The sequence below is a fragment of the Nocardioides furvisabuli genome (assembly GCF_021083185.1).
In the GTDB taxonomy this organism is placed as follows: domain Bacteria; phylum Actinomycetota; class Actinomycetes; order Propionibacteriales; family Nocardioidaceae; genus Nocardioides; species Nocardioides furvisabuli.
In genome coordinates this window covers 339,287-567,304 of sequence record NZ_JAIGQB010000003.1, presented here as the reverse complement: position 1 = coordinate 567,304, position 228,018 = coordinate 339,287, and the positions used below count along the sequence as shown (strand labels likewise).

The 228,018-nt window shown below is 72.9% G+C and carries 211 protein-coding genes, 1 tRNA gene and 1 pseudogene (2 of these 213 only partly in view); 94 read left to right on the top strand and 119 right to left on the bottom strand.

The features are described from left to right. Positions 1-628, top strand: the 3' portion of a protein-coding gene (locus K4G59_RS09105; RefSeq protein ID WP_231250643.1) for a pentapeptide repeat-containing protein. It extends 104 nt beyond the left edge of the window; 628 of the gene's 732 nt are visible here — the last part of the coding sequence; its start codon lies beyond the left edge, outside the window; its stop codon occupies positions 626-628. 170 nt (positions 629-798) lie between these two features. Here K4G59_RS09105 and K4G59_RS09100 read toward each other — a convergent pair whose 3' ends face one another. After that, positions 799-1,038 carry a hypothetical protein gene (locus K4G59_RS09100; protein ID WP_231250642.1) on the bottom strand — a complete coding sequence of 80 codons (240 nt, stop codon included), beginning with the start codon at positions 1,036-1,038 and terminating at the stop codon, positions 799-801. A 169-nt stretch (positions 1,039-1,207) separates the two neighbouring features. Here K4G59_RS09100 and K4G59_RS09095 point away from each other — a divergent pair, with 169 nt between their 5' ends. Then, positions 1,208-3,829 carry a PKD domain-containing protein gene (locus K4G59_RS09095; protein WP_231250641.1) on the top strand — a complete coding sequence of 874 codons (2,622 nt, stop codon included), beginning with the start codon at positions 1,208-1,210 and terminating at the stop codon, positions 3,827-3,829. Positions 3,830-3,889: 60 nt separating this feature from the next. Here the strand turns inward: K4G59_RS09095 and K4G59_RS09090 are convergent, their stop codons facing one another. From K4G59_RS09090 to K4G59_RS09070, 5 genes are all read right to left on the bottom strand, one after another. Beyond that, positions 3,890-4,321 (bottom strand): heat shock protein transcriptional repressor HspR, encoded by a 432-nt coding sequence (locus K4G59_RS09090; RefSeq protein WP_231250640.1) that lies wholly within the window; start codon positions 4,319-4,321, stop codon positions 3,890-3,892. Continuing rightward, on the bottom strand, positions 4,318-5,493 hold the full coding sequence (gene dnaJ, locus K4G59_RS09085; RefSeq protein ID WP_231250639.1) for a molecular chaperone DnaJ: 1,176 nt from the start codon (positions 5,491-5,493) through the stop codon (positions 4,318-4,320). Before dnaJ ends, K4G59_RS09090 begins: the two co-directional genes overlap by 4 nt. A gap of 47 nt (positions 5,494-5,540) precedes the next feature. Further along, a complete protein-coding gene (gene grpE / locus K4G59_RS09080) occupies positions 5,541-6,248 on the bottom strand; it encodes a nucleotide exchange factor GrpE (protein ID WP_231250638.1) in 708 nt (235 codons plus the stop codon). After that, entirely contained in the window at positions 6,245-8,107 is a 1,863-nt protein-coding gene (gene dnaK, locus K4G59_RS09075; RefSeq protein ID WP_231250637.1) for a molecular chaperone DnaK, read from the bottom strand. Before dnaK ends, grpE begins: the two co-directional genes overlap by 4 nt. Before the next feature lie 162 nt (positions 8,108-8,269). Continuing rightward, positions 8,270-9,070, bottom strand: a complete 801-nt coding sequence (locus K4G59_RS09070) for a GNAT family N-acetyltransferase (RefSeq protein WP_231250636.1) — start codon at positions 9,068-9,070, stop codon at positions 8,270-8,272. A gap of 127 nt (positions 9,071-9,197) precedes the next feature. Between K4G59_RS09070 and K4G59_RS09065 the strand changes: the two genes are divergently transcribed. Then, complete coding sequence (locus K4G59_RS09065) at positions 9,198-9,908, top strand: SGNH/GDSL hydrolase family protein (protein ID WP_231250635.1); 711 nt, start codon at positions 9,198-9,200, stop codon at positions 9,906-9,908. 19 nt (positions 9,909-9,927) lie between these two features. Here K4G59_RS09065 and K4G59_RS09060 read toward each other — a convergent pair whose 3' ends face one another. Next, positions 9,928-11,877: a M3 family metallopeptidase gene (locus K4G59_RS09060; protein ID WP_231250634.1), complete on the bottom strand. Its 1,950-nt coding sequence runs from the start codon at positions 11,875-11,877 to the stop codon at positions 9,928-9,930. Between the two features lie 73 nt (positions 11,878-11,950). Here K4G59_RS09060 and K4G59_RS09055 point away from each other — a divergent pair, with 73 nt between their 5' ends. Beyond that, complete coding sequence (locus tag K4G59_RS09055) at positions 11,951-12,793, top strand: aldo/keto reductase (protein WP_231250633.1); 843 nt, start codon at positions 11,951-11,953, stop codon at positions 12,791-12,793. 164 nt (positions 12,794-12,957) lie between these two features. Here the strand turns inward: K4G59_RS09055 and K4G59_RS09050 are convergent, their stop codons facing one another. Then, positions 12,958-13,485 (bottom strand): hypothetical protein, encoded by a 528-nt coding sequence (locus tag K4G59_RS09050; RefSeq protein WP_231250632.1) that lies wholly within the window; start codon positions 13,483-13,485, stop codon positions 12,958-12,960. Positions 13,486-13,601: 116 nt separating this feature from the next. Here K4G59_RS09050 and K4G59_RS09045 point away from each other — a divergent pair, with 116 nt between their 5' ends. The 3 genes from K4G59_RS09045 to K4G59_RS09035 all read left to right on the top strand — a co-directional run bounded on the left by K4G59_RS09045 (position 13,602) and on the right by K4G59_RS09035 (position 15,739). After that, positions 13,602-14,384 (top strand): DEAD/DEAH box helicase family protein, encoded by a 783-nt coding sequence (locus K4G59_RS09045; RefSeq protein ID WP_231250631.1) that lies wholly within the window; start codon positions 13,602-13,604, stop codon positions 14,382-14,384. Positions 14,385-14,459: 75 nt separating this feature from the next. Continuing rightward, on the top strand, positions 14,460-14,759 hold the full coding sequence (locus K4G59_RS09040; protein ID WP_231250630.1) for a hypothetical protein: 300 nt from the start codon (positions 14,460-14,462) through the stop codon (positions 14,757-14,759). Continuing rightward, a complete protein-coding gene (locus K4G59_RS09035; RefSeq protein WP_231250629.1) occupies positions 14,756-15,739 on the top strand; it encodes a hypothetical protein in 984 nt (327 codons plus the stop codon). The genes K4G59_RS09040 and K4G59_RS09035 overlap by 4 nt, the downstream gene beginning before the upstream one ends. Here the strand turns inward: K4G59_RS09035 and K4G59_RS09030 are convergent. From K4G59_RS09030 to K4G59_RS08995, 8 genes are all read right to left on the bottom strand, one after another. After that, a complete protein-coding gene (locus tag K4G59_RS09030) occupies positions 15,736-17,043 on the bottom strand; it encodes an MFS transporter (protein ID WP_231250628.1) in 1,308 nt (435 codons plus the stop codon). The two genes, K4G59_RS09035 and K4G59_RS09030, sit on opposite strands and share 4 nt — an antisense overlap. 47 nt (positions 17,044-17,090) lie before the next feature. Continuing rightward, complete coding sequence (locus K4G59_RS09025; protein WP_231250627.1) at positions 17,091-17,981, bottom strand: ferredoxin family protein; 891 nt, start codon at positions 17,979-17,981, stop codon at positions 17,091-17,093. Further along, positions 17,978-19,033, bottom strand: coding sequence for a cupin domain-containing protein (locus tag K4G59_RS09020; protein ID WP_231250626.1), 1,056 nt, complete (start codon positions 19,031-19,033; stop codon positions 17,978-17,980). Before K4G59_RS09020 ends, K4G59_RS09025 begins: the two co-directional genes overlap by 4 nt. A gap of 68 nt (positions 19,034-19,101) precedes the next feature. Next, complete coding sequence (locus K4G59_RS09015) at positions 19,102-19,362, bottom strand: hypothetical protein (protein ID WP_231250625.1); 261 nt, start codon at positions 19,360-19,362, stop codon at positions 19,102-19,104. A 104-nt stretch (positions 19,363-19,466) separates the two neighbouring features. Beyond that, entirely contained in the window at positions 19,467-20,222 is a 756-nt protein-coding gene (locus K4G59_RS09010) for a sucrase ferredoxin (RefSeq protein WP_231250624.1), read from the bottom strand. A gap of 233 nt (positions 20,223-20,455) precedes the next feature. Further along, the gene (hutI, locus tag K4G59_RS09005) at positions 20,456-21,631 is read right to left on the bottom strand and encodes an imidazolonepropionase (protein WP_231250623.1); all 1,176 of its coding nucleotides are present in this window, start codon (positions 21,629-21,631) and stop codon (positions 20,456-20,458) included. Next, entirely contained in the window at positions 21,628-22,932 is a 1,305-nt protein-coding gene (locus tag K4G59_RS09000) for a formimidoylglutamate deiminase (RefSeq protein ID WP_231250622.1), read from the bottom strand. Before K4G59_RS09000 ends, hutI begins: the two co-directional genes overlap by 4 nt. Continuing rightward, the gene (locus K4G59_RS08995; protein WP_231250621.1) at positions 22,929-24,122 is read right to left on the bottom strand and encodes an allantoate amidohydrolase; all 1,194 of its coding nucleotides are present in this window, start codon (positions 24,120-24,122) and stop codon (positions 22,929-22,931) included. The genes K4G59_RS09000 and K4G59_RS08995 overlap by 4 nt, the downstream gene beginning before the upstream one ends. Before the next feature lie 192 nt (positions 24,123-24,314). Here K4G59_RS08995 and K4G59_RS08990 point away from each other — a divergent pair, with 192 nt between their 5' ends. From K4G59_RS08990 to K4G59_RS08975, 4 genes are all read left to right on the top strand, one after another. Next, a complete protein-coding gene (locus K4G59_RS08990) occupies positions 24,315-24,929 on the top strand; it encodes a nitroreductase family protein (protein WP_231250620.1) in 615 nt (204 codons plus the stop codon). Then, positions 24,926-26,275, top strand: a complete 1,350-nt coding sequence (locus K4G59_RS08985; RefSeq protein ID WP_231250619.1) for a M20/M25/M40 family metallo-hydrolase — start codon at positions 24,926-24,928, stop codon at positions 26,273-26,275. Before K4G59_RS08990 ends, K4G59_RS08985 begins: the two co-directional genes overlap by 4 nt. Then, positions 26,272-27,723 carry an MFS transporter gene (locus K4G59_RS08980; protein WP_231250618.1) on the top strand — a complete coding sequence of 484 codons (1,452 nt, stop codon included), beginning with the start codon at positions 26,272-26,274 and terminating at the stop codon, positions 27,721-27,723. Before K4G59_RS08985 ends, K4G59_RS08980 begins: the two co-directional genes overlap by 4 nt. Positions 27,724-27,970: 247 nt before the next feature. Continuing rightward, complete coding sequence (locus K4G59_RS08975) at positions 27,971-28,540, top strand: DnaJ family domain-containing protein (RefSeq protein WP_231250617.1); 570 nt, start codon at positions 27,971-27,973, stop codon at positions 28,538-28,540. Between the two features lie 18 nt (positions 28,541-28,558). On the opposite strand, the gene K4G59_RS08970 is transcribed toward K4G59_RS08975, so the two are convergent. Then, positions 28,559-28,921, bottom strand: a complete 363-nt coding sequence (locus K4G59_RS08970) for an NADH-quinone oxidoreductase subunit A (RefSeq protein ID WP_231250616.1) — start codon at positions 28,919-28,921, stop codon at positions 28,559-28,561. 108 nt (positions 28,922-29,029) lie between these two features. On the opposite strand from K4G59_RS08970, the gene K4G59_RS08965 reads away from it, so the two are divergent. The 3 genes from K4G59_RS08965 (at position 29,030) to K4G59_RS08955 (ending at position 31,248) form a co-directional block, all read left to right on the top strand. Further along, positions 29,030-30,112, top strand: coding sequence for an HpcH/HpaI aldolase/citrate lyase family protein (locus K4G59_RS08965; protein ID WP_231250615.1), 1,083 nt, complete (start codon positions 29,030-29,032; stop codon positions 30,110-30,112). Position 30,113: 1 nt separating this feature from the next. Then, on the top strand, positions 30,114-30,983 hold the full coding sequence (locus K4G59_RS08960) for an HpcH/HpaI aldolase/citrate lyase family protein (RefSeq protein ID WP_231250614.1): 870 nt from the start codon (positions 30,114-30,116) through the stop codon (positions 30,981-30,983). A gap of 121 nt (positions 30,984-31,104) precedes the next feature. Next, complete coding sequence (locus tag K4G59_RS08955) at positions 31,105-31,248, top strand: hypothetical protein (RefSeq protein WP_175507317.1); 144 nt, start codon at positions 31,105-31,107, stop codon at positions 31,246-31,248. Between the two features lie 98 nt (positions 31,249-31,346). Here the strand turns inward: K4G59_RS08955 and K4G59_RS08950 are convergent, their stop codons facing one another. The 4 genes from K4G59_RS08950 to hutH form a co-directional block, all read right to left on the bottom strand. Then, positions 31,347-32,372: a M48 family metallopeptidase gene (locus K4G59_RS08950; protein ID WP_231250613.1), complete on the bottom strand. Its 1,026-nt coding sequence runs from the start codon at positions 32,370-32,372 to the stop codon at positions 31,347-31,349. 136 nt (positions 32,373-32,508) lie between these two features. Continuing rightward, entirely contained in the window at positions 32,509-33,636 is a 1,128-nt protein-coding gene (locus K4G59_RS08945; RefSeq protein WP_231250612.1) for a M14 family zinc carboxypeptidase, read from the bottom strand. 108 nt (positions 33,637-33,744) lie between these two features. Further along, entirely contained in the window at positions 33,745-35,442 is a 1,698-nt protein-coding gene (gene hutU / locus K4G59_RS08940) for a urocanate hydratase (RefSeq protein WP_231250611.1), read from the bottom strand. Continuing rightward, on the bottom strand, positions 35,439-37,001 hold the full coding sequence (hutH, locus tag K4G59_RS08935) for a histidine ammonia-lyase (RefSeq protein ID WP_231250610.1): 1,563 nt from the start codon (positions 36,999-37,001) through the stop codon (positions 35,439-35,441). Before hutH ends, hutU begins: the two co-directional genes overlap by 4 nt. Positions 37,002-37,190: 189 nt before the next feature. On the opposite strand from hutH, the gene K4G59_RS08930 reads away from it, so the two are divergent. Genes K4G59_RS08930 through K4G59_RS08920 form a run of 3 tightly spaced genes read left to right on the top strand, consistent with a single transcriptional unit; the run spans position 37,191 to position 39,010 of the window. Beyond that, positions 37,191-37,619: a hypothetical protein gene (locus tag K4G59_RS08930; protein WP_231250609.1), complete on the top strand. Its 429-nt coding sequence runs from the start codon at positions 37,191-37,193 to the stop codon at positions 37,617-37,619. Between the two features lie 52 nt (positions 37,620-37,671). After that, positions 37,672-38,214, top strand: coding sequence for a hypothetical protein (locus K4G59_RS08925; protein WP_231250608.1), 543 nt, complete (start codon positions 37,672-37,674; stop codon positions 38,212-38,214). Between the two features lie 28 nt (positions 38,215-38,242). Continuing rightward, positions 38,243-39,010: an IclR family transcriptional regulator gene (locus tag K4G59_RS08920; protein ID WP_231250607.1), complete on the top strand. Its 768-nt coding sequence runs from the start codon at positions 38,243-38,245 to the stop codon at positions 39,008-39,010. Between the two features lie 45 nt (positions 39,011-39,055). On the opposite strand, the gene K4G59_RS20455 is transcribed toward K4G59_RS08920, so the two are convergent. From K4G59_RS20455 to K4G59_RS08900, 4 genes are read right to left on the bottom strand one after another with little or no spacing between them, the layout of a single operon-like run. Beyond that, positions 39,056-39,697 (bottom strand): TNT domain-containing protein, encoded by a 642-nt coding sequence (locus K4G59_RS20455; RefSeq protein ID WP_231250606.1) that lies wholly within the window; start codon positions 39,695-39,697, stop codon positions 39,056-39,058. Further along, entirely contained in the window at positions 39,690-40,025 is a 336-nt protein-coding gene (locus K4G59_RS08910) for a hypothetical protein (protein WP_231250605.1), read from the bottom strand. The genes K4G59_RS20455 and K4G59_RS08910 overlap by 8 nt, the downstream gene beginning before the upstream one ends. Position 40,026: 1 nt before the next feature. Further along, positions 40,027-41,517: a TNT domain-containing protein gene (locus K4G59_RS20450; RefSeq protein WP_231250604.1), complete on the bottom strand. Its 1,491-nt coding sequence runs from the start codon at positions 41,515-41,517 to the stop codon at positions 40,027-40,029. Between the two features lies 1 nt (position 41,518). Continuing rightward, positions 41,519-41,842 (bottom strand): hypothetical protein, encoded by a 324-nt coding sequence (locus K4G59_RS08900; protein ID WP_231250603.1) that lies wholly within the window; start codon positions 41,840-41,842, stop codon positions 41,519-41,521. 119 nt (positions 41,843-41,961) lie between these two features. Between K4G59_RS08900 and K4G59_RS08895 the strand changes: the two genes are divergently transcribed. The 5 genes from K4G59_RS08895 to K4G59_RS08875 all read left to right on the top strand — a co-directional run bounded on the left by K4G59_RS08895 (position 41,962) and on the right by K4G59_RS08875 (position 46,412). Next, the gene (locus K4G59_RS08895) at positions 41,962-42,279 is read left to right on the top strand and encodes a WXG100 family type VII secretion target (RefSeq protein WP_231250602.1); all 318 of its coding nucleotides are present in this window, start codon (positions 41,962-41,964) and stop codon (positions 42,277-42,279) included. Then, positions 42,276-42,572 (top strand): WXG100 family type VII secretion target, encoded by a 297-nt coding sequence (locus K4G59_RS08890; protein ID WP_231250601.1) that lies wholly within the window; start codon positions 42,276-42,278, stop codon positions 42,570-42,572. The genes K4G59_RS08895 and K4G59_RS08890 overlap by 4 nt, the downstream gene beginning before the upstream one ends. 42 nt (positions 42,573-42,614) lie before the next feature. Further along, positions 42,615-43,535, top strand: a complete 921-nt coding sequence (locus tag K4G59_RS08885; protein WP_231250600.1) for an ornithine cyclodeaminase family protein — start codon at positions 42,615-42,617, stop codon at positions 43,533-43,535. A gap of 130 nt (positions 43,536-43,665) precedes the next feature. Continuing rightward, positions 43,666-44,439, top strand: coding sequence for a 3-hydroxybutyrate dehydrogenase (locus K4G59_RS08880; protein WP_231250599.1), 774 nt, complete (start codon positions 43,666-43,668; stop codon positions 44,437-44,439). Positions 44,440-44,543: 104 nt separating this feature from the next. Further along, positions 44,544-46,412 (top strand): helix-turn-helix domain-containing protein, encoded by a 1,869-nt coding sequence (locus tag K4G59_RS08875; protein WP_372461803.1) that lies wholly within the window; start codon positions 44,544-44,546, stop codon positions 46,410-46,412. Between the two features lie 27 nt (positions 46,413-46,439). Here the strand turns inward: K4G59_RS08875 and K4G59_RS08870 are convergent, their stop codons facing one another. The 5 genes from K4G59_RS08870 to K4G59_RS08850 form a co-directional block, all read right to left on the bottom strand. Next, positions 46,440-47,465 (bottom strand): branched-chain amino acid ABC transporter permease, encoded by a 1,026-nt coding sequence (locus K4G59_RS08870; protein ID WP_231250597.1) that lies wholly within the window; start codon positions 47,463-47,465, stop codon positions 46,440-46,442. Next, positions 47,462-48,334, bottom strand: a complete 873-nt coding sequence (locus tag K4G59_RS08865; protein WP_231250596.1) for a branched-chain amino acid ABC transporter permease — start codon at positions 48,332-48,334, stop codon at positions 47,462-47,464. Before K4G59_RS08865 ends, K4G59_RS08870 begins: the two co-directional genes overlap by 4 nt. 75 nt (positions 48,335-48,409) lie before the next feature. Further along, complete coding sequence (locus K4G59_RS08860; RefSeq protein WP_231250595.1) at positions 48,410-49,654, bottom strand: ABC transporter substrate-binding protein; 1,245 nt, start codon at positions 49,652-49,654, stop codon at positions 48,410-48,412. An 85-nt stretch (positions 49,655-49,739) separates the two neighbouring features. After that, a complete protein-coding gene (locus K4G59_RS08855) occupies positions 49,740-50,447 on the bottom strand; it encodes an ABC transporter ATP-binding protein (protein WP_231250594.1) in 708 nt (235 codons plus the stop codon). Further along, entirely contained in the window at positions 50,440-51,198 is a 759-nt protein-coding gene (locus K4G59_RS08850; protein ID WP_231250593.1) for an ABC transporter ATP-binding protein, read from the bottom strand. The genes K4G59_RS08855 and K4G59_RS08850 overlap by 8 nt, the downstream gene beginning before the upstream one ends. A 179-nt stretch (positions 51,199-51,377) precedes the next feature. Here K4G59_RS08850 and K4G59_RS08845 point away from each other — a divergent pair, with 179 nt between their 5' ends. The 3 genes from K4G59_RS08845 (at position 51,378) to K4G59_RS08835 (ending at position 56,647) form a co-directional block, all read left to right on the top strand. Next, positions 51,378-54,995, top strand: a complete 3,618-nt coding sequence (locus K4G59_RS08845; protein WP_231250592.1) for a (Fe-S)-binding protein — start codon at positions 51,378-51,380, stop codon at positions 54,993-54,995. 150 nt (positions 54,996-55,145) lie between these two features. Further along, a complete protein-coding gene (locus K4G59_RS08840; protein ID WP_231250591.1) occupies positions 55,146-55,697 on the top strand; it encodes a toxin-antitoxin system HicB family antitoxin in 552 nt (183 codons plus the stop codon). A 101-nt stretch (positions 55,698-55,798) separates the two neighbouring features. Further along, complete coding sequence (locus K4G59_RS08835; protein ID WP_231250590.1) at positions 55,799-56,647, top strand: DUF4097 family beta strand repeat-containing protein; 849 nt, start codon at positions 55,799-55,801, stop codon at positions 56,645-56,647. A 145-nt stretch (positions 56,648-56,792) separates the two neighbouring features. Here K4G59_RS08835 and K4G59_RS08830 read toward each other — a convergent pair whose 3' ends face one another. The 6 genes from K4G59_RS08830 to dcd all read right to left on the bottom strand — a co-directional run bounded on the left by K4G59_RS08830 (position 56,793) and on the right by dcd (position 62,549). After that, positions 56,793-57,746 carry a siderophore-interacting protein gene (locus tag K4G59_RS08830; protein WP_231250589.1) on the bottom strand — a complete coding sequence of 318 codons (954 nt, stop codon included), beginning with the start codon at positions 57,744-57,746 and terminating at the stop codon, positions 56,793-56,795. After that, positions 57,743-58,600, bottom strand: a complete 858-nt coding sequence (locus K4G59_RS08825) for an ABC transporter ATP-binding protein (RefSeq protein ID WP_231250588.1) — start codon at positions 58,598-58,600, stop codon at positions 57,743-57,745. Before K4G59_RS08825 ends, K4G59_RS08830 begins: the two co-directional genes overlap by 4 nt. Further along, on the bottom strand, positions 58,597-59,667 hold the full coding sequence (locus K4G59_RS08820; protein WP_231250587.1) for a FecCD family ABC transporter permease: 1,071 nt from the start codon (positions 59,665-59,667) through the stop codon (positions 58,597-58,599). Before K4G59_RS08820 ends, K4G59_RS08825 begins: the two co-directional genes overlap by 4 nt. Next, on the bottom strand, positions 59,664-60,698 hold the full coding sequence (locus K4G59_RS08815; protein ID WP_231250586.1) for a FecCD family ABC transporter permease: 1,035 nt from the start codon (positions 60,696-60,698) through the stop codon (positions 59,664-59,666). Before K4G59_RS08815 ends, K4G59_RS08820 begins: the two co-directional genes overlap by 4 nt. Beyond that, on the bottom strand, positions 60,699-61,736 hold the full coding sequence (locus K4G59_RS08810) for an iron-siderophore ABC transporter substrate-binding protein (RefSeq protein ID WP_231250585.1): 1,038 nt from the start codon (positions 61,734-61,736) through the stop codon (positions 60,699-60,701). A gap of 237 nt (positions 61,737-61,973) precedes the next feature. Continuing rightward, positions 61,974-62,549, bottom strand: coding sequence for a dCTP deaminase (gene dcd, locus K4G59_RS08805; protein WP_231250584.1), 576 nt, complete (start codon positions 62,547-62,549; stop codon positions 61,974-61,976). A 56-nt stretch (positions 62,550-62,605) separates the two neighbouring features. On the opposite strand from dcd, the gene K4G59_RS08800 reads away from it, so the two are divergent. The 6 genes from K4G59_RS08800 to K4G59_RS08775 all read left to right on the top strand — a co-directional run bounded on the left by K4G59_RS08800 (position 62,606) and on the right by K4G59_RS08775 (position 67,292). Beyond that, on the top strand, positions 62,606-63,367 hold the full coding sequence (locus K4G59_RS08800) for an SGNH/GDSL hydrolase family protein (RefSeq protein ID WP_231250583.1): 762 nt from the start codon (positions 62,606-62,608) through the stop codon (positions 63,365-63,367). Positions 63,368-63,409: 42 nt separating this feature from the next. After that, positions 63,410-63,485 (top strand) — tRNA-Gly (locus tag K4G59_RS08795). A gap of 262 nt (positions 63,486-63,747) precedes the next feature. Continuing rightward, the gene (locus K4G59_RS20445; RefSeq protein WP_231250582.1) at positions 63,748-64,944 is read left to right on the top strand and encodes a C39 family peptidase; all 1,197 of its coding nucleotides are present in this window, start codon (positions 63,748-63,750) and stop codon (positions 64,942-64,944) included. Between the two features lies 1 nt (position 64,945). After that, positions 64,946-66,052, top strand: coding sequence for a hypothetical protein (locus K4G59_RS08785; protein WP_231250581.1), 1,107 nt, complete (start codon positions 64,946-64,948; stop codon positions 66,050-66,052). A gap of 1 nt (position 66,053) precedes the next feature. Continuing rightward, positions 66,054-66,686, top strand: coding sequence for a DUF2461 domain-containing protein (locus K4G59_RS08780; protein WP_231250580.1), 633 nt, complete (start codon positions 66,054-66,056; stop codon positions 66,684-66,686). Positions 66,687-66,755: 69 nt separating this feature from the next. Then, entirely contained in the window at positions 66,756-67,292 is a 537-nt protein-coding gene (locus K4G59_RS08775; protein ID WP_231250579.1) for a hypothetical protein, read from the top strand. 8 nt (positions 67,293-67,300) lie between these two features. Here K4G59_RS08775 and K4G59_RS08770 read toward each other — a convergent pair whose 3' ends face one another. Together K4G59_RS08770 and K4G59_RS08765 are read right to left on the bottom strand one after the other, a co-directional pair. Further along, the gene (locus K4G59_RS08770; protein WP_231250578.1) at positions 67,301-67,759 is read right to left on the bottom strand and encodes an RrF2 family transcriptional regulator; all 459 of its coding nucleotides are present in this window, start codon (positions 67,757-67,759) and stop codon (positions 67,301-67,303) included. Positions 67,760-67,870: 111 nt separating this feature from the next. Beyond that, on the bottom strand, positions 67,871-68,767 hold the full coding sequence (locus tag K4G59_RS08765) for a sulfite exporter TauE/SafE family protein (protein ID WP_231250577.1): 897 nt from the start codon (positions 68,765-68,767) through the stop codon (positions 67,871-67,873). A gap of 255 nt (positions 68,768-69,022) precedes the next feature. Between K4G59_RS08765 and K4G59_RS08760 the strand changes: the two genes are divergently transcribed. From K4G59_RS08760 to K4G59_RS08740, 5 genes are all read left to right on the top strand, one after another. Beyond that, a complete protein-coding gene (locus tag K4G59_RS08760) occupies positions 69,023-70,897 on the top strand; it encodes an acyl-CoA dehydrogenase (protein WP_231250576.1) in 1,875 nt (624 codons plus the stop codon). Between the two features lie 200 nt (positions 70,898-71,097). Beyond that, positions 71,098-71,985 carry an ABC transporter ATP-binding protein gene (locus K4G59_RS08755; RefSeq protein ID WP_231250575.1) on the top strand — a complete coding sequence of 296 codons (888 nt, stop codon included), beginning with the start codon at positions 71,098-71,100 and terminating at the stop codon, positions 71,983-71,985. Continuing rightward, the gene (locus K4G59_RS08750; protein ID WP_231250574.1) at positions 71,982-72,782 is read left to right on the top strand and encodes an ABC transporter permease; all 801 of its coding nucleotides are present in this window, start codon (positions 71,982-71,984) and stop codon (positions 72,780-72,782) included. Before K4G59_RS08755 ends, K4G59_RS08750 begins: the two co-directional genes overlap by 4 nt. Then, the gene (locus K4G59_RS20440) at positions 72,719-73,837 is read left to right on the top strand and encodes a sensor histidine kinase (protein ID WP_231250573.1); all 1,119 of its coding nucleotides are present in this window, start codon (positions 72,719-72,721) and stop codon (positions 73,835-73,837) included. Before K4G59_RS08750 ends, K4G59_RS20440 begins: the two co-directional genes overlap by 64 nt. Beyond that, entirely contained in the window at positions 73,834-74,439 is a 606-nt protein-coding gene (locus tag K4G59_RS08740; protein WP_231250572.1) for a response regulator transcription factor, read from the top strand. Before K4G59_RS20440 ends, K4G59_RS08740 begins: the two co-directional genes overlap by 4 nt. Positions 74,440-74,499: 60 nt before the next feature. Here K4G59_RS08740 and K4G59_RS08735 read toward each other — a convergent pair whose 3' ends face one another. Next, positions 74,500-74,712 (bottom strand): DUF6458 family protein, encoded by a 213-nt coding sequence (locus tag K4G59_RS08735; RefSeq protein ID WP_231250571.1) that lies wholly within the window; start codon positions 74,710-74,712, stop codon positions 74,500-74,502. Between the two features lie 147 nt (positions 74,713-74,859). Here K4G59_RS08735 and K4G59_RS08730 point away from each other — a divergent pair, with 147 nt between their 5' ends. Beyond that, entirely contained in the window at positions 74,860-75,672 is an 813-nt protein-coding gene (locus K4G59_RS08730) for a maleylpyruvate isomerase family mycothiol-dependent enzyme (RefSeq protein WP_231250570.1), read from the top strand. A gap of 45 nt (positions 75,673-75,717) precedes the next feature. Here K4G59_RS08730 and K4G59_RS08725 read toward each other — a convergent pair whose 3' ends face one another. The 4 genes from K4G59_RS08725 to K4G59_RS08710 form a co-directional block, all read right to left on the bottom strand. Further along, the gene (locus tag K4G59_RS08725) at positions 75,718-77,214 is read right to left on the bottom strand and encodes a PQQ-binding-like beta-propeller repeat protein (protein ID WP_231250569.1); all 1,497 of its coding nucleotides are present in this window, start codon (positions 77,212-77,214) and stop codon (positions 75,718-75,720) included. 101 nt (positions 77,215-77,315) lie between these two features. Then, complete coding sequence (locus tag K4G59_RS08720) at positions 77,316-77,561, bottom strand: hypothetical protein (protein WP_231250568.1); 246 nt, start codon at positions 77,559-77,561, stop codon at positions 77,316-77,318. A 481-nt stretch (positions 77,562-78,042) separates the two neighbouring features. Continuing rightward, positions 78,043-79,275 carry a fatty acid desaturase family protein gene (locus K4G59_RS08715; RefSeq protein ID WP_231250567.1) on the bottom strand — a complete coding sequence of 411 codons (1,233 nt, stop codon included), beginning with the start codon at positions 79,273-79,275 and terminating at the stop codon, positions 78,043-78,045. Between the two features lie 33 nt (positions 79,276-79,308). Further along, a complete protein-coding gene (locus tag K4G59_RS08710) occupies positions 79,309-80,439 on the bottom strand; it encodes a ferredoxin reductase (protein WP_231250566.1) in 1,131 nt (376 codons plus the stop codon). A gap of 103 nt (positions 80,440-80,542) precedes the next feature. On the opposite strand from K4G59_RS08710, the gene K4G59_RS08705 reads away from it, so the two are divergent. Further along, positions 80,543-81,724, top strand: coding sequence for a PucR family transcriptional regulator (locus K4G59_RS08705; protein WP_231250565.1), 1,182 nt, complete (start codon positions 80,543-80,545; stop codon positions 81,722-81,724). Between the two features lie 108 nt (positions 81,725-81,832). Here the strand turns inward: K4G59_RS08705 and K4G59_RS08700 are convergent, their stop codons facing one another. Continuing rightward, entirely contained in the window at positions 81,833-83,326 is a 1,494-nt protein-coding gene (locus tag K4G59_RS08700; protein ID WP_231250564.1) for an amidohydrolase, read from the bottom strand. A gap of 71 nt (positions 83,327-83,397) precedes the next feature. On the opposite strand from K4G59_RS08700, the gene K4G59_RS08695 reads away from it, so the two are divergent. Both K4G59_RS08695 and K4G59_RS08690 read left to right on the top strand, forming a co-directional pair. Then, the gene (locus K4G59_RS08695) at positions 83,398-84,057 is read left to right on the top strand and encodes a hypothetical protein (RefSeq protein WP_231250563.1); all 660 of its coding nucleotides are present in this window, start codon (positions 83,398-83,400) and stop codon (positions 84,055-84,057) included. Continuing rightward, positions 84,054-84,701 carry a hypothetical protein gene (locus K4G59_RS08690; protein WP_231250562.1) on the top strand — a complete coding sequence of 216 codons (648 nt, stop codon included), beginning with the start codon at positions 84,054-84,056 and terminating at the stop codon, positions 84,699-84,701. Before K4G59_RS08695 ends, K4G59_RS08690 begins: the two co-directional genes overlap by 4 nt. 2 nt (positions 84,702-84,703) lie before the next feature. Here the strand turns inward: K4G59_RS08690 and K4G59_RS08685 are convergent, their stop codons facing one another. Further along, a complete protein-coding gene (locus K4G59_RS08685; RefSeq protein ID WP_231250561.1) occupies positions 84,704-86,152 on the bottom strand; it encodes a serine/threonine-protein kinase in 1,449 nt (482 codons plus the stop codon). A 20-nt stretch (positions 86,153-86,172) separates the two neighbouring features. On the opposite strand from K4G59_RS08685, the gene K4G59_RS08680 reads away from it, so the two are divergent. The 3 genes from K4G59_RS08680 to K4G59_RS08670 are packed head-to-tail and all read left to right on the top strand — an operon-like array spanning position 86,173 to position 89,757. After that, entirely contained in the window at positions 86,173-86,751 is a 579-nt protein-coding gene (locus K4G59_RS08680; RefSeq protein WP_231250560.1) for an RNA polymerase sigma factor, read from the top strand. Beyond that, positions 86,748-88,256 carry a M1 family metallopeptidase gene (locus K4G59_RS08675; RefSeq protein WP_231250559.1) on the top strand — a complete coding sequence of 503 codons (1,509 nt, stop codon included), beginning with the start codon at positions 86,748-86,750 and terminating at the stop codon, positions 88,254-88,256. The genes K4G59_RS08680 and K4G59_RS08675 overlap by 4 nt, the downstream gene beginning before the upstream one ends. A 28-nt stretch (positions 88,257-88,284) precedes the next feature. After that, on the top strand, positions 88,285-89,757 hold the full coding sequence (locus tag K4G59_RS08670; RefSeq protein WP_231250558.1) for a carboxyl transferase domain-containing protein: 1,473 nt from the start codon (positions 88,285-88,287) through the stop codon (positions 89,755-89,757). 124 nt (positions 89,758-89,881) lie between these two features. Here K4G59_RS08670 and K4G59_RS08665 read toward each other — a convergent pair whose 3' ends face one another. From K4G59_RS08665 to K4G59_RS08620, 11 genes are all read right to left on the bottom strand, one after another. Beyond that, positions 89,882-90,862 carry a coiled-coil domain-containing protein gene (locus K4G59_RS08665; RefSeq protein WP_231250557.1) on the bottom strand — a complete coding sequence of 327 codons (981 nt, stop codon included), beginning with the start codon at positions 90,860-90,862 and terminating at the stop codon, positions 89,882-89,884. Further along, positions 90,855-92,285 (bottom strand): coiled-coil domain-containing protein, encoded by a 1,431-nt coding sequence (locus K4G59_RS08660; RefSeq protein WP_231250556.1) that lies wholly within the window; start codon positions 92,283-92,285, stop codon positions 90,855-90,857. The genes K4G59_RS08665 and K4G59_RS08660 overlap by 8 nt, the downstream gene beginning before the upstream one ends. Positions 92,286-92,529: 244 nt before the next feature. Further along, positions 92,530-94,089 carry a dihydrolipoamide acetyltransferase family protein gene (locus K4G59_RS08655; RefSeq protein WP_231250555.1) on the bottom strand — a complete coding sequence of 520 codons (1,560 nt, stop codon included), beginning with the start codon at positions 94,087-94,089 and terminating at the stop codon, positions 92,530-92,532. A gap of 11 nt (positions 94,090-94,100) precedes the next feature. After that, a complete protein-coding gene (locus K4G59_RS08650; protein WP_231250554.1) occupies positions 94,101-95,084 on the bottom strand; it encodes an alpha-ketoacid dehydrogenase subunit beta in 984 nt (327 codons plus the stop codon). Then, a complete protein-coding gene (gene pdhA / locus K4G59_RS08645) occupies positions 95,084-96,229 on the bottom strand; it encodes a pyruvate dehydrogenase (acetyl-transferring) E1 component subunit alpha (RefSeq protein WP_231250673.1) in 1,146 nt (381 codons plus the stop codon). The genes K4G59_RS08650 and pdhA overlap by 1 nt, the downstream gene beginning before the upstream one ends. Positions 96,230-96,702: 473 nt before the next feature. After that, a complete protein-coding gene (locus K4G59_RS20030) occupies positions 96,703-96,837 on the bottom strand; it encodes a hypothetical protein (protein ID WP_269209807.1) in 135 nt (44 codons plus the stop codon). A gap of 4 nt (positions 96,838-96,841) precedes the next feature. Beyond that, complete coding sequence (locus K4G59_RS08640) at positions 96,842-97,438, bottom strand: hypothetical protein (RefSeq protein ID WP_231250553.1); 597 nt, start codon at positions 97,436-97,438, stop codon at positions 96,842-96,844. A gap of 367 nt (positions 97,439-97,805) precedes the next feature. Further along, positions 97,806-98,930: a hypothetical protein gene (locus K4G59_RS08635; RefSeq protein ID WP_231250552.1), complete on the bottom strand. Its 1,125-nt coding sequence runs from the start codon at positions 98,928-98,930 to the stop codon at positions 97,806-97,808. A gap of 228 nt (positions 98,931-99,158) precedes the next feature. Further along, positions 99,159-100,148 (bottom strand): glutathione S-transferase C-terminal domain-containing protein, encoded by a 990-nt coding sequence (locus K4G59_RS08630; protein ID WP_231250551.1) that lies wholly within the window; start codon positions 100,146-100,148, stop codon positions 99,159-99,161. A 207-nt stretch (positions 100,149-100,355) separates the two neighbouring features. Then, a complete protein-coding gene (locus K4G59_RS08625) occupies positions 100,356-101,426 on the bottom strand; it encodes a histidinol-phosphate transaminase (protein WP_231250550.1) in 1,071 nt (356 codons plus the stop codon). Between the two features lie 9 nt (positions 101,427-101,435). Next, positions 101,436-101,993, bottom strand: coding sequence for a VanZ family protein (locus K4G59_RS08620; RefSeq protein WP_231250549.1), 558 nt, complete (start codon positions 101,991-101,993; stop codon positions 101,436-101,438). A gap of 65 nt (positions 101,994-102,058) precedes the next feature. On the opposite strand from K4G59_RS08620, the gene K4G59_RS08615 reads away from it, so the two are divergent. The 5 genes from K4G59_RS08615 to K4G59_RS08595 are packed head-to-tail and all read left to right on the top strand — an operon-like array spanning position 102,059 to position 105,966. Further along, on the top strand, positions 102,059-102,448 hold the full coding sequence (locus K4G59_RS08615; RefSeq protein ID WP_231250548.1) for a phage holin family protein: 390 nt from the start codon (positions 102,059-102,061) through the stop codon (positions 102,446-102,448). A gap of 30 nt (positions 102,449-102,478) precedes the next feature. Then, on the top strand, positions 102,479-102,964 hold the full coding sequence (locus K4G59_RS08610; protein ID WP_231250547.1) for a low molecular weight protein-tyrosine-phosphatase: 486 nt from the start codon (positions 102,479-102,481) through the stop codon (positions 102,962-102,964). After that, positions 102,964-103,827, top strand: coding sequence for a fructosamine kinase family protein (locus K4G59_RS08605; RefSeq protein WP_231250546.1), 864 nt, complete (start codon positions 102,964-102,966; stop codon positions 103,825-103,827). Before K4G59_RS08610 ends, K4G59_RS08605 begins: the two co-directional genes overlap by 1 nt. A 52-nt stretch (positions 103,828-103,879) precedes the next feature. Next, the gene (locus K4G59_RS08600) at positions 103,880-104,575 is read left to right on the top strand and encodes a response regulator transcription factor (RefSeq protein WP_207083119.1); all 696 of its coding nucleotides are present in this window, start codon (positions 103,880-103,882) and stop codon (positions 104,573-104,575) included. After that, positions 104,572-105,966, top strand: a complete 1,395-nt coding sequence (locus tag K4G59_RS08595; protein ID WP_231250545.1) for a HAMP domain-containing sensor histidine kinase — start codon at positions 104,572-104,574, stop codon at positions 105,964-105,966. The genes K4G59_RS08600 and K4G59_RS08595 overlap by 4 nt, the downstream gene beginning before the upstream one ends. Here the strand turns inward: K4G59_RS08595 and K4G59_RS08590 are convergent. The 5 genes from K4G59_RS08590 to K4G59_RS08570 form a co-directional block, all read right to left on the bottom strand. Further along, positions 105,963-107,225 (bottom strand): anthranilate synthase component I family protein, encoded by a 1,263-nt coding sequence (locus K4G59_RS08590; RefSeq protein ID WP_231250544.1) that lies wholly within the window; start codon positions 107,223-107,225, stop codon positions 105,963-105,965. The two genes, K4G59_RS08595 and K4G59_RS08590, sit on opposite strands and share 4 nt — an antisense overlap. Next, entirely contained in the window at positions 107,222-107,782 is a 561-nt protein-coding gene (locus tag K4G59_RS08585; protein ID WP_231250543.1) for an anthranilate synthase component II, read from the bottom strand. Before K4G59_RS08585 ends, K4G59_RS08590 begins: the two co-directional genes overlap by 4 nt. 30 nt (positions 107,783-107,812) lie before the next feature. After that, positions 107,813-109,501: a sulfatase-like hydrolase/transferase gene (locus K4G59_RS08580; protein WP_231250542.1), complete on the bottom strand. Its 1,689-nt coding sequence runs from the start codon at positions 109,499-109,501 to the stop codon at positions 107,813-107,815. Between the two features lie 124 nt (positions 109,502-109,625). Beyond that, entirely contained in the window at positions 109,626-111,539 is a 1,914-nt protein-coding gene (locus K4G59_RS08575) for an anthranilate synthase family protein (RefSeq protein WP_231250541.1), read from the bottom strand. 77 nt (positions 111,540-111,616) lie between these two features. Continuing rightward, the gene (locus tag K4G59_RS08570; protein WP_231250540.1) at positions 111,617-112,696 is read right to left on the bottom strand and encodes an NAD-dependent epimerase/dehydratase family protein; all 1,080 of its coding nucleotides are present in this window, start codon (positions 112,694-112,696) and stop codon (positions 111,617-111,619) included. A 71-nt stretch (positions 112,697-112,767) separates the two neighbouring features. Here K4G59_RS08570 and K4G59_RS08565 point away from each other — a divergent pair, with 71 nt between their 5' ends. Next, positions 112,768-113,706: a DMT family transporter gene (locus K4G59_RS08565; RefSeq protein ID WP_231250539.1), complete on the top strand. Its 939-nt coding sequence runs from the start codon at positions 112,768-112,770 to the stop codon at positions 113,704-113,706. Here K4G59_RS08565 and K4G59_RS08560 read toward each other — a convergent pair. The 5 genes from K4G59_RS08560 to K4G59_RS08540 form a co-directional block, all read right to left on the bottom strand. Then, positions 113,693-114,535, bottom strand: a complete 843-nt coding sequence (locus K4G59_RS08560) for a hypothetical protein (RefSeq protein WP_231250538.1) — start codon at positions 114,533-114,535, stop codon at positions 113,693-113,695. The two genes, K4G59_RS08565 and K4G59_RS08560, sit on opposite strands and share 14 nt — an antisense overlap. Next, the gene (locus K4G59_RS08555) at positions 114,535-116,712 is read right to left on the bottom strand and encodes a HelD family protein (RefSeq protein ID WP_231250537.1); all 2,178 of its coding nucleotides are present in this window, start codon (positions 116,710-116,712) and stop codon (positions 114,535-114,537) included. The genes K4G59_RS08560 and K4G59_RS08555 overlap by 1 nt, the downstream gene beginning before the upstream one ends. Before the next feature lie 120 nt (positions 116,713-116,832). Then, positions 116,833-117,261 carry a hypothetical protein gene (locus tag K4G59_RS08550; RefSeq protein WP_231250536.1) on the bottom strand — a complete coding sequence of 143 codons (429 nt, stop codon included), beginning with the start codon at positions 117,259-117,261 and terminating at the stop codon, positions 116,833-116,835. Then, on the bottom strand, positions 117,258-117,974 hold the full coding sequence (locus tag K4G59_RS08545; protein WP_231250535.1) for an SDR family NAD(P)-dependent oxidoreductase: 717 nt from the start codon (positions 117,972-117,974) through the stop codon (positions 117,258-117,260). The genes K4G59_RS08550 and K4G59_RS08545 overlap by 4 nt, the downstream gene beginning before the upstream one ends. A gap of 78 nt (positions 117,975-118,052) precedes the next feature. Further along, on the bottom strand, positions 118,053-118,808 hold the full coding sequence (locus K4G59_RS08540) for an enoyl-CoA hydratase-related protein (protein ID WP_308189381.1): 756 nt from the start codon (positions 118,806-118,808) through the stop codon (positions 118,053-118,055). A gap of 75 nt (positions 118,809-118,883) precedes the next feature. Here K4G59_RS08540 and K4G59_RS08535 point away from each other — a divergent pair, with 75 nt between their 5' ends. The 11 genes from K4G59_RS08535 (at position 118,884) to K4G59_RS08485 (ending at position 130,562) form a co-directional block, all read left to right on the top strand. Further along, the gene (locus K4G59_RS08535) at positions 118,884-120,425 is read left to right on the top strand and encodes a molybdopterin-dependent oxidoreductase (RefSeq protein ID WP_231250533.1); all 1,542 of its coding nucleotides are present in this window, start codon (positions 118,884-118,886) and stop codon (positions 120,423-120,425) included. Positions 120,426-120,666: 241 nt separating this feature from the next. Then, positions 120,667-121,326: a fasciclin domain-containing protein gene (locus K4G59_RS08530; protein ID WP_231250532.1), complete on the top strand. Its 660-nt coding sequence runs from the start codon at positions 120,667-120,669 to the stop codon at positions 121,324-121,326. A 27-nt stretch (positions 121,327-121,353) separates the two neighbouring features. Beyond that, positions 121,354-121,968, top strand: a complete 615-nt coding sequence (sigK, locus tag K4G59_RS08525; protein ID WP_231250531.1) for an ECF RNA polymerase sigma factor SigK — start codon at positions 121,354-121,356, stop codon at positions 121,966-121,968. Continuing rightward, positions 121,965-122,699 carry an anti-sigma factor gene (locus tag K4G59_RS08520; protein ID WP_231250530.1) on the top strand — a complete coding sequence of 245 codons (735 nt, stop codon included), beginning with the start codon at positions 121,965-121,967 and terminating at the stop codon, positions 122,697-122,699. Before sigK ends, K4G59_RS08520 begins: the two co-directional genes overlap by 4 nt. Further along, the gene (locus K4G59_RS20435) at positions 122,696-124,708 is read left to right on the top strand and encodes an FAD-dependent oxidoreductase (protein ID WP_231250529.1); all 2,013 of its coding nucleotides are present in this window, start codon (positions 122,696-122,698) and stop codon (positions 124,706-124,708) included. Before K4G59_RS08520 ends, K4G59_RS20435 begins: the two co-directional genes overlap by 4 nt. Continuing rightward, a complete protein-coding gene (locus K4G59_RS08510) occupies positions 124,705-126,054 on the top strand; it encodes an SAM-dependent methyltransferase (protein WP_231250528.1) in 1,350 nt (449 codons plus the stop codon). The genes K4G59_RS20435 and K4G59_RS08510 overlap by 4 nt, the downstream gene beginning before the upstream one ends. Then, positions 126,051-127,370: an SAM-dependent methyltransferase gene (locus K4G59_RS08505; protein WP_231250527.1), complete on the top strand. Its 1,320-nt coding sequence runs from the start codon at positions 126,051-126,053 to the stop codon at positions 127,368-127,370. Before K4G59_RS08510 ends, K4G59_RS08505 begins: the two co-directional genes overlap by 4 nt. Then, the gene (locus K4G59_RS08500; protein ID WP_231250526.1) at positions 127,364-128,140 is read left to right on the top strand and encodes a DUF1295 domain-containing protein; all 777 of its coding nucleotides are present in this window, start codon (positions 127,364-127,366) and stop codon (positions 128,138-128,140) included. Before K4G59_RS08505 ends, K4G59_RS08500 begins: the two co-directional genes overlap by 7 nt. Positions 128,141-128,218: 78 nt before the next feature. Next, positions 128,219-128,770 carry an RNA polymerase sigma factor gene (locus K4G59_RS08495; protein WP_231250525.1) on the top strand — a complete coding sequence of 184 codons (552 nt, stop codon included), beginning with the start codon at positions 128,219-128,221 and terminating at the stop codon, positions 128,768-128,770. Between the two features lie 34 nt (positions 128,771-128,804). Then, positions 128,805-129,749: a hypothetical protein gene (locus K4G59_RS08490; RefSeq protein ID WP_231250524.1), complete on the top strand. Its 945-nt coding sequence runs from the start codon at positions 128,805-128,807 to the stop codon at positions 129,747-129,749. 261 nt (positions 129,750-130,010) lie between these two features. After that, entirely contained in the window at positions 130,011-130,562 is a 552-nt protein-coding gene (locus K4G59_RS08485; RefSeq protein WP_231250523.1) for a protein-L-isoaspartate O-methyltransferase family protein, read from the top strand. On the opposite strand, the gene K4G59_RS08480 is transcribed toward K4G59_RS08485, so the two are convergent. The 12 genes from K4G59_RS08480 to K4G59_RS08425 all read right to left on the bottom strand — a co-directional run bounded on the left by K4G59_RS08480 (position 130,538) and on the right by K4G59_RS08425 (position 144,891). Beyond that, the gene (locus K4G59_RS08480; protein WP_231250522.1) at positions 130,538-131,644 is read right to left on the bottom strand and encodes a heparan-alpha-glucosaminide N-acetyltransferase domain-containing protein; all 1,107 of its coding nucleotides are present in this window, start codon (positions 131,642-131,644) and stop codon (positions 130,538-130,540) included. The two genes, K4G59_RS08485 and K4G59_RS08480, sit on opposite strands and share 25 nt — an antisense overlap. Positions 131,645-131,682: 38 nt before the next feature. Continuing rightward, a complete protein-coding gene (locus tag K4G59_RS08475; RefSeq protein WP_231250521.1) occupies positions 131,683-132,066 on the bottom strand; it encodes an MmcQ/YjbR family DNA-binding protein in 384 nt (127 codons plus the stop codon). A 123-nt stretch (positions 132,067-132,189) separates the two neighbouring features. Continuing rightward, positions 132,190-133,350, bottom strand: a complete 1,161-nt coding sequence (locus tag K4G59_RS08470) for an acyl-CoA dehydrogenase family protein (protein WP_231250520.1) — start codon at positions 133,348-133,350, stop codon at positions 132,190-132,192. Next, positions 133,347-135,302 carry an ATP-binding protein gene (locus tag K4G59_RS08465; RefSeq protein WP_231250519.1) on the bottom strand — a complete coding sequence of 652 codons (1,956 nt, stop codon included), beginning with the start codon at positions 135,300-135,302 and terminating at the stop codon, positions 133,347-133,349. The genes K4G59_RS08470 and K4G59_RS08465 overlap by 4 nt, the downstream gene beginning before the upstream one ends. Further along, positions 135,299-136,936 (bottom strand): acyl-CoA carboxylase subunit beta, encoded by a 1,638-nt coding sequence (locus K4G59_RS08460; RefSeq protein WP_231250672.1) that lies wholly within the window; start codon positions 136,934-136,936, stop codon positions 135,299-135,301. The genes K4G59_RS08465 and K4G59_RS08460 overlap by 4 nt, the downstream gene beginning before the upstream one ends. 17 nt (positions 136,937-136,953) lie before the next feature. Beyond that, complete coding sequence (locus tag K4G59_RS08455) at positions 136,954-137,424, bottom strand: SRPBCC family protein (protein WP_231250518.1); 471 nt, start codon at positions 137,422-137,424, stop codon at positions 136,954-136,956. Positions 137,425-137,434: 10 nt separating this feature from the next. Continuing rightward, positions 137,435-138,568, bottom strand: a complete 1,134-nt coding sequence (locus K4G59_RS08450; RefSeq protein ID WP_231250517.1) for an acyl-CoA dehydrogenase family protein — start codon at positions 138,566-138,568, stop codon at positions 137,435-137,437. Continuing rightward, on the bottom strand, positions 138,565-140,277 hold the full coding sequence (locus K4G59_RS08445) for an acyclic terpene utilization AtuA family protein (RefSeq protein WP_308189380.1): 1,713 nt from the start codon (positions 140,275-140,277) through the stop codon (positions 138,565-138,567). Before K4G59_RS08445 ends, K4G59_RS08450 begins: the two co-directional genes overlap by 4 nt. Then, positions 140,274-141,053, bottom strand: a complete 780-nt coding sequence (locus tag K4G59_RS08440) for a TIGR03084 family metal-binding protein (RefSeq protein WP_231250516.1) — start codon at positions 141,051-141,053, stop codon at positions 140,274-140,276. Before K4G59_RS08440 ends, K4G59_RS08445 begins: the two co-directional genes overlap by 4 nt. Beyond that, on the bottom strand, positions 141,050-141,670 hold the full coding sequence (locus K4G59_RS08435) for a TetR/AcrR family transcriptional regulator (protein WP_308189379.1): 621 nt from the start codon (positions 141,668-141,670) through the stop codon (positions 141,050-141,052). The genes K4G59_RS08440 and K4G59_RS08435 overlap by 4 nt, the downstream gene beginning before the upstream one ends. A gap of 45 nt (positions 141,671-141,715) precedes the next feature. Continuing rightward, complete coding sequence (locus tag K4G59_RS08430) at positions 141,716-143,269, bottom strand: Ig-like domain-containing protein (protein WP_231250515.1); 1,554 nt, start codon at positions 143,267-143,269, stop codon at positions 141,716-141,718. 11 nt (positions 143,270-143,280) lie between these two features. Continuing rightward, positions 143,281-144,891, bottom strand: coding sequence for a BTAD domain-containing putative transcriptional regulator (locus tag K4G59_RS08425; protein ID WP_231250514.1), 1,611 nt, complete (start codon positions 144,889-144,891; stop codon positions 143,281-143,283). 252 nt (positions 144,892-145,143) lie between these two features. Here K4G59_RS08425 and K4G59_RS08420 point away from each other — a divergent pair, with 252 nt between their 5' ends. From K4G59_RS08420 to K4G59_RS08405, 4 genes are all read left to right on the top strand, one after another. Next, positions 145,144-145,338, top strand: coding sequence for a hypothetical protein (locus K4G59_RS08420; RefSeq protein ID WP_231250513.1), 195 nt, complete (start codon positions 145,144-145,146; stop codon positions 145,336-145,338). Between the two features lie 88 nt (positions 145,339-145,426). Next, complete coding sequence (locus K4G59_RS08415; protein WP_231250512.1) at positions 145,427-145,645, top strand: hypothetical protein; 219 nt, start codon at positions 145,427-145,429, stop codon at positions 145,643-145,645. 84 nt (positions 145,646-145,729) lie between these two features. Then, the gene (locus K4G59_RS08410; protein WP_231250511.1) at positions 145,730-148,033 is read left to right on the top strand and encodes a MinD/ParA family ATP-binding protein; all 2,304 of its coding nucleotides are present in this window, start codon (positions 145,730-145,732) and stop codon (positions 148,031-148,033) included. After that, a complete protein-coding gene (locus tag K4G59_RS08405; RefSeq protein ID WP_231250510.1) occupies positions 148,030-148,728 on the top strand; it encodes a hypothetical protein in 699 nt (232 codons plus the stop codon). Before K4G59_RS08410 ends, K4G59_RS08405 begins: the two co-directional genes overlap by 4 nt. Positions 148,729-148,770: 42 nt before the next feature. On the opposite strand, the gene K4G59_RS08400 is transcribed toward K4G59_RS08405, so the two are convergent. The 4 genes from K4G59_RS08400 to K4G59_RS08385 all read right to left on the bottom strand — a co-directional run bounded on the left by K4G59_RS08400 (position 148,771) and on the right by K4G59_RS08385 (position 154,649). After that, the gene (locus tag K4G59_RS08400; RefSeq protein WP_231250509.1) at positions 148,771-150,321 is read right to left on the bottom strand and encodes a hypothetical protein; all 1,551 of its coding nucleotides are present in this window, start codon (positions 150,319-150,321) and stop codon (positions 148,771-148,773) included. Continuing rightward, the gene (locus tag K4G59_RS08395; protein WP_231250508.1) at positions 150,305-151,003 is read right to left on the bottom strand and encodes an ABC transporter ATP-binding protein; all 699 of its coding nucleotides are present in this window, start codon (positions 151,001-151,003) and stop codon (positions 150,305-150,307) included. Before K4G59_RS08395 ends, K4G59_RS08400 begins: the two co-directional genes overlap by 17 nt. A gap of 159 nt (positions 151,004-151,162) precedes the next feature. After that, positions 151,163-153,385, bottom strand: a complete 2,223-nt coding sequence (locus K4G59_RS08390) for a 3-hydroxyacyl-CoA dehydrogenase NAD-binding domain-containing protein (protein WP_231250507.1) — start codon at positions 153,383-153,385, stop codon at positions 151,163-151,165. Positions 153,386-153,437: 52 nt separating this feature from the next. After that, positions 153,438-154,649: an acetyl-CoA C-acetyltransferase gene (locus K4G59_RS08385; protein ID WP_231250506.1), complete on the bottom strand. Its 1,212-nt coding sequence runs from the start codon at positions 154,647-154,649 to the stop codon at positions 153,438-153,440. A gap of 90 nt (positions 154,650-154,739) precedes the next feature. On the opposite strand from K4G59_RS08385, the gene K4G59_RS08380 reads away from it, so the two are divergent. The 3 genes from K4G59_RS08380 to K4G59_RS08370 all read left to right on the top strand — a co-directional run bounded on the left by K4G59_RS08380 (position 154,740) and on the right by K4G59_RS08370 (position 157,691). Then, on the top strand, positions 154,740-155,315 hold the full coding sequence (locus tag K4G59_RS08380; RefSeq protein ID WP_231250505.1) for a helix-turn-helix domain-containing protein: 576 nt from the start codon (positions 154,740-154,742) through the stop codon (positions 155,313-155,315). Between the two features lie 115 nt (positions 155,316-155,430). Further along, positions 155,431-156,753 carry a cation:proton antiporter gene (locus K4G59_RS08375; protein ID WP_231250504.1) on the top strand — a complete coding sequence of 441 codons (1,323 nt, stop codon included), beginning with the start codon at positions 155,431-155,433 and terminating at the stop codon, positions 156,751-156,753. A 35-nt stretch (positions 156,754-156,788) separates the two neighbouring features. Then, positions 156,789-157,691, top strand: coding sequence for an NAD(P)H-binding protein (locus K4G59_RS08370; RefSeq protein WP_231250503.1), 903 nt, complete (start codon positions 156,789-156,791; stop codon positions 157,689-157,691). Here K4G59_RS08370 and K4G59_RS08365 read toward each other — a convergent pair. The 4 genes from K4G59_RS08365 to K4G59_RS08350 all read right to left on the bottom strand — a co-directional run bounded on the left by K4G59_RS08365 (position 157,680) and on the right by K4G59_RS08350 (position 162,160). Continuing rightward, a complete protein-coding gene (locus tag K4G59_RS08365) occupies positions 157,680-158,363 on the bottom strand; it encodes a CPBP family intramembrane glutamic endopeptidase (RefSeq protein WP_231250502.1) in 684 nt (227 codons plus the stop codon). The genes K4G59_RS08370 and K4G59_RS08365 overlap by 12 nt on opposite strands. Positions 158,364-158,373: 10 nt before the next feature. Beyond that, positions 158,374-159,438 carry an LLM class flavin-dependent oxidoreductase gene (locus K4G59_RS08360; protein WP_231250501.1) on the bottom strand — a complete coding sequence of 355 codons (1,065 nt, stop codon included), beginning with the start codon at positions 159,436-159,438 and terminating at the stop codon, positions 158,374-158,376. Positions 159,439-159,564: 126 nt separating this feature from the next. After that, entirely contained in the window at positions 159,565-161,106 is a 1,542-nt protein-coding gene (locus K4G59_RS08355; protein WP_231250500.1) for a DEAD/DEAH box helicase, read from the bottom strand. A 211-nt stretch (positions 161,107-161,317) separates the two neighbouring features. Continuing rightward, complete coding sequence (locus K4G59_RS08350; RefSeq protein ID WP_231250499.1) at positions 161,318-162,160, bottom strand: helix-turn-helix domain-containing GNAT family N-acetyltransferase; 843 nt, start codon at positions 162,158-162,160, stop codon at positions 161,318-161,320. 94 nt (positions 162,161-162,254) lie between these two features. On the opposite strand from K4G59_RS08350, the gene K4G59_RS08345 reads away from it, so the two are divergent. After that, positions 162,255-163,610 (top strand): FAD-dependent oxidoreductase, encoded by a 1,356-nt coding sequence (locus tag K4G59_RS08345; protein ID WP_231250498.1) that lies wholly within the window; start codon positions 162,255-162,257, stop codon positions 163,608-163,610. A gap of 26 nt (positions 163,611-163,636) precedes the next feature. Then, a complete protein-coding gene (locus K4G59_RS08340) occupies positions 163,637-164,884 on the top strand; it encodes an MFS transporter (protein WP_231250497.1) in 1,248 nt (415 codons plus the stop codon). Here the strand turns inward: K4G59_RS08340 and K4G59_RS08335 are convergent. From K4G59_RS08335 to K4G59_RS08325, 3 genes are read right to left on the bottom strand one after another with little or no spacing between them, the layout of a single operon-like run. After that, a complete protein-coding gene (locus tag K4G59_RS08335) occupies positions 164,864-165,310 on the bottom strand; it encodes an arsenate-mycothiol transferase ArsC (protein ID WP_231250496.1) in 447 nt (148 codons plus the stop codon). The genes K4G59_RS08340 and K4G59_RS08335 overlap by 21 nt on opposite strands. Further along, positions 165,307-166,440: an ACR3 family arsenite efflux transporter gene (arsB, locus tag K4G59_RS08330; RefSeq protein WP_231250495.1), complete on the bottom strand. Its 1,134-nt coding sequence runs from the start codon at positions 166,438-166,440 to the stop codon at positions 165,307-165,309. Before arsB ends, K4G59_RS08335 begins: the two co-directional genes overlap by 4 nt. Further along, a complete protein-coding gene (locus tag K4G59_RS08325) occupies positions 166,437-166,838 on the bottom strand; it encodes an ArsR/SmtB family transcription factor (RefSeq protein WP_231250494.1) in 402 nt (133 codons plus the stop codon). Before K4G59_RS08325 ends, arsB begins: the two co-directional genes overlap by 4 nt. 91 nt (positions 166,839-166,929) lie before the next feature. On the opposite strand from K4G59_RS08325, the gene K4G59_RS08320 reads away from it, so the two are divergent. The 3 genes and pseudogenes from K4G59_RS08320 (at position 166,930) to K4G59_RS08315 (ending at position 168,696) form a co-directional block, all read left to right on the top strand. Further along, positions 166,930-167,625, top strand: a complete 696-nt coding sequence (locus tag K4G59_RS08320; RefSeq protein ID WP_231250493.1) for an arsenate-mycothiol transferase ArsC — start codon at positions 166,930-166,932, stop codon at positions 167,623-167,625. Further along, a pseudogene (locus K4G59_RS20645) lies at positions 167,615-167,944 on the top strand (oleate hydratase); the annotation flags it as partial. The gene K4G59_RS08320 and the pseudogene K4G59_RS20645, both read left to right, overlap by 11 nt. A 53-nt stretch (positions 167,945-167,997) precedes the next feature. Continuing rightward, positions 167,998-168,696, top strand: coding sequence for an FAD-dependent oxidoreductase (locus K4G59_RS08315; RefSeq protein ID WP_343997148.1), 699 nt, complete (start codon positions 167,998-168,000; stop codon positions 168,694-168,696). 63 nt (positions 168,697-168,759) lie between these two features. Here K4G59_RS08315 and K4G59_RS08310 read toward each other — a convergent pair whose 3' ends face one another. The 6 genes from K4G59_RS08310 to K4G59_RS08285 all read right to left on the bottom strand — a co-directional run bounded on the left by K4G59_RS08310 (position 168,760) and on the right by K4G59_RS08285 (position 175,722). Further along, positions 168,760-169,794, bottom strand: coding sequence for a LacI family DNA-binding transcriptional regulator (locus K4G59_RS08310; protein WP_231250492.1), 1,035 nt, complete (start codon positions 169,792-169,794; stop codon positions 168,760-168,762). A gap of 126 nt (positions 169,795-169,920) precedes the next feature. Next, the gene (locus K4G59_RS08305; RefSeq protein ID WP_231250491.1) at positions 169,921-171,363 is read right to left on the bottom strand and encodes a flavin-containing monooxygenase; all 1,443 of its coding nucleotides are present in this window, start codon (positions 171,361-171,363) and stop codon (positions 169,921-169,923) included. Between the two features lie 49 nt (positions 171,364-171,412). Then, positions 171,413-172,609 carry an MFS transporter gene (locus K4G59_RS08300; protein ID WP_231250490.1) on the bottom strand — a complete coding sequence of 399 codons (1,197 nt, stop codon included), beginning with the start codon at positions 172,607-172,609 and terminating at the stop codon, positions 171,413-171,415. A 26-nt stretch (positions 172,610-172,635) separates the two neighbouring features. Continuing rightward, positions 172,636-173,370, bottom strand: a complete 735-nt coding sequence (locus K4G59_RS08295) for a glutamine amidotransferase (protein WP_231250489.1) — start codon at positions 173,368-173,370, stop codon at positions 172,636-172,638. A gap of 5 nt (positions 173,371-173,375) precedes the next feature. Next, positions 173,376-174,524, bottom strand: coding sequence for a CaiB/BaiF CoA transferase family protein (locus K4G59_RS08290; protein ID WP_231250488.1), 1,149 nt, complete (start codon positions 174,522-174,524; stop codon positions 173,376-173,378). Between the two features lie 25 nt (positions 174,525-174,549). Next, a complete protein-coding gene (locus K4G59_RS08285) occupies positions 174,550-175,722 on the bottom strand; it encodes a trans-sulfuration enzyme family protein (protein ID WP_231250487.1) in 1,173 nt (390 codons plus the stop codon). 95 nt (positions 175,723-175,817) lie between these two features. Here K4G59_RS08285 and K4G59_RS08280 point away from each other — a divergent pair, with 95 nt between their 5' ends. The 5 genes from K4G59_RS08280 to heR all read left to right on the top strand — a co-directional run bounded on the left by K4G59_RS08280 (position 175,818) and on the right by heR (position 181,696). After that, a complete protein-coding gene (locus K4G59_RS08280; RefSeq protein ID WP_231250486.1) occupies positions 175,818-176,300 on the top strand; it encodes an Lrp/AsnC family transcriptional regulator in 483 nt (160 codons plus the stop codon). 47 nt (positions 176,301-176,347) lie between these two features. Further along, a complete protein-coding gene (locus tag K4G59_RS08275; RefSeq protein ID WP_231250485.1) occupies positions 176,348-176,968 on the top strand; it encodes a PadR family transcriptional regulator in 621 nt (206 codons plus the stop codon). Continuing rightward, positions 176,965-179,001: an NADPH-dependent 2,4-dienoyl-CoA reductase gene (locus K4G59_RS08270; RefSeq protein WP_231250484.1), complete on the top strand. Its 2,037-nt coding sequence runs from the start codon at positions 176,965-176,967 to the stop codon at positions 178,999-179,001. Before K4G59_RS08275 ends, K4G59_RS08270 begins: the two co-directional genes overlap by 4 nt. A 165-nt stretch (positions 179,002-179,166) precedes the next feature. Beyond that, on the top strand, positions 179,167-180,858 hold the full coding sequence (locus K4G59_RS08265; protein WP_372461801.1) for a long-chain-fatty-acid--CoA ligase: 1,692 nt from the start codon (positions 179,167-179,169) through the stop codon (positions 180,856-180,858). A 61-nt stretch (positions 180,859-180,919) separates the two neighbouring features. Next, the gene (heR, locus tag K4G59_RS08260; protein ID WP_231250482.1) at positions 180,920-181,696 is read left to right on the top strand and encodes a heliorhodopsin HeR; all 777 of its coding nucleotides are present in this window, start codon (positions 180,920-180,922) and stop codon (positions 181,694-181,696) included. 3 nt (positions 181,697-181,699) lie between these two features. On the opposite strand, the gene K4G59_RS08255 is transcribed toward heR, so the two are convergent. The 3 genes from K4G59_RS08255 to K4G59_RS08245 all read right to left on the bottom strand — a co-directional run bounded on the left by K4G59_RS08255 (position 181,700) and on the right by K4G59_RS08245 (position 184,739). Further along, a complete protein-coding gene (locus K4G59_RS08255; protein ID WP_231250481.1) occupies positions 181,700-182,935 on the bottom strand; it encodes a TerC family protein in 1,236 nt (411 codons plus the stop codon). A gap of 12 nt (positions 182,936-182,947) precedes the next feature. Then, positions 182,948-183,166, bottom strand: coding sequence for a hypothetical protein (locus tag K4G59_RS08250; RefSeq protein ID WP_231250480.1), 219 nt, complete (start codon positions 183,164-183,166; stop codon positions 182,948-182,950). Between the two features lie 202 nt (positions 183,167-183,368). Further along, a complete protein-coding gene (locus K4G59_RS08245) occupies positions 183,369-184,739 on the bottom strand; it encodes a short-chain fatty acid transporter (RefSeq protein WP_231250479.1) in 1,371 nt (456 codons plus the stop codon). A gap of 104 nt (positions 184,740-184,843) precedes the next feature. Between K4G59_RS08245 and ddaH the strand changes: the two genes are divergently transcribed. After that, on the top strand, positions 184,844-185,608 hold the full coding sequence (gene ddaH, locus K4G59_RS08240; RefSeq protein WP_231250478.1) for a dimethylargininase: 765 nt from the start codon (positions 184,844-184,846) through the stop codon (positions 185,606-185,608). A gap of 33 nt (positions 185,609-185,641) precedes the next feature. Here the strand turns inward: ddaH and arr are convergent, their stop codons facing one another. After that, positions 185,642-186,091, bottom strand: a complete 450-nt coding sequence (gene arr, locus K4G59_RS08235; protein WP_231250477.1) for an NAD(+)--rifampin ADP-ribosyltransferase — start codon at positions 186,089-186,091, stop codon at positions 185,642-185,644. Between the two features lie 80 nt (positions 186,092-186,171). Between arr and hrpB the strand changes: the two genes are divergently transcribed. Next, a complete protein-coding gene (hrpB, locus tag K4G59_RS08230) occupies positions 186,172-188,709 on the top strand; it encodes an ATP-dependent helicase HrpB (protein ID WP_231250476.1) in 2,538 nt (845 codons plus the stop codon). A gap of 20 nt (positions 188,710-188,729) precedes the next feature. After that, positions 188,730-189,506 (top strand): esterase/lipase family protein, encoded by a 777-nt coding sequence (locus tag K4G59_RS08225; RefSeq protein WP_231250475.1) that lies wholly within the window; start codon positions 188,730-188,732, stop codon positions 189,504-189,506. 1 nt (position 189,507) lies between these two features. On the opposite strand, the gene K4G59_RS08220 is transcribed toward K4G59_RS08225, so the two are convergent. Genes K4G59_RS08220 through K4G59_RS20015 form a run of 4 tightly spaced genes read right to left on the bottom strand, consistent with a single transcriptional unit; the run spans position 189,508 to position 191,615 of the window. Continuing rightward, complete coding sequence (locus K4G59_RS08220; protein ID WP_231250474.1) at positions 189,508-190,023, bottom strand: GNAT family N-acetyltransferase; 516 nt, start codon at positions 190,021-190,023, stop codon at positions 189,508-189,510. A gap of 5 nt (positions 190,024-190,028) precedes the next feature. Further along, positions 190,029-191,030, bottom strand: a complete 1,002-nt coding sequence (locus K4G59_RS08215) for a beta-ketoacyl-ACP synthase III (protein ID WP_231250473.1) — start codon at positions 191,028-191,030, stop codon at positions 190,029-190,031. 25 nt (positions 191,031-191,055) lie between these two features. Continuing rightward, positions 191,056-191,487 (bottom strand): DUF1810 domain-containing protein, encoded by a 432-nt coding sequence (locus K4G59_RS08210; RefSeq protein WP_231250472.1) that lies wholly within the window; start codon positions 191,485-191,487, stop codon positions 191,056-191,058. Beyond that, positions 191,484-191,615: a hypothetical protein gene (locus K4G59_RS20015; RefSeq protein ID WP_269209804.1), complete on the bottom strand. Its 132-nt coding sequence runs from the start codon at positions 191,613-191,615 to the stop codon at positions 191,484-191,486. Before K4G59_RS20015 ends, K4G59_RS08210 begins: the two co-directional genes overlap by 4 nt. Positions 191,616-191,697: 82 nt before the next feature. Here K4G59_RS20015 and K4G59_RS08205 point away from each other — a divergent pair, with 82 nt between their 5' ends. After that, positions 191,698-192,300 (top strand): DUF998 domain-containing protein, encoded by a 603-nt coding sequence (locus tag K4G59_RS08205; RefSeq protein WP_231250471.1) that lies wholly within the window; start codon positions 191,698-191,700, stop codon positions 192,298-192,300. Positions 192,301-192,321: 21 nt separating this feature from the next. On the opposite strand, the gene K4G59_RS20010 is transcribed toward K4G59_RS08205, so the two are convergent. Together K4G59_RS20010 and K4G59_RS08200 are read right to left on the bottom strand one after the other, a co-directional pair. Next, a complete protein-coding gene (locus tag K4G59_RS20010; RefSeq protein WP_269209803.1) occupies positions 192,322-192,456 on the bottom strand; it encodes a hypothetical protein in 135 nt (44 codons plus the stop codon). 61 nt (positions 192,457-192,517) lie between these two features. Further along, positions 192,518-192,943: a pyridoxamine 5'-phosphate oxidase family protein gene (locus tag K4G59_RS08200; RefSeq protein ID WP_231250470.1), complete on the bottom strand. Its 426-nt coding sequence runs from the start codon at positions 192,941-192,943 to the stop codon at positions 192,518-192,520. 201 nt (positions 192,944-193,144) lie between these two features. Between K4G59_RS08200 and K4G59_RS08195 the strand changes: the two genes are divergently transcribed. Further along, a complete protein-coding gene (locus tag K4G59_RS08195; protein WP_308189376.1) occupies positions 193,145-194,317 on the top strand; it encodes a nucleotide sugar dehydrogenase in 1,173 nt (390 codons plus the stop codon). 1 nt (position 194,318) lies between these two features. Here the strand turns inward: K4G59_RS08195 and K4G59_RS08190 are convergent, their stop codons facing one another. From K4G59_RS08190 to K4G59_RS08170, 5 genes are read right to left on the bottom strand one after another with little or no spacing between them, the layout of a single operon-like run. Next, positions 194,319-195,884, bottom strand: coding sequence for a glycosyltransferase family 2 protein (locus tag K4G59_RS08190; RefSeq protein WP_231250469.1), 1,566 nt, complete (start codon positions 195,882-195,884; stop codon positions 194,319-194,321). Positions 195,885-195,887: 3 nt separating this feature from the next. After that, positions 195,888-197,690 (bottom strand): glycosyltransferase family protein, encoded by a 1,803-nt coding sequence (locus tag K4G59_RS08185; RefSeq protein WP_231250468.1) that lies wholly within the window; start codon positions 197,688-197,690, stop codon positions 195,888-195,890. Next, complete coding sequence (locus K4G59_RS08180) at positions 197,687-198,640, bottom strand: glycosyltransferase (RefSeq protein WP_231250467.1); 954 nt, start codon at positions 198,638-198,640, stop codon at positions 197,687-197,689. Before K4G59_RS08180 ends, K4G59_RS08185 begins: the two co-directional genes overlap by 4 nt. Further along, a complete protein-coding gene (locus K4G59_RS08175; RefSeq protein WP_231250466.1) occupies positions 198,640-199,704 on the bottom strand; it encodes a sulfotransferase family protein in 1,065 nt (354 codons plus the stop codon). The genes K4G59_RS08180 and K4G59_RS08175 overlap by 1 nt, the downstream gene beginning before the upstream one ends. Positions 199,705-199,745: 41 nt before the next feature. Next, entirely contained in the window at positions 199,746-201,095 is a 1,350-nt protein-coding gene (locus K4G59_RS08170) for a GH1 family beta-glucosidase (RefSeq protein WP_231250465.1), read from the bottom strand. Between the two features lie 18 nt (positions 201,096-201,113). Here K4G59_RS08170 and K4G59_RS08165 point away from each other — a divergent pair, with 18 nt between their 5' ends. Then, a complete protein-coding gene (locus K4G59_RS08165) occupies positions 201,114-201,818 on the top strand; it encodes a pirin family protein (protein ID WP_231250464.1) in 705 nt (234 codons plus the stop codon). Here K4G59_RS08165 and K4G59_RS08160 read toward each other — a convergent pair. After that, the gene (locus K4G59_RS08160) at positions 201,809-203,434 is read right to left on the bottom strand and encodes a DUF7937 domain-containing protein (RefSeq protein WP_231250463.1); all 1,626 of its coding nucleotides are present in this window, start codon (positions 203,432-203,434) and stop codon (positions 201,809-201,811) included. The two genes, K4G59_RS08165 and K4G59_RS08160, sit on opposite strands and share 10 nt — an antisense overlap. A 411-nt stretch (positions 203,435-203,845) precedes the next feature. Between K4G59_RS08160 and K4G59_RS08155 the strand changes: the two genes are divergently transcribed. Together K4G59_RS08155 and K4G59_RS08150 are read left to right on the top strand one after the other, a co-directional pair. After that, entirely contained in the window at positions 203,846-205,135 is a 1,290-nt protein-coding gene (locus K4G59_RS08155; protein ID WP_231250462.1) for a PQQ-binding-like beta-propeller repeat protein, read from the top strand. 8 nt (positions 205,136-205,143) lie between these two features. Next, the gene (locus tag K4G59_RS08150; protein ID WP_231250461.1) at positions 205,144-206,751 is read left to right on the top strand and encodes a zinc ribbon domain-containing protein; all 1,608 of its coding nucleotides are present in this window, start codon (positions 205,144-205,146) and stop codon (positions 206,749-206,751) included. 6 nt (positions 206,752-206,757) lie between these two features. On the opposite strand, the gene K4G59_RS08145 is transcribed toward K4G59_RS08150, so the two are convergent. Further along, positions 206,758-208,341 (bottom strand): FAD-binding oxidoreductase, encoded by a 1,584-nt coding sequence (locus K4G59_RS08145; protein WP_231250460.1) that lies wholly within the window; start codon positions 208,339-208,341, stop codon positions 206,758-206,760. A 17-nt stretch (positions 208,342-208,358) separates the two neighbouring features. Between K4G59_RS08145 and K4G59_RS08140 the strand changes: the two genes are divergently transcribed. Beyond that, entirely contained in the window at positions 208,359-208,973 is a 615-nt protein-coding gene (locus K4G59_RS08140) for a TetR/AcrR family transcriptional regulator (RefSeq protein WP_231250459.1), read from the top strand. Then, positions 208,970-210,514 (top strand): glycerol-3-phosphate dehydrogenase/oxidase, encoded by a 1,545-nt coding sequence (locus tag K4G59_RS08135; RefSeq protein WP_231250458.1) that lies wholly within the window; start codon positions 208,970-208,972, stop codon positions 210,512-210,514. Before K4G59_RS08140 ends, K4G59_RS08135 begins: the two co-directional genes overlap by 4 nt. 352 nt (positions 210,515-210,866) lie before the next feature. Here K4G59_RS08135 and glmS read toward each other — a convergent pair whose 3' ends face one another. Both glmS and K4G59_RS08125 read right to left on the bottom strand, forming a co-directional pair. Further along, complete coding sequence (gene glmS / locus K4G59_RS08130) at positions 210,867-212,690, bottom strand: glutamine--fructose-6-phosphate transaminase (isomerizing) (RefSeq protein WP_231250457.1); 1,824 nt, start codon at positions 212,688-212,690, stop codon at positions 210,867-210,869. 62 nt (positions 212,691-212,752) lie between these two features. Continuing rightward, positions 212,753-213,013 (bottom strand): hypothetical protein, encoded by a 261-nt coding sequence (locus K4G59_RS08125; protein ID WP_231250456.1) that lies wholly within the window; start codon positions 213,011-213,013, stop codon positions 212,753-212,755. A gap of 246 nt (positions 213,014-213,259) precedes the next feature. Here K4G59_RS08125 and K4G59_RS20000 point away from each other — a divergent pair, with 246 nt between their 5' ends. Both K4G59_RS20000 and K4G59_RS08120 read left to right on the top strand, forming a co-directional pair. Beyond that, positions 213,260-213,385, top strand: coding sequence for a hypothetical protein (locus K4G59_RS20000; protein ID WP_269209801.1), 126 nt, complete (start codon positions 213,260-213,262; stop codon positions 213,383-213,385). 167 nt (positions 213,386-213,552) lie between these two features. Next, the gene (locus tag K4G59_RS08120) at positions 213,553-214,122 is read left to right on the top strand and encodes a YceI family protein (protein ID WP_231250455.1); all 570 of its coding nucleotides are present in this window, start codon (positions 213,553-213,555) and stop codon (positions 214,120-214,122) included. Positions 214,123-214,250: 128 nt separating this feature from the next. Here the strand turns inward: K4G59_RS08120 and K4G59_RS08115 are convergent, their stop codons facing one another. After that, on the bottom strand, positions 214,251-215,984 hold the full coding sequence (locus K4G59_RS08115) for a DEAD/DEAH box helicase (RefSeq protein WP_231250454.1): 1,734 nt from the start codon (positions 215,982-215,984) through the stop codon (positions 214,251-214,253). Between the two features lie 106 nt (positions 215,985-216,090). On the opposite strand from K4G59_RS08115, the gene K4G59_RS08110 reads away from it, so the two are divergent. The 3 genes from K4G59_RS08110 (at position 216,091) to K4G59_RS08100 (ending at position 219,039) form a co-directional block, all read left to right on the top strand. Further along, complete coding sequence (locus K4G59_RS08110) at positions 216,091-217,056, top strand: GNAT family N-acetyltransferase (RefSeq protein WP_231250453.1); 966 nt, start codon at positions 216,091-216,093, stop codon at positions 217,054-217,056. Positions 217,057-217,229: 173 nt separating this feature from the next. Then, positions 217,230-218,063 carry a response regulator transcription factor gene (locus K4G59_RS08105; protein ID WP_231250452.1) on the top strand — a complete coding sequence of 278 codons (834 nt, stop codon included), beginning with the start codon at positions 217,230-217,232 and terminating at the stop codon, positions 218,061-218,063. Positions 218,064-218,238: 175 nt separating this feature from the next. Next, positions 218,239-219,039 (top strand): response regulator transcription factor, encoded by an 801-nt coding sequence (locus tag K4G59_RS08100; RefSeq protein ID WP_231250451.1) that lies wholly within the window; start codon positions 218,239-218,241, stop codon positions 219,037-219,039. A 44-nt stretch (positions 219,040-219,083) separates the two neighbouring features. Here the strand turns inward: K4G59_RS08100 and K4G59_RS08095 are convergent, their stop codons facing one another. From K4G59_RS08095 to K4G59_RS08080, 4 genes are read right to left on the bottom strand one after another with little or no spacing between them, the layout of a single operon-like run. Then, complete coding sequence (locus K4G59_RS08095) at positions 219,084-222,164, bottom strand: FtsX-like permease family protein (RefSeq protein WP_231250450.1); 3,081 nt, start codon at positions 222,162-222,164, stop codon at positions 219,084-219,086. Beyond that, on the bottom strand, positions 222,161-224,461 hold the full coding sequence (locus tag K4G59_RS08090) for a hypothetical protein (protein WP_231250449.1): 2,301 nt from the start codon (positions 224,459-224,461) through the stop codon (positions 222,161-222,163). Before K4G59_RS08090 ends, K4G59_RS08095 begins: the two co-directional genes overlap by 4 nt. 56 nt (positions 224,462-224,517) lie before the next feature. Further along, positions 224,518-225,210, bottom strand: coding sequence for an ATP-binding cassette domain-containing protein (locus tag K4G59_RS08085; protein ID WP_231250448.1), 693 nt, complete (start codon positions 225,208-225,210; stop codon positions 224,518-224,520). Continuing rightward, positions 225,207-226,094, bottom strand: a complete 888-nt coding sequence (locus tag K4G59_RS08080) for an ABC transporter ATP-binding protein (protein WP_231250447.1) — start codon at positions 226,092-226,094, stop codon at positions 225,207-225,209. Before K4G59_RS08080 ends, K4G59_RS08085 begins: the two co-directional genes overlap by 4 nt. A 61-nt stretch (positions 226,095-226,155) precedes the next feature. On the opposite strand from K4G59_RS08080, the gene K4G59_RS08075 reads away from it, so the two are divergent. Then, positions 226,156-226,806 (top strand): response regulator transcription factor, encoded by a 651-nt coding sequence (locus K4G59_RS08075; RefSeq protein ID WP_231250446.1) that lies wholly within the window; start codon positions 226,156-226,158, stop codon positions 226,804-226,806. 138 nt (positions 226,807-226,944) lie between these two features. After that, positions 226,945-228,018 carry the 5' portion of an SDR family NAD(P)-dependent oxidoreductase gene (locus K4G59_RS08070; protein WP_231250445.1) on the top strand. It continues 423 nt past the right edge of the window, so 1,074 of the gene's 1,497 nt are visible here — the first part of the coding sequence; the start codon lies at positions 226,945-226,947; its stop codon lies off the right edge, out of view.

The window sequence follows — 228,018 nt, the reverse complement described above, 5'->3', positions numbered from 1 at the left end:
GCTGCGCGAGAAGGGGTGGCCGGGCTGCACGGTCTTCGAGTGCTTCGGTGCCGGCCAGCAGGTCTCGCAGATCACCTACGCCGGGGTCTCCTGGCGCGACCAGGACAACCTGCCCGAGATGGCGGCCGTCCTGTCGGTGATGCGGCAGCTGCACGAGATGCTCGTGCACCTCCTCGAGGTGGAGCGCCGCTCGCCGGACGAGGACTCACGCGCCGCGAGCGCAGAGATCGAGCAGCTCACCGCGGCCGACCCCGACACCCTCCTGCAGCTCGACATCGACGTCCTCCACGACCGGGTCGGACGCCTGCTCGCCGACGCCGGCGCGCGCGTACGCCGCCGGTGGCCCGACGCCGGCGACCTGTCGCGCCGGGACCTGGCCGGCCGGCGCCTCGAGGGCGACCACCGCGGATGGACCCTCCGCGCCTCCGTGCTGATCCGCGCGGACCTGCGCGACGCCGACCTCGACGAGGCCGACCTGCTCGGCTGCGACCTCCGCGACGCCGACGTACGCGGGTGCGACCTGTCCGGTGCGCTCTTCCTCACCCAGCCGCAGGTCAACGCCGCGACAGGCGACGGCACGACGAAGCTGCCTCCCGGGCTGATGCGCCCCGGGCACTGGCCGACCTGAGCGCTCGCCCGGCGCCGCGGGCGTGGCCGACGGGGAGGTGCCCGACGAAGCGACCGTGCGGCGGGTGGCCGACGAGGTGTGGGAGCTGCTCGTCTCGCAGGTCGCCGAGCTCCGCGGCGAGCCCCGACCCGACCGGCGTGCCGGAGGAGGCGCTCAGCGCCTGAGACGGCTCAGGAGTAGCGGTGGCTCTTGGCCGCGTGGCCCTGCTCGCGCGTGCAGGTGCGGCCGCTCATGTTGCGGTGGCCGCACAGCTCGTCGGCCGCCACTGGCTCGGTCGCCGGGACAGCCTTCCTCGCCGTCGCTGGGGGCGCCACAGCCGCCTTCGGTCGCGCCGGCGCAGCCGCCGCTCGCTTCTGGGACTCGGCGTACTTGGCCTCGCGCATGGCCCGCAGGTTGTCCATCTTGCTCATCGTTCGCTCACGCCCCGACCCTAGGCGGTGCCACCGACAACGCCTCACTCGCCGCCTCGGGTGGCTACCAAAGTTGGGGATATCGAGGCCCGTGTCCGAGCGGTCCGAGCGCGCGCCCACATTCTCGGAATCCCGCGCCGACGCGGCGCGGTCCCCCGAGAAGGTGTCCATGAACACTCCGAAGAAGCCGGCCGCGCGCAGCGCGGTCGTGGCGATCCTCGCCCTGATCGGCTCGATGATCGCCGTGGTGCTCGCTGCCACACCCGCAGCAGCGAGCCACTACCGGGCGAACCAGCTCACCTGGCACGCCGGCGGCGCCGCCAACCAGGTCGAGTTCCACCTCACCGGCTCGTGGCGGTGCTCCTTCTACATCGACCCCTGCACCTTCGCGCCCGGCGACGTGGTCACCTCCCAGTACATCGACACCGGGGACGGTGAGGCCGTCGTCGTGGAGATGACCGCGGTGACCGTCGACCCCGTCAACGACGTCGTGACCGCGGAGGGACACGCGGTCCACACCTACGCCGCAGCCGGGTCCTACGTGGCGTCCTCCTCGGACTGCTGCCGGCTCTCGTCCTCCGACGGTCACATGAACAACGGCGACGGCGAGATCCGCTACGAGACGCTGGTCGACCTGAGCAAGACGTCCGCGAGCCCCGTCGGTCTCGTGCCTCCCATCGTCGACTGCCCCGTGGAGTCGACCTGCACCTTCAGCGTCCCCGCCAGCGACCCGGACAGCCAGCCGATGAAGTGGCGTCTCGCCACCGACCTGGAGGCAGGGGGCAGCGCGGGCGCGTTCACCCAGCCGGCCGGAGCGACGATCGCCGCGACGACCGGCCTCTACACGTGGGACACGCGCGGGGCTGACCTCGCCACGTCGGGCAGCACGTTCTACAGCACCCAGGTGATGATCGAGAACGTCGTCGGTGGTGTCGTGGTCAGCAGGGCTGCAGTGGACTTCTTCATCAGGCTGGGGTCCAACTCCACGAACGCCCAGCCGGTCTTCACCAGTCCCACGCCGGCCAACGGCGCCGTGCTGAACGCCGTGCTGGGCACGCCCTTCAGCTTCACCGTGGCCGCGAGCGACCCGGACGCAGGAGACGTCGTCACGCCCTCTGCGATCGGCCTGCCGGGCGGAGCCACCTTCGCCCCGACCCCGGGAAACCCAGCGAGCGGCACCTTCTCGTGGACCCCGAACGCGGTCGGCGACCACAACGTCACGCTGCTGGCGGCTGACGACAAGGGGCTCGGCGCTGTCCCGCGCACCGTGACGATCCGGGTGACGAGCACGAACCCGCCGCCGGTCGTCGACGCCGGGCCCGACCGTTCGGGCCCGAACCGCTCCGAGGTGACCCTGGACGGCACGGTGACCGACACCGAACCGGTGACGACGAAGTGGACGGCGACCCCGCTCAGCGGCGTGCCGACCGGCGCGACCTGCACCTTCGCCAACCCCAACGCCGTCGACACCACCGTGTCCTGCACCAGCGCAGGCACCTGGACGCTCACCCTCACCGCCGACGACGGCACCAACCCGCCCGTCTCCGACACGGCGGTGCTGACCCTCACCAACCCCGCACCGCTGGTCGACGCCGGAGCGGACCGGTCGGGCGCGAACTCGACGGCGATCAGCCTGGACGGCACGGTGACCGACACCGAACCGGTGACGACGAAGTGGACGGCGACCCCGCTCAGCGGCGTGCCGACCGGCGCGACCTGCACCTTCGCCAACCCCAACGCCGTGGACACCACCGTGTCCTGCACCAGCGCAGGCACCTGGACGCTCACCCTCACCGCCGACGACGGCACCAACCCTCCGGTGTCCGACACGGCGACCCTGACCGTCACCAACCCCGCGCCCGACGTGGACGCAGGCACCGACAGGACGGGCGTCGAGGGCAGCCCCATCGCCCTGGACGCGACGGTGGGTGACACCGAGCCGGTGACCACGACGTGGAAGGCGACGGCAGGAGCGAATGTCGACGCGGGGGCCTCGTGCACCTTCGCCGACCCTGGCGCCGTCGACACGACGGTGCGATGCACCGACGACGGCACCTGGACCCTCGAGCTGACCGGTGACGACGGGGTCAACCCGAAGGTCAGCGACACCCTCGTCCTGACGGTGACCAACGCGGCACCCGGCGTGAGCATCACGGCACCCGCAGCCGGGACCACGACGCCGACGGGCACCGCGGTGTCGCTCTCCGCGACGACCACCGACGCCGGCAGCAACGACACGCGCACCTGCTCGATCGCGTGGGGCGACGGGACGTCCGGTGCCGGCACCATGACCGGCGGGACCTGCACCGGCAGCCACACCTACACGGCAGCGGGGACCCCCACGATCAGCGTGACGGTGACCGACGACGACGGCGGGAGCACCACGGCGACGCGTTCGATCACCGTGACCGCCACGACGCCCCCGCCCCCGGCCGACGCGCTGAAGGTGACCGGCGGCGGCTGGCTCGACGAGGGCCGCGACAAGGCGCGGTTCGGCTTCGTGGCCAAGTCGAGCGGCGCCGGCTACCGCGGGAAGATCACGGTGCGGGTCCACGGAGACAGGTTCAAGGGCACGACCGTGAGCAGCCTGGCCGTGTCGGGGAGGACCGCGACCTGGTCCGGCACCGGCAGGTGGAACGGCAAGAAGGGCTACACCTTCTCGGCCGAGGCGACCGACCACCGCAGGAAGGGCAAGAAGGACAAGCTCGTCATCAAGGTGAAGGACGCCAGGGGCACGGTGGTCCTCAGCCTGGGCGGCCAGCTCACCAAGGGGCAGATCACGATCCACTGACCCCGACGCCTGCACCGGTCCGCGGCGACGCCGAGGACCGGTGCAGCGCGTCGCGCGGGTTCAGCGCGGCCGGCGCCAGACCACGACCGACTGGCCGACGGACTGGTGCAGGACCGGCAGCTTGTTGGCCGGGGCCTGCATCGCGGCGCGCGCGGTCATCCCGCGGCGTACGGCGTCGAGCTCGGCGAGGAGCTCCTCGTTGCGGGCGCGCAGCGCGTCGAGCTGGTTCTCCAGCTCCATGATCCGGCGTACACCCTCGATGCCGATGCCGGCGCTGGTGAGGTCGGCGATCTCGCGCAGCCGCTCGAGGTCGCGGTGGGAGTAACGGCGACCGCCACCCCCGGTGCGCCCCGGTGCGATCAGGCCCATCCGCTCGTAGGCCCGCAGCGTCTGCGGGTGCAGGCCGGTCAGCTCCGCCGCCACGCTGATGACGTAGACGGCGGCGTCGGGCGGGGGCGAGCCGAACGGGACGCTCATCTGGGGTGAGTTCATGCGTCGAAGAGTCCTGCGCGCAGCGGCTTGCCGGCCATGGCCGTGCGGTAGGCCTCGACGGCCTCCCGCGCGGCGTCGTCGAGCGACGACGGGACGCACACCTCGACGGTGGCCAGCAGGTCGCCCTTGGTCCCGTCGCGGCGGGTTGCACCCTTGCCGCGGACGCGGAAGGTGCGCCCGTTGGGCGTGCCGGGGGGGAGACGCAGGGTGACCGGTGCGCCGCCCAGCGTCGGGATCTTCACCTCGCCGCCCAGCGCCGCCTCGTCGAAGGAGACCGGGACGTCGAGGGTGAGGTTGTCACCCGTGCGCCCGAAGACGCGGTGCGGGGTCACCTTCACCGTGACGAAGAGGTCGCCGGACGGTCCGCCGTTCTCCCCCGGTGCGCCCTTGCCCTTGAGGCGGATCCGGGCGCCGTCCTTGACGCCGGCCGGGATGCGGGCCTGGATCGTGCGGGCCGAGGTGCCGCGACCGCTGCCGTGGCACGTGGGGCACGCCTCGTCGTAGACGAGCTGACGCCCGCCACAGGCCGGGCACGTCTCGTTGATCGAGAACGCCCCTCCCGTGCCGGCGACCACGAAGCCCGCGCCCTCGCACTCAGGGCAGATGTGCGGCCGGGTTCCCGGCTTGCCGCCGGTGCCCTGACAGGTGGCGCAGGCGCTGTCGGAGGTGAGCCGCAGCGAGACCGTCACCCCGCCGAGGGCGTCGGTGAAGCCGATCGTCGCGGTGCTCTCGACGTCCGCGCCGCGCCGCGCCCGCGGCTGCTGGTGCGTACGCGTGCGCTGGCCGCCTCCGAAGAGGTCGCCGAACATGTCGCCCAGCCCGCCCGACCCACGGTCGCGCAGCAGGTCGTCCATGCTGAACCCGCCTCCACCGCCGCCGCCGAAGCCGCCGCCGCCCATGCCGGGGCCGAAGCCGCCGCGTGCCTGCAGCGAGCGGAACTCGTCGTACTTGGCGCGCTTGGCCTCGTCACCCACGACGTCGTACGCCTCGGCGACCGCCTTGAACTTCTCGTGCTTGGCGTCGTCGCCGGGGTTGGAGTCGGGGTGGTTCTCCCGGGCCAGCTTGCGGTAGGCCTTCTTGACGTCGGCGGACGACGCGTCCTTCTGGATGCCGAGGACCTTGTAGAAGTCCTTGGTCGCCCAGTCGTTGCGGAACCCTTCGTTGTCAGCCACGGGTGAACCTCCTCTCCGTCATCGTGTCGTCGCCGGCGGGTGCGGGCTCAGCCGTCGACAGGGTCGACCACCAGGACCTGGGCGGCTCGCACCACCCGGTCGCCGATCTTGTAGCCCGCCTTGGCGATGTGCTTGCACGTCGCGACACTGACCTCCGGGTCGGTGCCCAGGTGGCTGAGCGCCTCGTGGAGATTGGGGTCGAACGGGTCGCCGGGCGCACCGAAGCGGGTCAGGCCGAGGTTGGCCACGACCCCCTCGAGCTGGTCGGCGACGGCCTTGAAGCCACCGTCGACGTCGCCGTGCTCGCGCGCGCGGTCGATCGTGTCGAGCACCTCGATGATCGGTGCGAGGACGCGGTAGGTCGCGTTCTCGGCGATCAGCTGGCGGTCGCGGTCGACGCGCTTGCGGTAGTTGGCGTACTCCGCCTGGAGGCGCTGCAGGTCGGCCGTGCGCTCGGCGAGCTGGACCTCGGCCGAGGCCGAGACGCCGTCGTCGTCGAGGTCCTGCGGCTCCAGCGGCCCGCCCTCCTCGAGCCAGTTGTCGACACCGCTGGTGCTGTCGTCGGCACCGGGGTCCGTCGTGGTGTCGCCGGCCGTGTCGGACGTGGTGTCGGACGTGGTGTCGGACGTGGTGTCGGACGCTGGGTCCGGCTGGCCGGCCGAGGCCGAGGCACCCTCCTGGGGCGCCTCGACCTCGGTCTCGTTGGCCATCTCGCCGGCCGCGTCACCGAACGATGCGCTGCCGGGCTCGGTCACTTGGACTCACCCTCGGAGGACTCGTCGGTGGTCTCGTCGACGATCTCGGCGTCCACGACGTCGTCGTCGGACTCGCCCGTCGCGCCGGTGGCACCACCCGCGGCGGCCTGGTCGGCCTCCGCGGCGGCGTACATCGCCGCGCCCATCTTCTGGCTGGACTCGTTGAGCTTCGTGACGGCCGCGGTGATCTCCTCGGACGAGGCGTCCTCGCGGGCCAGCTCGGCCTTGAGCGCGTCGACGTCGGCCTGGACCTCGGTCTTCACGTCGTCGGGCAGCTTCTCGCCGTTGTCGGTGAGGAACTTCTCAGTCGTGTAGACGAGCTGGTCGCCCTGGTTGCGGGCCTCGACGGCCTCGCGACGCTTGGCGTCCTCCTCGGCGTACTGCTCGGCCTCCTTGACCATGCGGTCGATCTCGTCCTTGCCGAGCGCGGAGCCGCCGGAGATCGTCATCGACTGCTCACGGCCGGACGCCTGGTCCTTGGCCGAGACGTGCACGATGCCGTTGGCGTCGATGTCGAAGGTGACCTCGATCTTCGGCACGCCGCGCGGGGCCGGCGGAAGGCCGGTCAGCTCGAAGTTGCCGAGGGGCTGGTTCTGCGACCACATCTGGCGCTCGCCCTGCGCGACCTTGATCTCCACCGACGGCTGGTTGTCGTCGGCGGTGGTGAAGATCTCCGAGCGCTTGGTCGGGATGGTGGTGTTGCGCTCGATGAGGGTGGTCATCACGCCGCCCTTGGTCTCGATGCCCAGCGACAGCGGGGTCACGTCGAGCAGGAGCACGTCCTTGACCTCGCCCTTGAGGACGCCGGCCTGGAGCGCGGCGCCGACGGCGACGACCTCGTCGGGGTTGACGCCCTTGTTGGGCTGCTTGCCGCCGAGGAGCTCGGTGACGACCTCGGTGACGGCGGGCATGCGGGTGGAGCCGCCGACGAGCACGACGTGGTCGATCTTGTCGACCGCGACGCCGCCGTCCTTCAGCACGTTCTTGAACGGCGCCTTGGTGCGCTCGAGCAGGTCGGCGGTGAGCTTCTGGAACTCGCTGCGGGTCAGCTTCTCCTCGAAGTGGAGCGGGCCGGACTCGCCATGGGTGATGTAGGGCAGGTGGACCGTGGTCTCGCTCGAGGAGGACAGCTCGATCTTCGCCTTCTCCGCGGCCTCCTGGAGTCGCTGCTTGGCGATCTTGTCGGCCGCGAGGTCGACGCCGTTGGAGTCCTTGAACTTCTTGACCATCCACTCCACGACGCGGTTGTCCCAGTCGTCGCCACCGAGGTGGTTGTCACCGGAGGTGGCCTTGACCTCGACCACGCCCTCGCCGATCTCGAGGAGGGACACGTCGAAGGTGCCGCCACCGAGGTCGAAGACGAGGATCGTCTGGTCCTCGCCCTTGTCGAGGCCGTAGGCCAGCGCCGCGGCGGTGGGCTCGTTGACGATGCGGCTCACGTTGAGGCCGGCGATCTCGCCCGCCTCCTTCGTGGCCTGGCGCTGCGCGTCGGAGAAGTACGCCGGCACGGTGATGACCGCGTCGGTCACGGTCTCGCCGAGGTAGGCCTCGGCGTCGCGCTTGAGCTTCTGCAGCACGAACGCGCTGATCTGCTGGGGGGTGAAGGTCTTGTCGTCGATGTCGACCTTCCAGTCCTCGCCCATGTGGCGCTTGACGGACCGGATGGTGCGGTCGACGTTGGTGACCGCTTGACGCTTGGCGACCTCTCCGACGAGCACCTCGCCGGACTTGGTGAAGGCCACGACGGACGGGGTGGTCCGGGCGCCTTCGGCGTTGGCGATGACGGTGGGTTCTCCACCTTCGAGGACGGCCACGACGGAGTTCGTCGTGCCGAGGTCGATGCCGACGGCTCGAGCCATGGGGGTTTACCTCCTGCGTTGGATCCTGCGGATGAGAGCCATCCTGCCCAACTGCGGCCGGACTGGCAAAACACTTGAGTCGATCTCACTCAACTCTGTTCATAGGTCTCAACGCAGGACGGCGCCGGATGTTCCCCGATCCGCCGATGAATTTCCGACCGCTCAGCGGGTCCAGACGTACGGCGTCGTGGTGGTGACCGCGCGCAGGCCCGCACGCTCGAGGATCGGGCGCGACATGTCGGTGCAGTCGGAGTGGATCAGGCGCGCGCCGCGCTCGGTCGCGGAGCGGGCACGCGCGGCGACGAGCGCGCGGTAGATCCCCCGCCCGCGTAGCTCCGGGAGCGTCGACCCGCCCCAGATCCCCGCGAACTCCGTGCCCTCGACCGGCGTCAGCCGGCCCGCGCACACCACCCGGTCGCCGACCTCGGCGATCCAGAACTCCGACGCCCCACCCTCCAGCTCGGCCAGCGCCGAGGCGACGGACGGGCCCCTCCCACCACCGAAGACCGACTCCTGCGCGGCGAGCATGCGGGTCAGGTCGTCGACCGCGTCGGCGCCGGGCTCGATGCGGCGTACGACGACGGGGCCGGCCGGGGTGTCGTCGAGCGGCACGTCGACCGCGAGCCTCGCGGCCTCGCCGATCATCACGGTCTCGACCGGCTCCGCGACCAGGCCGTGGGCGAGGAGACGCTCGCCGAGTTCGGCGGGCAGGTCGTGGCCGCGCGACTTCCACTCGAAGGAGGAGACGTCGGTGTCGTCGCGAAAGTGCGCGACCGTGCGGGCGATGGCCTCGTCGAGCGCTGCTCCCTCGAGCCCACCGAGGTCGCGGTAGGACACGAAGCCGCCGTGGTCGAAGACCGCCCACAGCAACGGGCCGTCCTCGACGACCTCGTGGGCGCCGACCATCTCGGCGTCGGTGCGCAGCTGCTCGTCGTACGCCGCCAGGAGGCCGTCGCTCGCCATGGCGGGCAGCCTAGGTGGCCACCGACCGCCGCCGCTCCCGGTTTCCGGCACGTCCCGGGCCCGGATCAGGGGAGGTCAAGGGTCGTTTCCGCTTCGCGATCACGGCTCGAGGCCGCAGACTTCTCCTGTGCTGCATCGGGGGAACCTGCGCCGGGTCGTCGGCGCCTCAGCCATCGCCGTGCTGCTCGCTGCCCTGATGGCGTTCTACGTCGCCGACCGCGCCGGCGCCGGCATGGGCCGCTGCCAGCAGCACCGCGCCGACGCGCGCGAGCGCGCCGCCATCGTCACCGGGGACGGCGAGCCGGTCCTGGTCATCGGCGACTCCTGGTCGGTCGGCCTCGGCCAGGACGACCCGGCCCGCTCCTGGGCCGCGGAGCTGCCCGGCGAGGTGCACGTGGCGGGCTTCTCCGGGTCCGGCTTCAGCGCCGGCGCCAGCGGGTGCGGTCGCGTGTCCTTCGCCGACCGTGCCTCCGCCGCACTCGACACCCGCCCGCAGCTCGTGGTCGTCGAGGGTGGCCTCAACGACGTCGACCAGCCGGCGGCGGCGATCGAGCGCGGCTTCCGCCACCTGATGGCCGACCTCGCCGGGCACCCGGTCGTCGTCGTGGGTCCTGCCGCCGCTCCCTCCCGCGCCGCCATGGTGCCGCGGGTCGACGAGCTGCTCGCGGACCTGTCCGAGGCCTTCGGCGTCCCCTACGTCGTCACGAGCGACCTCGAGCTCGACTACCTCGCCGACCGGCTCCACCTCACCGAGGATGGCCACGAGGAGTTCGGCACCGCGGTGGCCGAGCGGATCGCCGACCTCGACCCCACCCGACCCGAGGTGCTGCGCAACTGAGGCGGACCCACCCCCGACGTCACTCCGCCAGCCAGGCCTCCCAGGCGTCGAAGGAGTAGGGCCGGCCGAGGAAGTCCTCGACCAGGTCGGCAGCGTCGCGACGCCCGCCCATCGCCAGGACCTTGTCGCGGTAGGCGTGCGCCACGTCGGGGGCGAAGAGGTCTGCCTCGTCGAAGGCGCTGAAGAGGTCCTTCGCGATCACCAGCGACCACATGTAGGTGTAGTAGCCCGAGGAGTAGCCGTCGAGGTGGCCGAAGGCGCAGTGCATGTGCGCCCCCTGCAGCGGCGGGAAGACCGAGTAGCGGCGCTGGAGCTCGTCGCCGTAGGCCGTGAGGTCGTCGTGAGGGCCGGCGTGGAAGAAGTAGGACCGGGCGGCGTACGCCATCTGCTGCGCGGCGTGGGTGCCCTTGCCGAAGTGGTCGGCACGGCGCATCGCCGCGACCAGCTCGGCCGGGATCGTCTCGCCGGCCCCGTTGCGGGCGAAGGTGGCCAGGACACCTGCGTCCCAGGCCCACTCCTCCAGCATCTGGCTCGGCGCCTCGACGAAGTCCCACTCGGTGGCGACGCCGGAGAAGCGCGCCCACGCGCCCTGCCCGCCGAGCACGTGGTGCACGAGGTGGCCGAACTCGTGGAAGAGCGTCACCACCTCGTCGTGCTCCATCAGGCCGCTGCTGAAGTTGCAGACCAGCACGCCCTCGGGCAGCTGCCGGCCGGCGATGCCGGTGACCATGTCGAACTGGGCGGCGTGCTTGAACTTGCCCTCGCGGGGGTGGAGGTCGAGGTGGATGCGCCCGATCCGTACGCCGTCGAGCCCGACGTCGTAGCTCGCGACATCCTCGTGCCACGTGCCGGCCTCGGCCTGCGGGACAGGGGTCCAGTCGAGGCCGAAGAGCCGGCCGGTGACGTCGAGGAGGCCCTGGCGGACCTGGTCGAAGGGGAAGTAGGTGCGCACGACCTGGCCGTCGACGTCGTACTGCTCGCGACGCACGAGCTCGGAGTAGTAGCGCGAGTCGTAGGTCTCCACCGTCTCGGCGTCGGGCTCGTCCTGGCGCTTGCGCTCCAGCAGCACCCCGAGCTCACGGCCCGCGCGCTGATGCGCTGCGTCGCTGATGCGGTCGATGAAGTCGGCGACGGCCCGGCCCGAGCCGATCATCTTGACCTCGGTGTCGTAGTCGGGCCACGAGTCGTGGCCGAGCAGGGTGGCGGTCTCGCGCCGCACCGCGAGCAGGTCCTGGAGCACCTGGTCGTTCACCGGCCAGGCCACGTTGTTGGCCGCCAGCGACAGCTCGCGGCGGGCCGCGCCGTCCGCGCCGAAGGTCATGAACGGCACCAGGTCGGGGTAGTCGGTGGTGATCGTGACCAGCCCGTCGTCGTCCGCGGGGTGAGCGGTGCGGTAGTCGTCGGGCAGGCCGGCGAGCTGCTCGGGCGCCAGCCGCACCGAGCGCACGTCGTCGCGGATGTGGCGGCCGAAGTCCTGCGAGAGCAGCACGCTGCGCTCGCTCAGCTCGCGCAGCCGCTCGCGGGTGGCCTCGTCGCGGTCGACGCCGGCGCGGCGGAAGTCGCGCAGCGTGTGGTCGAGCACCCGGCGGGCGTCGGCGTCGAGGGCCTCTGCCTCCGGCGTGGCGGCGAGGTCGGCGAGGTCGGCGAGGACGGCGTACAGGTCGCGGTCCAGGCCCAGCTCGGTGACGTACCTCTGCACCACCTGGCCCAGCTCGTCGGCGCGGTCGCGGACCGCGGCGTCGGGGTGGACCTCGGCCCACAGCGCGACGGACCCGGCGTTGCCGAGCGCGGTCTCGGCGGCGTTCCAGGCTCCCAGCACGTCCGCCGCCCCCGAGGCGGCCTTGACCTGCTCGACCAGCCGTCGCGCCTCGTCGAGCTGGCCCTCGCAGCGCGCGGCGACCCAGCCGAGCCAGTCACCTGCCCCGGGGAGGTCGATCGGCGCGGGCGGGACATGGGTCTCGTGGGTCACCGGGCGAGCCTATGACGACCACCTCGGGGTGGTCGTGCGGAATACCTCGCGCCCCGTCGCTGTAGGAACCTGCATGACTGTTCCGAACATCGCGCTCCCCGACGGCACGTCCATCCCCCAGCTCGGCTTCGGCGTCTTCCAGGTCCCGCCCGAGGACACCGCCGCCACGGTGGTCCAGGCCTTCGAGGCGGGCTACCGCCACATCGACACCGCCCAGATGTACGGCAACGAGGCGGGTGTCGGCGAGGCGATCAGGACCTCCGGCCTGGCCCGCGACGAGCTCTACGTCACGACCAAGCTCAACAACTCCTTCCACCGGCCCGACGACGCGCGCCGCGAGATCGACGCCTCGCTCGAGAGGCTCGGCCTCGACCAGGTGGACCTCTTCCTCATCCACTGGCCGCTGCCCACCCAGTACGACGGTGACTTCGTGCAGACCTGGCGCGCGCTCATCGAGGCGCAGGAGGCCGGCAAGACCCGCTCCATCGGCGTCTCGAACTTCCAGCCCGCCCACCTCGACCGGATCGTCGAGGAGACCGGTGTGGTGCCGGCCGTCAACCAGGTCGAGGTGCACCCGTTCTTCACCAACGAGGACGTGCGCGCGGCCAACCAGCGCCACGGCGTGCTGACCGAGGCGTGGTCGCCCATCGCCAAGGGCAAGGTGATGGACGACGACACGATCGGCGAGATCGCCTCGCTCGTCGGGCGCACGCCCGCCCAGGTGACCCTGCGCTGGCACGTGCAGCGCGGCGACATCGTCTTCCCGAAGTCGATGAACCCCGACCGGATGCGCCAGAACTTCGAGATCTTCGACTTCGAGCTCGAGCCGACCCACATGTCCGCGATCGACGACCTCGACCGCGGCGAGGAAGGGCGTACGGGCCCGAACCCGGACACCTTCGACTGGATCCCCTGAGCGCCTGACGCCCGGCCGCACCGCCGGTCCGGGTCTCGCGCGGCGGGCGGTGAGTGAGACACCTTCTATTGCCCAGGAACCTGTCTCACGCACCGCTCGCGCGGCCCCGTAGCGTGTCGGGGTGACGTCGCGGACCACGCGTGGAGAACGACGCGAGTCCGCCGTCAGCCGACGGTGACGGTGACCTCGTTGGACACGACGTCTGAGTCGGTGTCGACGACGCGGAACTGGTTGGGCCCGGTGCGGCCGGTCAGGACGTACGTCGCGAAGGTGCCGCCGCCGACCGACACGGTCACCGGGAAGTCGACCCACGCCCCGTCCTCGAAGCGCTGCACCTGCAGGATCGCGCCCTCGCCGGCCTGGTAGGTCCCGGTCAGGTCGATCTGCTGCATCGGGCTCACCGACTGCTGGCCGGTGGTCAGCGAGATGGCCTCGGCCGGCGCCTCCGACGTCTCCCCCTCGGTCGGCTCGGCCGGCTCCTCGGGCGCGGGCTCCGTGCTGCCGGTGTCGCTCGGCCGGGGGAGGTTGAAGGTGGCAGGCGCCTCCTCGGCGGAGCTCCCGCTCGACGTGCCGCCGATGCCGGTGGCCTTGACGCCCACCATCACGGCGAGCCCGCCCAGGAGCCCGATGACCACGGCGACGCCGACCAGGGCGACGAGCCCGGTCAGGACGGGGCGCTTCTCGGTGTCCATGAAGACCTTTCGACCGCGGGGTGGGAGCCCCGCCATTGTCCGGGACAGCCGGTGGCAAGGCCAACCAGCGCGCCCGGGGCGGACCCCAGCAGGCAGGCAACGGGCAGGATGGACCCATGCAGTCACCGTTGCGACACGGCAAGGCAGCCCTCGGCACCACCCTCGCCGGAGGTGCCCTGGCCGCGCTGGCCCAGGCCCCCGAACGCGCCTCGCGCCTCCTGCGCCACCGCTACCCGACGGTTGCGGTGACCGGGATGACCGGCGTCGGCAAGACCCGGCTGGCCGACCGGCTCTCCCGCCGCGCGAGCGCCGAGGGCGGGCAGGACGTCGGCTCGGCGGTCATGGAGCGGCGTACGCGTCGCAACGCGCGGCTGCGCGGCTACCGCTTCCGCGTGGTGCCCGGCGAGAACGCCGCCACCCGTCTCGGCGCGCTGGACGAGGTCTTCCACGACGAGCCGGTCGACGGCGTGCTGCACGTGGTCGCCAACGGCCATGCCACCCCACGGCGCACGGGTGGGACCAGCGGCGCCGGGGTCGCCACGCGCGAGGAGCAGCTGGCCGCCGAGCTCGAGGACTGGTCGATCACCGCCCACCGCATCGCCAGCATGGCGGTGCGCCGCGACCGGCCGACGTGGCTGGTGGTCGCGGTGACGAAGGCCGACCTGTTCGCCGACGACGTGGACGCTGCCGTGCGCTACTACAGCCCCGGCAGCGGTTCGCCCTTCGGCGACAAGCTCGACGAGCTGCGCGCGCTCGCCGGCGGGGCCAGGCTGTCCATCGACGTGCTGCCGGTCTGCGCGCAGGGCGGGGGCCGGAAGTCAGCCATGCCGGACAAGGCGTGCGGCGACCTGCTCGGGCGCCTCGAGCTGCGGCTGGCCCAGCTCTCCGGGCACGTCTGAGCCGACCCTGCTCGGCGTCGTTCACAGTTTCACCACTTCTGGTTTCGACCCCGTTCACCGGGGCAGAAGAGCGGCATGAGGCCGATCGCGATCAACCAGCGGGCGCTGCGCGGCGCCCGGGAGGAGCTCGACTCCGCCCGTGAGGACCTGCGAGCCGCACTCGGCGACGTCGACCACCCTGCGGACGACTTCCCGTGGCGTGACCTCCTCGTCGAGGGGGTCCGCAGCCTCGTCGAGGACGCCGAGCAGGTCGCCCGGCGGTGCCGCACCATCGCGGGCGCGATCGACGACTCGGTCCTCGACTTCGACGAGCTCGACCTGATGGTCGGCGAGGATGCGCAGGTCGCTGCCCGGCTCGAGCAGGTGAAGCCGTGACGAAGGTCGCCGCCGACCGCATCGAGGCGCAGCAGGACGGGCTTCGCTTCGGCGACCCGATCGGCTGCCGCTACCACTGGATCGCGCCCGACGCGGTCGATGCCTACGGCGACATCGTCCGGCGCGTCGGGAGCGGGGTCGAGGCCGCGGCGGAGGCCTTCGAGCGCACCGCCTCGCTGTCGGAGGACGTGTTCTCCGGCGCGGCGGCCGACATGCTCCGCACCCGCGCCGGCCACCGCCACGAGGAGTCGGTGGGCGTCCGCGACGACCTGCGCGGCCTCGGACGGGCGATCAACGCCTACTCCGACGTCCTGCGCCGCCACCGCGACGGCCTCGAGCAGCTGCGCGCCTACGCCGTCTCGGCCGGTCTCACGGTCCGCGACCACCGCATCTGGCCTCCAATAGAGACCCTTCCGAACGACGCCCCGCAGAAGGAGGCCGACGCGTGGGAGCGGGACTGGAAGGCCTACCAGCACTGCTTCGACGCCAAGATCGAGCTGCGCGGCGCCCGTCGGGCCGCGACCCGCGAGCTCATCAAGGCGCTCGCGGACCACGCCGGGGTCCACCCCGACGAGGACGGCGCTGGAGCGGTCGCCGCCCACCGCCGCCGGGTCGAGTTCGGCGAGCTGCGGCGCGAGGCGGCCGAGGAGGCGATCGAGGCCGTCCAGGCGGGTGACGCAGCCTCGACCGCGCGCCACACGGTCGAGGTGCTCAAGCGTCGCGAGCAGGCGGCGCTGGGCGACCTCGAGGAGCTGGTGCTCGCCGATCGCCCGCCCGCGGAGATCCAGGCCCAGGCCGAGAAGGTCGCGGCGCTGCACCGCGAGCTCACCGGGGCGCGCGCCGAGGCCCGCGAGGCCGAGGCGGTGGCCGAGCGGGAGCAGGCCCGGGCCAACCGCGCCGCTCGCGACCTCGACGCAGCCGAGGAGGCTCGCCCCCGGGTCGTCGCCCAGCCCGCCGACCTCAGGGGCCGGCTCGGCTAGGCATCACGGCTGGGAGTGCCGCCCGCGCCGGCCGTACGCCGCTCCCGCTCCGCAACCGCGTGCGGATCGGTGCGGGAGTCGTAGGTCCAGAAGTCCCGCAGCGCCGCCGCCGTGAGCAGCACGCCGCCGACGCACGCTGCGCCGCCGCTGACGATCGCGCCGCGCACCGACCAGGCGTCGGCCACGAAGCCGGCGCGGGTCTCGCCGACCATCGGCCCGAGCGAGTAGGACAGCATCTCGATGCCGGCCAGCCGCCCGCGCATCGTGTCGGGGATGGTCTGGTTCCACACCGTCGCGCGGAAGACCGCCGACACCATGTCCGCGGCGCCGGCCAGCGCGAGGAACCCGCAGGCCAGCCAGAACGACGGCATCAGCCCGGCCATCGCGATGAAGGCGCCGTAGAGGCTGGCCGCGATGACGATCGCCCGGCCGTGGTGGTGCACCCGGCCCACCCAGCCGCTCAGCGCCGTGGCGACCAGCGCCCCGACGGTCTCGGCGGAGTAGAGCAGGCCGAGCAGCTCCGGGCGCCCGAAGACCTCGTGCGCCAACGCGGGGAACAGCACCACCGGGATCGCCAGCATCATCGCGGCGATGTCCACGACGTAGGTGCCGAGCAGGTCGCGGCGGCGCAGGGCGTACGTCAGACCCTCCTGGATCCCGCGCAGGCTGGGTGGGGTGGTCTCGCCGTCGTGCGGGTAGGGCCGCATCGCGGCGAAGAGGAGGGTCGCGACGACGTAGCCGACCACCGCGACCACGAAGCACCAGCCCACGCCGGCGTAGGCCACGAGCAGCCCGCCGACCAGCGGACCGAGCAGCACGCCGAACTGCATGGCGAAGCTGCTGAGCGCGTTGGCAGCGGCGATCTGGTCGTGGCGGACCGTGCGGGGCTCGAGGGCCTCGCGCGAGGGTCGCTGCAGCGAGCTGGCCGCGGCGTAGACCGCGGCGAGGACGAAGATCACCCACACCCGCGGCCGGTCGGCGAAGGCGTTCCACGCGAAGAGCACCATCAGCACGACCTGCACCGCACCGGTCGCCACCAGCAACCGCCGGCGGTCGACGTGGTCGGCCAACGCGCCGCCGTACAGGCCGAAGACGACCAGCGGGACGAGCTCGACGAGGCCCACCAGCCCGACCATGAAGTTGGACCCGGTGAGGTCGTAGATCGCGAACGGGACGGCGACGTAGGCGACCATGCTGCCGAGGTAGAACACGCTGCCGGCCGTGAACAGCAGGCGGAAGTCGCGCGACTCGCGCAGCGGCGAGACATCCATCCGCATCGCGCGGAAGCGTTCGGTCCAGGTCACGAGGGGTCAGTCTCCCAGCGCCGGGCCGTGCGCGGCACCCGGTTTTCTCAGTCCGCCGGCTCGACCTCGAAGCGCGGCACCGGGTTGTCGCGCACGGCGCCGCAGGTCAGCCGCCCCGGGTCGCCGAGCAGGCGACGCACCCGCACACGGACCGGACGTCCGGCCGCCTCGAGCGACACGGTGGTGACGTCGGCCTCGGTGCGCGCTGCGGTCGGCCGGACGTCGTCAAGCCCGGTGAGGCCGAACCGGTGGCGTACGTCGATCTCGGCGGCCTGCACCGGCATCGCGACGTCGGAGCGTCCGCGCAGGTGGTCCAGCGCGAGACGGCCGTCCGCGACGGCGTCGGCGACCTCGAGCGCCGAGGCCGGGTCGAGGCGGCCGTAGTAGTGCGCGCGCGGCAGCACCAGCAGGTTGCCGGCGAAGCGGTCGCCGCCGATGTGCGAGCACTCCCACGTCGCCTCGGCGTGGCCGCTGGCGGCGAGCGCCAGGGCGACGGGCCGGCCCAGCTCCGCGCAGCAGGCGTCGTGGCGGCCGTGGGTGCAGACCGCGAGGACCGGCTCCGGGTGGGGCTCGAGGCCGGCCGGAGGGCCCTCGCGGAGGGCCGCGAGGTCGAGGTCGGCGACGTCGTCGACCCGGTCGAGCACGGCGCTCGCGAGCCACGAGTCCACACCGGCCGCGCGCGCGGCGAAGACGCGGGTGCCCTCGGTCTCGGCGGACCGCCGCCCGGGGCGCCGGACCAGCAGGACCCGTACGCCGGCGCGGCGGCCGGCGTCGGCCAGGCGGGCGCCGAGGCCGTCGGGGAGGCGGGCGTCGCGCAGGGCGTCCGCACCCCACGGCCCGGCGTGCTCGACGAGGAGGAAGCTCCGCACGGTCGAGGCGGTGCCGGCGAGGTCGTCGGCCCGCTCCAGGCTGGCGGCGGCGCAGCGGAAGCCGGTCACCGCACGACCTCGAGCAGGCCCTCCCGCACCAGCCGCCGGCTCAGCACGAGGGCGCTCGCGGGGTCGAGCGGGAGGTCGGCCGGCGTCAGCTCGGTGCGCCCGGCCACGACCTCGAGCGCCTCGTGGATCCGGGCCGGGACCCGCAGCACCCGGTCGCCGAGGAGCAGTCGGAGCGTGTCGCCGTCGTCCACCACCCGGCACGGGTGGCCGGTGCGACGGCGCAGCACCGTCTCGGCCGTCAGGCCCAGGTCGCGGGCGAGCGCCTCGCGGTCGAGCAGCGCGCCGGCCAGGCGGGGCGGGCGCTGGGAGAGGAAGCGCTCGACCTGGTCGTCGGCGACGGCGGGGGCGTCGAGGCGGCGTACGGCGTCGGCGAGCGCGGCGACGTGTCCCGCGACCCCCTCGGAGAGCCGGACGGGGTCGTCGAGGTAGCCGGCAGGCAGGTGGGCGTCGGGCACCTCGGCGAGGAGCCGGCCGACCTCGCGGGTCAGGAGGCTGCGCCAGGTGAGCTGGTTGATGCCGATGGTGAGGTGGAGCGACACCGCCTCCTGCGCGCGGGCGGCGTGGGGGGTGCCCGTGGGGAGGTAGGCGACGACGCCGGGCTCGAGGAGCAGCTCGCCCGGGCCGCCCTCGCCGTGGACCTCCCACAGCTTGGTGCCGTGGGTCTGGAGCACGAAGACGTCGTGGGAGTCGGAGTGCACGGCGAAGCCCTGCGCGCCGGGCGGGGTGAGGTAGGCGTTGGCCTGGCACGGGTGACCCAGCTCGAGCTCGAGCTCGGCCACCAGGTCCGCGACGGGGGTCCAGTAGCGCTGGAGGCCCTGGAGCACGATCGTGGCGCCCTCGTCGTGCAGGCGCATCAGCTTCACCGGATCGACCAGCCCGGTCAGCGGCTTGCCGGCGAGGCTGCCGCCGCGGGTGAACGCCGACTCCGGCAGCACCGAGCCGTTGCGGGCCACCCGCACGGCCGGGGCGCGGATGGCGGTCTCGGTGAGGAGGTGGTCGACGTCGGCGAGCGACAGGACGCTCGCCCCATACGCCGGGTCGGTGCGGTGCACGTGGACCGACGACGCCCAGACCTTGTCGGTGAAGGTCCGGGCGTCGCCGGTCAGCCGGTCGAGAGCGCTCAGAGCGCAGTCCCGTCGGTGCCGTCGGCGTCGGTCGAGTCACCGTCGGTGGCGTCGGTGCTGTCGCCGTCCGTGGCATCGGCGTCGGTGCCGTCGGCGTCGGTCGAGTCACCGTCGGTCGCGTCGGTGCTGTCGCCGTCGGTCGCGTCGGCGTCGGTGCCGTCCGCGTCGGTGCCCGGCGCGGCCGCGACACCCGTCGGGTCGACGCCCTCGGTGGTCATCTCGTCGTCGTTGAGCGGGTTGTCAGGAGTCGACGTCATGGATCCTCCTCGTCAGGTCCGGCGGGCGGTCCGTCGGCGCTCCGCCAGTGTGGGCGGCGGCGCGACCACCGTCCCACACCCCTCCGGGCGGAGGAAGGATCCGTTCAGGGCGTACGCACCTCGTAGCGCGTGGTCGCCTTGACCTTGTCGTCCCCGCAGGACTGGCGGCGTACGGGTCCCGGGACGGCCACCAGCTCGTCGCGCGGGTCGCCGCCGGCGAGCACGTGGAGCTCGCGCGCCTGCTCGACGCCCGGCCGGCCGGCGCGGCCGCGGGTGACCTCGACCGGCACCTCGCCCTGCGCCACGGCCTCGCACGCGGCAAGGACGTTGGACGGGTCGAGACGCCCGAGCGTGAGGCCACTGGGCAGTGCCAGCAGCGTCCCGGAGAACCGGTGTCCGCCGAGGTGGGTGGTCTCCCAGGTGCCGTCCGGCCACTCCTGGGTCAGCAGGCCCGCGATCGGGCGGCCGAGCTCGGCACAGCACCGGTCGCGCTTGCCGTTGGTGCACACCAGCCACAGCGGGTCGGCGTACGCCGGCAGGGTGCGCAGGTCGAGGTCGAGCAGGTCCTCGGGCCGGTCGAGCACCGCGGCGCCGACGTCGTAGCCCTCGTCGGTCGCGCGGGCGTGGAAGACGTGGGTGCCGGGCCCGGCGCTGCCGTCGTAGCGGCGCAGCAGGAAGACCTTGAGGTCGAGCCCGGCCAGGTGGGTGCGGACGACCTCCGGCAGGCGGTTGTCGGCGACCGCGTCGCGCCCCCAGGGACCGGGGCTCTCCACCAGCAGGACCTCGGGGTCGGACGGTGCGGTGCCGGCGATCGGCTCCCCGTCGTCGACGCTGGCGAAGGAGCACCGGAAGTCAGACATGACGTGCAGTCTGTCCGACCGGCGCTCCCCGCCGGGGGTCAGTCCCCCCGGTCCTACCTCGGGGCATCCGACGCCGCCCGCGGGACGCTGCCACCTCGCACGCGGGGCGCGGCGGTGGGGGCCGGCCTGCGGTGCCCGCGAGGGGGTAGTCCACCGGGAAGTGGTCGGCCAGCAGCCCTCGGACGAGCCACATCCCGGTGGACTACCCCGGCCCCGAGCCACATCCCGGTGGACTACCGAGCGACGACCGGACGCCCGGCCTGCCAGACCCCGGTGACGAGGGGTACGCCGGGGCGGTAGGCGAGGTGGACGTGGGACGGTGCGTCCAGCAGGACGAGGTCGGCGGTCTTCCCGGGCGCGAGCACCCCGACGTCGTCACGGCCGAGGGCCGCCGCGCCCGTCGCGGTGGCCGCATGGAGGGCCTCCGCTGGGCTCATCCGCATCTCGCGCACCGCCAGCGCGATGCAGAGCGCCATCGACGAGGTGAAGCAGGAGCCGGGGTTGCAGTCGCTGGCCAGCGCGACGCGCACACCGGCGTCGAGGAGGCGGCGGGCGTCGGGATAGGGCTGACGGGTGGAGAACTCCACTCCCGGCAGCAGGGTCGCGATGGTGCCTGAGTCGCTCAGCGACTCGACGTCGAGGTCGGACAGGAAGGTGCAGTGGTCGACCGCGACCAGGCCCAGCTCGCAGGCCAGCCGCACGCCTCCGCCGTACGTCAGCTGGTTGGCGTGGAGCCGTCCGCGCAGGCCGTTGTCGGACCCCGCGGCCAGGATGGTGCGTGCCTGGTCGACGTCGAAGGCGCCGTCCTCGCAGAACACGTCGATCCACCGGGCGTGCGGTGCCGCGGCCGCGAGCATGGGGCCGGTGACGAGGTCGACGTAGTCCTCGGGGATCGTGCCGGAAGGGACCACGTGGGCGCCGAGGAAGGTCGTCTCGTCGGTGAACTGCCGCGCCACCGCGAGGCTGCGCGCCTCGTCGTGGACCGACAGCCCGTAACCGCTCTTGATCTCCACGGTGGTCGTGCCCTGCGCACGCATCTCATCGACCAGGCGCGCGACGTGGGAGGTCAGCTGCTCGTCGCTGGCGGCGCGGGTGGCAGCGACGGTGGTGCGGATGCCGCCGGCGGAGTAGGGCTCGCCGATCATCCGTGCCTCGAACTCGCCCGACCGGTCGCCGGCGAAGACGAGGTGGCTGTGGGAGTCGACGAAGCCCGGGATCACGGCCCGGCCGCCGGCGTCGACGTGCACGTCCGCGGCGGGCGCCTCCGCGGCCGGACCGACCCAGGAGATCCGGCCGCCCTCGACCACGACGGCGGCGTCGTGGACGAGACCGAGGAGGCCGCCCTGCTCCGCGCGCGCCGGGTCGTTGGTGACCAGCTCGCCGATGCCGGTGATCAGTGTGGCGCTCATGCCCAGATCCTCCCGATGACCTCGTCGAGCTCGCGGCCGATCGCGGCGCGGTCGCCGTCCTCGACGACCCAGCGACCGTCGGCCATGACGCGGCGTACGTCCTCGGCGGTGGCGGCGAAGACGACGGTGTTCTCGTCGCGGCCGGTGCCGGCCGTGCGCGGGCTGACCGGGTCGAGCACGACGAGGTCGGCCCGACGGCCGACCGCAATGGCGCCTGCGTCGTCCCAGCCGAGCGAGGCGTGGCCGTCGGTGGTCGCCGCGGTGAGCAGCTCGGCGGCGGTCCAGTGACCCCGCTGCTGGGTGGCGAGCCGCTCGTCGAGCTCGACGGCGCGCATCTCCTCGAAGGGGTCGACCACGGCATGGCTGTCGCTGCCGAGGGTCAGCCGGGCTCCCGCGTCGTGGAGCCGGCGCGCGGGCCCGACCCCGTCGCCGAGGTCGCGCTCGGTGGTCGGGCAGAAGGCGGCGTAGGCCCCGGCTCCGCCGATCAGTGCGACGTCGTCGTCGCTCAGGTGGGTCGCGTGCACGAGCGACGTCGTCGGACGCAGGAGGCCGTGGTCCGCGAGCAGCCGCGTGGGCGTGACGCCGTACGCCTCGAGGCACGCGGCGTTCTCCGCGACCTGCTCGGAGACGTGGGCGTGCAGGGGTCGGTCGCCGACCCAGCCCGCCACTGCGTCCAGTGCCGGTGGTGGGACGGCGCGCACCGAGTGGACGGCTGCGCCGACGCGCGCGTGGGGGGCGACGACCAGGCCGTCGACCCGCTCCAGCCACGCCTCCACCGAGCCGTCGCTGTAGCGCACCTGCGCGCCCTGCGGCGGTGCGCCGAAGCCGGACGAGAGGTAGAGGGTGTCGAGCAGGGTGAGCCGCATGCCGGCCTCGCGGGCCGCGTGCACGAGCGCGAGCCCCATCTCGTCCGGGTCGGCGTGGGGCGTGCCGTCGGGCTGGTGGTGGAGGTAGTGGAACTCCCCGACGCAGGTGATCCCGGCGGCGGCCATCTCGCGGTAGGTCGCGAGCGCGAGGGCGAGGTAGGTCTCGGGGTCGAGGCGCGCGGCGACGGCGTACATCTGCTCGCGCCAGGTCCAGAAGGAGCCGCGCTCGCGCTGGGTGCGCCCGCGCAGCGCCCGGTGGAAGGCGTGGCTGTGGGTGTTGGCGAGCCCGGGCACCACCAGGCCACGGACCGGGATCGCGCGCGGCGGGTCGCTGTCCGGGGTGACGGACGTGAAGCGGCCGCCGTCGACCTCGACGAGCACGTCGTCGGCGAAGTGGTCGTCGAGCCAGGCGCGTTCGAGGAGGTACGCCGTCACCGGGCGAGCTCCTCGAGCACGTCGGCGAGCGCCTCGACACCGGTCAGGCAGTCGGCGGTCTCGGCGTGCTCGTCGGGCGAGTGCGAGACGCCGGTGGGGTTGCGCACGAAGACCATCGCGGTGGGGATCCCGGCATCCGCCAGGATGCCGGCGTCGTGCCCGGCCTGGGTCGCGATGACGGGCCAGTCGCCGAGCCCGGCCAGCCGCGCGGCGAGGTCGGGGTCGAAGGCGACCGAGCCGGAGACCGACTCCGCGGTGACGGTGAGCGCGGTGCCGTCGCGACCCGCGCGGTCCTGCGCCTGACGTCCGACCGCGTCGACCATCTCGGCGAGCGCGTCGTCGGAGGAGGCGCGGGCGTCGAGCCAGGCGGTGACGAGCGAGGGGACGGCGTTGGTGCCGTTGGGCTCGACCGAGATCCGGCCGAAGGTCGCGCGCTGGCCGGCGAGCCTGGCCTGCTTGTTGGCGGCGAGGGCGGTCATCGCATAGGTCAGCATCGGGTCGCGGCGGTCCTCCATGCGGGTCGTGCCCGCATGGTTGGCCTGACCGGCGAAGTCGAAGCGCCAGCGCCCGTGCGGCCAGATCTCGCTGGCCAGCCCGACGGCGACGTCGCGGTCGAAGAGGTCGCGGCCCTGCTCGACGTGGAGCTCGACGAAGGTGCCGACGTGCTCCAGGGAGAGCAGTCCGGTCGACGGGTCGAGCCCGGCGACCTCGACGGCGTCGGCGAGGAAGACGCCGTCACGGTCGCGCAGCTCGCGTGCCTCGTCCCACGTGGTCGCGCCGGTGACGAGCCGGGAGCCGAGGCAGGCGCGGCCGAAGCGCGAGCCCTCCTCCTCCACGAAGACGCCGATGCCGATCGGCCGGCTCGGCTCGAAGCCACGCCCCCGCATCGTGTCGACCGCAGCGAGCGCCGAGACCACGCCCAGCGGGCCGTCGTACGCCCCGCCGTCGAGGACGGAGTCGAGGTGCGATCCGGTCAGCACGCCCTTCCCGGTCGCGGAGTCGGGAGACCACCAGGCGACCTGGTTGCCGATGCCGTCGGTCTCGACCGTCAGCCCGCGCGCGGCGCACTCCTGCGCGAACCAGGCGCGGAGCTCGGACTCGGCCGAGGCCCAGGGCTGACGGAAGTAGCCACCGGACGCGGCCGATCGTCCGACCGGCGCCAGGTCACGCCACATCTCCTCGAAGCCCATGGCGCCAGTCCATCGTCAACGCCGACCCGGGTCAACGCAGGGCGGCGAGGGCGCGTCTCGGATCCGAGACGATCCCGTGGCTGCCCACGCTGCTGTAACGCCGGGTTGGTACATGTAGCCACCCCCGTAGTCCATGGGTAGAACAAGCACCAACCCGGCGTTACAGCGGGAGGGGAGTGAGAGCCTGCCCCCATGGAGTTCCGCGAGGTCGTACGCCGTCGCCGCATGGTGCGCCGCTACTCCGACGCCCCGGTCGACCCGGCGGTCGTCGACCGCATGCTCGCCCACGCCCAGCGCGCGCCCAACGCCGGCTTCAGCCAGGGCTGGGCCTTCCTGGTGCTCGACACCGCCGCCGACGTCGCCCGCTTCTGGGAGTGCACGGGCGCCGACCCCGACACCCACAACGCGTGGCTGGACGGCGTGCGGACCGCACCGGTCGTGATCGTCCCGCTGGCCAGCAAGGACGCCTACCTCGAGCGCTACGCCGAGCCTGACAAGGGCTGGACGGATCGGAGCGAGGACCGGTGGGCGGTGCCGTACTGGTGGGTCGACACCGGGATGGCGGCACTGCTGGTCCTCCAGACGGCGGTCGACGAGGGCCTGGGTGCGTGCTTCTTCGGCATCCCCGGTGAGCACGTCGACTCCTTCCGCGCGGCGTTCGGCATCCCCGACGACCACGCGCCGGTCGGCGCTGTCACCGTCGGACACCGGGCTGCCGATGCGGGCGCGAGGGGATCAGCGGCGCGTCGGGAGCGGCGTACGAATCTCGTCCATCGGGGCCGCTGGGGCACTACGGTCGGCCCATGACCGCTCTGCCTACCGACGAGCATGCGGTGGGCGCCCTGCAGGCCCTCGTCCGCATCCCGACCGTCAGCGACCGCGACCCCGCCCGGGTCGACACCGACGCCTTCGAACGGCTCCTGGCCGAGCTCGCCCGCCAGTTCCCGCTGCTCCACGAGCGGCTCGAGGTGAGCCGTGTCGGCACCCACGGGCTGCTCGCGCATTGGGCGGGCGCGAGCACGGAGCGACCTGTCGTGCTGATGGCCCACCTCGACGTCGTGCCCGTCGACACCGACGCGCCCTGGCAGCACGACCCCTTCGGCGGCGAGGTGCACGACTCCCCCGTCGGCCCTGCGATCTGGGGCAGGGGCACCCTCGACGACAAGGGCTGCGTCGTCGGCATCTGCACGGCGGTGGAGCAGCTGCTCGAGGCCGGCCACGTCCCGGCCCAGGACGTCTGGCTGTCCTTCGGCTGCGACGAGGAGGTCAGCGGCCCGGCGGCGCTCGAGGCCGTCGGCGTCCTGCGCGAACGCGGCGTGACGCCGTGGCTGGTGCTCGACGAAGGGGGCGCGATCGCCGGTGGCGCGTTCCCCGGCGTCAAGGCCCCGCTCGGGGTCATCGGCGTGACCGAGAAGGGCACCACCTCGCTCGAGCTGGTCGCGGAGGGACGCGGCGGGCACGCCTCGACCCCCGCTCCGAACGGCCCGACGGCCCGCATCGCGCGGGCGATCCTGCGCATGGAGAAGTCACCCTTCCCCGCCTCTGCGCCGGCGCCCACGCTCGAGCTCATGCGCCGCCTGGCGCCCCACGTCCCGCTCCCGCTGCGCCCGCTCCTGTCCCGCGCCGACCGGATGGCGCCGGTGGTGACCCGCGCCCTCCTCGCCGCCGGCCCCGAGGCCGCTGCCATGACGCGTACGACGGTGGCGACCACCACCCTCAGCGGGTCGCCGGCGCTCAACGTCATCGCCTCGACGGCACGGGCCGGGCTCAACATCCGCGTGATGGTGGGCGACACCGTGGCCGGGGTGGTCGAGCACGTCCGGAAAGCCGTGGCCGACGACTCGATCCGCATCGAGGTCGTCGAGTCGGGTGAGCCCTCGCCGGTCTCGCCGATGGACGAGCCGTTCGAGCTGCTCGAGGACTGCATCGGCGCGGTCTTCCCCGACGCGGTCGCGACGCCCTACGTGATGATGGCGGCCACCGACTCGCGCCACTTCACCGCGATCAGCGAGCACGTCTACCGCTTCGCGCCCTTCCGGATGACGAAGGCGCAGCGCGAGGCCATCCACTCCTACGACGAGCACCTCGGCGTGGCCGACCTGCTCGACGGCGTCCGCTGGTATGCCCTGCTGATCGAGAGGCTCCCCTCATGACCACGACCCGGCCCCCGGCCCAGACTGCCGCGAGGAGCCTGGCGGCCATCGTCGGCTTCCTCGTCCTCGTCGAGGTCGCCAGCGGGATCCTGCAGGGCTACTACACGCCGATCTACCCGCAGATCGCCGAGCACCTCTCGATCAGTGAGGGCGACATCAACTGGTTCGAGGCGGCGCAGCTGATCGTCAGCGCGCTGTGCATCCCGCTCCTGGCGCGGCTCGGCGACCTCATCGGGCACAAGAGCGTGCTGCTGATCTCGACCGCCGTGACCGCCCTCGGATCGTGGTGGCTGGCCTTCGCCCCCGACTTCACCACCTTCCTCATCGGCTGGGCGATCCAGGGTGCGTACGTCGTGTGGCTGCCGCTGGAGATCGCGATCATCCACCGCCGCACGCGCGACTCGGGCCGCCAGCAGCTGCTGACCCGGCGCGGGGCGGCGATCCTGGTCGGGGCGCTCGAGCTGGCCGTCATCATCGGCGCGGTGACCAGCGGCGTGCTGGTCGAGTCGCTCGACATGAACCTCCTGCTCGCCCTGCCCGCGGTCGTGGTGACGGCGGTCTTCTTCGTCATCCTGGTCGGCGTCGAGCAGGCACCCGGTGACGACACCGGCGGTATCGACTGGGCCGGCCTGGGGCTCATCACCGTCGCCCTCGGCGTGCTGATGGGCGGCCTGGTCTGGCTGCGTCTCGACGGCGCCGGCTCGCTCCGCGGCTGGGCGACGATCCTGGCCTCGGTCGCGGTGTTCGCGGTCTTCTGGCGCTTCGAGCAGCGCCACCCCGAGCCGATCGTCGACGTACGCCTCCTCTCGAGCCCGGCCCAGTGGCCGGTCCAGGTGACGGCGTTCCTCTTCGGCATCCCCGTCCTCGGCGGCCAGATCCCGCTGTCGACCTACGCCCAGGCCGATCCTGTCGAGCGCGGCTACGGCCTCGGCGCGGAGCCGGCCTTCATCTCCACCCTCATCGGGCTCTACGTCGTGACACTGGCGATCGGCGCGTTCACCCTGCCGCTGACGACGCGGCTCCTGGGCGGCGTACGCCGTGCGCTGGTCGTCGCGTGCTGCCTCGTCGGGCTGGGCTACCTGCTGTGGCTGCCCTTCAACACCGAGACGTGGCAGGCGCTGGTCAACATGGGCATCGCCGGTCTCGGTTCGGGGGCGCTGGTCGCGGCCCTGCCCGCCGCGGCGGCCGCCGCCGCGCCGCCGGAGCGCACCGGCATCGCGACCGGCATGACCAACGGCACCAAGACCGTCGGCGGCGCGATCGCCTCGGCGGTCTTCGCGATCGCCCTGACCGCCACCGGCTCGCTCGACGCGGCCGCCGAGGAGGTGGCGCCGTTCAGCGGCTACCTCACCGTCTGGGCGGTGTGCGCCGGCGCGTCCTTCCTCGCCGCGCTCGCGCTGCTGGCCGCGCCGAAGCACGCCTTCAGCGATGCGCCGGTGCCCTCGTGAGGGATCCCCGGCTGACCGGGGATCCCGGAGGTTGTCGGCCTCTGCATGGCCTGACAACCTCCGGTAGAGCCTGACAACCTCACCGCAGGCTGGAGGCACCGCCGGCAGAGGACGCCCCCGCATGCGTCCGAAGCAGGTGCGCCGGAGGCTGCCGGACGTGCGGTTCGTGTCCTACCAGTGAGGCGCCTCGACCGACGCCGGACGCTGGCCCGCCCCCTCTAGGCTGGTCCGCACGGAGGTGACCGCGATGCCAGAGCACGACGAGTCCCCGGAGCGGTCCGGGCTCGAGCCCCCACGTCGCGGACCCGAGCGCGACGAGCGCACCGGTCGCTCGGCGGCCGCGGCCCGGATCGCCCACCAGGCCACCTGGGTCGAGCAGCAGCTGCGCGTGGCGATGGAGCGTGGGGACTTCGACGACCTGCCGGGGGCCGGCAAGCCGATCGAGGACCTCGGCGTCGAGCACGACCCCGACTGGTGGGTGAAGAAGCTCGTCGAGCGCGAGCAGATCGCCCTGCTCCCGCCGGCGCTGGCGATCCGCAAGGAGGACGCCGAGCTCGACGGCCGGCTCGACCGCATCAACGTGGAGTCGGAGGTGCGCCGCGAGGTCGAGGAGTTCAACGCCCACGTGCGCCGCGCGATCTACACCCCGCCCGTCGGGCCGTCCGGCCCGCCCGTCATCACCAGCCAGCGCGACGTCGACGCCGAGGTCGAGGCGTGGCGCGCGCGGCGTACGGCCCGCATCGAGGCCCAGCGCGCCGCGCGGGCCACCGCTCCGCACGAGCCGACGAAGCGGCGGTGGTGGCAGCGCGGCCGTTGACCTCGGGCAGCCCCCCGGTCAGTCCCAGTCGAGCCCGCCGCGACGCCACTCGTAGGCGTAGGCGATGGACAGGTTGAGGACGAAGAGGACGGCGGCCAGGTAGCCGAACGTGCCGAGCTGGTCGAAGTGGACCGCCCACGGCACGAGGAACATGATCTCGACGTCGAAGATGATGAAGGTCATCGCGACCGTGTAGTAGCGCACCGGGATGGTGCGGTTGTTCCGGCCGGGGTCGGAGACCGGCTCGATGCCGCACTCGTAGGAGTCGAGCCGCGCGCGGTTGTAGCGCTTGGGCCCGACGACCGAGCTCATCAGCACCGAGCCCACCGCGAAGGCGCCGGCGATCGCGGCCAGGACCAGCACGGGGAGGTAGAGCTCCATGGGTCGCTCCTCGGTCGGGGACGCGTGTCCCAGTCCTAGCAGGTTGCGGCAAGCCGAGCGAGACATGCGTCATATCCGCGCACGGCTACGCCCCGGTAGTTTTCGCCCATGACCCGCCCAGCCAAGGACTTCTTCGCCCCCCTCGCCGTCGGTGCTCCCACCCCGCTGCGCGAGATCCCCGCCCGGCCGAGCCGCGCCATCCACTTCTTCGACCCCGGCAACGAGAAGATGGCCGCCAAGGTCCCCGACATGGTCGGCACCGTCGACGTGCTGCTCGGCAACCTCGAGGACGCGGTGAAGGCCGAGAACAAGGAGAGGTCGCGCCAGGGCCTCGTCGACATCGCGAGGGCCACGGACTTCGGTCCGACCCAGCTGTGGACCCGCGTCAACTCCCTCGACAGCCCGTGGGGCCTCGACGACCTGGTCACCCTCGTCACCGAGATCGGCGACAAGCTCGACGTGATCATGGTGCCGAAGGTGCAGGGCGCCGAGGACATCCACTACGTCGACCGCCTGCTCGCCCAGCTCGAGGCCAAGGCAGGGCTCGACCGGCCGATCCTCGTCCACGCGATCCTCGAGACCGCGCGCGGCGTGGCCAACGTCGAGGAGATCTGCGGCGCCAGCCCGCGCATGCAGGGCCTGTCCCTCGGCCCCGCCGACCTGGCCGCGGACCGCCGGATGAAGACCACCCGCGTCGGCGGCGGCCACCCCGGCTACCTCGTGCGCCAGGACCCGACGCGCGACGACCTCGGCGTGCCGCAGTACGACGCCGAGCGGACGACGTACCAGCAGGACCTGTGGCACTACACGATCGCCCGCATGGTCGATGCGTGCGCGATGCACGGGATCTACCCCTACTACGGGCCGTTCGGGGACATCAAGGACGTGCAGGCGTGCGAGGACCAGTTCCGCAACGCCTTCCTGCTCGGTTGCGTCGGCGCGTGGTCGCTCCACCCGGTGCAGATCGCGGTCGCGAACAAGGTGTTCTCCCCCAGCGTCGAGGACGTCGCCCACGCCCGCCGCGTCATCGCCGCGATGGGCGACGGCACCGGTGCGGTGATGATCGACGGCAAGATGGAGGACGACGCCTCGGTCAAGCAGTGCCAGGTCATGGTCGCCCTCGCCGACGAGCTCGCCGCGATCGACCCCGAGCTGAAGAAGCAGTACGACGCCATCGAGCTGGAGGCCTGACATGAGTGACTTCACCCCGCTCCGCTCCGTGCTCTACATGCCCGGCTCCAACGAGCGGGCACTGGAGAAGGCGAAGACGATCGCGTGCGACGGCCTGATCCTCGACCTCGAGGACGCCGTCGCCCCCGACGCCAAGCCCGCCGCCCGCGAGGCCGCGGCCGCAGCGGCCGCGAGCGGCGACTACGGACGCCGTACGGTCACCATCCGCGTCAACGGCATCGGCACCCAGTGGCACGACGACGACATCGTCGCCGCCAGCCAGGCCGGACCGGCCGCGATCGTGGTGCCCAAGGTCGGCAGCGCCGCCGAGGTCCGGCAGCTGGTCGCCGCGATGGAGGCGGCTGGAGCCCCGGACCACACGAAGCTGTGGGCGATGGTCGAGACGCCCGGCGCCATCCTCGACGCCCTCGCGATCGCGCGTGCGTCCGAGCGCCTCGGCGCCTTCGTGCTCGGCACGAACGACCTCGTCAAGGAGCTGTACGCCGAGCACGTGCCCGGTCGCGCGCCGATCCTGCCCAGCCTCCACACCGCGCTCCTCGCAGGGCGGGCGGCCGGCATCGCCGTGATCGACGGCGTCTACAACGACGTGAGGGACACCGAGGGCTTCCTCGCCGAGTGCGAGCAGGGCCGTCAGATGGGCTTCGACGGCAAGACCCTCGTCCACCCCGGCCAGGTCGAGGGCGCCAACGCCGCCTTCGCCCCCAGCGCGCAGGCGGTCGAGGACGCCCACGGCCTCATCGCGGCGTGGGAGGACGGGAAGGGCGCCGGTGTCGTCACCCACAACGGCAAGATGGTGGAGAACCTCCACGTCGAGTCGGCCCGCCGCACGCTCGCCATCGACGAAGCGGTCCGGGCGCTGGCCGCGGGGTGAGCCACGTCGGGGAGCGGACTGGACCGCCCACCCCTAGGGGCGGACCGACTTTCCTTTTTCGAGCCCCGACGCCACAGTGGACCGGCCGCCCACAGTGGGCTGCATACTAGGAGGCGAAAACATGATTGTCCTCGGACTGATCCTGCTCATCCTCGGGCTGCTGCTGCCCCAGAGCATCCTGACCACCATCGGCCTGATCCTGATCGTGGTCGGCCTGGTGCTCAACTTCGTCCCGATCGGCGGCTCGAGCCGGCGCGTCTGGTAGTTCCACCAGCCAGTCACGGACCCCGGTCGCCCCACGGCGACCGGGGTCCGCTGCGTCCGTCCCCGGAGCGCCAGGCGAGGCACCGGCCGGCGACTGCCTCAGGCGCCCTCGCCGCGACGGAACCGGTCGCCGAGCCACGTGCTCGCCGAGCCGACCCAGCCGGCGAGGTCGTGGACGAGGCGGCCGAGGGTGTCCTGGGTGCGCTCGAAGGCGACGGCGTAGCTCGCGGCCGCCTCCTGCGCGGCCTCACTGACCGAGGCCCCGTCGTCGTCGGCGCGACGCGGGTAGGTCCCACCGAGGACCGCGGTGTAGGCGCCGGAGTCGATCCAGCGACGGAGCTCGGTGGCCCGGACCACGGCGAAGGGGTGCGACTGCTGCTGCAGCAGGGAGAGCTTGATGAGCGACTCGCGGACGTCGCCGCCCTCGTCGTACTCCGCTCCCTGGGAGAGGAACGACGTCACGTCGAGCTCGTCGAGGGTGCCGCCGCTGGCGAGCTTCATGTGCGTGCGCAGCGCCGCGGTCGGGTCCTGCGCGGCGAGCAGTCCGGCGCGGTCGGCCGACAGCTCGGCCTTGCGCGACCACTCGAGCAGCCCGACGGTGACCATGCGGATGCCGATGGCGCCGCCGGGGATCGCGTTGAGCAGGCCGCCGAGGCCGAGCAGGCGCATCAGGAGCGTGCGGTAGACCGCGTGGCCGCTGATCGCGTGGCCCAGCTCGTGGCCGATGACGAAGCGGAGCTCGTCGTCGTCGAGGTGGTGCACCAGGCCCGACGACAGCACGATGGTCGGGCGGTCCATGCCGACGGTGATCGCGGTCAGCGTCGGGTCCGCCTGGACGTACATCTCGGGCAGGTCCGTGGCGTCGAGGCTGCGACCGACCTCGGCCAGCAGCCGGTGCAGCCGCGCGAACTGCCGCTCGTCGACCCGCACCGCGGAGCCGAGCAGCGTCAGGCGCCACGCCCGCTCGCGGAAGACCCCTGACATGGTCTTGAGCAGCACGTCGAAGCCCTTGAGCTTGCGCAGCGCGACCAGTGCGCCCTTGTCGGCGGGGTGCTCCCACGCCCGCGAGCTGATGTCCGTCAGCACGACGCGCGAGCGCGCCGGCTTCTTCTCCCCCGGTGCCATGGAGGGATCCTGACGCACGACGGGGCGAAAGTCAGCGGTTCGAAGGTCTCGGGTCGGCTCGCCGCCCAGTCAGCTGCCGTCCGTGGCACGACACGCTGCCGCCGAGGCCGCGGCGCGACCTCGGCGGCAGTGCCGCTCACTCGTGCGGGTCGGAGACGAACGGACCGCGTTCGCGGATCGTGTCCGCCGGCACCGTGTCGCGGGTCCACAGCGTGCCGTCAGCGGCGGCTCGGAGGATCGCCGTGCCGGCCACCTCGGTCTGCTTCGCGATCTTCCCGCTGCTGGCCTGGCCCATGTCGCCGCGTGCCTCGTAGAGCACCGACGCGGACCCGAGGAGCCCGTAGGCGTTCCGGGCGATACCGGGGAAGGTGGTGCTCGGGTAGCGGGTGATGTTGGCGTAGCCCTTGCCCTCCAGGGCGTCGAGCATCTCCGAGACCACCCTCTTGGAGTCCGTCACGACCCCGGCGAACTCGTCGCTGATGCCGAGGGCCTCCGCCTCCTCCTCCGCGTTCGGCCACATCACCGAACCGGTGATCATGCGGCCCTCGTCGTCGACGTAGGTCCCCTGGTGGTGGAAGTCCACGACGAGCCGCGGCTGCCGCTCGTCCCACAGCAGGCGCATCGCGACCGCCTCGGGCACCGGGTTGTTCGTGTCCGGACCGGGCTGGTAGGGGTGGTCGTAGGCGCTCTCGGCGTAGGAGTGGTATCGGTTGATGTCGTAGCCGCGGCCTGACTGGTAGAAGTTGCAGAACGCCGGGCAGGAGGTGTCGAAGTTCTGCCGCCACGGCGTCGTGTTGCCGGCCAGGTCGGTGACGTCGGCGTCGAAGCCGTCGACGTTGACGCGTGGGACGATCGTGACGGTCAGCGCGTCCCTGATCGCCTCGGCCTCCGCGGACCCACCTGCGAGTCCACGGATGACGCTGATCATGGCGTTGGAGACGATGTACTCGTTGCCGTGCTGGTTGGCGACGAACATGACGTCGGTGTCACCGTCGCCGATCGTCACGACCGGGATCTCCCGGCCGGTGTTGGAGGCCAGGGGTGCCGGGCTGAGGTCGAAGCTCCCCTTCGCGCGGCCCTCGATCGCCTCGAGGGTGCTCCAGAGCTGTTCGTAGCCGCGAATGGCGTTGGTGTTCTCCGGGCCCTGAGGCCACGGACCGCCCGGAACGGTGACCGGATCGGCGGTGGCGGGTGGCAGCAGGGCGAGGCTGAGCGGCAGGACTGCGGCGGCCGCTGCGGCGGCGAGCAGGCGTGGACGGATCACGGAAAACCTCCCGGTAGGTTCTGCGAGGGCTGGACTCCCATCCCACGCAAGCTCTTCCGGGGTGTCAACGCATCCCCGTCGGTAACCTCGAGCCGACCCTCGCGTGCCTCAGCCCTCGGCCATCGGGATCCGGACGCCTCGCTCGTGCGCGACCTCGACTGCGCGGTCGTAGCCCGCGTCGACGTGGCGGATCACGCCCATGCCCGGGTCGTTGGTCAGCACCCGCTCGATCTTCTCCGCCGCGAGATCGGTGCCGTCGGCGACCGTGACCTGGCCGGCGTGGAGCGAGCGGCCGATGCCGACGCCGCCGCCGTGGTGGAACGAGACCCAGGTGGCGCCGGAGGCGGTGTTGACCAGCGCGTTGAGGATCGCCCAGTCGGCGATGGCGTCGGAGCCGTCGAGCATCGCCTCGGTCTCGCGGTAGGGCGAGGCGACCGAGCCGCAGTCGAGGTGGTCGCGACCGATGACGATCGGGGCCTTCAGCTCGCCGCTGGCGACCATCTCGTTGAACTTCAGCCCCGCGCGGTGGCGGTCGCCGTGGCCCAGCCAGCAGATCCGGGCCGGCAGGCCCTGGAACTGCACCCGCTCGGCGGCCATGTCGAGCCAACGGTGCAGCCGGGCGTACTCCGGCTTCTCGTCGGCCGGGAAGAGCTCCTTGATGGCGCGGTCGGTCGCGGCGATGTCGGCGGGGTCGCCGGACAGCGCGGCCCAGCGGAACGGGCCCTTGCCCTCGCAGAAGAGCGGACGGATGTAGGCAGGGACGAAGCCGGGGAACTCGAACGCCCGGTCGTAGCCGCCCTTGCGGGCCTCGTCGCGGATCGAGTTGCCGTAGTCGAACACCTCGGCGCCGGCGTCCTGGAACTCGACCATCGCCCGCACGTGCGTGGCCATGGACTCCTGCGCGCGCTTGGTGAAGCCGCGCGGGTCCTCGGTCCGCTCGCGCTCCCAGTCGTCGTACGCCGTCCCGGCGGGGAGGTAGAAGAGCGGATCGTGCGCGGAGGTCTGGTCGGTCACGATGTCGACCAGCGGACCGTCGCCCGCCCCGGCCCGCGCGAGGTGCCGCTCGAGCAGCTCGGGCAGCACCTCGGCCGCGTTGCCGAGCAGGCCGATCGACAGGCCGCGGCGCTGGTCGCGGGCCTCCAGCGCGAGCTCGATCGCGTGGTCGAGGTCGCGGGCCTGGACGTCGAGGTAGCGCGTCTCGAGACGGCGGTCGATGCGGTGCTGGTCGCACTCGACGCAGATCGCGACGCCGTCGTTCATCGTCACCGCGAGCGGCTGCGCACCACCCATGCCCCCCAGACCGGCGGTGACGGTGACGGTGCCGGCGAGCGACCCCCCGAAGCGCAGGTCCGCGATCGCGGCGAAGGTCTCGAAGGTGCCCTGGAGGATCCCCTGCGTGCCGATGTAGATCCACGAGCCGGCCGTCATCTGGCCGTACATCGTGAGCCCGAGGTCCTCGAGGCGGCGGAACTCCTCCCAGTCGGCCCAGTCGCCGACGAGGTTGGAATTGGCGATCAGCACCCGCGGCGCCCACGCGTGGGTGCGCATGATGCCGACCGGCTTGCCGGACTGCACGAGCAGCGTCTCGTCGTCCTCGAGGTCGCGCAGCGAGCGGACGATGGCGTCGTACGCCTCCCAGCTGCGCGCCGCCCTGCCGGTGCCGCCGTAGACGACCAGGTCCTCGGGGCGTTCGGCGTTGTCGGGGTCGAGGTTGTTCATCAACATGCGCAGCGGCGCCTCGGTCTGCCACGACTTGGCGGTCAGCTCGGTGCCGGTGGCGGCGTGGACGGGCAGTCTGTCGTTCACTGGAGTTCTCCGATCACGGACTCGGCGGCGGCGAGGACCGCGCCGGACTGGACGAGGCCGACGGCGGCCTCGATCTCGGGCGAGAGGTGGCGGTCGGGCCCCGGGCCCTGGATGCCCGAGGACCGCAGGAGGTCGACGACCGCCCCGGTGGCGGGCGACGGGGTCAACGGCGCGCGCAGGTCGAGCGCGCGGGCGGCGGTGAGCACCTCGACGGCGACCACGCGCGAGAGGCCGTCGACCGAGCGGCGCAGCTTGCGGGCGGCGTTCCAGCCCATCGAGACATGGTCCTCCTGCATGGCGCTGGAGGGGATGGAGTCGACGGACGCCGGCACTGCGAGCCGCTTGAGCTCGGAGACGATCGAGGCCTGGGTGTACTGCGCGATCATGTGCCCGCTGTCCACCCCGGGGTCGTCGGCCAGGAAGGGCGGCAGGCCGTGGCTGCGGGCCCGGTCGAGGAAGCGGTCCGTACGCCGCTCGCTGATGGAGGCCACGTCGGCGGCGACGATCGCGAGGAAGTCGAGCACGTAGCCGACCGGGGCGCCGTGGAAGTTGCCGTTCGACTCCACACGGTCGCCCATGACGACCGGGTTGTCGACGGCGCTGGCCAGCTCGCGGCCGGCGACCGTGGCAGCGTGCTCGACGGTGTCGCGGGCGGCGCCGTGCACCTGCGGCGAGCAGCGCAGGGAGTAGGCGTCCTGCACCCGGTTGCACTCCACCGAGTTGTCCGGCCCGGTGCGGTGCGAGGCCACGATCGCGGAGCCGGCCATCAGCGCGGTGAGGTTCGCCGCCGACTGTGCCTGTCCGGGGTGCGGGCGGATGGCCTGCAGCTCGGGTGCGAAGACCCGGTCGGTGCCGAGCTGGCCCTCGACGCTCATCGCGGCCGCGACGTCGGCGGTGCGCAGCAGCATCCGCAGGTCGGTGATCGCCATGACCAGCATGCCGAGCATGCCGTCGGTGCCGTTGATGAGGGCCAGGCCCTCCTTGGCCGCGAGCTCGACCGGGGCGAGGCCGGCGGCGGCGAGGGCGTCGGCCGCCGGCACGAGGGTGCCGGACGCGTCGCGCACCTCGCCCTCGCCCATCAGCGCCAGCGCGCAGTGCGACAGCGGCGCGAGGTCGCCCGAGCACCCGAGCGAGCCGTACTCCCGCACCACCGGCGTGATGCCGTGGGTGAGCAGGTCGGCCAGCAGCTGCGCGGTCTCACGGCGTACGCCGGTGCGTCCCGTCGCCAGCGTCGAGAGGCGCAGCAGCATCAGCGCCCGGACGACCTCCCGCTCGACCTCCGGTCCGGACCCGGCGGCGTGCGAGCGGACGAGCGAGCGCTGGAGCTGGGCGCGCATCTCGGTCGGGATGTGGCGGGTGGCGAGGGCGCCGAAGCCGGTGCTGACACCGTACGTCGGCGTCTCCCCGGCAGCGAGCGCCTCGACGACGTCGCGGGCGCGGTCGACGGCTGCGAGCGCCTCGCCGGTGAGCTCGACGGCGGCCCCGTCGCGGGCGACCCGCACGAGGTCCTCGAAGGAGACGGGACCGACGCCCACCCGGGTGGCCTGGATGCTCTGCATGCTCGCCATCCAACTCCCGGCGAACGGTCGGGCGACACCCCCTCCGGAGCCCGAGTGTCTCGGATATCAGACTCCCGGGACGCCCACCGACCCACCCGTACGGATGACGTCCACGAGCGCGCACCCGCGAGGTGTGCCACGGTGAACGACGGGGGACCCGTCCGGGGTCTCCCGAGGAGGAGGAACGCCATGGGTACGACCGGTTGGATCATCGTCGTGGTCGTCGTCCTGGTCGCGGTGGCGCTCGCCGCCTGGCTGGTGACGCAGCAGCGGAAGAAGAAGCAGCACCAGCACGCCGAGCACCTGCGCGAGGAGGCGCACACGCACGCGTCGGAGATCCCCGAGGCGCAGGTGCGTGCCCAGGAGACCGCCGCACAGGCCGAGCGGGCCCGGCTGGAGGCGGAGCGCGCCCAGCAGGAGGCGCGCGAGGCCGAGGTCGCGGCCACCCAGCAGCAGGCCGTGACCGAGGACAAGATGCGGACCGCCGACGCCGTCGACCCGCGTGTCGACACCTCGTCGACGGACTACACCCCGGACCCGAGCACCGACGCGAGCACGCCCCCGGCGGACGGTTCGGGGCGGCACCGCGGTGACGCCGGGGAGACGCCCCGCACCTGACGCGGCGAGGTGCCAGACTGGTGCCCCGTCGTCGTCGTGAAGAAGGAAGACCGTGACCACGTTCATCGTCATCGCCGTCATCGTCCTGGTCGTGCTGGCCGTGGCGTTCGTCGTGATCCAGCGCAAGAACCGCGAGGCCAACATCGAGCGCGCCGACCAGCTGCGCACGAAGGCCGCCACCGAGGCGCAGGCCACCATCGCACCCGCACAGGACCGTGCGGCGACCGCCGAGGCGGAGGCCGCCGAGGCACGCGCCATCGCCGAGAAGGCCGAGGCGGAGGCGGAGGCCGCCCGGATCGAGGCCCAGCAGGTCGAGGCCTCCCACGAGGCCCAGGTCCGTGCAGCCGACCGTCTCGACCCGCGCGTCGACCACAAGTCCGACGACTACGCACCCCAGGTCGCCGGCACCGTCGACCAGCAGCCGACACCGCCGGCAGAGGTGAACGCCGAGACCTCCACCGAGACCGCCACCGACACCTCCCCCGCCCCCGGGCTCCCGCGCCGCACCCCGGGCGCGCAGGAGATGCCGGGCAAGCCGATCGCGACCGACGGCTCGGGCGGCTGGTTCACCCGCAAGGACAGCGAGCAGTCCTGACGGCGACCCGCCGCACCTCGGTCCGCCGGTGAGCCAGGTCCCCGCCGCCACCCGCACCCTGCGGGTTCTGCGGTTCCTCGCGACCCAGGCAGACCCGGTGCCGCTCGACCGGATCGTGCGCGCCTGCGACCTCCCCCGCAGCACGGCCTACCACCTGCTCAACACGATGATCGACGAGGGTTTCGTCGTGCACCTGCCCGACGAGCACCGCTACGGCCTCGGCGTCGCCGCCTTCGAGGTCGGCAGCGGCTTCACCCGCCAGGAACCGCTGGCACGGCTCGCGCGCCGCCCGCTCGCCGAGCTGGTCGACCGGACCGGGCACGGGGCGCACCTCGCGGTGCTCCACGGTCGCGACGTGCTCTACGTCGTCGAGGAGCGCGCGCCCGGTCGTCCGCCCCTGGTCACCGACGTCGGCGTACGCCTGCCCGCCCACCTCACCGCGTCCGGGCGCACCATCCTCGCCGCGCTCCCGGCCAGCCAGGTGCGGGCGCTCTACCCCGACCGCAGCGCCTTCGTCGACCGGCACGGCAAGGGACCGACGTCCCTCAGCGCCCTGCGCACGCTCCTCACCGAGACCCGCCAGCGCGGGCACGCCACCGAGGACGGCGAGGTGACTCCCGGCCTGCAGAGCGTCGCGGTGGCCGTGCTCGACCACAACGCGCACCCGGTCGCCGGCGTGGCGGTGACCTTCCCGAGCGACGAAGGTGCCGACGTGGCCGACATCGCCGCAGCCGTCGCGGCGACCGCCTCCCGGTTGAGCCGGCGCGTCAGGGGCCCGGCCTCGCGATCCTCGTGACCTCCGGCAGCCGCACACCGTCGACCTCACCAGCCGGGGGGAAGGTCACGCGCGTACGTCGCGGCCGAGGTCCAGCGGGACGAGCACTGCCTGGTCGACGTACCACCGGATCGGCCTGTCCAGGACGACCATCGCGCCGCCGCCGGGCTGCTCGAACCAGGGAGCCGCTCGTCCCTCCATGACCGCGTCCGGCAGCTCCTGGGCCACGACGAACGCGAAGTAGGGACTCCCCACCCGCGACGGCGGCTCGGACCGCTGGTCGAACGGGGTCCCGAGGGCGAACAGGTGGTGCTCGGTCTCCGCCCCGTAGGCGTCCAGGAGGTCTCCCGGGAGGAGGCCGGTAGGGCCGGCCGCGCGTCCGCGCTCCTCGGTCCGAGCGACGACGCCGGCTGCCGTGCGCGCACCGGCTTCGATCTCGGAGGCCTCGAGCCGACGCCCCAGGGGCGGCAGCGGGCTGCTCGCGAGCCGCACCGCGAGCGCCACGGCGTCCTCGAGGGTCCACAGGGCCTCGTAGGCGCGGAAGGCACCCCGTCCGGTCGCACCGACCACGAACTGCTCTCCGAAGGGGACGATGGACCACGTGTCGGCGGGCGGCGCCGGCGCGCCCGGGGCAGGCGGCGGGGCGAGGACGACGGCGTCGGGAGCCAGTCCCTTCTCGCGCAGGGCGCTGTCCAGCGGCTCAGTCACGTCCGGCCTCCAGACGGGCGAGCGTCTCAGCCGCGCGCGCCTGCATCCGCTCCCGGATGGCGGCCCGCTCGTCGGCGTCGATGGTGCGCGTCGGGCGCAGGAGGCGCCGACGGAGCTCGACCACGACGTCGGACTCGGAGTCGAACTCCTCCACGCGGTCGTCGTCGCGGGTCCGCCCCAGCTGGCGCAGGACGACACCGTCGACCGAGGCCTCGCTGACGTAGGTGCCCTCGTCCCACAACGTCACGTCGGTGCCGCGCTGCACCTGGGAGGGGTCGATCCCTGCGGCGGCGAGCTCGGCGCGCAGGTCGTCGATGGTGTCCGCCATGTCAGTCCAGCTTCCTGAGGTAACCGTTCTCGACGTACCAGCTCATGGGCTCGTCGAACATGTACTGGACGCCGCCGCCCGGCTGCTCGAACCACGGGGCGATCTTGCCCTCGGTGACCGACTCGGGCAGGGGCTTGAGCACCTCGTACTGCGTGTAGTCGCTCCCCACGCTACTCGGCGGCAGTGCCCGCTGGTCGAAGAGAGTACCCGAGGGGGAGGCGTACGCACCGTCGGCGGGGCCGTAGCGGTCCAGCACGTCGCCGGGCTCGGCGCTGTTGGGCTGGGGAGGGCCGTCGAAGCCGTCCTTGAATCCGTGCTCCTCGGTCGGCCAGCGCCACCCACCCTCGCCGTCGCGAGCCGCGGGGTTCCAGTAGCGGTCGTGGAAGTCCTGCTCCCCGAGCCCCCCGTAGCGGTCGTAGCCGTCGGGGTAGTTCTCGCTGCCGGGGACCCCGTCGTCGAGCGGCCTGCCACGTGACCAGTCGGTGACGTCGTCGAGGTCGACGTGGCGCAGGTCGCCGAGGTCGTCGAGGTTGTCGAGCCGGTTGAGGTCGCCCAACCCGTCGAGCACGTCCATGCCGCCCTTGGCTCCCCGGGTCGCGAGGGCTCCGGCGCCTGCGGTGGCGACAGCCGCCACCGCGTCGGGCACGAGGTGGCCGATCGCGCGGGCGGGGTCGTCGGCCCAGGTGTCCCAGTCCAGCAGGCTCTTCCCGAGCTCCTTGCCGAAGCCGACCGGGTCGGTGGTGAGGCCGGTGTAGATGCCGTGGGCCATGTCGACGGCGTTCTCCACGTCGAGCTCGTAGGTCTTGGCCAGCTCCTCCGGCGTGAGGTCGCCGGTGGCCAGCTTGTGGGCGTCGATCACCAGGTTGACCGGGCTGAACGGCACCATCGTCAGCAGGTCCCAGACCGCCTCGCCGGCGCCCTCGAAGATGCCGCCGACGAACTTCAGGCCCGACTCGAGCCAGTTGGGCTCCTCGGGGGCGTCGGCGCAGCCTGCCCGGACCTCCCCCGCGCACACGTGAGCCGCGTTGTCGAGGTCGGCGCGGACCGCCTGCATCGCCCGCAGCGCCTCCTGCTGGATCGGCTCGCCCCAGTCGACGAACGGCTCGGCCTGGTCGGTGCCGCCGCTGCTCCAGTAGGCACGCATCCGGCCCATGTAGGAGTCGTACTGGGTGCGTGCACTCTCCGACTCGCGCTGACCGCGCTCGTGCTCGGCCTTCGCCTCCGCCGCGCGCCGTTGTGCGTCCTCGAGCACGCCGGCGTACGCCGTGAGGCCGGCGGCGGCCTTCCTGAAGCCGTTGCCGGCCTTGATCCAGCGGTCCGGCTCGAGGTCGTGCGCCTCGCGGAACTCGTCCGCGGCCCGGCCGGTCCAGCCGGACACGTCGATCTTCGACAGCGCGTCACCGGTGTCGTAGAAGAGCTGGCCCTTCTGCTCCATCAGCACGGCCCTGGAGCGGATGACGCCGGGGTTGCCCTCGACCTCGAAGTCCGGCACGTCACATCACCTTGGTGGCGGCGATGGTGCCTGTGAGGGCCGAGAGGGCGTCGTGGCCGGCCTTGTCGGTCTCGAAGTAGTTCATCGCGATCTTGCCGAGGCGACCGGCCATCTCCTCCACGTCGTGGCAGAGGTTGTTCACGCCCTCCTCCCAGCGACCCTTGAACTCGTCGAGGGCACCCCAGACCACGTCGCTGCCGACGTCGCCCTTGCCGGGGACGAGGTCCTCGACGTCCTTGTCCTTGAAGAGCTGGACGGTCTCGCTGAGCCCCTGGGCGGCCTGGCCCATGCTCTCGAGGTCGACCTCGAAGTCGTACGACGGCATGGGCTCCCGATTCCCCCGGGGACCGCTGCTCAAACCGTTCCGTCCAGGCGGACCGGTGTGTGAGATCGCCGCGCACGGGGTAGGAAGGTCGCGATCGACCCGAGCGAGAGGGGGCGGCCGTGGCCGTCGGACTTGTCTACTCCGAGATGCAGGCGGCGGCGCAGGCCGTCGCCGACGCGGTGGAGCCGTTGCAGCAGACCCTGCAGGCGCTGGGCGCCACCATCGAGACCGAGGCCGGCAAGGGCTTCAGCGGCCAGGCCGCCGCGGGCTTCGGAGAGGCGGTCAACGCGTGGTTCGACGTCGCGATCACGCTCGGCCCGATCCTCGACGGCTACGCGCAGAGCCTGATGTACGTCGCCCAGGAGCACGCCACCAACGACGTGGCCCAGGCGGAGCGCTCGGGCCAGCTCGCCGACCGGCTGGGTGGTTCCCGGTGACCCGCGGCCTCGTCGTGCACCAGGGCTCGCTGTCGACGCTGGAGTCCGCGCTCGCCGATGCCACCGAGCAGATCACCGCCCAGATCGGCGACCTCCTCGAGCAGGTCGAGTCGCTCACGCCGGGCTGGGACGAGACCAGCGAGTCGCACCTCGCGCACGTCGAGCACCAGCAGAAGCTGCGCGACGGCGTCACCCGGCTCACCGAGGCGCTGGACCAGGTCAGGACGAAGCTCGCGACCCACCGCGAGGACGCCCGCGAGACCGAGGTCGAGAACGTCGCGATCGTGAACTGAGCCGCGGACCCGGGGCACACCCGTCGCACCTACGATGCGTCGGTGAACCCGCTCACCTGGCTCGGCGCCGACGCCGTGCGACGCCTGCTGCCCAGCCTCGACGACCAGCTCGACCTGGTCGCTGACACCTACGTCGCCGCCTCGCGGGGGCGGATCGAGCTGCCACCCAAGCCAGGCCTCCACCCCCGTGAGGACTCCTTCCTCAACGCCATGCCCGCCTGGCTGATGGACCGCGACGTGGTCGCGATGAAGTGGGTCGCCTCCTATCCCGCCAACCCCGCCCGCCAGCTGCCGGCCATCACCGGGCTGATCGTCGTCAACGACCCGGACACCGGCGCGCCCGAGGTGGTGATGGACGCCGGGGAGATCACGGCCATCCGCACGGCGGTCGCGAGCGGCGTCGCCGTACGCCACCTTGCCCATCCGGGCTGGCGGCGCGTGGCGATCCTCGGTTACGGCGCCCAGGGCCGCGCCCACGCCGCCGTGCTGCGTCACCTCCGACCCGACGCCGAGGTCGTCGTGTGGAGTCCGCGACTCCGCGAGCCCATCGACGGCGTGGAGGTCGCCACCGATCCGCGTGCCGCGGTCAGCGGGGCCGACGTCGTCGTCACCAGCGGCCCGATGCCGCGCTCGGCCCAGCCGACCATCGACGTGGACTGGCTCCAGGAGGCATGCCTGGTGTTGCCGGTCGACTACGACGCGCGGGTCCGGGCCGAGGTCTCGTCGGCCGCCGACACCTTCCACGTCGACGACGTCGCGCAGTTCGAGTCGTTCCGCTCACGCGGGTCGTTCGCGCAGTGGGCACGGCCCCACGGCTCGCTGGGACACGCGCTCTCCACAGAGCCGACGGGGCGCCTCCGGCTCGTGTGCAGCCTCGGGGTGGGCTCCATCGATGCCGTCATCGCCGGCGCCGTGCGCGACCGGGAGCGGGTGGCACGCATCGGCGTGCCGCTCCCTCGCTAGCACCCGAGCGGCGCGACCAACAGGTCGGGCCCACACGTCGCGCTCTGATCCGTGGTCCACATAGGTAGGCGCAGAAGTGTGTGTCGCTTCGCCATCTGCACCCCTGTAGCCCGACCGTAGTTTCGTCCCCATGTCTTCCGCTGGCCCCACCGCGCCGCCACCTCATCTCGGCGGTCGCAGGGCTTTGGTGACAGGCGGCGCGAGCGGGATCGGCGCCGCGGTGGCGTGCCGGCTCGCCGCTGCGGGCGCCCACGTCGTGGTGGCCGACGTCGACGCTGCCGGGGCGCAGGGCGTGGCGGAGCGGATCGGTGGTGAGGCCTGGGCCGTCGACCTGTCCGACCTCCCGGGCCTGCGGGAGCTGCGCCTCGACGTGGACATCGTGGTCAACAACGCCGGGATCCAGCACGTCAGCCCCGTCCACGAGTTCGACCCTGAGCGCTTCTCCTTGATCCTCCGGCTGATGCTCGAGGCACCGTTCCTGCTCACCCGTGCCGCGCTGCCCGCCATGTACGCCCGGGGCTGGGGCCGCATCATCAACATCTCCAGCGCCCACGGCCTGCGGGCGAGCGCGTTCAAGTCGGCCTACGTCTCGGCCAAGCACGGCCTCGAGGGCCTCTCCAAGGTCGTGGCCCTGGAGGCCGCCGAGCACGGGGTGACCAGCAACTGCATCAACCCCGGCTACGTCCGCACGCCGCTGGTCGAGAAGCAGGTGGCCGACCAGGCGCGGGTGCACGACCTCTCCGAGAAGGACGTGCTGTCGCGCGTGCTGCTCAAGAACTCCGCCATCAAGCGCCTCATCGAGCCCGAGGAGGTGGCCGCGGCCGCGGCCTACCTGTGCTCGGACGACGCTGCCTACATGACCGGCACCAACATGGTGCTCGACGGAGGCTGGTCGGCGCGATGATGCCGCCCGGGGCACGGCCGGACGCGCCGGCGACGCCCCCTGGGCCGGGCCGGCTGCCGGCCACCAGGGACGGCGCGCTCGCGCTCACGCCGCCATCGGTCACAATGCAAGGCGTGACCGGAGCGGAGTTCCTCGAGCTGCTGGCCCGCGAGGCGGCGCCCGTGGAGTTCGAGGCGCCCGTGCTGGCGGCGCGTGCAGCGAGCGCCGACGGCGAGACCCTGGTCGCCCTCGAGCACGCCAAGCGGCTTGCCCTGCAGGTGCGCGGCGTGCTGGAGTCACGCCGTCGCCGCGAGGCCGAGCTGTCCGCGCTCTACGAGACCGCAAGCGACCTGGCTGCCCTCACCGACCTCGACGACCTGCTCGGCGCGATCGTGCGGCGCGCTCGGGCACTGCTGCAGAGCGACATGGCCTACCTCTCACTCAACGACGACGAGCAGGGCGACACCTACATGAGGGTCACCGAGGGCAGCACCTCGGCGGCCTTCCGCCAGGTGAGGCTGCCGATGGGAGCCGGGCTCGGCGGTCTCGTCGCCCAGACGGCGATGCCCTACACGACGCCTTCCTACTTCGAGGACGAGCGCTTCGTGCACACCGGCGGCATCGACTCGGCGGTTGCCGACGAGGGCCTGACGTCCATCCTGGGTGTACCCCTGACCCTGGGCACCCGCGTGATCGGCGTGCTCTACGCCGCCAACCGCGAGGTGCGCCCATTCACCCGCGCCGACACCGCGCTCCTCGTCTCGCTGGCCGCCCACGCCGCGATCGCCATCGACAACGCCAGGTTGCTCGCGGAGACGCAGAGCGCGCTGGCCGAGCTGAAGGTGACGAGCGAGCAGCTGCGGGTGCGCAGCGTGAGCGTGGAGCGCGCTGCCGCTGCGCACGACCGGCTCACCGCGCTGCTGGTGCGCGGCGGCGGCGTCGACGACGTCCTGGCCGTCGTGGCCGAGGTGCTCGCAGGCGAGGTCACGGTCCTGGGGACGTCGACCTCGGTCCTCGCCTCGACCCGCGGCGAGGTGGGTCTCACCGCCGACGAGCGTGCAGTCTTCGCCGAAGCCGCCGCGTCCAGCCGGACCGTCGACGGGCCCGGTCTCGCCGTGGCACCCGTCCTGGCCGGCAGCGAGCTGCTCGGCAGCCTCGGCCTGCACCGCGCCACCCGGCTCGACGAGGCAGATCGGCGCATCCTCGAGCGTGCCGCACTGGTGACGGCCCTCCTGCTCCTGTTCCGTCGCAACGTCGCCGAGGCCGAGGGTCGGGTGCGCAGCGAGCTCCTGCAGGACCTGCTGACCGCCGCCCGCGACCCCGACGACCTGCGCGACCGCGCGCGGCGCCTCGGCGCCGACCTCGACCGCGACCACCTGGTCGTGGTGGCCGACGTCGCGGGCGACCGCGCCCGCATCGCCGAGGCGGCCAGCCACCTCGCGGCTCGGGTCGACGGGTTCGCCGCGATGCACCGAGGTCGCTTGGTCCTGCTCCTGCCCGGTGCCGACCACGAGGCGGTCGCGAAGCTGGTGAGCGGCGCGTTGCGCGGCGTCTCGGACCCCTGGACCGCCGGCACCGCCGGACCGGTCTCCGACCCTCGTGACGTCGCCGCCACGCACGACGAGTCCCGCCGGGTGACCGAGGCGCTCCTGGCGCTCGGCCGCACCGGTGAGTGCGCGCGCGCCGAGGACCTCGGCTTCGTCGGTCTGGTCGTCGGGGGCGGGCCGGACGTGAGCGGCTTCGTGCAGAGCGTCCTCGGCCCGGTCATCGCCTACGACGCCGAGCGCGGCACCGCCCTGGTCGAGACGTTGGCGGCCTACTTCCGCCACGGCAACAACCTGGGGCGCACCAAGGACGACCTGCACGTCCACGTCAACACCGTGAGCCAGCGGCTGGACCGCATCGGCGTCCTGCTCGGTGCCGGCTGGCAGGAGCCGGACCGCCAGCTCGAGGTCCAGCTGGCGCTGCGGCTGCACAGGCTCTCCGACGCCTGAGCGCTCTCGAGCGAGGCGGTCGACCACTCAGCCCCGGCGGCCCGCCGACCGCGTCGACCGGCTGCTCACGAGATGGGCCACCGTGCCCCAGATGCCTCGACGGAAGAGCAGCACCACGATCACGAACACCGAGCCGGTGACGATGCCGATCCCCTCGAAGCCGGAGGAGGCCATGTAGTCCTCGAGCTGGACGATGAAGCCCGCCCCAACTGCGCCGCCCCACAGGGTGCCGATGCCTCCCAGGACAGTCATCAGCACGACCTTGCCGGACGTGGTCCAGTTGACCTCCTGCAGCGACACGAAGCCGTGGCTGATCGCGAAGAGGCCACCGGCGAGCCCGGCCAGTCCGGCCGAGAGGACGAAGGCGATGACCTTGTACCTCTCGACGTCATAGCCGAGCGCGCGAGCGCGGGGCGAGTTGTCCCGGATGGCCACGAGCACGCGGCCGAACGGCGAGTGGACGATCCGCCAGGCGGCCCACATGCCGAGCAGGATCATCGGCAGGGCGGCATAGTAGAAGTAGAACGCCTCCGTCTCGACCGCCTCGATGCCGAAGAACGTCTTGGGCACCGCCTGGAGGCCGTTCTCGCCTCCAGTGACGTCTCGCCACTGGTTGGCGATGAAGTAGATCATCTGGGCGAAGGCCAGCGTCACCATCGCGAAGTAGATGCCCGTGGCGCGCACCGAGAGATAGCCGATGGGCACCGCGATCGTCATCGCGAACAGCATGCCGGCGAGCACCGCGAGCGGGAACGGCACCCCGTAGTGCACCGCCACCAGCCCGGTCGCGTAGGCCGAACCACCCCAGAACGCAGCGTGACCGAAGGAGAGCAGTCCGCAGTAGCCCAGCAGGATGTCGAGCGCGATCGCGAAGAGCGCCCAGCACAGGATGTCCATCGCGATCGGCGGGTAGACGAACCACGGCAGCGCCACGGCGACCGCCAGGCCGGCGGCGAGCAGCAGCCACCGGAGCGGGGACCTGCCGTGCCCCTCGCCCCGATCGGAGGGGAGGTCGAAGTGGGCCGTGTCGGCGTCGGTCGTCAGGTTGCTCATCGGGCGGTTTCCTCTCGGCCGAACAGGCCGGCCGGGCGGACCAGCACGACGACTGCCATCAGGACGAAGATCAGGATCTGGGCGAAGGTCGGTGCGTAGGCCTGGCCGAATGCCTCGACGAGACCCACCAGGAAGCCGGCCACGACCGCTCCGAGGATCGAGCCGAGGCCGCCGATCACGACGACGGCGAACAGGATGATGATGAAGTTGCTGCCCATGTCGGCGGTGATGGCACGGAACGGCGCCGCGAGCACGCCTGCCAGCCCGGCCAGGGCGATGCCGAACCCGAACACCGGGGTCACCCAGCGCCCGACGTTGATGCCGAGCGCCTGGGCGAGGTCGGAGCGCTCGGTCGAAGCACGCACGATCATCCCGATGCGGGTGCGCGTCATCAGCATCCACACCAGCACGCAGACCAGCAGCGAGAAGACGAAGACGAAGACTTGGTAGGTCGGCAGCCGCAGGGCGCCCAGCTCGATCTGCCCGCGCAGCACGTCAGGACGTTCGTAGGGCAGGCCGGAGACGCCGTAGCGGCGCTTGACCAGGTCGACCAGCAGCAGCGTCAGGCCGAAGGTCAGCAGGAAGTTGTAGAGCGGGTCGAGCGCCAGGAGCCAGCGCACCAGCGTCCGCTCGATCAGCACCCCGAAGGCGAACATGATCAGGGGCACGACGAGCAGCGCCGGCCAGAAGCCCAGCCCGACCGTGTCGAGCAGGACCGCCGCGACGACGGCGCCGAGCATGTAGCAGGCGCCGTGCGCGAAGTTCACGACGCCCAGGACGCCGAAGATGATGGCCAGACCGAGCGCCGACAGCGCATAGAAGCTACCGGCGGCGAGCCCCTGGATCGTGTACTGCAGGACTTCGTTCATGACTTCCTCGACGGCTTGGGGTGGAGACGGGAGACGTGCGGGTGGGCGTCCGGTGGACGCCCACCCGGGCGTCGGTCACATCTCGCAGCCGGACTCCTCCACGGGGCGGAAGGCGTCGGCTGCCGGGATGGTCGCCACGATCTCCTCGTAGTCCCAGTCCTCCTCGACCTCGTCGGGGGACTTGACCTTGGCGAGGTAGGCGTCGTGGATCACGCGGTGATCCTCGGCACGGACCTCACCGTTGCGGAGGAACACGTCCTCGGCCTGGAGCCCCTCGAGCTCCTCGACCACGGCGTCGGACTCGTCGGTCTCGGCGCGCTGGACGGCCTCGAGGTACTGCAGGGCCGCTGAGTAGTTTGCCGCGTGGGCGAACGACGGACGGGTGCCGGTCTCCTCGAGGAAACGGTCCGCCCAGGCGCGAGCCTCGTCGTCCATGTTCCAGTACCACGCCTCGGTGAACTGGGTTCCGGCGAACTGCTCGACTCCGAGGGAGTGGATGTCGGTGATGAACATCAGGCCCACGGCGAGGCTGATGCCACGGTCGGCGTAGCCACCCTCGTTGAACTGCTTGACGAGGTTGATGAGGTCACCGCCGGCCTGCATGGTGCCGATGACGTCGGGGTCCTTGGCCGCGGCCTTGGTCAGGAATGTGGCGAAGTTGTCGTTGGGGAACGGCGTCGCGATCGATCCGTCCACCGAACCCCCCGCACCCTCGACCGCGGCGGTGAAGGACTTCTCCATGTCCTGGCCGAAGGCGTAGTCGGGATAGATGATCTGCCAGTTCTTGCCGCCGCCCTCGGTCACCGCGGTGCCCGTGCCGTTGGCGAGCATGTAGGTGTCGTAGGCCCAGTGGAAGGTGTACTTGTTGCACTGAGCACCGGTGAGCTCGGTGGTCGCGGCGCCGACGTTGAGGAAGAGCTTCTTCTTCGTCTTGGCCTGGTTCGCGACGGCGAGGGCGGCCGAGGAGGTCGGCACGTCGAGGATGACGTCGGCGTTCTCGCGGTCGTAGAGCTCCTGGGCCTTGGTGTTGGCCACGTCGGGCTCGTTCTGGTGATCGGCCGAGACGACCTCGATGTTGTCGGTCACGGCGTCGTCGCCGTGCTCCTCCTTGAAGTCGGCGATCGCCATCTCGACGGCCTTGACGCTGTTGGGACCCGACAGGTCCTTGTAGACACCGGACTGGTCGTTGAGCACCGCCAGCACGATCGAGTCGTCGGAGATGGCGCCACTGTCGGCGCCGGGGCCCCCCTGGCCGCAGGCCGCGAGGAGCATTGCTCCTGCGGAGGCCACGGCCACCTTTGCCGCTGTGTTCCTCTTCATCGGTTCCTTCTCTCTGTGCTGGCTGACGTGTCGTTGTGGTGAGCTGCGGATCTGACCGCGGCCCAGGAGTGCGGGCGTGCCCGACTCACATGCCGAGGTGCTGGAGGAGCTCTGCCTGGCGTGCGGAGAACTCGGCGTTGTCCAGGCTCTCGACCACGGAGCCCTGGGCCAGCAGGTAGTGGCGGTCGGCGACGGTGGCGGCGAACTTCACGTTCTGCTCGATGAGCAGGACCGTGCCGCCCGACTCCTTGACCTGACGGATGATGTCGCCGATCTGACGGACGATCACCGGGGCCAGGCCCTCGGTCGGCTCGTCGAGCAGCAACATCCGGGCACCGGTGCGGAGCACCCGAGCGATCGCGAGCATCTGCTGCTCGCCGCCGGACAAGGTGGTGCCCCCCGCCCTGCGGCGATCGGCCAGCACCGGGAAGGCCTCGTAGACCTTGTCGAGCGCCCAGGCCCGGTCGGAGACCACCGGCGGCAGGAGGAGGTTCTCCTCGACGGTCAGGCTCGCGTAGACACCGCGGTCGTCCTGCACCCAGCCGAGCCCGGCCCGCGCCCGCTTGTGAGCCGGGGTGCGCACGATGTCGCGGCCCTCGAAGAGCAGCTCGCCGGTCACCTGCCGGTGCAACCCCATCACGGATCGCAGCAGCGTGGTCTTGCCGGCTCCGTTGCGTCCCACGAGGGTGACGACCTCGCCCTCGGCGACAGTGAGGTCCACCCCGCGTAGCGCCTGCGCCTCGCCGTAGAACGCGTCGAGGCCCCTGATCTCCAGCATGGGTGCCTCAGGCATGGTCGGCCTCTCCCAGGTAGGCGGTGACGACCCGCTCGTCGTTGCGGACCTCGTCGTAGGTGCCCTCGGCCAGCACCGTGCCGGCCTGCAGGACCGTGACCCGGTCCGCCAGGCTGCCCACGACGTGCATGTTGTGGTCGACGAACACGACCGTGCGACCTGTGGCGATGCGGCGTACGAGCTCGATGGTGCGATCGATGTCCTCCATCCCCATGCCGGCGGTGGGCTCGTCGAGCAGGAGCACCCTGGGGTCGAGCGCCGACACGAGCGCCATCTCGAGCGCACGCTTCTGTCCGTAGGCCAGGAGGCCGGCGGGGCGATGCGCCATCGACGTCAGACCCACCTCCTCGACCAGTTCCTCGGCACGGGGCCGGAACTTGTGCATCGATCGGTGGGAGCGCCAGAAGCTGTAGCCCTCGCTGGTCATGCCCTGCAGGGCGAGCTCGACGTGCTCGATCGGCGTGAGGTTCTCGAACAGACTGGTGATCTGGAAGGAGCGGGCGACACCGAGGTGGGCGATCTGCTCGGGCTGGAGACCGGTGATGTCCCGGCCGAAGAGCGCGATGCGTCCGGCGGAGACCCCCAGGAATCCGCTCAGCAGGTTGAACAGGGTGGTCTTGCCGGCACCGTTGGGGCCGACGAGCGCGTGGATGCTGCCCTCGGCCACCTCGAGGTCGACGGTGTCGACGGCGCGAAAGCCCCGGAAGTCCTTGCACAGGCCGGAGGTCCGGAGAGCTGGTTGAGTCGGCACGGGAGTGACGCTAAGGAGGGTCCCGTGGTCCCCCAATGGTGACCTGAGCCACAAACCGCGCCCGCGGTGTGGTGTGGGCCACCACCCGGATGTGCGCGCCCAGTCCCAACTTACCAACCAGTAGGATCTTTCTCACCCGGGCGCCGCTGCCACGGCGGCGCGCCGCGGCCTAGGCTCCGATGCGTCACGCCCCCCACGAGGAGCAGTTCATGCAGATCTTCGCGATCGTCGTCTCGCTCGCCCTGACCGCCGTCGCTGTGGCCATGCTGGTCCCGGCCGTACGCCGCATGCTCGGCGTGATCCGCGCAGGCCAGCCGGCCCCGGGTCGCAGCGAGAACCCCGGCGGCCGCGCCGTGACGATGCTGAAGGAGACGTTCCTCCACACCCGGATGCTCCAGTGGCACTGGGTCGGCATCATGCACTGGTTCGTCTACGCGGCGTTCCTCTTCCTCAGCACAGCCGTGCTGGCGGCGTACTTCCAGCTCTTCGAGCCGTCCTTCGCCTGGCCGCTCATCGGCCACTGGTACCCCTACGAGTGGTTCAGCGAGCTCATCGGCCTGCTCAGCACGGTCGGCATCGTCTACCTGATCATCTACCGCCAGAAGCACCACCCGCGCTCCGAGGGCCGCCGCAGCCGCTTCTTCGGCTCCAACTTCTGGCAGGCCTACTTCGTCGAGGCGCTCGCCCTGCTCGAGGGCGCGGCGATCCTCTTCGTCCGCGCCGCGGAGTGGAAGCTCGACGAGGACGCCGGTCGCAGCCACTACCCGATCGCCTCGTGGATCGGCGACGCGATCTACCCGAACGACGTCCAGACCCTCGAGAACCTCATCTACGGCATCGCGGCCTTCAAGATCTCGCTGGCGATGGTCTGGCTGATGGTGATCGCCCGCAACATCACCATGGGCATCGCCTGGCACCGCTTCACCGCGTGGTTCAACATCTACTTCAAGCGCGAGTCCGACGGCAGCACCGCCCTCGGCGCCATGAAGCCGCTGATGTCCGACGGCAAGGCCGTCACCCTCGACGACATCGACGACCTCGACGAGGACTCGGTGCTCGGCGTCGGCAAGGTCGAGGACTTCTCCTGGAAGGGCATCCTCGACTTCACCACCTGCACCGAGTGCGGCCGCTGCCAGTCCCAGTGCCCCGCCTGGAACACCGAGAAGCCCCTCTCGCCCAAGCTCCTCATCACCGCCCTGCGCGACCACGCGTACGCCAAGCACGACGGGGACCCGGCCCACGCCGAGCGCGAGCTGGTCGGCGTCGGCTCCAAGGGCGAGAGCGGCGGCACGGCCGGCGCCGACGTCCTCGACTACTTCTACAACCCCGAGGACGCGCCCTTCGTCATCGACGAGGACGTGCTGTGGAGCTGCACCTCGTGCGGCGCCTGCGTCCAGCAGTGCCCCGTCGACATCGAGCACGTCGACCACATCATGGACATGCGCCGCTACCAGCTGCTGGTGGAGTCGAACTTCCCCGCCGAGCTGAACCAGCTCTTCAAGGGCCTGGAGAACAAGGGCAACCCGTGGAACATGTCGAGCACCGCTCGCATGGACTGGGCCAAGGGCCTCGACTTCGACGTCCCGGTCGTCGGCGAGGACCTGGAGTCCCTGGAGTCGGTGGACTGGCTGTTCTGGGTCGGCTGCGCCGGGGCGTACGAGGACCGCGCGAAGAAGACCACGCGTGCGGTGGCCGAGCTGCTCGACATGGCCGGCATCTCCTTCGGCGTCCTCGGCAACGGTGAGACCTGCACCGGCGACCCCGCCCGCCGCGCCGGCAACGAGTTCGTCTTCCAGGGCCTGGCCCAGCAGAACGTCGAGACGTTCAAGGAGTACAAGGTCAAGAAGGTCGTCTCGACCTGCGCCCACTGCTTCAACACGCTCAAGAACGAGTACAAGGACTTCGGCATCGAGCTCGAGGTCGTCCACCACACCCAGCTCCTCAACCGCCTGGTGCGCGAGGGCAGGCTGACGCCCGTCACCGACGGCGCGGGTGCGGCGAAGCGCTCGATCACCTACCACGACCCGTGCTACCTCGGCCGCCACAACCAGGTCTACTCCCCGCCGCGCGAGCTGCTCCAGGTCCTGCCGGGCGCCGAGTTCGTCGAGATGGAGCGCAACTCCGAGAAGTCCTTCTGCTGCGGTGCCGGCGGCGCACGCATGTGGATGGAGGAGAACACCGGCGAGCGGATCAACATGAACCGCACCAAGGAGGCCGTGGGCACCGGCGCCGACCAGATCGCCGTCGGCTGCCCCTTCTGCCGCGTGATGCTCTCCGACGGCCTCACGATGCAGCAGAGCAAGGGTGAGGCGCGCGAGGAGGTCGAGGTCCTCGACGTCGCGCAGATGCTGCTGGCCTCGGTGAAGGGCGAGCAGGCGACCAAGGCAGCCCCTGGTTCCTCCGCCGCGGCCGCTCCCGCCGCTGCGAGTGCCGCCGCCACGGACGTGGCCACCAAGGACGAGCCGGAGGCCGGGGACGTCACCGTCACCGACGACACCGTCACCGAGACCGCCGACGTCGGCCCCGCCGCCAAGGCGTCGGGTGGCTCGTCGCTCTTCGACACGCCTGCCCCCGAGGAGCCCGCTCCCGCGAAGCCGGCACCCGCGAAGCCCGTCGAGTCGGGTTCGCTCTTCGACACTCCTGCACCCGAGCCCGAGCCCGAGCCCACCACCGAGGCCACCGTCGAGGCTGAGTCCCCCAGCGACTCGACGGCGAGTGCGCCCGCCGAGGCCCCCGCCTCGACCGATCTCGGCGCGAGCGGATCCCTCTTCGACCTCGGCACCCCCAGCGAGCCGGAGGCCGCAGCCGCAGAGCCCGCCGTCGCCGTTGAGTCTCCCAGCGACTCAACCCCCAGCGCGCCCGCCGAGACCCCCGCCACGACCACCGACCTCGGCGGCGGATCGCTCTTCGACATCGCCGCGCCCGAGCCGACGGAGCCGAAGGTCGCTGAGCCGACGTCAGCCGCGCCCGAGGTCTCGGCCGAGCCCGACGCGAAGGCCGAGCCGGAGCCCGCTCCGGTCGCCGAGGCCGAGCCGGAGCAGCCGGTCGCGGCTGCGCCCGAGGCGCCGGCAGGAGCTGCCCCGGCGTCGGGCGGCACGGCGTCCACTCCGACCACCGACGCCGACCTGTCGAGCCTCGGCTCGCTGTTCGACCTCGAGGCCCCGGCCACGGCCCCGGCGCCCGCCGCCAGCGCACCCGCGCCGGTTGCTGAGCCCGAGCCGCAGCCGGAGCCGGCGGAGCCCCAGGCCGAGCCCGAGGCCGAGCCCGAGCCGGTCGCCTCCGAGGAGCCCGCACCTGCCGCGCCGGCCGCCCCGGCGCCCAGCGGCGCGACCTCGACCCCGACCACCGACGTCGACATCTCCGGCCTCGGCTCGCTGTTCGACCTCGAGGCCCCGGCCACGACCACGGCGCCCGCCGCCAGCGCACCCGCGGTCGCGGAGCCTGAGACGGAGCCGACGGCGTCGGAGCCGGAGCCGGAAGCCGAGCCCGAGCCGGAGCCGGAGACGGCGGCACCCAGCTCACCGCCGAGCGGCGCCGACCTCAGCCGGGCGGCGACCTTCGCCGACCCCGAGGACTCCGCACCGACGGTCGAGCCTGCGGCGCAGACTGCCGCCGAGGCGGCCCCCGCCGACGACCCGGAGACGGTGCTCGACGCGGACGACGCGTCGGCGGACGAGCCGGCAGCCGAGGAGTCGACGGAGCCCGAGAAGGAGCCGGCACCGTCCACGGACGGTCCGGCCCACACGCCGCGCACGGACGCCGACATCAGCGGTTCGGGCTCGCTCTTCGACCTCTGATCCTCGCCCCGCGTCATACGAACCTGCACCCATCGGTGCGGGTTCGTAGGACGTCCGGGCCGCGGGCCCGCCGAGCGTGACGTCACGCCGATGCCAGGTGACGTCATCTCACCATTGCAATGACACCATGGTGATGTCACGATGGTGCACATGGACATCACGCCGTACGTCGACTCCCTCCGCCGCGACCTCGTCGCCGCGGCCGAGGCGGGCGGCGAGGAGCTCAAGCAGGCCGCCGAGCGCCTGGCCTACGCCCTCGACCCGAGCGCTCGCCTCGCACTGATGGAGGCGATCTCCCACGCCGCGGCCGAGATCACCGCCGAGCTGCCCGACGGCAGCGTCGACGTACGCCTCGTGGGTCGCGAGCTCGACTTCGTCGTCGAGGTCGCCCCGCCGAGCGCCGTCCCGGCCCCGCCTCCCCCTCCGGCGGCCCCGGCGCCGCCGGAGGACGAGGACGGCGACCTGGCCCGGATCACGCTGCGCATCCCCGAGGCCGTCAAGGCCCGGGCCGAAGAACGGGCCGCGGCCGCTGGGCAGAGCCTCAACACCTGGCTGGTCGGGGTCGTGCGCGCCGCGTCCAACGACCACGCGATCAACATCGACGTCGACCTCAGCAGCATCCCGTTCGTCGGCTACGACCCGTTCGCGGCGACCAGGAGGCAGGGGCAGGGCAACGCCAGGCGGATGACCGGCTGGCTCTGACCAGCGGGTCCACCCCAACTCACCCACGACACCGCACCACAGCGGACCGGCACCGGCCGGCCCGTCGGACGAGCACACCCTCACACTGACCGGAGACACCGATGAGCCAGCACCTCGACCGCAGCTTCGACACCCCCGGGCCGATCGACCTCTACGTCGAGAACGCCCGCGGCCTCGTCGACATCACCGCCACCTCGACCACGGAGACGACCGTCCGGATCACCGGCGAGCGCGCGGAGGAGTACGACGTCCGTGACCTGTCCGAGGGCCACGGACCGCGCCGCATCGCGATCATCGCGCCCCCGCGCAGCGGCGGCTTCTTCGGCAAGGACCCCCGCGCGGAGGTCGTCGTCGAGGTGCCGGTGGCCAGTCGCGTCGACGCCAAGGTCGGCAGCAGCGACGTACGCCTGCACGGGCGTTTCGACGACACCCGCGTCGACGCCGGATCCGGCGACGTCTCCCTCGACGTCGTCGACGGCGACACGGTCGTCCAGTCGGGCTCCGGCGACCTCGTCGCCGAGCACCTCGTCGGCGAGGCGCAGGTCAAGACCGGCTCGGGCGACGTCCTCGTGCGGCGCGCCGACTCCAGCCTGGTCGTCACCACCGGGAGCGGGGACGTGCGCGTCGGCGTGGTCGGCGACGAGGTGGCCATCAAGACCGGGTCCGGCGACGCCCAGGTCGGCACGCTCGACGGGGAGGCCGTCTTCACGACCGGGTCCGGTGACCTCGTCGTCGGCGAGGCGGCGTCGGGGCGGGTGACCGCCCGGACCGCCAGCGGCGACGTCCGCATCGGCGTACGCGCCGGGACTCCGGTGTGGACCGACGTCCGCACCGCGAGCGGCCGGCTGTCGTCGAGCCTGCCGTCGACCGGTGAGCCCGCCCCCGACCAGCCCTACCTCGAGGTGCGTGCCACCACCGCCTCGGGCGACGTCACCCTCCACCAGTCCTGACGCAACCCCCATCACCGAGCAGGAAGGAGCACGACCATGTACGAGTCCCTCACCGACCTCGAGCTCATCGCCCGGCACCGCATCGCCGAGCGCGTGCGCTACTCCCCACGCGCCCCGAAGCGCCGCTGAGCCGCGGCGTCGCGGCTCAGGACCGCATCGCGACGCCGCGACGCCAGTAGCCCATGAAGGCCACGCGGCCGCGGTCGAAGCCGAGCTCGTTGACCAGGTGCCGGCGCAGGCCGGTCACGACGGTCGACTCCCCCGCGATCCAGGCGTAGGTCCCGCCGACCCCGCCGGCGTCGTCCGTGACCTCCTCGCCCGACGACGAGTAGGTCGGGGTCTCCCACAGGTCCGGGTCCACCTCGTCCGGGGCGACCTCGACCGTCGCGGCGGCCACGCTGATCGAGACTGGGCCGAGGTGCGCCACGACGGCGGCGTGGAGGCCCAGGCCGAGCTCGGCTCCCTCGCGGGCCAGCCACACGACCTCGACGCCGGCGGGACGGCGTACGTCCTGGACGTCGGCCGCGACGGGCACCTCGAGGAACGCCGTGCCGCGGGCGTCGTCGGGCAGCTGCTCGAGCACCGAGCAGACTGCCGGCACCGCGGTCTCGTCGCCCACCAGCAGCAGCTCGGCGCCCGGGGTCGGGTCGAACTCGATGCCGCCGTAGGGGAACCCGCGACGTGGCGCGAGCACCACGATGCGGTCGCCCGGAGCCGCCGTGGACGCCCATCGCGACCCGGGTCCGACGAGGTCGCCCTCGAGGTGCAGCACCATGTCCACGACGAAGGTGGTCTGCACGCCCGAGCCGCGCACGTCGCGGATCGTGTACGTCCGCATGTGGCCGCGCTCGGAGGCGGGGCGGTCCAGCCAGGTGGCGAGCCACGTCTCGTCCGCGCCCTCGGTCGAGGTCATCCCACCCGTCTCCGGGTCGGGGAGGACCAGCTTGATGCGCTGGTCGTAGCGCGGGCCGTCGACGCCGAAGTGCGCCAGCTCGGGGCCACCGAGCTCGACGCGGGCGAAGGTCGGGCTGATGCGTTCGACCGAGACGACCTCCACATCGGCGAGCAGCATCGGGAGCACGGAGGTGGTCACGGTCATCGGGTCTCCTCGACGGGGCTGGCGGGGGCAGGCACAGGGGTGTGCCGTCCCACGGGGACGACGAGCGGCGTGTGCGACACCGGGTCGACGATCACGCGGTTGTCGAGGCCGAACACGGTGCGCACGACCTCCTCGGTGACGACCTCGCGCGGCGTCCCCTCAGCCACGATGCGGCCGTGGAGCAGGGCCACGAGGTGGTCGGCGTAGCGCGCGGACAGGTTGAGGTCGTGGAGCACCATGACGATCGTGGTGCCGCGACGGGCGTTGAGCTCGGCGAGCAGGTCGAGCATCTCGATCTGGTGGGCCACGTCGAGGTAGGTCGTCGGCTCGTCCAGCAGCAGCAGGTCGGTGCCCTGGGCGAGCGCCATCGCGATCCAGACGCGTTGGCGCTGCCCGCCGCTCAGCTCGTCGACCATGCGGTCGGCGAGCTCGAGGGTGTCGGTCAGCACGAGCGCCTCGGCGACCGCCTGCTCGTCCTCCTGGCGCGTCCGGCCGAGGCGACCGAAGGGCCCGTGGTGCGGGTGGCGGCCGCGGCCGACGAGGTCGGCGACGGTGACGCCCTCGGGCGTGGTGGGGTTCTGCGGGAGCAGGCCGAGGGTGCGCGCCACCTGCTTGGTGGGCAGGCGGTGGATCGCCTCGCCGTCGAGCAGCACCGCCCCCGACCGTGGGCGCAGCAGGCGGGCCAGCCCGCGCAGCAGGGTCGACTTGCCGCACGCGTTGGCGCCGACGACGACGGTCACCTTGCCGTGCGGCACCTGCAGGTCAAGCTCACGCACGACGTCGGTGTCGGCGTAGCCGAGCGTGAGACCGCTCGCCGCGAGGCGGGCGCTGCTGGTGGGGTCGGCGGGGTTCATGCCGCCCTCCTTCCACGGAGTCCGTGACGGGGGCCGCGCGCGAGCAGCCAGAGCAGGAACGGTGCGCCGAAGGCGCCGGTGACGACGCCGACGGGCAGGTTGAGGTCCGCGACGGCGTAGGCGCCGACGTGGTCGCCGACCAGCACGATCACGGCGCCGACGAGCCCGGCGGCGGGCAGCGTCGTACGTCCCCGGTTGAGCGCGCGGGCGATCGGGCCCGACAGGAAGGCCACGAAGGCGACCGGGCCGGCGGCCGCGACGCCGACGGCGACGAGGAGCACGCCGAGCAGCATCAGCAGCTCGGTGCGCGCACGCCCCACACCGAGGCCCGCGGCGGCGTCGTCGCCGAGCTCGCTCGCCGCGAGCGAGCGCGCCGCCCACGCGGTGGCCGGCAGCAGGACCGCGAGGGCGACGGCGAGCAGGCCGATACCCGTCCAGGCGACGCCGTTGACGCTGCCGGTGAGCCAGCGCAGGACCAGCTGGACGTCCCACTCGTCGACGCGGGTGAAGACGTACTGGATGACCGACTGCATCGCGGCCGCCAGGCCGATCCCCGCCAGCACGAGACGGAAGCCGCCGTGGTCGCCGGCGACGGCGCGGACCAGGAGGGCCACGCCGAGCGCGCCGAGCACCGCCGCGGCCGAGACCGGCCATCCGGACCAGCCGGCGAGCGCGATCGCCGAGACCGCCGCGGCGCTCGCGCCGAGACTGACCCCGACGATGTCGGGGCTCGCGAGCGGGTTGCGCAGCGTGGTCTGGAAGATCGCGCCGCCCACGCCGAAGGCGACCCCGACGAGCACCGCCAGCACGGCGCGGGGCAGCTTGGACTCCATCACGATGTAGGTCGCGCCGGGGATCTGCTCCCCGCCGAGGATCCGCACGAAGTCGGGGATCGTCACGGTGTAGTCGCCGAGCAGGACCCGCACCGCGAAGGCGCCGGCCAGGGCGAGCACGAGGCCCGCCACCAGGCGCCGGTGGTGGACCCGCGGCGCGCGGCGCGCACGGCGTACGACCTCGACGGCGTCGGGAGCCGTCGACGTCTCGCGGCGCTCGAGGGTGAGGCTCACAAGGCCCTCCCGGTGCGACGGACGAGGGCGATGAAGACGGGTACGCCGACCGCCGCGAACATGATCCCGACCTGGACCTCCGACGGCGGCAGGACGACGCGACCCGCGGTGTCGGCGACCACCACCAGGACCGCGCCGGCGAGCATCGAGAACGGCAGCACGCGCACGTGGTCGGGGCCGACGAGGCTGCGGACGACGTGGGGGACGACGAGGCCGACGAAGGCGATGGGACCGGCGAGCGCGGTGGCGGTGCCGGCGAGGAGGACGACGGCGAGGCCGACGACGATGCGGTCGCGGGTGGTGCGGCGGCCGAGGCCGCGGGCGAGGTCCTCGCCGAGCGCGAGGGTGTTGAGCAGGCGCGCGCCCGCCAGCGCGAGCACCGCGCCGACGAGGAGGAACGGCAGGCCGGTCAGCAGCACGTCGAGGCCACGGCCACCGACGGTGCCGACCTGCCAGAAGCGGAAGGACTCCATCGTCTTGCGGTCCGCGAGCAGGAGGCCGGTGGTCCAGCTGCTCAGGCCTGCGGTGAGCGCGGCGCCGGTGATCGCGAGCTTCATCGGGGTCGCGCCGTCACGCCCGATCGAGGCGATGGCGTGCACCCCGACCGCGGCCACGGCGGCACCGAGGAAGGCCACCGGCAGCAGCTCGGCCAGGCCGGTCGTGCCGAGGACGGTGAGGGCGACGACCATCGCGAAGGTGGCGCCTGCGTTGACGCCGAGGATGCCCGGGTCGGCCAGCGGGTTGCGGGTCAGGCCCTGCATGAGCGCGCCCGCGAGCCCGAGCGCGGCTCCGACGGCGAGGCCCAGCAGGGTGCGGTCCAGGCGCGCCTGCACGACCGGGTGGAGCGGGTGGCTGCCGTCCCACACTGCTTCGAGCGGCACCGCCCGCGCCCCCACGAGGAGCGACAGCGCCGCAGCACCCACCAGCGCCGCGACCGCGATCGCGACGCTGGCGGGCAGTGCGGGACGCCGCCCCAGGCCTCCCCCCAGGGGACCGGAGGCGGCTTCCCGCGCCAGGGGGAGGGTGCTCACTCAGGCGCCCTCGATGGCCGCGACGACGTGGGGCACGAAGTCGCTGATGATGACCGGGATGGACAGCGGCGTGGGGTTGGTGGACGCCATCGCCGTGGCCTTGTCGTCCTCGGCGTAGAAGTGGCCCCCGGCGACCGCGGGAATCGCGCCGACGAGGCGGTCCTGCTCGATCTGCGTCACGTCGTCGGACGACTCGACCCAGGTGATGAAGACGTCCGAGCCCAGCTCGCTGGCCTGCTCTGCCGAGACCGTGCCGTAGAACTCGCCGGGCTTGATCGCGTCGGCGACCGCGGGGGCGTCGACCATGCCGAGGTCGCGCAGGATGGCCACGCGCGGGTCTGCCGGGGCGTAGATGCCGACCGTCGACAGGTCGGTGGGCGTGAGGTAGCCGTAGATCAGCTCCGCGCCGTCGAGCTCGGGGTTGTCGGCGCTGGCCTCCTCGAGGGTGGTCTCGGTCTCGGCGGCCACCTCCTCGGCGAGCGCGGTGCGACCCAGCGCCCGGCCGATCATCTCGAGCGAGGTCTGCCAGCTGGTCGTCCACGGCGCTTCGGGGTAGGCCACGACCGGCGCGATCTTGGAGAGCTTGGCGTACTCCGCCTCGGTGATGCCGGAGTTGGTCGCCAGGATCAGGTCGGGCGCGAGCTCGGCGATCTCGTCGATCGGGGCGCCGTCGGCGTCGTCGTACCTCACAGGCGCCTCCGCTCCGGCCTCCTCGACGGCAGCGTCGAACCACGCGGTCGAACCGTCCTCGTTGCCACCCCAGGTGATCTTGGTGGCGCCCACCGGCACCACACCGAGGGCGACCGCGCTGTCCTGGTCGGTCCAGCCGAGGGTCGCCACGCGGGTGGGCTCGGCCTCGATCGTCGTCTCGCCGAGGGCGTGCTCGATCCTCACCGGGAAGGCGTCCGGGTCGACCGTGGTCGTCGTGGTCGGGTCCGCCGCACCGGCGGTGGCGTCGGTGGATCCGGTGCTGCAGCCGGCGAGGGCCGCGACCAGGAGGGTCGCGGCGGCCAGCGGCGCGACGAGGATTCGCTTCATCAGTGCTCCGTGCAGTTTGTGAGGGTTGCCTAAGTAAGGCCAGCCTAACCACACCTCGCGGGAATTAGGCAACGCGGGTGTGCCGTAATCCGGCCGGCGGACGGGGCGCGGTAGTCCACCGGGATGTGGCTGCCGGGGCCGGGTAGTCCACCGGGAAACGGCTGTTCCGGGCGCGCCGGGACGACCATTTCCCGGTGGACTACCCCGAGGCTCGGCGTGAGGGGACGGGCGTACGACTCAGACGGACGTGCGGTGGAAGTTCTGGAAGGATCGGCTCGGGGTCGGGCCGCGCTGGCCCTGGTAGCGCGAGCCGTACTTCTCCGAGCCGTAGGGGTGCTCGCTCGGCGAGGAGAGCCGGAAGAAGCAGAACTGGCCGATCTTCATGCCGGGGTAGAGCTTGATCGGCAGGGTCGCGACGTTGGCGAGCTCGAGGGTCACGTGCCCGGAGAACCCCGGGTCCACGAACCCCGCGGTCGCGTGGGTCAGCAGGCCGAGCCGGCCCAGGGAGGACTTGCCCTCGACGCGCGCGGCGATGTCGGCGGGCAGCGACACGACCTCGTACGTCGACCCGAGCACGAACTCGCCCGGGTGCAGGATGAACGGCTCGTCGCCCTCGGGCTCGACCTCGCGCGTCAGCTCGGACTGGTCGGCGGCGGGGTCGATGTGGGGGTAGCGGTGGTTCTCGAAGACGCGGAAGAACCGGTCGAGGCGTACGTCGACGCTGGAGGGCTGCAGCATCGCGGGATCCCACGGGTCCAGCGCGATCCGCCCGGCGTCGATCTCTGCGGTGATGTCGCGGTCGGAGAGCAGCACGCGGCCGACCCTAGCCCTCGTTCGGCCCCGCGGGGAGGGCTGATCACAATGGTGCGGTGAGCTTCCACCGCTACGTCGCCCTGGGCGACTCCTTCACCGAGGGCGTCGGCGACCCCGACCCCACGCGCCCCAACGGCCTGCGCGGCTGGGCCGACCGAGTCGCCGAGGTCCTCGCCCAGCAGACCGACGACTTCGGCTACGCCAACCTCGCCGTTCGCGGGCGCAAGCTCGGCCCGATCGTCGCCGAGCAGCTCGACGCCGCGATCGCCCTCGAGCCGGACCTGGTGACCATCCACGGCGGCGGCAACGACGTCCTGCGGCCCCGCGTCGACATCGACGCCCTCGCCCGGACGTACGACGACGCCATCGCGCGGCTCACCGCGACCGGGGCGCGGGTCGTCATGTTCACGATCTTCGACCCGGGCGGGCGCGGGATCTACGGCCCCGTGCGCGGGCGGATGGCGATCTTCAACGAGTGGGTGCGTGAGATCGCCGATCGGCACGGCGCCACCGTGGTGGACATGTGGCGCATGCGCGACATCGAGATCGCCGGCGTGATGGACACCGACCGGATGCACCTCAACAGCGACGGTCACACCCACATGGCCCACGCCGTCCTCGAGGCGATCGGTGTCGAGCACGGGCTCGAGCCCGTCACCGTCCCACCGCTCCCCGTCCTCGGGCGGCGCGAGCAGTGGCGGGCCAACGCGCGATGGACCCGCGAGTTCCTGGTGCCGTGGGTGCACCGCCGGGTCACCGGACGCTCCTCCGGCGACACGGTCTCTGCCAAGCATCCCCACCTGTCGAGACTGACGTAGCCGGGCTCGGGTAGCATCTGGCCCGCCGTCCCTGGACGGCATGCGGATGTAGCTCAGCTGGTAGAGCGCGACCTTCCCAAGGTCGATGTCGCGAGTTCGAATCTCGTCATCCGCTCCAGTTCTTCCTCTTCTTCCTCGTCGGGCGTCTCGTCCTCGCTCGTTGCGTTCCCCGGGTACCCGGGGAATCTGGAGCCTCACCCCCGAAACTTCGCACCGGAACCTCCACTTTCCCCGGGTACCCGGGGATCGCGGCATGGGACAGATGGGAAACTTGCGCCTTCTGGGGCCAGAGAGGACAGTGAGTTGTCCGCATTCTCGGATCGAAGGTCTTCCCCATGCCTCACCTCCCCCGCCCTCTCCCTCGACTCCTCGCTCGCGTCGTGGCCCACCGCATCGCCGGCGACGACGTACGCCGTCCGCTCTGGCGCCACCCCGTCGCGGTCGCGACGGCCGCGCTCGCGCTCACGCTCGGCGCCGTCCCGCTCCTGCCCGACGACGACGCGGACCGCGACGGGCTCTCCCCGACCGCCGAGACGACCAGGACACACGGTGCCGTCGGCCGCGGCGAGCTGACGCCGGAGATGCGCCGCGAGATCGACCGCGTGCTGGCCGAGGGCGCCGCGCTCGACCGCGCGCAGGGGCGTACGGCGCGGGCGCGGGCGTCCGTGCGGTGCGCCACCTTCGAGGGGCAGCGCTACTGCCTCGGCTTCGGCTGGACCAACCAGACCCGCACGGCCCTCGCCGCCCGCCTCGAGACCCAGCCGCGAGCCCGTCGCGCCGAACGCACCGGCGGCCTGGACGCCGACGGCCTGCTCGCCCGCGCCAGCACCCGTACGTCGACCGCGCGCGCCGCGGCTGAGCGCGCCGAGCTGACGATGGCGGCCCGCTCGGTCGGCAAGGTCTGGCTGCTGCGCCACGAGATCCAGGGCGTCGCGCTCCCGGACGGCTTCGCGGCCAGGCACCCCGAGCTCGCCACCACCCTGAGTGCCCGCGGCGGCTTCGGAGGCAAGTACCCCGAGAAGTTCGCGATCATGGACGAGTCGCAGGTGCAGTCGCAGAACACGACCTACTGGTGCGGCCCGGCCGCGATGCAGGCCATCGGCTGGGGCAACGACCAGAGGCGCAAGAACCAGTCCTACTGGGCCCGCCGCCTCGGCACCACCACCGCCGGCACCGCCATCACCGACATGGTGCGCGTGATCAACAACAAGACGTCGTACGACGACGAGGCGCACGCCGGCCCCTACGTCGTCCTCGACATCAGCGACTTCACCTTCAAGCAGTGGTACCGCCTGATGATGCGCCACGTCCACGACTACCAGGCGCCCGTCGTCCTGCACCCGGTCCTGCTCAAGCAGTACTACCCCTACCTCGACGACGACGCGTCCGGCCACTTCCAGGTCGGCCGCGGCTTCGACCAGAACGCTGGAGGAAACCGCAAGATCGGCTACTTCGAGCCGTGGGACCAGTCGCGCTTCGACCCCAGCGAGCCGGCGATCGGCCGCGTCCAGTGGCGCAACGCCTACAAGTCCTACCGGGCCAACCTCGACCACTTCCAGCACAACGTCGGCGTCTGAGGTGCCAGTCCGTACGACGGTCGCGCTGGCGCTGCTCGTCGCGCTCGCCGGGTGCGGCACCGACGCGCCGGGCGACGACCACGCGCCGACCGCCCCGCCCGGCAGCACGGACGGAGCCCCGAGCCAGACGTCCGCAGCACCCACCGGCGGCACCGTCGGAGAGCCCGCGGTGGTCGAGCCGGCCCCGGGACTGCTCGAGTGGCGCGACACCGGCGTCCCGACCGGCACCCGCTACGTGAAGGGCACCGAGTGGGAGGCTCTCGCCGACGCCGGCGGCACGCAGGTCGAGCTCACCCGCGACGGGGACGCCGTCACGGTGAAGGCCGGCGGCGGCCGCACGATCTCCGAGGTGCTGATGAGCACCGAGTGGGCGGTCGTGGTCGAGCAGGACAGGGCCGAGTCCGCCCCGAGCGAGGTGGTCGCCGTCGACCTCGCCACCGGCGAGCAGCGCGACGTGGTGTCCCCGCCCGCGGCGAGCGGCGGCTCGTGGGCGCTCACCGCCGGCGACCTCTACTACCCGACGTACGTCGACGACGCCTACTGCCTGGCGACCGGCGCGCTGGCCGACGCCAACGGCGAGGACGGCTGGTGCGCCCCCGACCGGTCCGGCTTCTCCGGGCTCACCGCCAGTGCGCACGGCGTCGGCATCATGACCTTCGACGACGCGCGTCCGGTCGCCTGCCGCACGGCCAACCTCCTCGACGGCAGCGGCCTCCCGCAGCCGGTCGAGGGCGCGACGGACTGCACCGCCTGGGACGTCGCAGCCACCGTGGACGGGGCGCTGTGGTCGGAGGTGCCCCGGCCGCGCCGGCAGGAGGAGGCGCGGTTCCTCGCCTCTGCGGACGGCGCCTACTTCGACCTCGGCCCCGGCACGACCGGCACCGCGGTCCCGTGCGGCGACTCGGTCTTCTTCGTCCGTGACCCGCAGGGTGACGACGAGCCGGCCCGGTTGATGCGGTGGACGCCGCAGCGCACCCTCGAGGTCGCCTACGAGACCGCCTCCGTCGGCAACGCCTTCCTCGGCGAGCCCGTCTGCGGGGGTGACGTCCTCACCCTCACGTCCTTCGGCGAGCAGGGTGACGAGCACGTCTGGGCTAACGTCGGTTGACGTGAGCTTCACCGGATTCCCCGTCGCCGCGCTCGACTTCTACGACGACCTCGAGATGGACAACACCAAGTCGTTCTGGGAGGCCCACAAGGCCGTCTGGAAGGAGTCCGTCGAGGCGCCGATGAGGGCGCTCGTCACCGAGCTCGAGCCGGAGTTCGGCCCGGCGAAGGTGTTCCGCCCCTACCGCGACGTGCGCTTCGCCAAGGACAAGACGCCCTACAAGACCCACCAGGGCGCCTACGTCGCCGCGGCGCCGTCGACGGGCTGGTACGTCGAGATCTCCGCGCGCGGCACCCGCGTCGGCGCCGGGTTCTACGACGCCGACGGCCCGAGGCTGGCGGCGATCCGCGAGGCGATGGCCGACGAGAAGTCCGGCACGGCGCTCGAGCGGCTGCTGAAGCGCCTGGAGAGGGACGGCTTCGAGCTCGGCGGCGAACGGCTCAAGACCTCACCGCGCGGCTGGTCCGCCGACCACCCGCGCATCGAGCTGCTGCGCTGCAAGCAGCTCATCGCCGACAAGTCCTACGGCTTCGGGGCCGACGCCATCGACGCCGGTCTCCTCGACCGGGTCCGGGCGGACTGGAAGACCCTGCGCCCGCTCGTCAGCTGGCTGCGCGCGGTCGACCCCGGCTAGCAGCAGGAGTTCGACGCGACGTCCCACCGCGTTCACGCCCCGGACGCCGTACGCCGCAAGGCTGGCGCCATGGCCAAGAGACTCTTCCTGCTCCACATCGGCCCGACCTCCGTCGACGTGACCGCGATGACCGACGCGCTGGCCCTGGGCCGGATCGTCGTCCCGGACGTCGACCCCGAGGTGCTCGTCCACGCGGGCGTGGAGATCCGTCGCACCCACAAGGCCGCCGGCCTGAAGCGCAAGCACGTCGAGGGCGCGTGGGCGAAGGTCTGCCGCAGGGCCGACAGGAGCGGGTCCGACTGCTTCGTCAGCGTGCCCGACTTCTTCGACGCGACCCCCGAGCAGGCAGCCCTCGCGCTCGACGGCCTCGCCGGGTTCCGCGTCGTGCTCGTGGTCACCAGCGGCTTCGCAGCAGCGCCGCCGACCGCGTGGACGTCACAGGTGAAGGAGGGGCGTACGCACGTCCTGCCGTCCGACCTCGGCGACGACCAGCTCGCCGCCCAGGTCGCGCGGATCGCGCTGATCGAGGAGGAGGCACGCCTGGACCGGCGGCTCTCGAAGATCTCGAAGCGCCGCCGCCTGGTGAACCGGAGGCTGGCTGCCTGAGCCGACCCTCAGTGGGGCTGCCAGGCGTCGTCGTCCTGCGTCAGCGCGGCGACCCCTTCGGGCAGGGTGCCGTCGGCGAGGTCCTGGATGGACACCTGCTCGAAGACCATGCGCAGCGAGTGGCGCGCCGCGATCCAGACGTGCTGCAGCACCTGGGCCGATTCGTCGTACTCCACCGCCTCGGGCCGCAGGCCGTAGACCGAGACCAGCGGACCGTCGACGGCGCGGATGACGTCGGCGACGGTGACCGACGCGGGCTTGCGCGCGAAGCGCCATCCGCCCGACTGGCCGCGCTGGGACACCACGATGTCGGCGCGTCGGAGGTCGGCGAGGATCGCCTGGAGGAAGCCGTGCGGGATGCTCTGGGCCTTGCCCAGCTGCTCGGCGCTGACGGCCGTGTCGTCGGTGCGCACCGCGATCTCGATCAGGGCCCGAAGGGCGTAGTCGGCTTTGGCGGAGACGCGCATGGAGCCAGTTTGTCAGACAAGTCGAGACACTCACTCGTCTTGGCGCCGCGGGACCGAGACGCCGTACGCCGTCCTGGTCGCAGGTCGGCGTACGGCATCGGGACGAGCCCCTCAGACCGGCTGCAGCTCCGCCTCGTCGTGCGCGGCGACGCGGGAGAGGCGCTCCTGCTTCACGGCCCACACGATCGCGCTGATCCACAGGACGAAGACGGTGGCGGCCGTCGCGGCGACGCCCACGCCCGGCACGCCCACCGCCTCGAGGAGGGTCTTGGAGTTGGTCAGGATGATCAGGCCCCCCGCGGCGGTGCCGAGCACGCGCGCGGCGAGGTGGCGCACCAGCCATGCGGCGATCGGCGCAGCGATCACGCCGCCGACGAGCAGCGCACCGGCGTAGCCCCAGTTGATGCCTGCCGAACCGAGGCCGAAGAGGAAGCCGAGCGAGGCGCCGACCGCGACGACGAACTCCGAGGTGTCGATGGAGCCGACGACCTTGCGGGGCTCGAGGCGGCCGCTGGAGAGCAGCGACGTGGTGCCGACCGGGCCCCAACCACCGCCGCCGACGGCGTCGAGCGTGCCGGCGACGAGGCCCATCGGCGCCAGGAAGGCGACCGAGGGCCGGCCCTTGAAGGTCGGACGTGCGCCGCCCAGGCGCAGGAAGCGGTAGACGACGTAGAAACCGAGGCTCAGCAGGATGACCGCAACGACCGGCTTGGCGACCGCCGCGTCCATGCTGGACAGCAGGGTCGCGCCGAGGAAGGCACCGACGAAGCCGGGCACCGCGAGGATCGAGACGGTGCGCCAGTCGACGTTGCCGAACTTGTGGTGCGAGGCGCCGGAGACCAGCGAGGTCCCGAGCTCGGAGAAGTGGACCGCGGCCGAGGCGGCGGCGGGGGCGACACCGGCGGCGAGCAGGAGCGTCGATGACGTCACGCCGTAGGCCATGCCGAGGGAGCCGTCGATGAGCTGGGCGAGCAGCCCCACGAAGCCGAGGACGATGAGCTTGCGCACGGGCGAGCCCCTTTCACGAGTTGAGTCGAGTGAGTGACGTTTGTCAGGTGAAAGAGTAGACCTACATGACGTTATCGACAAACACGCGCTTCGACGGGCGTGTTGCACCCCGCGTGTGACGAGGCAGATCCGGGGTTCGTGTTGCGTGACGCCCGTCGGCGAGGCATCATTTTGTTACCGGCGAGTAGCACGCGCCCTCCCAGCGCGGCTCGCCCCCGTGATCCGCACCCGCACGCGACCTGACAGGTGGAAGCAGTGAGCCACTACAAGACCAACCTCCGCGACATCGAGTTCAACCTCTTCGAGGTCCTCGGCCGGGACGAGGTGCTCGGCACCGGACCCTTCGGTGACGTCGACGGCGAGAGCGCCCGCGAGATCCTCCGCGAGGTCGAGCGCCTCTCCCGTGAGGACCTCGCCTCCTCCTACGAGGACAGCGACCGCTTCCCGCCCGTGTTCGACCCCGCCACGCACAGCGCGCCGGTGCCCGAGTCGTTCAAGACCTCCTACCAGGCGTGGATGGACGCTGAGTTCTGGCGCCTGCAGGTCTTCGAGGAGATGGGCGGCACCCCCGCCCCCTCGTCCCTCGTCTGGGCCATCGGCGAGATGGTGCTCGGCGCCAACGCGCCGATCTGGATGTACGCCGCCGGCCCCGCCTTCGCCAACGTGGTCCACCGCAACGGCAACGATCGCGACAAGGCCGTGGCCCAGCACATGGTCGACCGCCAGTGGGGCTGCACGATGGTCCTCACCGAGCCCGACGCCGGCTCCGACGTGGGCGCGGGCCGCGCCAAGGCCGTCGCCAACGACGACGGCTCGTGGAACATCACGGGCGTCAAGCGCTTCATCACCAGCGCCACGCACGACATGAGCGAGAACATCATGCACCTCGTCCTCGCACGCCCCGAGGGCGTCGAGGGCGTGGGCGGCCCGGGCACCAAGGGCCTCTCGCTCTTCTGGATGCCCGAGCACCACTTCGACCTCGAGACCGGCGAGCTGACCGGCGAGCGCAACGGCGTCTACGTCACCAACGTCGAGCACAAGATGGGCATCAAGGTCTCCAACACCTGCGAGGTCACCTTCGGCGACCCGCAGGTCGGCGGCGGCGAGCCCGCGAAGGGCTGGCTGCTCGGCGAGGTCCACGACGGCATCGCCCAGATGTTCCAGGTCATCGAGAACGCCCGCATGATGGTCGGCACCAAGGCCATCGCCACGCTGTCGACCGGCTACCTCAACGCCCTCGACTACGCCAAGGACCGCGTCCAGGGCGCCGACCTCACCCAGGCGGCCGACAAGACCGCCCCGCGCGTGACGATCACCCACCACCCCGACGTACGCCGCTCGCTGATGACGCAGAAGTCGTTCGCCGAGGCCATGCGCGCGCTGGTGCTCTACACCGCCACGTGGCAGGACCAGGTCATGGTCGCCGAGCACGAGGGCACCGCCGACTCCGACGAGGCCCGCCTCGCCGCGGCCGTCAACGACCTGCTGCTCCCGATCGTCAAGGGCTACGGCTCGGAGCGCTCGTGGGTGCTGCTCGGCACCGAGTCGCTCCAGACCTTCGGCGGCTCCGGCTTCCTGCAGGAGTACCCGATCGAGCAGTACGTCCGCGACGCCAAGATCGACACCCTCTACGAGGGCACGACCGCGATCCAGGGCCAGGACTTCTTCTTCCGCAAGATCGTCAAGGACCAGGGCCGCGCGCTGGGCCACCTGGCCAAGGAGATCGAGGGCTTCATCGCCTCCGAGGCCGGCAACGGTCGCCTCAAGAACGAGCGGGCGCTGCTCGCCACCGCGCTCGAGGACGCCAACGCCATCGTCGGTCACATGATCAACGACCTCATGTCCTCGCAGGAGGACGTGCGCAACATCTACAAGGTCGGGCTCAACACCTCGCGCCTGCTCATGGTCCTCGGCGACGTCGTCTGCGGCTGGCTGCTGCTGCGCCAGGCCGAGGTCGCGCTGGACAAGCTGTCCGGCGAGGTGTCGGCGAAGGACAAGGCGTTCTACGAGGGCAAGATCCACGCGGCGCAGTTCTTCGCGCAGACCAACCTGCCGAAGATCAGCGCCGAGCGCGCCATCGCCGAGGCCACCACCCTCGACCTGATGGACCTCGACGAGGCGTCCTTCTGACCCACCTCGCTCCCGCGCCCGTCGAGGACGGCCAGCCGCTGTAACGCCGGGTTGGTGCTTGTACCCACCTGGACATGTCCGGGTGGGTACAGCACACAACCCGGCGTTACAGCGGCGTTCGGGCCTGCATGACAGGTGTCACGCCGAGGTCGTGACCTCTGCCCCCCGCCCATCGGGACCGGGGCGGCGAGGCTGGAGGCGTGACCGACACCCACGCACCCGCCATCCGCACCTCGGGGCTCCGCAAGACCTTCCGCGCCGCCGACGGCGGCACCGTCGTCGCGGTCGACGCCGTCGACCTGGTCGTCCAGCCCGGTGAGATCGTCGCCTTCCTCGGCCCCAACGGAGCCGGGAAGACCACGACCGTCGACATGCTGCTCGGGCTCACCCGGCCCGACGCCGGCACCGTCGAGGTCTTCGGCACGAGCCCCGCCGAGGCGGTCCGGGCGGGCCGCGTCTCGGCGGTGATGCAGACCGGGGGCCTGCTCAACGACTTCACGGTCGAGGAGACGGTCCGTGCCATCGCCGCCCTCCACGGCCGCACCGACCGGGTCGAGCTGGTCCTCGAGCGGGCTCGACTGACCGACCTGGCCCCGCGCCGCGTGGAGGCCTGCTCGGGCGGGGAGCAGCAGAGGCTGAAGTTCGCGTTGGCGCTGGTGCCCGACCCTGACCTGGTCGTCCTGGACGAGCCCACGACCGGCATGGACGTCGGCGCCCGCCAGGAGTTCTGGCGCGCGATGCGGGCCGACGCCGCGCTGGGCCGCACGATCGTGTTCGCCACCCACTACCTCGCCGAGGCCGACGCGTTCGCCGAGCGCACCGTGTTGATGAACCACGGCCGGATCGTCCACGACGCCGCCACCACCGACGTGCGGGCGGCGTACGGCGGACGCACCCTCACCTTCCGCCCACCGGCCGCGGTCGACGGCACCGACGGCATCGACGCCGACTGGCTGGCCCGGGTGCGCAGGGCGCTCGCCCCCCTGGGCGTCACCGACGTCGACGTGTCCGCCGCCAGCCTGGAGGCGGCCTTCCTCGCCCTCACCGCCGAGGCGTCCACCACCGAGCCGATCGGAGCGGCCCGATGAGCGCCGCGACCGCCGTCGATGGCGCGGGCTCTCCCGCGGCCCACGCCGTCCGACGACCTGCCATGGCGACGTACGCCCGCCTCGACCTGCGCCGTCAGCTGCGCGACCGGATCGGGATGTTCTTCGTGGTCGGCCTGCCGACCTTCATGTTCCTGGTGTTCGGCCTCGGGTCGGACGACCCGGTCGGCAGCGGCAACGTCGCGATGTACGTGATGATCTCGATGGCCGCCTACGGCGCCGTCACCGCGACCACCAGCGTCGCCGGCAGCGCCGCGACCGAGCAGGTGATGGGATGGGGCCGCCAGCTCGGCCTGACACCGATGCGCCCGGTCGCCTTCGTGGCGACCAAGGCGGCCGTGGCGATGGCCGTCGCAGCCGTCCCCGTGGTCGCGATCTACGCCATCGGCGCCGCCACCGGCGCGCGCGGCCACTGGTCGGACTGGCTGCTGTCCGCAACCCTGGTGTGGCTGGGCTCGGCCCTGTTCGCGGTCTACGGCCTGGCGATCTGCCTGGTCTTCCGCGGTCCCAACGCGCCCGGCATCGCGTCGGGCATGATCGTCGTGCTGGCCTTCCTCGGCAACGTCTTCACGCCGATGAGCGGATTCATGCTCGACCTCGGCCGGCTCACCCCGCTCTACGGCTACGTCGCGCTGGCCCGGTTCCCGCTCACCGACGGATTCCTCCCCGTCGCGGGACGTGACGCGCTGTGGCTGCCGGTCGCTAACGTGCTCGTGTGGACGGTGATCTTCTGCCTCATGGCGCTCTGGGGCGTACGCCGCAGCCGGGCGCGCACGTGACGGCCTCGCGCGAGGCCGAGCCGCTCCCCGACAACCCGTGGGAGAAGTGGGGCTGGGCCTTCGCCGCGATCTGGCTGGTCTTCCTGGCCTTCCCGATCATCGCCGTCGCGGAGTCCGAGGTGCCGGTGGCGCTGAAGGTCGGGGCCTGGCTCTGCATCGCCGGGTTCGCCGTGGCCAACGTGCTGGGCTACTCCCGACGTCGCAACACCTGGGTGTGCCTCGCCGTGATGGTGGCCCTGGGGCTGGCCACGCTGCCGGTGATCGGCATCGGCGTCATCTCCTACGCCCCCTACCTGGCCATCCTCTCCGCGCTGGAGCTCCCGAGCCCGGCGTGGAAGTGGGCCGTGGGCTTCTGGGCCGCGTTCCCCCTGCTCTCCCTGCTCGACCTCGACAACTTCCCGACCTTCTTCTTCCTGATGCTCTGGCCGGTCATGATCGGCGGCGTGATGCTCCGCATCTTCGGCGAGCGCGAGGAGCTCGCCCACGCAGTGCGCGGTGAGCACGCCATCGTCGCCGAGCGCGAGCGCGTCGCGCGCGACGTGCACGACGTGCTGGGCCACTCCCTCACCGCGCTCTCGGTGAAGGCCGAGCTCGCCGCCCGCCTCGTCGACGTCGACCCTGCGCGCGCCAAGGAGGAGCTGGAGTCGATCCAGGCCACGGCCCGCCAGGCGCTCGCCGAGGTGCGCGCCACCGTCGGCGGGCTGCGGGCCGGCAACCTCGAGGCCGAGCTCGCGGCCGCGCCGCAGGTCCTCGCCGACGCGGGCGTCATCACGCGGGTGGAGGGCAGTGTCGCCGACACCGACCCGCGCCACCGGACGCTGCTGGCCTGGGTGCTGCGCGAGTCGGTCACCAACGTCGTACGCCATGCGCGTGCCCGCTCGGTGGTCATCGAGCTCGGCCCGCGGGGCATCTGCGTGACCGACGACGGCGCCGGGTGCAGCGGCAGCGAGGGCAACGGCCTGCGCGGGATGCGGGAGCGCGTCAGTGGGGTCGGCGGCACGCTGGCGGTCTCCCCGGCGGACCCGGGCACGCGGGTGGAGGTGGCGCTGCCGTGATCCGGCTGCTGCTCGCCGACGACCAGGCGCTGGTGCGGGGTGCGCTCGCCGCGCTCCTCGACCTCGAGGCCGACCTCGAGGTGGTCGCGCAGGTCGGGCGCGGCGACGAGGTCGTCGACGCCGCCCGCGCCTCCGGAGCCGAGGTCTGCCTGCTCGACATCGAGATGCCCGGGCTCACCGGCATCGACGCCGCCGCGGCCGTGCGCCGCGAGCTGCCGGGCGTGCGCTCGCTCGTGGTGACCACCTTCGGGCGGCCGGGCTACGTGCGGCGCGCCATCGAGGCCGGCGCGTCGGGGTTCGTCGTCAAGGACACCCCCGCGCGCCAGCTCGCCGACGCGGTGCGGCGGGTCCACGCCGGCCTGCGGGTCATCGACCCCGACCTCGCGGCCGAGTCGCTGATCGACGGGCCGAGCCCGCTGACGGGGCGCGAGCGCGAGCTGCTGACGTACGCCCTCGACGGGTCGCCGGTGGCAGCGATCGCCGCGCGGGTGCACCTGTCGGAGGGCACGGTGCGCAACCACCTGTCGGCCGCGATCGGCAAGACCGGCGCGACGACGCGCAGCGAGGCGGCGCGGATCGCGCAGGACCGCGGCTGGCTGTAGCCGCGGGGTGCCCCCGGCAGGGGGTGTCGGGACGTGGTCGCCGACACCCCACGCGCGACGTCAGACGTCGCGGCGCTCCTCGACGTGGGTGGTCTTCGAGCGCTGGTTGTTCATGACGAGGCCCAGCACGAGGGCCAGGACGCCCGCGATGACCAGGATCCAGCCGACGGTGGTCGGCTCGACGACCTCCTGCAGGGAGTCGGGGAACTCCTTGATGGCGAAGAGGAGGACCAGGCCGATGACGAGCAGCAGGATGCCGATGCCGATACCCATGATGACTCCTTTGACGTGTCGCGGTCGGTCTCGGGGCCGACCGTCCACGGAAGCCTAGGACCTCCCGGGACCCGGACCCGCGCACCTCACACCCGTGGGGGTGTCCGACGCGGTCCCGGTGTCGGCCGGTGCCCCTAGGCTCGGGGCATGACGGACCAGGACCGCCTCGTCGCCCTCGTCGCTGTGTGGTGGGAGGCGATCGACTCCTTCACCCACCTGCTCGAGCACGTCGGCGACGACCAGTGGACGACGCCGACCGACCTGCCCGGATGGGACGTGCACGCCGTGGCGGCGCACACCGCCCACCTCGAGGCACTCCTCGCCGGACGTCCCCATGACGACGTCGAGGTCGGCGAAGCACCGCACGCACGCGGCATGATGGGGCAGTTCACCGAGCAGGGCGTCCTCGCCCGGCGCGCCCACCCGGCCGACGACCTCATCAGCGAGATCCGCGAGTCCGCGACGGCGCGCCACACCCAGCTCCTCGCCGACCCGCCGACCGACGCCTCCGCGCCGGCTCCGGGCGCCTTCGGCGCGATCGGGTGGACGACCGGCCTGCTGCTGCGCAACCGCCCGCTCGACGTCTGGATGCACGAGCAGGACGTCCGCCGCGCCCTCGACCTTCCCGGCAACCTCGACTCGGCGCCCGCGCGGCACGCGGCGGACTACCTGATGGAGAGCCTGCCCTTCATGGTCGCCAAGCGGGCGGGTGCGCCGGTCGGCAGCGTCGTCCGCCTCGAGGTGGACGGCCACGAGCCTGCTACCGCGGTGGTCGGCGACGACGGCCGGGGCCGCCCCGGGACGTCCGCCGACGACGCCACCACCACCCTGGCGATGGACCGCGAGACCTTCGTCCTGCTCGCCGGCGGGCGCCGTCCCGCCGCTCCCGGCAGCGTCCGGGTCTCGGGCGACACCGCGCTGGGCGATCGCGTCCTCGCCTCCATGGCCGTGACCCCGTGACGTGCACCGACCGCCGGGATCGGTGACCAGCAGGCGGCAGGTCGGTCAGCGCTCGGAGCGGTCCTGCACCCGCACGAGCCCGGAGAGCGTGCCGAGCCACGCGGTGCCTCCCGCGCCGAGGGCGACCTCGGAGTGGTGGCTGCCGGCGAGGAGGCCGGTGCCGGTGCGCACGCCCCACATGCTCCGTCCGGACCGCAGGTCGATCGCGGTCAGGTGCCATGCGCTCACGCCGGTCAGCGACGGCCGCTTGGTCCACGCGTAGGCGAGGCCGTTCGGACGGCTCACCGTCACGCCCGAGCTCGGGGAGACCGCGTCGCTGGTCCAGCGCACGACGCACCCGTCGTCGACGAGGTCGACGCGTGCCACGCCCGGACTGCTGGTGAAGCCCAGCAGCGTGCTGCGCGGGGAGGAGTAGCCGTGGTTGTTGACGACCACGACCCCGCGCCCCAGCGGCGCCAGGGGGCTTGCGGTCGCCCCGTCGTCCTCCTCGAAGACGGACTGGCGGCACAGGTGGCGCCCGTCGTCGCGAGCCACGAACAGCACGCCGAGCCGTGAGTCAGCACGATCGGTGATCGCCACGACGCCGCCGTCGAGCAGCACCGGCAGCGAGCCGCTCGGGCCGTCGTACTCGCTGCGCCACACGGCCTGGGGTGTGCCGTCCGCCCCGGCCACGAGGCGGTGCAGCGCGGCATCGGTGACGACGTAGGCGCCGGACTCGTCGGTGGCGAGCTGACGGCCCACGTCCTCGCCGAGGTCGGACACCTGCACCTGCCCGGTGTCCGCAGCGATGGTGCCGACCAGACCCTTCCGCGACGCCCACCAGGTCGTGCCCGTCCAGTCGGGCGCGAGCGCGACGAGACAGTCACCGAAGGGGACGTAGGGCTTGAGGTCGGTCGTCGACACCGTCGGCAGGTCGGGCTCGTCCTCCGCCGACCGGGTGCCGATGACCAGCACCTGGCGGTCGCGGGTCCCCGCCACGACCCGGTCGCTCGCGTCGAGGTAGGACGGGTCGTCGTCGCACGCCTCGTCCTCCGGCAGCGCGCGGCTCGTCACTGGTCGCATGGTGTCGGGGTCGACGAGGCGCAGGCTCGGACCGGAGCGGTCGGTGCACCGGGCGAGCAGCAGGCCGGTGGAGGTGGGCTCGAGGCGCCCGCACTGCTGGAGGCCGAACCACGCGGTCTCGACGTCGGGCTGGAGCCCGAGCGGGCCGGGGCGTGACCACCCGGCGACGGCAAGGTGGGGGTTCTGCGGCAGCTCGCCGGGGACCGGCTGCGCGGTCGCCGGTCGTCCGACGTACGACGGACCGGCCCAGGCACCGGGCGCGGGCGGGATCGGCAGCCAGCCGTCGGGGACCGCGATCGCGATGCCGACGACTAGGGCCACCGCGGCGGCCGAGACGCCGGCGACCCGTCGGCTGACGTGGGTGTGGTCCTGCACCCACCAGCGCACGCGCGGCACGCAGAGCAGGGCCGCGGCGACGGCAAGCACGACCGGTCCCCACCCCAGCCAGAGCAGCAGGAGCGCACCGACCAGCCAGACCACCGGGCGACTCTAGGTGAGCGAGCCGAGGTCTCCGGGGAGGCGCAGCGGGACCTGCGCCGATGTGTGGGTCACACGCCCGGGCGCTGCCCGGGGGTGACGCGTCAGTCGACCGCGGTGCGCGGTCGCGGCGCGGTGAGGGTGAGGTCGGCGAAGACCCCGGAGCCGTGGCGCAGGAACACGCGCGAGCGACGTGGCAGCGGGGCCCGGAGCGGCGCGGGCTCGTGCACCGGGATCGCCTCCGCGGCCGGCTCCGGCTGCGACCTGCCCACCAGCGAACCGGTGAACATGTCGAGGGACTTGATGCGTCCCGAGAGGTCTTCCACGTGGTGATCGCGCTCGCGCTTCATAGCTGGCTCCTTCTGCCCCACCCGGCTGGTCCCCCACGGACCGCCTGGAGGGACCAAGAGTAGGAGCGTGCGGGGACGCCGTTCGCGACTAGGAGAAGCCTTGGCGAAGTCTGCGAGAGACGGTCCAGACAGGCCCGAGATCGTGTCAAGGACCTGCGGTCACGCCTCGTCCGCCACGGGACACCACGCCCGTACGGCGACCCCCCGACCGCCGTACGGGCGTGACTCAGCGTCGGGGCGGACTCCCCGCGGTCGCCGCGTCCCCCGCGGCACGAGGCCTCGGCAGGACCGGCTGCGCGGTCTCGGCCCGTCCGTCGTACGCCGACTCCCCCACTGCACCGATGCGGATCATCGGACCGCTCCCCTGGTCGTGCTCATCTCGATGCCTCTCCCCGTGCTTCCCTGATGTCTACAAGGATGCTCCCGGAACCCCCCTGATACATACGTGCCAGCACGAAGGTCCAGACCACCGGGTCGCGGGTCAGGCGGCCGCGCGGGCCTCGCTCTCGAGCTTGCGGCCGAGCAGGCGACGCGTACGCCGGTCACCGGTGGCCATCTTGTAGAGGATGCCGAGCTGCTGCGGCGCGTTCTTGACGTTGGTCGTCTTGAGCCAGCCGTTGGGCAGCGAGAGCCGCACGACCTTGTGCCAAGCCGAGTAGACCTGCTGCGGCATGGGGCGCGCGCAGTAGGTGAGGTCGTACTTGTCGAACAGCGCCTGCACCTTCGGGGCGATCTCGGCGTAGCGGTTGGACGGCAGGTCCGGGAAGAGGTGGTGCTCGATCTGGTGCGACAGGTTGCCCGTCATGATGTGCAGGGCCTTCGATCCGGAGATGTTGGCGCTGCCCAGCATCTGGCGGACGTACCACTCGCCCTTGGTCTCACCGTCGATCGAGCGCTTCTCGAAGGTCTCGACACCCTCGGGGAAGTGACCGCAGAGGATGACCGAGTTGGACCACAGGTTGCGCACGATGTTGGCGGTGAAGTTGGCCGCGAGCGTGGGCAGGAAGGAACCGGTCGGGATCGACAGGGCCGGGTGGACGACGTAGTCCTTGGTGGCCTGCCTGCGGATCTTGCCCAGCACCTGCTTGGCGCGACGGCGGAAGTCGGGGTCCTTGGTCTGCTTCTTGGCGATGACCGAGCCGAGCTCGAGGTCGTAGGCCGCGATGCCGTACTCGAAGAAGACGGCGTTGATGAAGCAGAACACCGGCTGGGCGAGCGAGGCCGGCGTCCACGGCTGGTCCTCGTCCACGCGCATGATGCCGTAGCCGAGGTCGTTGTCCTTGCCGATGACGTTGGTGTAGGTGTGGTGCAGCTCGTTGTGGCTGTGCTTCCACTGCTCGGCCGGCGAGGCCATGTCCCACTCCCACGTGCTGGAGTGGATCTTCGGGTCGCGCATCCAGTCCCACTGGCCGTGGAGGATGTTGTGGCCGATCTCCATGTTGTCGAGGATCTTCGAGACGCTCAGGCCCAGCGTGCCGAGCACCCAGGCCGGCGGGAAGGCGCTGAACAGCAGCACCGCGCGCGAGCCGAGCTCGATCTTGCGCTGCGTGTCGATGACCCGTCGGATGTAGGCCGCGTCGGCGGCACCGCGGCTGTCGAGGACGTCCTGGCGGATGGCGTCGAGCTCGATGCCGATCTGCTCGATGTCGGCCTCGGTGAGGTGGGCGATCGGGTTGTCCTGCCCGAGGACGGACTTCTTCTGGATCGTGGTCATGTCGATCTCCTGGGGTGTCGGGGGAGGTCTGGGTCAGTGGTCGATGTGGCACGGGCCGGCGGCGGCGTTGATGCAGGTCTGCACCTTGATGTCGCCGGTCTCGCCGGGAACGGCGGTGGTGATCGCGCCGTTGCGCAGGTCGCGGACGCTGCCCTCGCGCAGGGGGATGACGCAGCCCATGCAGATGCCCATCCGGCAGCCGCTCGGCATGAGCATCCCGGCCTCCTCCGCGGCGTCGAGGATCGGCGTCGCGCCGTCGAGGTCGAGCGTGGCGCCGGAGGCGAAGGTGACGGTGCCGCCGTCGCCGGGCTCGACGCGCGCGGTGCGGAACTGCTCGGTGGTCAGGGCGAGGCCGGCGGCCTCGTGGTGGGCGCCGAGGGCGTCGAGCAGGCCGGCGGGACCGCACGCCAGCGTGGTGCGCTCGGCGAGGTCGGGCACCAGGGTGGCCAGGTCGTCGACGTCGAGCACGCCGTGCTCGTCGTCGTACCTCGCCACCAGGCGGACCGCGCCGGCGGCGTCGAGCGCCTCGAGGTCGCGGATGAAGATCGAGTGGGGGTGGCTCGGCGCGACGTGCACGACCACGATGTCGTGCTCGGCGCTGCGGGGCGGGCGCAGCACGCCCTCGTCGGTGCTGGGGAAGAGGTTGCGCAGCATCCCGATGACGGGCGTGATGCCCGACCCCGCGGTCACCATGAGGAACTTGCCACCCTCCGGGGGCAGCACGAACTCGCCGGCGGCCTGCTCGAGGTGCACGAGCGTGCCGGGCCGGGCCTCGTGGACGAGGTGGTTGCTGACGAGGCCGTCCGGCACCGCCTTGACCGTGATGGAGATGCGGCCGTCGCGGCGCGGGCCGTGGGTGAGCGAGTAGGCCCGCCACTGGCGTACGCCGTCGATGTCGATGCCGATGCGGAGGTACTGGCCGGGCACGTGGCCGGCCCAGTCGGCGCCGGGGCGGATCACGATCGTGGCCGCGTCGGCGGTCTCGGGGTCGACGGACTCGATGCGCCCGCGGAGGTCGGCACCCGGGCGCAGCGGCGCGAACAGGTCCATGAAGTCGGCGGGCAGGTAGGGCGTGGTGGCGGCCTCGGCGACGCGAACGAGGCGGTCGCCGACCGTCTTCGTCAGTCGCCGTGCGCGCACCGGGGGCTCGAGAGTCGTGCTCATGTCATCCAATGTCGCTGATCGCGGCCGCGACTTCCTGCCTCGGGCACGTGAATCGGGGCTAGACTCTTGTTCTCAGCGAACAATAACGACCCCGGGAGTCCTGATGGCATCACGCTCTGTGCGCCCCGCCACACAAATGAACACCGTCGTGGGCCTCGACCCCCAGGTGGCCGACGCTCTGCGCTCGCGGCTGGCCGAGGTCGCGAACCGTGCGGTGCTGACCATCATCGACGAGGTGCCGAGCTATGCCGGGTCGCTGAGTGGCCGGATGGGCGAGGTGATCCGCAACGCCGTCCAGCTGGCCCTCGGCGGCTTCCTCACCCTGGCCACCCGCCAGGACGCCGACGCGCCCAAGGCGCCGGCGATCGAGGGCGCCTACCAGCTCGGGCGCGGCGAGGCGCGCAGCGGGCGCACGGTCGAGGCGTTGCTCGCGGCCTACCGCGTCGGCGCGCGGGTCTCGTGGCGCGACATGGCGGACGCCGCCGTGGCTGCCGGCATCGACCCGGGCCAGCTCGCGCGCTTCGCCGAGCTGGTCTTCGCCTACATCGACGAGCTCTCCGCTGCGTCCGTCGCCGGGCACACCGACGAGCTCGAGAGCAGCGGGCGCGTGCGCCAGCGCAACCTCGAGCGCCTCGCCCGGGCACTGCTCACCGGCGCCCCGGCCGACGCGGTCAACGCCGCCGCAGAGCGCGCGGACTGGGACCCGCCGGTCACCCTGACGGCGGTCGTGCTGCCGGAGTCGCAGGTCTCGGCCGCGTTGACCGCCCTCGACCCGCGCACCCTCCAGTCCAGCGACGACGTGCCCGGCCTGCCCGAGGGCCACGCCTCCCTGCTCGCCCCGGGCACCGGGTCGGCCGGTGCGCGGCCTGCGCTCCTGCGCTCCCTGCAGGGCACCGACGCGGTCGTCGGGCCCTCGACGCCGTGGCTCGAGGCCGCCGCGTCCCACCGCCGGGCACTGCGGTGCGCGGCACTCGGGCTGGAGGGGCAGGTCGACGCCGACGAGCACCTCGCCGCGCTCCTGCTCGGCGCCGACCCCGAGGCGCGCGCCGACCTGCGCGCACGGGTCCTCGCGCCGCTGGCCGACCTGCGGCCGTCGACGGCCGAGAAGCTCACCGACACCCTCCGCAGCTGGCTGCTCAACCACGGACGCCGCGACGCCGTGGCCGAGGAGCTCTTCGTCCACGCTCAGACCGTCCGTTACCGCGTCGGGCAGCTGCGGGAGGTGTACGGCGACCGGCTGGAGGACCCGGCCTTCGTGCTGGACGCGACGCTGGCGCTGGCGTAGGGCGCTTGCCCGCCCACTCCCGCTGTAACGCCGGGTTGGTGCTTGTACCCACCTGGGTATATCCGGATGGGTACAGCTACCAACCCGGCGTTACAGCGGGGGCGGCGCTCAGACCTCGCGCTCGTACGCCGGCTCGCCCGCCACCCAGGTCACGACGACCTGGTCGGCGAAGGTCCGCAGCCTCGTGGCGTGGTCCTGGTCGGAGTCGCCGTCGAGCGGGTCGGCGTCGAGCAGCACCAGGTCGGCCGGGTGGCCGGGCGCGACGGTGCCCCAGCCGTCGGTGGAGGCGGCGAGCGCCTCGCGGGCGGTGATCGCCTGCTCGGGGTGCCACGGCTCGCGCTCGTCGGCGGAGCGGTGGACTGCGGCGGCCATCGCCAGCCACGGGTCGAGCGGCGAGACCGGGGCGTCGGAGCCGAGCACCACGTCGACGCCGTCGTCGAACATCCAGCGCAGCGGGAAGCATCGCTCCGCGCGGCCGCGCCACAGCCGCTCGGCGACGTCGCGGTCGTCGAGCAGGTGGGCGGGCTGGACGCTGGCGCGCACGCCGAGGTCGGCCATGCGGCGTACGTCGTCGCGGGTGGTGAGCTGGACGTGCTCGATGCCGCCGCGGGCGCCGGTCTCCTCGAACGCCGCGAGGGCCTCGGCCACGGCGCGGTCGCCGATGGCGTGGACCGCGACGTCGAGACCGCCGGCCGCGGCGCGGGCGAGCAGGGCGCGCAGCTCCTCGGGCGTCTGGTTGGGCTGGCCCTCCTCGGCGCCGGGCACGGCCTTCTCGGCGTAGGGCTCGCAGCACCAGGCCGAGCGGGTGTTGAGCGAGCCGTCACTGATGATCTTCAGCGGCCCCATGGTCAGGCGCGGGTCCCCGTCGAGCGGGTCGCCGGAGCGCAACCCACGCGAGAGCACGTCGTCGAGGCCGTCGGCGTAGCAGGCGTGGCGGACCCGGATCAGGTCGGCGCCCTCGGCCCAGCGCTCGGCCCAGTCCGCGACACCGCCACTGAACTCGAGGTCCACCAGGCCGACCACGCCCTGTGCGGCCGCCGCCTCCATCGAGCGGCGGTAGGCCTCCGGCCCGGTGCCGTCGGTGCCGAGCACCGTGGCGAGCCGGCCGTAGGCCATGAACCACTCACCCTCGCTCACCACGCTGTCGCGCGTGGGCAGCGCGAGCATGTGCAGCGCGGTCGTGTTGAGCCAGCCGTGGTGGCCGTCGCCGGCGATCAGCACGATCGGCTGGTCGGTCTCGACGGCATCGAGGTCGGACACCGCGGGGTTGTCCGGCCACGCGGTCGGTCGGTGGCCCCAGCCGATGACCGGCAGGTCGGGCCACTGCTCGAGACGCTCGCGCACCAGCGCCACGGCCTCCGCGCTCGAGCGAGCCGGGGCGAGGTCGAGCCGCGCCGAGGCAAGGGTCCACTGGCCGAGGTGCACGTGCTGGTCCCACAGCCCGGGCGCCAGCCAGCGCCCGCGTCCGTCGTACGTCCAGCCCCCGAGGTCGGCGAGGCCGGGGCCGACCTCGACCACGCGTCCAGCGTCGAGGCGTACGTCGACGGGGCCGGGGGCAGCAGGCTCGGTGACCGCCACGAGGCGGACGTTGCGGATCAGCATGGGACCACCGTAGGAGGCGGGGAACCACCACGCAGACCAGCCCTCCTGCGGCGGACGGCTAGATTGGTCCGGTGAAGTGGCGGGGGCCTGCAGTGCTGGTCGCGCTCCTGGCGGTCGGCGCCGGGAGCGGATTCGCCGCGTCCGCACAGACCCGCGACACCACGATCGGCACCGGCGTCGCCGCCCCGGTGCCCGCGGCACGCCCCGAGCTGCCGATCGAGGCGCCGCGACCCTTCGAGGCCGACCCCGACGACCCGGCGCTGCGGCCCGGCATCGCGATGGAGCAGGCCCGGCTCGGCAGCGGGAAGTTCGAGATCACCTTCCCCGCGCCGAAGGGCTGGAGCACCAACGCCAACGCCACCAACGAGTGGAAGTGGAAGCAGCCCGGCACGTCCAACAACACCTACGTGATGCGCATCGAGCAGATCAACAGCCAGGACATCACCATCGAGGACGCCATCGACATCCGCATCGAGCGGCTGCTCGACGAGCAGGAGGACGTGTCGATCCGCGAGCGGGGTGCGAACTCGCTGGAGTACACCTACCGCAGCAACGAGGGCAACAAGCGCCACAGCTTCATGCGGTGGCTCGACCTCGACCGCAGCGGCCAGGCCGACGTCGAGATCGTCGTGCACGGCCGCGAGCGGGACGTGGAGGGCACCAGCGACCTGATCCGGCGCGTGGCCGAGGGCATGCGCGGTGCCACCGCCGAGGCGATCGAGCTCCCGTGACGGACGGCCTCACGACGCGACGTGGTGCCGCGGTCCTCGCACTGCTGCTGGCGGTGGGCCTGGTGGGTGGCTTCGGCGCCTCCTGGGCCCTCGGCGAGCTTCCTCGCGGCGACGGCGCGCCCACCCCGGTGGTCGCCGCTTCGCCGAGCCTGCCGGTGGACCCCGTGCCCGACATCCTCCCCGACCCGGCGTACCCGCCCCTCGAGCCCGGCGCCCGCCTGGTCACGGGTGAGGTCGGGAGCGGCGGGTCCCGGATGACGCTGCCGGTGCCGCAGGGCTGGACCTTCTCGGAGAACTCTCTCGACGAGTGGCAGTGGCGGCCGCCGGACCAGCAGTCCTTCGGCCAGGTCATGCGCGTCGAGCAGGTGCTGAGCAACCGCCGCTCGATCAGCTGGACCCTGGAGCGCCGCATCGACGAGCTCGACGAGGACGAGCAGAACGTCACGATCCTCGAGCGGACCGACGACAGCCTGCACTTCACCTTCGTCACCAGCAACCACCTGCGCCACGGCTTCCTCACCTGGCTCGACGTCACCGGCTCCGACGACGCGCAGGTCGAGATCGCGGTCACCGGGCGGGCCCGGGACGCCGACGGCATGGCCGACCTGATCAGCCGCGTCGCAGCCGGGGTCTCGCTGGGCTGAGCTCAGATCCCGGACGTCCTGACCGAGTCGAGGACCGTGTTGGCCGTGGCGCGTCGGTCGCTGCGGACCTGCACCCAGAGCAGCTGGCTGGCATTGACCTGGACGACGCGCTCGACCATGTAGTCGGCGCCGGGGCAGCCGCTGAAGATCATCGTCATCGACGCGTCGCCGTTGCGTTCGTCCCTGATCAGCCCGCCGGGGGCGTCGACGCACTCGGCGTGCTGCGGCACGCGCGAGGGCAGCTTGTCGGAGGAGAGGATCCCGACGAAGACGCCTGGGGCGGCGCCCTCCTCGGTGTTCCACCCCTCGCGGCTGCCGGCGGCCAGCGCCGGCTGCGACTGCTCGCCCTCGACCGGCACCCACTGCTCGGGGTCGACCTGCGCCGTCCACGACTCGGGCACGATCACCTCGATGGTGCCGGTGTCGTCGACGAGAGTCCGCGTGGCGGTGCTGGCGCGCTCGAGCGACCAGCCCGCACCGGCGCCGATCAGGAGCACTGCGGCGGCCGCGACGAGCCCCGGCCAGCGGCGGCGAGCGGACGGCCGGTCGGACGGCGTCGGGTCGGCGGCGCCGGCGCCCGGCTCGGTGCGGGTGAGGTCGGGATCGGTGGGGACCCACGCCTGCGGGGACGCGTCGAGCTCCCCGCCCATCGCGTGCACGAGCGCGGCGGTGAAGGAGGCGACGTCGTCGAAGCGGTCGTCGCGGTCCTTGGCCAGCGCGCGCAGCACCACGGCCTCGGCGTCGGGGTTGCCGATCCCCATCGGCGGCGGCGGTGCGGGGTCCTCGGCCGCGGAGAGGCTGGCGTGGGCGAACGGCTGGCGACCGGCGAGCAGGTAGTGGGCCAGCGCCGCGAGCGAGAACTGGTCGGCGCGCGCGTCGAGGCCCTCGCCCCGGGCCTGCTCCGGGGCGACGTACGTCGGCGTGCCTCCCACCATGGTCAGGCGCGAGGACATGTCCATCGCCTTGCCCAGGCCGAGGTCGCCCAGCATCGCGATCACCTGCTCGCCGCCGGCGGTGCCCACGGTGCGGAAGAGGACGTTGGCGGGCTTCACGTCGCGGTGCAGCACCCCGCGCTCGTGCAGGGCCGTGAGGCCCTTGCCGACCTGGTCGACGACCGTCAGCGCCTGCGCGTGGCTCAGCCTGCCGAGCTCGAGCCGGTCCGCCAGCGTGCCCTGGTCGGCGTACGCCATGACGAGGAAGGGGCGCTCGTCGTCGAGCTCGCCGGCGTCGTAGACGCTCACGACGTGCGGCGACTCCACCTTGCGCAGGAAGCGGCCCTCCTCGACGAAGCGCTGCCGGGTGTGGAGGTCCCCGGTCCAGTTGTCCGCCAGCACCTTGATGGCCACCGGCGAGTCGAGGTGCTCGTCGTGGGCGAGCCACACGGTCGCGAACGCCCCGGACCCGATGCGACGGCGCACCGGGTAGCGACCGAGACGAGAGGGAGCGGACACGTGGGCATTATCGTGCAGGGGTGATCTATTCGGGGGACCCGGCCGACGCGCTGACGCCGGACGACATCGACGACCTGGCGCGCCGGGCGCGCGAAGGCGACCGTGACGCGCTCGAGATGCTGCTCGGGGCGGTGCGTCCGCGGGTGCTCAACATCTGCCGCGGGGTGCTCCCCTTCTCCGGCGACTCCGAGGACGCGTGCCAGGAGGCGATGCTCAACGTCGCCACCCGGATCGACACCTGGGGCGGTCGCGGCCGCTTCACCACGTGGCTGCACATCGTGGCGGTCAACAGCGCCCGCACGACCTACCGCCGCCTCAAGAACCTCGCCACCCCGACCGACTTCGAGGACGGCGCCCACGACCGGCCCGACCCGCGCACCACCAGCGTCATCGCCGGAACCCGCCTGGACCTGCTCGACGCGTTGGAGACCATCGAGGTGGACCATCCGCAGTACGTCGAGCCGCTGCTGCTGCGCGACGTCTACGGCCTGCCCTACGACGAGATCGCCGCGCTCGTCGACGCCCCGCTCGGCACCGTCAAGGCGCAGATCCACCACGGCCGCAAGCTCGCCCGGCCGCTGCTCCGGGGCGAGAGGTGAGCCTCACCGCTCACACCGGACTCGCCCTCGTCCTGTCCCTCACCGTCCTCACCGGCTGCTCCGACGACGTCGCGACCCCCGACGCCCTCACCGCGCCGCGGCCCCCGGCAGCGGCGCCGGCCTCCGACGGCGTCGCGCGGGCCTCGGCGCCCGCGGTCGCGGAGCCCGTCGAGCAGGACCTCGACCTCGCCGTCTCCGAGCCGCGCGAGGACAGCGTCTACCCCGACGTCGGCGACCCGCGGGTCGACGCCCTGCACTACGACCTCGACCTCGCCTGGGAGCCGGGGCGCGAACGACTGACCGGGCGGGCGGTCGTCACCTTCCGCGCCGCCCGCACGGCCCCGCGCTTCCAGCTCGATCTCGGCGCGCCGCTGGCGGTCGAGCAGCTGACCCTGGACGGCGAGCCGGTCCGCTTCGCGCGCCGCGGCAAGGACCTGGTGGTGCAGGCCCCGATCACCGCCGACGACCGCCACGAGCTCGCCGTCGACTACTCCGGCACCCCCGAGCCCGCCCCCGCGCCCACCACGCGCAGCGACTTCTCCACCACGGGCTTCACCGTCACCGACACCGGCGAGGTGTGGACCATGCAGGAGCCCTACGGCGCCTACACGTGGTACCCGGTCAACGACCAGCCGTCCGACAAGGCCCTCTACGACGTGACGGTGCACGCCCCGGCGCCGTGGACCGGGATCTCCAACGGCGCGCTCACCGAGCTGACCGCCGACGAGGACGGCACGACCACGTCGTGGCAGCTCGCCGAGCCCGCGTCGTCGTACCTCATCACCCTCGCGATCGGTGACTACGCCCACGCCGCCGGCACGACCGAGGACGGTCTGCGCGTCGACTACTGGACCCCGCGCGGGATGGTGCGCCGGCTCGAAGGGATCCAGAGCGCCGCGGCCACCGTCGACTGGGTCGAGGACCGCCTCGGCGACTACCCCTTCGACACCCTCGGCCTCGTCGTGACCGCCTCGCAGAGCGCGATGGAGACCCAGACGATGGTCACCCTCGGTGACAACGACTACGTCCTGTCCCCGCAGGTCGTCGCCCACGAGCTCGTGCACCAGTGGTACGGCGACCAGGTCTCGCCGTCGGACTGGCGCGACGTGTGGCTCAACGAGGGCATGACGATGCTGCTGCAGTGGACCTACGAGGACGAGCACGACATCCGCCCGCTGCGCGACACGCTGGGCGCGGCCCGCGCGATCGACCAGCAGCTGCGCGACGACTACGGCCCGCCCGGGGCGTACGACCCGCGCCAGTTCGGCGGCTCGAACATCTACTACACGCCGGCGCTGATGTGGAACGAGCTGCGCGTGGAGCTCGGCGACGACGAGTTCTACCGCGTCGCGCGCTCGTGGCTGGCCGCGCACGACAACACGTCGGTCTCGCGCGAGCAGGCCTATGACCACTGGGAGGCCGAGACCGGCCTGGAGCTGTCGGACTTCTTCGACGCCTGGATCGTCGGTCGCACCACTCCCGGGCCGGGCGTGCCCACCGCCTGACCCCACCTCACGCGCGTACGCTCCGGGCATGGGACGCCTCTCCGCCCACGACCTCATCGACCTCGTGCTCGACAAGGGCTCGTGGACCTCGTGGGACACCGCGCCCGTGCGCGACGGCGTCGGCGAGGCGTACGCCGCCGAGCTGGCCGCAGCGGGCGAGAAGTCCGGCGTCGACGAGTCGGTGCTCACCGGCGAGGCACGGTTGCGCGGACGCCGGATCGGCGTGCTGGTGGGCGAGTTCGGCTTCCTGGCCGGCTCCATCGGCCGCGCCGCCGCGGACCGGATCGTCGCCGGCATCGAACGCGCGACCCGCGAGGGGCTGCCCCTGGTGGCGGCGCCCGTCAGCGGCGGCACCCGGATGCAGGAGGGCACGCCGGCCTTCGTGCAGATGGTGCGGATCTCCGCCGCGATCGCCGCGCACCGCAGCGCCGGCCTGCCCTACCTCGTCTACCTCCGTCACCCCACCACCGGCGGCGTGATGGCGTCGTGGGGCTCGCTCGGCCACGTCACCGTCGCCGAGCCGGGCGCGCTCGTCGGGTTCCTCGGCCCCCGGGTCTACGAGGCGCTCTACGACAAGCCGTTCCCCGAGGGGGTGCAGACCTCGGAGAACCTCTACGCCCACGGCATCGTCGACGCGGTGCTGCCGCCCGACGAGATCGCCGACATCCTCGACCGCGCGCTGACGATCCTCATGGCCGCGCGCGAGGGCGTCGCGCCGGTGGCCGACCCGGGCCACGAGGACGTCCCGGACGTCGACGCCTGGGACTGCGTGACCCGGTCGCGGCGCCCGGACCGGCCCGGCGTACGCCGTCTGCTGCGCTACGCCGCCAGCGACGTCGTGCCGCTCAACGGCACCGGCCAGGGCGAGCGCGACCCGGGGCTGCTCATCGCGCTGGCCCGCTTCGGCGAGGCGCCGTGCGTCTTCCTCGGCCAGGACCGGCGCGGGCAGACCACCGACCACCCGATGGGGCCGGAGGCGCTCCGTGAGGCCCGGCGCGGGATGCGGCTGGCCTCCGAGCTCGGGCTGCCGCTCGTGACGGTCATCGACACCCAGGGCGCTGCCCTGTCGGCGGACGCGGAGAACGGCGGGCTCGCTGGCGAGATCGCGCGGTCGCTGGCCGACCTCGTCACCCTCGACGCCCCGACGCTGTGCCTGATGCTCGGCGAGGGCAACGGCGGCGGGGCGCTCGCGCTCCTGCCCGCCGACCGCGTCGTGGCCGCTCAGCACGCCTGGCTCTCGCCGCTCCCGCCGGAGGGCGCGTCGGCGATCGTGCACCGCGACCTCGAGCACGCCGCGGAGATGGCGCGCTCCCAGCAGGTGCGCGCGCTCGACCTCCACCGCCGCGGCGTCGTCGACCGGATCGTCGCGGAGAAGCCTGACGCTGCCGACGAGCCCGAGGAGTTCTGCCGGCGGATCGGTGCCGTGCTCGAGCACGAGCTCAGCGCCCTGCTCGCCGCCGGACCGGGGTCGCCGCAGACGCGGGCGCGGCGCTACGTGTGAGCGGCTTGCCTCGTGGCGGGCGGTGAGTGAGGCAGGTTCTGGGCGCGCAGAACGTGTCTCACGCACCGCTGGCCCGAACGATCGGTGAGTGAGGCAGGTTTCGACGCTCCGAAACCTGCGTGGCTCACCGCTCCTCGAGGGCCTCGGCGGCCGCCTCCTGCGCCTCGACGACCTCTGCCTCGGTGACCGGCTCGGGAGTCGGCTCGGGCTGGGCCATCCCCACCCCGGGCACGCTGGTGCCGCTGAGGGTGGCGAGCATCTGGCGGACGTTGGAGAGCTGGGCGTTGATGCTGTCGCGGCGCTGGGCCGCGGCGGCGAGCTCGCGCTCGGACTCGGCGCGGACCCGGTCGGCGGTGGCGCGGGCCTCGGCCACCATCGTGGTCGAGCGCTCCTCGGCCTCGGTGAGCATGCGGGCGATCTTGGCCTCGGCCTCGCTGCGGCTGCGCTCCATCGCCGCCTCGGTGTCGCGGTTGCGCGCGGTCATCGCGTCGAGCTCGGCCTGGGTGGCGGCCTGCTGGGCCTGGAACTCCGAGGTCGCCTTCTGCCGGCGCTCGGCCAGGGTGGTCTCGAAGTCGGCAGCCGCCTGCGCGGCCTGGGCGCGCGCGTCCTCGTGGAGCGCCTCGGCCTCGGCCCGGCGCGCGGCGGCGTCGCGCTCGGCCGCGTCGCGCTCGGAGTCGGCTGCCGTACGCGCGTCGGCGAGCACGCGGGCGCCCTCGGCCTCGGCGTCACGTCGGGTCTCCTCGGCGTAGCGGTCGGCGGCGGCACGCAGCGAGCCGGCCTCGGCCTCGGCCTCCTTGCGCAGCGCCTCCACCTCGCCCACCACCCGGTCGCGGATCTCGGCGGCCTCGGCCTCCGCGAGGACGAGGATCTGCGCGACGCGCTCGCCGAGGTGGGCGTACGTCGGCACCTCGGGCTCCTGCACCTCGCGGGACACCAGCGCCTCGCGCGAGGTGGCGGCCTCGGCGCGGGCGGACTCGGCGGCGGACTCAGCGGCCTCGAGTCGGCGGCGGAGCTCGGCGACCTCGCCCTGTGCCTGGGCGACCGCACGCTCGACCTCGGCCGGGTCGTAGCCGCGGCGGACCGTCGTGAACATCTCTTCAGGCATCGGGGTTCTCCTGGTCGGGGGTCTGGCTGAGGGGGTGGGGGTCGGGCTGGCGCTCGGGGACGGAGAGCGCCTCGATGACGCCGGAGAACTGGGCGAGCTCGCCCGCGATGGTGTCGCGCTGGGCCTGGAGCTGGGCGATCTCGGCGCGGGCGCGCTCGACCGCGCGACGGGCGCCCTCACGGAGCTGGTCGGCCTCGGCGCGGCCCTCGGCGACGTGCGCGAGCGACTCCTCGCGGGCGCGCCGTCGCTCCTCAGCGGCAGTGGCGCGGATGCGGGTCACCTCCTCGGCGACGAGGGCGCGCAGGCTGGCCGCGCCGGTCTCCGCCTCGGCGCGACGTCGCTCGAGCCGCTCGACGGCGCGCTCGGACTCGTCGGTCGCGTCGGCGACGATGCGGGCGGCCTCGGCGTCGGCGCGTTCGAGGGAGGCACGCGCCTCGCTCTCCATCTCGCCCGCGGCCAGCGCGGCCACCTGTGCGATGTCGTCGGCGCGCTGCTGGGCGTCGGCGAGCTCGCGGTCCATCCGCTCGGCGACCGCGGCGATGACGGCCTGGAGTCGACGGCGTACGCCCCGCACGTGGGCCGCGATCTCGGCGTGGGCGCCGCGACGGATCGCATCGGCCTCCTCCGACGCCCCGGCGAGCACGGACCTGACCGTCGCGGTGGCCCAGGCGGTCTGCTCGGCGGCGTGCCGCAGCTGCTCCTCGCTCTCGGCGCGGGCGGCGGCGAGGGTGCCCTCGGCCGCCTGGCGCATCCGCTCGACGTCGGCGCCGGTCGTACGCCGCTGCTCCTCGAGCTGCAGCGCTGCCTCGTCGCGCATCCGGGCGGACTCGGTGGACGCGCTCGCGCGCAGCGACTCGGCCTCGGCGGTCGCGGAGTCGAGGTGGTGCCGGGCGGTGGCGCGCGCCTGCTCGACGAGCTGGGCGGCGCTCTCCCGCGCCGCTCCGACCGTCGCGTCAGCCTCGGCGCGCGCGGCCTCGAGCAGGGCCGCCTTCTCGGCGGCGGCGCTGTCGCGCAGCTCCTGCGACTCGGCACGGAGCGCGATCGCGTCCGCGCGGGCCTGCTCGCGCAGCAGGTCGCCCTCGGTGCGCGCCGCCTCGACCTGCTCGTCGCGCGCGCCCTCGGCCGAGCTCATGAGGAGGGCGGCCTGCTCGTTGGCGTCGACGACGATGGTCGCCGCCTCCTGCGAGGCGCCGGCCAGGACCACCTCGGCCTGACGGCGGGCCCGCGCGGCCTCGGCGCGGTCGCGCTCGGCCTCGGCCATCAGGCTCCGGGCCTGCTCACGCAGCGTGGCGAGGTCGGCGGTGAGCCGCTCGGCCTCCTGGCGGGCCTCGCGCTGGAGCTGGTCGGCCACCTGCTGGGCGCGGGCCAGCACGGTCGCCGTGGTGGGCTCGCCCGAGGCGGCCCTGGCGGCGTCGAGGGCCATGGGCCCCTCCCTTCGCGCATTCCGAGGGGGCCATCCTCGCAGGCCACCCGTGGGGGTGACAAAGAGGCGGTCCGCCGGTTGCGCCCACAGCGGGACGTCGCGTCGTGCACCGTCGCGACGGCTGCGATGGCCCGACCACTGACCGGGCACTTCCTCGCGCTGGGATGCGCCGACCGGGCACTTCCTCGCGATGCAGCGCGAGGAAGCGCCCGGCCGATGGGTCCTGCCGTGACGAAGCGCCCGGTCAGAAGAGCAGCGCGGTCCCCGGGTCGGCGAGGATCCCGGCGACGTCGGCGAGGAAGCGCGAGCCCTTCTCCCCGTCGATGTGGCGGTGGTCGAAGGACAGCGCCAGCGTGGTGACGTCGCGGACCACGATCTCGCCGGTGGCCTCGTCGACCCACGGCCGCTTGTTGACCGCACCGAAGCACAGGATCGCGGACTCGCCCGGGTTGATGATCGGGGTGCCGGCGTCGACACCGAAGACGCCGACGTTGGTGATCGTGAAGGTGCCGCCCGCCATCTCGGCCGGCTGCGTCCTCCCCTCCCGCGCGGTGGCGGTCAGCTTACCCAGCGCCGCGGCGAGCTCGGTCATCGACAGCGCGTCGGCGTCCTTGACGTTGGGCACCACGAGCCCGCGCGGGGTCGCCGCCGCGATGCCGAGGTTGACGTAGTGCTTGTAGACGACCTCCTGCGCGTCCTCGTCCCACCAGGAGTTGATCTCCGGGGTGCGCTTCATCGCCAGGACGACCGCGCGCGAGAGCACGAGCAGCGGGCTGATCCGGACGTCCCTCAGGTCGCGCCGCGCCTTGAGCCGCTCGACGAGCTGCATCGTGGCGGTGACGTCGACGGTGACCCACTCGGTGACGTGCGGGCTGGTGAAGGCCGACTGGCTCATCGCCGTCGCCATCATCTTGCGCACGCCCTTGACGGGCTCGCGGGTCTCGCGGGCGCCAGCGTCATGCGAAGGCGTACGCATGGGTGCGGGTTCGTGTGACGCAGCAGCGGGAGCCCGGCCGGACGTCGCACCCGACGCCGCACCCTGGACGTCGTCGCGGGTGATCGAGCCCGACGGGCCGGATCCGGTGAGGGTGGACAGGTCGACGCCGAGGTCCTTGGCGAGCTTGCGCACCGGCGGCTTCGCCAGGGCGCGTACGTCGCTGGGCTCGCGCTGGGCCGCAGCCGGGACGAGCGCCTCGGCGGGCGCGGCCGAGGGGGCCGGGCGCTGGTCGACGGCCGGCACCGGCGACTCGTCGGCGGGGAGCACGTCCTGCGACTGCGCGCCGCCGGGCGAGAACGCGCCCTGCACCTGCATCTGCGTCTGCGCACCGGCGTCGGTGCTCGGCGAGGCCGAGCCACGTCGTGCCCGGCGCATTGGGCCGCGCTCGGCCTTGATCCGGCCGACGAGGGACGCACCCTCCATCGAGCCGGAGGCCGCGGGGTTGGACAGGTCGATGTCGGCGGCGTCGACCTGGGCGGCCTCGGCCGCGCCGGCCTTCTCGGCCATCCCGAGATAGGGGTCGGACTCGGTCTGCTCGGTCGCAGCCGGGGCAGCGGGCGCGGGCGCCTCGCCCTCGGCGCCGATCGAGATGATCGGTGTGCCGACGGGGACGGTCTCGCCCTCGTCGACCAGCAGCGCCAGGACGGTGCCCTCGTAGGGAGAGGGCAGCTCGACGAGCGACTTGGCGGTCTCGATCTCGACGATGACGTCGTTGATCTCGATGGTGTCGCCGACCTTAACCTTCCAAGCCACGACCTCGGCCTCGGTCAGGCCTTCACCGACGTCGGGGAGGAGGAATTCGGACATGGCAGTTCCTCTCAGAAGGCGAAGGTGCGGTCGACGGCGTCGAGCACGCGGTCGAGGTCGGGGAGGTACTCCTCCTCGATCCGCGACGGCGGGTAGGGCATGTCGAACGCGCCGACGCGCAGGACCGGGGCCTCCAGGGAGTAGAAGCACTGCTCGGTGATCCGGGCCGCCACCTCGGCGCCCATGCCGAGGTTGACGTGCGCCTCGTGGGTGATCACGCAGCGCCCGGTGCGGCGTACGGACTCGAAGACCGGACCCATGTCGAGCGGCGAGAGGGTGCGCAGGTCGATGACCTCGAGGCTGCGGCCCTCGGACTCGGCGGCCTCGGCGCACTTGAGCGCGGTCTTCACCGTCGGGCCGTAGGCGAGCACCGTGGCATCGGTTCCGGAGCGGACGACGCGCGAGGTGAAGAGCGGCTCGGGCGTCGCGGACTCGTCGAGCTCGGCCTTGTCGGCGTGGTACTGCCGCTTGGGCTCGAGGAAGATGACCGGGTCGTCGTGGGCGATGGCCTGCTGGATCATCCAGTAGCCGTCGACCGGGTTGGAGCAGGCGACGACCTTGAGGCCCGGGGTGTGGGCGAACTGCGCCTCCGGGCTCTCGGAGTGGTGCTCGACCGCACCGATGCCGCCGCCGAAGGGGATGCGGATGACGATCGGCATCTTCACCTTGCCCTGCGAGCGGTAGGTGTACTTCGCGACCTGGCACACGATCTGGTCGTAGGCGGGGTAGACGAATCCGTCGAACTGGATCTCGATGACGGGGCGGTAGCCGCGCAGCGCCATGCCGACCGCGGTGCCGACGATGCCGGACTCCGCGAGGGGTGAGTCGATGACGCGGTCCTCGCCGAAGTCCTTCTGCAGGCCGTCGGTGATGCGGAAGACGCCGCCGAGCTTGCCGACGTCCTCACCCATGAGCAGGACCTTGTCGTCGGCCTCCATGGCCTTGCGCAGGCCCATGTTGAGGCCCTTGGCCAGAGTGATCTTCTGCGTGCTCATCAGGAGTGGCTCCCCTCGAACGAAGCGAGGTAGGCGGCGAACTGGTCGCGCTGCTCGCGGATCTCGTCGGTCATCTCGCTGAAGACGTAGCCGAACTGGTCCATCGGCTTCGGGTCGGGCAGCGCCTTGCAGCCCTCGCGGAGGTGGTGTCCCATCTCCTTGGCCTCGGCGTCGAGGTCGTCGAAGAACTCCTGGTCGACCAGGCCGTTGCGGCGGAGGTAGACCTTGAGCCGCTCGATCGGGTCCTTGAGCTTCCAGTGCTCGAGCTCGTCGTTGAGGCGGTAACGGGTCGGGTCGTCGGTCGTGGTGTGCGCACCCATGCGGTAGGTGTAGGCCTCGACGAACGACGGGCCGTTGCCCTCGCGGGCCCGCTGCAGCGCGGCCTTCGTGACGGCGTACGTCGCCAGCACGTCGTTGCCGTCGACGCGGATGCCCGGGAAGCCGAAGCCCAGCGCGCGCTGGTAGAGCGGGATGCGGGTCTGGCGCTCGATCGGCTCCGAGATGGCCCACTGGTTGTTCTGGCAGAAGAACACGACGGGGGCGTTGTAGGAGGCGGCGAAGATGAACGCCTCGTTGACGTCGCCCTGCGAGGACGCGCCGTCGCCGAAGTGGGCGATGACGGCCGCGTCGCGGTCGGGGTCGCCCGTGCCGACGACCCCGTCGCGCTGCATGCCCATGGCGTAGCCGGTGGCGTGCAGGGTCTGGGCGCCGATGACGATCGTGTAGAGACCGAAGTTGTTCTCGTTGGGGTCCCAGCCGCCCTGGTCGACCCCGCGGAACAGGCCGAGCAGCCGCAGCGGGTCGACGCCCTTGCAGTAGGCGACGCCGTGCTCGCGGTAGGTCGGGAAGACGTAGTCCTGCGGGCGCAGCGCGCGCCCGGCGCCGATCTGCGCGGCCTCCTGGCCGAGCAGCTGGGCCCAGATGCCGAGCTCGCCGTGGCGCTGCAGCGCAGTGGCCTCGACGTCGATGCGCCGCGTCAGGACCATGTCGCGGTAGAGACCGCGCAGCTCCTCGGCGGAGAAGTCGTGGTCGAACTCGGGGTGGTGGACGCGCTCACCCTCGGGCGTCAACAGCTGGACGAGGTCGGGGCCACCATCGGTCTGGGAGGGTCCGAAGACCTCCGCAAGGTCGGGGCCGAAACTCACCGGGTCGGGCAACGGGCTCTCCTTCAACAGCTAGCGACGTTCCCGGGATCACCGGACGCCGACGGCTTTCAGCGTGGTCGTCGGCGTGTGTGACCCCGACCACATGATGGCGCCAAACGTATCTGCCGCGGCCTGCCAGCACCAATCTGGCCGGAGGCGCGGTACCCCACCCCGCGCCGTACGGCATCCACCCTCCAGACATGGATGAGCCGGCGCCGACGGGCTCGTGGGTGACCCGTCGACGCCGGCCCGCCTCCATTGGGGGTTGGAGGCTCGGGCAGGCCGAAGCACTGCCCGGTGAGGGAGGCGGTCGTCCGGCTCCGGGCCACGGACCGGAGTCGAGCCGGACCTCGGGGGTCTGGCGCGACGCCGGGGCATGGCGCCGTGGAGCCTGGTGGTCGACGCGCCTCCGACAGGTCGTCGGTACGCCGCAGTCCCCGCGGGTCGGACCCGCGGGGACGGTGGCGTAGGCGTCAGGAGGAGGAGTGGCGCGGGGCCGAGTCGCGCACCACCTCGTCAGGCGTGGCGGACGAGCCGCCGGGTTGTCCCGCCGTGAGTCCACCCACGGTGAGGGCGATGGCGACCAGCGCCAGGGCGGCGCGGCGCATCGCTTTACTTGCCGCCGTTGCAGTTGGCCGGCTCGATGGCCGCGGCGGTCGCGGCCTGACCGGAGCTGAGGACGGTGCAACCGTTGGCCGAGAGCAGTCGCCACGTGATCCGCGACGAGAACGAGCTGGACGCCTGGGTGCTCGCGGAGACGATCCAGTAGGTCGCGTTGACGGTCCCGGCCGGAACGAGGATCGAGCCTCCCGAGACGCCGCCCGGGCAACCGGAGTAGGCCGCGTTGGTGCACTTGTTCTGGTTGGTGACTGCGTGGCTGGGCGTGCTGAACACGCCATCGATGCCGGAGTAGACACCGGCGCCGGGGCCGGTGGGCGCCGACGCACAGTTGCAGGTGAACATGCCGGTGATCTGGAAGACGATGTCCTCGGCGCCGGGGTTGCTCAGCGTGAGCGGCACCTGGAGCGACTTGTCGCTGCCGCAGCCCTTCTGGGTGGCGCCCGTGTTGCCACAGGCACCGCCGAAGTCGATCACCGGCGGCGGCGGCTCGTGGGAGGTGGCGAACGCCGGGATCGGCGCCGCGACGGCGATGACGGGCACCGTCCAGGCAGCGCCTCGGACGACGGTGCGACGGGTGTAGTTGGCCATGATGGTTCCTCTGATTGCCGTGGGGGTCGGCGCCCCAATACCGCCGACCGCATCAGCCGTCGCCCCCAAGACGGACGGCTCTGCAATCACAAGACTGAGGGTCCCGACACCTCAGACATAGGGCCTAGGACGAGGTGCTGAGCGATCTCCGAGAGGCCTTGAGGGAACCTCGATGTATTCGTGAGGATGTCGGTCAAAGGCTGAGACCGGCCCACCCCGCTGAGGCATCGACCGCGAGCGGCCGACGGCCCGGAGACCCGCGACGAACCGGCGCCGGCAGGCCCGTGGGTGACCTGGCGACGCCGGCTCCCTCCATGGGGTGGAGGCTCGGGGAGCGCAGACGGCTACCCGGAGACCAGGCGATGCCTCACGAGCGGCCGCCCTGCGTCAGGGAGGGGACCGTGACGGGTCCGGCGCAGCGCTGGGGCACGCGGGTCCGGTCGAGCCGAACGGAGCCTGCCTTGAGGGTCACCGCCGCGAGGGCACGCCCACGGGTGACGAAGCGCCTGCTGCCCAGCGACGGCACGGAGATGCGGTGCACCCTGGGACCCACCCGGAGCTTGTAGACGACCGTCTCCCCCGAGCGGTTGGCGAGCTGGGCCCTGACCGTGCCACGGCACCTGGCGCGCACCGAGCCCGCCGGCGATCCGAACGCCTGCGCCGGGAGGACCTCAGGCGTGCAGGAGCGGACAGCCGTCGTCACGACCGGGTCGGCACCGCTCGCGAGGTCGACGGAGGCGCTGTTGGCGTACGTCGCGCACGCCGACGGCGCGCCACCGGCGAGGGCCAGGTCGTAGGTCCACGACCGCACCAGGCCGGGCGCCCACGCGAGTGCGGGGTCGAGGACGACCCGCTGGCCGGGGACCGCGAGGTCGCCGACGACGGCCACGGTCCGGTCGGGCTCGACGACGACGAGCTCCGCCGGGGCAGTGCCGGTCGCACGGGCGTCCGGGGCCCACGACGCGGTCGCGGAGACCGAGCCGGACGCGGCCGGGGCTGAGGCGAAGGCGCAGGTCCAGGCCAGGGTGAGCGAGCCGGCAGCGGGGACGACGGCGTCGTCGCCGCCGGCGACGGTGCACGCAGCGCCGCCGCCGAGGTCGGTGGTCACCGCGACGTCGGCGACCACGCTGCCGTCCTCGGCGGGGTTGGTGACGCTCACGTCGCCGGCGAGCGCCCAGGCGGAGTCGGTGACGTCACCCGCACGGGCCGTGACGGTCCAGCGGAACGTCGCGCGGCCGGTGACGTCGACCGAGCGCGCGACCGCGTCCACCGTCTGGTCGATCGTCCAGCCGTGCGTGCGCACGAGGGAGCCGGCCGCAGTCACGGCCACGTCCAGAGTGGCCTCGTCGGCCGCACCCGCTGGCACGGCCGTCGCATGGAGCACCAGGGCGGGGAGGGCGAGCACGGTCGCGGCATCGCGGGCACGCCGGGCCGCTGCGCCGCCCCTCGCCGTACGCACGTCCGCCGGACGCTTCTCGCGCGCTGCTCCCACTGGCCATCCCCTGACGAGCGACCCCCGCGACGGGGGCCAGCCGGTGCTGCCCACCCCGGACGGGCAGCCGATGGCACAACCGTGCCGCCTCGACAGGCTCACACCACGATGCTTCGACGAAGCGATGGGCTAACTGGGGGCTGGCTTGACCGAAACTCGACCAAGCACGGAGAAAACTCGGGAATCAAGCGTCACACCTGCCCCGGGCGTCCCAGTGGCGTACGCCAGTCAGCTGCGCCCGTGCGGGGTCAGCCAGACGTCCGAGTCGGGACCGGCCGGCACGATCTGCGTCGGGTTGATGTCGGTGTGCACGACGTAGTAGTGCTGCTTGATCTGCTCGAAGTCGACCTCGTCGCCGAAGCCCGGGGTCTGGAAGAGGTCGCGGGCGTAGCCCCAGAGGTTCGGCATCTCGGTCAGCTTGTTGCGGTTGCACTTGAAGTGGCCGTGGTAGACCGCGTCGAAGCGCACGAGCGTCGTGAAGAGGCGTACGTCGGCCTCGGTGATCGCCTCGCCCATCAGGTAGCGACGGTCGGCGAGGCGGTCCTCGAGCCAGTCCATCGCGGTCCACAGCCGGGCGTAGGCGTCGTCGTACGTCTCCTGCGAGCCGGCGAAGCCGCACCGGTAGACGCCGTTGTTGACCTCGGTGAAGACCCGCTTCATCACCGACTCCATCTCCTCGCGGACGTCGGCCGGCCACAGGTCCGGGGCGTTGGGACGGTGGTGCTCGCGCCACTCGAAGAACAGGTCGTGGGTGATCTGGGGGAAGTCGTTGGTGACGACCTTGCCGGACTCGACGTCGACGATCGCCGGCACGGTGATGCCGCGCGGGTAGTCGGCCTCGCGGGCGAAGTAGGCCTCCTGGAGGCGCTCGATCCCCAGCACCGGGTCGCGGCCGCCCTCGTCGAGGTCGAAGGTCCAGCTGCGGGCGTCGTGCACCGGGCCCGGGGCGCCCCAGGAGAGGACGTCCTCGAGCCCGAGGAGCGAGCGCACGATGATCGAGCGGTGGGCCCAGGGGCACGCCCGGGCAGCGACGAGGCGGTAGCGACCCGGCACGACCTCCCAGGTCGTGACGTCGCGGGGGCTGTCCTTCGACCCGCTGGGGAACCGCTCGTCCAGCGGATCGGCCGACGCCCCGCCGGCCAGCACCCGGTCTGGGAGGTAGGTCATGTCGCGCTCGAAGGGCTCGCCCTGCTTGGTGTAGGTCGCCGTGTCGTTCACGGTTCAACCATAGCCACCCGCCCCCGGTAGTCCACCGGGAAACGGCTGCCAGGAGGGCCGAGGACTGACCGGATACCGGTGGACCACCCCCGCACCTGCGGAGCGCGGGGTTGTCAGGCTCTCCTGATGGTTGTCGGCCCGTGCATGGCCTGACAACCTGAGGGATCCCCGGTCAGCCGGGGATCCCGAAGGAGTGACGCCGACACCTCAGGGAGCAAAGCGCGCGGCCACCTCGACGAACCGGTCCAAGGCCTCGGCCTCGCCGATGCTGACGCGTACGCCGTCGCCGGCGAAGGGCCGCACCGAGATCCCGACCTCGCCGCAGGCCGCGGCGAAGTCCAGCGCCCGGTCCCCGAGCGGGAACCACACGAAGTTGCCCTGCGCGTCGGGCAGCTCCCAGCCGACCTCGCGCAGCCGGCCGATCAGGTCGGCACGCCGGTCCACCAGGTCGGAGACCCGCTCGAACAGCTCCTCGCGGGCGGCCAGCGAGGCGATCGCCGCCGCCTGGGCGACGTGGCTGACACCGAAGGGCAGCGACACCGCCCGTAGCGCGGCGGCCAGCGGCGCGGGGGCGACGGCGTAGCCGACGCGGAAGCCGGCGAGGCCGTAGGCCTTGGAGAAGGTGCGGGTGAGCACGACGTTGTCGTGGCGGCGGTAGGTCGCGATGCCGTCGATGGCGTCGTCCATCCGCACGAACTCGAGGTAGGCCTCGTCGACCACGACGACCACGTGCGACGGGACGCGAGCGATGAAGGCGTCGAGGTCGGCCTGCGTGACGGCCGGTCCGGTCGGGTTGTTGGGCGTGCAGACGATGACGACCCTGGTGCGGTCGGTGATCGCGGCCGCCATCGCGTCGAGGTCGTGGCGGCCGTCGGCGGTCACCGGCACCTGGACGCTCGTCGCCCCTCCGGCGGTGACGGCGATGGGGTAGGCCTCGAAGGAGCGCCAGGCGTAGACGACCTCGTCTCCGGGCTCGCAGAAGGCGTTGACGAGCTGGTAGATCAGCGCGACCGAACCGGTGGCCGCGGCGAGGTCGTCGACCGGCACGCCCATCGCCTCGCCGAGCGCGGCGTAGAGCGCGGTGCTGCCCATGTCGGGGTAGCGGTTCATCTGCGCCGCCGCCTCGTGCGCGGCCTCCAGCACGCCGGGCAGCGGCGGGTAGGGGTTCTCGTTCGACGACAGCTTGTAGGACGTCAGCCCGGGTCGGGCGACGGGCGGCTTGCCGGCGACGTACGCAGGGATGGCGAGCACGTTGGGCCGGGGCTGGGGGGTGGTCATGGGGAGACCCTATTCAGCCGTACGACGATCCCGCCACGGCCTCACGACCGGGAGCAGCACCACCCCGATCGCGGCCCCGATGCCCGCACCGAGGACGTTGTCGACGAGGTCGGTGACGTCGCAGGCGCGGTCGAGCCGGGCGAGCTGGAGCTGGGTGACCTCGATGCCCAGGCTGTACGCCGCCAGAAGGGCGAGGCCGACCGGCGCGAGCGCGAGCCCCGACCACCAGCGACCCGCCGCCAGCACGAGGAACACCCCGGCCGGCACGAAGAGCAGCACGTTGAGCATGCGCTGGTCGAGGCCGAGGACCTCGAAGGTGGTGCCCGACGGGCCGCCGTAGTCCCACGAGCACGACTCGCTGCGGGTCTCGGCCGGCACCACCCCGACGTCGGGACGCGTCGGGACGAGCGTGACCAGGGCGATCGCGGTCAGCGACCACAGAAGCCCTGCGACGGCGATCGAGGTGGCGGCGCCGAGCCGCGCCCGCAGCGCCAGGGCGAGCAGCACCGCGAGCCCACCTGCGACGAGGGCGCCGAGCACCATCACACCCGTGCCGCCGATCGTCATGCGGGGGAGGCTAGCCAGACCCGGTGCGACCTCCCCGAGCATGAGCGAGTCGCTAGTGTCAGGACATGCGTTTCATCACCTGGTTGCTCACCTACGCCGCGGGGCTCTCCGTCGCAGCGTGGCTGCTCGACGGAATCTCGTTCACCGGTGCGCGCTCCGGCCAGGCCGAGCTCCAGGACAAGGTCGTCCCGGTGCTGCTGGTGGCGCTGATCCTCGGACTGGTCTCGACCTTCATCGAGCCGGTGGTCAAGCTCCTGTCGTTGCCCTTCATCATCCTGACGCTGGGCTTCCTGCTGCTGGTCATCAACGCGCTCATGCTGATGCTCACCGCGCGGCTGGCCGACGCCTTCGACATCGGCTTCACCGTCGACGGCTTCTGGACCGCCGTGGTCGGCTCGCTCGTCATCACCGTCGTCGGCTGGGGCGTCCGCACCGCGCTGCCGTCCCGGGACTGAGCAGGCTTGCGGACCCTCCCTCCTCCCCGCGTGCCGGGCCGCTACCGCATCGAGCTCGTCTGCCTCGGCAACATCTGCCGCTCCCCCACCGCCCACGTCGTCCTCGAGAGCCACCTCGCCGACGCCGGACTCGACGACCGCGTCGAGGTGACCTCGTCGGGCACCGGTGGCTGGCACGTCGGCAACCCGATGGACGACCGCGCCGCCGCGACCCTCGCCGCCGCGGGTTACGACCCCACCCGCCACCGGGCGCGGCAGTACGACGACGCCCGCCCCGGGGCGTACGACGTGGTGCTGGTGATGGACATGGCCAACCTCGCCGACGTGGGTGGGCGCGCAGAGCGCATCGGCCTGTTCCGCGACCTCGATCCGGTCGATCCGGGCGCTGAGGTCCCGGACCCGTACTACGGTGGGGCCGACGGGTTCGAGGAGGTGCTGGCGATGGTCGAGCGCACGAGCGACGCGATCGTGGCCGCCCTCCAGCCGCTCCTGGACGACCCGCAGGACCGGGCCTGATGGCTCGCCAGCCGTTGGTCGCCCGGCGCGCAGAGGAGCTCCTCGGCGCGTCCGTCGTCGCGACCTCGCCGGTCGCCGGGGGCGACGTCGCCACCGCCACCCGCCTGCGCCTCTCCAGCGGCCAGACCGCGCTGATGAAGACGCTGCCGCACGCCCCGGAGGGCTTCTTCGAGGCGGAGGTGGCCGGCCTCGCGTGGCTCGACGAGGTCGAGGGAGGCGTGCCCGTCCCCGAGGTCCTCGCCGCCGCCGGCGACTGCGTGATCCTGGCGTGGGTCGAGCCGGGCGCCAAGACGCCCGTCGAGGCGGCCGCCGCCTTCGGCCAGCAGCTCGCCGCCACGCACACCGCCGGCGCCGACGGCTGGGGCCTCGACCACGACGGCTTCATCGGGCGCCTGCCGCTGCCCAACCGGACCGCCGGCTCGTGGGCGGAGTTCTACGCCGTGCGCCGGGTCCTGCCCTACCTCAAGCTCGCCCGCGACCGCGGCGCGATCGCCGACTCCGACGCCGTGGCGGTCGAGGCGGTCGTCGGCCGGCTCACCGACCTGCTGCCCGACGAGGCGCCCGCGCGCCTGCACGGCGACCTGTGGAACGGCAACTGCCTGTGGGGCCAGGACGGCGTGATCCACGTGATCGACCCGGCGGCCTACGGCGGCCACCGCGAGGTCGACCTCGCGATGCTGCACCTCTTCGGCCTCACCCACCTGCCGCGGGTCGTGGCGGCGTACGACGAGGTGGCCCCGCTCGCCGAGGGCTGGGAGGACCGGCTGGGGGTCCACCAGCTCTTCCCGCTGCTCGCTCACGCGTGCATGTTCGGCGGGGGCTACGGCGCCCGCGCCGGGACGATCGCCGCCCGCTACACCTGACCTGCGCCCGTTCTTCAGCCTCTGCTCAGGCGCGGCTGGCATCCTTGCGGCTGTGACCGAGTCCAAGCCCCGCGTGCTGGTGGTCGACGACGACCGCGCCGTGCGTGACTCGCTGCGCCGCTCGCTGGAGTTCAACGGCTACGAGGTGGCGCTGGCCGCCGACGGCGCCGAGGGCCTGGTCGCGGTCGGCGCCCAGCACCCCGACGTGGTGGTCATCGACGTGATGATGCCGCGCCTGGACGGCATCGAGACCACGCGGGCGCTGCGCGCCGCCGGCAACGACGTACCGGTCCTGGTGCTCACCGCCCGCGACGCGGTCGGCGACCGGGTGGAGGGTCTCGACGCCGGGGCCGACGACTACCTCACCAAGCCCTTCGCGCTCGAGGAGCTGCTGGCCCGGCTGCGCGCGCTGCTGCGCCGCGTCGTGCCCGACGACGACGCCGCGGGCGAGCTGCTGACCTTCGCCGACCTGACGATGGACGTGGCCAGCCGCGACGTGACCCGCAACGGTCGCGCGATCGAGCTGACCCGCACGGAGTTCACCCTGCTGGAGATGTTCCTGCGCCGGCCGCGCCGGGTGCTCGACCGGTCGTTCATCCTCGAGGAGGTCTGGGGCTACGACTTCCCGACCAGCGCCAACTCCCTCGAGGTCTACGTCGGCTACCTCCGCCGCAAGACCGAGGCGGCGGGCGAGCAGCGGCTGATCCAGACCGTGCGCGGCGTCGGCTACGTGCTGAAGGAATCATGAGCGGCAGCACGCCGTGGCCCGACGGGCGCTGGCACTACCGCAGGTCGCTGGCCTCGCGGGTCGCCGTCATCACCACGGTGGCGCTCGGCGTCTCGATCGCCGTCATGGCCCTCACCGCCTTCGTCGTGATGCGCCAGCAGCTGATGAGCTCGCTCGACCAGTCGTTGCTCAACCGCGCCCACAAGGCCACCGCGTTCACCACGCTGTCGGAGATCACCGCCCGCGGCGCCCCCGCCTGGATGCTCGGCGCCGCCGACGTGCGGATCATCTTCATCAGCGCCGAGGGCCGGGCCGTGACCGGCGACGACGTGCCGGACTTCACCCTCGGCCAGCCGGAGTACGACGTCGCGACCGGCCGGCGCGAGTCGGCCGTGCGCACCATCGTCACGCGTGAGGGCGAGCGGTTCCGCGTCGCCACCGTGCAGGCCAACAGCGGCCACGCCCTGATCCTCGCCCAGCCGCTCGCGCCCAACGACCGCACGCTCGAGAAGCTCGGCGGCGTGCTCTTCGTCTTCGGCGCCCTCGGCGTCCTGGCGGCGCTGCTGGCCGGGTGGCTCGTCGCGCGCAGCGGCCTGCGCCCGGTGCGCCGCCTGACCTCCTCGGTCGAGCACATCGCCGTCACCGAGGACCTGACCCCGCTGCGGGTCGAAGGGGATGACGAGGTCGCCCGCCTGGCCACGGCGTTCAACCAGATGCTGCTCGCGCTCGGCGCCTCCCGCGACCGCCAGCGGCGACTGGTCGCCGACGCCAGCCACGAGCTGCGTACCCCCCTCACCTCGCTGCGCACCAACCTCGACCTGCTCCGCCAGGCCGAGGGCAACGAGGCCTTCCCGCCCGAGGCGCGCCTGGAGCTGCTCGACGACGTGCGCGGGCAGATCGAGGAGCTCAGCGCACTGGTCGGCGACCTGGTCGAGCTCGCGCGCGACGAGCCGACGACCCACGTGGTCGCCGAGGTGGACCTCGCCGAGGCCGTCGAGCGTGCCGTGACCCGCGTACGCCGTCGCGCCCACGGCGTGTCCTTCGACGTCGACCTCGACCCGTGGCCCGTCGTCGGCGACGCCAGCAGCCTCGAGCGCGCGGTGACCAACCTGCTCGACAACGCCGCCAAGTGGAGCCCCGCCGACGGCACCGTCACCGTGCGGCTGACCGATGGCGTGCTGACCGTCGACGACCAGGGCACCGGCATCGCCGAGGCCGACCGCCCGCACGTCTTCGAACGGTTCTACCGCGCCGAGGAGTCGCGCGCGATGCCCGGCTCCGGGCTCGGCCTGGCCATCGTGCGGCAGGTCGTCGACCGCCACGGCGGGCGCATCGACGTGTCCGAGTCGCCGGCCGGCGGGGCGCGGTTCGCGCTGAGGTTGCCGGGCGTGCCGGCTGTGACGCCGGGTTAGTCGAAGACGCGCAGCAGCCGCTCGGCCTTCCACTGGGCCTCGGCCCACTCCCCGGCCACGTCGGAGCGGACGGTGATCCCGCCGCCCGTGCCGAGTGACCAGGTGCCGCTGCCGTCGGTCACCAGGGAGCGGATGACGACGCCCAGGTCCGCCGGGCCGTCGCCGCTGATCCAACCGAACGCGCCGGCGTACACCCCGCGCGGGGTCGCCTCCACCTCTCCGATCACCTGCATGGTGCGCAGCTTCGGCGCCCCCGTCATCGAGCCCGCGGGGAAGAGCGCGCGCAGCGCCGCGATGGTCGTGACGTCCTCGCGCAACCGACCGCGGACGGTGGAGACGAGCTGGTGCACCGACTCGTAGCTCTCGACCTGCATCAGCGCGGGGACCTCGACGGAACCGACCTCGCACACCAGCGACAGGTCGTTGCGCAGCAGGTCGACGATCATCAGGTTCTCGGCGCGCGTCTTGGGGTCCGTGGCCAGCCGGGCCCGGTGCGCCTCGTCGTCGGCCGGCGTCGTGCCGCGCGGCGTGGTGCCCTTGATCGGCTTGGTCTCCAGGTGCCGGTCGGGGGTGATGAGGGCGTACCTCTCCGGCGAGCTCGACAGCAGCCATCCGCGCGCTCCGTCGACGTCGTGCTGGAGGAAGCCGGAGTACGGCGCCGGATTGAGCTCGCGGAGGCGGAGGTACGCCGTCAGGGGGTCGAGGTCGGCGTGCCGGGTGAGCCGATGGGTGAGGTTGACCTCGTAGGAGTTGCCGGCGCGCAGGTGCTCCTGGACGGTGGCGAAGGCATCGGCGTACTGGGTTGTCGGCCCTTCCCGCAGGTTGTCAGGCCTTGCAGAGCCTGACAACGTCAGGGATCCCCGGCCAGCCGGGGATCCCGAAGGCAGCGACACCGGACCGTGCTCGAACACCCGCACCGCCCGCGGCCGCATCCAGACCGCGTCGGGCAGGAGCGGGTCGGGGGCGGCGGGCAGGTCGGTGCGCGCGGCGTAGCCGAGATAGCCGAACCACTGCTCCCCGGCGCGGATCCGCTCCTCGAGGACGGTGAAGACGTCGTCGCCGACGACCCTCGACGTGCCGGCGGCGTGCTCGCGCACCTCGCCCCGGGCCGCCGACCAGGACAGCGACACGTCGTCGTCCTCGAGCCAGCCGATGATCGAGCGCCGTCCCGACCACTCGCGCGCGCCACCGCCGTCGAGCCAGAAGCAGCGCCGGTGCGTGCCGGCGACGTCGCGGAAGAAGGAGACCGGGTCACTCATGAGAGGAAGTTCCGGACGAGGTCGACGCCGTGCTCGGACAGGACGGACTCGGGGTGGAACTGCACGCCCTCCAGCGGCAGCGTGCGGTGGCGCACGCCCATCACCACGCCGTCCTCGCTCCACGCCGTGGCCACCAGGTCGGCGGGGACGTCGACCGCGCCGAGGGAGTGGTAGCGCACCGCTGCGAACCCCTGTGGCACCCCGGCGAAGACGCCCCCGCCGTCGTGGCGGATCGTCGCGACGTCGCCGTGGGCCGGCTCGAGGCGCGCCACCGTGCCGCCGTACGCCGTCACCAGTCCCTGCATGCCGAGGCAGACCCCCAGCACCGGGCGGGTGCCGGCGCGCAGCACCGCTCCTCCCACCGCGAAGTCCGCCGGCGCCGCCGGGTGCCCCGGCCCGGGCGAGAGCACCACGTGCGAGTGGGCGAGGACGTCCTCGGCCGTGACCTCGTCGTGCTGCACGACCGTCGGCAGGACGCCGGTGACCCGGGCGACGAGGTGCACCAGGTTCCAGGTGTAGGAGTCGTGGTGGTCGACCACGATCACGTCCGGCGTCACGCGCCGAGGCTAGCCCCCGCGGGACGCGACCTACTGGCGCAGGGCGCGGCAGGCGTCCGACACCTGCTCGTCGCCGGTCTCGGTGCAGCCGTCGAACGCCTTCAACCGGGCCATCAGCTCCGCGACCTCACCCTGCCGGCGCGGGCTGGCGAAGGCGTTGCGGCGCTCGTAGCGGTCGCGGGCGTAGGAGTAGAACTCGTAGCCCCACGTGACCTTGCCGCGGCGCGGGTCGAGGTCGAAGCGCGCGAGCAGCGCGGAGCGGCTGCGCACCGCGGTGAAGGACGGGATCCGGTCGAGCTCGGTGCCGCTGAAGGCGGCGTCGGGGTCGGAGCCGGTGAGCGTCTGCTGCGTGTGCTCGAGGAAGGCGTAGCGGTGGCGGACCAGGCGGGGCTGCGACAGCGTCGGCACCAGCGAGACCCCACTGCGCAGGGGCGCGGGGGCGAGCCCGGCGAGCTCCTCGAAGGTCGGCGCGAGGTCGATGTTCGAGGTGACCTCCCGGCGCTTGCCGGGCACGACGCCCGGGCCGGTGACGAGCAGCGGCACGCGGACGTCGGTGTCGTACGGCGTCCCCTTGCCGCGGCCCATGCCCTGCTGGCCGAGGTGGAACCCGTTGTCGGAGGTGAGCACGACGTAGGTGTTCGGGCCGACGGTGCGCAGGATCCGCGTCACCAGCCGGTCGGCGGAGCGGACCATCCGCGCGCGGTCGCGCAGGTCGCGGACCGCGACGGGTGCGGGGAGCGTACGCGTCGTGTTCCACGCGCGGGCGCGCGTGCCGTCGGCCAGGCGCGGGCGGTTGTCCTTGCGGGGATCGCCGAAGCCGGGCAGGTCGGCGGTGGTGAGCTTGCGGCACGCGACCCGGCCGCAGCTGCGCGGGCCGGACCGGTCGCGGAACATCGGCGGGAAGAGCGGGTCGTCGGCGTAGTGGCCCTGCTGGTTGACCCGGTTGTGCGGGGCGTAGGGCGCGACCTCGAGGAAGTAGGGCGCGTCCGACGCCTCGCCGGAGCGGAGGAAGTCCATCGCCAGGTCGCCGATCACGGTGCCGGCGTAGGCGCGGTCCTTGGCGGCGTCGCTCGCGCTCGCGGGCGGCGCCGGGTGCTGGGTGAGCCGCAGCCGCTGACCGGCGAGCGAGGTGCTGGCGAAGTCCCAGCCGTCGTAGGCCGACCCGAAGACGGTGTTGAAGGTCGACCAGCCCGGCACCACGGGCGGCAGCGCACGGCCCGGCGACCACTCGTACTCGTTGAGGAACTTGCCGACGAAGCCCGTCGTGTAGCCGGCCTCCTGCAGGCGCACGTTGAAGGCACGCTCGGGGTTGCCGTTGACGTCGTAGGCACGCCAGCCGCCCAGCGTCGAGGTGCCCTGGTTGGAGGTGTTGGTGTGGACGCCGGTCTGGTGGGGGTACTGCCCGGTGAAGAAGCTCGAGCGCGAGACGCAGCACAGCGAGTCGGTGACGAAGGAGTGCGGGTAGCTCGCGCCCGCCTTGCGCATCCGCTGCACCGACCGCATCGTCTGCACGAGGTCCGTCGAGAAGTCGTCGAGCATCACGACCACGATGTTGGGGCGCTTCGCCTGGCTGGCGGCCGGCCTCAGGTCGACCGACGCGCTGCTCGTCGTCGGCGGAGGCACCGGCCCGTCGTCGACCGTGCCCGTGCCGCCCGGCGCGCCGCACGCGACCAGTGCGAGGAGGCCCAGGCCTGCCAGTGCTGCCTTGAAGTGCTTCACGTCTCCCCCGTCGTGTCCCGAGCCGGCTCAGCGGCAGCCGACTACCAAGGGTGACGTCGCGGGTGCCCGATCGGTTGCCTCACACGCCCGACACAGTCGTTCCGTTGCTGAGCGATGGTCGAGGTCAGGTCAGCAGGTCCCGCACCGCGGCGTGCAGCAGGTCGTAGCCGTTCTCGGTCAGGATCGACTCGGCGTGGAACTGGATGCCGCGGAAGTGCGGGCCGACGACCGCGTGGATGTCGCCGGTGGCCTCGTCGGCCTCGACGCGCACGCCCGGGGGCAGGGACGCGCCGGCCGGCACCCGGGCGACGAAGGTGTTGTAGAACCCCACCCGCTCGGTGCGAGCGTCCAGCCGGACCGGCGACTGGGTGCCCTGGAAGACCACGTCCTTGTAGCCGAGGTCGAGCCCCAGCCGCTCGCACAGCGTCTGGTGGCCCAGGCAGACCGCGAGGAACGGCTGCCCGGAGGCGAGCAGGTCCTCGACGGCGCGGCGGAACGACGCGATCTTGGGGTGCGCACCCTCGCGCGGGTCGCCCGGCCCGGGGCCGACGATCACCAGGTCGGCACCGTCGAAGGCGCCGGGCGCATAGTCCTCGTGGCGCACCACGCGCGAGGTCATGCCGAAGACGCCGAGGACGTGGACGAGCATGTTCACGAAGTCGTCCTCGCCGTGGAGGATCACCACGCTCCTCCCGGCCAGGCCGGGGTCGGCGGGCTCGCCGGCCTGGTCGGTCAGCCAGAAGCGCGAGAGCCGCTGGTTGCGCGAGCCCAGGGCCAGCACGACGTCCTCGTCGCGCGCCAGCTCGGCGATGTCGGTGCCGTCGGAGGTCGCCCGCGGCGCCAGGCCGAAGGCGCTGAGGATGCCGCCCGCCTTCGCGCGGGTCTCGGCCACCTCGTAGGCGGCCTCGGAGTCGCGCACCAGCGTGGCGCCCGCCGTCACCTTGAGCTCACCGGACGGCGAGACGTCGGCAGTGCGGATGAGGATCGGGCTGTCCATGGTGGGGGTGCCGTCCGGCCCGCGACCGAAGAGCGCGAGCGCGGCGCCGTAGTAGCCGCGGCCCTCGGGCTCGTAGTCGGCGATCAGCCGGCAGGCGTTCTCGACGGGCGCACCGGTCACCGTGGCGGCGTACATCGTGTCGCGCAGGATCTCACGGTGGTCGCGCTCGGAGCGGCCGGCGAGGAGGTACTCGGTGTGGATCAGGTGGGTCATCGGCTTGAGGAAGGGGCCGAGCACCTGGCCGCCCTCGTGGCAGATGTCGCACATCATCTTCAGCTCTTCGTCGACGACCATGAAGAGCTCGAAGACCTCCTTCTCGTCGGCGAGGAAGTCGAGCAGCCGGTCCTTGACCTCGCGCTCGTCGCCAGCGGGGGCGGCGACCCGGAAGGTCCCCGAGATCGGGTTCATCCGTACGTCGCCCTGCCGCACCGAGACGTGCCGCTCGGGGCTCGCGCCGATGAGGAACCGCTCGCCGGTGAAGAAGCAGAAGGTCCAGTAGGCGCCGCGCTCGCGCTCCATCAGCCGGCGCAGCACGGTGAGGGCGCGCGAGGCGTCCCAGTCGGCGACCACCGCGCGGTAGTGGCGCCCGATCACGAGGTTGGCGCCCTCGCCCTGGCCGATCTCGTCGCGGATGATCGCCTCGACCACCTCGCCGTAGTCGGCGTCGCTGGTGGTGAAGCCGCCGCGGTCGGCGAACTCGACCGGCACGTCGGGCAGCGCGGCCAGCAGGTCGGTGACCGCGACCTCGTGCTCGGCCTCGATGTCGACGACCGTCAGCGGAGCGCCGTCGTCGATGGCGGCGAACCCGCGCTCACGCACCTGGCGGAACGGCACCGCGACGAGGCGGTCGGCGCTGCGGCCGGGCTGCGGAGCGCCCGTCTCGAGAGGGATGTCGAGCAGCGAGGCCACCTCGTGGGGCGTGCCGCCGATGAGACCCGCGGTGGGCGCGGCCTTGCGCCGGATGACCGCCCACGCGCCGTGCCCCTGGATCTGCTCCAGGAGGTCAGCCACGAGAGGCGAGCCGGGCGTGGTCTCGGTCATGGGCGAAACCCTACGGCGGGGCAGACCCGCCTCCGATGCCATCCCAGTTCCGGGCTGTTCCGACGCGCTCGCGCTGGTCAGTCGAGCTGGGTGGCGATCCACTCCTGCAGCCCGGCGACCCCGTCGCGCAGGCTCCAGCGCGGCTCCCAGTCGAGGCGGCGCACCGTGTCCTCCACGGTGCAGGACGCGTGCCGGACGTCGCCGTCGCGGTACTGGCCGGTGACGTGCGGCTCCGGCGCGGAGTGGTAGCGCGCGACCTCGCGGGCCAGGTCGCCGATCGTGGTGCGTACGCCGCTGCCGACGTCGACGGTGCGCACGTGGTCGGCAGGCCGGCGGGAGATCGCCGCGACGAGCGCGCTGACGACGTCGTCGATGTAGACGAAGTCGCGGGTGATCTCACCGTCCTCGTAGAGCGGGATCGACGTCCCCTCGCGCGCCAGGCGCGAGAAGAGCGACACGATCCCGGTGTAGGGGTTGGACAGCGACTGGCGGGGGCCGTAGACGTTCTGCAGGCGCAGCACCGACAACCGGGTGTCGTGCGAGCCGGTCCACGCGGCCAGGATCTGCTCCTGGGCGAGCTTGGTGGCGCCGTAGACGTTGGTCGGGTTCGGGTGGGTGCCGGCCACCGAGTTCGGCACGTGCGCCGCCCCGTCGCCGTGGTCCCACGTGCCGGCCTCGAGCTGGGCGTGGGTGCGCAGGCCCGGCTGGAAGGTCGACCCGTCGGCGTTGCGCCACACGCCCTCGCCGTACACCGCGCGAGAGCTGGTCAGCACGACGTGGCCGGGGACGTGACCGGCGCGGGTGAGCGCGTCGAGGAGCTGGGTGGTGCCGACGACGTTGACCATGCCGTGGCGCGTGCTCTCCGAGAGCGACTGCGCCGTGCCGGTCTCGGCGGCGAGGTGCACGACGGTGTCGGGACGCAGGTCCGCGACGACGGCGTCGAGGTCCTCGGCGCTGGTGACGTCGCCGATCCTGAGGTCGACCGAGTCGGGGAGGTCGGCCGGCGGCTGCGAGCCCGGGTGGACCTGCGGGTGCAGGTTGTCGAGGACGACCCACTGCTCGGCGGAGTCCGCGAGCTCACGCGCCAGCGTCGTACCGATGAAGCCGGCGCCGCCGGTGACGAGGACCCGGCCGCCTGCCTGGGTTGAGGAGGGCATGGGGGTCAGCCTAGGAGCCACGGGTCGAAACACCGACGGGGACGAGCGCGGACGGTGACAGACTCCGCCGCATGAGCCCGGTGTCGCACACGCGCGGACTCGTCGAGGTCGCGGTCGCGAGCGTGCTGTGGGGCACCGGCGGCCTCGCGGTCCAGCTGGTCCGTGCGGCCGAGCCGATGTCGCCGGTGACGATCAGCGCGTGGCGCATGGCGCTGGCCGCCGCGGTCCTGCTCGTCGCCCTCGTGCTCCTGCGTCGCGGCGGCGAGCTGGTCGACCTCGCCCGCATGCAACCGGCACGGTTGCTCGCGGTCGGCGTCGGGACCGCGGCCTACCAGGGCTTCTACTTCGTCTCCGTCACCCAGGTCGGGGTCGCGGTCTCGACCGTCGTCAGCCTCGGGCTCGCCCCCGTCCTGCTGACCGTGGCCGAGGCGGTGCGGCACCGTCGGCTCCCCGCGACCGGCCGGCTGGTCGTGCTGGCGGCGGCGCTGGTCGGGCTGCTGCTGGTCAGCATCGCGGGCCACGCGTCCTCGACCGGGCCCGACCCGGTGGCGGGCGTGCTGCTCGCGGTCGCGTCCGGGACGACGTACGCCCTGACGACGGTCGCGGGCGGCTCCATCAGCCGTACGTCGTCGCCGCTGGCGCTGACCACCGGCATGACGCTCGTCGGGGCCGCGGTCCTGCTGCCGTGCCTGGCGCTGGTCGACGGGCCGCGGACGACCGGGGACCCGGCCGCGCTGGCGTGGCTCGCCTACCTCGGTGTGCTGACCATGGCGCTGGCCTACGTCCTGCTCTACTCCGGGCTGCGGGTCGTGGCGCCCAGCACCGCCGTGACCGCCAGCCTCGTCGAGCCCGTCACCGCCGCCGTGGTGGCGGCCGTCGTGCTGCAGGAGGCGCTGGGGCCGGCGGCCGTCATCGGGATCCTGCTCGTGCTCGGCGCGGTCGCCGGGCTGGGCCGTCCGAGCGCGGCCGCGGGGCCGGTGCTCCCCGAGCTGCGGCCTACGGGTACTTGACCTGGACGCTCACCCAGTCGACCAGCATGCTGTGGCGCGTGCCGCCGGGGACCGCGTGCTGGGGCAGCACGTCCTTGTTGGACAGCCGCAGGTGGAAGGGGGCCGCGTTGCCCGGCACCCGGCGCGCGTCGGGGGGCGAGAGCAGCTCGTAGGCGCGGCCGTCGTGGACGTCGTCGGCGCTGTAGAGCACCGTGGCGCCACCGATGGTGAACTCGGCCGCGTAGCTCCACCAGGCGTGCCACGGCTGGGCGGCGGCGGGGAAGTGCTGGGTCACCGGCCAGAGCTCGGGCGCGCGCCCCGTGGCGGAGCAGGCGTTGACGGCCGTCTCGGGGGTGTCGTCGTAGCAGATGTGCGAGCCCAGCTGGACGCCCGTGGGCTTCAGCGGGCCGTAGCTCTCGATCACGTCGATCTCGCGCGGGTCGACGCCGTTGGGGTGCTGCACCCAGAACGCGGTGTAGTTGCTGCCGGTGTCGGGCATCAGCACGCTCGCCTCGACCCGCACCTGCGTGCCGGCCGGCAGGGTCCAGCCCGGGTTGGTGCGGAGCTGGGCGAGGTGGCCGACGTCGAGCTGTCCGAGCCCGTTCTGCACCGCGACCCCGGAGCCGAGCATCGGGTGCCACTGCTCCGGCGTCGTGCCGGCTGCTCCGTCGAAGGTGTCGACGAAGACGTGCTCCCAGCCCCACGAGGGAGCCGGGTCCGAGTCGACGGTGTCACCCCGCGGGAGCGACGCCCCGGCCGGCGATGCGCCGAGCAGGGCGGTCAGCACGAGGACCGCGGCGACCACCAGCGCGGGTCGCCGCGCACCGTGGGGGTGCACGCGACGGGACATCAACCGACGGTGGTCAGCAGCTGGGTGGCACGGGTGAGCACGACGTAGAGGGTCGCACGGCCCGTGGCGGACTCGTCCTCGATCTCCTGCGGCGCCACCACGACGATGCCGTCGAACTCCAGGCCCTTGGTGTCGAGGCCGGTCAGCACCACGATGCGGTCCTCACCGCTGGGCGTGACGCTCGAGTCGACCGCGGCGCGGGCGCCCGCGGAGTCGGCGGCGTGCTCGGGCCACGACGCCAGCCAGGCGTTGACCTCGGAGCGGCGCGCCGCCGGCACCACGATCCCGACGGTGCCCTCCACCCGCGCGGCCGTCGAGGTGACGGCCTCGCGCACGGCGGCCTCGAGGTCGTCGACGGGACCGACCACCCGCGGCTCCTCGCCCGTGCGGCGTACGGCGTCGGGGAGGTCGGCGTCGAGGCCCACGCGGCGGGCGTAGTCGGCGGCGAAGGAGTAGATCTCCGCGGAGTTGCGGTAGTTGGTGGACAGGTGGAACTCGTGGAGCTCCTTGCCTTCGAGCGCCTCTGCGCGCGCGGCGGCCGCCTCGGGGGCGTCGGGCCACGACGACTGCGCCGGGTCGCCGACGATCGTCCAGCTCGCCGCGCGTCCGCGGCGACCGACCATCCGCCACTGCATCGGCGTCAGGTCCTGCGCCTCGTCGATGAGCACGTGGGCGTAGCCGTCGTCCTCGATGCGGTGGGTCGGCGCCGACCAGGCGAGGCCGCCGGGGGCGTACTCGCGCTCGGAGATGGTGGTGAGCTCCTGGAGGTCGACCCCCCCCTCGAGCAGGCCGGTCTCGTCGAGGTCGCGCTCGTCGTCGCTGCGCTGCGGCACGTCGCCGAGGGCGTAGCGCAGCTCGTCGAGCAGCGGCACGTCCTCGATCGACAGCCCGCCCGCGGACCACGACTTGGCGAGCAGCAGCTGCTCGTCGCGGCTGATCACCCCCTCGCCGACACGGGACAGGAACTCGGGGTCGCGCAGCCAGCCGAAGACCGTCGTGGCGTCGAGCGGCGGCCACCAGGCCGCGGCGAACTCGACGAAGCCCGCGTGCCCGAGCATGTCGTCGTCGAAGGCCTCACGCCCGCGCTCCTTGCCGCGCTCGCCGGTCACCTGGCGCCACATCGCGTCGAGCAGGGTCCTGGCGACCCGGGGCAGCTGGCGGTTGCGGCGACCCTGCGACATCAGCTGGCGGCGCAGCCGCCCGAGCACGCCCGGGTCGAGGACGATCGTGTCGTCGCGCCAGTAGATGCGGAAGCTCGTCGGGGCGCCGGGGGCGTGCTGGCGCGCGGTGCGTCGCAGCAGCTCGGCCATCCGGGTCGCGCCCTTGATGTCGGCGACCGCGGGCTCGTCGTGGCGCGAGGCCCGGATCCCGCCGACGACCTCGCCGAGCGAGCGCAGCGCGACGGCGGTTTCGCCGAGGCTGGGCAGCACCCGCTCGATGTAGCGCATGAAGACGCCGCTCGGGCCGACGACGAGCACGCCGCCGCCCTCGTAGCGACGGCGGTCGTTGTAGAGCAGGAAGGCTGCCCGGTGCAGCGCCACGACCGTCTTGCCGGTGCCGGGGCCGCCGGAGATCGACACGACTCCCTTGCCGGGTGCGCGGATCGCCTGGTCCTGCTCGGCCTGGATGGTCGCGACGATCGAGTGCATGGAGCGGTCGCGGGCCCGGGAGAGCTGCGCCATGAGCGCGCCCTCGCCGACGATCGGCAGGTCGGTCTCGGCCTGGTCGTCGAGCAGCTCGTCCTCGACGCCCACGACCGTGCGGTGCAGCGAGCGCAGCACGCGACGGCGTACGACGCCCAGCGGGGTCGCCGCGGTGGCCTGGTAGAACACGCCGGCGGCCGGCGCGCGCCAGTCGATGAGCAGCACGTCGCGCTCGGCGTTGCGTACGCCGATGCGGCCGATGTAGCGCGGCAGGGTGTCGATCGACGGGTCGAGGTCGAGGCGGCCGAAGACCAGCCCCTCGTGGGCGGCGTCGAGCTGGGCGATGCGCTTGGCGGCCTGGAAGACCATCGCGTCGCGCTCGACGAGGCCGCCCTCGTGCTCCAGCCGGCCGCGGTTGCGCCCCTCGGTCGCCAGCGCGCGGGCGTTCACCATCGACGCCTCGAGCTGGACGTAGACCTCGTCGACGTACTCCTGCTCCGCGGCGATCTCCCGCGCTTCGAGCTCCTCGCTCAACTCCCGCTCCTCATCCCCCGATGAACTGCTGCCGACCGTCCCGGGCAGACCGGAAAGCGTACCCGCGAGCCGGCGCCATCGCCGACTTCCCGCGCATCCGCGGGACCCCGCTCGTGGCCCTCAGCCCACCAGCAGCAGTGCGCCGGCGACGCAGACGACGGCGCCGGCCGTGCGGACCCGGTCGGCGCGGCCGAGCCGCCGCATCAGCGCCGCCCGGTCCTCGGGCGGGGCCGAGGACAGCCGGCCGTGGGTCGGCGCAGCCACTGCGGCGGTCGTGACGACCGCCAGCAGCCCGCCGGCGACAGCCAGCCACGTGCCCGCCTCGGCCGGCTCCGCGAGCGCGGTCCAGCCGAGCAGCAGCACGAGCGGCGGGTAGACCAGCGCGACCACCGGCGTGATCCGGCGCGAGTGCCGCTCGTGCGCCACGGTCCACGCCTCGCGCGGCACGTCGCCGAGCGCGGGGTAGACGACGAGGTCGACGGTGAGCTGGAAGCCCAGGTGGGCTGCCGCGACGAGCAGCAGCCAGGGTGCGGGCTCGGCCAGGCTCATCGAGCTGGGGTCGCGAAGGCGTCCGCACCGAGGTCGTGCTCGCCTGCGGCGAGGGCGTCGACGATGCGACGCGCCACCTCGGCCGGGTCCAGGCCGGCCGGCAGGCCAGGCGCCTCGCCGGACAGCGGACGGCCGGCCAGGCCGGTCTCGGTGTGCGGCGGGCGCACGTCGTAGACGTCGACGCGGCTGCGCCGCAGCTCGGTGCGCAGCGCGGTCGCGACGGCGCTCAACGCGGCCTTGCTGGCGGAGTAGGCCGCCATCCGCGGCATCGGGCGCTCGGCCACGACGGCGCTGAGCTGGAGCACGAAGCCCTGCGACTCCTCCAGCAGCGGCACCACGCGGCGCAGCAGGAAGAGCGGCCCGACGACGTTGATGAGGAACAGCTCCTCCACGACCTCGTCGGGCGTGTCGCCCAGCGCGCCGAAGGCCACGACCCCGGCCGCGTTGACCAGGCCGTCGAGACCGCCGAGGTGCTCGCGGGCGGCGGCAGCGACCGCGTCACCGGCGCCCGCGTCGCCGAGGTCGGCCACCACCGCCACGCCCGTGCCCAGCGCGGCGAGGCGCTCGGCGTCGCGACCCACCACCAGCAGCCGGGCGCCACGGCGCTCGAGCTCGGCGGCCACGAGCGCGCCGAGGGCGCCGGTGGCGCCGACCACCGCGATCCGGGCTCCGTCGATCTCGCGGGTCCTGCCGGGGCGCTGCTGGGGCTCCACACGCTTCTCCTTCGCCGGGGTGTCAGGAGGTTCTCGCCTCGAGGCCGCCGCCCGGATGCAGCGCGGGCCGGATTCCTGCTACTTCCGGGCGAGGAAGGACGTCATCGCCTGGCGAGCCTCGTCGCTGGCGAAGAGCCGCGCACTGGTCGTGGCCATCTCCTCGCCGAGCGCGTCGATGCGCGCCACGAGGTCACGGTTGAGGATCCGCTTGGACTCCCGCAGCCCCTGCGCCGCACCGGTGGCCAGGCTCGCGCACACCCCGGCCGCCTCCTCGTCGAGGCGTTCGGCCGGCACCGCCTTCGTGACCAGGCCGTACGCCGCCGCCTCGCTGCCGGTGAATACCTCGCCGCCCAGCGTGGTCAGGGCCGCGGCGCGCGGAGTCATCCGGTGGTGGACGGTGAGGCTGATGATCGCCGCCGCCAGGCCGAGCTTGACCTCGGTGAGCGCGAAGGTCGCGTCCTCGGCGCTGATCGCGATGTCGGCCGCGGCGATGATGCCGATGCCGCCGGCACGCACGGCTCCGAGGTTCTTCGTCACCACCGGCTTGTCCAGCGTGGCGACCAGGCGCTGCAGGTCGACGATGCGGCGGGCCCCGACCTCCATGCCCTCCGTGGTCGCCTCGGCCAGGTCCGCCCCGGAGCAGAAGACCTTGCCCGAGCTCTGCACCAGCACCACGCGTACGTCGTCGTCGGCGCCGGCCCGCTCGAGGTGGGCGCACAGCTCGGTGACGAGCTGGCGGCTGAGCGCGTTGCGGTTGGCCGGGCTGTCGAGGGTGAGGGTCGCGACGGCGTCGGAGACGTCGTAGTGGACCAGTTCGGCGGGCGTGTCGGTCATGGCCGCCATCCTGCCGCAACCTCGCGCGCACGGGCACGACCCCATCCGTGGCGCCGTCCGCTCCGAACACCCCCCATGCAGACACCGGACAAGACCGAGCGCTGGCAGATGCTGCGCCACGCGGCGTACGGCGTGCTGTCGACCGTCGTCGGCCTCGCAGCCGCCCACCTCGTAGCCGCGGTCACCGTGCCGGCGGCCTCCCCCGTGCTCGCCGTCGGCTCGACCGTCATCGACCTCACGCCCACGCCGCTGAAGGAATGGGCCATCCGCGAGTTCGGCAGCGCCGACAAGGCGATCCTGGTCGGCTCGGTGACCGTGGTCGTGCTCCTGCTCGCCGCCGTCGCCGGCATCGTCGCCCGCAAGCGCGAGGTGGCCGGGCTGCTCGTCATCGTGGGGCTCGCCGGCGTCGCCGGCGTCCTCGCCGTCCTGCGCCCGGGCTCCGGGCCGCTGGACGTCCTCCCTGCCCTGGTCGCGGCCGTCGTCGCCGCCGCCTCGCTGTGGTGGCTGCGCCGGATCGACGGCCAGGGCATGTCGGACCCGTCGCCGGGGGTCGACGGTCCGAGCCGGCGTGGGGTCGTGCTGGCGACCGGCGGCCTGGCCGCAGCGGCAGTGGCCATGGGGGCACTCGGCCGCTGGGTGACGTCCTACCGCCTCGGCGGGACCGACGTCGCGCTTCCGGTCGCCACCGACCCCGCGCCCCCCTTCCCGACCGGGCTGGAGCAGAAGTACCCCGGCATCACGCCGCTGCGCACGCCGACCAGCGAGTTCTACCGCGTCGACACCCGCCTGACCGTCCCGGCGGTCGACGTCGACTCGTGGACCCTCACCATCGACGGCGACGTCGAGGAGGAGGTCACGCTGACCTTCGAGGACCTCGCGGCGATGGAGACCGTGGAGCGCGACATCACCCTGACCTGCGTGAGCAACGAGGTCGGCGGCCCCTACGTCGGCGGCGCGCGCTGGCTCGGCGTACCCCTGGCCGACGTGCTGGCCCGCGCGGGCATCGACGCGACCAAGGCCGACCAGATCCTGTCGACCGACGTGGACGGCATGACCATCTCCACGCCGCTCGACGTCGCCCTCGACGGGCGTGACGCGCTCATCGCGATCGGGATGAACGGCGGCCCGCTGCCGCGGGAGAACGGCTTCCCCGCACGGATGGTCGTCCCGGGCCTCTACGGCTTCGTCAGCGCGTGCAAGTGGATCACCAAGATGACCCTCACGACGTACGACGCCGAGCAGGCCTACTGGACCGAGCGCGACTGGGCGACCGACGCGCCGATCAAGATCTCCAGCCGCATCGACACCCCCAAGCCGCTGTCCACCAGCGACGCCGGTCCGATCGTCATCGGCGGCATCGCGTGGGCGCAGGGAGTCGGCATCGACAAGGTCGAGGTGCGCATCGACGGCGAGGCCTGGCGGCCCGCCACGCTCGGCCCGCAGGTGACCGACGACTACTGGCGTCAGTGGTTCTACGAGTGGGAGGCCGAGCCCGGTCAGCACTTCCTCGCGGTCCGCGCCACCAACAAGGACGGCGACGTCCAGTCCGACGTGCGGATGACCCCGTTCCCCGAGGGCTCCTCGGGCCTCCAGGAGATCTCCGTCAGCGTGTCCTGACCACCCAGCTCCGCTCCCCCCAACTGACTGCCGTCGTCGGGCGGTGGGTGGCGCAGGTTCCGTGCCTTCCGGAACCTGCGTCACCCACCGCCCGACGCCTGCGTCCGGGGCTTGTCCAAGGTTTGTTCAAAGTTTTTTCGCAGAACCACCCATCCGCCCGACCCACCGCCCCGAACACCTCCTGAAAAGCGGGCCACACGCGGCCCACACAGAAGGCATCCAAGTCGAAAGGCACACCGCCATGAACACCAAGATCCGCACCCGCTCCATGGGCCTCGCCGCCCTCGCACTGACCGCCTCCATGGGCCTGGCCGCCTGTGGCAGCGAGAGCGACACCGACAGCGCCAGCGAGCCCACCACCTCCGAGGCCCCCATGGAGTCCGAGGAGCCCACCGAGGAGCCCACCGAGTCCGAGGAGCCGATGGCCGCCGACGGTCCGTTCGGTCCCGGCTGCGCCGGCGTTCCCACCGAGGGTGAGGGTTCGGTCGAGGGCATGGCCGACGACCCGGTCGCCACCGCCGCCTCGAACAACCCGCTGCTCAAGACCCTCGTCGCCGCAGTGACCGAGGCCGGTCTGGTCGACACCCTCAACTCGGCCGAGAACCTGACCGTCTTCGCGCCCACCGACGACGCGTTCGCGGCGATCCCGAAGAAGGACCTCAACGCGCTCCTCGCCGACAAGGAGGCCCTCACCACGGTGCTCACCCACCACGTGATCGGCGAGCGCCTCTCCCCCGAGGACGTCGCGGGCGAGCAGGAGACCCTGGCCGGCGACACGCTGACCGTCGAGGGCTCCGGCGAGGACTTCACCATCGGTGACGCCAGCGTCGTGTGCGGCAACGTGCAGACCGCCAACGCGACCGTCTACGTCGTCGACCAGGTCCTGATGCCGCAGATGTGATCGTCCCTCCGGACGCACACTGCAAGGATGACTGACGTGGACCACGTGAGGCCCGTACCGGACGGGGCGCCCCAGGGCGTCCCGTCCGGGGGCGACGCAGCCAGGCTCGCCGACCTGCTCCGGCAGGCCGCACTCGGGGACGAGCGCGCCTTCGCCGAGTTCTACGACGCGACATCGGCCCGGGCCTACGGCCTGGCCCTGCGCGTCGTGCGCAACCCGGCCCACGCTGAGGAGGTCACGCAAGAGGCCTACCTCGACGCATGGCGCTCCAGCACCCGCTACGACTCCGCTCGTGGCAGTGCTGCCGGCTGGCTCCTCACCATCGTCCACCGCAAGGCCGTCGACCGGGTCCGCTCGGTCGAGGCGGCCACCACCCGTGACGAGACCTGGAACCGGGAGACCGCACCGGTCGACCACGACCAGACCTCCGAGGCCGCCCAGGCCTCGCTGGAGGCGGCCCGCGTGCGCAACGCGGTCGCCACCCTGACCGACGTGCAGCGCCGGGCCGTCGAGCTCACCTACTTCGGCGGCTACACGCACACCGAGGTCGCCACCTTGCTCGACGTTCCGTTGGGCACCGCCAAGACACGCATCCGCGACGGACTGATCCGCCTGCGAGACCTGATGGGAGTTGCCTCATGAGCGATCTTCACAAGCTCACGGGCGCCTACGCCATGGACGCGCTCGACGACCTCGAGCGGGCCCGGTTCGAGCAGCACCTCGCCCAGTGCGAGGACTGCCGCGCCGAGGTGGCAGAGCTGCGCGAGACCGCGGCGCTGCTGTCCGAGACGGTCGCCACCGCGCCGCCGGCCGCGCTCCGCGAGTCCGTCCTGGCCGGCATCACGCACATCCGTCCGATGGCCCCCGAGGTCCCCCAGCCCGCTCCGACCCCCCTCGCCGACACCACGGCAGGCCGGGGGCGGGGTTGGATGCCCTTTCTGGTCGCGGCGGCACTCGCGCTCTTCGTCGGCATCGGCGCCATGGTGAGCCAGCCCTGGTCGGACGACGACCAGGTCACCCAGCTCACCGCCGCCGAGGAGGTCCTGCAGGCCCCCGACGCCGAGGAGGTCTTCCTCGACCTCGGTGAGGCAGGTCGCGCGACCGTCGTCCGCTCCAAGTCCGAGGACCGCGCCGTCATCAGCACCGAGGACATGGTCTCCGCCCCCGAGGGCAAGGCCTACGAGCTCTGGTTCATCAGCGGCGGCGAGTTCACCTCCGCCGGCCTGATGCCCGACGCGCCCGACCAGACCGTCGTCCTGGAGGGCTCGGCGGCCGAGGCCGCCGCCATCGGCATCACCGTCGAGCCCGAGAGCGGCTCGGAGCAGCCCACCACCGACCCGATCGCCGTCTTCGACCTCACCGAGGCGGCGTGAGCGGCACCGGGCAGCGTCGGGTCGCGGTCGTCGGGTCCGGTGTTGCCGGGCTGACGGCTGCGTGGGTGGCCTCGCGCACGTCCCACGTCACCCTCTACGAGGCCGACGCCCGTCTCGGCGGCCATGCCGACACCCACCGGGTGCCCACGCCCGAGGGCGAGCTGGCCATCGACACCGGCTTCATCGTGCACAACCGGCGCACCTACCCCACGCTCCTGAGGCTCTTCGCCGAGCTGGGCGTGGAGACGCAGCCCTCCGAGATGTCGCTCTCGGTCAGCGACGCCGGCACCGGCGTCGAGTACGCCGGCGCGCTCGGCGCCCGCGGCCTGTTCGCGCAGCGCTCGACGTTGCGCTCGCGCGAGCACTGGCGGATGCTGCTGGAGATCCCGCGCTTCCACCGACGCGCCCGTGCGGTGCTCGCCACCGACCCCGCTTCGGGCGAGGCCTCCGAGGAGACCCTGCGCGAGTTCCTGGACCAGGGCGGCTTCTCCGCCGGCTTCGTCCGTCACTTCATGGAGCCCCTCGTGGCGGCCGTCTGGTCCTGTGACCCCGCGACCTCCCTCGACTACCCCGCGCGCTACCTCTTCACGTTCCTCCAGCACCACGGGATGCTCTCGGTCTTCGGCTCCCCGGAGTGGCGCACGGTGACGGGCGGCTCGCGCACCTACGTCGCCGCCGTCGAGGCCGGCCTGCCCGACGTACGCCTCGACACCAAGGTCACCTCCGTGCGCGAGGTCGCCGACGGCGTCGAGGTCACCGACGGCAGCGGCGCCACCACGACCTTCGACGCGGTGGTCATCGCCACCCACCCGTCGCACGCGCTCGGCATGCTCGAGGAGCCGACCGACCTGCAGCGCGAGCTGCTCTCGGCCCTCCCCTACTCCAGCAACCCCGCGCTCCTGCACACCGACGCCTCCCTGCTGCCGGACGCGGAGGACGCGCGTGCGTCCTGGAACTTCTTCCGCCCCGCCAGCGAGACCGGCGTGGTCACCGTGACCTACGACCTCACCCGACTGCAGCGGCTGCCCACCGACACCCACTACCTCGTCACCCTGGGCGGCGAGGACCTCGTCGACCCGGCCACCGTGATCGACCGGATGGAGTACGAGCACCCGCTCTACACCCCCGAGTCGGTCGCCGCGTCGCGCCGCCTGCCGGAGATCAACACCGAGCGGATCGCCTTCGCCGGCGCCTACCACGGCTGGGGCTTCCACGAGGACGGTGCGCGCTCCGGACTCGCCGCAGCGACCCACCTCGGCCTGCCGTGGACCCGCACCACCACGGTGCTGCCCGCCCCGGGCCGCTTCGAGACCACGATCCGCCACACCCGGCGTACGCCGATCCGGCGCTCCTTCGAGCACACCTCGACCTGCTGGCTCGTCGACCTCGACGACCTGCCCGACCACGGCAGGCTGGCCCGCTTCGAGGCCCGCGACCACCTCGGCTCGCCCGAGAAGTCGCTGCGCGCCAACGTCGAGGCGTTCCTCGCCGACAACGGCGTGACGCTGGGGGCCGGCGAGCGCCCCGGCACGATCCTCATGGCCGCCCACCCGCGCTCGCTCGGCTTCTGCTTCAACCCGATCAGCGTCTTCTGGTGCTTCGACGACCGGGGCCGCCAGGCCGGTGTGGTCGTCGAGGTCCACAACACCTACGGCGACCGCCACGCCTACCTCGTCCACCCCGACGAGCAGGGCCGCGCACGCACGGACAAGGCGATGTACGTCTCGCCCTTCCACGGCGTCGACGGCACCTACGACATCGCGGTGCCGATCCCGACCGACCGGCTCCACGTCGCCGTGACGCTGCGTGGCCACGACACCGACGCGCCGGGCGGCTCCGCGCCGTTCAGCGCCAGCCTGACCGGGTCGCGCACCGACGTGCCGGTCCGCAAGACCTTGGGGGCGGCGTTGCGCGGCAGCGCGCTCATCCGGGCCCACGGCATCTGGCTGTGGGCGCGGCGCCTGCCCATCCGCCCCCGACCCCGTCATCGCCAGGAGGGCGTGCAGTGACCGTCGAGAAGAACCGCCCCGCCGAGACCGGCTCCCAGGGGATGCCACCGCTCGAGCCGCTGCGCGGCGGACCCCGCACGGCCGTCTCGGCCGCCGTGGCCCGTCGCCTCTTCCGTGCCGCCGTCGGCCGCCTCGCGGTGACCGTGATCGAGGAGCCCACCGGCCGGCGGATCGGACAGGGCGGCCCCGTCATGCGGCTGCACCGTCCCGACGAGTTCTACGCCCGCCTCGGCCGCGACGGCCTGATCGGCTTCGGCGAGTCCTACATGACCGGAGCGTGGGACACCGACGACCTCGCCGGCTTCCTCACCGTGCCCGCGGCCCGCATGGCGACCCTCGTCCCGCCGTCCCTCCAGCGCCTGCGTGCGCTGGTGACGCCTCGGCTGCCGCACCACCAGCGCAGCACGGAGGCCAACAGCCAGGCCAACATCTCGCACCACTACGACCTGTCCAACGACCTCTTCGCGCTCTTCCTCGACGAGACGCTGAGCTATTCCGCGGCCCTCTTCGACACCTCCACCACCCGGGTCGCGAAGGGTCCGGGCTCGGTCGGCGACCACCTCGTCGCCACGCCGCCCGAGCCGGTCGACCACGACGACCCGCGACGGCACGGCCCCGACTTCGCCGAGGCCCAGGGCCGCAAGATCGAGCGGCTGCTCGACGAGGCGGGCGTCACCGAGGGGTCGCGCGTGCTCGAGATCGGCACCGGGTGGGGAGAGCTCGCGATCCGCGCCGCGCGCCGCGGCGCCAGCGTCCACACGATCACGCTGTCGGTCGAACAGCTCGAGCTCGCCGAGGAGCGCATCGCCGCGGCCGGGTTCTCCGACCGCGTCCACGTCGAGCTGATGGACTACCGCGCGCTCGCGGCCACCGGTGCGACGTACGACGCAGTGGTCTCGGTGGAGATGGTCGAGGCCGTCGGCCACGAGTTCTGGGGCACCTACTTCAGCACCATCGACCAGGTGCTGGCCCCCGGTGGTCGGGTGTCGATCCAGGCGATCACGATGCCCCACGACCGGATGCTCGTCACCCGCGACAGCCACACGTGGATCAACAAGTACATCTTCCCCGGCGGGTTCCTGCCCAGCGTCGAGGTGATCGACGAGATCACCCGCGCCGAGACCACGATCCGCCTCGTCGACCAGCTCGAGATGGGCGACCACTACGCCGAGACCCTGCGCCGCTGGGACCGCCGCTTCCTCGCGCAGCGTGACGCCGTGCTCGGCCTCGGTTTCGACGACATGTTCATGCGGGTCTGGCACCTCTACCTCGCCTACTCGCAGGCCGGCTTCGCCAGCGGCTACATCAACGTCTCGCAGCTCACCTTCACCCGGGAGACCCCGTGACCCAGACCGCCTCCCCGACCACCGCATCGGTCCACCCTGCCGGCGTCGCCGATCGCCTCGCCGAGGCGGTGCGCCCCTTCATCGGCGGCGACCTGCCCGTGCGCCTGCAGGCATGGGACGGCTCCGTCGCCGGCCCCGAGGGCGCCCCGCTGGTCGTGCTGCGCTCCCCCGACGCGCTGCGCCGGCTGATGTGGCACCCGGGCGAGCTCGGCGCCGCCCAGGCCTACGTCACCGGTGAGCTCGACGTCCCCGAGCAGGACGGCTGGGACCTCGGATCCGCGCTGACGCACGCCTTCGCCGTGGGCGCCGAGCGCGGCCTGTCCGGCGTACGCCTCTCGCCGCGCGCGATGCTCGACGCGATCCGCACCGTCTCCGGCCTCGGCGCGCTGGGCCGTCCCCCCGCGGCGCCGGCTTCGCAGGCGCGGATCAAGGGGCGCCTGCACAGCCTGGCCCGCGACCGGTCGTCGATCAGTCACCACTACGACCTCTCCAACGAGTTCTACTCCCTCATCCTCGAGCCGCAGATGGCCTACAGCTGCGGCTACCACGCCGCTCCCGACACGCCGCTCGAGGACGCGCAGCGCGCCAAGCTCGACCTGGTGTGCACCAAGCTGGGCCTCGAGCCCGGCATGCGGATGCTCGACGTGGGCTGCGGGTGGGGGTCGCTGTCGCTGCATGCCGCCGAGCACTTCGGCGCAAAGGTGACGGGGGTGACGATCGCGGCCGAGCAGAAGAAGTTCATCGACGCCCGGATCGCCGAGCGCGGGCTGGAGGACCGGGTCGAGATCCGGCTCCAGGACTACCGCGAGGTCCCCGAGCGCGACCACTTCGACGCCGTCGGGTCGCTGGAGATGGGCGAGCACGTCGGCGCCCTCAACTACCCGACCTACGTCGAGGCGCTGCGCCGCGCGGTCCGCCCGGGTGGACGGGTGCTGGTCCAGCAGATGTCGCGCCAGGGTGCCGGGGGCGGCAAGCACCCCGGTGGTGGCCCGTTCATCGAGTCGTTCATCGCCCCCGACATGACCATGCGTCCCGTCGGCGAGACGGTCGGCCTCATCGAGTCCGGCGGCCTCGAGGTGCGCGACGTGCACGCCATGCGCGAGCACTACGTCCTCACGGTCAACGGCTGGCTCGAGCGCTTCGAGGCCAACATCGACCAGCTCCGTGCACTCGTGGGCGAGGAGGTCGTCCGCGTGTGGCGCCTCTACCTCGTCGGCGGTGCACTCGCCTTCCGCGACGGCCGCATGGGCGTCGACCAGATCCTGGCCGTGCGCGCGGGTGCACCGCACACGCTCCCGGCGGTCCGCGAGTGGTGACCCAGAGCCTGGTCGCGCTGCTGGTGGCCCTCGTCGTCATGGGGGTCACGGCTGCGATCAGCAAGCGCGTCGACCGGGTCGCCGTGGTCGACGTCGCCTGGGGGTCGGTCTTCGTGGCCGTCGCGCTGGTCCTGGCGCTCGTGTGGCCCGACGCGCACTCGTGGCTGCTCGCGGTGCTCGTGACGCTGTGGGGCGGGCGACTGGCCTGGCACATCGCGAAGCGCTCCAAGGGCCACGGCGAGGACCCGCGCTACGAGGAGATGCTCGGCGGCCCCGGCTGGCACGCCGGCGCGGGCAAGGTGCTGCTCCGTGTCTTCCTCACCCAGGCCGTCGTGGCGTGGGTGATCTCGTTCCCGCTGCACGTCGCCGCGGCGTACGACGTCCGCTGGTGGCCCGTGGTGTGGGTCGGGGTGGCGATCTGGGCGGTCGGCATCTTCTTCGAGGTCGTTGGCGACGCGCAGCTCGCCGCCTACCGCGCGAAGCCGCGCGACTCACGGCCGAAGGTGCTCGACACCGGCCTGTGGGGCTGGACGCGCCACCCCAACTACTTCGGCGACGCGTGCGTGTGGTGGGGGCTGTGGACCGCCGGCGCGCTGTCGCTGGGCTGGGTGCAGGGCCTCGCGACGATCTTCGCGCCCATCGCCATGACCTACTTCATCCGCAACGTCACCGGCGCCAAGCTGCTGGAGAAGACGATGTCGGAGCGTCCCGGCTGGGACGAGTACGCAGCCCGCGTGCCGCTGTTCGTCCCGCGCCCGCCGCGCCGCTGACGGCTCTGTCCGGTCCCGCGACCCTCCCGGCAACCCCGGAGGTGCCGGTGCCGGAGGCGCTCGGGGGAGAATCGCGCCGTGGCCGAACCCGATCCCCTCGATGCCGCCGTCGAGCGCATGCTCGCCGGTGACGAGTCGGCCTTCCGCCAGGTCTACCGCGAGGTGCAGCCGCCCCTGCTGCGCTACCTCACGGTGCTGGTCGGCGTGGGCGACGCCGAGGACGTGGCCAGCGACGCGTGGTCCCAGGCGTTCCGCGACCTCCACAGCTTCAGCGGTGACGCCGACGGGTTCCGCGGCTGGGTCACCACGATCGGGCGCAACCGCGCCGTCGACCACCTGAGGCGCAGCAGCCGTCGACCCTCCAGCGACGAGTCGGTCGACGACCTCGTCGACCTGCACGACCCCGGCGACGTCGAGGGCGACCCCCTCGGCAAGGTCGAGTCCGAGGAGGCGCTGAAGCTGATCGCCTCACTGCCCAAGGACCAGGCGGAGGCCATCATGCTCCGCACCGTGCTGGGCTTCGACGCCCCGACCGCCGCCCGCATCCTGGGCAAGCGGCCGGGCGCGGTGCGGGCGGCCTCGCACCGCGGACTGAAGCAGCTGGCCAAGAAACTCTCGGAGAACCCGTAACACCGCGCCCGTGCACGGCGCTGAACGGAGTGAGATGAGCACCCCAGACCCCCTGTCCCGACGCGACGCCGAGCGCCTGCTCGACGACCCCGCGGCGGACAGCAGCGCCCTCGGCGCGGCGCTCACCGCTGCGAGTGGTCCCGCCCGCGCCGATGAGCTGCGCCGCGAGGACGCCACGGCCGCGGCCTTCCACCGCGCCCGGCTGGACCCCGCCCCTGTCGCGCCCCCGGCCCGCCAGCGCAGCCGCGCCGCCACGCGCGCGGTCGTGGCCACCGGCGCGGTCGTGGCCCTCACCACCGGCGGGCTCGCGCTCGCCAACTCCGCCCACCTGTCCCTGCCGCTGCTGCCCGACCGGGCCTCCGACCGTGCCTCGGAGGCGGTCACCTCCGCCCCGGGCGGCGCGAGGAGCACCGGCACGGCCGGCACCACCACCGACCCGACCGGCTCGTCATCCGGGCCGGGCGGCCCGCGCGGCACCTCGGGCTCGGCGCCGGGGTCGGCGACAGCGACCGGCGGCGGCGGCGCGTCCTCGTCCGCGCCGGCCGAGACCGGACCCACGGGGACCACCACAGGCACACCGAGCCCGAACCTCTCCGGACTGTGCAACGCCTACCACGCGGCCGACGGGGCGGGGAAGTCGCTCGACAGCGCCGCGTTCCGCGTGCTGGCCGAGGCCGCCGGCGGTGCCGAGCAGGTGGCGGCCTTCTGCGTCGCGCTCGTCGGGGAGCCCCGGGGGACCGGCAAGCCCACCGACAAGCCGAGTCCCACGGGCAAGCCCACCGACAAGCCGAGTCCCACGGACAAGCCCACCGACAAGCCGAGTCCCACGGGCAAGCCCACCGACAAGCCGAGTCCCACGGACAAGCCGACCGACAAGCCGAGTCCCACGGACAAGCCCACGCCGACCCAGCAGCCCACGCCGGGCAACGGCCAGGGCAACGGCAACGGCAACGGCAACGGCAACGGAGGCGGCGGCTGACAGGCACCCCTCCCACCAGATCTTCGGTTCTCTGAACCGGAGCGGCCGCGTTCCGCGGGGCCGACCGTCGCACCCGTGTCTCGAGCTCCCGCCGAGGCACGGATCCCCCCAGGAAGCGGCACCGGTCCCGAAACGCACCGCAGCGGCACGGCCCCGAGGGCCGTGCCGCTGCTCGGTCTTCGGGGTCCGCGGGCGACGCCGGACGGCTGCAGGCCCGACCCACCACTGGCTCTGACGCGCGAGCGGTGGTGCACTGGCCGGGTGGACCCGGTCGACGCAGCCTTCGACGCCACCCCCCGGCGGGACTTCCTCCCCCGCGGGGTGCGGCACCGGGCGGCGTACGACGGCCCGCTGTCGATCGCGGCGGGACAGACGAGCTCGCAGCCCCGCACGGTCGACGACATGCTCCGCCTGCTCGACGTACGCCCCGGGCAGCGGGTGCTCGACGTCGGGTCCGGGTCGGGCTGGACGACGGCGCTGCTCGCACACCTCGTCGGTCCGACCGGGTCGGTGCTCGGGGTGGAGCTCGAGCCGGAGCTGGTCGCCTTCGGAGCAGCCAACCTCGCCGCCACCGACCGGCCGTGGGCGAGCATCCGGAGGGCGATGCCCGGCGTGCTGGGCGACCCCGGCGGGGCGCCGTACGACCGCATCCTGGTCTCCGCCGAGCCCGCCGACCTGCCCCAGGAGCTCGTCGAGCAGCTCGCCGACGACGGGGTGCTGGTGATCCCGGTGGCGGGCACGATGCTGCGCGTCACCAACCCGGGCGCCGTGGTGGGCGAGCACGGGCGCTACCGCTTCGTGCCGCTGCGCTGAGCCAGGCGGACCGGCAGTCCGGCCACTGTCTCCAGTGGTCCGCGCCGACCCGCGATCCGGAGCGCGGCGCCGAGGGTGAGCAGCACGGCGACGTGGGTGGCGTACGCCGACGGTCCGTCCTCCGGCCACACCTGGGGCGTACGCATCACGACGTGCAGGCTGTAGAGGGTGAGAGTCGCGGCGCCGGCCCCGAGGACGACGCCGAGCACGGCCGTCGCGGCGCGGGGCAGCAGGCGCTCGAGCAGCAGGCAGACGGCGATCACGAGCACCGCGCTGCCGATGGTCTGCGCGAGGTCGAACGGTGTCGCCGAGTGCGGGGCGACCACCAGCAGCCACGACCAGTCGCCGTCGGCCGGGGTGACGCCGAACATGCCGCCCTCGTTCTCCGAGGCGACCGCCGGGTCGACGAGGGCGCGCGAGATGCGGGTGGCGAGCACGGCGGTGCCGAGGCCGCCGAGGGTGAGCGCGCCGAGCAGGCGGGTGTCGCGCAGGTCGAGGCGGCCGAGGGCCAGGCCCGCGAGGAGGTAGGCCAGCCAGGGCACGACCGGGTAGTAGCCGGTGAGGAGCAGCTCGCTGGCCAGCCGGCCAGGGTCGTCCAGCTGCGCGAAGGTCGGGTTCTCGTAGCCGCGCTCCGGCAGGTGGGGGCGCAGGACGTGCGAGGCCACGGGGGCGAGGACCACCCACGCGACGGTGAGCAGCACCAGCGTGCGCGCCCGGAGGAAGGTGAACGGGATGCCGAGGACGAACAGCACGCCGTAGTAGGTGAGGATCACTGCGATGCCGCTGTCGAGGCCCCCCAGCGCCAGGCCCAGCAGCGCGACGAGCACCGCCCGGCCGAGGATGCCGAGGGCGCGCAGGACTTGCGGGCGCCCCCGCAGCGGCTTGCGCGTCATCAGCGCGAGGCTCACCCCGGCGAGCACGGCGAAGAGCGCCGAGGCACGGCCGCCGGCGAGCCATTGCGCGGTCGCGAGCTCGCCGTCGGGGGTGCGCGCGTCGAGGACGTGGGTGGCGACCATGCCGAGGAGCGCCAGGCACCGGGCGACGTCGAGCCCGACGAGGCGGCCCTGGCGCGTCGCGGTCATGCGCCCATCCTGCCGGGGACCTCGCGACGAGCCCGACGTCAGCCTCCGGGGCGCGTGACCTGCTCGGCGAGACGTGCGGGCGCCTGGAGGCAGTAGGAGTCGGTGAGCAGCTCGGCGAGCTCCTCCCAGTCGATGCCGGCCCCCTCGTCGAGGACGACTCCGATCACGTTGCCGCCCCAGCCGGAGCGGAAGTAGGGGTGCCCCATGTGCTCGAACGCCGCGACCTCGTCCGGCTCGCCGCGGAAGGTGATCCGGAAGACCTGGTCCTCACCACCGAACACGTGGGCCACCGTCGCGCCCCCGACCCGCCAGCGCGTGCCGGTCCACGCCGCCTCCTGCGCGCACCGCGGCAGCACGCCGAGCACGGCGTCGATGCGCAGCACCCACTCCTCGGGCACCACGGGTCGGTCGGCGAGGGCCACGGCGCGATCCTGCCATCGCGCACCGACACCGTGCAGGCAGTTCGCTGGTCGCGGGCGCGCCTCCACGCTCAGCCTGCGGCTCTGTCTCCCCGACTGCCTGCACAGTGCATCTCCGGGGGTGGCTCAGTAGGACTTCGGCAGCCCCAGCGAGTGCATCGCGACGAAGTTCAGGATCATCTCCCGGCTCACCGGCGCGATCCGGCCGGCGCGCGCGGCGACGAGCAGGCCGGCCATGCCGTACTCCTGCGTGATGCCGTTGCCGCCATGGGTCTGGACCGCTGCGTCGACCGCATGCACGGCCGCCTCGGCCGCGGCGTACTTCGCCATGTTGGCTGCCTCGCCGGCCGCCATGTCGTCACCGGCGTCCACCATTGCGGACGCCTTCTGGGTCATCAGCCGGGCCAGCTCGTTCTCGATGTGGGCCGTCGCGAGCGGGTGCGCGATCGCCTGGTGCGAGCCGATCGGCGTCTTGAAGACCGTGCGCTCCTTGGCGTACGCCGACGCCTTCTCGAGGGCGTGGCGCGCCAGCCCGGTCGAGAAGGAGGCCGCCATGATCCGCTCGGGGTTGAGGCCCGCGAAGAGCTGCACCAGCCCGCCGTCCTCGTCGCCGACGAGCGCGTCGGAGCGGAGGCGGACGTCGTCGATGAAGACCTGGAACTGCTTCTCCGGGCTGACGATCTCCATCGGGATCGCGGTGAACTCGAAGCCGTCGGCGTCGGTAGGCACCACGAACAGGCACGGCTTGAGCTTGCCGGTCCGCTCGTCCTCGGCGCGGGCGACGACGAGGACGTTCTCGGCCTCGTCGACGCCGGAGATGTAGATCTTCTGGCCCTTGAGCACCCACTCGTCACCGTCGCGACGTGCGGTGGTGGTGATGTTGTGGGAGTTGGTGCCGGCGTCGGGCTCGGTGATGGCGAAGGCCATGGTGGCGGTGCCGTCGCAGATGCCGGGGAGCCAGCGCTGCTTCTGCTCTGGCGTCCCGTAGCGCGCGATGACGGTCCCGCAGATCGCCGGGCTGACGACCATCATCAGCAGCGGGCAGCCCTGCGCCGCGAGCTCCTCGCAGACCGCGGCCACGTCGCCGATGCCGCCGCCCCCACCGCCGTACTCCTCGGGGATGTTGACCCCGAGGTAGCCCGCCTTGGCGATCTCCATCCACAGCTCGGTGGTCTTCTCGCCGGAGCGGGCGCGCTCGACGAACCAGTCGCGGCCGTAGCCCTTGGCGAGCCTGGCGACCTGGCGCCGCAGCTCCTGGCGCTCCTCGGTCTCGGTGAAGGTGGTCATGCGTGCTCCTCGGTGTGTTCGGTGTCCACGACTGCCAGGACCTCCCCGGACGCGACCTGCGCACCGGGCTCGACGTTGATCTCGGTGACCGTGCCGTCGTGCGGAGCGGTCACCGTGTGCTGCATCTTCATGGCCTCCAGGACGAGCACGGCCTCGCCCGCGGAGACGGTCGCGCCGACCTCGGCGACGACCTTGACGACCGTGCCCGGCATCGGCGCGAGCAGGGAGCCGGTCGCCACCGCATCGGCCGGGTCCGTGAAGCGGGGGACCTCGCGCAGCCGGACGGACCCCGCGGCCCCGTCGACCCAGACCTCACGCGCGCCGGTGCGCTGGTCGACGTCGACGAGTCCGTCCCACCGTCCTGCGACGCCGTCGACCTCGAGCCTGGCCCGGGTCGGTGAGACCTCGAGGACCGTCACGCCCTCGACCGCGAAGCCGTCGCGGGTCCCCCACCACTCGACCGGGTCGTGGCCCTCGAAGGTCGTGCGCTGCGGCTGGCTGACGACGTTGCGCCAGGCAGCCGGGACACCCCGCTGGACCGTACGCCGCTCCGCGTCGGTCGCCGCCAGCATCAGGGCTCCTGCCACGAGCTTCGCGCGGTCCCTGCGGGTTGAGTCCCCAGGAGACTCAGCGGAAATCGGACGCGACTCCAGCCAGGTGGTCGTCATGTCCCCGGCCACGAAGACCAGGTCGCTGAGGATCTCGACGAGGTGGTCGCGGTTGGTCACGACCCCGTGGATGCGAGCACGACGCAGGGCTGCCACGAGCATCCGGACCGCCTGCTCGCGCGTCGGCGCCCACGCCATCACCTTGGCCAGCATCGCGTCGTAGAAGGTGGAGACCTCGTCTCCGGACGCGAAGCCGCTGTCGACCCGGACGCCCGATCCGGCCAGCGGGCCGAACTCGACGTCCGAGGGCAGGTCGAAGGTGACCAGCGCTCCGCTCTGCGGCGTGTACGTCGCATCCTCGGCGTAGAGGCGCACCTCGATCGCGTGCCCGTTGGCCGACCTCCGCTCGACGTCAGGGATGTGCCCCTCGGCGACGGACAGCTGGAGCTCGACGAGGTCGACGTCCTGCACGAGCTCGGTGACCGGGTGCTCGACCTGGAGGCGGGTGTTCATCTCGAGGAAGAACCAGCGGTCGGCGGCGGGGTCGTAGAGGAACTCGACCGTCCCGGCGCCGCGGTAGCCGATGTCGCAGGCGAGCCGCTCGGCCGCCTCGCACATGGCTGCCTCGGTGGCAGCGGGAAGCCCCGGCGCCGGGGCCTCCTCGACCACCTTCTGGTGGCGCCGCTGGACCGAGCAGTCACGGGTGCCGAGGGCGAGGGCGCGGTCCGCGGTCGCGAGGACCTGCACCTCGACGTGGCGCCCGGCCTCGACGTACGGCTCCACGAAGACGGTGCCGTCGCCGAAGGCTGACTCGGCCTCGGCACGCGCGGCCCCGATCTCCGACTCGAGCCGGTCGAGGGTGCGTACGACGCGCATGCCGCGGCCGCCGCCGCCGGCCGAGGCCTTCACCAGCAGCGGCAGGTCGACCTCGGTCGGGTCGGAGGGCGCGGAGAGCACGGGGACGCCGGCCTTCTCGGCGATCTCCTTGGCGCGGACCTTGTCGCCCATCGCCTCGATCGCCTCCGGCGGCGGGCCGACCCAGGTGAGACCGGCGTCGAGGACCGCACGGGCCAGGTCGGCGTTCTCGGACAGGAAGCCGTAGCCGGGGTGGACCGCATCGGCGCCCGAGCGCTGCGCGGCCTCCACGACCAGGTCGACGCGCAGGTAGGTGTCGGCGGGCGAGCTTCCCGGGAGGCGTACGGCGTGGTCGGCCTCCGCGACGTGGGGCAGCGAGGCGTCCGCGTCGGAGTGGACGGCGACGGTCTCGATGCCGAGGCGTCGGCAGGTGGCGAAGACCCGGCGGGCGATCTCGCCCCGGTTGGCGACGAGGAGACGTTGGATCATGGGCGGAACACCCCGAATCGGTCGGCGCCCCGGATCGGCGCGTTGGCGATGACGCTGAGGCAGATCGCCAGCACCGTGCGGGTGTCGCGCGGGTCGATGACCCCGTCGTCGTAGAGCATCCCGGAGAGGAAGTAGGGCAGCGACTGCTCCTCCACCGAGGCCTCGACGTAGTCCTTGACGCCCTGGAAGCCCTCGGCGTCGAAGACCTCGCCCTTGGACTCCGCGGACTGCTGGGCGACGATCTCGAGGACGCCGGCGAGCTGGGCCGGACCCATGACCGCGGACTTCGCGCTGGGCCAGGTGAAGAGGAAGCGCGGGTCGAAGGCGCGGCCGTTCATGCCGTAGTTGCCGGCGCCGTAGGACGCGCCCATGATCACGCTCAGGTGGGGCACGGTGGAGTTGGACACCGCGTTGATCATCATCGCGCCGTGCTTGATGATGCCGCCCTGCTCGTAGTCCTTGCCGACCATGTAGCCGGTCGTGTTGTGCAGGAACAGCAGCGGGGTGTGCGAGGAGTTGGCGAGCTGGATGAACTGTGTCGCCTTCTGCGCCTCCTCGGAGAACAGCACGCCCTGCGCGTTGGCCAGGATGCCGATCGGCTGGCCGTGCAGCTCGGCCCAACCGGTGACGAGCGAGGTGCCGTAGAGCGGCTTGAACTCGTCGAAGGGCCGGCCGTTGCGCTCGCTCGTGCCGTCGACGATTCGCACGATCACCTCGCGGGGGTCGAACGGCTCCTTGAGGTCTGTCGGGATGAGGTCCAGGAGGCCCTCGGGGTCGGCGTCGGGCTCGGCGAAGTCGCCCCGGCCCTGTGGCGTTCCCCGGGTACCCGGGGAAAGTTGAGGTTCCCCCCCGAAGTTTCGGGGGTGAGGCTCCAGGTTCCCCGGGTACCCGGGGATCGCGACGCGGCGCCGGTTGAGCCGGGCCACGATCCGCCGCCCGATCCGGATCGCGTCGTGCTCGTCCTCGGCGAGGTAGTCGGCGAGCCCCGACACGCGGGCGTGCATCTCCGCACCGCCCAGCGACTCGTCGTCGGACTCCTCGCCGGTGGCCATCTTCACCAGGGGCGGGCCGCCGAGGAACACCTTGGCGCCGCCTCGGACGAAGACGGTGTAGTCGCTCATGCCGGGGACGTACGCCCCGCCGGCGGTCGAGTTGCCGAAGACCAGCGCGATCGTGGGCTGGCGTCGCGCCGAGGCGCGCGTGAGGTCGCGGAAGAGCCTGCCGCCGGGGATGAAGATCTCCTTCTGCGTCGGCAGGTCCGCTCCGCCCGACTCGACCAGCGAGATCGTCGGGAGATCGTTCTCCTCGGCGATCTGCGAGGCCCGGAAGATCTTCTTCACCGTCCAGGGGTTGCTCGCGCCGCCCTTCACGGTGGGGTCGTTGGCGCTGATCACGCACTCCACGCCCTCGACCACGCCGATGCCGGTGACCACCGAGGCGCCGACGGTGAAGTCCGACCCCCACCCGGCGAGCGGCGAGAGCTCAAGGAAGGCCGATCCGGGGTCGAGGAGCAGCTCGATCCGCTCGCGCGCGGTCAGCTTGCCGCGCGCGTGGTGGCGGTCGACGTACTTCTCTCCTCCACCGGCGACGGCGACCGCGTGCTGGGCGTCGAGGTCGGCGAGCTTCTCGAGCATGGCCCCGCGGTTGCCGGTCACTTCTCGACCACCGCCTTCATCCGCTCCAGCGTGGTCCGCATCCCCTTGCGGTTGGTCCGTCCGCGCAGCGCGCCGAGGAGGGTCCAGTAGACGCGCGTGAACAGCGACGGCTCCATCCGGAAGTACTCGGTGACCAGCGTCCCGCCGTCCCGGGGCTCGAGCCGGTAGCCCCAGTTGTTGACCGTCACCGCGTCGGTGCCGACGGAGAACTCGAAGACCTTCTCGGGCTCGCAGGCGGTGACGCGGCACGGCGACCAGTACGTCGGTCCCACGCCGTTGCGCTTCACGTGGCCGGCGAAGTAGGCCCCGACCTCGGGGCCCGTGGACCCGCGGGTCCACTTCGCCTCGAACGTCTCGGGGCTGAACTCCCCGATCCGGGTCACGTCGCTGACGAGGTCCCAGACCTCGGCCGGCGGGGCGTCCATCCAGACCGACACCTCGTCACCCAGGGACGGCAGCTTGATCATCGCGTTCCTCTCATCCTGCATAACCCATCAGCTTGGCCGTCAGGTCGCGCAGCACCTCGTCGGCGCCGCCCCCGATCGGCAGGATCCGGGCGTCGCGGAAGTGCCGCTCCACCTCGGTCCCGTGCATGTATCCGGAGCCGCCGAACACCTGGACGGCCCGGTCGCAGACGTGGGCCGCGCAGTCGACCGCGGTCTGCTTGGCCAGGCACGCCTCGGCGACGACGAACTCGCCCGCGACGTGGCGTGCCGCGACGGCGTGCGTGTAGGCGCGCGCGACCTCGACCTGGCGGCGCATCTCGACCAGCGTGTGCTGGACGGTCTGGTTGTCGGTCAGCGGACGGCCGAACGCGTGTCGGTCACGGGCGTACGCCGCGGCGAGGTCGAGCGCGCGCCCCGCGATGCCGTAGCCGTGCACCGCCAGCGCGATCCGCTCCACGACGAACTGCTCGGCGATCTGCCCGAACCCGGCACCCTCCTCGCCGACCAGGTTGGCCACCGGGACGCGTACGTCGACGAAGGACAGCTCGGCGGTGTCGGAGCAGTGCCAGCCCATCTTGCGCAGCGCGCGGTCGACGGTGAAGCCGGGCGTGCCCTTCTCGATGACCAGCAGCGAGATCCCGCCGTGGCCGGGGCCACCGGTCCGGACGGCGGTGGTGACGAAGTCGGCGCGCACGCCCGAGGTGATGAAGGTCTTGGCGCCGTTGACGACGTAGTGGTCGCCGACCCGCTCGGCGCGGGTGGTGATCCGGGCGACGTCGGAGCCGCCGCCGGGCTCGGTGATCGCGAGCGAGCCGATCAGGTCGCCGGCCAGAGTGGGGCGCACGAAGCGGTCGACGAGGTCGGTGTTGCCGCTCGCTGCGATGTGCGGCAGGGCGATCCCGGCGGTGAGGAGGCCCGCCATCAGCCCGCTGGACGCGCCGGCATCGAACATCGCCTCCTGCATCGCGACCGAGTCGAGCAGGTCACCGCCGCTGCCGCCGACGTCCTCGGCGAAGCCGACGCCGATCAGCCCCAGCTCGCCGGCCGTGCGGTGCAGTGAGCGCGGGATCGAGCCTGCGTCCTCCCAGCCCTGCAGGTGCGGCACGACCTCCCGGCGCACGAACTCGGCAGCAGTGGCACGCAGCGCCTCCCTCTCCGCGCTCACAGGAGCGAGTCCTCGATCGAGACGAGCCGCGAGCGCAGCCACTCACCGAGGCCCTTGGCCTGCGGGTCGAAGCGCGTGGAGGCGGCGACGCCCTGGCCGAGCAGGCCGTGGACGACGAGGTTGACCGCGCCGAGCTGGGGCAGGAGCCACACGTCGACGTCGAGGTCGGCGGCCTCCGGCAGGAGCGCACCGATGCCGCGCGGCGACATCACCTTGCACAGCCACTGCACGCGGGCGTCGTAGGTCTCGCGGTCGACAGCGTCGTGCGCCACCCAGAGGCCGATGTTGGCGTCGCCGCCCTTGTCGCCGGAGCGGGCGTGGACGAAGGTGCCGAGCGGAAGGCGGCGGGTCAGCGAGTCGGTGCGGGCGGGGTACGGCGACGGCCGGGCGCCGGGCGCCGCCTGCGCGGGAGTGAAGGACGTGGGCTCGGCGACGACCTCGCGGCGGCCGTCGGCGTGGACGACGGTGTGCGTGACGTCGGCGCGGTCGACGTACGCCGCGCGGTAGACGCCGTAGGGCGTGGCCGCGGCGGGCGGGGCCGTCATGGTGAAACCGGGGTAGGAGCCGAGCGCGAGCTCGACCGCGGCGGAGGTGAAGGCGCGACCGACCGGGTCGGGCGAGGGGTCCTTGACGGTGCACCGCAGCAGGGTCGAGGCCGACTCCTCGGTGTCGGCGTCGAGCGGCGGGACGCGTACGTCGGACCAGGTGACCTCGGCCGCGCTCAGGCGGGGCTCCAGCTGGTCCTTCACCCACGCCGCCTTGGCCTCGACGTCGAGCCCGGTCAGCACGAGCTCGAGGCTGTTGCGCCAGCCGCCGAGCTCGTTGACGCAGACCTTCAGGCGCGCCGGCGGCGCCTCGCCGACCACCCCGCTGATCACCACGCGGTCCTCGGCCTCCTGCTCAAGGCGCACCGAGTCGAGGTGGACGGTGACGTCGGGGCCGAGGTAGCGGGTGGACTGGATCTCGTAGACGAGCTGCGCGGTGACGGTGTCGAGGGTGACCGCGCCTCCGGTGCCGGCGTGCTTGGTGATGACGCTCGTGCCGTCGGCGGCGACCTCGGCGACCGGGAAGCCGAGCGGCCGCTGCCGGTCGGGCAGGGCCAGGAAGCCGCTGAAGTTGCCACCCGTCGCCTGGGTGCCGCACTCGATGACGTGGCCGGCGACGACCGCACCCGCCAGCTCGTCGTAGGACTCCGGCGTCCAGCCGTGGTGCGCGACCGCCGGGCCGACGACGAGCGAGGCATCGGTCACGCGGCCGGTGACCACGACGTCCGCGCCGGCGGTCAGCGCCGCGGCGATGCCGAAGCCGCCGAGGTAGGCGTTGGCGGTGAGGGCGCCCGAGAAGGACAGGTGGCGTACGTCGTCGCCCTCGACGTGCGCGACCCGGGGGTCGAGGCCCAGGCCGCGGGCGACCTCGCGGAGCCTGTCGGCGAGACCGGCGGGGTTGAGGCCGCCGGCGTTGGCGATCAGGCGCACCCTCTTCTCCAGGGCCAGTCCGAGACAGTCCTCGAGCTGGCGGACGAAGGTGCGGGCATAGCCCAGGGTCGGGTCCTTGAGCTGGTCCTTGCCCAGGATGAGCATGGTCAGCTCGGCGAGGTAGTCGCCGGTGAGGACGTCAAGCTCGCCGCCCTCGAGCATCTCGCGCATCGCGCTGAGGCGGTCGCCGTAGAAGCCGGAGCAGTTGCCGATCCTGATCGGCCGCGTGGTCACTTCGGCGCCCGTCCCTCGCCGGGCTGTCCCGCAAAGGCCTGCGCGATGTCGAGCCAGCGGTCGGCGTCGGCGCCGGTGGCGACGAGGTCGGTGTCGGCGCGGTGGACGCGCTGGGTGACGAGACGGCAGAAGTCGCCCGCGCTGCCGGTCACGGTCTGCGCCGCGTCCTCCGGTCCCCAGCTCCAGACCTCGCCGGACGGCGAGACGAGGTCGATGCGGAACTCCTCGGCCGGGGCGTCGAGACCGTGCACGGAGTGGGCGAAGTTGCGGGTGCGTACGCCGAGGTGGGCGACGTGGCGGATCCGGTCGGTGTCCTCGACGGGCGCACCGAGGCCCTCGTGGACGTCGAGGCTGTGCGCCCAGGTCTCCATCAGCCGCGCGGTGGCCATCGACGTGGCCGACATCGGCGGACCGAACCACGGCATCTTCTCGCCCTTCGGCATCGCGACGAGCGCGGCGCGGAGGTCGGCGCGGGCGCGGCGCCAGCGGCCGAGCAGGTCGTCGTCCTGGGCGAGCGCCAGCGCCTGGGCGTCGACGTAGCCCTCCGGGTCGGCGATCGCCCCGAGGACGACGGCGTCCCACGCGTCCTTGTCGGTCGCCGCCCTGACGGCGACCCCGTCGGTCCAGGCGAGGTGGGCGACCTGGGTCGCGACGTCCCAGCCGGGAGCGGGCGTGGGCGTGTGCCAGCCGGCCGCGTCGAGGTCGGCGACGAGCGCCTCGAGCCGGTCGCCCTCCGCCGCGAGGTCGTCGAGCACCTGGGTGAGCACGTCGGTCATCTCGGGGTCCCTGCCAGTTCCTTGTCGAGCACGTCGGCCCACTCCCGGAGGATGCGGCGACGGCGGGCGGAGTCGTCGGTGATCGTGGCGGCCAGGCCCAGCCCGCGCACCAGGTCGAGGGTGGCCTGCACGAGCTCGCGCACTCCGGGACGCGACTCGTCGGCGCCGAGCGCGGTGACGGTGAGGCGGTGGGTCTCGCGCCCCACCCGCTGCTCCAGCGGCGAGACGGCCGCGAGGAGCGCCGCGTCGGTGCGGGCCGCGACCCACAGCTCGAGCGCCGCGGTGAAGACCGGTGAGGCGAAGTGGTCGCCGAGCATCTCCACGACCGCCCGCGTACGCCGCTTGCCGGTCGGCAGCTGCGCCACCGCGTCGGCGAGCTCGGCCCCGCGCAGCTCGGTGAGGTGCTCGACGGCGGCGACCACCAGGTCGTTCTTCGTGGGGAAGTGGTGCAGCTGGGCCCCGCGGCTCACCCCTGCCCGCTCGGAGACGAGCGTGGTGGACGTGCCGGCGAAGCCGCGCTCCACCAGCAGCTCCACCGTCGCCTCCAGCAGCCGCGCCCGCATCGCACGCGTCCGGTCCGCCTGCGGGACGCGGGTCGTCTGGGCCTGGGAGGTCACGGCATCAGCCTGCCGCCGCACAAACAAACAGTCAAGCCTGACTTTTTATTGCACCTGGGTCAGGCTCCCCACGGCTCCGCACGTCGAGCTCGACCCCAGCCACAGGTCGCCCTCGGGGACCGAGGCGCGCCACGCGTACCAGCCGCGCTCCTCCACCTGGAAGCTCAGCGACGTGAACGTGCCGTTGCCCGGGCGGCGCTGCACGACGTCGCGGTGGTTGCCCGTGCAGGCCTGGCCGGCCGTGTCGTAGGGACCGTAGAGCGAGGTCGTCACGTCGACCGGGCCGCCGAACGGCAGCCCGGCGAGGGACACCTGCGTCGAGACCACGTCGAACGGAGCCGCGGTGGCAGGAGCAGAGACCGCCACCGTCGAGCGGCCGCGCACCCGCACCGGCGCCCCGCACGACGCCACCGGCACGGTCGCGTCGGATCCGTCGACCGCGACGCGCCACAGGTAGCGCCCCCCGACGGACGGCGTGATCGCCGGTGAGGCGTAGGCACCGTCGCCCTCCACCGGCAGCGAGGCCGTCCCCACCGCAGGGCCGTCGCAGTGCGCCTCGGCCACCGACGCGAAGGGTCCGTGCAGCGACGCCGTGGCTCCCCGCCTCGAGCCGTCGCCGTCGACCGTCGCGACCACCCGCGCCGGGGACCCGGCCACGAGCACGTTCGGGTCCGCTGCGATCGTCAGTGACTGCGGCCCGCGGACCGCGACGCGCGCGCTGGCCGTGAGCGTGCGGCGGACGCCGCCCTCCGCGACCGACGCCTGGCGGCCACGGGCCGCGGCGCGCACCCGCAACCAGTGCAGCGGGACCTGCCCGACCTCGGCGACGACGGTGCGCCAGCCAGCGAGGGGCGCGGCGAGTCTCACCAACGCCCGCCCGTCGTCGCCGGTCACCGCCTCGACCGGGCCGGCGACCGGCTGGGAGGTGCCGCCGTCGGGCGACGTGACGCTCACCGGCAGGCCGGCGACCGGGCCTCCGTGACCGTCGGTCACGCGCACCGTCACGGCCGTCACCCCACCCACGTCGGCGACGGTGGGCTGGACCCTGACGGCGTAGGGCCCCGCGCTCGCGCGGGACCCGCCCAGCATGAGGCGTGCGTAGCGACGCACGGTGCCCGGATCGCCCGAGTTCCGTACCCGGGCGGAGCCTCGCGGTCGACCCAGACGCCAAGTCCGACCGCCGAGCAGGTGCAGGACCGCGGCGTCGACCGCGGCAGCTTGCACGGCGTCCCTGTGGCCGCCGTACTTCGACAGGATCCAGGCGGCTCGCCGGGTCCGGGCGAGCGAGGGAGCCTTCGCGCCGCGCAGGTCCGCGGTGGCGGCGGCGGGCCGGAACCCCGCCCGGTTGGGGCGCCGGCCGGGCGTGATCACGAAGACGGGCGTGCCGCCGAGCCGATAGCCACCGATCCAGCCGCCGGCCGCCCGGCCGGTGCTGGGGATGCGGAATCCCGCCCACCGCTCCGCCCGGTCGCCGGCACCGGCGGCCCGGGGCGCCGGGAGCGCCGCCAGGGTCGCGAGGGCGAGCACGGCCACGAGCAGCGCGGCGAGTAGCCGTGCGGCCCTCCTGGGCGTGGCGGTCGTCGCGCTGGTGGTCGCCATGGCGGTCCTCCTCACCCCAGGGGTCCAGGGTCCTGGGTTCCGGGGTCGGTCGGTTGGCCCGTCGGGCTCGGGTGCTGCGTCGGGCTGGGCTGGGGGCTGTGGCTCGGCGTCGGGCTCGGCGTCGGGCTCGGTTCGGGGGTCGACGTCGGGCTCGGCTCGGGGGTCGACGTCGGTGTCGCGGTGGGCGCCGGCGAGGAGACGGGCGTGGACGCGCCGGCGGACGCCGTGGCGGGCGACGGGGACGGGGCGTTCACGGGTTCCTCGGACGCGACCAGGACAGGAGCCTCGGTTCCCGCCACCCGGACCTCGCCGACGACGGGCGCGGCGGTCGGGGACGTGGCGGACCACTCGTACGTACCGCCGTCGAGGCCGCCCACGACCAGTCGCCGGCCGTCGCGGCTGCGGACGACGACGCTGCGGACGACCCTCGTGCCGGACGGCCCCGCGACCTCGAGCCGGACGCGTGCCGGCCGCCGCGTGGCGCGGACGAGGAAGACGGCGGCCCCCTCGGACGCTCCGACGGGACGCACGCGCACCTCGCGAGCGGACGCCGGGTCGGCGCCCTCCGCCCGCCGGGTCTGCGGCGCGCCGGGATCCTGCCCGAGGCCGTCGCCGACGGACACCGGGTCGGACGGCTCGGCGCGGTCGGGGCCGAGGTTGGCGATCGACAGGGACACGGCCATCACGAGGGCCGCCCCCACCGCCAGCCGGGCAGCGGTCGCCCGAAGGGACAGCCCGACCGGCCCTGAGGGGGGCAGAGGGGTCGGTGGGGGTGGCGGTCGTGGGGAACCGTGATCGAGCGGGACGCTGGACGGGCCGGCCGGCCGCAGGACCTCGTCGACGGGTGCTGCGGTGGGCGCGGCCGGACGCGCGGCCCGGGCGGCGCGCGGGACCGGGACGGCCGGGACGGGCGCCTCGAGCAGGGAGAGGAGCGCAGGCGAGGGGACCACCCCGAGCTCGGTGCTCACGAGGTCGCGATAGCGCCCGACCTCGAGCACGGCACCGCCCCTGTCGCCGCGGTCGAGGAGGGCGCGGGCGAGCAGCTCGCGGGCCGACTCGCGCAGCGGCTCGGTGCGCACGACCGCACGTGCGGCGTCCTCGGCGAGCAGGGTGTCCTTGCGGTCGAGTGCCCGTCGGGCCAACCGCTCGAGCGCGCTGACCCGCTGGTGCTCGAGGTCGTCGCGGTGCTCCTCGACCCAGGCGTCGTACCAGTCGGGGAGCAGGCGCTCCCCGACGAGCGTGACCAGCAGCTCCGTGTCCGACGGGGCGTCGTCGCCCGGGTCAGGCCCACCGGCGGTGTCCACGGCCGCCCGCAGCGCGTGGACGTCGACCTCGACGTCCGCCGCCAGCGCCACACTGGTCCGGTCGGCGACGAGCAGGCCGGGGCACCGCTGGTGGGTCTGGGCGACGGCGCGTCTCAGACTGGCCAGGGCGCGGGCGTCGGTGCTCTCGGGCCACAGCGTGCCGGCGACCTGTGCGCGGCCTCGCGTGCCGGTCAGCGCGAGCAGGGCGCACAGGCGCTGCTCACGGCCGCCGAGCGCGACGACGTCCCCGTCCACGACGAGCTGCCACTCGCCGAGGAGCCTGAGGCCGCGACTAACGGCCTGCGCTGTCTGCGGCATGGTCGACCACCGAGACTTCCCTCTCCCGTGCCGCGGCTCACGCGGCGAGTCGCGGGCTTCCCCGACCGTCCACGGTGCCCGAGTCCGCTCCGGGGACCCAGGCGCCCGTCCCGATATCCCGAGAATTGGGGTCGACGTCCAGACCAGTCCTGAGCTGCTCCTGTGCGGTCACCGCCGGGTCACGCACGAGTCACGCTGGTCGACGTGCGATGTCCCGGTCAGACCCACCGCACACGGGGGGAGGTGAACACCATGCGGGAACTGTCACTCACCGAGCTCGACACCGAGCGGACCGAGCTTCTTCCGACCCGGGAGACGCTGTCCTTCGGCAACAGCAACTGGGCCAGCATCGTCGCCAACAACTCGTCGATGGCCCTGAACGCGGCCACCTTCCACTCCCTCGCGCACAGCGAGGCGTGGCAGGCGATCACCGTCACGCAGGGCTGACCACCGCGCGTGGCCTCCCTGCGGAGGGGGAGGCCACGCCCGGTCACCCAGCCCTCCGCCGACCCAGCACGGAAGGAGGTGGATCCGCATGGTCCGACGACCCGAGCTCGCCATGGCCGACCTCGACGCCGAGTCGGCCACGCCGCTGCCTCGACGAGAGACGTTGAGCTGCCAGTTCGCGTGCGTCAACGTCACCAACGTCGTGGGCGTCAACCTCGCCCTCGCCGTCAATGCGGCCACGATCGGCTCCCAGGCGAACGCACTGGCGATGCAGTACCTCGCGTCGGTGCAGATGCAGGCGCCGTGAGACCCGGCGGCGGGTGCGTTTGCTCTGGCGCACCCGCCGCCGTCAGCCGCTCCACCCACCAGAGCAGACAGAGCACCCAGAGCGATGAACCTGACGACCACGGACCACACGACGACCGCGCCGCCCCCGTCGGGCGCGCCCGCCACCGCGCCCGCCACCGCACAGCGCTGGCGCCGGGCGCGCGGGCTGGAGTTCCTGGGCCGGGTCCAGGGGTCCGGGCTGAAGGATCCCGCCTTCCTGGTGCGTCGCGTGGACGACCAGGTCGTGCAGCTGTCCGAGCTGCTCCACCTCGTCGTGCGCGCCGTCGAGCCGCCGCGGCCCGCCGAGCAGGTTGCCGACGACGTCAGCGCGGCGTACGGCCGGACCCTGAGCACCGAGGGCCTGGCCCACCTCGTGGTCACCCGGCTCGAACCGCTCGGCCTGGTGGTCCCGGACGAGTCACCCGACCCGACGAGGGCAGCGCGGGCGCGGCCGCTGCTCGCGCTGACCGCCAAGGGCACGCTGGTGCCGGCAGGGGTGGTCGGCCGCCTCGCCGGAGTGCTGGTCCCGCTCTTCTGGCCACCGCTCGTGGTGCTGGCGCTCGCCGCGCTGGTCGCCGCCGACATCGCACTCGTGGCGCGGGCGGACCTCTGGGCGGCGGTCGACGAGCTGGTCGCCACCCCGACGACCGCCCTGCTGATCTACGCGCTCCTCACGGCCGCGGCCCTCGTGCACGAGCTCGGTCACGCGGCCGCCTGCCGCTACGGCGGGGCGAGCCCGGGCGAGATCGGCTTCGGTCTCTACCTCGTCTTCCCTGCGTTCTACACCGACGTGACCGACTCCTACCGCCTCGGGCGGGCCGGGCGCGTGCGCACCGACCTCGGCGGGCTGTACTTCAACGCCCTGACGGTGCTGCTGCTCGCGGCCGGCCACGTGGCGACGGGCAGCGGCATGTTGCTGCTGACCGCGCTCGCCCTGCAGCTCCAGATGCTCCAGCAGCTCATCCCGGTCGTGCGCTTCGACGGCTACTACGTCCTCTCCGACCTGGCCGGGGTGCCGGACCTGTTCGCCCGGGTCGGGCCGGTGCTGCGGAGCCTGCGTCCGGGCCACCCGGTCGACCCACGCGTCACCGAGCTCAGGCCACGCTCGCGGCGCTTCGTCGTCGGCTGGGTCGTGGTCGTGGTGCCGCTGCTCGTCGCGGCGCTCGGCTGGTCGATCTGGTACCTCCCGGAGTTCCTTCGGCGGGGACGCGAGGGGGTCCGGCTGCAGCAGCTCGTCTTCGACCTCGCGTGGCAGCATCGCGACTGGCCGGCCATGGCCCTGGCGGTGGTGTCGATCGCCCTCCTTCTGCTGCCGCTCCTCGGCGCGGTCCTGGTCCTGTGGCGGGTGGGCGCGACGCTGGTCCGGCTCACACGGACCAGGGTCGCGGCGCGCGCGCCGGCGTCGTACGAGGCTCTCCCGATGGCCGACCCGCCACGGGTCGTCTCGGCTGCGGACTTCACCGACGAGGTGATGTACGCCGCCCCGGCGCCGGTCCCGGGACAGGGCTGGCGCAGCGCGGTCTACCGCGGCAGCGGCCACCTGCTCAACCCCGGCCCCAGCCTGCCGGAGCAGCGGCGGCGCGAGCTCGAGCACCGGCTGCGTGCGCCGATCGACGGCTCGCGCCGCGTCGTGGTGATGAGCCGCAAGGGCGGTGTCGGCAAGACGACGATCACGCTGGCCCTCGGAAGCACCTTCGCGCTGCTGCGCGGCGACCGCGTCATCGCGGTCGACGCCAACCCCGACGCGGGCAACCTCGCCCACCGGGTCGCGCCACCCCACGACCGCACCGTGACCGACGTCCTGCGCGACCTCGACCAGATCACGACGTACGCCGCCCTGCGCCGCTACACCTCGCAGGCCCTCGAGTCGCGGCTCGAGGTGCTCGCCTCCGACGACGACCCGCGCATCGGCATGGCGCTGGCGCGCGACGACTACCACCGGCTGATCGGCCTGCTCGACCGCTTCTACAACCTGATCCTGCTCGACACCGGCACCGGCATCCTCGACAGCGCCAACCAGGGGCTGCTCACCGAGGCCGACCAGGTCGTGCTCGTGGTGCGGGCCGGTCTCGACGGCGGCCGTGCCGGCGCGCTGACCCTGGACTGGATGGACCAGCACGGCTTCGACGACCTCGTGGCGCGCACCGTCGTGGTGGTGAACGCGGAACGGCGCGGCAGCGAACCCCCGGAACCGATGCGGCGGCACTTCGAGAAGAGGTGCGCGCGCGTGGTGACGGTCCCGTGGGACGACGCGCTCGAGCCCGGCGCGCTCACCGACATGTCCTCCCTGCACCGCCGCACGCGTGACGCGCTCGTCGACGTCGCGGCGGCCGTGGCTGACAACTTCTCCGTCGGGGGTGCACCGTGACCGGCCGCGGCCTCGCTGCCCACGCCGTCGTGGCGGTGCTCCTGCTGGCAGGTGCGGCGGACGCGAGCCCCCGCGGGTCGCCAGACGAGCGGCGCTACCTCGACGTCGTCGCCAGCGCCCAGCCCAGCGATCAGCGGCGCGAGGACCGCGACGTGGTCGTCTCCGAGGTCATGGTCCGCCATGCCGCCCTGAAGGCCGACGCGGTCGCGACCAGCGTGACGTCGTGCAGCGGGTGTCGCGGCGACAGCACCGCGCTGCAGGTCGTCTACGTCCGAGGGCCTGCGTCGGCGAGGTTCGACAACGTCGCGTCGGCCTGGGTGCAGGACTGCTGGGACTGCACGGCGACGGCACTGGCGGTGCAGCTGGTCGTCATCGGGCCGGGCACGCGTGCCCGGCCGACCAATCGGGCGCTCGCGGTCGGCAACACGTGTGCGACGTGTCGCACCGCGACGGCCGCCTTCCAGGTCGTGGTGCAGGTGGACGCGGTCGGGCGCCTGCCAGCCGCCGCCCTCGCCGAGGTCACCGCGTGGGTCGACGCTCAGGCGGCGGCACTCCGGGCCGCCGTGGTCGCGCCGGCCACGCCACGCCGCGCCGCCGCGCGGGCGGCCGCCCGCTCCCTGGGTGACCTCCGCCGCGTCGTCGTACGCGCCCTGGAGGCTCGGACGCGGTCCGCACGGGTCGCCGTCACCCGTTGACCCCGCGCCCGGCAGGCGACGGTGCCGTGGGACGGAGCGTCATCAGACAGCGGCAACCGTCAGCACCACGCGTGCCCGCTCCTCGGGGGCGAGCCAGCGCCGCCGGGCCCGGACCAGCCGCCAGCCCGACCAGGCGAGGAAGGGCAGCGCCAGCACGGCCGGCAGCCAGGCCCACGGACCGGTCGAGACGGTGGTGAACACCATCCCGGTGAGGGTGGTGACGAGGGACAGCTTGCCGGCGTAGCCGGCCATCGCGGCGTGCGGCGCGGGCGTCGCGCGCGGCGAGGAGAGGTCCGCGGAGTAGGGCGAGCGGACCGACCACGACATGACGATCGCGAGCACCTGCACGAGCACGACGAGCCAGCACGCCGCGACGCTGACGCCGACCACGAGCGGCGGCGGGCCGTTGCGAAGGAGCGCCATCACGACCGTCGCCGCGGACACCGCAGCCATGCACTCGAGGACGACGAGGGCGCGTACGTCGAACACGTCGCCCGCGGCGACCGGCAGCGTCTCGCGCCACACCATGCCCTTGCCGTCGAGGCACCAGGCGTTGACCCCGAAGAGCAGCGCGGCGCCGCTGGCGGTGAGGCCGGGCAGCAGCATCACCGAGCTCCACTGCAGCCCCGCCACGAGCGCGACCAGGCCGGGGCCGAGGCCCAGCACGACGAGCCCCCGACGCATGCCCACCGAGCGCCACACCGACCCGCGGTCGAGGCGGCGGAGCAGCGCACGCTCGGGCGAGCCCCAGCGCGGCTCCGGTGCGTGCCGGGCCTCGTGCACGCCGGACTGGACGCGCAGCTCCTCACGCGGCGGCAGCCCGAGGGCCCACGCGGCGGGCCGGACGCCGAGGGCGACGGCGGCCCCGAACACACCGAGCAGCACCACGACCACCAGCGGCCACGACGAGGTCTGCGCCGTCTCGGCGACCCAGGTCGTCGGCAGCGACCGGACGATGGATCCGAGCGCGCCGGCGAGGTGCAGGCCGGCGAGCGCGACGACGACCACGCCCGCGGCCACGCGGACGGTGACGACGCCGTGGGGCGTGCGCCGTACGCCCTCCGCGACCCAGCCGATCGCCTGACCGAGCGCGGTGGCGGCCAGCACCCACGCCAGCACGACCACCTGCGCGCCGAGGAGGCGGCCGGTCGGCGCGACGAGCGCGGTGACCGCGAGCAGGGCCCACGTCTGGACCAGCCAGGCGAGGTTGAGCGGGGCGAGCAGCAGTGCGCCGAGGTGCTCGGTCACGGGACTGAGGGGGTGGATCGCGGCCTCGCTGCGCGAGAGCAGCTCGCGACCGCCGCCGCTGCTCATCGAGGAGCTGACCGCCAGCAGCAGGACTCCGATGAAGGCCGCGCCGAGGTTGTCGCGCAGCGACGCGGTCGCACGGGTCAGCGCCGGCTGGTCCAGGGCGCCCGTGTCGAAGGCCGCCGGTGCGAGCGCGAAGACGAGGGTGAGGCCGATCGCGACGAGCGCGCCGAACGCGGCGGCACCGGGTCGGCGTACGGTCCGGGCGCGGAAGCCGACGAGGTGGGCAGTGTCGTGGGCGGCGTCGGTCCAGCCGTCGTGGCGAGGCTCAGTCGAGGAGCGCACGGTAGGTCTCGCCGGTGAGGTCGGTCGCCTCCATCGCGGCGACGCGATTGCCGCCGCGGAGCACGACGGCGTCGCCGCAGGCCTCGAGGGCGAGGTCGCGCAGGTGGGTGGAGAGCAGGACGCAGGCGCCGCGGGCGCGAGCGTCGGCGACCACCTCGAGGGTCGCTTCGACGCCGAGGGGGTCGACGCCGTCGAAGGGCTCGTCGAGCAGCAGGACCGAAGGCTCGTGCAGCGCCGCCAGGACGACGCTGAGCCGGCGGCTCATGCCGTGGCTGAAGCCGCCGACGACGCGGTGGGCCACGTCGCCGAGCTCGAAGCGCTCGAGCAGGTCGCGCCCGCGCTCCTCCCACGCGTCCATCCGGCGCAGCCGGGCGCTGAGCTGCAGGTGCTCCCACGGGGTGGCGCGCGGCACGAGACCGCCGACGTCGGGGCAGTAGCCCACGACGCGCTTGACGCCCAGGGCGTCGGTGGCGGCGTCGCGGCCGGCGACGGTGACCGCGCCGGAGGTGGGCGGGACGACGCCCGCCAGGACCTTCATCGTCGTGGACTTGCCGGCGCCGTTGCGCCCGAGCAGGGCGGTGGCGCGACCACTGTCGGCGGTGAGGTCGACACCCGAGACGGCCTCGACGTCACCGAAGCGGACGTGGAGGTCGCGCACGACGACCGCGGGGGGCTGGGTCACCGACCCATCCTCCCCGACCGGGCACTTCCTTGCGGTGGAATCGACTGACCGGGCACTTCCTCGCTTGCAGCAGCGCGACGAAGTGCCCGGTCGGCGTGGTCCAGCGCAAGGAAGTGCCCGGTCGGCGTGGTCCAGCGGAACGAAGTGCCCGCTCGGCGATCAGGCGGGGAAGCCCTCGCCCTTCGCCGCCAGCTCGCGGAGGTACGCCGTCGGGCGGAAGCGCTCGCCGTAGGCGTCGGCCAGCTCGTCGGAGCGGGCCAGGAAGGCCTCCAGGCCGATCGGGCCGACGCCGTGGCCGGTCTCGTCGAGCGCCTGCCACCCGGTCATGAACTGCGCCGCACCGCCGGTGAGCGCCGGGAAGCCGATGCCCATGATCGAGCCGATGTTGGCCGCGGCGGCGGAGGTGATGACGCCCTCCTCGAAGCACTTCGCGGTCTCGAGCGCCTCGATGAAGAGCATCCGGTCGCGCACGTCGCGGATGGGGGGCTGCTGCTCGGCGACGGGGAACGTCTCGGCGAGCCCGGACCACAGCGTCGTACGCCGTCCGTCGTCGTCGTAGTCGTAGAAGCCCGCGCCCTTGAGCCGTGACGGCCGGCCGAGGCCGATCATCGTCGAGATGACCTCGCCGGCGGGGTAGGCGCCGAGGTCGACGCCCTCGCGCTCGGCGGCGTCCTCGGTGGCCTTGCGGATCTTGGCCATCAGCTCCATGTTGAGCTCGTCGCTGATCTGCAGCGGACCGACGGGGAAGCCCGCGGACGTCGCCGCGCGCTCCAGCGAGACCGGGTGCACGCCCTCGGCGAGCATCGCGAGGCCCTCGTTGATCTGGGTCCCGATGACGCGCGAGGTGTAGAAGCCGCGCGAGTCGTTGACCACGATCGGCGTCTTGCGGATCTGCTGCACGACGTCGTAGGCCTTCGCGAGCGCGAGGTCGGAGGTCTCCGCGCCGCGGATGATCTCGACCAGCGGCATCTTGTCGACGGGGCTGAAGAAGTGCAGGCCGATGAAGTCCGCCGGTCGCTCGATGCCCGTGGCGAGCTCGGTGATCGGCAGGGTCGAGGTGTTGGAGCACAGCAGCGCGTCCGCGTCGACGTACGGCGTCACCTCGGCGAACACCTTCGCCTTGAGCGTCGGGTCCTCGAAGACGGCCTCGATCACCAGGTCGCAGCCGGCGAGGTCCTCGGGTGCGGCGGTCGGGGTGATCCGGTCGAGCAGCTCGGCGGCCTTCGCCTCGGTGAGCCTGCCGCGCTCGACGCCCTTGGCGTTGAGCTTCTCGGTGTAGGCCTTGCCCTTCTCGGCCGCCTCGAGCGTGACGTCCTTGAGCACGACCTGCATGCCGGCGCGGGCGCAGGAGTAGGCGATGCCGGCGCCCATCATCCCGGCGCCGAGGACGCCGACCCTGGTGGCCTGCCACCGCTCGATGCCCTGCGGGCGCAGCGAGCCGGAGTTGATGGCCTGGAGGTCGAAGAAGAAGGCCTGGATCATGTTCTTGGCCTGCTGGTTGACCACCAGGTTGGTGAAGTAGCGGCTCTCGATGCGCGAGGCGGTGTCGAAGTCGACCTGCGCCCCTTCGACCGCAGCGCTCATGATCGCGCGCGGCGCGGGGTAGATCGCGCCCTTGGTCTGCTTGCGCAGCAACGCCGGGAAGGCCGGCAGGAACTGCGCCAGCGCGGGGGTCTTCGGGGTGCCGCCGGGCATCTTGTAGCCCGCGCGGTCCCACGGGTTGGTCGCCGCGTCCGCGTCGTCCTGGTGGGCGAGGATCCACGCCTTGGCCGCCGGCACGAGCTCCTCGCGCGTCGGCACGAGCTCGTCGACGAGCCCCTTGGCCAGCGCCCCCTGCGGGTCGAACTGGGTGCCGGGCATCAGCACGTCCATCAGCGCTGACTGGAGCCCGAGCATGCGGACGACGCGGGTGACCCCGCCGCCGCCTGGCAGCAGGCCGAGCGTCGACTCGGGCAGGCCGATCTTCACCGAGCGGTCGTCGACGGCGATGCGGCGGTTGGCCGCGAGCGCGATCTCGAGGCCGCCGCCGAGGGCGGCGCCGTTGATCGCGGCGACGACGGGGCGCGGAAAGGTCTCGAGGCGGCGCAGGCTGGACTTGACCGCCTCGCCCATCGCGAAGATCTCGTCGGCGTCGTCGGGCGTCGCCGTCATCATGTTCTTGAGGTTGCCGCCGGCGAAGAAGGTCTTCTTCGCACTCGCCAGGACGACGCCGGTGACGTCGTCGACCTCGTCGTGGAGCCGCTGCACGGCCGCCTCCATCGACGACTGGTAGAGCTCGTTCATGGTGTTGGCGCTGGCGGTCGGGTCGTCGAGGGTCAGGGTGACGATGCCGTCGGCGTCGCGGTCGTAACGGACCGCGGTCTGGGTGTCGGTGGTGCTCATGTGATGTCTCCGGGAGAGCTCGGTGGTTGAGGTGCCAGCGATGGAAGGAAGGTCAGACGAGCTCGACGATCGTGGCGATCCCCATGCCGCCGCCGACGCACAGCGTCGCCAGGCCGCGCTTGAGGTCGCGGCGGGCGAGCTCGTCGACGAGGGTGCCGAGGATCATCGCGCCGGTGGCGCCGAGGGGATGGCCCATCGCGATGGCGCCGCCGTTGACGTTGGTGACCTCGTGGCTGATGCCCATGTCGCGCATGAAGCGCATCGCGACGGCGGCGAACGCCTCGTTGATCTCCCACAGGTCGATGTCCTCGACCTCGAGGCCCGCACGGACGAGCGCCTTGCGGGCGGCGGGGGCCGGGCCGGTGAGCATGATCGTGGGGTCGGCGCCCGACACGGCGGTCGAGATGATCCGCGCCCGCGGCGTCAGCCCGAGCGACGTACCGATCTCCTCGGTGCCGATCGCCACCACGGCCGCGCCGTCGACGATGCCCGAGGAGTTGCCGGCGTGGTGCACGTGGTCGATCGCGGGGACCCAGTGGTACTTCTCCAGCGCCACGTCGTCGAAGCCCGCGTCGCGCCCGATCTGGGCGAAGGACGGCTTGAGGCCGGCGAGACCCTCGACGGAGGTGTCGGGGCGCACGGTCTCGTCGCGGTCGAGCACGGTGACGCCGCTGAGGTCCTTGACCGGCACGACCGCGCCGTCGAAGTAGCCGTTGGCCCACGCCTTCGCGGCACGGTGGTGGGACTCGGCGGCGTAGGCGTCGACGTCTGGGCGCTTCCAGCCCTCGATCGTGGCGATCAGGTCGGCGCCGATGCCCTGGGGCACGAAGCCGGTCTGGAGCGCGGTCGCGGGGTCCATCGCCCAGGCGCCGCCGTCGCTGCCCATCGGCACGCGGCTCATCGACTCGACGCCACCGGCGATCACGAGGTCCTCGAAGCCCGAGCGCACGCGCTGCGCGGCCTGGTTGACGGCCTCGAGGCCCGAGGCGCAGAAGCGGTTCAGCTGCACGCCGGCGACGGTCTCGGGGTAGCCGGCCTTGAGGGCGGCGGTCTTGGCGATGTCGCCACCCTGGTCGCCGATGGGGGTCACGACACCGAGCACGACGTCGTCGACGCGGGCCGGGTCGAGCGTGGGGTTGCGGGTCTTGAGCTCGTCGAGGAGTCCGACGACCAGGTCCACCGGCTTGACCTCGTGGAGCGAACCGACGGCCTTGCCGCGGCCGCGAGGTGTGCGGATGTGGTCGTAGACGAATGCTTCTGCCATGCCAGCGATTGTGACACCATTACTGTCACAGTCCAACAGGTGTGTCCCGGGTCACGCAGGACGGGGCGGTCGTCAGGAGAGGATGTGCGCGTGGACACCGAGCTGCTGACGCTGGACGAGCTGACCGAGCGCACGGGGGTGAGCGCGCGCAACGTGCGCTTCTACGCCTCGCGCGGCCTGGTCCCCTCCCCCGTGCGCCGCGGCCGCTCGGGCTACTACGGCCCCGACCACGTCGCGCGCCTCGAGCTGGTCCGCGAGCTCCAGGGCCACGGATTCACGCTGTCGGCGATCGAGAAGTACGTCGAGCAGATCCCCGACACCGCCACCCCCTCCGACATCGCGCGCCACCTCTCCCTCCTCGCGCCGGTCACCGGCGACCGCGACGTCGACGTGCCGGCCGGCCTCTCGGGCATGGGCATCTCGCCGGAGGCGGCCGCGGCCGTCTCGGAGGTGTACGCCGCCCACGGCCGGCAGGTCGCCCAGGAGCTGTCGGAGATCGTGCGCACGATGGTGTGGCCGCAGTTCCGCGAGCGGGGCGGGACGGCCGAGGAGCTGCGCGAGTTCGTCCACCGGCTCAAGCCGCTCACGATCGCCGGCCTGGTCATGGCCTACGAGCAGGCGATCGACGAGAGCCAGGCGGCCTACGACGGCAAGCGGCCCCACTGAGCCCCCTCCTCGCCCTGGCCCGCCCTGGCCCGCCCGACGGGGTGACCGGACTGGGTGTGCACTGGGAGGCTTGGGCCGTGCCCGACCCCTCCACCCCCACCGGCGCGGTCCCGCGATGACCGGCGCCGCCGTCTACCTCATCCTCGGACTGTCGCTGCTCCTCGCGACGGTCCTGCCGCACGTGACCCGGCGCGTGGCCCTGTCGCCGCCCATCGTGCTCGTCGGCGTCGGCCTCGCCATCGGCCTGCTGCCGATGGCGGACGACGTGAGTCTCCAGCCCGAGGACAACCGCGAGCTCATCACCCACGTGGCCGAGTTCACCGTCCTGGTCTCGCTCATGGGCGTGGGGCTGGCGATCGACCGCATGCTGGACCTCAGGTCGTGGCGGTCATGGCGGTCGTGGTCCTCGGTCTGGCGGATGCTGCTGGTCGCGATGCCGCTGACGATCCTCGGCACGATGCTGCTCGGGTGGTGGGTCGCCGGGCTCGCTCCCGCGGTGGCGCTCCTGCTGGGCGCGGTGCTCGCGCCGACCGACCCGGTCCTGGCCTCCGACGTGCAGGTCGGTGAGCCGCTGACCGACGACGTCGACCGGCCCGACGACGGCGACGGCCCGGAGGAGGACGACGACATCCGTTTCTCCCTGACCGCCGAGGCGGGACTGAACGACGGTCTCGCCTTCCCCTTCGTCCACCTCGCGCTGCTCCTGCTCGCCGGGGGCTTCGGCCTCGCCGAGGCCGGGACCTGGCTCGGGTGGTACCTCGTCGGCAAGATCGCGATCGGCCTCGCCGTGGGGCTCGCCGCCGGCTGGCTGCTGGGCCGCCAGGCGTTCCACGTCCGCAACGAGGACCTCCGGCTGGCCAACGCGGGTGAGCCCCTGCTCGCGGTCGCCGCGCTGCTGGCGTCGTACGGCGCCGCGGAGCTCGTCGGTGGCTACGGCTTCCTGGCGGTCTTCGCCTGCGCGATGCGCCTGCGCGCCTCCGACCGTGGCAACGCCTACCACCGCGCCATGCACGGCGTGGTCGAGCGCCTGGAGCGCCTCATGACGCTGCTGGTCCTGCTCGTCCTGGGCATGGCGATGACCCGCGGGCTGCTCGAGCACCTGGACTGGCGGGGCGTCGTGGTGGCGCTGGCGCTCGTGCTGGTGGTGCGGCCCGTGGCCGGCTACCTCGCCCTCGCGGTGCTCGCCCGCGACGAGCAGGAGGAGGGCGGGCTGGACCGCGGGGAGATCGCCGCGGTGGCGTTCTTCGGGGTGCGTGGCGTGGGCTCGGTGTTCTACCTCGGCTACGCGGTGACGCACGAGCAGGTGCCGGACGAGCCGTGGCTGTGGTCCACCGTGGCCTTCACCATCATCGTCTCGGTGATCCTCCACGGCGTCACCGCGACACCGGCGATGTCGCGCCTCGACGCGCGCAGGAAGGCTACCCCCGCCGCGGGATGACGCACGCGTGGGGACGGGGCTGAGAGAGTGGTGACATGTCCACAGTTCTCGTCACCGGTGCCACCGGCTTCATCGGCCGTCGCCTGGTCCCCGCCCTGGTCGAGGCCGGCCACGACGTCCGCGCCATGACCCGCCGCCCCGAGGCGTACGACGGCCAGGGCACGCCGGTCGGCGCCGACGTGTCCGACCTCGAGTCGCTGCGACCGGCGCTCGAGGGCGTCGACGTGGCGATCTACCTCGTCCACTCCCTCGACGACCCCGACTTCGAGCGCAAGGACGCCGACGCCGCTCGCAACTTCAGCGCCGCTGCGGCCGCGGCCGGTGTCAGCCAGATCGTCTACATGGGCGGTCTCGGCGACGACGACGGGGAGCTGTCGGCCCACCTGCGCTCACGGCGCGAGGTCGAGGGACTGCTCGGCACCGACGGCGTGCCGGTCACCGTGCTGCGTGCCGCGATCGTGGTCGGCCACGGTGGCATCTCGTGGGAGCTCACCCGCCAGCTGGTGAAGAACCTGCCGGCGATGGTCGTGCCCAAGTGGGTCGGCACCCGCACCCAGCCGATCGCCATCGACGACGTGGTGCGCTACCTGTCCGGCGTGGTCGGCAAGGAGGAGGCGCTCGGCCGGGTCTTCGAGATCGGCGGTCCTGACCAGCTGACCTACCGCGAGATGCTGCAGGGCGTGGCACTCGCGATGAACGGCCGCAAGCTCCCGATCGTCGTCGTCCCGCTGCTCACCCCGGGCCTGTCGTCGCGCTGGCTGGCGCTGGTCACCGACGTCGACGTCACCACGGGACGCAACCTCATCGACTCGATGTCCACCGAGGTCGTCGTGCGCGACACGTCGATCCTCCAGGTCGTGCCCGGCGAGCCGCTGACCTACGCCGAGTCCGTACGCTGCGCGCTGGCCGAGCGGGCCGAGGCAGGCCTAGAAAAGTAGCGGCAGCAGGAAGAGCATCGACAGCGACCACGTGATGTGGGTCAGGATCGGCGCCAGCACGCCGCCGCTCGCGCGCCGCTCGAGGCCGCAGACCACACCGAGCACGATGGCTGCGAAGCCGAGCATCACGTTGCCCGTGGCGAGCGTCGCGACGACGTACGCCAGCGTGGTCCACAGCAGCGGGTGGCGCGGGATCGCGGCGTACATCGCGCCGCGGAAGAACAGCTCCTCGGCGATGCCGTTGAAGAAGGTGATGACCGCCAGGACGGTCAGCGAGCCCTCGTCGGCGTAGGCGAGCACCGAGCCGACGTAGTCGGCCAGCGGGTCGATCTCGCGGACCACCAGCGCGCCGAGGACGAAGACCCCGACGAGCAGCAGGCCCAGCAGGACCGGCGCCAGGATCGGCCTGATGAAGACCTCGCCGCCGGAGATCCGGCCCAGGTGGAGCCGGCCGGAGAGGAAGGCGCCGGCCGCCCAGATGCCGGCGAGCAGGACCGCGGCGACGTAGAACGTGTTGCCGCCCGGCTCGAGGCGCAGCGACCAGCCCAGCACGACCGCACCGACCAGCACCACGATGGCGGCGACGACCTGCCGGCGCCGGAAGGCCTCCGGGGTGTCGCGCTGGTCGCGCGGGACCACGTCCCACAGCGAGCGGCGGATGAAGGTGCGCATGACCGCCAGCCTAGGAGCCCGCCAACAACTCGCGGACCCTCGGGATGACTTCCTCGCCGTAGAGCCGCACCGACTCGAGGCGCTCGGCGTGCGGGAGCGCGCCGACGGAGTACTTGAGCTGGAAGCGGGAGAGGCCCAGCGTGCGCGCGGCCCAGGCGATCTTCTGCGCGACCGTCTCGGGCGAGCCGACGAAGAGTGCTCCCTGCGGCGACGCCGCCTGCTCGAACTGGATCCGGGAGTACGGCGGCCAGCCGCGCTCGCGGCCCAGGCGGGTGTAGAGCTCGGCCTGGTGGGGGTGGAGCTGCTCGCGTGCCTCGTCGTCCGTGGCCGCGACGTGGCCGGGCGAGTGCATCCCGATCGGCAGCTCGGCGTGGCCGTACTGCTCCAGCGCCCGGCGGTACAGGTCGGAGAACTGGACGAAGGCAGCGGGCGACCCGCCGATGACGGCCAGCACCAGGGGCATCGCGTACCTCGCGGCGCGCACGACGGACTCCGGGGTGCCGCCGACGGCGATCCACGCGGGCAGCTTGCCCGCCGCGGTCGTCGGGTAGACCTGCTTGGCCTCCAGCGGCGCCCGGATGCTGCCCTCCCACGTCACCGGCTTCTCGTGCTGGAGCGCGGAGAAGAGGTCGAGCTTCTCGGCGAAGAGCCGGTCGTAGTCGCCGAGGTCGAGGCCGAAGAGGCCGAAGGACTCGATGAAGGAGCCGCGTCCGAGCTGCACCTCGGCTCGCCCGCCGGAGACCGCGTCGAGGGTGGCGAAGCGCTGGTAGACCCGGATCGGGTCGTCGGAGGACAGCACGGTGACCCCCGTGCCGAGGCGGATCCGCTCGGTCTGGCCGGCGATCGCAGCGAGCACGACATCGGGCGCGGAGACGGCGTAGTCGGCCCGGTGGTGCTCGCCCAGACCGATGTAGTCCACCCCGACCCGGTCGGCCAGGACAGCTTCTGCGACCACCTCGCGCAGCGTCTCGGCGTGGTTGCCGGGCGCGCCGTCGAGCGGCGCGTCGCCGAAGGTGTCCAGCCCGAGCGAGATCTGCTCGCGGGTGCCGAGGACGGAGTGGTCGAAGTCGGGCATGTCGCTCCTTCGTTGACTGGTTGAAGGGTCAACGACGAGCGGGGGTCCGGCATTCCGTCAGCCCCCGGAGACGATCTCGCCCCTGAGTCTCCGAGAGACTCAGGGGCGAGGAACGACTGCGAGGGGTCAGCGGCCCCGGCTGAACGACGAGGCGCTGTGCGCGCGGTTGCCGCCGGACGAGGCGCCGCCCTGGCCCTGGCCGCCACCGGAGCGACGACGACGGTTGCCGCCCCCGCCCTGGCCGCCGCCGGCACCCTGACTGGCACCGGCACCGGCACCCTGGCCGCCGCCGGAGCGACGACGCTGGCCGCCAGCGGTGGAGCCGCCGGCGGAGCTGCCCGGGGTCTCGCTGGTGTAGCTGGTCGGGTTGCCGCGACGCGATCGGCCGCCGGTCTCGCCGGTCGCTCGCGCACGCTTGCGCTGGGCGTTGGCACCGGTCGAGCGACCGCCGCCGCCACCGCGGCCGCCCGTGGAGGTCGACACCTCGACGACGAGGCCGCCGGGCGTGCTGCGCACGCCGGGGGCGAGCTGCTCGAGCATCGCGTGACCGGGTCCGGTGATCCTGGTGGTGGTCGGCTTGATGCCGGCCTGACGGGTCAGGTCGCGCACGTCGCGCTGCTGCTCGTCGGTCATCAGGGTGATCACGGTGCCCTCGGCGCCGGCGCGAGCCGTACGGCCCGAGCGGTGCAGGTAGGCCTTGTGCTCGGTGGGCGGGTCTGCGTGGATCACGAGCGCCACGTCGTCGACGTGGATGCCGCGCGCAGCGATGTCGGTCGCGACCAGCGTGGTGGCCTTGCCGGAGTGGAACATCTCCATGTTGCGCGTGCGCGCGTTCTGGCTGAGGTTGCCGTGGAGGTCGACCGAGGGCACGCCGGACTTGTTGAGCTGGCGGGCCAGCGCCTTGGCGCCGTGCTTCGTGCGGGTGAAGACCACGGTGCGCCCGGGGGCGCTCGTCAGGTCGACGAGCACCGGCACGCGCTGGTCACGCGAGACGTGGAGCACGTGGTGCGACATCGTCGAGACCGGCGACTGCGCCGAGTCGGCCTCGTGGGTGGCGGGGTTGGTGAGGTAGCGCTTGACCAGGACGTCGATCGCCTTGTCGAGCGTGGCGGAGAACAGCATCCGCTGGCCCGTGCGGGGCGTCTTGTCCATGATCCGGCGCACGCCGGGCAGGAAGCCGAGGTCGGCCATGTGGTCGGCCTCGTCGAGGATGGTGACCTCGACGGCCGACAGGTCGGCGTAGCCCTGGCCCATCAGGTCCTCGAGGCGACCAGGACAGGCGATGACGATGTCGACGCCCTTCTTGAGCGCGGTGGTCTGCGGGCCCTGGCCCACGCCGCCGTAGACGACGACGGTCGACAGGCCGGAGGCCTTGGCCAGCGGCAGCAGCGAGGCGTGGATCTGGCCGACGAGCTCACGCGTCGGGGCCAGGATCAGTGCGCGCGGCTTGCGCGGCATCGCCGGCAGCTTGCTCGCGTCGAGGCGGGCGACCAGCGGGAGCAGGAAGCCGTACGTCTTGCCGGAGCCGGTGCGGCCGCGGCCGAGCACGTCGCGCCCGGCGAGGCTGTCCGGCAGCGTCGCGGCCTGGATCGGGGTCGGGGTGGTGATGCCCTGCTGCTCGAGGATCGTGACGAGCGAGGAGGGCACGCCGAGTTCGGCGAAGTTCATGTGAGTGCTTTCGGTTGGCGTCTCGCCACCGTGAGCCGCTGCGTCGTTCTCGACGGGATGTGCGGCGTACGTGCCTCAGTGTGAGGAAGGGTCCCGCCGCGAGCGTGTCGGGCGAGCCTGCGCCCGGGGCAAGACCGGCCGGGCGTCTGAGGACCCCACGGTAGCGGTACGCGTGGTGTTCGCGTGAATCCCAGCGCGGGAGGGCCTCGTCTCAGTCGCCCTCGCGGCGGCGCTCGAGGAGCACCGTGTCGCGCCACGCGCCGTCGAGCTGCGCGATCCGCCGGCGCACCGCCAAGGTGCGGAACCCGGCGGAGTGGTGCAGGGCGAGGCTCGCGCGGTTCTCCGGGAAGATCGAGGTCTGGAGCGTCCACAGCCCGGCCCGGTCGGCCTCGGTGACCTGCGTGAAGAGCAGGGTCCTGCCCACCCCCCGCCCGCGCGCCCGCTCCGCGACGTAGACCGAGCTCTCCCCCACCCCGGAGTAGCACTCACGCGTCGAGACCGGCGTGATGGCCGTCCACCCGACCACATCACCCTCGAGCTCGGCCACCCACGACGCCCCGGGGAGCCAGCGCGAGCGCAGCTGCTCCGCGGTCGGCACCTGCGTCTCGAAGGTGGCGTTTCGCGTGGCGAGGCCCTCGGCGTAGATCGCCAGCACCGCGGGCAGGTCCGCGTCGGTGGTCGGGCGGGTGACGACGTCCACGGGCAGGTCCTCGGGGCAGCACGGGGGTGCCGACAGCGTGCCCATCACGACGTCCGCAGCGTGCGGGAGCCCGGTGCAGCAGGCCGCATTGACCGAGACCATGCTCGAGGTGCCGACCTTGTCGACCACCACGAAGCCGACCCTGCGCAGCAGCTCGACGTGGTGGGAGCAGGTGGACTGGCTGACCTCGAGCGCCTGCGCGAGGTCTCCCACCCGCATGGCGCCGGTCCGCGACGTCGAGAGCGTGTGCAGCAGCCGGACGCGCGTCGGGTCCGCCAGGACGGCGAACCACTCGGCGTACTCCTCCGCCTCGGCCTTGCCGAGCACGGCGGGCGCCTCTCGCTGCAGGGTCATGCAGCCAGACTACCTTGCCTTCATCGATGTCCGTCGATAGAGTCGTTACATCGACGCCTGTCGATGTAATGACCCGAACCGCAGGAGACCAGCCATGCCCCACCCCGTCGTCATCATCGGAGCCGGTCCCATCGGGCTGGCCGCAGCCGCCCACGCCGCCGAGCGCGGCCTGGACTTCGTCGTCCTCGAGGCCGGGCCCGACGCCGGCGCGGCGGTGGGCGAGTGGTCGCACGTGCGGCTGTTCTCGTCGTGGGCCGAGCTCGTCGACCCCGCGGCCCGTCGGCTGCTCGAGGCGGGCGGAACCTTGACCGCGCCCGACGACGGCGCCTACCCGACGGGAGCCGAGTGGCGCAGCGCCTACCTCCGACCGCTCGCCGAGGTGCTGGACCAGCGTCCCGGCGGCTCGATCCGATTCGACAGCCGCGTCGTCGGCGTCAGCCGCGCCGGCCGGGACCTGCTCGTGGACTCCGGCCGCGAGGACGACGCCTTTGCCCTCCACGTCGACGGGCCCACGGGACGCGAGCGTCTGCTCGGCAGCGCCGTCGTCGACGCCTCCGGCACCTGGACCCGTCCCAACCCGCTCGGCGCCGACGGCCTGCCCGCGCTCGGGGAGGCCGACCACGCCGACCGGATCACCTACGGCATCCCCGACCTCGCCGACCCCGCCGTCGCCGGCCGCTACGCCGGCAGGCACGTCGCCGTCGCCGGGAAGGGCGCCTCGGCCCAGGGCGTGCTCATCGGGCTGGCCCGCATCGCCGAGCGTGAGCCGACGACGCGGGTGTCCTGGCTGCTGCGGCGGCCCTCTGTCGGCGACGCCTTCGGCGGGGGCGACAACGACCAGCTCGAGCAGCGCGGCCGGCTCGGCCAGGACGCGAGGACCGCCGCCACCAGCGCGCAGGTGAGCACGGTGACGCGGTTTCGCACCGAGGCCGTCGCCGCCCAGCCCGACGGCCGCCTCACCCTCGTCTCGACGGACGGGCAGCAGGTGTCGGACGTGGACGAGGTGATCGTCGTGACCGGGTTCCGCCCCGACGTCACGTTCCTCTCCGAGGTGCGACTCGACCTCGACCCCGCCCTCGGTTCGGCGCGCGCGCTGGCCGGCGAGATCCACCCCGACCACCACAGCTGCGGCGACGTGGCGCCCCACGGCCACCGTGAGCTCGCCCAGCCCGAGCCGGGGCTCTACCTGGTCGGCATGAAGTCCTACGGCCGGGCGCCCTCGTTCCTCGCGATGACCGGCTTCGAGCAGGTGCGCTCCGTGGTCGCCGCGCTCGCCGGTGACCTCGAGGCCGCGGACCGGGTCGAGCTGGTGCTGCCGGCGACCGGCGTGTGCAACGGGGCCGGCAGCTTCGACGCCCCCGACGCGCTCGCGGAGGCGGACGGCGGCGGGTGCTGCGGACCGATCGACGCCGAGCCGCAGCTGGTCGCGCCGGGGCGCCCCGAGCAGTGACAACGCCCGCGGGGCACGGAGCACCGGTGGCCCGTGCCCCGGACGCGCTCGACGACGCCGGCCTCCGACAGGTCGTCGTGGTGCTCAGCGCCGTGCAGATCGTCTCGTGGGGCGTCCTCTACTACGCCTTCGCCGCGCTGCAGTCCTCGATCACCGCCGACACGGGGTGGTCTGCAACAGCGGTCACGGGCGCGTTCTCACTCGCCCAGCTCGTGTCCGGCGCGATCGGCATCTGGGTCGGGCGCCACATCGACGCCGTCGGGCCGCGCAGGGTGATGACCGCCGCGTCCGTCGTCGCGATCCCCGGGATCACGGCCGTGGCGCTGGCCCCCGACCTCACGGTCTTCTACCTCGGGTGGGCGCTGACCGGCGCCGCGATGGCGGGCACCCTCTACCCGCCCGCGTTCGCCGCCCTCACCCACTGGGGAGGCGTACGCCGGGTCCGCGCGCTCACCACGCTCACCCTCGTCGCCGGCCTCGCGAGCACCGTCTTCGCCCCGCTCGCGTCCGTGCTGGACGACGCCCTCGGCTGGCGCCTGGCCTACCTGGTCCTGCTGGCCGGGCTCGTGTTCGTCACCGTGCCGCTGCACTGGTGGGGACTCGACCACCCGTGGCGGCGCGAGCCCCCCGCGACCGGCATGCCTGTGCCGGCGCAGCAGTCGTCGGAGGTGGTGCGCAGCAGGGCGTTCGTGCTGCTGACCACTGCCCACGCGCTCACGGCCCTGGCCGTCTTCGCCGTCGTGGTCAACCTGGTCCCGATGCTGGTGGAGCAGGGGATGAGCCGCAACCTCGCGGCGCTGGCCCTCGGGCTCAGCGGGGTGGGACAGGTGGTGGGCCGGCTGGGCTACGCTCGCTTCGCGGCCGGCACCTCGGTGACGGGTCGCGGGGTGGTCGTGCTGGCGGCCCTGGCGGGCACCACCGCCGCTCTGGCGCTGGCCCCGCCCTCGCCGGGCGTCCTCGTCGCCGTGGGGATGGTGCTGGGGCTGGCCCGCGGCGTCCACACGCTGGTGCAGGCGACCGCGATCACGGACCGATGGGGACCTACGTCGTACGGCACGCTCAACGGCCTGATGAGCGCACCGACCCTCGTCGCAGCCGCGACGGCCCCCTTCGTGGGAGCGGTGCTGGCCACCGCACTGGGCTCCTACGCCCGGGCCTTCCTGGCGCTGGCGGGGCTGGCTGCGCTGGCCGCCGTGCTGATGGCGTACGCCGCACCGGCCGGGCTTCCGGACGACCGGTCCGGACGACCGGGCTCAGGCGTCGGCGAGCACTGACGGGGGCAGCTCGAGGTCCGGGACCAGCTCGACGAGCAGGGCACGGACCCGGCCGTCGAGGTCGGCGATGATCGCGCGGACCGTCTCCTCGTCCCGGCCGCCCGGGTCGGCGACCGGCCAGTCGACGTAGGTCACGCCGGGCACGTAGGGGCACTCCTCGCCGCAGCCGAGCGTGATCGCCATCGTGCTGGCCGCGACGGTGTCGCGGGTCAGCAGCTCGGGACGCTCACGGGAGGCGTCGAGGCCGAGCTTCTCGAGGACGGCCGCGACCTCGGGGTGGACGTGGTCCCCGGGCTGGGTGCCGGCGGAGAGCGCGAGCACCCGGCCTCCGGCGTAGTGCTCGGCGAGGACACGGCTGATCACGGACCGCCCGCCGTTGCGGACGCAGGCGAAGACGATCTGCGGGGTGCCGGAGGTGTCGCTCATCGGTGGGCTCCTGAGGAGTGGGTGGAGGACGGTTCGGAGGTGCCGTCCCGAAAGAACCGGCGGGCCCAGAGGCTGACGTAGACCAGGCCGACCAGGGCGGGGACCTCGATGAGCGGGCCGACCACGCCGGCGAGGGCCTGGCCCGAGGTCACCCCGAACACGCCGATCGCCACGGCGATCGCGAGCTCGAAGTTGTTGCCGGCAGCGGTGAAGGAGACTGCCGTCGCCCGCTGGTAGTCGAAGCCGAGCACCTTGGTCAGCAGCATCGAGCCGCCCCACATGAGGACGAAGTAGGCCAGGAGCGGCACCGCGATGCGGGCGACGTCGAGGGGCTGGCTGGTGATGGTGTCGCCCTGGAGCGCGAACAGCAGGACGATCGTGAAGAGCAGGCCGTAGAGGGCAGCGGGCCCGATCCGCGGGAGGAAGCTGGACTCGTACCACTCACGGCCCTTGGCCCGCTCACCGAGCGTGCGGGTGAGGAAGCCGGCCAGCAGGGGGATCCCGAGGAACACCAGCACCGACTTCGCGATGCCCCACACCGAGACGTCGAGCGCGGACTGCTCGAGGCCGAGCCAGCCGGGCAGGACCTGGAGGTAGAAGTAGCCGAGGAAGGCGAAGGCCAGGATCTGGAACACCGCGTTGATGGCGACCAGGATCGCCGCCGCCTCGCGGTCACCGCACGCGAGGTCGTTCCAGATCAGGACCATCGCGATGCAGCGGGCCAGCCCGACGATGATCAGGCCGGTGCGGTACTCCGGGAGGTCGGGCAGCAGCAGCCAGGCCAGGGCGAACATCAGCGCCGGACCGAGGACCCAGTTGAGCACGATCGAGGTCACCAGCATGCGGGTGTCGCGGGTGACGTGGCCGAGCTCGTCGTAGCGCACCTTGGCCAGGACGGGGTACATCATGATCAGCAGGCCGACCGCGATGGGGAGCGAGACCGAGCCGACCTCGACGGCGGCGAGCGCGTCGTCGAGGCCCTCGACCACCCGGCCGAGGAACAGCCCGACGACCATGGCGACGCCGATCCACACCGGCAGGAACCGGTCGAGCGTCGAGAGGCGCTGGAGGACCGGGTCCGCACCAGCGCCCGAGGACGGGGCGGCGGGCTCGTGCACGGTGTCGCTCATGCGCCTGCTCCCGCCAGGGCGGCGGACGGGACAGGGGACGGAGCGGCGGTGAAGAGGCTGCCGAGGGCCCGCATCGCCTCGGGACGCGCGATGTAGTAGACCCACGTGCCGCGCTTCTCCCGGTGGAGGAGGCCGGCGTCGTGCAGCACCTTGAGGTGATGGCTGATGGTGGGCTGGGAGAGGTCGAAGTAGGGCAGGAGGTCGCAGACACACGCCTCTCCGCCCTCGTGCGAGAGCACCAGCGAGAGCAGCCGCAGGCGGGCCGGGTCGGCGATCGCCTTGAGCATCGGCACGACGCCGTCGGCCTGGGCGGGGGTGATGGGCTCGCGGGCGAGGGGGACGCAGCACTCGAGGCCCTCGGGGGCGCCGACGTCGCAGGCGGCAGGTGACTTCGACATGTGTCTATGTTGACAGAGGTCGATGCATCCCGCCACATTGACGGACATCGACATTGATCGATGTCGATGCCATCTCTTCCGGAGGTACGTCATGCCTGACGCCACGACCCCGACGCCGTCCCCGTCGACCAGCCACCAGCGCGTCGCGCTCGCCTCTGCGAGGGCGGAGCTCCTCGAGGAGTTCGCCGGGACCTTCGCCCCCGAGACCGTCACGGAGTGCCTCGAGGACTCCTACGCCCGTCTGCTCCCGGCCAGCATCGCGGCCTACCTCCCGCTGCTCGCACAGCGCTTCGCGCGCGAGCGGCTGCGCGCTGCGACCCGCGCCCGGACGACGGGCGGATCCGACGCCCACGCCGGCCGTGCCCCGCTCGTGCTGTTCGTGTGCACGGCCAACTCCGGCCGTTCACAGCTCGCCGCGGCCCTGGTGGCGCACCGCTCCGCGGGCCGGGTGGAGGTGGCGTCGGCCGGGACCGCGCCCGGCTCCGCCGTGCAGGCCGAGGTCGCCGTCGTGCTCGAGGAGCTCGGCATCGACGGGGCCGACCTCTTCCCCAAGCCGTTGACCGACGAGGTCGTGGCGGGCGCCGACGTCGTCGTCACCATGGGCTGCGGCGACTCCTGCCCGATCCTGCCCGGCCGCCGCTACCTGGACTGGGCGGTCGCGGACCCGGTGGGGCAGGACCTCACCGCGGTGCGGGAGATCCGCGACGACATCGACCGGCGCGTCACCGAGCTGCTCGAGGGGCTGCGCACGGAGCGCGGGGCGTACCTTGCCCCCCATGCTTCCTGACCACGTCGACGTCGCCGTCGTCGGCAGCGGGCCGGCGGGCCTGGCCACCGCGTTCTACCTCCAGCGCGCGGGACTGGTGCCGGGCCGGGACCTCGTCGTGCTCGATGCGGCGGACCGCCCCGGCGGGGCGTGGCCGCGGACCTGGGAGGGGCTGCGCCTGTTCTCCCCCGCCGGGTTCTCCTCCCTCCCCGGCTGGATGATGCCGCCGTGGGACGACGCGACGCAGGGCTACCCGCCGCGCGACCACGTGGTCGACTACCTCACCCGCTACGAGGAGCGCTACGACCTGCGCGTGCAGCGGCCGCACCGGGTCGCCTCGGTCACCCGCGGCGGTGCCCCCGACGGCCGGCTGCTCGTCCGGACCACCACACCGTGGCGGCGCGCGCCGTCGTGTCGGCCACCGGCACGTGGGAGCGGCCCTTCTGGCCCCGCCGCCCCGGAATGGCGGACTTCACGGGCCGCCAGCTCCACACCGTCGGCTACAGCACGCCGGCCGACTTCACCGGGCAGCACGTCGTGGTGGTCGGGGGCGGCAACTCCGCCGCCCAGGTGCTGGCCGAGGTGTCGACCGTCGCCACGACGACGTGGGTCACGGCTCGCACGCCACGATTCCTGCCCGACGACGTGGACGGCCGCGTCCTGTTCGCCACCGCCCGCGCGCGGATCGAGGCGCTCGAGCAGGGGCGCGAGCACGCCGGCGTCGGCGGGCTCGGCGACATCGTGATGGCCGCCAGCGTCAAGGACGCCCGAGCCCGCGGGGTGCTGGAGGCGCGGGCGATGTTCGCCGCGCTCGACAGCTCCGGCGTCGTCTGGGCCGACGGCACCCGGCAGGACTGCGACGCAGTGATCTGGTGCACCGGCTTCCGTCCCGCGCTCCAGCACCTGCGTCCGCTGGGCCTCCGCACCCATGACGGCCGGATCCCCGTCGGCGGCCCGTCGGGCACGGCTGCGCTCGCCGAGCCGCGACTGCACCTCGTCGGCTACGGCGACTGGACCGGGCCCGCCTCGGCGACGCTGGCCGGCGTGGGTCCGTCGGCGCGCGCCACCGCGGCCGCCCTCACCGACCGCTGACCCGCACCGGTCGGCGTACGACTCGGTGGACGAGCATCTGAGGAACGAAGGCGTTTCGATCAATCAGGCGCTCTCGCGGCGGACCAGCACCGGCGGCACGATGAGCCGCATCGGGTGGCCCTCCTCGACGCCGTCGATCCGCTCGAGCAGCAGCCGGGTGGCCCGGGCGGCCATCTCCTCGACCGGCTGGCGCACGGTGGTGAGCGTCGGGGTGGTGCGCTCGGCGACGCCGAGGTCGTCGAAGCCGACGACGGCGACGTCGTCGGGCACCCGGCGCCCGAGGCCGGCCAGCACCCGCAGCGCGCCCGAGGCCATGAGGTCGGAGGCGACGACGAGGCCGTCGAGGTCGGGGTGACGCTCGAGCAGGGCGCGCGCGGCGTCCTCGCCGCTGCCCTCGGTGAAGTCACCGTGCTCGACGGCGTCGGCCTCGAGCCCGGCCGCGGCCATCGCCTGCCGCCAGCCCTCGAGGCGGTCGACCCCGGCGGTCATGTCTGCCGGGCCGGCGACCGTGCCGATGCGCCGGCACCCGCGAGCGACGAGCACCTCGGTGGCCTCGCGCTCGCCTGCGGTGTTGTCGACGTCGACGTAGGTCACCCGGTCGCCACCGGTCCACGGGCGACCGCCGAAGACGCAGGGCAGGCCGAGGTCCGCGAGGTGCTCGGCGAGGCGGTCGTCGCGGTGGTGGGAGGTGACCACGGCGCCGTCCACGTGGCGGTTGGTGAGGTAGCGCAGGGTGCGCGCCGTCGAGGCGCCCGGGCGCGCGAGCAGCAGCACGAGCTGGATGTCGCGCTCGGCGAGCACCCGGTTGACCCCGCGCAGCGTGCCGGCGAAGAACGGGTCGGAGAAGACCCGGTCGTCGGGCTCCGGCACGACCACCGCGATGGAGTCCGTACGCCGCGTGACCAGGCTCCGCGCGGCCGGGTTCGGGACGTAGCCCAGCGTCTGCACGGCGCTGTCCACCGCCGACTGGGCGCGGGCGCTGACCCGCTGGCCGCCGTTGATGGCCCGCGAGGCGGTGGCGCGCGAGACGCCCGCGACCCGGGCCACCTCGTCCAGGGTGGGCGCACCCGGGCGGATCGGGGTGCGCGGCGTGTTCACGCCGACACGCTAGCCGCCCCGCGCGGCGTTCCCCGGGTACCCGGGGAAGCTGGAGGTTCCGGTGCGAAGTTTCGGGGGTGAGGCTCACGTTTCCCCGGGTACCCGGGGATCGCGACGGCCGGACCCTCAGGACCAGCGCAGCACGCCGTCGTCGAGCTTCGCCCGCCGCAGCGCGAGGGCGTCGTGGAGGTAGTTCTGCTTCAGCGTCCAGGGCGCGCGGGTGCCTTGGCGCGGCAGCGTGTGGACGACCCGCTGGACGTAGCCGGCGTCGAAGTCCATGAGCGGGACCTCCTCGACCGACGGGTCGCGCACCGGCACCACCGAGCGCGTGCCGGTGGACCGCATCCGCGACAGCACGCGGACGACGTACTCCGCGACGAGGTCGGCCTTGAGCGTCCACGAGGCGTTGGTGTAGCCGATGGTGAAGGCGAAGTTCGGCACCCCGGACAGCATCATCGCGCGGTAGGCCATGGTGCCCGCCGGGTCGACGACCTCGCCGTCGACGCTCAGCGTGGCGCCGCCGAAGATCCGGAGGTTGAGGCCGGTGGCGGTGACGACGATGTCGGCGTCGAGGTGCGTCCCGGACTCGAGCTCGAGCCCGGTCTCGGTGAAGGTGCGGATCCGGTCGGTCACCACCTCGGCCCGACCGCGCTCGAGGGCGTGGAAGAGGTCGCCGTCGGGCACCAGGCACATCCGCTGGTCCCACGGGTCGTAGGTCGGGTTGAAGTGGGTGTCGACTGCGTAGCCCGGCGGCAGCAGCGCGACGTTGGCCTTGCGCACCAGGCTCCGCACGAGCGCGGGACGGCGCCGGCTGAGCTGGTAGAGCGCGGACTGCACCGCGACGTTCTTCCACCGCGTCACGGCGTACGCCGTCCGCTCGCCGGCCACCGACGTGAGCCGCCGCTTGAAGGCGTCGTTGCCTGGGACGGGGAGGATGTAGGTCGGCGAGCGCTGGAGCATCGTCACGTGCCCGGCCCCGCCCGCGACCATCGCGGGGACGAGGGTGACCGCGGTGGCGCCCGAGCCGATCACGACCACCCGCTTGCGGGCGTAGTCGAGGTCGTCGGGCCAGTGCTGCGGGTGCACCACCTGTCCGCCGTAGCGCTCCTGGCCCTCGAAGTGCGGCGTGTGGCCCTCGTCGTAGTCGTAGTAGCCGCTGCACGCCCACAGGAAGTCGGCGGTGATCGTGCGGGTCTCCCCGTCGACCTCGGCCCGCACGGTCCAGCGCGAGGTGGTCGAGTCCCAGTCCGCCGAGGTCACGTGGTGGCCGTGGCGGACGTGCTCGTCCACCCCGAACTCGCGCGCGGTGTCGCGGAGGTAGGCCAGGATCGAGGCGCCGTCGGCCAGCGCGACGTCGCCGCGCCAGGGTCGGAAGCGGTAGCCGAGGGTGTGCATGTCGGAGTCCGACCGGACGCCGGGATAGCGGAACAGGTCCCACGTGCCGCCGCTGGCGCCGCGGCGCTCCAGCACGGCGTACGTCGTCCCCGGCAGGTCCTTGGCGAGGTGGGCGGCCGCGCCGATCCCGGACAGGCCGGCGCCGATGATCAGCACGTCCACGTGGTCGCTCACGCGGCCAGCGTAGGCGACCCGGCGAGGGCGTGTAACCGTGAGTTACACCTCAGGCCGGCGCGGGTGCCCGACGGGGTCGCAGGTCGCGGGCCATCGCCGCGAGGCCCAGCACCGGACCCGGGAGCAGCAGCCACGCCACCTGAGGTCCGAGGTCGCCCACCAGGGCCGAGGTCAGCGCGATGGCGCCGATGGTGAGCGCGAAGCCGAGGCCGTTCTGGATCGCGAGCGCGCTGCCGACGAGGTGGGGCGGGCAGGCGCGCGCGGACAGGGCGGAGAACTGCGCGGAGTCGGCCACCACCGCCACGCCCCAGAACACCAGGACCGCGAGGACCACCGGGACGGGCGCGGGCGCGAGCAGCGGGAAGACCAGGCAGACCGCTCCCGAGGCGGCCAGGGCCGTCGCCGCGACGCGCACCCCGCCGACCCGCCGGGCCCACACCCCGCCGAGCACGGAGCCGACCGCGCCGGCCGCGATCACGACGAACGTCGTCGCGCTCACCGCGCCGGCGCCGCCGTCGAGCAGCGGGACCAGGAGCAGCGGCACCAGGGTCCAGAAGGCGTACAGCTCCCACATGTGGCCGAAGTAGCCCAGCGCGGCACCCCTGTACGCCGGGACGCGGAAGGCCTGGAGCACCGCACCGGGCCGCAGTCCGACCGCGCCGGCGCGCGGCAGGTGGGGACCGTCACCGAGCAGGAGCACCGCCGCCCCCGCGAGCAGGGCGAGGACCGACGACGACAGCACGACCGTCTGCCACTGCCACCCGACGCCGACCGCGGAGACGAGGTGGGGCAGCGCCGTGCCGAGGGTCAGCATCCCGACGAGCAGGCCCAGCGCCTCGCCGGCGCGGTCCGGCGCCCACGACACGACCAGCTTCATCCCGAGCGGGTAGATGCCGGCCAGGCACAGCCCGGTCGCGAAGCGCCACGCGGCACCTGAGGCCGTGTCGTCGGCCAGCAGCGCGAAGCCGGCGTTGCTCGCCGCGCCCAGCACGCAGGCGACCGCGAAGATCCGGCCGGCGGCGAAGCGGTCGGCGAGGCTGGTGACCGCCGCCAGCAGGGTGCCCGTCGCGAAGCCCGCCTGCACCGCGACGGTGAGGCGTCCGAGGTCGGCGTCGGTGAGCCCCCACGGGCCGCGGAGGTCGGCGGCCGCTGCGTTGGCGCTGAACCACAGCGACGTGCCGAGGAGCTGCGCGAGGACCACGACCGCCACCGCGACGGGGGCGCGTACGGTCCGGCGCTCCTCCATGCGGGCCAGCGTGCCAGACCGGCCGGTCAGGCCCGGGCGTAGAGCTCGACGAACCGGCCGAGCAGGCGCACCGGCTCGGTCACCATCGCCTCGCGCGCCGCGGCCTTGAGCGACTCCCGCTCGTGCGGGGCGTAGTAGCCGTGGGCGCTGTAGGCGTCGATCCGGTCGCAGATCGCGACGGCGTCGAGCTCGGGGTGGAACTGCGTGGCATAGACGTTGCGACCGATCCGGAACGCGTGCACCGGGCAGGTGTCGGTCGAGGCCAGCAGCACCGCGCCGTCGGGCAACCGCGACACCCCCTCCTTGTGGCCGAGGTAGGCCGCGAACTCGTGGGGCAGCGCACCGAGGAGCGGATCGGCCCGGCCCTCGTCGGTCAGGCGCACCGGCAGCGCCCCGATCGGCTCGCCGTAGGTCCGGTCGACGACCCCGCCGGCCAGCGTGCCGAGCACACCGATGCCGTAGCAGGCGCCGAGGAACGGCACGTCCGCCTCGACGACACGCACGGCCAGGGCGTGCAGCTCGGCCTCCGCGCGGCGCTGGACGGCGGACTTCGCGTCCTGCGGGTCGGACATGTTGAACGGCCCGCCACCCAGGATGACGCCCGAGAAGTCGGCGAGGTCGACCTCGCCGAGCGGGCCGGCCTCGAGGCGTACGCGGACCAGCTCGTCAGCGCGCAGGCCGCACCCGGCGAGCACGGCGTCGTACTCCTGCTGGGCGACGTCGTCCTCGGCGCGGGTGCCGAGGAAGAGGAAGGGGCGCACGGGGGTCAGGCTTGCACGGCTGCGCCGGAGTCCAGCAGCGCGTCCACGTCGTCGATGCCCCAGGCGGCGAGCGCCTCGCGGGTGTGCTCGCCGGGGCGCGCGGGTCGGCTGCCGAGGGTCGCCCCGGTCCGCGAGAAGCGCGGGGCCGGCGCTGGCTGGGTGACGCCGTCGCGCTGGACGTAGGTCCCGCGGGCCGCGAGGTGGGGGTGCTGCGGAGCCTCGGTGAGGGGTACGACGGCCGCGACGCAGGCGTCGGTGCCGTCGAAGACCTCGCTCCACTCCGCCTGCGTCTTCTCCTTGAAGCGCCGCACCAGGGCTCGTCTGATCGCACGCGAGCTGGCCGGGTCGTCGCGGTCGGGCAGCTCGACGCCGATGCGCGCGACCAGCTCGGCCCAGAACTGCGGCTCGAGGGCGCCGACGCTCATGTGCTGCCCGTCGGCGGTCTCGTAGAGGTCGTACCACGGCGTGCCGCCGTCGAGGAGCCCCGAGCGCCGCCGGTCCGTGGTGGCGCCGAGGGCCGCGAAGGTCCAGGCCATGGCGTTGAGGTGGGCGGTGCCGTCGACGATCGCGGCGTCGACGACCTGCCCCTGCCCGCTAGCGCGGGCCTCGAGGAGAGCGGCGAGGACGCCGATGACGAGGTAGGTCGACCCGCCGCCGAAGTCGCCCAGCAGGTTGCCGGGGAAGTGCGGCCGGTCGCGGTCCTGGCCGAGGCCGTGGAGGGCGCCGGACGTGGCGACGTAGTTCATGTCGTGGCCCGCGACGTGGCTCCACGGACCGTCCTGGCCCCATCCGGTCATCCGGGCGTAGACCAGCCTTGGGTTGCGGGCCAGGCACTCGTCCGGCCCGAGGCCGAGCCGCTCGAGGGTGCCCGGCCGCATCCCCTCGACGAGCACGTCGGCGCCCTCCACCAGGTCGAGCACGGTCGCGACGGCGTCGGGGTGCTTGAGGTCCAGCGCGACGCTCGGGCGGCCGCGGTTGAGCACGTCGTGCTCGCCGGTGCCGAAGGCGCCACCGCCCGGACGGTCGACACGGACGACGTCGGCGCCGAGGTCGGCCAGGAGCATGCAGGCGTGCGGGCCCGGCCCGATGCCGGCGACCTCGACCACCTTCACGCCCCGCAACGGTCCGGTTCCCTGCCCCAGCGCGTACGTCATGCGGACGATCATGACACCGGTGCTGTCAGGGTCGCGCCACCTCGTCCAGCGCGCGGCCGAGGTCGGCGCACAGGTCCTCGGGGTCCTCGAGGCCGATCGAGAGGCGCAGCACGTCGGCGTCCGGCTTCGCGTCCGCGGCGACCGGTCGGTGGGTGAGCGCCGCAGGGTGCTGGACCAGCGAGTCGACGCCGCCGAGGGAGACGGCGTGGGTGAACAGCCGGACCGACTCGGTCACGCGCGACGCGGCGGCGTAGCCCCCCTCGACCCGGAAGGCGAGCATCGCGCCGGGGCCGCGCATCTGCCGGCCGACGAGTCCGAGCGGGTCGCACTCGGCGAGGCCGGGCCAGCGCACCTCGCGCACGGCCGGGTGCGAGCCGAGCCAGGCGGCGACCTTGCCGGCGCCCTCCTGCTGGGCGCGCACGCGCAGCGGCAGCGTGGCCAGGCCGCGGTGGAGCAGGTAGGCGCCCATCGGGTGGAGCAGCGCGCCGGTCACGGCGCGGACGCGGCGCAGCGCGGCCGCCCACTCCTCGGAGCAGGCGATGACACCGCCCATCGCGTCACCGTGGCCGCCGAGGTACTTCGTGGCGCTGTGCAGCACCAGCGCGGCGCCGTGGTCGGCGGGGTTCTGCAGCACGGGGGTGGCGAAGGTGTTGTCGACCAGGACGGGTACGCCGCCGGCCGCGGCGACGACGGCGTCGAGGTCGACGAGCTCGAGCGTCGGGTTGGCCGGCGTCTCCAGGACGACGAGGCAGGTGTCGGGTCGTACGGCGCCCCCCACCTCGTGCGGTGCGCAGTAGGTCGTCTCGACCCCGAGCATCCCCGAGGCGAGCAGGTGGTCGGTGCCGCCGTAGAGCGGACGGACGGCGACGACGTGACGGCCCGGGCCCTCGGCCACGGCGGCCAGCACCGATCCGGTGACGGCGGCCATCCCGGTCGAGAAGGCGACTGCCGCCTCGGTGTGCTCCAGGCCGGCGAGCGCCTCCTCGAAGCGCGCCACGGTCGGGTTCCACAGCCGCTGGTAGACCATGCCACCCGCGGCCGGGTGGCCGCCGGTCGCCATGGACTCGTACGACTCGCCCCCCGCGTCGATGCTGGGCAGCGGGTTGGTCGTGGACAGGTCGAGCGGGAGCGCGTGGACGCCGAGCGCCCCCAGGTCGGCGCGGCCGGCGTGGACGGCGAGGGTGTCGAGGCTGGTCATGGCGCCACGGTCGCGGAATCCTCGACCGAGGGCAATACACTCCGAACAACTGCCTCCAAAGAGGCATGCACGCCGAAGATCACGAGGAGCACACCGTGCCTGCTGCATCCCCGTCCGTGGATCCTGCGCCCCTCGACGCGCTCGACCGACGCCTGCTCACCGAGCTCGCGGCGGACGGGCGGGTCACCAACGCCGCGCTCGCCAAGCGCCTCGGCATCGCAGAGTCGACCTGCCTGCAGCGGGTGCGCTCGCTGCGCGAGCGTGGGGTCGTGCGCGGGGTCCACGCCGACGTCGACCTCGCAGCGCTCGGCTTCCCGATCCAGGCCGTGATCAAGGTGCGGCTCGGCAGCCACAACCGCGACCACGTGGCGAGCTTCCACCAGGTGCTGGCGCACGTGCCGGGCGTGCTGCGGATCCTGCACGTCGGCGGCGAGGACGACTACCTGCTCCACGTCGCCGTCTCCTCGACCACGCAGCTGCGCGACCTCGTGCTCGAGCACCTCAACGTGCACCCCGTCGTGCGCCACACCGAGACCCAGCTGGTCTTCGAGGAGATCGCCGGCGCGGGCGTGCTGTGACGAGGACGGCATTGCAACTCGTTGCATAGGTCGGGCACCATGTCCCCATGGCCCTCGAGCACGCCCTCCTCGTCGCGCTCAGCGAGCGACCCGCGAGCGGCCTCGAGCTCACGCACCGCTTCGAGAAGTCGCTCGGCTTCTTCTGGCACGCCACCCACCAGCAGATCTACCGCGTGCTGGCCCGCATGGAGGCCGACGGCTGGGTGACGGTCGAGGTCGTCCAGCAGGAGGGCCGCCCGGACAAGCGCGTCCACACGCCGTCCACCGCCGGGCGCCGGGTGCTGGCCGAGTGGCTGGCCGAGCCGATGCCGATGGAGACCTTCCGCAGCGACGTGGCCGTCAAGCTGCGCGGAGCGTCGTACGGCGACCGCGCGCGGCTCGCCGCGCACCTGGACGACCTCCGCGCTGACCACGCGACGCGCCTGGCGCACTACGAGCAGATGGAGCGCGAGCAGTTCCCCGACCCCGACGGCCTCACCGGCGCGGCGCTCGACCAGTGGCTGGTCCTGCGCGGGGGCATCCGGATGGAGCGCTTCTGGATCGACTGGTTCACCGACTACCTGCAGGCGCACGAGGGTCTCGAGGCCCGCGGAGTTCATGCTGAGGAGCCGAGGGACGAGGCGTCTCGAAGTGCTCGCACCACACCCACCGAGAGAGATCGATCATGACGCACCCCACCTACCCCCACCTCCTCGAGCCGATCACGCTCGGCGCCGGGCCGGACGCGCTCACCCTGCGCAACCGCGTCGTGATGGGCTCGATGCACACCGGCCTCGAGGACCACCCGTGGGACATCGACAAGCTCACCGCGTTCTTCACCGAGCGCGCGCGCGGCGGCGTCGGTCTGATCATCACCGGCGGCTACGCCCCCACCAAGCGCGGCTGGCTCAAGCCCTTCGCCTCCGAGATGACCAACCGCCTCCACGCGATGCGCCACCAGCGGATCACCGGAGCGGTGCACGACGCGGGCGGGGCGATCGCGCTGCAGGTGCTGCACGCCGGGCGCTACGGCTACCACCCGCTCTCGCAGAGCGCCTCGGACAAGAAGTCGCCGATCACGCCCTTCAAGCCGCACGCGATGTCGAGCAAGGAGGTCGACCACGCCGCGACCGCCTTCGCCAAGAGCGTCGCGCTCGCCCGCAAGGCCGGCTACGACGCGGTCGAGATCATGGGCTCCGAGGGCTACCTCATCAACCAGTTCCTCGCCGCGCGCACCAACGACCGCGACGACGAGTGGGGCGGCTCGGCCGCGCGCCGGATGCACTTCCCCGTCGAGGTCGTACGCCGCTCGCGCGAGCTCGTCGGCGACGACTTCCCCATCGTCTACCGGATCTCGCTGCTCGACCTCGTCGAGGGCGGGCAGACCTGGGAGGAGACCGCCGAGCTGGCGCTGCACCTGCAGGCCGCGGGCGTCACCGCCTTCAACACCGGCATCGGCTGGCACGAGGCCCGGGTGCCGACGATCATCACGCAGGTGCCGCGTGGCGCGTGGCGGTCGTGCACCGCGCGGCTCAAGCAGGTCGTCGACGTGCCGGTCTGCGCGTCGAACCGGATCAACACTCCCGAGCTCGCCGAGGAGATCCTCGCCGCCGGTGAGGCCGACCTCGTGTCGATGGCACGCCCGCTCCTCGCCGACCCGGCCTTCGTCGCCAAGGCGATGGACGAGCGCGCCGACGAGATCAACACGTGCATCGCCTGCAACCAGGCCTGCCTCGACCACGTGTTCTCCAACGACCGCGCGTCCTGCCTGGTCAACCCCCGCGCCTGCCACGAGACCGAGCTGCTGCTGACCCCGACGATGCGCAAGCAGACCGTCGCGGTCGTCGGAGCCGGCCCCGCCGGGCTGGCCGCCGCGACCAGCGCCGCCGAGCGCGGCTTCGCCGTCACGCTCTTCGAGAAGTCGCCCGAGCTGGGCGGGCAGTTCCGCCTCGCGATGGCGGTGCCGGGCAAGGAGGAGTTCGCCGAGACGCTGCGCTACTTCACCCGCCGTCTCGAGGTCCTCGGCGTCGACGTACGCCTCTCGACCGAGGCCTCGGCCGACGACCTCGCCGGCTTCGACCAGGTCGTCGTCGCGACGGGCGTCGAGCCCCGGATGCCGGACATCCCCGGCATCGAGCACGGATCGGTGGCGTCGTACGCCGAGGTGCTGAGCGGTGCGGTCGTGCCGGGCAAGCGGGTCGCGGTGATCGGCGCGGGCGGCATCGGCGTCGACGTCAGCGTCTTCCTCACCCACGAGCACGAGGACCTCGACGACTGGATGGCCCACTGGGGCGTCGGAGACCCCGCGCTGCACGTCGGCGGGCTGACCGAGGCCAAGCCGCGCACGCCGGCGCGCGAGGTCACCCTCATCCAGCGCAAAGCCACGCCGATCGGCATCGGCCTGGGCAAGACCTCGGGCTGGGCGCACCGTGCGGTGCTGAAGCAGTCGGGCGTGACGCAGGTCCGCGGCGCGACCTACGACCGCATCGACGACGCGGGGCTGCACATCACCGTCGACGGCTCGTCACAGGTCATCGAGTGCGACACCGTTGTCGTCTGCGCCGGCCAGGACTCGGTGCGCGGGCTCTACGACGCCCTGGACCGCGAGGCCCACCTCATCGGCGGAGCCACAGTGCACCTGATCGGCGGAGCCGATGTGGCCGCCGAGCTCGACGCCAAGCGGGCGATCAAGCAGGGCACGGAGGTCGTGGCCGCCCTGTGACGGCAGGTGGTGAGTGATGTTCCCCCCAGTACCTCTCCCTCGGCCGCTCGCGCCCCGGCGGATGCACCTGGTCCGAGATCCCTCGGGAACGGCCACGACCGGGGCGTGCGTGCGGACCCGATACCTTGGGTCGCGCTCGCGAACCCTTTCGTCGCGACCCTGATCGTGAGGAACACCGTGTCGGCTCAACCGCCCCCGTGGGCAGCGTCCTACGCCCCTGGCGTGCCCCTCCACCTCGACTACGGCGACACCACGGTGCTCGACCTCTGGGAAGGCGCGGCACGCCACCACGCCGACCGGCCGGCGCTGGACTTCCTGGGCCGGGTCTCGACCTACGCCGACGTCGACGCCGAGGTGCGGCGCGTGGCGGGCGGCCTGCACGCGCTCGGCGTACGTCCCGGCGACAACGTCGCCCTGGTGATGCCGAACTGCCCCCAGAACGTCATCGCCTTCTTCGCGGTGCTGCGCCTCGGCGCGACGGTGGTGGAGCACAACCCGCTCTACACCGCGGCCGAGCTGCGCCACCCCTTCGTCGACCACGGCGCCCGCGTGGCGATCGTGTGGGACAAGGTCGTGCCCGTCATCGAGGGCCTCGTCGCGGACACGCCGCTGGAGCACGTGGTCGCCGTCGACATGACCACCCGCCTGCCGTGGAGCAAGCGGCTGGCGCTGCGCCTGCCCGTCGCGAAGGCCCGGGCGGCGCGGGACCTGCTCACAGCGCCCGCCCCGCAGGTGATGCAGTGGGCCGGGCTCGCCGCCGCGGAACCGCTGGACGAGTCGCACCCGCGCCCCGACAAGGACGCGGTCGCGCTGCTGCTCTACACCTCCGGCACGACCGGGGTGCCCAAGGGCGTGCCGCTGCTGCACCGCAACCTCGTCGCCAACGTGGTCCAGGGCCGCGCCTGGGTGCCGGGGCTGCGGGAGGGCGAGGAGTCCTTCCTCGTGGCCCTGCCGCTCTTCCACGCCTACGGCGTGACGGTCAGCGTGCTGCTCGGCGTGGCGCTCGCCGCCAAGCTGGTCCTGCTCCCCAAGCCCGAGATCAGCCTGATCATGGACGCGATCGCGCGCGAGGTGCCGAGCTTCGTGCCGGCGGTGCCGCCGCTCTACCAGCGCATCGTCGACGAGGCGGAGCGCCGCAAGGTCTCGATCGTCGGCATCCGCTACGCCCTGTCCGGCGCGATGCCGCTGCCCGCCCCGCTCGTCGAGCGCTGGGAGGCCGCCACGGGCGGGCTGCTGGTCGAGGGCTACGGCCTGACCGAGACGTCGCCGGTGATCGTCGGGAACCCGATGTCGCGCGAGCGCCGGCCCGGCGCCATCGGGGTGCCCTTCCCCGACGTGGAGATCCGCATCGCCGACCCCGAGGACCTCGACCGCGCGGTGCCGCAGGGCGAGCGCGGTGAGCTGCTGGTGCGTGGGCCGCAGGTCTTCACCGGCTACCGCGGCCTGCCCGAGGAGACCGCTGCGTCCTTCCACGAGGGGTGGTTCCGCACCGGCGACGTGGTGACGATGTCGCCCGACGGGTTCCTGACGATCGTGGACCGGATCAAGGAGATCATCATCACCGGCGGGTTCAACGTCTATCCCTCCGAGGTGGAGGCCGTGATCCGCACCCACGCCGGTGTCGTCGACGTGGCCGTGGTCGGCCTCCCGCACGAGGACGGTGGCGAGGAGGTGGTCGCGGCCGTGGTGCTCGTCGAGGGCGTCCCGGTGCAGCCCGACGAGCTGCGCGCGCACACGCGGGAGGGCCTCACGCCCTACAAGGTGCCGCGCCGCGTCGTCTTCCTCGACGAGCTGCCGACCAACCCGATGGGCAAGGTCCTGCGCCGCGAGGTGGCGAGCCGGATCCTGGGGTCCTGAGCGTGCGTCGGCCGGCGCGCACCGGCACCCGGCGTGCAGCCCGAGGCCTCATGATGGAGTCATGACCTCACACGACATGACCGCACCCGGTGTCGACGACCGGGCCCTGCGCTCGCTGCGCGGGTGGAACCTCGCGCTCACCGTGCTCCACCTGGCGCAGGCGGTCGCCGTGGTGGTGCTGGCGACCGACTTCGCGATCACCATCACGCAGTCGCTGCCGACGGGTCCGCCCGGCAGCGCGATCGCGTCGCCCGAGAGCGTGCTCGACCTGCGCGTCGGGCAAGCGATCGCCGCGTTCCTGGGGCTCGCCGCCCTCGACCACCTGCTGACGGCGACGGTCCTGCGCGGCACCTACGAGCGCGACCTGCGCCGGGGGATCAACCGCTTCCGTTGGGTCGAGTACTCGTTCAGCGCGACGATCATGGTCGTGCTCATCGCGCTGTACGCCGGCGTCGTGGACGTCGCGGCGCTGATCGGGATCATCGGCGCCAACGTGGCGATGATCCTCTTCGGCTGGCTCCAGGAGTCGGCCAACCCGCCCGGCAGCACGACCCGGACGATGAAGCCCTTCTGGTTCGGCTGCGTCGCGGGCGCCACGCCCTGGGTCGCGATCGGCCTCAACCTCCTCGCCGCCGAGGAGGTCCCGGGCTTCGTGGTCGGGATCTTCGTCTCGCTCTTCGTCTTCTTCAACAGCTTCGCGCTCAACCAGTGGCTGCAGTACCGCGGCATCGGGCCCTGGCGCAGCTACGCGTTCGGGGAGCGGGCCTACCTCGTGCTGAGCCTCGTCGCGAAGTCGGCGCTGGCCTGGCAGATCTTCGGCGGGTCCCTGGCGCCGTAGGGCTCAGGCTCGCGGCGGGAGCAGCTTCGAGGGTCCCGTCGCCCTGGCCTCGCCGCGGTCGACGGCACTGTCGTGGCTGTCGCGGGCGCGCTGGAGCAGCGCCATCAGCTCCTGCTCGTTGCGTGCCTTCTGGCGGTACTTCGGCCCCAGCGCGATGATCTGGTCGCGCTCGGCGAGCAGCAGGTCGTAGATGCGCTCGCGCTCGGCAGGGTCGCTGGTGTACTCGGAGTCGAGGTAGTCCTCGGCATGACGCCGGGCGTTGCTGATCGCGTTGCGTGCCTTGCCCGCCGGGCTGACGAGCGACGCGACGACCACCACGACGAGGACGCCCAGGATCACGCTCAACGACACGGACGTGCTGATCTCGGTCACCGGGACCGGCTCGCCGTCGTTGATGAAGCCGACGTTGTTCTCGTGCAGCGCGTGGAGGATGAGCTTGACCCCGATGAAGGCCAGGATCGCCGCCAGGCCGTAGGAGAGGTAGATCAGGCGGTCGAGCAGTCCCTCGATGAGGAAGAACAGCTGGCGCAGCCCGAGCAGCGAGAACGCCACCGCCGTGAAGACCAGGTAGGTGTTCTGCGTGAGCCCGAAGATCGCCGGGATCGAGTCGAGCGCGAAGAGGATGTCCGTGCCGCCGATGGCCACCATGACCAGCAGCATCGGCGTCATCACTCGCTTGCCGTCCTGGATGGTGAAGAGCTTGTCCCCGTCGTAGTGGTCGGTTGCGGGGATGACCTTGCGGGACAGCCGCACCACGAAGTTGTCGGCAGTCTCGGCGTCGTCGTGGTCGGACTTCAGCATGTTGCCGGCCGTGAGGATGAGGACCAGTCCGAAGAGGTAGAAGACCCACGCGAAGGTGTTGATCAGCGCCGCGCCGACGAAGATGAAGCCGGTGCGTGCCACGAGCGCGAAGGCGATGCCGAACAGCAGCACCTTCTGCTGGTCCTCGCGGGGGACCCGGAAGCTGGACATGATGATGAGGAAGACGAACAGGTTGTCCACCGAGAGCGCCTTCTCGGTGATGTAGCCGGCGAAGTACTCACCACCCGGGGTCGGTCCCCCGAGGAGCAGGACGCCGAGGCCGAACATGATCGCGATGCCGACGTAGAGCGCCGACCAGATCGCCGCCTCGCGCAGCGTCGGCACGTGGGCCTTGCGGACGTGGAAGTAGAAGTCGAAGAGCAGCAGGCCCACGATGCCGGCGATCGTCAGGCCCCACACGAGCGGAGACACCTCCATCACGTGCCTCCGTCACCGCTGCAGCGAGGGTGGCCGGCGGGGGTCAGCACTGCCACCGCCCCTGGGCGCCGGCACCTGGCGTGCACGCCACGCGTTGCCGCGGGGCGCCCAGCGCCTCGTGGACGGCAGCATCCGCAGGCCGAGCAGTCCCACGACCAGTGCACAGGCGACGACGTCCTCGAGGTCGCCGTAGGAACCGAGGGCCCACCATGTCCATCGCGCATCGTCCATCCCGCACCTCCGTGTTGCCGACTCACGCCGGACTCCCGGAGGTCTTCCCCACCGCAGCTGCTCGAGCGGCCGACGCACCGGGGCGGACAGGGCCGACCGGGGTGACGATGTCGTCGAGGACGGGGTACTCCCCTCTGCTCCCCATGATCCGCGCCCGGACGTCCGCGGTCAACAGGTACGCCGCCCCCGGTGCCACCGCGGGCTATCCGGCGCCCACGAGCAGCAGGATCGTGGCGAAGACGAGCCCGGAGGCGATGAGCGTCACCAACGTGTAGCCGAGGATGTCGCGGATCTTCAGCCCGGAGATGGCGAGCACCGGCAGCGCCCAGAAGGGCTGGATCATGTTGGTCCACTGGTCGCCGTAGGCGATCGCCATGATCGTCACCGACGGGTCGACACCCAGGCGGGCACCGGCGTCGAGCATGACCGGCCCCTGCACGGCGAACTGCCCGCCACCGGAGGGCACGAAGAAGTTCACCAGACCGGCCGAGAGGAAGGCCAGCACGCCGAAGGTCGACGGGCCGGCGGTGTCGACGATGAAGTCGGAGAAGACCGTGATCAGGCCGGAGGTGGCCATGATCCCCATGATGCCGGCGTAGAGCGGGAACTGGAGGAGGATCTCGCCCACGTTGGAGGCGGCGTTCTTGACCAGGGCGATCAGCTCGAGCGGGTTGCGCACCAGCAGGAAGATCAGCGCCAGGAAGGTCCAGTTGACGATGTCGAGGGTGGCCGTGCCGCCGTCGGAGTAGTGGATCACCAGGTAGGCGACCAGGGCCAGGCCGACCAGCGTCGTGACCACGCGGCTCGCGTCGACGCGGTCGGCCGGGGTCACGACCTCGTCGGTGACCACCTCGTCACCGAAGCGGGCGTCCGCGTCGAGCTCGATGACCGGGTCGTCGCCCCGCGGCGCGACCAGGGCGAGACCGACGCCCACCACCAGGATCGTTGCGGCGATCGCGGCCAGGTTCCACCAGGCGAACGTGGTCTCGCTGATCGGGATGGTCTCGCCGAGCTGCTCGGCGATGAAGGAACCCTCGGTGGCCGCGGTCAGGGTCCCGGAGCCGGAGTAGCCCATGTGCCACACGACGTAGCCGGAGTAGCCCGCCGCGACGAGCAGCGGGAAGTGCAGCTTCAGCCCCTTCTCGCGACCCTGCTTGGCGACCTCCACCGCCAGCAGCACGCCCACCACCAGGCCGAGGCCCCACGTGATGAGGCATGCGACGGCGGCGACGCCGAAGACGAACAGGTAGCCCTGCAGTGCCGTCCTCGGCAGCCCGCCGATCCTCGCCAGCAGCCCCCGCACCGGCCCCGTGTTGGCCAGGGTGTGGCCCAGCAGCAGGATCAGCGCCATCTGGGTCATGAAGGCCAGCAGCCCGGACAGGCCCTCGCCCCAGCCGCGGGTGACGTCGACCGGCCCGGAGTCCGTCAGGAGCAGGGCGAGGATCGCGACCACGAAGGTCAGCACGATCGCGAAGACCAGGGCGCTGGGGATGAAGCGCTCGACGACCGAGTTGACCGGCCGCATCATCCCGGCGAGCCCCGAGGATCGCTGCTTGGCGCTGGTGCTGGACATGACGGGATCTCCTCACCCGGGGGGACACGGCTCGGGACACCATTCGGTGCCCCACCGTGGATGTCAAGGCGGTCCGCACGCCCGACCCCTGCGAGAATCGGTGAATGAACCGTCGCGCCCTCGTCCGCCGCCCCAGCCCCCGTCTGGCAGAGGGCCTGGTGACCCACGTCGACCGCGTCCCGATCGACGTCGGTCTCGCGCTGCGCCAGTGGGAGGCGTACGTCGCCGCCCTCCGGTCCGAGGGCTGGGAGACGATCGAGGTCCCGCCGGCGCCGGACTGCCCCGACTCGGTCTTCGTCGAGGACACCGTGGTGATGTACGACGACCTCGCCGTCATCGCCCGTCCCGGCGCCGACGAACGCCGGGCGGAGGTCACCGGCACCGAGCAGGTCCTGCGCGACCTCGGCCACCGCATCGCCCACGTCGAGGCGCCCGGCACCCTCGACGGCGGCGACGTGCTCAAGCACGACGGCACGGTCTGGGTCGGTCTCGGAGGCCGCACGAACCAGAGCGGGATCGACCAGCTCGCCGCCCACCTCGCACCGCTGGGCGCCACCGTGGTCGCCGTGCCGCTGACGAAGGCGCTGCACCTCAAGTCGGCCGTCACCGCCCTGCCCGACGGCACGGTCGTGGGGTGGGAGGAGGTCGTCGACGACCCGGACGTCTGGTCGTCCTTCCTCGCCGTCCCCGAGGAGCCCGGGTCGCACGTCGTGCTGCTCGACGGGTCGACTGTGCTGATGTCGGCGGGCGCGCCCCGCACCCGCGCGCTCTACGAGGAGCGCGGGCTGCGCGTGGTCACCGTCGACGTCACGGAGTTCGAGAAGCTCGAGGGCTGCGTGACGTGCCTGTCCGTGCGCCTGCGCGGCTGAGGGACGTCGCCCGGGGTCGCGCACCGGGCGCCCTCAGTCCTCGATGACGTCCAGACCCTGTTCCCGCAGCTTCGCCAGGCTGTCGAGCATGGCCGCGAGCGCCTCGGGTGGGTGCTCGTGCCAGTCGTCGACCTCGTGCAGGACCCGCAGCGGAGCCCTGGTCCGGTAGGACTCCGTCGGGTTGCCGGGGAAGCGCTTGTCGGTGACGTTCGGGTCGTCCTCGAACGGCCCCGTCGGCTCGACGACGTAGACGTGGCCCCGGCCCTCGACACCGGCCAGCGCTGCCGCCAGCTGGGCGCCCCACGCCGCAGTGCTCTCGAGCGTCGTGAAGTAGATGTGGTTCGAGACCCGGCCCTCCTGGAAGTTCGAGGAGCAGCCCGCCACCAGCTCGTCGCCGGGGCTCAGCTCGACCCTGGTGCCGTGGAGGTACGGTCCCGGCACGTGGTCGTGGTGGTCGTACGTCACCGGTGTCCGCGCCCCCATGGCGCGAGGCTACGACTCCGGCGGCACATCGGTCGAGGGTGACGCACCGGATCCGAGGCCGGTCGAGGCAGACTGCACGGGTGTCCGACCCGCTGCGCCACCTGCTCGCCGCGCCGCCGGACCTCCCGGTCACCGCGGGGCTGGCCCCGCTCGTCGAGGCGCTCGGCTCCCACGGGGTCGCGGTGGTCCAGGCACCGCCGGGCACCGGCAAGACGACCCTGGTCCCACCTGCGGTCGCCGGGGTCGCGCAGGGGAGGGTCGTCGTCACGCAGCCCAGCCGCATCGCCGCCCGCGCTGCTGCCCGTCGGCTGGCGCACCTGATCGGCGAACCGGTCGGTGGGACGGTCGGGTACGCCGTGCGCGGCGAGCGCCGCAGCAGCCGTCGTACGCGCGTGGAGGTCGTCACGACCGGTCTGCTGCTCCGGCGCATCCAGCACGATCCCGAGCTCGCGGGCGTGGGGGCCGTGGTGCTCGACGAAGTGCACGAGCGCCACCTCGACGCCGACCTGACCCTGGCGCTGCTCGTCGATCTCCGCGCCCACCTGCGCGAGGACCTGTCCCTGGTGGCGATGTCCGCCACCATCGAGGCCGAACGGACGGCCGCCCTGATCGGTGGAGGTGGGGGCGGCGCTCCGGTGATCCGCGTCCCGGGCGCACTGCACCCGGTGCAGACGGTGTGGTGCCCGCTGCCCGCGGGGGTGCGCCGCACCGACGACCGTGGGATCACCCCGGCGTTCCACGACCACGTCGCGGCGACCGTCCGTCGTGCTCTGCTCGGGCACGAGGGGGACGTCCTGGTCTTCGTGCCGGGTGTCGCGGAGGTCGAGGCGACCGTACGGCGCCTGGCCGGCGTGGACGCGGCCGTGCACGCCCTGCACGGTCGTCTGTCCGGCGCCGAGCAGGACCGTGCGCTCAGCGAGGGCCCGCGTCGACGCGTGATCGTCTCGACCGCGGTCGCCGAGTCGTCGCTGACGGTGCCCGGGGTGCGCGTCGTGGTGGATGCCGGGTTCTCGCGCGAGCCGCGCACCGATCACCGTCGCGGGCTGGCCTGCCTGGTCACCGTCACCGTGAGCCGGGCGGCGGCCGAGCAGCGGGCGGGACGGGCCGGGCGGCTCGGGCCGGGCACGGTGCTGCGGTGCTGGTCCGAGGCGGAGCACGCGCACCTGAGCCCCCGTCCGGAGCCCGAGATCGCCACCGCCGACCTGACGGCCTTCGCGCTGGAGGTCGCGTGCTGGGGCAGCGAGGACGTCCGCGACCTGGCGCTGCTCGACCAGCCGCCGGCGCACGCCCTGGCGGCGGCCACGGAGGTGCTGGTGAGCCTGGGGGCGATGACCGAGGACGGGAGGGTCACCCCGCGGGGCCGGGCGATCTCGGGCGCGCCGGTCGATCCCCGGCTGGCGCGCGCGCTGATCGACGGAGCCGGTCTCGTCGGGTCGGAGCGGGCCGCGGAAGTGGTCGCGATGCTGAGCGAGGACGTACGTGCTCCGGGCGGGGACCTGGCCGCGGCCCTCAGGTCGCTGCGCGCCGACAGGCGGGCAGGGTCGTGGCGCAGCCAGGTCACCCGGCTGCGCGAGGTGGTGGCGGGGCAGGGCGACCGGATGGGGGCCTCGGACCACGCCCGCGCACTCACCGACGACGTGGCGGTGGGTCTGGTCATCGCCCTGGCGCACCCGGACCGGATCGCCCGCAAGCGCTCCGGCACCTCGGGCGCGGCCTACCTGATGACGTCGGGGACCGGCGCGACGCTCGACCCGCGCGACCCCGGCCCGCTGGCCGGACTGGAGTGGCTCGCGGTCGGTGACGCCCAGCGACGGCCGGGGCAGCGCGAGGCACAGATCCGCGCGGCGGCACCCCTCACCGAGGACCTCGCGCTGGAGGCAGCGGGATCGCTGTGGACCGAGGTGGACGAGGTCACCTGGACCGGCGACCGGGTGCTGGCCCGCCGACGGACGTTGCTGGGCGCGATCGAGCTCAGCTCGGTTCCGCTCGACGACCCTCCTGCGCAGGCCGTCAGCGACGCGATCCGCGGCGCGATCGCGAGCGAGGGGATCGCCCTCCTTGCCTGGACCGACGCGGCCACCGCGCTCCGCGCCCGCCTCGACTTCCTCCACCGCGCGCTCGGTGGACCGTGGCCCGACGTGAGCGACGCAGCGCTCACACAGGGCCTCGACTCCTGGCTCGGGCCGCAGCTGGCACGGGTCCGCTCGGCGACGGACCTTCGACGCATCGACGTGACGACCGCCCTGCGAGCGTTGGTGCCGTGGCCGGAGGCGGGAAGGCTCGACGACCTGGCTCCGGAGCGCGTCGAGGTGCCCAGCGGGTCGAGCGTGCGGATCGACTACTCCCAGGACCAGCCGGTGCTCGCCGTGCGACTGCAGGAGGTCTTCGGCTGGACCGCGGTGCCGGTCCTGGCTGACGGCCGCGTCCCGCTCCTGCTGCACCTGCTCTCCCCCGCGCGCCGCCCGGCCGCCGTCACCGCCGACCTTGAGTCCTTCTGGGACAACGGCTACCCGGGGGTGCGTGCCGACCTGCGCGGGCGCTACCCCAAGCACGCCTGGCCCGAGGACCCACGCAGCGCACCCGCCACCTCGCGGACGAACCGGCCTCGCCGCAGCTGACCCCGTCGTACAGTCGCGGCATGTCGCGCCTGCCCCTCCCCGGTCACCACCTGCTGGCCGCGGCCGGCGTCCGCTCGCGGGCACGGCACCGTGCAGACCCCCGCGACCTGGGGCACCCGAGCGGCCCTCCCTCCACACGCGCCGCGCTCGGCGAGCTCGGGTCCGCGCTCGACGGCGTACGCCTGCTGGGTGCGCTGCCGCGCCTGTCCTCGGCGCCGCGGGGCGAGGGCCACCTCGTCGTCGACATCCCCGGGTGGCGCGCACCCGAGCTGTCCGGGGCGCCACTGCGGGCCTACCTCCGGCGCCTGGGCCACGACGCCCGCGGCTGGGGCTTCGGCACCAACACCGGCGATCCCCGGCGCGACGTCGAGCGCCTGTCGCGACGGCTGCTGGAGCTGGTCGAGATGAAGGGCGAGCCCGCCTCGCTGGTCGGGTGGAGCCTCGGCGGTGTGATCGCGCGCGAGGTGGCGCGCCGCCACCCCGACGCCGTGCGCCGCGTCATCACCTACGGCACGCCCGTCACCGGCGGACCGCGGCACACCACCGTCGCCCGGGCCTACCGCCGCGGCCCGGACCCCGACGCGCAGCGGGTCGCCGAGCGCCTCGACCCGACGGCGCCGATCCCGGTGCCGCTGACGATCCTGTTCTCCAAGCGCGACGGGATCGTGTCGTGGCAGGCCTGCCTCGACCACACCTCACCCGACGCCGAGCACGTCGAGGTGTCGTCGACCCACATCGGGATGGGCATCGACCCCGACGTGTGGACGGTCGTGGCCGACCGGCTCGCGCGCGCCTGAGTCAGTCGGGTCGCGCGAGCACCACGTGGCCGGTGGCGAGCCGACCGCTCACCGTCTCGTCCGTCATGCCGGCGCTGCGCAGGAGGCCGATGATGGCCGCGTTGTCCGCCATCATCTCGGCGCGGAAGCGCCTGACCCCCACCTCGACCGCGCGTGCGGTCAGCACCCGCAGCAGGGCGGCACCGAGTCCGCGACCCTGCCACGAGTCCGCGACGGTCACCGCCAGCTCCGCGTCGTCGGGCGTGGAGCTGTAGCGGATGAAGCGGGCGACTCCGATGATGAGGGAGTCGTCGTCCGGGGCGTGCGCGACGCAGGCCTCGTGGTCGACGTGGTCGACGGCGGTGAAGTAGGCCGCCTGGCTGTCGGTCAGCCGCGGTGTGCCGGTCATGAAGCGCTGGTACTGCGACGCCTCGCTCATCAGCGCGAACGCCCGCTGCAGCTCGGCGGCGTCGCTCGCCCGGATCGGCCGGATCAGGACCCGGTCACCGCTGCGGAGCCGGACCTCGACCTCGTCCATCGCGACTACCCGGCCAGCGGAGGAAGGGTCACGACCTGACCGGCGTAGGAGAGCCCGGCACCGAAGGCGATCAGGAGCGCGGTGTCGCCCGCCGACGCCTCGTCCTGGCGCAGCATGGCCTCCATCGCCAGCGGCACCGACGCGGCCGAGGTGTTGCCGGAGTCGATGACGTCGGTCGCGACGGCCACGGTGTCGGGGAGCTTGATGTTGCGCGCGAGGGTCTGGGTGATGCGCAGGTTCGCCTGGTGCGGGATGAAGGCGTCGAGCTCGTCGACGGAGACCCCGGCCAGGCGCAGCGCCTCGTGGGCGACCTCGGCCATCGCGAAGGGCGCCCAGCGGAAGACGGCGGTGCCCTCCATCTGCACGACCGGGTGGTCGACCTCGGAGTGGCCGCCGAGGCAGCTGGGGGTCTGGGTGATCACGTGGGCCTGCGAGCCGTCGGAGCCCCACGCGGTCGGACCGATCCCGGCGGACTCGGACGGTCCCACCACGACCGCGCCAGCGCCGTCGGCGAAGATGAAGGCGGTGCCGCGGTCGGTCGGGTCCATGAAGCGGCTGAGCTGCTCGACGCCGATCACCAGCACGTGCTTCTCCGCGCCGGAGCGCACCATCGACGCCGCGAGGTTGAGGGCGTGGCAGAAGCCCGCACAGCCGGCGGAGATGTCGAAGGCCGCCGCGGTGATGCCCAGCGCGGTCGCGACCTGCGGCGCGGAGGCGGGCGTGTGCTCGGGGTGCGTGGACGTCGCGACGATCACGCACCCGACCTCCTCGGCGCCCACGCCGGCGGCCGCGAGGGCCTTCTCGGCCGCGGAGATCGACATCCCGATCAGCGTCTCGTCCTCACTGGCGAAGCGACGCGTGCGGATGCCCGACCGCGTCTGGATCCACTCGTCGGTGGAGTCGAGGACCTCGCAGATCTCGTCGTTGGTGACGAGACGCTCCGGCCGGTGGACGCCGAGTCCGAGCATCGCCGCGTGGGTGAGGTCGGTCGGCTGCTGGATCGTCATGGGGCGAGCATAGGCATGACGGGGCTCATCGCAGCAGGGCAGGAGTGCGCTCGTCGCGCTCCCCGTCGAAGAAGCGGTCGAGCACGCGGTCGAAGACGGGGTCGTCGGGAGCGGCGAGCGCGAAGAGCGTCATGGAGGACCGCAGCTTCATCGCGTCGGTGACGCCGAGGACCTGCTCGGCGGACACCCCCTCGAGCCCGAGCAGGGTCTCGCAGCACGCGTGGAGCCGCGGACCGAGCACGTCGTGGGCGAGGTAGGCGCGGGCCTCGACCAGGTCCGCGACGGCGTACGCCTGCGCGGTAGGGCTGTGCCCGAGACCGGCGACCTGCGGGAAGACGAACCACATCCAGTGGCCGGTCTTCCTGCCCGCGCGCAGCTCGGCGAGGGCACGGTCGTGGGTGCCACGGTCGTCCTGGGCGCGCACGAAGCGTGCGAGGTCGGCGGCCACGACGCTCACACGGGCGCGGGCTCGGTGTCGGGGACGGGACCACCCGGGTCCTGCCCGGGGTCGATCGGGCTCACGTCCGGGTCCCCGGACGGGACGACCTCGGGCTCGGTGGACGGCTCCATGGGTGTGGTGGTCATGGCTTCCGGTCTACGCCCCGCCACCGGCGACCGCAATGCCCGGCCCACCCCGATGGTGGGGACACGCCAGTAGGTTGGCCGCGTGCCCGACACCCCCTCGCGCTCCGCCCAGCTCGGCGCGGTCGCCCTCCTGCTGCGACCGACCTACATCGCGACCGAGGTCGTCACCGCCGCCGCCACCACCGGCGGCTACAGCTTCGTGGCCGACTCGGTGAGCAAGCTCGGCGAGGTCGGCTGCTCGGAGGCCTACTGCTCGCCGCGCCACGAGCTGATGAACGGGTCCTTCATGGGCTACGGCGTGCTGCTCGCCGGCGGTGCGCTGCTGCTCGCCAAGCCCCTCGGCCCGTGGGTGACCGGGCTGCTCGTCGTCTCGGGGGTGAGCTCGTACGCCACGGGGCTGGCGCCGCTGGACCAGGACGCGACGCTGCACGCCATCGCCGCCACGCCGCTGTTCCTCGGCCAGCCGCTGGCGCTGATGGGGCTCGGCCACCGCATCCGGCACGACCAGCCGCGCCTGGCCAGGGCGCTGCTCGCGACGGGGATCGTCACCGCCGCGGCCGCAGTGGGGTTCATCGTGTCGGGCGACGAGCAGGCGGCCGGTGCGCTCGAGCGGCTGGCGCTGTGGCCGGTGCTCTTCGGGCTCGGCGCCTTCGCGTGGGGCCACCGGCCCCGCCGCGGCGCCTGACGCCGCTCTGGCGGGCAGAGGTCAGCGAGGGCGCTGACGGCGCTCCTGCACCTTGGCCACGGCGCGCTTGATCTTGGCCTGGTTGTGCGGCTTGCGTGCCTCGTCGTAGACCTTCTTGGCGACCGCGAAGGCCCCCGCCTTCTTCAGGATTCCCATGCCACCACCGTGCCAGCGAGCGCCAAACGGTGGCCAGGCCGTCCTGTCCGCGCACCCGGCCTCACTCGTGCAGCGTCATGTGCAGCCACGGCCGGGACAGGCGGAAGGCGCGACCGGTGACCACGCGCGGGGTGATCTCGACGACGTTGTACTTCACCGTGCCGACCCACGGGCGCAGCGGCAGGTTCTCCGCGCGGTGCTCCTCGTGCTCGTCGAGGATCCGGGCCGAGCCGCGTACGACGACGCTGCGGGCGTGGTCCTCGTCGAAGCGGTCGATCTCGAGGGCCACCTCCGAGCCCATCGCCACCGCGAGCAGCTTGTCGCCGCCGGCGCTGCGGAAGAGCAGGGTGTCGTGGTCGACGGCGTAGTTGATCGGCGTGATGTGGACCTCGTCGACCATCCGGAAGGCGAGGCGGGCGAACTCCTCCTCGCGCAACATCTCCCAGCACTCGTCGGGGCTGAGCGGGGTCATGACCTCGTCGTCCATGGTGATCACTCCTTCGCGTGCGGGTCTCCTACCTCGACGCTAGGCCGTGCCCGCGGCCGCGGGCAGGGCTGAAGGTCCCGGGAAGGCCGCACCCGTCCGTGACCCGGCTCACGTCGAACACCGAGAGAGCCGTCGGTCCCGACGCGCACCGGGTCCTGTGGGGGATCCCGTCCGGCCTCCGCCGTGCGGCAGACTGACCGCGTGACCACGAAGATCTCCGTCGCCGGGCTCGGCTACGTCGGCCTCTCCATGTCGGTGCTGCTGGCACGGCACAGCACCGTGGTCGGCCTCGACCTCGACGCCGAGCGGATCGCGCGGCTCCAGGCCGGCGAGAGCCCGATCCACGACGACGACATCTCGCGCTTCCTCGCCACCGAGGACCTCGACCTGGCCTTCACCACCGACGCCGAGGTCGCCCACGCCGGCGCCGACTTCGTCGTCATCGCGACGCCGACCAACTACGACCCGGTCACGAACTACTTCGACACCACCTCGATCGAGGCGGTGATGCGCGACGTCCTGCGGATCAACCCCGCGGCGACGATGGTCGTGAAGTCGACCGTGCCGGTGGGCTACGTCGAGGAGGTGCGCGAGCGGCTGGGCACCGACGCGGTGATCTTCTCCCCCGAGTTCCTCCGCGAGGGCCGGGCCCTGCACGACAACCTGCACCCCGCGCGGATCGTGGTGGGCGAGGACTCCGACCGGGCGCGCGCCTTCGCCGCTCTCCTCGTCGAGGGCGCCGACGCCGACGACGTGCCGGTGCTCTTCACCGAGCCCACCGAGGCCGAGGCGATCAAGCTCTTCGCCAACACCTACCTCGCGATGCGGGTCGCCTACTTCAACGAGCTCGACTCCTTCGCCCTCTCCCGCGGCCTCGACTCGCGGGCGATCATCGACGGCGTCGGGCTCGACCCGCGCATCGGCACGCACTACAACAACCCGTCCTTCGGCTACGGCGGCTACTGCCTGCCCAAGGACACCAAGCAGCTGCTGGCCAACTACACCGACGTCCCGCAGACGTTGATCTCCGCCATCGTCGACGCCAACACCACCCGCAAGGACTTCATCGCCTTCGACATCCTCGACCGCCACCCGCGCGTCGTGGGCATCCACCGGCTGCTGATGAAGGCCGGCTCGGACAACTTCCGCGAGTCGTCGGTGCAGGGGATCATGAAGCGCCTCAAGGGCAAGGGCGTCGAGGTCGTCGTCTACGAGCCCGAGCTCGGCGAGGAGTCGTGGTTCGGCTCCGAGGTGACCGACGACCTGGCGTCCTTCAAGGAGCGCGCCGACGTGATCGTGGCGAACCGGATGTCGGACGAGCTGCGCGACGTGGTCGACAAGGTCTACACGCGGGACCTCTTCGGGGCCGACTGAGTCACCGGCGCCGGCCGAACAACCCCCGCTTGCCGTCGGGCTCGGGGTCGGTGTCGGGCGCGCGGACCACGGAGGGGTCGGCGGCCTTCCGCAGCGCCTTGCGCAGCCGGTTCTCCGACTTGTCCGGGTCCATCGCCGGGCGGGCACCCAGGGTGAAGCGCTCCACGACCCGCAGCTCGACCGGCACGAAGCCCACGTCGGCCGCCGGGTAGGCCTTCACCCCGAAGGACTCCTCCAGCAGCGCCTCGCGGTCGTCCTCGTCGCCGGCCAGCCGGGCGACGCGGGCCAGCGCCGACGTGCGCTCGAGGCGCGCTGCCGCGCCCGAGTCGTACGCCAGCACGCGGGCGCCGTGGTGGGTGCGCTCGAGGTCGTCGAGCAGGGCCGCCAGCGCCGCCGGGAGCGGGGCGAGCGTGACGTCGGGCAGGGTCAGCACGAACTCCGCGTCCGACGTCACGGGCGCGGTCTCCACGAGGCGTACGCGCGGCTCGTGGAGGTAGGAGCGGTGCACCAGCCGGGTCTCCAGCACCGGGTCCTCGACCGGTTGGACGCGCTCGTCGTGGACCGATCCCCACGGCCCGACGACGGTGACGCGGAGGTCGGGCACCTCGCCGTCGAGCAGCGAGTCGACGACGCGGATCGTCTCGTCGGCCGCCCCTGCGTGCAGCACGACCTCGAGGTAGGGCACCTGGTAGGCGCGGCCGCGGCGGTTGCGCTTGGGACGCATCGTCGGCACGAGGTCGGCGAGGTAGGGGTCGTTGAAGCGGTTGACCTGCTCGGCGCGGCGCAGCACCTGCGAGCGGCCGAGGTGCCAGCTGCGGGCCTCGCGGTCGACGACGAAGACGCCGCCGGCCTGGGCGAGGGAGTGGCCCAGGTGCATGTCCTCGCCGAGGCGCAGCGTGCGGTCGAAGCCGTCGGAGTCGAGGTAGAGCGCCTTCGTGACCGAGCCGGTCATGCCGATGTGGAAGCGCTGTGCGCGCGGACCCGCGGTGCGCAGGTCGTCGGTCCTGGCCCAGTAGTCCTCGACCCACTGGTGCGGCTCGTGCTCCTGGCCGGGGAAGAGGTCGCCGGCCTCGCCCGCGGCCACGCGCTCGCGCACGACGGCGGGGTCGGTGGCGAGCAGTCCGGCCGGGTCGACGAAGAGCTTGTGGCCCCCGGGGACGGCGTAGTCGACGAGGTGGTGCCAGCGGGCGTGCGCCTCGACCTCCTCGCGGTAGGCCAGCATGTCGGCGTCGTACCAGTGCAGCACGTCGCCCTCGGCGGCCATCGCGCCCAGGTGGCAGGCGTTCGCGCGGCCCCAGCCCTCCTCGACCCGGATCAGCCGGGTGTGCTCCGGACGGACCTCGGGCAGCTCCTGCGCGGGAGAGCTCTGGTCGTCGACGACGAGCACCTCGAGCAGGTGCGAGGGGTAGGACTGCGCTGCGAGCCCGGCCAGGACGTAGGGCAGCGTGTGCTGGTAGTTGAAGGTCGGCACCACGACGGTGACCGACAGCGTCGGCTCCCAGTCGCCGAGCGTCGCGGGGGTCAGCGACCCCCAGTCGTTGTGCCGCACCACCGGCTGCCGCGCCATGTCCTAGCTCCCCCCGTCAGGCCGGTCGAGCGGATCGACCTCCAGCGCCAGGCTGGGCCGGAACCCCTCCCACTCCGACGCCACGATGTCAGGTCGGCGGAACTCCTCGTCGTCCCGGGCCCAGGTGTGTCCCGCACCCGTGCGGCGTAGGACGTAGCCCAACCCGTGGGTGCGGTAGATCCGGCCGCCCGCCGCCTCGACCCCGGCGAGCAGCTGCGCGTCGACGAACTTGCGCACCCGGCGGAAGTCGCCGAGCGAGCGCAGCAGCCCGCGGTCGAGCAGCAGCGTGCCGCCGGCCACGAAGCGGGCGAAGAGCTCGGAGGGGTGCCTGCGGCGCACGGTGAGGTCGTCGCGCTCGGCGTTGGCGTGGAGGTAGACGAACTCCGACGGCATTCCCACCACGTCGGCGCCGGAGAAGCGGCGCGCCATCAGCAGGTCGTGCACCGCGTCGGGTGAGTACCAGTCGTCGTCGTCGATCTTGAGCAGCACGTCGCTCGACGCGGCCCGCGACGCAGCGGTCAGCACGTCGCCGAAGAACGCCGACTCCTCGAAGGTGAGCACCTGGTGCGGCCGGTCGCCCAGCACCCGGCGTACGGCGTCGCGGTCGGGCTCGAAGCCGTGCGCGGCCAGCACCAGCTCGACCTCCGCGCCCCGCTGGCGGGCCACCTGCCGCAGCGCGAACTCGAGCATGTCGGGGCGCTTGGTCGACAGCAGCGCGCTGACCGGCGGCAGCGCGACGTAGCGCACGCCGGCACGCGAGGCCAGCGCCGAGCGCCAGGCGAGCGTGGAGTGGTGGTCGAAGGCGGCACGGCGCACGGCGAGGCTGTGCTCCTCGCGCCGCAGCGCGTCGTCGAGGTCGACCTCGGCGTCGAGCGCGGCGGCCAGCGCGGGCGCCACGTCGAGCACGCCCTCGGTCACGACGGGGACACCCGAGATCGCGAGGGCGAGCAGGTCGGCGGTCGGGGTGTCGGCGGTGAGGCGCACACCCTGGAAGCCCCGCGCGGCCGCCACGACGCCCTCGGTGACCGGGCCGGCGCTGATGCGCGAGAGGTCGACGACCGGGTGGTCCCAGTCCTTGCGGAAGCCGATCGGGTTGAAGACCCGCTCGTCGACCGGCTCGGGACCGGGGTCGGTGACGACGGTCGGCGCGCGGTCGACGACGTGGTGGGGGGCGACGCTCTGCTGGGACGTGGCCCTGCGACGGGCGACGACGACGTCCGGCGGCACGTCGCGCTCGGCATCACCGGCACCTGCCACGTCGGTCAGCAGCACGCTGCGGGCGTCGAGGCCGGGCGCGGCGGGACGACCGGCATACGCCACGACGAGCCCGCCGTGGGTGGTGTCGCCCTGCCCGGCGGCCTGGCGGGCCATCTCCATCACGACCAGCTGGGCGCGCGCGCCCGAGGCGAAGCGGGCGACGGTGAGCACGCCGCGGTCGCCGGCCTCGCGGGCGGCGAGGTGCACCAGCGGTGGCCACTCCGGACGGGGCACCAGCACCCACGGCGTGGGGGCGTCGGTCAGCCAGCACGCGACCGCCTTGCACTGGCCCAGCAGCGGCACGGCGCTCGCCATCCGCCGCAGCCGCGCACGGTCGGCGGCCACCACGAGCACCGAGCCCCAGCCCTTGCGCGGACCACCGAGGGCCGACAGCGTCACGACCTGCGGCTCGATCCCGGGGACGTCCTCGACGCCGTGGAGCGCCTCGAGCGCCAGGGCGTCGGAGTCGTCGACGAGCACCAACGTCGGGCCCGGGAGCCGGAGGTCCCGGAGCGGGTGCTGGGCAGGCTGCTGGGAGGTGGGGCTCACGGTCGCACGCGCTCCTTCGGCGCTCGGTGCTTCAGGGACGACGGCAGCGAGTGCTGCACCAGGGGACGCGGCTGGCGCCAGAGCCAGTCGCGGCTGACGTGGTCGATGATGTGCACGCCCTCGGGCGCGGTCACCTTCACCAGCCCGCCGAGCGCCTCGGGGTCGCCGTTGCGGATCGCCTCGTCGACCTCGAACTCGCGCAGCTTGCGGTAGAGGCGGGTGTTGGTGAAGTCGACGCCGTCGCGCCGCCAGTGGGCGTACTCGTCGGCGTCGAGCCACTTGACCTCGAGCACGAGCCCCTGCTGGAGCACGATCCGCTCGACGCCGGCCGGGAACTCGCGCAGCTCCCAGTCGAAGGCCTTCACGAAGGTGAAGTCCGGGCCCATCGGGTAGACCCACGGCTCGAGGAAGCGCAGCGACAGGTCGAGCCAGCCGGTGGAGGGGTCGACGACGGTCAGCGGGTGGCGCGGCATCGCCACGATCGCGCGCGTCGACTGCAGCTGCCACGCGAGGTCGCGCAGGATGCCCGCGCCCTCGGGCGTGAGCACCATGTCGCCGTCCCACTTCATCGAGTAGGTGGTGCGGACGTGGGAGAAGCACCAGTTGTAGAAGTGCGTCAGCGAGTGGACGCTCGTCGCCGGCGTGGCCAGGTGCTCGCCGCCGGCGCGCGAGACCCGGTGGGGGTAGTCCAGGACGGTCAGCCGGTCGCCCGCCCCGCACTCGTCGGCGACCCGGCGCGCCACGTCGGCGGTGCCGTCGTCGGAGCCGTTGTCGACGAGCAGCACGTGGTCGACCGCGGAGAAGACCGGCGGCAGCACCCACGGCAGGTTGCGCGCTTCGTTGCGGACCCGGAAGACGCAGGTCAGCCCGGGCTCCAGCGGCTCACCGGAGGTCCAGGGCCAGGTGACGTCGTACGCCGGATCCCCCTCGAGCGACGCGATGTCGGGCATCAGGCCCGATCCTGCTGGGGTGCCCGCTCCCGGCCGATCGCCTTGCGCAGCCTCTGCCGCGCCGCGGGCGGCACCATCGCGCGCACGGCGTGGGGCACCCGGTCGGCGGCGCTGCGCGCCGGGGCCTGCTCGAGCGCGTCACGCCGGGCGTCGGCGGCCGCGCGGCGTCGCTGGGCCACCACGGTCGAGTGGGCGAACGCCTCGGCCTCGGCGTACTGGCTCGCATAGGCAGTGCGGAGCTGGTCGCACCACTCCTGGTTCTTCGCCGAGTCGTCGGTCGAGATCGCGTCGAGCGCCTGCCAGGTCTCGTCGGCGAGCTCGCGCAGCCTCGTCGGCACGCCGATGTCGTCCCACGTCATCGTCACGCGACGCAGCGAGGGGTCGATGAAGCGGTGCACCTCGGCGATGTCGACGGCCATCGCGGTCTTCACCCCCTGGAGGTCGAAGGACTCCCCGAGCGCGAAGACCGGCTGCGTCCAGTCGTCGAGCAGGTCGCCGTAGTGGACGAAGGCGCGCTGCTGGCCGCGGGTCGCGCGCTCGGTGTGCAGCATCATGTTGACCCACGCGGCGGTGCGGGTGATGGCGCCCTGGTCGGACCCGGCACCCATCTGGCCGTAGTAGGTCTGCTTGGAGCCGACCACCTCGGTGACCGGCCGCAGCATGGTGACGTACGACGACGTCGCGTCGCAGCGGTCAGCCGCGGCCCGCCAGAGGCCGAGGAACCACGACGCGCGCGGGTCCTTGACGACGAGCTCGTCGGCGACGGAGAACTGCTCCTCCAGCCACGCCGCGACCCGCTCACGGGTGGCGTGGTCGCCGCTGGTGGTGCCGGTGTCCAGCCAGGCGCGCGGGCGGGCATCGGAGACCTGCACGTTGCTGCGCTGGAGCAGCTCGTGGTGCAGGTCGACGACCCAGCGCGGCTCGCCGAAGCCCTTGGGGTTGGTCGCGTCGGCGACCACCTCGGGCTGCGGCACGTGGAGGCCGAGGGTGCGCAGGGTGCCGGCCATGGTGCTCGTGCCGCTGCGGCCCGACCCCACGACGAACACCACCCGTCGGTTGCTCATGGCCCGACCCTATCGGTGGATCTCGGCACGGCCTCGTCGCCTCAGAGATGTTGCGGCTGGGCCTTGATGAGGTCGGCGTACCAGCCGAAGGACTTCTTCGGCGTGCGGACCAGGGTGTCGTGGTCGACGTGCACGAGGCCGAAGCGCTGGGTGAAGCCCTCGGCCCACTCGAAGTTGTCCATCAGCGACCAGCAGTAGTAGCCGCGTACGTCGACACCGCGCTGGATCGCCTCCGAGACAGCGTTGAGGTGCGAGCGGAGGTAGTCGATGCGGGGCTGGTCGTCGACGACGCCGTGCTCGTCGGGACCCATGTTGTAGCTGCACCCCGACTCGGTGATCATGATCGGCGGGAGCGCGGCACGGAAGCGGGCGCGGAACATCACGAGGAACTCGCGCAGCGCGTCGGGCACGATCGGCCAACCGAGGTCGGTGGTGGGATGGCCGACGACGGCGCGGTTCTCCCACGGCAGCTCGGAGCCCTCGGAGGCTGCGGCGACCTTCATCGGGTTGTAGTAGTTGACGCCGTAGAAGTCGAGCGGCTGGCGGATCGTCGCGAGGTCGCCGGGCTGGATGATGTCCTCCATCAGCGGCGCGAGGTCGGCGGGGTAGCGACCGAGCAGCATCGGCTCGAGGAACAGGCCGTTCCAGACGGCGTCGAAGAGCTTGCTCGCCCCGACGTCGGCGTCGTCGTCGCTGGCCGGCCACACCGGGGCGTGGTTGTTGGCACAGCCGATCGAGGTCGCGCCGGCCCGGCGCAGCTCGATGGCGGCGCGGCCGTGGGCGACGAGCATGTGGTGCGAGGCCCACAGCGCGTCGAAGAGCAGCGTCCGGCCGGGCGCGTGCAGGCCCAGGCCGTAGCCGAGGAGGGAGGCGACGTTGGGCTCGTTGACCGGCACCCAGTGCTCGACACGGTCGGCGAGGCGCTCCCCCACGATCGCGGCGTAGTCGCCGAGGCGCAGCGCGGTGTCGGGGTTGAGCCAGCCGCCCTCGTCCTCGAGCGCCTGCGGCAGGTCCCAGTGGTAGAGCGTGGCCATCGGCTGCTGCCCGTGCGCCAGCAGGGTGTCGACGAGCCGGTCGTAGAAGTCCAGGCCCTTCGCGTTGGCCGGTCCGCGGCCGGTCGGCTGGATGCGGGGCCAGGCGATCGAGAAGCGGTAACCCCCCGTGCCGAGCTCCTCCATCAGCGCGACGTCCTCGTCGACGCGGTGGTAGTGGTCGCACGCGACCGCACCCGAGCTGCCGTCGGCCACCCGGCCGGGCTCGGCGCAGAAGGTGTCCCAGATGCTCGGACCCCGGCCGTCCTCGTCCGCTGCTCCCTCGACCTGGTAGCTCGCGGTGCTCGTGCCGAACCGGAATCCGGGCGGGAGCAGGGGGACGTCGTGCGGGGGGGCCACATCCGTGAAGATATCGGCATGACCGTGGCCCTGTACGCCGGATCCGACAGGTCGTCGGAGACCGTCAAGGGCCGCTTGACCAGGCATTCCTTCTCCTTCGGGCCGCACTACGACCCGGCCAACCTCGGCTTCGGTCCGCTCGTCTGCCACAACGACGACGTCCTCGACCCGGGCGGCGCGGAGGTCGCCGGCTACGCCGAGCACCCCCACTCCGAGCTGGAGATCGTGACCTGGGTGCTCGAGGGCGCGCTCGTCCACACCGACTCCACGGGCGCCTCCCACGTGGTGGAGGCGGGCCGGGCGCAGGTGCTCTCGGCCGGCTCCGGCATCCGGCACAGCGAGGTCGCCGACCCTGCCTCGGGGCGCTGCCGCTTCGTCCAGGCGTGGCTGGCGCCGTCCGCGTCCGGCACCACGCCGTCGTACGTCATCGGCGAGGCGCCGTCCTCGGAGGCGGACGGCCTCGTCGACGTCGTCGGCGGCCGCGGGCTGCCGCTCGGCACCGACGGCGCCCGCCTGCTGGTGGCCCGGCTGGGACGTGGTCGGTCGGTGGCGCTGCCCGACGACCCCGCCCAGCACGTCTTCGCCGCGACCGGGGCTGTCGACCTCGGCGGGGTCGCCCTGCGGGCGGGCGACGCCGTACGCCTCACCGACGAGCCCGCGCGCACTGTGCGCGCCGAGGAGCCGACCGAGCTGCTCGTCTGGTCGTTCTCCCGTCAGCCCTGACCGGGGGGCGGTCCCCACTGGCCGGCGGTCGGCCGGCCCGTGGGCTGGTCGGCCTGCTGCGACCACGGCTGGCCGGGACCCTGCTGGCCGGGACCCTGCTGGGGGTACGACGGCTGGCCCCACGCGGCGGCGGGAGCCTGGCGCGGCACCTGCGCCCGGACCGCGGGGGGCACCCAGAGCGCGTAGAGGGCCAGGGCTGGCAGGGCGAAGAGGATCACCACGTCGCGCGCGGTGAACTGCGCCTGGGCGATGGAGGCGGCGTCGCTGCTGGCCACGACCACCCACATCACCACGCCGAGGACGATCGCGACGCCGGCGGCCGCCGACACGGTGACGCGCATGGCGAGGTTGGCCCCCATCGAGGCTGCGACGCCTGTCGCGACGGCGACGCCGAGGTACATCAGGGTGAGCGCGATGACCACGCCCGGGAACATCTCGAGCATCGTCATGACGAGCAGCAGCAGCACCGCCGTGCCGAGCGCGAGCGCCGCGGCGGTGGCCACGGATACCTGCACCGTGGCGAGCCAGCCCCCGACCTCGTCGACCTGCGTACGCCGCACGCTCGGGCGGCTGAGCAGCAGCGCGCCGGCGAGGGCGAGCAGCCACACGCCGCCGGCCGGGGTGGCCCAGCCCTCGACCTGGGACCCGGTGACGGCACCGCTGCCATCGGGCTCGGCGACGAGGGTCACCAGCACGACGCCCCACGCGAGCACCGCGAAGGTACGGCGACCGCCCGCCGACCCGCGCAGCAGCGCGACCAGCGGGAGGGCGAGGAAGAGGGTGGGGAGCACCAGGTTGGAGGCGATCCAGACGGTCCAGAAGGTCGCGCCGGAGACGTAGCCGCCGTCGGCCAGGGCGATCGACCCGGCCACGAACGTGGCGACCGACACCACCAGCGCCGCCACGGCGGCGGCGAGACCGGCCGTGCGCCAGGCCTGCTCGGCGAGCAGGCCGGTGGCCTCCTCGTGGCGGCGCGGCTGCGCCATCAGGGCGGCGCCACCGAGGCCGAGCGCGATCGCCAGCCCCATGCCGCCGTCAGCGGAGCCGTAGCTCCCGAAGGCGCCGAGGAAGGAGTCGTCACGGATCGTCGTCAGGTCCATGACCAGCGCGACGAGCGTCGAGACGAGCAGCGGCGCGGCGAGCAGGAGCTTGGTGACGAGCGAGGCCTGCGGGGTGAAGGTCGGGACCACCCGGGAGGCCATCAGGTAGGGGACGCCGAGGCCCACCAGCGCCAGGAGCAGCGAGATCACGACCCACCAGTGGTCGTTGGCGTCGTCGGACCAGTCCCACGGCTGGCCGAGCGCGACGAGCAGGGCGAGCGCAGCGGCGCCGTCCTTGACGAAGTCCGCGACCGGGACGCCGACGAACGGGTTGACCAGCGGCACGGCGCGCGGAGGTCGCTGCGGCGCCTGCGGCACCGGTCCGCTCGGGCCGCCCCACTGCTGATGGCCGTGCGGCTGGCCCTGCTGCGGCGCGTGCGGAGGGGCGTACGCCGCCGGCCCGCCGGGCTGCGTCGGCCACTGCTGCTGGGGTACCGGCTGGGCGGCGCGCTGAGGGCGGGCGACGGTGCGCCCGTCCTCCTCCAGCGGCGGCCGGATCGCGGTGTGGTCCGACATCGGCTCGACCGGAGCCGGGGCGGGGGCAGGCATCGGCGCGGGCACCGCGTGCAGGGGTGCTCCGCACGACCCGCAGAAGCGTTGGTCCCCCGCGGGCGCGCCGCACTGTCCGCAGAACTTCGCCATCTGTGTCTCCCACATTCCCGGCAGCGCCCCGCTGCTCGTCGCGCACCGTAGCAACGGGTCCGCGTGCAGCCGGGGCAGTTTCTGAAATTGGCTCCGCTGAGCGCGGGGACACGCCACCATTCGTGCCACGGGGGCTCGTGGGGAGCGCCTGCTGGGCGAGAGCGGTTGCTGATGGTGTCGCGGTTCTGTGGTGGGTGCGGTGCCCCGTACGAGGGTCAGAGCAGGTTCTGCGTCCACTGCGGTGCCCCTCGCGAGGAGGCGCCCGGGACGTCGCCGGCGCCGGCTGTGGCGCAGGCCCCCGCCGCACCGGCGTACGCCGCCCAGCCCCGCCGCGGGCGATCCGTGCCGCGCGGTGCGCTCGTCGCGGCGGCCGGCGTTGCGGGTCTGCTCGCCGTCGGCGCGGGCGTGGCGGTGGGCCTGCAGGTCTTCTCCGGCGGTGGCTCCGCCACGACCGGCGCGCCGAGCACGGCGCAGCGCCAGGTCGTCGAGCCGGTGACCTCGCAGCCGACCGAGGCCTGGGCGTGGCGCTCGCAGGAGGACGGCAGCGCCTCGGTGGTCGCCGACGGCGACCTGGTCGTGGTGGTGGACTCGCTCGCCGACCAGTCGCGCGTGGTGCGCCTCGATCCCGACGGCACCGAGGTCTGGGAGAACACCGACGGCGTCTGGGCGGGTGGCGTCGACGAGCGCGAGGGCCGGGTCTACGTCGCGACCGAGTGGGAGGGCCCCGGACTGGCCGCGCTCGACGCCGACACGGGCGAGGAGGTGTGGAGCGACGACGACCGCACCTTCGTCGCCACCCTCGACGACGGGCGCGTGCTGGCGTCCACCTGGGCCGACGACTCCGACACCGGCGAGATCGCCGTGCTCGACTCCTCCGGCGGCGAGCTGTGGGCGATGCCGTACGACAGCGTGGGCACCAGCGGCGACCGTGTGGTCGCGCTCACCGACGCCGAGCTCTCCGTCCGCGAGACCGCGTCCGGCGAGGTCGCGTGGGAGGCCGACACCGGGCTCGACCTCTACGACAGCTACGCCAGCGTCGCGGTCACCGAGGACCTCGTGGTCGTCTCGGCCGGCGACACCGCCGTCGGCTACGACCCGGCGTCCGGTGAGGAGCTGTGGCGCGAGGACATGGGCTTCGGCTACGACGTCACGGTGAGCGCCGGCGGCCCGGGCCTCGTCTACACCTACGACAGCGGCGACAGCGAGTCCTACGAGGACGGCGAGGTCGTCTTCCTCGGCGTCGAGGGGATCCTCGAGCGCCGCCCGCTCGACCACGACGAGTGCTGCTTCTCCGGCTTCGGCTTCCGCCAGGACGGCCAGGACTACTTCGCGGCCACCGACGAGGGCATCGTCTACGACGAGGAGCTCACGCCCGTCGCCCGGTTCGACGGCGAGATCGTGCCGACGTCGACCGGCTTCTACGAGGCCTCGAACGGCGAGCTCAGCTACCACCTGCTCGACGGGACCGAGGAGTGGGCGCGCCAGGTCGGCGAGCCCGACTCCTACCTCTCGGTCATCCCGCTCGACGGCCGGGTCCTGGTCGCGGACGGCCCGTCGATCACCGCCTACGAGTAGGAACCGCCATGACCCACCCCGGGCGCACCTGCCCGCACTGCGGCGCCGCCGTCTCCAGCCCGTTCTGCACCTCGTGCGGGCGGTCGGTGGAGACCGCCCCGCTCTTCGCACCCCAGGGCGAGCAGCGGACGGCCCCGCAGCCCGCCGTCCACCCGCGGGGGGTCCCGCCCCGCACGGTCCCGCAGCCCGTCGTCCCGCAGGCGGTCGTCGGGCAGCGACCTCCGGGCGGCACCGGCGCCCGCACGCTGCTGCTGCGCGCCGGCATCGCCTTCGCGGCGCTGATCGCCACCGGCATCGCCGGCGTCTTCGGCTACGAGTGGTGGCGCGACCGCCCGGCGATGCAGGCGCTCGATGCCGCCGATGCCGCCGTCGTGTCCGTGTCGCGACCGCTCGGCGAGGCCGTGAGCCTCGAGGACGTCAGCGCAGCGGCGGCTGCGGCACCGGCCGCCGCGGAGAAGGTGTCCGACGTGCTCGCCGACCTGTCCGACGACGAGACGACCCTCGCCGAGCGCGTACGCCCGGTGCTGCAGACCCAGCAGGCCTTCCTCGAGTCGCTCGCACCTTTCGAGGGCCTGGGCGAGGAGTCCCTCACGGTGTGGGGCACCACCCTGCCGTCGGTGCAGGAGTCGCTGACCGAGCTGGTCGTCGCCCGCCGGTCGCTGGGTTCCTACGACGAGGGCGCCGCCGCCCGGGTCCGCGACCCCGGCAACGCGCTGGACCACGCGGTCGAGGTGGTCGGGTCGTCGGCTGCCGAGAGCCTGCGGCTGCAGCTCGACGAGCTGCTGGTCGATCTCGCGAAGGTGCGCACCACCCGCGAGGCCGCGGTCCTCGGCGAGCGCGCGGACCCGCTGGCCGACGCGGCCGCCGCGGCCGAGGCCGGGCAGCAGGGCACCGACCTCGACGTCCTCACCTCCCTCGGTGACGCACTCGGGGCGATCGCCGCGCTCGACGGCATGGACCCCGAGACGCTGCAGCGCTGGGGTCCGGCGCGCACCGTGCTGACCGCGGCGACCGCCGAGCTCGGCGTCTCGTCGGAGGATGCCGCCGAGTCGATGAGCGCCTGGGTCTCGCAGGCCCAGCAGAAGATGGACGCCTGGCGCGCGGAGCACGACCGGGCGGAGTCGGTGCGCTCCTCGGCGACCAGCCGGCTCGACACCTACGCCGCCTCGGTGCGGCGCACGCTGCGCCAGTACGACCGCGCCCGCGACGCGACGTCCGACGCGCTCGAGACCGCCGAGCTCGACGACTACACCTCGTCCTACGACGTCGAGTACGCCATGGAGGAGGGCGTGCTCACCCGCCGCGACCTGCTCGACGACCTCGAGTCGCTGTCCGTGCCGTCGGCGCTGGCCACGACCCACGGCGGCCTCGAGGCGGTGCTCGGGTCGGGCGTGGAGGCGATGCGCACCGGCGAGCAGGCAGTCGAGGACTGGAACCTCTGCTACCTCGACTGCGCCGAGACCTACCGCGACACCGGCGGCTGGCGGGCCTTCTCGACACGCTCGGGCGAGATCAGCGGCGAGTTCGACCGGGCGCTCAAGGCCTGGGACACCGCGCTGAACCAGGCCCTCTCCCAGGCCAACGCGGTGCCGCTGCCGGCGATGCCGAAGGTTTGAGACCGGTCACGGGACGAGCACGCCCGGATTGAGGACCCCGGCCGGGTCGAGCTCGGCCTTCACCGCGCGCAGCACCCGCACGCCGACCTCGCCGATCTCGTGCACCAGCCACGGACGGTGGTCGGTGCCGACGGCGTGGTGGTGGGTGATGGTCGCCCCGGCCTCCACCATCGCCTCGCTCGCCGCCCGCTTGGCCTCCGCCCACTGGGCGAGCGGGTCGTCGGCCTGCCGGGTCGCGACGGTGAAGTAGAGCGAGCACCCGGTCTCGTAGACGTGCGAGACGTGACAGAGCACCAGCGCGCCGTCGCCGAGCGCGGACTGCAGTGCCGCACGCACGTCGGCGTACAACCGGGCGCGGTGGGACCAGAACGTCGCGGTCTCGAGGGTCTCGACGAGCACGCCGTGGTCGAGCAGCGCGTCGCGGAGGTAGGGCGCGGCGAAGCGGCCGTGCACCCACTTCTCCCCCGGTCCCTCCCCCAGCGCGGTGCCGCCCAGGCCGGCGAGAGCCTCCGTCACGGCGGCGCGGCGGGCCTCGACCTGCTCGCGGGTGCCCTCGTAGCCGCTGATCATCAGGCAGCCGGGGTCGTCCGACCCGCCGATCGAGCTGGGGTCGGCGAGGTTGAGCGCGGTCTCGGACTCGTCGGAGAGCCGGATCACCGTGGGCAGCAGGCCAGCCTGCGCGAGGGTGCGCATCGCGTCGGCGCCGGCGTCGAAGGACGGCCAGCGCCACCCCTCGTACGCCGTGACCTCGGGTGCGCGACGCACGCGGACGGTCACCGAGGTGATGACGCCGAAGGCGCCCTCGGAGCCCAGCACCAGCTGCCGCAGGTCGGGCCCGGCGGCGTTGGCCGGCGACGAGCCGAGGTCGAGCGAGCCGGTGGGGGTGGCGACCGTGAGGCCGACGACCATCGCGTCGAAACGGCCGTGTCCCGCGCTCGACTGGCCGCTGGAGCGGGTCGCGGCGAAGCCGCCGATGGATGCGTGCTCGAAGGACTGCGGGTAGTGGCCGAGCGTCAGCCCGCGCTCCGCCAGCAGCGCCTCCGCCTCGGGACCCCGCAGGCCGGGCTGGAGGATCGCGGTCATCGACTCCTCGTCGACGGCCAGCAGCCGCTTCATCCGGACCAGGTCGAGGCTCACCACGCCGGTGAGGCCCTCGCGACGGGCCGCGAGGCCGCCCGTGACGCAGGTCCCGCCTCCGAAGGGCACCACCGCGACGCGGTGCTCGCTCGCCCACGCCAGGACGGCGAGGACCTCACCGTGGCCGTCGGGACGCACGACGGCGTCGGGGGCGTCGGTGAGGTCACCGGCGCGCGCCCGGAGCAGGTCGGAGGTCGACTTGCCGCGGGTGCGGAGCACGCGGGTGGCGTCGTCGACCAGCACGTGCTCGGCGCCGACCAGCGCGCGCAGTCCGTCGAGCAGGTCGTCGTCGAGGGCCGTCGGCGCGGGCCTGGCGTCGGTCGCGACCACGGGCTGCTGGAGGCCGAAGGCCAGCTCCACCAGGCCACGCGCCGACTCCGGCAGGTCCGTGGCGGCGGCGGGGTCGCCCCAGCGCTGCGGGTGCATCTCGACGGTCGGCGTTCCGGGAGTCATGCGTTACAGTGTGACACATGTCGTCACTTCGTCACACCAACCGTCCGCCGCGCGACCCGCGGCTCGACGCCTACCTCGACGCAGCCCGCGACTGCATCCTCGACGTCGGGTGGCGGCGCACGACCCTCACGGAGGTCGCGAGACGCGCCGGGGTCTCGCGGATGACGATGTACCGCGCGTGGCCCGACATGGGCTCGCTGCTGGGCGACCTCATGACGCGCGAGTGGGTCGGCATCGCCGCCGCGACGCAGGTCGCGGCGAAGGACACCACCACCCCTGCCGGCATCGCAGCGGCCGCCCTGTCGACGGTGCGGGCGCTGCGCGACAACGAGCTGTTCGTGCGGATCGTCGAGCTCGACCCCGACCTGATGCTCCCCTACCTGCTGTCGCGGCGCGGCCGCTCGCAGGAGGCGCTCATCGAGATCCTCGCCGCCGAGATCGCGGACGGCCAGGCCGCCGGCGCGATCCGCCCCGGCGACCCGGTCCTGATGGCGCGTTCGCTGACCCTGGCCGGGCACGGCTTCGTCTTCTCGGCGATGACGATGACCGACGCGGGCATCGGGCTCGCAGAGCTCGACGACGAGTACGCCCGGCTCATCACCGGGTCGTTGGCGCCGGCACCGGCGCCGTGACCGGCCCCTGCATCACCCCCGGCCTCGATGGCGTCCCCGTCGAGGTCGACGTGGTGGTGGTCGGGCTCGGCATCACCGGTGCGGGCGTCGCGCTCGACGCGGTGACCCGCGGGCTGAGCGTGCTCGCGGTCGACGCCCACGACCTCGCCTTCGGCACGTCGCGCTGGTCCTCCAAGCTCGTGCACGGCGGCCTGCGCTACCTCGCCCAGGGGCAGCTCGCCATCGCCCACGAGAGCGCGGTCGAGCGGGGGATCCTGATGGACGTCACCGCACCCCACCTGGTCCGGCCGCTGCCGATGCTGACGCCCGTCGACGCCACCATGTCCCGTGGTCGCACGGCGCTGACCTGGGCCGGTCTCAGGGCCGGGGACGCGCTGCGCCGCACCGCACGCACCACGACCGGCACGCTCCCCCGCCCCCGCCGCCTCAACGCCACCGAGGCGCTCGGGCTCGTCCCGTCGCTGCGCACCGACACCCTGCGCGGCGGCCTGCTCGCCTGGGACGGGCAGCTCGAGGACGACGCCCGGCTGGTCGTCACCGTCGCCCGCACCGCAGCGGCACACGGCGCGGAGGTGCGCACGCGCGCCCGGGTGCTGAGCGCGACAGGCGCCGGCGTCGAGCTGCGCGACGAGCTCACCGGACAGGCGTACGCCGTCCGCGCCCGCGCCGTGGTCAACGCGACCGGGGTGTGGGCCGGCCTCCTCGACGACGAGGTCCGGCTGAGGCCCAGTCGCGGCACCCACCTCGTGCTGCGCGGCGCCACGCTGCCGCACACGCGGGTGGCGGTGATGGTGCCGATCCCGGGCACCGCGGCCCGCTTCGCGATGGTGCTGCCGCAGCCGGACGGCACGATCTACGTCGGCCTCACCGACGAGCCGGTCACCGGCCCGGTGCCCGACGTCCCGGTGCCGAGCGAGGCGGAGATCGACTTCCTGCTCGACGCGGTGGGCGCTGCCTTCGCCACGCCCCCCACGCGCGACGACGTGATCGGCGCCTTCGCCGGCCTCCGGCCGCTGCTCGAGGTCGCCGGTGCCGGCTCGACGGCCGACCTGTCCCGGCGCCACGCCATCCTCACGTCCCGCACCGGGGTGACCAGCGTCGTGGGCGGCAAGCTGACGACCTACCGCCGGATGGCCCAGGACACCCTCGACGCGCTGGCCCTCGACGGCGCCCGTCCCTGCCGCACGGCGTCCCTGCCGTTGCTCGGAGCCGCGCCCGCGGACGTGCTGCGCCGCAGCACCGCCCCCACCCGGCTCGTACGCCGCTTCGGCACCGACGCCGACCTGGTGCTGGCCACCGCGCGCGAGGTCACCGGGCTCACCGACGACGAGCTCCTCGCGCCGGCCTCCGACGAGGTGCCGGTGACGCTCGCCGAGCTGGTCTTCGCCGTCACCCACGAGGGCGCGCACGACGTCGACGACCTGCTGGAGCGGCGTACGCGGGTCGGGCTGGTGCCGGCCGACCGCGCAGTCGCCGAGCCGGTCGCCCGACGTGCGCTGGACCTGGCCTTCGACTGCCCACGACCGATCCGGCTCCGATAGCGTCTCCCTCTGTCGCTGGTCTCCGGCTACCCGAACACCTGCCCGCCACGTGACACGTCCAACGGTTGCTCGGACTACTGGAGCGTCACGCTCACCCCCGACACCCCCCGACTGCTCGCCCCGCTGGACGGCAACGTCGGGCCCGCGACGGCCGTCCTGGCCGTCCCACCGGGCGTGATGGGCTCGCTCGAGGTGCGTCTCATCCACGGGTGATCCAGCGCACTGCAAAATTCGCTCCGGCTTGCGCGGATCCCCGGACACCGACGCGGGCCGGGTGGGATCGTTCTGCTCGGCGCGCCCCTTGCCGACCCCATGCGGCAAGGGGCGCCCAGTCCATCCCGGGGCCGGGCGGCTACTCCACCGTGACGGACTTGGCCAGGTTGCGCGGCTTGTCGATGTCGTGGCCCAGGTGCTGGGCTGCGTGGTAGGCCAGCAGCTGCAGCGGGATGGTGAGCAGGATCGGGTCGAGCTCCGGCTCGTTGCGGGGCACGTCGATGCGGCGGGCGCCGACCTCGCCGAGGTCCACGTCGGCGTGGGTGACCACGACGAGCGGGCCCTTGCGGGCGTCGATCTCGTGGAGCGCGCCGATGTTGCGCTCGGTCAGCTCGTCGCGCGGCACCAGCGCGACGGTCGGCACCTCCGGGTCGATCAGCGCCAGCGGGCCGTGCTTGAGCTCGGAGGTCTGGTAGGCCTCGGCGTGGCGGTAGCTGATCTCCTTGAACTTCTGTGCGCCCTCGCGCGCGACCGGGAAGCCGCGCACCCGACCGATGAAGAACAGGCTGCGGGCCTCGGCGAGGTCCCTCGCCACCTCGACCAGGTCGGCCTCGCCGGCGAGGATCTCCTCGATCTGGCCGGGGAGCTTCTCCAGCCCTGCGACGAGCCGCTTGCCGTCGGCGATCGACAGGTCCCGCACCCGACCGAGCTGGAGGGCGAGGAGGGCGAAGCCGAGGAACATGTTGGTGAGCGCCTTGGTGCTCGCGACCGCCACCTCGGGCCCTGCGTGGAGGTAGATGCCGCCGTCGCACTCGCGCGCGATGGCCGACCCGACGACGTTGACCAGGCCCACGCAGCGCCCGCCCTTGCGGCGTACCTCCTGCACGGCGAGCAGGGTGTCGATGGTCTCGCCGGACTGGCTGACCGCGACGTAGAGGGTGTCGGGCTCGATCACCGGATCGCGGTAGCGGAACTCGCTGGCCGCCTCGGCGTCGGCAGGGATGCGGGCGAGCTCCTCGATGAGGGCGGCCCCCATCTGGCCGACGTAGTAGGCCGAGCCGCAGCCCAGGATCTTGACGCGACGCACCGCGCGCAGGTCGCGCGCGTCCATGTGGAGGCCGCCGAGGTGTGCGGTGCCGAAGCGGTCGTCGAGCCGCCCCCGGAGGACCGCCTGCGCGGTGGTGGGCTGCTCGAGCATCTCCTTGTGCATGTAGGACTCGTGGTCGCCGGCGTCGTACGCCGACGCGTCGATGTCGACCTGGCTGGCGGTCTTGCCGGTCGAGGCCAGGTCACTGTGGCGCATCGTGGTGAAGCCGGACTCGGTCACCGTGGCCATCTCGCCGTCGTCCAGCATCGCGACCGTCGTGGTGTGGCGCACGATCGCGGCCAGGTCGGAGGCGACGTACATCTCCTTGTCCCCCACCCCCACCACCAGCGGGCTGCCGTTGCGCGCCACCACGATGCGGTCGGGGAAGTCGGCGTGCAGCACCGCGAGGCCGTACGTCCCCACCACCGCGCCGAGCGCGTCACGGACCTTGCCCTCGAGGCTGTCGGCGTCGCTGCGGGCGACGAGGTGCGCCAGGACCTCGGTGTCGGTGTCGCTCGCGAGCCTCACGCCGGCGTCGACGAGCCCGGCGCGCAGGGCGGCGGAGTTGTCGATGATGCCGTTGTGCACGACCGCGACCCGGCCGGACTCGTCGGCGTGCGGGTGGGCGTTGGCGTCCGTGGCCGGGCCGTGGGTGGCCCAGCGGGTGTGACCGATGCCGGTGGTGCCGCCGAAGCGCTTCGGCAGCGCGTCGTTGAGCTCGCGCACCCGGCCGGCCCGCTTGGCCACCCGGATCCCGCGGCCGCTGAGCACCGCGACGCCGGCGGAGTCGTAGCCGCGGTGCTCGAGCCGGGTCAGGCCTTCGAGGACGACGGGTGCTGCGTCCTGGCGGCCGATGTAGCCGACGATTCCACACATGGTGCTGGTCTCCTGAGTTCGGTGGTCGAGGTGCGAAAGGAGCGAGCCCGGGACCCGCGCTGTCAGCCGTAGATCATGCGGCGCAGCTGGCGCTCGGAGAGCTCCGGCGCTGCGACGACGCGATCGGCGAGCTCCGCGGCGATGCGCGCGAAGATCTCGGGGTTCTTGGCGCCGTACGCCTTGAGGTGAGCGTGCCGCTCCCGGACGTAGACCTCCACCGGCTGGGCGTGGAAGGCGATCACGTCCTCGATCACCCGCGCGGCCTCCGATGCCGAGAGCGACGTGGTGGCGACGACGTGGGAGACGAGGACGGGGTCCGGCACACCCCGATCGTGGATCCAGACGATCCGAATGGCAACTTCCTGCCCGAAATCGGGCAGGAAGCGCGTTTGGGAGGGCGCGCGGTTGCCGTGGACGTCGCCTCGTTCGCCCCAGGTGGGGACAGGTGTCGCGCCGCGCCGAGGGGCTGGCTCTCCAGTGGGGCCTCGCAAGCGATGTCGAGCGAAAGGGTGGTGCGCCAGTGGGGACGTGCTATCTTGGGTGAACAGAAGGTGAACGGGAGGTGTCACATGAGCAAGCACTCGATGACCGGAGCGCCGGTCTGCACGTGGGTGAGCGTCACCGACGCGTCGGGACGCACCCACCTGGAGGCCCGCTGGTCGGTTGCTCCGACGGCCCAGGCCGCCGCTGCCTGACCCCGCTCCACGCCCGAGCCACGCCCCCCACAGGGGCGTGGCTCGACGCATGTCAGGACGGTGGGGCGAAGTTTTCCCGCTGGATCGGGAATGAAGCGCACAGCCACTCCGTTAGGATGGTTGAAACTTCTACCAACCACCCGCACCACCTCCAGGAGCCTTCTGCCATGACCACCGGATTCGACGCCCCCACCACCGCCATCGACGACATCACCGGCGACTACACCCTCGATGCGAGCCACAGCCGCCTCGGGTTCGTCGCCCGTCACGCGATGGTGACCAAGGTCCGCGGCCAGTTCGGTGCCTTCACCGGCACCGCCCGCATCGACGAGGCCGACCCGTCGAGCTCGAAGGTCGACCTGACCGTCGACGTCACCACCGTGTCGACCGGGAGCCCCGACCGCGACGGCCACCTCGTGTCCGGTGACTTCTTCGACACCGAGACCTACCCGAACATCACCTTCGTCTCCACCGACGTCGCGCGCTCCGGCAGCGACTGGACGATCACCGGCGACCTCACGATCAAGGACGTGACCAAGCCCGTCACGATCGAGTTCGAGCAGACCGGCTCCGCCCAGGACCCCTTCGGCAACGTCCGCGTCGGCTTCGAGGGCGAGACCACCGTCAACCGCAAGGACTGGGGCCTGACCTGGAACGCCGCGCTCGAGACCGGCGGCGTCCTCATCTCCGAGAAGATCAAGCTCGAGTTCGACATCTCGGCGATCCGCAACGCCTGATCCACCGGGCACTTCGTGCCCGTGAAGCACGCCGACCGGGCGCTTCGTTCTGAACGAAGCGCCCGGTCAGTGCATTTCAGCGCGAGGGATCGCCCGCTCGGCGTCCTCCGGAGGCAGGAACCGCCCGGTCAGCGGGGGTTCTTGCCCTTGTAGCCGCCACCGCTGCCGCCGCGGTGACCGCCACCGGGACGGCCGCGGAACGGGCCGTTGTCGGGCTTGATCTCGATGAGCTTGCCGGAGATCCGGGTGCTCTCGAGACGCTCGAGCGTGCCGGGGGGCAGGTCGGCGGGGAGCTCGACGACGGAGAAGTCGGGCTTGATCGAGATGTAGCCGAAGTCGCCGCGCGACAAGCCGCCCTCGTTGGCCAGCGCACCGACGATCTGGCGCGGCTCGACCTTGTGCCGCTTGCCGACCTCGATGCGGTACGCCGCCATCGGGGCACCACTGCGCGAGTCGCGCGGCGCCCGGTCGGCCTTGCCGCCGTGGGTCGGTCGCTCGTCGAAGCCGCGCGACGCACGCTCCGGCTCGGGCTCCAGCAGCAGCGGCTGCTCACCGTGCATGACCGCGGCCAGGGCGGCGGCGACGTCGACCTCGGACACGTCGTGCTCGCTGACGTAGTGGGAGACGACGTCGCGGAAGAAGTCGATGCGCTCCGGCTGCGTCAGCGCCTGGGTGATCTGGTCGTCGAAGCGCGAGAGCCGCGTGGCGTTGACGTCGTCGACCGTGGGCAGCTGCATCTGGGTGAGCGGCTGGCGGGTGGCCTTCTCGATCGCGCGCAGCAGGTGGCGCTCGCGCGGGGTGACGAAGGCGATCGAGTCACCGGTGCGCCCGGCACGACCCGTACGTCCGATGCGGTGCACGTAGGACTCGGTGTCGGTGGGGATGTCGTAGTTGACGACGTGGCTGATCCGCTCGACGTCGAGGCCGCGCGCGGCGACGTCGGTGGCCACGAGGATGTCCAGCTTGCCGGCCTTGAGCTGGTTGATCGTGCGCTCGCGCTGCACCTGGGCGACGTCACCGTTGATCGCCATCGCGGAGTAGCCCCGGGCGCGCAGCTTCTCGGCCAGCGTCTCGGTCTCGTTCTTGGTGCGGACGAAGACGATCATCCCCTCGAAGTTCTCGACCTCGAGGATGCGCGTGAGGGCGTCGACCTTCTGGGGGTAGGACACGATCAGGTAGCGCTGGGTGATCGAGGAGACCGTCGACGTCTTGTTCTTGACGGTGATCTCGACCGGGTCGGCGAGGTACTTCTTGGAGATGCGACGGATCTGCGCCGGCATGGTGGCGGAGAACAGCGCCACGTGCTTCTCGGCCGGGGTGTCGGCGAGGATCGTCTCGACGTCCTCGGCGAAGCCCATCTTCAGCATCTCGTCGGCCTCGTCGAGGACGAGGAAGCGGAGCTCGGAGAGGTCGAGGGTGCCCTTCTCCAGGTGGTCCATGATGCGGCCCGGGGTGCCGACCACGACGTGCACGCCGCGACGCAGGGCGGACAGCTGGACGCCGTAGCCCTGGCCGCCGTAGATCGGGAGGACGCGTACGCCCTTCATGTGCGCGGCGTACTTCTCGAACGCCTCGGACACCTGCAGCGCCAGCTCGCGGGTCGGGGCGAGGACGAGCGCCTGCGGGGTCTTCTGGGAGAGGTCCAGCTGGGACAGGATCGGCAGCGCGAAGGCGGCCGTCTTGCCGGTGCCCGTCTGCGCCAGGCCGACCACGTGACGTCCCTCGAGCAGCGGCGGGATGGTCTGCGCCTGGATCTGCGACGGCGTCTCGTAGCCGACGTCGGTCAGCGCCTTGAGCACCGCGGGCGCGAGGCCGAGGTCGGAGAAGGTCTGCTGGGGGGCGTCGGTCTGGTCGTCACTCACCCGAACAAAGGTAGGGCCTCAGGCGTGAATCGGACATTCCCCATCGGGCCCGGAGGGCGCGGACAAGCGCGCGACAGCCCACCACGTGAGGCAGCACACTTGCTCCATGCCCGCACGACCCCGTCCCGACCTGTCTCCGTCCACCCTGCCCGACCTCCCCCCGGGCCTCACCACCCGACCCCTGGAGAAGACCGACGCCAGCGCCGTCCACCTCCTCATCGCCGCGCAGGAGATGGCCGACACCGGCGAGGTGGCGATCGAGGAGGCCGACATCGTCAGCGACTGGGCCCGCCCCAGCCACGACCTCGGCTCCCGCTCGGTGGGCGTCCTCGACGGCGACGAGCTGGTGGCGTACGCCGAGCTGATGGGCGTCGACCGCGCCGACACCGCGGTCGCCCCGTCCCACCGCGGGCGCGGCATCGGCACCTGGCTGGCGCTCTGGCTCCAGGACCTCGGCCGGCGGGTCGGCTCGCCGGTCATCGGGATGCCCGTGCCGCAGGGGTCGCCGGGCGACCGCCTCCTGGAGCAGCTCGGCTACCGGGTGCGCTGGACCAGCTGGGTGCTCAAGCTCCCCGAGGGCGCGACCATCCCCGAGCGCGAGCTGCCGGCCGGCCACGTCGTACGCACCGCACGGCCCGAGGAGCTGCGGGCCGCCCACGACGTGCTCGAGGACGCCTTCCTCGAGTGGTCGGTGCGGGAGCGGGAGGCCTTCGAGGACTTCGAGGCAGCGACGACCGGACGTCCGGGCTTCGAGCCCTGGAACCTCCGCGTCGTGGTGGACCCCGAGGGCACCGTAGTGGGCGTGTCGCTCGTGCTCGTGTCCGACGACGGCACGACCGGCTACGTCGACCGCCTCGCGGTGCGCCGTGATCAGCGCCGTCGCGGGCTGGCCCAGGCGCTGCTGGTGGACTCCTTCGCCCAGGCCCGCGCGCACGGCACCACGACGGCCGAGCTGAGCACCGACTCGCGCACGGGAGCGCTCGGTCTCTACGAAAGGGTGGGCATGGTGACGACCAGCACCTGGGTCAATCGCGCGGTCGAGCTCGACCCGACCACTGAAACCGCACACTGAGTCAGCCGCGGCGAAAGATTCCGTCAAATCAACTGGTCTAGTCACGTATCCACAGGACCTGACCGTTGGTGCCATTGATTGTTGTATGGCCTTACCATCAAGCAACGTCGTTCAGGCGACGCCATTGCAGGGACGTGGGGTCCCTGCTGTGAGCTCATGGTGGGGGTTTCAACGTGCAAGATCTTCATGCATTGGTCGTCGAGGACGATCCAGACATCTCGTCCGCGCTGGTCGAGACGCTCGAGGGCGCCGGCTTCCGGGTCACGTCGGCGCGTGACGGACGACAGGCGGTGGAAGCCGCGGCAGGCGACCCACCCGACCTGGTCACGCTCGACCTGACGCTGCCGCACATGGACGGCATCGAGGTCTGCCGCCGCATCCGGGAGAGCAGCGACTGCTACATCGTGATCGTGTCCGCACGGTCCGACGAGGTGGACAAGCTGATCGGCCTGGAGGTCGGCGCCGACGACTTCGTGCTCAAGCCGTTCTCGCCGCGCGAGCTGCGGGCCCGGGTGGCGGCACTGTTCCGCCGCCCCCGCTCGGCCGGGACCGCCGACGACGCCTCGACGTCCTCGGCCCTCCACGTGCCGAGCCCCGCGCAGCCCGCCGACGAGCCGAGCACGATCTCGGCCGGAGCGGGCCTGGTCATCAACTCCGCGCGCCGCGAGGTCCAGGTCGACGGCGCGATCGTCGACCTGACCCGCATCGAGTACGACGTGCTCGAGTACCTCGCCACGCACCTCTCCCGGGTCTGCACCCGCGAGGAGATGGTCCTGGCCATCTGGAGCAGTGCGCTGACCCACGACCACCACCTGGTGGACGTGCACGTGGCCAACCTGCGCGGCAAGCTGCGCCGGCACTCCGACGCCACCTGGATCCACACGATCCGCGGCATCGGCTACCGGATGGACCGCGAGGGCAGCCAGGAGGACCGGCGCGCAGGCGGCGGTCCCTACCTGGTGGCCCGCATCGACTCCGAGGACTGGGCCCGGGGCCTGGACTTCTGAGGGACGCATGCCCCGGGGCCCCGGGGCACCGGGGTTGCGCGAAACACACACCCTCCGAGCCGCTGCCGCCTACGATCGGTAGCGGCTCCGAGTCGTCTGCCCGCCCCGGCTCGACGCGTGGGTCGGCCCCGTACGTTTCCGGGTAGATGATTTCTCAACTTGGGGAGCTGCGCTGATGCTGAAGGAACGGACCGCCGTGGTCGTCGAGGACGACCACGACATCGGTGACGTCATCTCCAGCCTCCTCGACCAGGCCGGGTTCGACGTCGCCGTCGCGCGGACGGGCACCGAGGCCCTGGACCTGATCCGCGAGCGCAAGCCCGACCTGGTCACCCTCGACCTCTCGCTGCCCGACATCGACGGCGTCGAGGTCTGCCGCCAGATCCGGGTGGTCAGCGACTGCTACGTCATCGTGATCAGCGCCCGCACCTCCGAGGTCGACCGGCTGATCGGCCTCGAGGTCGGCGCCGACGACTACCTCGTCAAGCCCTTCTCCATGCGCGAGCTGCAGGCGCGCGTCGCCGCGCTCTTCCGGCGTCCCCGCACCTCCGACCTCGTCTCGCCGTCGACCGCCGCGGCGACGGCCCAGGCCGCCGAGGCCGTGGCGCTCGCCGTCGTCGACCCGGCGACCGACCCCGCCACCGGCGAGGCCTACCCGCCCACACACCCTCTCGGCTGCGACGACCTGACGCTGAGGCCGGGGGCCCGGGAGGTCCTGGTCTCCGGAGCAGAGATCGACCTGACCCGCACCGAGTTCGACCTGCTGGCCCACCTGGTGCGCAACCCCGGCGTCGTCGTGGCCCGCGAGGACCTGATGCGCGCCGTGTGGGCCACCGAGTTCGTCCCCGACAGCACGCACGTCGTCGACGTGCACCTGGCCAACCTGCGCCGCAAGCTGCGCAAGGCCGCGTCCGGCAACGAGTGGATCCGCACGATCCGCGGCGTCGGCTTCCGCTACGACCCCTGCTGCTCCTGACGCCGCCTGACGCAGCCTGACGCTGCCTGACGCCGGGGCTCACGTCAGCGCGCCGACTCGCGCAGCGTCGCCCCGCGCGCACCGCGCACGGTCATCGACGCGCTGCCCAGCGCCACCGCACCGAAGACCGCCGCCGCGAGGAGCGCGAGCACCACCAACCGCAGCGGGGAGATGGCCGCGACCAGCGCAGGCGTCGTCGGGTCGTCGGCGTAGCCGAGGGTGATCGTGCGCAGCACCACCCACTGCGCCAGCGACCCCGCCAGGATGCCGGCGAGCGCCGCGCTGCCGAGGACCACGGCGAGCTCGCGGACCACCGCGACCATGACCGCGCCACGGGGTACGCCGACCACGCGCAGCGCCGCGGCGTCGCGGCGTCGGGCCGGGAGCTGCACGGCCGCGCTCACGAAGAGGCCGGCGAGCGCCATCACCAGCACCAGCGCGGCGACCACGCCGTAGAGGCGCAGCGCGAGGGCGTACGCGCTCTGGTCGAGCACCTGCCGCTCCTGCGCCAGGGTCGTGGCGACGCTGAGCCCCGCCTCGGACAGCTGCTCGCTCACCGACGCTGGCGTGCCCTCACGGGCCAGGACGCTGGTGGTGAAGAGGTTGTCGAAGACCGGACGGTCGGTGATGAAGGAGGAGTAGTCGACCAGCAGGCCCGAAGGTCCGGTGAAGGGCATGCCCTCCACGGCGCCGATGCCGCCGAGGGTGTCGACGGGGATCAGGCCGTAGCCCTCGTCGAGCCGGTCGAGGGCGCGCTGCTGCACGCCGGGTCCGGCCAGCGCGGGCCGGTCGCGGGTCAGGCCTCCCGAGGTGAGGCGGGCCATGCCGGTCGAGTCGCCGGTGTCGACGGCCATCTCCAGGGTGCCGTCGACCTCCCGGAGGTCGGTGATGGACGTCTTCACGGCCGGGTCGGGGGTGGCCCGCCAGCCGGCGCCCTCGATGCCTCCCTCGACGGGCGCCCCGTCGACCCCGATGCCGACCACGCGCAGGGTGCCGGACATCCGGGTGTTGGTGCCGGCGCCACCGCCGAGCGTGATGCCCTCGAGCGGACAGCCCGCGGCGCACCGCGGGAGTCGCGCCGAGCGGGTGGCGACGCCCTGGGGGAACGGCCCGAGGTAGACCTTCAGCGGCACCCCGGCGCGGGTGCCGAACCGGACCTCCACCGACAGGTCGTCGTCCATGTCGGCCCGGTTGTCGACGGTGAGGCTGAGCCGTCGACCCTCGACCGTCGGCACGAGGCCGTCGGGGGCGATCTGGTCGGCGACCTGCTCGACGCCGCGGCCCGGGCTCCAGGTCGGGGGCCAGGTCGCGACCCGGGCGAGCCGGCTGCTGTCGACGACGGAGAAGTTGGCACCGGGGTTGGTGACGCTCGCCGCCGCCATGATCCACTCGCCCTCGGGGTCGATGCGGCGGGTCAGGTCGATCGTCTCCGACAGGCTGAGCGTGGTCGACCAGGTGGTCTGCGCCGGCGAGGCGGTCGCGGCGACGCTGGTGCGCCAGGTGGCCGCGGAGTCGTAGACGCCGGCGCCGAAGACGGCCACCGCGATCGCGGCGGTGATCGGCAGGATCACCAGCGTGCCCTCCTGGCGGCGCGAGATCGCGCGCGCGGACACGAAGCCGCTGAGCGACCGGCCACGCGAGCGCTTCGTCCACCAGGTCGCGAGCACCGCGATGAGCCTCGTCGCAGCGAGGCCGGCGACCACGGCGAGCAGCACAGGGAGGACGAGGTCGGTGGCGTCGGGCTCGCCGGGTCCGCGCGCCGACAGCTTGCTGGCCAGCGTCGCGACGGCGAGGGCGACGAGGGTGAGCTGGGCGATGACCGACCAGCGGCGCGCGGCGACCGGACGGCGTACGCCGCTGAGCTGGGAGGCGAGCGACTCGCGCACCACCAGGCCCACCGCGACGCACGCGACGGTGAAGGACGCGAGCAGCACCAGGGCGGCCGCGACCCAGCTCGCCGGCGGCAGCGGCAGCGGCAGTCCCGGCACCAGCCAGCTGCGCACGAGCACCACCGACAGCCCGAGGCCGAAGGCGATGCCGAGCGGGGTGGCGAGCAGGAGCAGGGTGAGGGGCTCGGCCAGGCCCAGGCCCCACAGCTTGCGGGCCGTGACACCGCGCAGCGAGGCGAGCGCGAGCTCGGGCACGCGCAGCTCGCTCGCGGCGTTGAGCAGGCGCATCAGCAGGGCGAGCGCGACGAGGACCAGCGACAGCACCGCCGGGGCGATCGAGCTGCGGGCGGTGGACTGCTGGAAGCGGACCTCCTCGACGACGTCGGCGAGCGAGTTGGTGTCGTCGGCGCGCAGCGTGCCGCCCTCGACCTCGACGTCGGTGTCCGGTGGCACGGCGCTGGCTGCGTCGGCTGCCTGGTCGAGCTCGGCAGGCGTGAGGTCGGCCGGCACGTCGAGACGCGTGTCGACGCGGATCGTCCACTCGCCGACCGCGGTGACGGTGTCGTCGGTGGTGATCAGGGGGGCGGGGGCGTAGGGCTGGTAGCCGCCGCGGATGCTCTCCTGCTCGTTGGTGCTGGTGAGCCGGCCGGGGATCAGCCAGTCGGCACCCGTGCTGGGGGTGTCGTAGGTGCCGACCACGACGACCTCGCTGAGGCCCGGGCGCGGGAGGTCGAGGGCGGCGACGCCGGGCGTCTCGAAGATGGCGAGCGGGAGCGGGCGGCCGACCTCGGCGCCGGTCTTCTCGACGTCTGCGGTGAGCATCAGCACCTCGCCCTGCCGCTCGGGGCAGCGCCCCTCGACCTCGAGGACCTCGCACGCCCCGGCGCGGGACCAGAAGGTCACCACGCCGCGCAGCGCGCTGAACCGCTCGGACTGCGCCGTCACCACCGGTTCCTGCCAGGGCCCGGTCGCCAGCGCGTCGGACGCCGCGACCGCGTCGCGCTCGGCCTGCTCGATCGCGACCCCGGAGTCGGGGGTGTGGACGCGGCTCAGGCCGGTGAGGCCGGGCGGGGACTCCTGGAGTCGGGTCACGACGTAGGAGTTGGTGACGGCCTCGGAGAAGACCGGTCCGAGCACCGCCGAGCCGATCGCGAGGGCCGTCAGCAGCACCGATCCCGCCGAGAGCAGGGCCCGGGACCGCAGGCCGCGCACGATGGCGCCGAAGAGCCGGATCACCTCTCCTCCTCGCGCAGCAGGCTCGGTCGGGTCGTGGAGGCGCGGACCGCGCGGGCGCGACCGCCGACGAGCACCACCGCCGCGGCCGCGAGGACAGCGGGGACCACCAGGGGCCACGCGTGCGGGGCGGTGTCGAGCGGGAGCCCGGCGACCGGCACCGCGAGCAGCGGCAGGCCGTCGAGGAGCAGGGTGACCGCCAGCCACCCGCCGGCCACGACCACTGCCAGCACCAGGACGGTGAGGCTGGCCAGCTCGGCACGGCCGGCCCGCCGGACCGTGCCGGTGGACACGCCGAGCACGCGCAGCGACGCCACGTCGCGGCGGTAGTCGCGCAGGTGCCGGGTCACGCCCGCTCCCAGCGCGAGCAGCGCCACGAGCGCGCACGCGAGGGCGGTGAGGGCGTACGCCACGGACTGGGCGACGCCGTAGCGCTCGCCGAGCGCGTCACGCACGCTCGACCGGGTGCGCCACGTCGCGCCGGTGGCCCCGGCCACCTCGTCGAGGACCGCCTCCGGGGTGTCGGCGTCGGCCACGACCTGCACCTCCGCCGCGGGCACGGTCGGTCCGGATCCCGCGGCCGAGGTGCGGATGTCGGCGAGGACGCCCACCGCACCCAGCAGCGGCAGGGAGCCGGCGACGCCGACGACCTCGGTGGTCCGGTCGTCGCCGCCGAGGTCGAGCGCGACCGGCTCGTCCTGGTCGGCGACCAGCACGGGGACCGACGCCTCGCCGCGGTCCTGCTCGAGCCTGAGCGCGATCGCCGGCAGCAGGGCCACCTGGAGCCCGTCGGGGCGGTTGACCACGAAGGACGTGGGCGGCTGGTAGTTGCGGAAGAAGTTGCTGTTGAGCGCGGACTCCACCGAGCTCGGGTCGGGCAGCCAGGGCTGGGCGAGCAGGTCCGCGCTGCCGAGCTCGAGCGTCTCGAGGAGCACCTCGAAGTCGCTGCCGTCGATCAGGCCGCGACTGTCCCGGGAGACGTCGAGGTCCGTGATCGCGCACCCCTCGGCGCACTCCGGCACGCGGACCGAGCGGCGCACGCGGGAGCCGTCGGCCGGGACCTCGAGGCGCAGGACCGCGGCGCCGGACTCGTTGGCCGAGGTGACGAAGGCCAGGGTCAGCTCGAGCCCGCCGCCACCGGCGGCGACGACCCGGCCGGTCGGCCCCCGCTGGGTCCGCACCTCCGGGACGGTCAGCCCCGCCGCGCTGGCGCTGAGGCGCTCCCCCCGCACCTGCACGGGCGCGATGTCGGTGTCGACCGAGGCGACGGCGTCCGAGGCGGCGGCCGCGGGGGTGCCGTCGTAGAAGTCGGCGACCACGGCGTCCCAGCGCCCGGCGTCGACGTACGCCCTGCGCTCGCCCAGGCGCGTCTCGTTGCGCACGACCGCGGTGGCGATCAGGTGCTCGCCCTCGGGGTCGACGCGCTCGGTGAGGTCGACGGCGCCGAGGGCGCCTAGATCGGTGACGTCGATGGTGCGGGCGCCCGGCACCTCCACGGCAGCCTGCTCGCCGGTCCAGCCACCGACGGCCACCGCCCCGCTCAGGGCGAGCGAGCCGACCACGGCTGCTGCGACGACGAGACGGACCGGGGTGACGAGGTCGTCGGCGCGGGCCAGGCGGCGGGCGGCGAGGAAGGCGCCGAGGCCGCGCTTCTCGGTGGCGGGAGTCAGCACACGGGCGGCGATCCGGACGACCCAGATCGCCGCCTGCCCCAGCGCCAGGCCGACGAGGGCGGGCCCGAGAAGGACCACGAGGTCGGGTTCGCCGGCCGCCGCCCCGCGGCTGCGGTAGGCCGCGACGCCGGCGCCGACGAGCACCAGCACGCTGAGGAAGACCGCCACGGTGGTGGCCCGTCGGGGACGGCGGCGCGCGGAGACCTGGACCGCGAGCGGCTCACGCAGCGCCGCCGCTGCGGAGAGGCTGACGATCAGGAGGCCGACCCCGGCGATGCCGGCGGCCGCGAGCAGGGCCGTATGTCCCAGCGCGGGCGCGGCGTCGTCGAGCCACGAGCGGGTGGCCAGGACCGTGCCGATCGCACCGAGGGCCACGCCGATGCCGGCGCCCAGCACGATGGCGAGCAGGGGCTCGACGAGCAGGAAGCGCCACAGCCGCAGGCCGTGGATCCCGCGCAGGCGGGCCAGGCCGATCTCCTCGCGCCGGGCCACGGCGAGCTCGGCACCGATGCTCGGCACGGCCACCGCACCGAGGAGCAGGAGCGGCGCGGTGAGCCACGGCGACGTGCCGGCGGCCATGGCGAACTGCAGCACCACCACGGCACCGCCGACGACGACCAGCGTCATCAGCACCAGGGTCGTCAGGGCACCCCGACGGCTCCGGGCCCCGCGGAGGACACGGCTCAACGGACGACCCGGCCCTCGTCGAGCGCGATGTGGAGGTCGCACGCCTCGACCACGGCGGGGTCGTGGGTGGCCACCACGACGACGGCGCCACGGGCGGCCTCCTCGCGCAGCTCGGCCAGCACGACGCTCCGGTTGCCCTCGTCGAGCTCCGAGGTCGGCTCGTCGGCGAGCAGCACCTCGGCGCCCACGACGAACCCGCGGGCGCAGGCGACGCGCTGCATCTGCCCGCCCGAGAGCTCCTCGACCTGTCGCTCACCGAGGTCGGCGATGCCGAAGCGGGCCAGCGCGGCCTCCGCGGCCTCGTCGGCGTCGGCGGGTGCGGTGCCGCGCGCGCGGAGGGCGATGGAGACGTTCTCGCGGGCCGAGAGGATCGGCACCAGGCCGTAGACCTGGAGCACGAATGCCACCTCCTGCCGCGGGTCGCCGCTGCCGGTCCACATCTCCCGACCGGCCAGCTCCGCGGTGCCCGACGTCGGCTCGAGGAGTCCGCCGGCGATGGAGAGCAGGGTCGTCTTGCCGGAGCCGCTGGGCCCGGACAGCGCGGTCACCCGGCCGGCGGGGAAGGCGACGCTGACGTCGTCGAGGAGCGTGCGGCCGTTGACGTAGGTGACGTGCTCGAGCACCAGGTCGCGGGTCCCGGGGTCCCCGCGGCGTTGTTCGGAGGAGAGACGGTCGTGGGGTGGTCTCATGGCTGACCACCTTCGCTGCTGGCGCGGGTCACGACGATCCGGCCCTCCTCGTCGTCCTCGAAGCGCACGAGCGTGCCGGGGGGCCACTCGGCGGCGATGTGACCGGGCAGGTGCAGCACACCGTCCTCGCCCACCACGGCGTACTCCGACCCGCCGTGGCCCTCGGCCCCGACGCGACCGCCCTTCATCGTCACCGTGCGCGGGAAGGTCGCAGCGACCTCGGGCTGGTGGGTGACGACGACGATCGTGGTGCCGAAGTCGTCGCCGAGGGAGTGGATCAGGTGCAGCACGTGGTCGCGGTCGGCGTGGCTGAGCTGGCTGGTCGGCTCGTCGGCGAGCAGCAGCCGCGGGGCGGTGGAGACCGCGCAGGCCAGGGCCAGGCGCTGGCGCTGACCGCCGGACATCTTGGAGACGACCTGGTCGGCCTGGTCGACGAGTCCGACGCGGTCGAGCAGCTCGACGTCGGCCAGCGCCCGGTCCCGGTCGCGCCCGGTGAGCGAGAGCTGGGCGAAGGCGATGTTCTGCCGGGCGGTGGCGTAGGGCAGCAGGTTGCGGGTGGCGCCCTGGAGCATCGTGGAGACCTGCCGCGAGCGGATCCGGGCGAGGTAGCGCTCCCCCATCCGCGACACCTCCTCCTCGCCGAGGAAGATCCGGCCCGCGCTGGGACGCTGGATGCCGCCGAGCAGCGCCAGCAGCGTCGACTTGCCCGAGCCGCTGGGGCCGAGGAAGGCCACGCGCTCGCCGGGGCGGATGGTGAGGTCGACGCCACGCAGGGCGACGACGTCGTGCCCCCCGAATGTCTTGTAGAGGTGGACGACACCCTCGCAGCGGATGCCGAGGCCCCCCGTGCGGGTCTCCTCGACCGTGGCCGCGCTCTCCCGCACGTCTCCCCCGTCTCTGCCGGACAACCGGTTCAAGATACACAAACTGCCGTACGTTGAGCCCATGGTGATCCGAGTGGCGCTGGTCAACGACGACGAGGTCGTCGTGCGGGGCCTCGACGCGATGATGCGCAGCTACGGCCACCGGATCGAGGTCGTCGAGCTGGTGGCGGGCAAGCCCGTCGCGCAGCCCGTCGACGTCGCCCTCTACGACACCTTCGGGATGGGCCAGGGCAACGGCCCGGCCGTGCAACGGCTCGTCGAGAGCCCCCAGGTGCGCCAGGTCGCGGTCTACACCTGGAACTTCCAGCCGTGGCTGACCCGCGACACCCTCAACCAGGGCGTGCGGGGCTACCTCTCCAAGAGCCTGCCCGCCTCCCGCCTGGTCGACGCCATCTGCGCGATCTCCGCCGGGCAGGTCGTGGTGTCGCCCTCGCGCGGTCGCTCCGCGCTCGTCGGCGGCGACTGGCCCGGTCGCGAGGAGGGTCTCACCGCCCGCGAGGCCGAGGTGCTCTCGCTCATCACCATGGGCCTGAGCAACCAGGAGATCGCCGAGCGCACCCTGCTCTCGCTGAACTCCATCAAGTCCTACATCCGCTCCGCCTACCGCAAGATCGACGTCGACTCGCGCTCCAAGGCCGTGCTCTGGGGCGTGGAGCACGGCATGCGCGCCGACCGGGTGCGGATCAACGGGTCGCCGGCGCGCGAGGGCTGAGCGCAGGGGCCCTGCTCACTCCCCGTCGCGTTCCCCGGGTACCCGGGGAAGCTGGAGCCTCACCCCCGAAACTTCGCACCGGAACCTCCAGAATCCCCGGATGGCCGGGGATCGCCCCCGCGCCCGTACGCTTCCCCGGTGGACCAGCAGCACCCCGGCATCGACCCCGACGACCTCGCGACGACCCTCCGGGTGCTGCAGACGCTCCACCACCTCCCTGGCGACCACCCCGACCACGTCACGGTCAAGCGCGCGGCGTCGCACATGTACAAGTCGATCAAGTCCGAGCGCAAGCTCGCCAAGCGCGCCGCGGAGCTGGCCCACGACCGCGAGATCATCGAGAAGACCGCGACCGGGTCGGCGATGCGCATCGACGACGAGACGGCGGGGATCCCGCTCGTCTCGACGAGCGTCGGGGCCTTCGCCGGCGAGCTGATCAACCCGCGTGGCTGCTACATCTGCAAGCAGGACTTCACGCTGGTCGACGCGTTCTACCACTGGCTCTGCCCCACCTGCGCGTCGATGAGCCACGCCAAGCGCGACCAGCGCACCGACCTCACCGGCAAGCGCGCCCTGCTCACCGGCGGCCGCGCGAAGATCGGGATGTACATCGCGCTGCGCCTGCTGCGCGACGGCGCCCACACCACGATCACCACCCGCTTCCCCAAGGACGCGGTGCGGCGCTTCTCCGCGCTCCCCGACGCCGACGAGTGGATCCACCGGCTCAAGGTGGTCGGCATCGACCTGCGCGACCCTACGCAGGTCATCTCGCTCGCCGACGACGTCGCGGCCGCAGGCCCGCTCGACATCCTCGTCAACAACGCCTGCCAGACCGTACGCCGCACGCCGGGCGCCTACGCCCCGCTGGTCGAGGCCGAGTCGCTCCCGTTGCCGGAGGACTCGGTCCCCGAGCTGGTGACCTTCGACCACATCTCCGAGGCGCACCCCGCCGCGATCGCGGGCGCACTGACCGACACTGCCGTCGCGCACCACGAGGGCGAGTCGGTCGAGCACGCGCGGGCCGCGCACAACGCCGCGACGCTCACCGCACTGGCACTCAAGGCCGGGCACGCCTCGCTCGACGCGCACCTCGCCGGGACGGCGGTCGACGCGGGCGGCCTGCTGCCCGACGTGCAGGACAACAACTCGTGGACCCAGACGGTCGGCGAGGTCGACCCGCTGGAGCTCCTCGAGGTGCAGCTGTGCAACTCG

Bases quoted from the DNA above. Each gene is read 5' to 3' on its own strand.
- K4G59_RS09100 (WP_231250642.1), bottom strand. From the start codon at position 1,038: ATGAGCAAGATGGACAACCTGCGGGCCATGCGCGAGGCCAAGTACGCC.
- K4G59_RS09095 (WP_231250641.1), top strand. From the start codon at position 1,208: ATGAACACTCCGAAGAAGCCGGCCGCGCGCAGCGCGGTCGTGGCGATC.
- K4G59_RS09090 (WP_231250640.1), bottom strand. From the start codon at position 4,321: ATGAACTCACCCCAGATGAGCGTCCCGTTCGGCTCGCCCCCGCCCGAC.
- dnaK (WP_231250637.1), bottom strand. From the start codon at position 8,107: ATGGCTCGAGCCGTCGGCATCGACCTCGGCACGACGAACTCCGTCGTG.
- K4G59_RS09070 (WP_231250636.1), bottom strand. From the start codon at position 9,070: ATGGCGAGCGACGGCCTCCTGGCGGCGTACGACGAGCAGCTGCGCACC.
- K4G59_RS09055 (WP_231250633.1), top strand. From the start codon at position 11,951: ATGACTGTTCCGAACATCGCGCTCCCCGACGGCACGTCCATCCCCCAG.
- K4G59_RS09050 (WP_231250632.1), bottom strand. From the start codon at position 13,485: ATGGACACCGAGAAGCGCCCCGTCCTGACCGGGCTCGTCGCCCTGGTC.
- K4G59_RS09045 (WP_231250631.1), top strand. From the start codon at position 13,602: ATGCAGTCACCGTTGCGACACGGCAAGGCAGCCCTCGGCACCACCCTC.
- K4G59_RS09040 (WP_231250630.1), top strand. From the start codon at position 14,460: ATGAGGCCGATCGCGATCAACCAGCGGGCGCTGCGCGGCGCCCGGGAG.
- K4G59_RS09015 (WP_231250625.1), bottom strand. From the start codon at position 19,362: ATGACGTCGACTCCTGACAACCCGCTCAACGACGACGAGATGACCACC.
- K4G59_RS09010 (WP_231250624.1), bottom strand. From the start codon at position 20,222: ATGTCTGACTTCCGGTGCTCCTTCGCCAGCGTCGACGACGGGGAGCCG.
- hutI (WP_231250623.1), bottom strand. From the start codon at position 21,631: ATGAGCGCCACACTGATCACCGGCATCGGCGAGCTGGTCACCAACGAC.
- K4G59_RS08995 (WP_231250621.1), bottom strand. From the start codon at position 24,122: ATGGGCTTCGAGGAGATGTGGCGTGACCTGGCGCCGGTCGGACGATCG.
- K4G59_RS08990 (WP_231250620.1), top strand. From the start codon at position 24,315: ATGGAGTTCCGCGAGGTCGTACGCCGTCGCCGCATGGTGCGCCGCTAC.
- K4G59_RS08985 (WP_231250619.1), top strand. From the start codon at position 24,926: ATGACCGCTCTGCCTACCGACGAGCATGCGGTGGGCGCCCTGCAGGCC.
- K4G59_RS08980 (WP_231250618.1), top strand. From the start codon at position 26,272: ATGACCACGACCCGGCCCCCGGCCCAGACTGCCGCGAGGAGCCTGGCG.
- K4G59_RS08975 (WP_231250617.1), top strand. From the start codon at position 27,971: ATGCCAGAGCACGACGAGTCCCCGGAGCGGTCCGGGCTCGAGCCCCCA.
- K4G59_RS08970 (WP_231250616.1), bottom strand. From the start codon at position 28,921: ATGGAGCTCTACCTCCCCGTGCTGGTCCTGGCCGCGATCGCCGGCGCC.
- K4G59_RS08965 (WP_231250615.1), top strand. From the start codon at position 29,030: ATGACCCGCCCAGCCAAGGACTTCTTCGCCCCCCTCGCCGTCGGTGCT.
- K4G59_RS08960 (WP_231250614.1), top strand. From the start codon at position 30,114: ATGAGTGACTTCACCCCGCTCCGCTCCGTGCTCTACATGCCCGGCTCC.
- K4G59_RS08955 (WP_175507317.1), top strand. From the start codon at position 31,105: ATGATTGTCCTCGGACTGATCCTGCTCATCCTCGGGCTGCTGCTGCCC.
- K4G59_RS08950 (WP_231250613.1), bottom strand. From the start codon at position 32,372: ATGGCACCGGGGGAGAAGAAGCCGGCGCGCTCGCGCGTCGTGCTGACG.
- hutH (WP_231250610.1), bottom strand. From the start codon at position 37,001: ATGCAGAGCATCCAGGCCACCCGGGTGGGCGTCGGTCCCGTCTCCTTC.
- K4G59_RS08930 (WP_231250609.1), top strand. From the start codon at position 37,191: ATGGGTACGACCGGTTGGATCATCGTCGTGGTCGTCGTCCTGGTCGCG.
- K4G59_RS08910 (WP_231250605.1), bottom strand. From the start codon at position 40,025: ATGGCGGACACCATCGACGACCTGCGCGCCGAGCTCGCCGCCGCAGGG.
- K4G59_RS08900 (WP_231250603.1), bottom strand. From the start codon at position 41,842: ATGCCGTCGTACGACTTCGAGGTCGACCTCGAGAGCATGGGCCAGGCC.
- K4G59_RS08880 (WP_231250599.1), top strand. From the start codon at position 43,666: ATGTCTTCCGCTGGCCCCACCGCGCCGCCACCTCATCTCGGCGGTCGC.
- K4G59_RS08875 (WP_372461803.1), top strand. From the start codon at position 44,544: ATGCAAGGCGTGACCGGAGCGGAGTTCCTCGAGCTGCTGGCCCGCGAG.
- K4G59_RS08870 (WP_231250597.1), bottom strand. From the start codon at position 47,465: ATGAGCAACCTGACGACCGACGCCGACACGGCCCACTTCGACCTCCCC.
- K4G59_RS08865 (WP_231250596.1), bottom strand. From the start codon at position 48,334: ATGAACGAAGTCCTGCAGTACACGATCCAGGGGCTCGCCGCCGGTAGC.
- K4G59_RS08860 (WP_231250595.1), bottom strand. From the start codon at position 49,654: ATGAAGAGGAACACAGCGGCAAAGGTGGCCGTGGCCTCCGCAGGAGCA.
- K4G59_RS08855 (WP_231250594.1), bottom strand. From the start codon at position 50,447: ATGCCTGAGGCACCCATGCTGGAGATCAGGGGCCTCGACGCGTTCTAC.
- K4G59_RS08845 (WP_231250592.1), top strand. From the start codon at position 51,378: ATGCGTCACGCCCCCCACGAGGAGCAGTTCATGCAGATCTTCGCGATC.
- K4G59_RS08840 (WP_231250591.1), top strand. From the start codon at position 55,146: ATGGACATCACGCCGTACGTCGACTCCCTCCGCCGCGACCTCGTCGCC.
- K4G59_RS08835 (WP_231250590.1), top strand. From the start codon at position 55,799: ATGAGCCAGCACCTCGACCGCAGCTTCGACACCCCCGGGCCGATCGAC.
- K4G59_RS08830 (WP_231250589.1), bottom strand. From the start codon at position 57,746: ATGACCGTGACCACCTCCGTGCTCCCGATGCTGCTCGCCGATGTGGAG.
- K4G59_RS08825 (WP_231250588.1), bottom strand. From the start codon at position 58,600: ATGAACCCCGCCGACCCCACCAGCAGCGCCCGCCTCGCGGCGAGCGGT.
- K4G59_RS08810 (WP_231250585.1), bottom strand. From the start codon at position 61,736: ATGAAGCGAATCCTCGTCGCGCCGCTGGCCGCCGCGACCCTCCTGGTC.
- K4G59_RS08775 (WP_231250579.1), top strand. From the start codon at position 66,756: ATGGCCAAGAGACTCTTCCTGCTCCACATCGGCCCGACCTCCGTCGAC.
- K4G59_RS08770 (WP_231250578.1), bottom strand. From the start codon at position 67,759: ATGCGCGTCTCCGCCAAAGCCGACTACGCCCTTCGGGCCCTGATCGAG.
- K4G59_RS08750 (WP_231250574.1), top strand. From the start codon at position 71,982: ATGAGCGCCGCGACCGCCGTCGATGGCGCGGGCTCTCCCGCGGCCCAC.
- K4G59_RS08735 (WP_231250571.1), bottom strand. From the start codon at position 74,712: ATGGGTATCGGCATCGGCATCCTGCTGCTCGTCATCGGCCTGGTCCTC.
- K4G59_RS08730 (WP_231250570.1), top strand. From the start codon at position 74,860: ATGACGGACCAGGACCGCCTCGTCGCCCTCGTCGCTGTGTGGTGGGAG.
- K4G59_RS08720 (WP_231250568.1), bottom strand. From the start codon at position 77,561: ATGAAGCGCGAGCGCGATCACCACGTGGAAGACCTCTCGGGACGCATC.
- K4G59_RS08715 (WP_231250567.1), bottom strand. From the start codon at position 79,275: ATGACCACGATCCAGAAGAAGTCCGTCCTCGGGCAGGACAACCCGATC.
- K4G59_RS08710 (WP_231250566.1), bottom strand. From the start codon at position 80,439: ATGAGCACGACTCTCGAGCCCCCGGTGCGCGCACGGCGACTGACGAAG.
- K4G59_RS08705 (WP_231250565.1), top strand. From the start codon at position 80,543: ATGGCATCACGCTCTGTGCGCCCCGCCACACAAATGAACACCGTCGTG.
- K4G59_RS08700 (WP_231250564.1), bottom strand. From the start codon at position 83,326: ATGCTGATCCGCAACGTCCGCCTCGTGGCGGTCACCGAGCCTGCTGCC.
- K4G59_RS08670 (WP_231250558.1), top strand. From the start codon at position 88,285: ATGGGACGCCTCTCCGCCCACGACCTCATCGACCTCGTGCTCGACAAG.
- K4G59_RS08665 (WP_231250557.1), bottom strand. From the start codon at position 90,862: ATGCCTGAAGAGATGTTCACGACGGTCCGCCGCGGCTACGACCCGGCC.
- K4G59_RS08660 (WP_231250556.1), bottom strand. From the start codon at position 92,285: ATGGCCCTCGACGCCGCCAGGGCCGCCTCGGGCGAGCCCACCACGGCG.
- K4G59_RS08655 (WP_231250555.1), bottom strand. From the start codon at position 94,089: ATGTCCGAATTCCTCCTCCCCGACGTCGGTGAAGGCCTGACCGAGGCC.
- K4G59_RS08650 (WP_231250554.1), bottom strand. From the start codon at position 95,084: ATGAGCACGCAGAAGATCACTCTGGCCAAGGGCCTCAACATGGGCCTG.
- K4G59_RS20030 (WP_269209807.1), bottom strand. From the start codon at position 96,837: ATGCGCCGCGCCGCCCTGGCGCTGGTCGCCATCGCCCTCACCGTGGGT.
- K4G59_RS08640 (WP_231250553.1), bottom strand. From the start codon at position 97,438: ATGGCCAACTACACCCGTCGCACCGTCGTCCGAGGCGCTGCCTGGACG.
- K4G59_RS08625 (WP_231250550.1), bottom strand. From the start codon at position 101,426: ATGACCACCCCCCAGCCCCGGCCCAACGTGCTCGCCATCCCTGCGTAC.
- K4G59_RS08620 (WP_231250549.1), bottom strand. From the start codon at position 101,993: ATGACGATCGGCGGCACGGGTGTGATGGTGCTCGGCGCCCTCGTCGCA.
- K4G59_RS08615 (WP_231250548.1), top strand. From the start codon at position 102,059: ATGCGTTTCATCACCTGGTTGCTCACCTACGCCGCGGGGCTCTCCGTC.
- K4G59_RS08605 (WP_231250546.1), top strand. From the start codon at position 102,964: ATGGCTCGCCAGCCGTTGGTCGCCCGGCGCGCAGAGGAGCTCCTCGGC.
- K4G59_RS08595 (WP_231250545.1), top strand. From the start codon at position 104,572: ATGAGCGGCAGCACGCCGTGGCCCGACGGGCGCTGGCACTACCGCAGG.
- K4G59_RS08590 (WP_231250544.1), bottom strand. From the start codon at position 107,225: ATGAGTGACCCGGTCTCCTTCTTCCGCGACGTCGCCGGCACGCACCGG.
- K4G59_RS08575 (WP_231250541.1), bottom strand. From the start codon at position 111,539: ATGACCGAGACCACGCCCGGCTCGCCTCTCGTGGCTGACCTCCTGGAG.
- K4G59_RS08570 (WP_231250540.1), bottom strand. From the start codon at position 112,696: ATGCCCTCCTCAACCCAGGCAGGCGGCCGGGTCCTCGTCACCGGCGGC.
- K4G59_RS08565 (WP_231250539.1), top strand. From the start codon at position 112,768: ATGAGCCCGGTGTCGCACACGCGCGGACTCGTCGAGGTCGCGGTCGCG.
- K4G59_RS08560 (WP_231250538.1), bottom strand. From the start codon at position 114,535: ATGTCCCGTCGCGTGCACCCCCACGGTGCGCGGCGACCCGCGCTGGTG.
- K4G59_RS08550 (WP_231250536.1), bottom strand. From the start codon at position 117,261: ATGAGCCTGGCCGAGCCCGCACCCTGGCTGCTGCTCGTCGCGGCAGCC.
- K4G59_RS08540 (WP_308189381.1), bottom strand. From the start codon at position 118,808: ATGACCGACACGCCCGCCGAACTGGTCCACTACGACGTCTCCGACGCC.
- K4G59_RS08535 (WP_231250533.1), top strand. From the start codon at position 118,884: ATGCAGACACCGGACAAGACCGAGCGCTGGCAGATGCTGCGCCACGCG.
- K4G59_RS08530 (WP_231250532.1), top strand. From the start codon at position 120,667: ATGAACACCAAGATCCGCACCCGCTCCATGGGCCTCGCCGCCCTCGCA.
- sigK (WP_231250531.1), top strand. From the start codon at position 121,354: ATGACTGACGTGGACCACGTGAGGCCCGTACCGGACGGGGCGCCCCAG.
- K4G59_RS08520 (WP_231250530.1), top strand. From the start codon at position 121,965: ATGAGCGATCTTCACAAGCTCACGGGCGCCTACGCCATGGACGCGCTC.
- K4G59_RS08490 (WP_231250524.1), top strand. From the start codon at position 128,805: ATGAGCACCCCAGACCCCCTGTCCCGACGCGACGCCGAGCGCCTGCTC.
- K4G59_RS08480 (WP_231250522.1), bottom strand. From the start codon at position 131,644: ATGACCGCGACGCGCCAGGGCCGCCTCGTCGGGCTCGACGTCGCCCGG.
- K4G59_RS08470 (WP_231250520.1), bottom strand. From the start codon at position 133,350: ATGACCACCTTCACCGAGACCGAGGAGCGCCAGGAGCTGCGGCGCCAG.
- K4G59_RS08465 (WP_231250519.1), bottom strand. From the start codon at position 135,302: ATGATCCAACGTCTCCTCGTCGCCAACCGGGGCGAGATCGCCCGCCGG.
- K4G59_RS08460 (WP_231250672.1), bottom strand. From the start codon at position 136,936: ATGCTCGAGAAGCTCGCCGACCTCGACGCCCAGCACGCGGTCGCCGTC.
- K4G59_RS08455 (WP_231250518.1), bottom strand. From the start codon at position 137,424: ATGATCAAGCTGCCGTCCCTGGGTGACGAGGTGTCGGTCTGGATGGAC.
- K4G59_RS08440 (WP_231250516.1), bottom strand. From the start codon at position 141,053: ATGACCGACGTGCTCACCCAGGTGCTCGACGACCTCGCGGCGGAGGGC.
- K4G59_RS08430 (WP_231250515.1), bottom strand. From the start codon at position 143,269: ATGGCGACCACCAGCGCGACGACCGCCACGCCCAGGAGGGCCGCACGG.
- K4G59_RS08425 (WP_231250514.1), bottom strand. From the start codon at position 144,891: ATGCCGCAGACAGCGCAGGCCGTTAGTCGCGGCCTCAGGCTCCTCGGC.
- K4G59_RS08420 (WP_231250513.1), top strand. From the start codon at position 145,144: ATGCGGGAACTGTCACTCACCGAGCTCGACACCGAGCGGACCGAGCTT.
- K4G59_RS08415 (WP_231250512.1), top strand. From the start codon at position 145,427: ATGGTCCGACGACCCGAGCTCGCCATGGCCGACCTCGACGCCGAGTCG.
- K4G59_RS08410 (WP_231250511.1), top strand. From the start codon at position 145,730: ATGAACCTGACGACCACGGACCACACGACGACCGCGCCGCCCCCGTCG.
- K4G59_RS08390 (WP_231250507.1), bottom strand. From the start codon at position 153,385: ATGAGCACCACCGACACCCAGACCGCGGTCCGTTACGACCGCGACGCC.
- K4G59_RS08385 (WP_231250506.1), bottom strand. From the start codon at position 154,649: ATGGCAGAAGCATTCGTCTACGACCACATCCGCACACCTCGCGGCCGC.
- K4G59_RS08375 (WP_231250504.1), top strand. From the start codon at position 155,431: ATGACCGGCGCCGCCGTCTACCTCATCCTCGGACTGTCGCTGCTCCTC.
- K4G59_RS08370 (WP_231250503.1), top strand. From the start codon at position 156,789: ATGTCCACAGTTCTCGTCACCGGTGCCACCGGCTTCATCGGCCGTCGC.
- K4G59_RS08365 (WP_231250502.1), bottom strand. From the start codon at position 158,363: ATGCGCACCTTCATCCGCCGCTCGCTGTGGGACGTGGTCCCGCGCGAC.
- K4G59_RS08360 (WP_231250501.1), bottom strand. From the start codon at position 159,438: ATGCCCGACTTCGACCACTCCGTCCTCGGCACCCGCGAGCAGATCTCG.
- K4G59_RS08355 (WP_231250500.1), bottom strand. From the start codon at position 161,106: ATGAACTTCGCCGAACTCGGCGTGCCCTCCTCGCTCGTCACGATCCTC.
- K4G59_RS08350 (WP_231250499.1), bottom strand. From the start codon at position 162,160: ATGACCCTGCAGCGAGAGGCGCCCGCCGTGCTCGGCAAGGCCGAGGCG.
- K4G59_RS08345 (WP_231250498.1), top strand. From the start codon at position 162,255: ATGCCCCACCCCGTCGTCATCATCGGAGCCGGTCCCATCGGGCTGGCC.
- K4G59_RS08335 (WP_231250496.1), bottom strand. From the start codon at position 165,310: ATGAGCGACACCTCCGGCACCCCGCAGATCGTCTTCGCCTGCGTCCGC.
- arsB (WP_231250495.1), bottom strand. From the start codon at position 166,440: ATGAGCGACACCGTGCACGAGCCCGCCGCCCCGTCCTCGGGCGCTGGT.
- K4G59_RS08325 (WP_231250494.1), bottom strand. From the start codon at position 166,838: ATGTCGAAGTCACCTGCCGCCTGCGACGTCGGCGCCCCCGAGGGCCTC.
- K4G59_RS08320 (WP_231250493.1), top strand. From the start codon at position 166,930: ATGCCTGACGCCACGACCCCGACGCCGTCCCCGTCGACCAGCCACCAG.
- K4G59_RS08300 (WP_231250490.1), bottom strand. From the start codon at position 172,609: ATGGAGGAGCGCCGGACCGTACGCGCCCCCGTCGCGGTGGCGGTCGTG.
- K4G59_RS08290 (WP_231250488.1), bottom strand. From the start codon at position 174,524: ATGACGTACGCGCTGGGGCAGGGAACCGGACCGTTGCGGGGCGTGAAG.
- K4G59_RS08285 (WP_231250487.1), bottom strand. From the start codon at position 175,722: ATGACCAGCCTCGACACCCTCGCCGTCCACGCCGGCCGCGCCGACCTG.
- K4G59_RS08275 (WP_231250485.1), top strand. From the start codon at position 176,348: ATGGCCCTCGAGCACGCCCTCCTCGTCGCGCTCAGCGAGCGACCCGCG.
- K4G59_RS08270 (WP_231250484.1), top strand. From the start codon at position 176,965: ATGACGCACCCCACCTACCCCCACCTCCTCGAGCCGATCACGCTCGGC.
- heR (WP_231250482.1), top strand. From the start codon at position 180,920: ATGACCTCACACGACATGACCGCACCCGGTGTCGACGACCGGGCCCTG.
- K4G59_RS08255 (WP_231250481.1), bottom strand. From the start codon at position 182,935: ATGGAGGTGTCTCCGCTCGTGTGGGGCCTGACGATCGCCGGCATCGTG.
- K4G59_RS08250 (WP_231250480.1), bottom strand. From the start codon at position 183,166: ATGGACGATGCGCGATGGACATGGTGGGCCCTCGGTTCCTACGGCGAC.
- K4G59_RS08245 (WP_231250479.1), bottom strand. From the start codon at position 184,739: ATGTCCAGCACCAGCGCCAAGCAGCGATCCTCGGGGCTCGCCGGGATG.
- ddaH (WP_231250478.1), top strand. From the start codon at position 184,844: ATGAACCGTCGCGCCCTCGTCCGCCGCCCCAGCCCCCGTCTGGCAGAG.
- arr (WP_231250477.1), bottom strand. From the start codon at position 186,091: ATGGGGGCGCGGACACCGGTGACGTACGACCACCACGACCACGTGCCG.
- K4G59_RS08225 (WP_231250475.1), top strand. From the start codon at position 188,730: ATGTCGCGCCTGCCCCTCCCCGGTCACCACCTGCTGGCCGCGGCCGGC.
- K4G59_RS08220 (WP_231250474.1), bottom strand. From the start codon at position 190,023: ATGGACGAGGTCGAGGTCCGGCTCCGCAGCGGTGACCGGGTCCTGATC.
- K4G59_RS08215 (WP_231250473.1), bottom strand. From the start codon at position 191,030: ATGACGATCCAGCAGCCGACCGACCTCACCCACGCGGCGATGCTCGGA.
- K4G59_RS20015 (WP_269209804.1), bottom strand. From the start codon at position 191,615: ATGACCACCACACCCATGGAGCCGTCCACCGAGCCCGAGGTCGTCCCG.
- K4G59_RS20010 (WP_269209803.1), bottom strand. From the start codon at position 192,456: ATGGGAATCCTGAAGAAGGCGGGGGCCTTCGCGGTCGCCAAGAAGGTC.
- K4G59_RS08200 (WP_231250470.1), bottom strand. From the start codon at position 192,943: ATGGACGACGAGGTCATGACCCCGCTCAGCCCCGACGAGTGCTGGGAG.
- K4G59_RS08190 (WP_231250469.1), bottom strand. From the start codon at position 195,884: ATGGCGCGGCAGCCGGTGGTGCGGCACAACGACTGGGGGTCGCTGACC.
- K4G59_RS08180 (WP_231250467.1), bottom strand. From the start codon at position 198,640: ATGCCCGACATCGCGTCGCTCGAGGGGGATCCGGCGTACGACGTCACC.
- K4G59_RS08175 (WP_231250466.1), bottom strand. From the start codon at position 199,704: ATGAGCAACCGACGGGTGGTGTTCGTCGTGGGGTCGGGCCGCAGCGGC.
- K4G59_RS08165 (WP_231250464.1), top strand. From the start codon at position 201,114: ATGACCGTGGCCCTGTACGCCGGATCCGACAGGTCGTCGGAGACCGTC.
- K4G59_RS08160 (WP_231250463.1), bottom strand. From the start codon at position 203,434: ATGTCGGACCACACCGCGATCCGGCCGCCGCTGGAGGAGGACGGGCGC.
- K4G59_RS08150 (WP_231250461.1), top strand. From the start codon at position 205,144: ATGACCCACCCCGGGCGCACCTGCCCGCACTGCGGCGCCGCCGTCTCC.
- K4G59_RS08145 (WP_231250460.1), bottom strand. From the start codon at position 208,341: ATGACTCCCGGAACGCCGACCGTCGAGATGCACCCGCAGCGCTGGGGC.
- K4G59_RS08140 (WP_231250459.1), top strand. From the start codon at position 208,359: ATGTCGTCACTTCGTCACACCAACCGTCCGCCGCGCGACCCGCGGCTC.
- glmS (WP_231250457.1), bottom strand. From the start codon at position 212,690: ATGTGTGGAATCGTCGGCTACATCGGCCGCCAGGACGCAGCACCCGTC.
- K4G59_RS20000 (WP_269209801.1), top strand. From the start codon at position 213,260: ATGAGCAAGCACTCGATGACCGGAGCGCCGGTCTGCACGTGGGTGAGC.
- K4G59_RS08120 (WP_231250455.1), top strand. From the start codon at position 213,553: ATGACCACCGGATTCGACGCCCCCACCACCGCCATCGACGACATCACC.
- K4G59_RS08110 (WP_231250453.1), top strand. From the start codon at position 216,091: ATGCCCGCACGACCCCGTCCCGACCTGTCTCCGTCCACCCTGCCCGAC.
- K4G59_RS08100 (WP_231250451.1), top strand. From the start codon at position 218,239: ATGCTGAAGGAACGGACCGCCGTGGTCGTCGAGGACGACCACGACATC.
- K4G59_RS08090 (WP_231250449.1), bottom strand. From the start codon at position 224,461: ATGACGCTGGTCGTCGTCGGCGGTGCCGTGGTGGTGCTGCAGTTCGCC.
- K4G59_RS08085 (WP_231250448.1), bottom strand. From the start codon at position 225,210: ATGAGACCACCCCACGACCGTCTCTCCTCCGAACAACGCCGCGGGGAC.
- K4G59_RS08075 (WP_231250446.1), top strand. From the start codon at position 226,156: ATGGTGATCCGAGTGGCGCTGGTCAACGACGACGAGGTCGTCGTGCGG.